Origin of the sequence: Pantoea sp. 22096, assembly GCF_052045955.1 — a bacterium.
GTDB classification, from domain to species: domain Bacteria; phylum Pseudomonadota; class Gammaproteobacteria; order Enterobacterales; family Enterobacteriaceae; genus Pantoea; species Pantoea alfalfae.
In genome coordinates this window covers 1-230,057 of sequence record NZ_JBQEPW010000001.1, presented here as the reverse complement: position 1 = coordinate 230,057, position 230,057 = coordinate 1, and the positions used below count along the sequence as shown (strand labels likewise).

General features: G+C 54.8%; 206 protein-coding genes, 6 tRNA genes, 1 rRNA gene, 3 other RNA genes and 2 pseudogenes. 93 read left to right on the top strand and 125 right to left on the bottom strand.

What is annotated here, in order from left to right:
* Window positions 1-119 precede the first annotated feature (119 nt).
* The 5 genes from ACTJKZ_RS01090 to ACTJKZ_RS01070 all read left to right on the top strand — a co-directional run bounded on the left by ACTJKZ_RS01090 (window position 120) and on the right by ACTJKZ_RS01070 (window position 5,600).
* Window positions 120-545, top strand: coding sequence for a hypothetical protein (locus ACTJKZ_RS01090; RefSeq protein WP_255473724.1), 426 nt, complete (start codon window positions 120-122; stop codon window positions 543-545).
* Entirely contained in the window at window positions 514-1,755 is a 1,242-nt protein-coding gene (locus ACTJKZ_RS01085; RefSeq protein ID WP_255473725.1) for a relaxase/mobilization nuclease domain-containing protein, read from the top strand. The genes ACTJKZ_RS01090 and ACTJKZ_RS01085 overlap by 32 nt, the downstream gene beginning before the upstream one ends.
* Before the next feature lie 222 nt (window positions 1,756-1,977).
* Window positions 1,978-2,619 (top strand): DUF4755 domain-containing protein, encoded by a 642-nt coding sequence (locus ACTJKZ_RS01080; RefSeq protein ID WP_440829102.1) that lies wholly within the window; start codon window positions 1,978-1,980, stop codon window positions 2,617-2,619.
* A 28-nt stretch (window positions 2,620-2,647) separates the two neighbouring features.
* Window positions 2,648-2,980, top strand: a complete 333-nt coding sequence (locus tag ACTJKZ_RS01075) for a hypothetical protein (protein ID WP_083069121.1) — start codon at window positions 2,648-2,650, stop codon at window positions 2,978-2,980.
* Between the two features lie 877 nt (window positions 2,981-3,857).
* Window positions 3,858-5,600: an AIPR family protein gene (locus ACTJKZ_RS01070; RefSeq protein WP_440829101.1), complete on the top strand. Its 1,743-nt coding sequence runs from the start codon at window positions 3,858-3,860 to the stop codon at window positions 5,598-5,600.
* Window positions 5,601-5,972: 372 nt separating this feature from the next.
* On the opposite strand, the gene ACTJKZ_RS01065 is transcribed toward ACTJKZ_RS01070, so the two are convergent.
* From ACTJKZ_RS01065 to ACTJKZ_RS01010, 12 genes and pseudogenes are all read right to left on the bottom strand, one after another.
* A complete protein-coding gene (locus tag ACTJKZ_RS01065; RefSeq protein WP_083069125.1) occupies window positions 5,973-6,392 on the bottom strand; it encodes a hypothetical protein in 420 nt (139 codons plus the stop codon).
* Between the two features lie 95 nt (window positions 6,393-6,487).
* Entirely contained in the window at window positions 6,488-6,907 is a 420-nt protein-coding gene (locus ACTJKZ_RS01060) for a hypothetical protein (protein WP_083069128.1), read from the bottom strand.
* Window positions 6,908-6,919: 12 nt separating this feature from the next.
* Window positions 6,920-8,749 carry a hypothetical protein gene (locus tag ACTJKZ_RS01055; protein ID WP_083069130.1) on the bottom strand — a complete coding sequence of 610 codons (1,830 nt, stop codon included), beginning with the start codon at window positions 8,747-8,749 and terminating at the stop codon, window positions 6,920-6,922.
* Complete coding sequence (locus tag ACTJKZ_RS01050; protein ID WP_062758647.1) at window positions 8,742-10,262, bottom strand: site-specific integrase; 1,521 nt, start codon at window positions 10,260-10,262, stop codon at window positions 8,742-8,744. Before ACTJKZ_RS01050 ends, ACTJKZ_RS01055 begins: the two co-directional genes overlap by 8 nt.
* The gene (locus ACTJKZ_RS01045; RefSeq protein WP_440829100.1) at window positions 10,255-11,472 is read right to left on the bottom strand and encodes a tyrosine-type recombinase/integrase; all 1,218 of its coding nucleotides are present in this window, start codon (window positions 11,470-11,472) and stop codon (window positions 10,255-10,257) included. The genes ACTJKZ_RS01050 and ACTJKZ_RS01045 overlap by 8 nt, the downstream gene beginning before the upstream one ends.
* Before the next feature lie 667 nt (window positions 11,473-12,139).
* A complete protein-coding gene (locus ACTJKZ_RS01040) occupies window positions 12,140-12,463 on the bottom strand; it encodes a hypothetical protein (protein WP_440829099.1) in 324 nt (107 codons plus the stop codon).
* Between the two features lie 12 nt (window positions 12,464-12,475).
* Window positions 12,476-12,682, bottom strand: coding sequence for a helix-turn-helix transcriptional regulator (locus ACTJKZ_RS01035; RefSeq protein WP_050679705.1), 207 nt, complete (start codon window positions 12,680-12,682; stop codon window positions 12,476-12,478).
* A gap of 99 nt (window positions 12,683-12,781) precedes the next feature.
* Window positions 12,782-13,636, bottom strand: a complete 855-nt coding sequence (locus ACTJKZ_RS01030) for a DUF6387 family protein (protein WP_109651108.1) — start codon at window positions 13,634-13,636, stop codon at window positions 12,782-12,784.
* 411 nt (window positions 13,637-14,047) lie between these two features.
* A pseudogene (locus ACTJKZ_RS01025) lies at window positions 14,048-14,902 on the bottom strand (VasL domain-containing protein); the annotation flags it as partial.
* Between the two features lie 3 nt (window positions 14,903-14,905).
* Window positions 14,906-15,436: pseudogene (locus ACTJKZ_RS01020) on the bottom strand (type VI secretion system contractile sheath domain-containing protein); the annotation flags it as partial.
* Between the two features lie 33 nt (window positions 15,437-15,469).
* Window positions 15,470-15,970 (bottom strand): type VI secretion system contractile sheath small subunit, encoded by a 501-nt coding sequence (tssB, locus tag ACTJKZ_RS01015; protein WP_440829098.1) that lies wholly within the window; start codon window positions 15,968-15,970, stop codon window positions 15,470-15,472.
* Window positions 15,971-16,535: 565 nt separating this feature from the next.
* Window positions 16,536-17,405: a helix-turn-helix domain-containing protein gene (locus tag ACTJKZ_RS01010; protein WP_161735049.1), complete on the bottom strand. Its 870-nt coding sequence runs from the start codon at window positions 17,403-17,405 to the stop codon at window positions 16,536-16,538.
* A 177-nt stretch (window positions 17,406-17,582) separates the two neighbouring features.
* Here ACTJKZ_RS01010 and ACTJKZ_RS01005 point away from each other — a divergent pair, with 177 nt between their 5' ends.
* The gene (locus ACTJKZ_RS01005; protein WP_440829097.1) at window positions 17,583-18,482 is read left to right on the top strand and encodes a DMT family transporter; all 900 of its coding nucleotides are present in this window, start codon (window positions 17,583-17,585) and stop codon (window positions 18,480-18,482) included.
* A gap of 35 nt (window positions 18,483-18,517) precedes the next feature.
* On the opposite strand, the gene ACTJKZ_RS01000 is transcribed toward ACTJKZ_RS01005, so the two are convergent.
* Complete coding sequence (locus tag ACTJKZ_RS01000; RefSeq protein WP_090958994.1) at window positions 18,518-18,751, bottom strand: hypothetical protein; 234 nt, start codon at window positions 18,749-18,751, stop codon at window positions 18,518-18,520.
* Between the two features lie 284 nt (window positions 18,752-19,035).
* Here ACTJKZ_RS01000 and ACTJKZ_RS00995 point away from each other — a divergent pair, with 284 nt between their 5' ends.
* On the top strand, window positions 19,036-20,262 hold the full coding sequence (locus ACTJKZ_RS00995; RefSeq protein WP_440829096.1) for an L-lactate MFS transporter: 1,227 nt from the start codon (window positions 19,036-19,038) through the stop codon (window positions 20,260-20,262).
* 45 nt (window positions 20,263-20,307) lie between these two features.
* Here the strand turns inward: ACTJKZ_RS00995 and ACTJKZ_RS00990 are convergent, their stop codons facing one another.
* From ACTJKZ_RS00990 to ACTJKZ_RS00970, 5 genes are all read right to left on the bottom strand, one after another.
* Window positions 20,308-21,183 carry an SMP-30/gluconolactonase/LRE family protein gene (locus ACTJKZ_RS00990; RefSeq protein WP_222925168.1) on the bottom strand — a complete coding sequence of 292 codons (876 nt, stop codon included), beginning with the start codon at window positions 21,181-21,183 and terminating at the stop codon, window positions 20,308-20,310.
* 511 nt (window positions 21,184-21,694) lie between these two features.
* The gene (locus tag ACTJKZ_RS00985) at window positions 21,695-21,976 is read right to left on the bottom strand and encodes a lipoprotein (protein WP_161735060.1); all 282 of its coding nucleotides are present in this window, start codon (window positions 21,974-21,976) and stop codon (window positions 21,695-21,697) included.
* A 265-nt stretch (window positions 21,977-22,241) separates the two neighbouring features.
* Window positions 22,242-23,048 (bottom strand): hypothetical protein, encoded by an 807-nt coding sequence (locus tag ACTJKZ_RS00980; protein WP_161735063.1) that lies wholly within the window; start codon window positions 23,046-23,048, stop codon window positions 22,242-22,244.
* 9 nt (window positions 23,049-23,057) lie between these two features.
* Window positions 23,058-23,510, bottom strand: coding sequence for a universal stress protein (locus ACTJKZ_RS00975; RefSeq protein ID WP_440829095.1), 453 nt, complete (start codon window positions 23,508-23,510; stop codon window positions 23,058-23,060).
* Between the two features lie 7 nt (window positions 23,511-23,517).
* Window positions 23,518-24,303, bottom strand: a complete 786-nt coding sequence (locus ACTJKZ_RS00970; RefSeq protein ID WP_222925166.1) for an IclR family transcriptional regulator — start codon at window positions 24,301-24,303, stop codon at window positions 23,518-23,520.
* 149 nt (window positions 24,304-24,452) lie between these two features.
* Here ACTJKZ_RS00970 and ACTJKZ_RS00965 point away from each other — a divergent pair, with 149 nt between their 5' ends.
* From ACTJKZ_RS00965 to ypdK, 3 genes are all read left to right on the top strand, one after another.
* A complete protein-coding gene (locus ACTJKZ_RS00965) occupies window positions 24,453-26,051 on the top strand; it encodes an MFS transporter (RefSeq protein WP_285088193.1) in 1,599 nt (532 codons plus the stop codon).
* Between the two features lie 2 nt (window positions 26,052-26,053).
* Window positions 26,054-27,082, top strand: coding sequence for an HlyD family secretion protein (locus tag ACTJKZ_RS00960; protein WP_222925164.1), 1,029 nt, complete (start codon window positions 26,054-26,056; stop codon window positions 27,080-27,082).
* 201 nt (window positions 27,083-27,283) lie between these two features.
* Window positions 27,284-27,358: a membrane protein YpdK gene (ypdK, locus tag ACTJKZ_RS00955; protein WP_099257831.1), complete on the top strand. Its 75-nt coding sequence runs from the start codon at window positions 27,284-27,286 to the stop codon at window positions 27,356-27,358.
* A 51-nt stretch (window positions 27,359-27,409) separates the two neighbouring features.
* On the opposite strand, the gene alaC is transcribed toward ypdK, so the two are convergent.
* Together alaC and ACTJKZ_RS00945 are read right to left on the bottom strand one after the other, a co-directional pair.
* A complete protein-coding gene (gene alaC / locus ACTJKZ_RS00950; RefSeq protein WP_161735074.1) occupies window positions 27,410-28,642 on the bottom strand; it encodes an alanine transaminase in 1,233 nt (410 codons plus the stop codon).
* Between the two features lie 115 nt (window positions 28,643-28,757).
* The gene (locus ACTJKZ_RS00945) at window positions 28,758-29,282 is read right to left on the bottom strand and encodes a GNAT family N-acetyltransferase (RefSeq protein WP_161735077.1); all 525 of its coding nucleotides are present in this window, start codon (window positions 29,280-29,282) and stop codon (window positions 28,758-28,760) included.
* A gap of 277 nt (window positions 29,283-29,559) precedes the next feature.
* Here ACTJKZ_RS00945 and ACTJKZ_RS00940 point away from each other — a divergent pair, with 277 nt between their 5' ends.
* Window positions 29,560-31,230 carry a sensor histidine kinase gene (locus ACTJKZ_RS00940; protein WP_161735149.1) on the top strand — a complete coding sequence of 557 codons (1,671 nt, stop codon included), beginning with the start codon at window positions 29,560-29,562 and terminating at the stop codon, window positions 31,228-31,230.
* Entirely contained in the window at window positions 31,227-31,955 is a 729-nt protein-coding gene (locus ACTJKZ_RS00935) for a LytR/AlgR family response regulator transcription factor (protein ID WP_003848909.1), read from the top strand. The genes ACTJKZ_RS00940 and ACTJKZ_RS00935 overlap by 4 nt, the downstream gene beginning before the upstream one ends.
* A gap of 136 nt (window positions 31,956-32,091) precedes the next feature.
* Here ACTJKZ_RS00935 and glk read toward each other — a convergent pair whose 3' ends face one another.
* Window positions 32,092-33,057 (bottom strand): glucokinase, encoded by a 966-nt coding sequence (gene glk, locus ACTJKZ_RS00930; protein WP_013358641.1) that lies wholly within the window; start codon window positions 33,055-33,057, stop codon window positions 32,092-32,094.
* A 160-nt stretch (window positions 33,058-33,217) separates the two neighbouring features.
* Entirely contained in the window at window positions 33,218-34,870 is a 1,653-nt protein-coding gene (gene ipdC / locus ACTJKZ_RS00925) for an indolepyruvate decarboxylase (RefSeq protein WP_440829094.1), read from the bottom strand.
* 219 nt (window positions 34,871-35,089) lie between these two features.
* Here ipdC and mgrA point away from each other — a divergent pair, with 219 nt between their 5' ends.
* Both mgrA and ACTJKZ_RS00915 read left to right on the top strand, forming a co-directional pair.
* Window positions 35,090-36,079, top strand: a complete 990-nt coding sequence (gene mgrA / locus ACTJKZ_RS00920; protein ID WP_161735082.1) for an L-glyceraldehyde 3-phosphate reductase — start codon at window positions 35,090-35,092, stop codon at window positions 36,077-36,079.
* A 170-nt stretch (window positions 36,080-36,249) separates the two neighbouring features.
* A complete protein-coding gene (locus ACTJKZ_RS00915) occupies window positions 36,250-36,645 on the top strand; it encodes a DUF2502 domain-containing protein (protein ID WP_161735085.1) in 396 nt (131 codons plus the stop codon).
* A gap of 46 nt (window positions 36,646-36,691) precedes the next feature.
* Here ACTJKZ_RS00915 and ACTJKZ_RS00910 read toward each other — a convergent pair whose 3' ends face one another.
* Window positions 36,692-37,933, bottom strand: coding sequence for an Nramp family divalent metal transporter (locus ACTJKZ_RS00910; protein ID WP_161735088.1), 1,242 nt, complete (start codon window positions 37,931-37,933; stop codon window positions 36,692-36,694).
* Window positions 37,934-38,302: 369 nt separating this feature from the next.
* On the opposite strand from ACTJKZ_RS00910, the gene ACTJKZ_RS00905 reads away from it, so the two are divergent.
* Window positions 38,303-39,493: a NupC/NupG family nucleoside CNT transporter gene (locus ACTJKZ_RS00905; RefSeq protein ID WP_013358646.1), complete on the top strand. Its 1,191-nt coding sequence runs from the start codon at window positions 38,303-38,305 to the stop codon at window positions 39,491-39,493.
* 297 nt (window positions 39,494-39,790) lie between these two features.
* Here ACTJKZ_RS00905 and ACTJKZ_RS00900 read toward each other — a convergent pair.
* A tRNA-Ala gene (locus ACTJKZ_RS00900) sits at window positions 39,791-39,866 on the bottom strand.
* 44 nt (window positions 39,867-39,910) lie between these two features.
* A tRNA-Ala gene (locus ACTJKZ_RS00895) sits at window positions 39,911-39,986 on the bottom strand.
* A gap of 358 nt (window positions 39,987-40,344) precedes the next feature.
* On the opposite strand from ACTJKZ_RS00895, the gene ACTJKZ_RS00890 reads away from it, so the two are divergent.
* Both ACTJKZ_RS00890 and ACTJKZ_RS00885 read left to right on the top strand, forming a co-directional pair.
* A complete protein-coding gene (locus ACTJKZ_RS00890) occupies window positions 40,345-41,133 on the top strand; it encodes a formate/nitrite transporter family protein (protein ID WP_013358647.1) in 789 nt (262 codons plus the stop codon).
* A gap of 111 nt (window positions 41,134-41,244) precedes the next feature.
* Window positions 41,245-41,598 (top strand): YfeC-like transcriptional regulator, encoded by a 354-nt coding sequence (locus tag ACTJKZ_RS00885; protein ID WP_161735090.1) that lies wholly within the window; start codon window positions 41,245-41,247, stop codon window positions 41,596-41,598.
* A 35-nt stretch (window positions 41,599-41,633) separates the two neighbouring features.
* On the opposite strand, the gene gltX is transcribed toward ACTJKZ_RS00885, so the two are convergent.
* On the bottom strand, window positions 41,634-43,049 hold the full coding sequence (gltX, locus tag ACTJKZ_RS00880) for a glutamate--tRNA ligase (protein ID WP_161735093.1): 1,416 nt from the start codon (window positions 43,047-43,049) through the stop codon (window positions 41,634-41,636).
* Between the two features lie 272 nt (window positions 43,050-43,321).
* On the opposite strand from gltX, the gene ACTJKZ_RS00875 reads away from it, so the two are divergent.
* The 7 genes from ACTJKZ_RS00875 (at window position 43,322) to ACTJKZ_RS00845 (ending at window position 44,867) form a co-directional block, all read left to right on the top strand.
* Window positions 43,322-43,397 (top strand) — tRNA-Val (locus ACTJKZ_RS00875).
* A gap of 39 nt (window positions 43,398-43,436) precedes the next feature.
* Window positions 43,437-43,512: transfer RNA gene (locus tag ACTJKZ_RS00870), tRNA-Val, on the top strand.
* 34 nt (window positions 43,513-43,546) lie between these two features.
* Window positions 43,547-43,622 (top strand) — tRNA-Val (locus ACTJKZ_RS00865).
* 4 nt (window positions 43,623-43,626) lie between these two features.
* Window positions 43,627-43,702 (top strand) — tRNA-Lys (locus ACTJKZ_RS00860).
* Between the two features lie 43 nt (window positions 43,703-43,745).
* Window positions 43,746-43,878: non-coding RNA, RtT sRNA (locus tag ACTJKZ_RS00855), on the top strand.
* Between the two features lie 43 nt (window positions 43,879-43,921).
* Window positions 43,922-44,054: non-coding RNA, RtT sRNA (locus ACTJKZ_RS00850), on the top strand.
* 471 nt (window positions 44,055-44,525) lie between these two features.
* Window positions 44,526-44,867, top strand: coding sequence for a FlxA-like family protein (locus ACTJKZ_RS00845; RefSeq protein WP_222925460.1), 342 nt, complete (start codon window positions 44,526-44,528; stop codon window positions 44,865-44,867).
* Here the strand turns inward: ACTJKZ_RS00845 and ACTJKZ_RS00840 are convergent.
* Window positions 44,864-45,784 carry a LysR family transcriptional regulator gene (locus ACTJKZ_RS00840; RefSeq protein WP_253419582.1) on the bottom strand — a complete coding sequence of 307 codons (921 nt, stop codon included), beginning with the start codon at window positions 45,782-45,784 and terminating at the stop codon, window positions 44,864-44,866. The two genes, ACTJKZ_RS00845 and ACTJKZ_RS00840, sit on opposite strands and share 4 nt — an antisense overlap.
* Before the next feature lie 95 nt (window positions 45,785-45,879).
* Here ACTJKZ_RS00840 and ACTJKZ_RS00835 point away from each other — a divergent pair, with 95 nt between their 5' ends.
* Entirely contained in the window at window positions 45,880-46,890 is a 1,011-nt protein-coding gene (locus tag ACTJKZ_RS00835) for a bile acid:sodium symporter family protein (RefSeq protein WP_222925157.1), read from the top strand.
* A gap of 27 nt (window positions 46,891-46,917) precedes the next feature.
* Here the strand turns inward: ACTJKZ_RS00835 and ACTJKZ_RS00830 are convergent, their stop codons facing one another.
* The 3 genes from ACTJKZ_RS00830 to zipA all read right to left on the bottom strand — a co-directional run bounded on the left by ACTJKZ_RS00830 (window position 46,918) and on the right by zipA (window position 50,221).
* A complete protein-coding gene (locus ACTJKZ_RS00830) occupies window positions 46,918-47,136 on the bottom strand; it encodes a DUF3820 family protein (RefSeq protein WP_003848878.1) in 219 nt (72 codons plus the stop codon).
* 1 nt (window position 47,137) lies between these two features.
* A complete protein-coding gene (gene ligA / locus ACTJKZ_RS00825; RefSeq protein WP_440829093.1) occupies window positions 47,138-49,156 on the bottom strand; it encodes an NAD-dependent DNA ligase LigA in 2,019 nt (672 codons plus the stop codon).
* A 75-nt stretch (window positions 49,157-49,231) separates the two neighbouring features.
* The gene (zipA, locus tag ACTJKZ_RS00820) at window positions 49,232-50,221 is read right to left on the bottom strand and encodes a cell division protein ZipA (protein WP_161735105.1); all 990 of its coding nucleotides are present in this window, start codon (window positions 50,219-50,221) and stop codon (window positions 49,232-49,234) included.
* Window positions 50,222-50,439: 218 nt separating this feature from the next.
* Between zipA and cysZ the strand changes: the two genes are divergently transcribed.
* The 5 genes from cysZ (at window position 50,440) to crr (ending at window position 55,394) form a co-directional block, all read left to right on the top strand.
* Window positions 50,440-51,207, top strand: a complete 768-nt coding sequence (cysZ, locus tag ACTJKZ_RS00815; protein WP_161735108.1) for a sulfate transporter CysZ — start codon at window positions 50,440-50,442, stop codon at window positions 51,205-51,207.
* A gap of 141 nt (window positions 51,208-51,348) precedes the next feature.
* The gene (cysK, locus tag ACTJKZ_RS00810; RefSeq protein ID WP_033733457.1) at window positions 51,349-52,317 is read left to right on the top strand and encodes a cysteine synthase A; all 969 of its coding nucleotides are present in this window, start codon (window positions 51,349-51,351) and stop codon (window positions 52,315-52,317) included.
* Window positions 52,318-52,704: 387 nt separating this feature from the next.
* Window positions 52,705-52,962: a phosphocarrier protein Hpr gene (gene ptsH / locus ACTJKZ_RS00805; protein ID WP_003848868.1), complete on the top strand. Its 258-nt coding sequence runs from the start codon at window positions 52,705-52,707 to the stop codon at window positions 52,960-52,962.
* 161 nt (window positions 52,963-53,123) lie between these two features.
* On the top strand, window positions 53,124-54,851 hold the full coding sequence (gene ptsI / locus ACTJKZ_RS00800) for a phosphoenolpyruvate-protein phosphotransferase PtsI (RefSeq protein WP_440829092.1): 1,728 nt from the start codon (window positions 53,124-53,126) through the stop codon (window positions 54,849-54,851).
* 42 nt (window positions 54,852-54,893) lie between these two features.
* Window positions 54,894-55,394 carry a PTS glucose transporter subunit IIA gene (gene crr, locus ACTJKZ_RS00795; protein WP_069728735.1) on the top strand — a complete coding sequence of 167 codons (501 nt, stop codon included), beginning with the start codon at window positions 54,894-54,896 and terminating at the stop codon, window positions 55,392-55,394.
* 61 nt (window positions 55,395-55,455) lie between these two features.
* Here the strand turns inward: crr and ACTJKZ_RS00790 are convergent, their stop codons facing one another.
* The 10 genes from ACTJKZ_RS00790 to ACTJKZ_RS00745 all read right to left on the bottom strand — a co-directional run bounded on the left by ACTJKZ_RS00790 (window position 55,456) and on the right by ACTJKZ_RS00745 (window position 64,230).
* A complete protein-coding gene (locus tag ACTJKZ_RS00790; protein WP_161735114.1) occupies window positions 55,456-56,796 on the bottom strand; it encodes an ATP-binding protein in 1,341 nt (446 codons plus the stop codon).
* Window positions 56,793-57,473, bottom strand: coding sequence for a response regulator transcription factor (locus ACTJKZ_RS00785; protein ID WP_161735117.1), 681 nt, complete (start codon window positions 57,471-57,473; stop codon window positions 56,793-56,795). Before ACTJKZ_RS00785 ends, ACTJKZ_RS00790 begins: the two co-directional genes overlap by 4 nt.
* A 169-nt stretch (window positions 57,474-57,642) precedes the next feature.
* On the bottom strand, window positions 57,643-58,527 hold the full coding sequence (cysM, locus tag ACTJKZ_RS00780; RefSeq protein WP_161735120.1) for a cysteine synthase CysM: 885 nt from the start codon (window positions 58,525-58,527) through the stop codon (window positions 57,643-57,645).
* A gap of 81 nt (window positions 58,528-58,608) precedes the next feature.
* Window positions 58,609-59,697, bottom strand: coding sequence for a sulfate/thiosulfate ABC transporter ATP-binding protein CysA (gene cysA / locus ACTJKZ_RS00775; protein ID WP_161735123.1), 1,089 nt, complete (start codon window positions 59,695-59,697; stop codon window positions 58,609-58,611).
* The gene (cysW, locus tag ACTJKZ_RS00770) at window positions 59,687-60,562 is read right to left on the bottom strand and encodes a sulfate/thiosulfate ABC transporter permease CysW (protein ID WP_161735126.1); all 876 of its coding nucleotides are present in this window, start codon (window positions 60,560-60,562) and stop codon (window positions 59,687-59,689) included. The genes cysA and cysW overlap by 11 nt, the downstream gene beginning before the upstream one ends.
* A complete protein-coding gene (cysT, locus tag ACTJKZ_RS00765; protein ID WP_161735129.1) occupies window positions 60,562-61,395 on the bottom strand; it encodes a sulfate/thiosulfate ABC transporter permease CysT in 834 nt (277 codons plus the stop codon). The genes cysW and cysT overlap by 1 nt, the downstream gene beginning before the upstream one ends.
* Window positions 61,395-62,411: a sulfate ABC transporter substrate-binding protein gene (locus tag ACTJKZ_RS00760; protein ID WP_440829091.1), complete on the bottom strand. Its 1,017-nt coding sequence runs from the start codon at window positions 62,409-62,411 to the stop codon at window positions 61,395-61,397. Before ACTJKZ_RS00760 ends, cysT begins: the two co-directional genes overlap by 1 nt.
* Window positions 62,412-62,664: 253 nt before the next feature.
* Window positions 62,665-63,282: an RpoE-regulated lipoprotein gene (locus ACTJKZ_RS00755; protein WP_440829090.1), complete on the bottom strand. Its 618-nt coding sequence runs from the start codon at window positions 63,280-63,282 to the stop codon at window positions 62,665-62,667.
* A gap of 65 nt (window positions 63,283-63,347) precedes the next feature.
* Window positions 63,348-63,815 carry a DUF2919 family protein gene (locus ACTJKZ_RS00750; RefSeq protein WP_161735137.1) on the bottom strand — a complete coding sequence of 156 codons (468 nt, stop codon included), beginning with the start codon at window positions 63,813-63,815 and terminating at the stop codon, window positions 63,348-63,350.
* The gene (locus tag ACTJKZ_RS00745; protein ID WP_003848834.1) at window positions 63,805-64,230 is read right to left on the bottom strand and encodes a GNAT family acetyltransferase; all 426 of its coding nucleotides are present in this window, start codon (window positions 64,228-64,230) and stop codon (window positions 63,805-63,807) included. The genes ACTJKZ_RS00750 and ACTJKZ_RS00745 overlap by 11 nt, the downstream gene beginning before the upstream one ends.
* Before the next feature lie 207 nt (window positions 64,231-64,437).
* Between ACTJKZ_RS00745 and amiA the strand changes: the two genes are divergently transcribed.
* From amiA to ampH, 5 genes are all read left to right on the top strand, one after another.
* Window positions 64,438-65,286, top strand: coding sequence for an N-acetylmuramoyl-L-alanine amidase AmiA (gene amiA, locus ACTJKZ_RS00740; protein ID WP_161735140.1), 849 nt, complete (start codon window positions 64,438-64,440; stop codon window positions 65,284-65,286).
* 100 nt (window positions 65,287-65,386) lie between these two features.
* Window positions 65,387-66,301, top strand: a complete 915-nt coding sequence (gene hemF / locus ACTJKZ_RS00735) for an oxygen-dependent coproporphyrinogen oxidase (protein WP_260059570.1) — start codon at window positions 65,387-65,389, stop codon at window positions 66,299-66,301.
* A gap of 346 nt (window positions 66,302-66,647) precedes the next feature.
* Window positions 66,648-67,598 (top strand): transaldolase, encoded by a 951-nt coding sequence (gene tal / locus ACTJKZ_RS00730; protein ID WP_013358671.1) that lies wholly within the window; start codon window positions 66,648-66,650, stop codon window positions 67,596-67,598.
* A gap of 57 nt (window positions 67,599-67,655) precedes the next feature.
* Window positions 67,656-69,656, top strand: a complete 2,001-nt coding sequence (gene tkt / locus ACTJKZ_RS00725; protein ID WP_440829089.1) for a transketolase — start codon at window positions 67,656-67,658, stop codon at window positions 69,654-69,656.
* A 257-nt stretch (window positions 69,657-69,913) separates the two neighbouring features.
* Window positions 69,914-71,077 (top strand): D-alanyl-D-alanine-carboxypeptidase/endopeptidase AmpH, encoded by a 1,164-nt coding sequence (gene ampH / locus ACTJKZ_RS00720; protein ID WP_440829088.1) that lies wholly within the window; start codon window positions 69,914-69,916, stop codon window positions 71,075-71,077.
* On the opposite strand, the gene ACTJKZ_RS00715 is transcribed toward ampH, so the two are convergent.
* The 4 genes from ACTJKZ_RS00715 to ACTJKZ_RS00700 form a co-directional block, all read right to left on the bottom strand.
* The gene (locus tag ACTJKZ_RS00715) at window positions 71,074-72,147 is read right to left on the bottom strand and encodes a DUF1176 domain-containing protein (protein WP_161736424.1); all 1,074 of its coding nucleotides are present in this window, start codon (window positions 72,145-72,147) and stop codon (window positions 71,074-71,076) included. The two genes, ampH and ACTJKZ_RS00715, sit on opposite strands and share 4 nt — an antisense overlap.
* A gap of 186 nt (window positions 72,148-72,333) precedes the next feature.
* Entirely contained in the window at window positions 72,334-72,912 is a 579-nt protein-coding gene (gene nudK, locus ACTJKZ_RS00710; RefSeq protein WP_161736423.1) for a GDP-mannose pyrophosphatase NudK, read from the bottom strand.
* A gap of 142 nt (window positions 72,913-73,054) precedes the next feature.
* Entirely contained in the window at window positions 73,055-74,551 is a 1,497-nt protein-coding gene (ansP, locus tag ACTJKZ_RS00705) for an L-asparagine permease (protein ID WP_161736422.1), read from the bottom strand.
* A gap of 280 nt (window positions 74,552-74,831) precedes the next feature.
* On the bottom strand, window positions 74,832-75,104 hold the full coding sequence (locus ACTJKZ_RS00700; protein WP_161736421.1) for a DUF1471 domain-containing protein: 273 nt from the start codon (window positions 75,102-75,104) through the stop codon (window positions 74,832-74,834).
* A 253-nt stretch (window positions 75,105-75,357) separates the two neighbouring features.
* Here ACTJKZ_RS00700 and narQ point away from each other — a divergent pair, with 253 nt between their 5' ends.
* From narQ to ACTJKZ_RS00670, 6 genes are all read left to right on the top strand, one after another.
* Window positions 75,358-77,046, top strand: coding sequence for a nitrate/nitrite two-component system sensor histidine kinase NarQ (narQ, locus tag ACTJKZ_RS00695; RefSeq protein ID WP_440829087.1), 1,689 nt, complete (start codon window positions 75,358-75,360; stop codon window positions 77,044-77,046).
* 129 nt (window positions 77,047-77,175) lie between these two features.
* Window positions 77,176-77,805, top strand: coding sequence for a response regulator (locus ACTJKZ_RS00690; protein WP_161736419.1), 630 nt, complete (start codon window positions 77,176-77,178; stop codon window positions 77,803-77,805).
* Between the two features lie 168 nt (window positions 77,806-77,973).
* Window positions 77,974-81,090 carry a multidrug efflux RND transporter permease AcrD gene (gene acrD / locus ACTJKZ_RS00685; protein ID WP_440829086.1) on the top strand — a complete coding sequence of 1,039 codons (3,117 nt, stop codon included), beginning with the start codon at window positions 77,974-77,976 and terminating at the stop codon, window positions 81,088-81,090.
* Between the two features lie 575 nt (window positions 81,091-81,665).
* The gene (locus ACTJKZ_RS00680) at window positions 81,666-82,034 is read left to right on the top strand and encodes an ArsC family reductase (RefSeq protein WP_161736417.1); all 369 of its coding nucleotides are present in this window, start codon (window positions 81,666-81,668) and stop codon (window positions 82,032-82,034) included.
* A gap of 1 nt (window position 82,035) precedes the next feature.
* Window positions 82,036-83,163 carry a succinyl-diaminopimelate desuccinylase gene (gene dapE / locus ACTJKZ_RS00675; RefSeq protein ID WP_161736416.1) on the top strand — a complete coding sequence of 376 codons (1,128 nt, stop codon included), beginning with the start codon at window positions 82,036-82,038 and terminating at the stop codon, window positions 83,161-83,163.
* A 22-nt stretch (window positions 83,164-83,185) separates the two neighbouring features.
* The gene (locus ACTJKZ_RS00670) at window positions 83,186-83,374 is read left to right on the top strand and encodes a YpfN family protein (protein WP_003848800.1); all 189 of its coding nucleotides are present in this window, start codon (window positions 83,186-83,188) and stop codon (window positions 83,372-83,374) included.
* A gap of 31 nt (window positions 83,375-83,405) precedes the next feature.
* Here the strand turns inward: ACTJKZ_RS00670 and ypfH are convergent, their stop codons facing one another.
* The 6 genes from ypfH to dapA form a co-directional block, all read right to left on the bottom strand.
* Window positions 83,406-84,086, bottom strand: a complete 681-nt coding sequence (gene ypfH, locus ACTJKZ_RS00665) for an esterase (RefSeq protein ID WP_161736415.1) — start codon at window positions 84,084-84,086, stop codon at window positions 83,406-83,408.
* Between the two features lie 73 nt (window positions 84,087-84,159).
* On the bottom strand, window positions 84,160-86,133 hold the full coding sequence (locus ACTJKZ_RS00660) for a tRNA(Met) cytidine acetyltransferase TmcA (RefSeq protein ID WP_440829507.1): 1,974 nt from the start codon (window positions 86,131-86,133) through the stop codon (window positions 84,160-84,162).
* Window positions 86,133-86,999 carry a KPN_02809 family neutral zinc metallopeptidase gene (gene ypfJ, locus ACTJKZ_RS00655; RefSeq protein WP_161736414.1) on the bottom strand — a complete coding sequence of 289 codons (867 nt, stop codon included), beginning with the start codon at window positions 86,997-86,999 and terminating at the stop codon, window positions 86,133-86,135. The genes ACTJKZ_RS00660 and ypfJ overlap by 1 nt, the downstream gene beginning before the upstream one ends.
* A gap of 140 nt (window positions 87,000-87,139) precedes the next feature.
* On the bottom strand, window positions 87,140-87,853 hold the full coding sequence (purC, locus tag ACTJKZ_RS00650; protein ID WP_010260002.1) for a phosphoribosylaminoimidazolesuccinocarboxamide synthase: 714 nt from the start codon (window positions 87,851-87,853) through the stop codon (window positions 87,140-87,142).
* A gap of 145 nt (window positions 87,854-87,998) precedes the next feature.
* Window positions 87,999-89,030: an outer membrane protein assembly factor BamC gene (gene bamC, locus ACTJKZ_RS00645; protein WP_253419606.1), complete on the bottom strand. Its 1,032-nt coding sequence runs from the start codon at window positions 89,028-89,030 to the stop codon at window positions 87,999-88,001.
* Window positions 89,031-89,044: 14 nt separating this feature from the next.
* The gene (gene dapA / locus ACTJKZ_RS00640) at window positions 89,045-89,923 is read right to left on the bottom strand and encodes a 4-hydroxy-tetrahydrodipicolinate synthase (protein WP_161736412.1); all 879 of its coding nucleotides are present in this window, start codon (window positions 89,921-89,923) and stop codon (window positions 89,045-89,047) included.
* Between the two features lie 143 nt (window positions 89,924-90,066).
* Between dapA and ACTJKZ_RS00635 the strand changes: the two genes are divergently transcribed.
* On the top strand, window positions 90,067-90,648 hold the full coding sequence (locus ACTJKZ_RS00635; protein WP_150012539.1) for a glycine cleavage system transcriptional repressor: 582 nt from the start codon (window positions 90,067-90,069) through the stop codon (window positions 90,646-90,648).
* 151 nt (window positions 90,649-90,799) lie between these two features.
* Complete coding sequence (bcp, locus tag ACTJKZ_RS00630) at window positions 90,800-91,267, top strand: thioredoxin-dependent thiol peroxidase (RefSeq protein WP_010260016.1); 468 nt, start codon at window positions 90,800-90,802, stop codon at window positions 91,265-91,267.
* Window positions 91,268-91,361: 94 nt separating this feature from the next.
* Here the strand turns inward: bcp and ACTJKZ_RS00625 are convergent, their stop codons facing one another.
* From ACTJKZ_RS00625 to ACTJKZ_RS00585, 9 genes are all read right to left on the bottom strand, one after another.
* Entirely contained in the window at window positions 91,362-92,927 is a 1,566-nt protein-coding gene (locus ACTJKZ_RS00625; RefSeq protein WP_161736411.1) for a sensor domain-containing diguanylate cyclase, read from the bottom strand.
* Window positions 92,928-93,088: 161 nt separating this feature from the next.
* On the bottom strand, window positions 93,089-93,919 hold the full coding sequence (locus ACTJKZ_RS00620; RefSeq protein ID WP_440829085.1) for a phosphodiesterase: 831 nt from the start codon (window positions 93,917-93,919) through the stop codon (window positions 93,089-93,091).
* Between the two features lie 10 nt (window positions 93,920-93,929).
* Window positions 93,930-94,913, bottom strand: coding sequence for an ABC transporter ATP-binding protein (locus ACTJKZ_RS00615; RefSeq protein WP_161736926.1), 984 nt, complete (start codon window positions 94,911-94,913; stop codon window positions 93,930-93,932).
* Window positions 94,910-95,725, bottom strand: a complete 816-nt coding sequence (locus tag ACTJKZ_RS00610) for an ABC transporter permease (RefSeq protein ID WP_440829084.1) — start codon at window positions 95,723-95,725, stop codon at window positions 94,910-94,912. The genes ACTJKZ_RS00615 and ACTJKZ_RS00610 overlap by 4 nt, the downstream gene beginning before the upstream one ends.
* Window positions 95,722-96,597: an ABC transporter permease gene (locus tag ACTJKZ_RS00605; protein WP_253419612.1), complete on the bottom strand. Its 876-nt coding sequence runs from the start codon at window positions 96,595-96,597 to the stop codon at window positions 95,722-95,724. Before ACTJKZ_RS00605 ends, ACTJKZ_RS00610 begins: the two co-directional genes overlap by 4 nt.
* Complete coding sequence (locus ACTJKZ_RS00600; RefSeq protein WP_161736929.1) at window positions 96,597-97,619, bottom strand: ABC transporter substrate-binding protein; 1,023 nt, start codon at window positions 97,617-97,619, stop codon at window positions 96,597-96,599. The genes ACTJKZ_RS00605 and ACTJKZ_RS00600 overlap by 1 nt, the downstream gene beginning before the upstream one ends.
* Complete coding sequence (locus ACTJKZ_RS00595) at window positions 97,603-98,625, bottom strand: LacI family DNA-binding transcriptional regulator (RefSeq protein ID WP_222925143.1); 1,023 nt, start codon at window positions 98,623-98,625, stop codon at window positions 97,603-97,605. Before ACTJKZ_RS00595 ends, ACTJKZ_RS00600 begins: the two co-directional genes overlap by 17 nt.
* Window positions 98,626-98,750: 125 nt before the next feature.
* Entirely contained in the window at window positions 98,751-99,359 is a 609-nt protein-coding gene (locus tag ACTJKZ_RS00590; protein ID WP_161736931.1) for a DsrE family protein, read from the bottom strand.
* 31 nt (window positions 99,360-99,390) lie between these two features.
* Window positions 99,391-99,996, bottom strand: coding sequence for a DsrE family protein (locus tag ACTJKZ_RS00585; protein ID WP_222925141.1), 606 nt, complete (start codon window positions 99,994-99,996; stop codon window positions 99,391-99,393).
* Window positions 99,997-100,750: 754 nt separating this feature from the next.
* On the opposite strand from ACTJKZ_RS00585, the gene ACTJKZ_RS00580 reads away from it, so the two are divergent.
* The gene (locus ACTJKZ_RS00580; protein WP_440829083.1) at window positions 100,751-102,214 is read left to right on the top strand and encodes a beta-barrel assembly-enhancing protease; all 1,464 of its coding nucleotides are present in this window, start codon (window positions 100,751-100,753) and stop codon (window positions 102,212-102,214) included.
* Window positions 102,215-102,258: 44 nt separating this feature from the next.
* Window positions 102,259-102,600, top strand: coding sequence for an arsenate reductase (glutaredoxin) (gene arsC / locus ACTJKZ_RS00575; protein WP_260059553.1), 342 nt, complete (start codon window positions 102,259-102,261; stop codon window positions 102,598-102,600).
* Here the strand turns inward: arsC and hda are convergent.
* The 3 genes from hda to upp all read right to left on the bottom strand — a co-directional run bounded on the left by hda (window position 102,597) and on the right by upp (window position 105,460).
* The gene (hda, locus tag ACTJKZ_RS00570) at window positions 102,597-103,304 is read right to left on the bottom strand and encodes a DnaA inactivator Hda (protein WP_033743385.1); all 708 of its coding nucleotides are present in this window, start codon (window positions 103,302-103,304) and stop codon (window positions 102,597-102,599) included. The two genes, arsC and hda, sit on opposite strands and share 4 nt — an antisense overlap.
* Before the next feature lie 101 nt (window positions 103,305-103,405).
* Window positions 103,406-104,689, bottom strand: coding sequence for a uracil permease (gene uraA, locus ACTJKZ_RS00565; RefSeq protein ID WP_161734378.1), 1,284 nt, complete (start codon window positions 104,687-104,689; stop codon window positions 103,406-103,408).
* Between the two features lie 144 nt (window positions 104,690-104,833).
* Window positions 104,834-105,460, bottom strand: a complete 627-nt coding sequence (upp, locus tag ACTJKZ_RS00560) for a uracil phosphoribosyltransferase (protein ID WP_009088774.1) — start codon at window positions 105,458-105,460, stop codon at window positions 104,834-104,836.
* Between the two features lie 230 nt (window positions 105,461-105,690).
* Between upp and purM the strand changes: the two genes are divergently transcribed.
* The gene (purM, locus tag ACTJKZ_RS00555) at window positions 105,691-106,731 is read left to right on the top strand and encodes a phosphoribosylformylglycinamidine cyclo-ligase (RefSeq protein ID WP_222925139.1); all 1,041 of its coding nucleotides are present in this window, start codon (window positions 105,691-105,693) and stop codon (window positions 106,729-106,731) included.
* Window positions 106,728-107,366 (top strand): phosphoribosylglycinamide formyltransferase, encoded by a 639-nt coding sequence (purN, locus tag ACTJKZ_RS00550; protein ID WP_222925138.1) that lies wholly within the window; start codon window positions 106,728-106,730, stop codon window positions 107,364-107,366. The genes purM and purN overlap by 4 nt, the downstream gene beginning before the upstream one ends.
* A gap of 287 nt (window positions 107,367-107,653) precedes the next feature.
* Here purN and pstB read toward each other — a convergent pair whose 3' ends face one another.
* From pstB to ACTJKZ_RS00535, 3 genes are read right to left on the bottom strand one after another with little or no spacing between them, the layout of a single operon-like run.
* On the bottom strand, window positions 107,654-108,421 hold the full coding sequence (pstB, locus tag ACTJKZ_RS00545) for a phosphate ABC transporter ATP-binding protein PstB (protein WP_440829082.1): 768 nt from the start codon (window positions 108,419-108,421) through the stop codon (window positions 107,654-107,656).
* Window positions 108,422-108,433: 12 nt separating this feature from the next.
* Complete coding sequence (pstA, locus tag ACTJKZ_RS00540; RefSeq protein ID WP_440829081.1) at window positions 108,434-110,068, bottom strand: phosphate ABC transporter permease PstA; 1,635 nt, start codon at window positions 110,066-110,068, stop codon at window positions 108,434-108,436.
* Window positions 110,065-112,152 (bottom strand): ABC transporter permease subunit, encoded by a 2,088-nt coding sequence (locus ACTJKZ_RS00535; RefSeq protein ID WP_161734316.1) that lies wholly within the window; start codon window positions 112,150-112,152, stop codon window positions 110,065-110,067. Before ACTJKZ_RS00535 ends, pstA begins: the two co-directional genes overlap by 4 nt.
* A 150-nt stretch (window positions 112,153-112,302) precedes the next feature.
* Here ACTJKZ_RS00535 and ppk1 point away from each other — a divergent pair, with 150 nt between their 5' ends.
* From ppk1 to mgtE, 5 genes are all read left to right on the top strand, one after another.
* On the top strand, window positions 112,303-114,363 hold the full coding sequence (gene ppk1, locus ACTJKZ_RS00530) for a polyphosphate kinase 1 (protein WP_161734318.1): 2,061 nt from the start codon (window positions 112,303-112,305) through the stop codon (window positions 114,361-114,363).
* A 5-nt stretch (window positions 114,364-114,368) separates the two neighbouring features.
* Window positions 114,369-115,895: an exopolyphosphatase gene (gene ppx / locus ACTJKZ_RS00525; RefSeq protein WP_161734320.1), complete on the top strand. Its 1,527-nt coding sequence runs from the start codon at window positions 114,369-114,371 to the stop codon at window positions 115,893-115,895.
* 41 nt (window positions 115,896-115,936) lie between these two features.
* Entirely contained in the window at window positions 115,937-116,551 is a 615-nt protein-coding gene (gene tehB / locus ACTJKZ_RS00520; protein ID WP_161734322.1) for a tellurite resistance methyltransferase TehB, read from the top strand.
* 101 nt (window positions 116,552-116,652) lie between these two features.
* The gene (locus ACTJKZ_RS00515; RefSeq protein WP_013358709.1) at window positions 116,653-116,838 is read left to right on the top strand and encodes a YfgG family protein; all 186 of its coding nucleotides are present in this window, start codon (window positions 116,653-116,655) and stop codon (window positions 116,836-116,838) included.
* A 133-nt stretch (window positions 116,839-116,971) separates the two neighbouring features.
* Window positions 116,972-118,405, top strand: a complete 1,434-nt coding sequence (gene mgtE / locus ACTJKZ_RS00510) for a magnesium transporter (protein ID WP_161734324.1) — start codon at window positions 116,972-116,974, stop codon at window positions 118,403-118,405.
* Here mgtE and ACTJKZ_RS00505 read toward each other — a convergent pair whose 3' ends face one another.
* Window positions 118,406-118,903: a helix-turn-helix transcriptional regulator gene (locus ACTJKZ_RS00505; protein ID WP_440829080.1), complete on the bottom strand. Its 498-nt coding sequence runs from the start codon at window positions 118,901-118,903 to the stop codon at window positions 118,406-118,408.
* A 20-nt stretch (window positions 118,904-118,923) separates the two neighbouring features.
* The gene (locus ACTJKZ_RS00500) at window positions 118,924-119,169 is read right to left on the bottom strand and encodes a hypothetical protein (protein WP_135907869.1); all 246 of its coding nucleotides are present in this window, start codon (window positions 119,167-119,169) and stop codon (window positions 118,924-118,926) included.
* A 178-nt stretch (window positions 119,170-119,347) separates the two neighbouring features.
* Here ACTJKZ_RS00500 and ACTJKZ_RS00495 point away from each other — a divergent pair, with 178 nt between their 5' ends.
* Window positions 119,348-119,527, top strand: coding sequence for a hypothetical protein (locus ACTJKZ_RS00495; RefSeq protein ID WP_022624131.1), 180 nt, complete (start codon window positions 119,348-119,350; stop codon window positions 119,525-119,527).
* Window positions 119,528-119,557: 30 nt separating this feature from the next.
* On the opposite strand, the gene ACTJKZ_RS00490 is transcribed toward ACTJKZ_RS00495, so the two are convergent.
* The 3 genes from ACTJKZ_RS00490 to guaB form a co-directional block, all read right to left on the bottom strand.
* Window positions 119,558-120,331 (bottom strand): DUF3750 domain-containing protein, encoded by a 774-nt coding sequence (locus ACTJKZ_RS00490; protein WP_260059547.1) that lies wholly within the window; start codon window positions 120,329-120,331, stop codon window positions 119,558-119,560.
* Window positions 120,332-120,642: 311 nt separating this feature from the next.
* Window positions 120,643-122,223 (bottom strand): glutamine-hydrolyzing GMP synthase, encoded by a 1,581-nt coding sequence (gene guaA / locus ACTJKZ_RS00485; RefSeq protein WP_161734330.1) that lies wholly within the window; start codon window positions 122,221-122,223, stop codon window positions 120,643-120,645.
* A gap of 68 nt (window positions 122,224-122,291) precedes the next feature.
* Window positions 122,292-123,758, bottom strand: a complete 1,467-nt coding sequence (guaB, locus tag ACTJKZ_RS00480) for an IMP dehydrogenase (protein WP_161734332.1) — start codon at window positions 123,756-123,758, stop codon at window positions 122,292-122,294.
* A 168-nt stretch (window positions 123,759-123,926) separates the two neighbouring features.
* Here guaB and xseA point away from each other — a divergent pair, with 168 nt between their 5' ends.
* From xseA to ACTJKZ_RS00465, 3 genes are all read left to right on the top strand, one after another.
* Window positions 123,927-125,300: an exodeoxyribonuclease VII large subunit gene (xseA, locus tag ACTJKZ_RS00475; RefSeq protein WP_161734380.1), complete on the top strand. Its 1,374-nt coding sequence runs from the start codon at window positions 123,927-123,929 to the stop codon at window positions 125,298-125,300.
* Between the two features lie 283 nt (window positions 125,301-125,583).
* On the top strand, window positions 125,584-126,597 hold the full coding sequence (locus ACTJKZ_RS00470; protein WP_161734334.1) for a M4 family metallopeptidase: 1,014 nt from the start codon (window positions 125,584-125,586) through the stop codon (window positions 126,595-126,597).
* Window positions 126,594-126,926, top strand: coding sequence for a protealysin inhibitor emfourin (locus ACTJKZ_RS00465; RefSeq protein WP_161734336.1), 333 nt, complete (start codon window positions 126,594-126,596; stop codon window positions 126,924-126,926). The genes ACTJKZ_RS00470 and ACTJKZ_RS00465 overlap by 4 nt, the downstream gene beginning before the upstream one ends.
* 46 nt (window positions 126,927-126,972) lie before the next feature.
* On the opposite strand, the gene ACTJKZ_RS00460 is transcribed toward ACTJKZ_RS00465, so the two are convergent.
* From ACTJKZ_RS00460 to ACTJKZ_RS00400, 13 genes are all read right to left on the bottom strand, one after another.
* A complete protein-coding gene (locus ACTJKZ_RS00460; protein ID WP_222925132.1) occupies window positions 126,973-129,414 on the bottom strand; it encodes a glucose/quinate/shikimate family membrane-bound PQQ-dependent dehydrogenase in 2,442 nt (813 codons plus the stop codon).
* A gap of 313 nt (window positions 129,415-129,727) precedes the next feature.
* A complete protein-coding gene (locus ACTJKZ_RS00455) occupies window positions 129,728-129,949 on the bottom strand; it encodes a zinc ribbon domain-containing protein (protein ID WP_161734340.1) in 222 nt (73 codons plus the stop codon).
* Between the two features lie 63 nt (window positions 129,950-130,012).
* Window positions 130,013-131,503 carry a ribosome biogenesis GTPase Der gene (der, locus tag ACTJKZ_RS00450; RefSeq protein ID WP_033733523.1) on the bottom strand — a complete coding sequence of 497 codons (1,491 nt, stop codon included), beginning with the start codon at window positions 131,501-131,503 and terminating at the stop codon, window positions 130,013-130,015.
* A gap of 174 nt (window positions 131,504-131,677) precedes the next feature.
* Window positions 131,678-132,859 (bottom strand): outer membrane protein assembly factor BamB, encoded by a 1,182-nt coding sequence (gene bamB, locus ACTJKZ_RS00445; protein WP_013358724.1) that lies wholly within the window; start codon window positions 132,857-132,859, stop codon window positions 131,678-131,680.
* A gap of 19 nt (window positions 132,860-132,878) precedes the next feature.
* Window positions 132,879-133,496: a YfgM family protein gene (locus ACTJKZ_RS00440; protein WP_161734341.1), complete on the bottom strand. Its 618-nt coding sequence runs from the start codon at window positions 133,494-133,496 to the stop codon at window positions 132,879-132,881.
* Window positions 133,497-133,535: 39 nt separating this feature from the next.
* Entirely contained in the window at window positions 133,536-134,810 is a 1,275-nt protein-coding gene (gene hisS, locus ACTJKZ_RS00435) for a histidine--tRNA ligase (protein ID WP_161734343.1), read from the bottom strand.
* Window positions 134,811-134,915: 105 nt separating this feature from the next.
* Window positions 134,916-136,037, bottom strand: coding sequence for a flavodoxin-dependent (E)-4-hydroxy-3-methylbut-2-enyl-diphosphate synthase (gene ispG / locus ACTJKZ_RS00430; RefSeq protein ID WP_003848692.1), 1,122 nt, complete (start codon window positions 136,035-136,037; stop codon window positions 134,916-134,918).
* 37 nt (window positions 136,038-136,074) lie between these two features.
* The gene (gene rodZ / locus ACTJKZ_RS00425; RefSeq protein WP_222925130.1) at window positions 136,075-137,088 is read right to left on the bottom strand and encodes a cytoskeleton protein RodZ; all 1,014 of its coding nucleotides are present in this window, start codon (window positions 137,086-137,088) and stop codon (window positions 136,075-136,077) included.
* On the bottom strand, window positions 137,078-137,812 hold the full coding sequence (gene pilW, locus ACTJKZ_RS00420; protein ID WP_440829079.1) for a type IV pilus biogenesis/stability protein PilW: 735 nt from the start codon (window positions 137,810-137,812) through the stop codon (window positions 137,078-137,080). The genes rodZ and pilW overlap by 11 nt, the downstream gene beginning before the upstream one ends.
* 80 nt (window positions 137,813-137,892) lie before the next feature.
* Window positions 137,893-139,062: a bifunctional tRNA (adenosine(37)-C2)-methyltransferase TrmG/ribosomal RNA large subunit methyltransferase RlmN gene (locus ACTJKZ_RS00415; RefSeq protein WP_440829078.1), complete on the bottom strand. Its 1,170-nt coding sequence runs from the start codon at window positions 139,060-139,062 to the stop codon at window positions 137,893-137,895.
* Between the two features lie 186 nt (window positions 139,063-139,248).
* A complete protein-coding gene (gene ndk, locus ACTJKZ_RS00410; protein WP_003848684.1) occupies window positions 139,249-139,680 on the bottom strand; it encodes a nucleoside-diphosphate kinase in 432 nt (143 codons plus the stop codon).
* Window positions 139,681-139,855: 175 nt separating this feature from the next.
* The gene (gene pbpC, locus ACTJKZ_RS00405) at window positions 139,856-142,180 is read right to left on the bottom strand and encodes a peptidoglycan glycosyltransferase PbpC (RefSeq protein WP_440829077.1); all 2,325 of its coding nucleotides are present in this window, start codon (window positions 142,178-142,180) and stop codon (window positions 139,856-139,858) included.
* 12 nt (window positions 142,181-142,192) lie between these two features.
* Window positions 142,193-147,085 (bottom strand): alpha-2-macroglobulin family protein, encoded by a 4,893-nt coding sequence (locus ACTJKZ_RS00400; protein WP_440829076.1) that lies wholly within the window; start codon window positions 147,083-147,085, stop codon window positions 142,193-142,195.
* A 146-nt stretch (window positions 147,086-147,231) separates the two neighbouring features.
* Here ACTJKZ_RS00400 and sseA point away from each other — a divergent pair, with 146 nt between their 5' ends.
* Window positions 147,232-148,074, top strand: coding sequence for a 3-mercaptopyruvate sulfurtransferase (gene sseA / locus ACTJKZ_RS00395; RefSeq protein ID WP_222925126.1), 843 nt, complete (start codon window positions 147,232-147,234; stop codon window positions 148,072-148,074).
* A 297-nt stretch (window positions 148,075-148,371) separates the two neighbouring features.
* Here the strand turns inward: sseA and sseB are convergent, their stop codons facing one another.
* The 5 genes from sseB to trmJ all read right to left on the bottom strand — a co-directional run bounded on the left by sseB (window position 148,372) and on the right by trmJ (window position 153,258).
* On the bottom strand, window positions 148,372-149,136 hold the full coding sequence (gene sseB, locus ACTJKZ_RS00390; RefSeq protein ID WP_253419663.1) for an enhanced serine sensitivity protein SseB: 765 nt from the start codon (window positions 149,134-149,136) through the stop codon (window positions 148,372-148,374).
* Between the two features lie 46 nt (window positions 149,137-149,182).
* A complete protein-coding gene (gene pepB, locus ACTJKZ_RS00385) occupies window positions 149,183-150,469 on the bottom strand; it encodes an aminopeptidase PepB (protein ID WP_161734359.1) in 1,287 nt (428 codons plus the stop codon).
* A gap of 159 nt (window positions 150,470-150,628) precedes the next feature.
* Window positions 150,629-151,789, bottom strand: coding sequence for an IscS subfamily cysteine desulfurase (locus ACTJKZ_RS00380; protein WP_222925124.1), 1,161 nt, complete (start codon window positions 151,787-151,789; stop codon window positions 150,629-150,631).
* Window positions 151,790-151,877: 88 nt separating this feature from the next.
* Window positions 151,878-152,375, bottom strand: coding sequence for a Fe-S cluster assembly transcriptional regulator IscR (gene iscR, locus ACTJKZ_RS00375; protein WP_013358736.1), 498 nt, complete (start codon window positions 152,373-152,375; stop codon window positions 151,878-151,880).
* A gap of 130 nt (window positions 152,376-152,505) precedes the next feature.
* Entirely contained in the window at window positions 152,506-153,258 is a 753-nt protein-coding gene (trmJ, locus tag ACTJKZ_RS00370; RefSeq protein ID WP_161734363.1) for a tRNA (cytosine(32)/uridine(32)-2'-O)-methyltransferase TrmJ, read from the bottom strand.
* Window positions 153,259-153,390: 132 nt separating this feature from the next.
* Between trmJ and suhB the strand changes: the two genes are divergently transcribed.
* The gene (suhB, locus tag ACTJKZ_RS00365) at window positions 153,391-154,194 is read left to right on the top strand and encodes an inositol-1-monophosphatase (protein WP_013358738.1); all 804 of its coding nucleotides are present in this window, start codon (window positions 153,391-153,393) and stop codon (window positions 154,192-154,194) included.
* Between the two features lie 63 nt (window positions 154,195-154,257).
* Here suhB and ACTJKZ_RS00360 read toward each other — a convergent pair whose 3' ends face one another.
* From ACTJKZ_RS00360 to ACTJKZ_RS00350, 3 genes are all read right to left on the bottom strand, one after another.
* The gene (locus tag ACTJKZ_RS00360) at window positions 154,258-155,271 is read right to left on the bottom strand and encodes a TIGR04086 family membrane protein (protein ID WP_222925122.1); all 1,014 of its coding nucleotides are present in this window, start codon (window positions 155,269-155,271) and stop codon (window positions 154,258-154,260) included.
* 204 nt (window positions 155,272-155,475) lie between these two features.
* Window positions 155,476-156,456, bottom strand: a complete 981-nt coding sequence (locus tag ACTJKZ_RS00355) for a nickel/cobalt transporter (RefSeq protein ID WP_161734367.1) — start codon at window positions 156,454-156,456, stop codon at window positions 155,476-155,478.
* Window positions 156,447-157,073, bottom strand: a complete 627-nt coding sequence (locus ACTJKZ_RS00350) for a DUF1007 family protein (RefSeq protein ID WP_161734369.1) — start codon at window positions 157,071-157,073, stop codon at window positions 156,447-156,449. The genes ACTJKZ_RS00355 and ACTJKZ_RS00350 overlap by 10 nt, the downstream gene beginning before the upstream one ends.
* Window positions 157,074-157,228: 155 nt before the next feature.
* On the opposite strand from ACTJKZ_RS00350, the gene csiE reads away from it, so the two are divergent.
* Window positions 157,229-158,497 carry a stationary phase inducible protein CsiE gene (csiE, locus tag ACTJKZ_RS00345; RefSeq protein ID WP_440829075.1) on the top strand — a complete coding sequence of 423 codons (1,269 nt, stop codon included), beginning with the start codon at window positions 157,229-157,231 and terminating at the stop codon, window positions 158,495-158,497.
* Here csiE and ACTJKZ_RS00340 read toward each other — a convergent pair.
* Together ACTJKZ_RS00340 and glyA are read right to left on the bottom strand one after the other, a co-directional pair.
* The gene (locus ACTJKZ_RS00340) at window positions 158,479-159,627 is read right to left on the bottom strand and encodes a 3-phenylpropionate MFS transporter (RefSeq protein WP_161734374.1); all 1,149 of its coding nucleotides are present in this window, start codon (window positions 159,625-159,627) and stop codon (window positions 158,479-158,481) included. The genes csiE and ACTJKZ_RS00340 overlap by 19 nt on opposite strands.
* A 128-nt stretch (window positions 159,628-159,755) precedes the next feature.
* A complete protein-coding gene (gene glyA / locus ACTJKZ_RS00335) occupies window positions 159,756-161,009 on the bottom strand; it encodes a serine hydroxymethyltransferase (protein ID WP_161734376.1) in 1,254 nt (417 codons plus the stop codon).
* Window positions 161,010-161,334: 325 nt separating this feature from the next.
* On the opposite strand from glyA, the gene hmpA reads away from it, so the two are divergent.
* Window positions 161,335-162,519: an NO-inducible flavohemoprotein gene (hmpA, locus tag ACTJKZ_RS00330; RefSeq protein ID WP_440829074.1), complete on the top strand. Its 1,185-nt coding sequence runs from the start codon at window positions 161,335-161,337 to the stop codon at window positions 162,517-162,519.
* Between the two features lie 435 nt (window positions 162,520-162,954).
* Here the strand turns inward: hmpA and glnB are convergent, their stop codons facing one another.
* From glnB to purL, 5 genes are all read right to left on the bottom strand, one after another.
* Window positions 162,955-163,293: a nitrogen regulatory protein P-II gene (gene glnB, locus ACTJKZ_RS00325; RefSeq protein WP_003848647.1), complete on the bottom strand. Its 339-nt coding sequence runs from the start codon at window positions 163,291-163,293 to the stop codon at window positions 162,955-162,957.
* Window positions 163,294-163,477: 184 nt separating this feature from the next.
* Window positions 163,478-164,812 carry a two-component system response regulator GlrR gene (glrR, locus tag ACTJKZ_RS00320; protein WP_161736192.1) on the bottom strand — a complete coding sequence of 445 codons (1,335 nt, stop codon included), beginning with the start codon at window positions 164,810-164,812 and terminating at the stop codon, window positions 163,478-163,480.
* Window positions 164,812-165,480: a two-component system QseEF-associated lipoprotein QseG gene (qseG, locus tag ACTJKZ_RS00315; RefSeq protein WP_107320023.1), complete on the bottom strand. Its 669-nt coding sequence runs from the start codon at window positions 165,478-165,480 to the stop codon at window positions 164,812-164,814. Before qseG ends, glrR begins: the two co-directional genes overlap by 1 nt.
* 3 nt (window positions 165,481-165,483) lie before the next feature.
* Complete coding sequence (locus ACTJKZ_RS00310; protein WP_222925119.1) at window positions 165,484-166,911, bottom strand: sensor histidine kinase; 1,428 nt, start codon at window positions 166,909-166,911, stop codon at window positions 165,484-165,486.
* Window positions 166,912-167,473: 562 nt separating this feature from the next.
* Window positions 167,474-171,361 (bottom strand): phosphoribosylformylglycinamidine synthase, encoded by a 3,888-nt coding sequence (gene purL, locus ACTJKZ_RS00305; RefSeq protein WP_440829073.1) that lies wholly within the window; start codon window positions 171,359-171,361, stop codon window positions 167,474-167,476.
* 267 nt (window positions 171,362-171,628) lie between these two features.
* Between purL and mltF the strand changes: the two genes are divergently transcribed.
* Entirely contained in the window at window positions 171,629-173,095 is a 1,467-nt protein-coding gene (mltF, locus tag ACTJKZ_RS00300; RefSeq protein ID WP_440829072.1) for a membrane-bound lytic murein transglycosylase MltF, read from the top strand.
* On the opposite strand, the gene tadA is transcribed toward mltF, so the two are convergent.
* Both tadA and yfhb read right to left on the bottom strand, forming a co-directional pair.
* Window positions 173,092-173,583, bottom strand: a complete 492-nt coding sequence (tadA, locus tag ACTJKZ_RS00295) for a tRNA adenosine(34) deaminase TadA (RefSeq protein WP_260059524.1) — start codon at window positions 173,581-173,583, stop codon at window positions 173,092-173,094. The two genes, mltF and tadA, sit on opposite strands and share 4 nt — an antisense overlap.
* A gap of 63 nt (window positions 173,584-173,646) precedes the next feature.
* The gene (gene yfhb / locus ACTJKZ_RS00290; RefSeq protein WP_161736187.1) at window positions 173,647-174,285 is read right to left on the bottom strand and encodes a phosphatidylglycerophosphatase C; all 639 of its coding nucleotides are present in this window, start codon (window positions 174,283-174,285) and stop codon (window positions 173,647-173,649) included.
* 155 nt (window positions 174,286-174,440) lie between these two features.
* Here yfhb and ACTJKZ_RS00285 point away from each other — a divergent pair, with 155 nt between their 5' ends.
* Both ACTJKZ_RS00285 and ACTJKZ_RS00280 read left to right on the top strand, forming a co-directional pair.
* Entirely contained in the window at window positions 174,441-175,280 is an 840-nt protein-coding gene (locus ACTJKZ_RS00285) for a MurR/RpiR family transcriptional regulator (protein WP_150012637.1), read from the top strand.
* A gap of 55 nt (window positions 175,281-175,335) precedes the next feature.
* Window positions 175,336-175,584, top strand: a complete 249-nt coding sequence (locus ACTJKZ_RS00280) for a YfhL family 4Fe-4S dicluster ferredoxin (RefSeq protein ID WP_161736185.1) — start codon at window positions 175,336-175,338, stop codon at window positions 175,582-175,584.
* Here ACTJKZ_RS00280 and acpS read toward each other — a convergent pair.
* The 11 genes from acpS to rpoE all read right to left on the bottom strand — a co-directional run bounded on the left by acpS (window position 175,581) and on the right by rpoE (window position 185,038).
* Entirely contained in the window at window positions 175,581-175,961 is a 381-nt protein-coding gene (acpS, locus tag ACTJKZ_RS00275; RefSeq protein ID WP_161736184.1) for a holo-ACP synthase, read from the bottom strand. The genes ACTJKZ_RS00280 and acpS overlap by 4 nt on opposite strands.
* Entirely contained in the window at window positions 175,961-176,692 is a 732-nt protein-coding gene (gene pdxJ / locus ACTJKZ_RS00270) for a pyridoxine 5'-phosphate synthase (protein WP_161736183.1), read from the bottom strand. Before pdxJ ends, acpS begins: the two co-directional genes overlap by 1 nt.
* A 72-nt stretch (window positions 176,693-176,764) precedes the next feature.
* Window positions 176,765-177,493, bottom strand: a complete 729-nt coding sequence (gene recO, locus ACTJKZ_RS00265; RefSeq protein WP_161736182.1) for a DNA repair protein RecO — start codon at window positions 177,491-177,493, stop codon at window positions 176,765-176,767.
* 4 nt (window positions 177,494-177,497) lie between these two features.
* Window positions 177,498-178,403 carry a GTPase Era gene (gene era / locus ACTJKZ_RS00260; RefSeq protein ID WP_161736181.1) on the bottom strand — a complete coding sequence of 302 codons (906 nt, stop codon included), beginning with the start codon at window positions 178,401-178,403 and terminating at the stop codon, window positions 177,498-177,500.
* 144 nt (window positions 178,404-178,547) lie between these two features.
* The gene (gene rnc, locus ACTJKZ_RS00255) at window positions 178,548-179,228 is read right to left on the bottom strand and encodes a ribonuclease III (protein ID WP_010257656.1); all 681 of its coding nucleotides are present in this window, start codon (window positions 179,226-179,228) and stop codon (window positions 178,548-178,550) included.
* A gap of 131 nt (window positions 179,229-179,359) precedes the next feature.
* On the bottom strand, window positions 179,360-180,334 hold the full coding sequence (gene lepB / locus ACTJKZ_RS00250) for a signal peptidase I (RefSeq protein ID WP_440829071.1): 975 nt from the start codon (window positions 180,332-180,334) through the stop codon (window positions 179,360-179,362).
* Between the two features lie 9 nt (window positions 180,335-180,343).
* Window positions 180,344-182,143 (bottom strand): translation elongation factor 4, encoded by a 1,800-nt coding sequence (gene lepA, locus ACTJKZ_RS00245; protein ID WP_033783908.1) that lies wholly within the window; start codon window positions 182,141-182,143, stop codon window positions 180,344-180,346.
* Between the two features lie 218 nt (window positions 182,144-182,361).
* Window positions 182,362-182,826 carry a SoxR-reducing system protein RseC gene (gene rseC / locus ACTJKZ_RS00240; RefSeq protein WP_440829070.1) on the bottom strand — a complete coding sequence of 155 codons (465 nt, stop codon included), beginning with the start codon at window positions 182,824-182,826 and terminating at the stop codon, window positions 182,362-182,364.
* Complete coding sequence (rseB, locus tag ACTJKZ_RS00235) at window positions 182,823-183,779, bottom strand: sigma-E factor regulatory protein RseB (protein ID WP_161736178.1); 957 nt, start codon at window positions 183,777-183,779, stop codon at window positions 182,823-182,825. Before rseB ends, rseC begins: the two co-directional genes overlap by 4 nt.
* A complete protein-coding gene (rseA, locus tag ACTJKZ_RS00230) occupies window positions 183,779-184,432 on the bottom strand; it encodes an anti-sigma-E factor RseA (protein ID WP_013358763.1) in 654 nt (217 codons plus the stop codon). The genes rseB and rseA overlap by 1 nt, the downstream gene beginning before the upstream one ends.
* A 30-nt stretch (window positions 184,433-184,462) precedes the next feature.
* The gene (rpoE, locus tag ACTJKZ_RS00225; protein ID WP_013358764.1) at window positions 184,463-185,038 is read right to left on the bottom strand and encodes an RNA polymerase sigma factor RpoE; all 576 of its coding nucleotides are present in this window, start codon (window positions 185,036-185,038) and stop codon (window positions 184,463-184,465) included.
* Window positions 185,039-185,451: 413 nt separating this feature from the next.
* On the opposite strand from rpoE, the gene nadB reads away from it, so the two are divergent.
* Window positions 185,452-187,071 (top strand): L-aspartate oxidase, encoded by a 1,620-nt coding sequence (gene nadB, locus ACTJKZ_RS00220; RefSeq protein ID WP_161736193.1) that lies wholly within the window; start codon window positions 185,452-185,454, stop codon window positions 187,069-187,071.
* Here nadB and trmN read toward each other — a convergent pair.
* Window positions 187,056-187,805, bottom strand: a complete 750-nt coding sequence (gene trmN / locus ACTJKZ_RS00215; RefSeq protein WP_440829069.1) for a tRNA(1)(Val) (adenine(37)-N(6))-methyltransferase TrmN — start codon at window positions 187,803-187,805, stop codon at window positions 187,056-187,058. The genes nadB and trmN overlap by 16 nt on opposite strands.
* Window positions 187,806-187,969: 164 nt before the next feature.
* Here trmN and srmB point away from each other — a divergent pair, with 164 nt between their 5' ends.
* Window positions 187,970-189,298, top strand: a complete 1,329-nt coding sequence (srmB, locus tag ACTJKZ_RS00210; protein ID WP_161736175.1) for an ATP-dependent RNA helicase SrmB — start codon at window positions 187,970-187,972, stop codon at window positions 189,296-189,298.
* Between the two features lie 217 nt (window positions 189,299-189,515).
* Here srmB and grcA read toward each other — a convergent pair whose 3' ends face one another.
* Window positions 189,516-189,899 (bottom strand): autonomous glycyl radical cofactor GrcA, encoded by a 384-nt coding sequence (gene grcA, locus ACTJKZ_RS00205; protein ID WP_013358769.1) that lies wholly within the window; start codon window positions 189,897-189,899, stop codon window positions 189,516-189,518.
* A 242-nt stretch (window positions 189,900-190,141) separates the two neighbouring features.
* On the opposite strand from grcA, the gene ung reads away from it, so the two are divergent.
* Window positions 190,142-190,822 (top strand): uracil-DNA glycosylase, encoded by a 681-nt coding sequence (ung, locus tag ACTJKZ_RS00200; RefSeq protein WP_222925114.1) that lies wholly within the window; start codon window positions 190,142-190,144, stop codon window positions 190,820-190,822.
* Between the two features lie 59 nt (window positions 190,823-190,881).
* On the opposite strand, the gene grpE is transcribed toward ung, so the two are convergent.
* Entirely contained in the window at window positions 190,882-191,463 is a 582-nt protein-coding gene (grpE, locus tag ACTJKZ_RS00195) for a nucleotide exchange factor GrpE (RefSeq protein WP_003848585.1), read from the bottom strand.
* Window positions 191,464-191,585: 122 nt separating this feature from the next.
* On the opposite strand from grpE, the gene nadK reads away from it, so the two are divergent.
* The 3 genes from nadK to bamE all read left to right on the top strand — a co-directional run bounded on the left by nadK (window position 191,586) and on the right by bamE (window position 194,744).
* Entirely contained in the window at window positions 191,586-192,464 is an 879-nt protein-coding gene (nadK, locus tag ACTJKZ_RS00190; RefSeq protein WP_161735766.1) for an NAD(+) kinase, read from the top strand.
* A gap of 84 nt (window positions 192,465-192,548) precedes the next feature.
* Complete coding sequence (gene recN / locus ACTJKZ_RS00185; RefSeq protein ID WP_161735768.1) at window positions 192,549-194,210, top strand: DNA repair protein RecN; 1,662 nt, start codon at window positions 192,549-192,551, stop codon at window positions 194,208-194,210.
* A gap of 186 nt (window positions 194,211-194,396) precedes the next feature.
* The gene (bamE, locus tag ACTJKZ_RS00180; RefSeq protein ID WP_161735770.1) at window positions 194,397-194,744 is read left to right on the top strand and encodes an outer membrane protein assembly factor BamE; all 348 of its coding nucleotides are present in this window, start codon (window positions 194,397-194,399) and stop codon (window positions 194,742-194,744) included.
* Between the two features lie 91 nt (window positions 194,745-194,835).
* Here bamE and ACTJKZ_RS00175 read toward each other — a convergent pair whose 3' ends face one another.
* Complete coding sequence (locus ACTJKZ_RS00175; protein ID WP_222925112.1) at window positions 194,836-195,129, bottom strand: RnfH family protein; 294 nt, start codon at window positions 195,127-195,129, stop codon at window positions 194,836-194,838.
* The gene (locus tag ACTJKZ_RS00170) at window positions 195,122-195,556 is read right to left on the bottom strand and encodes a type II toxin-antitoxin system RatA family toxin (protein WP_161735774.1); all 435 of its coding nucleotides are present in this window, start codon (window positions 195,554-195,556) and stop codon (window positions 195,122-195,124) included. Before ACTJKZ_RS00170 ends, ACTJKZ_RS00175 begins: the two co-directional genes overlap by 8 nt.
* Before the next feature lie 158 nt (window positions 195,557-195,714).
* Here ACTJKZ_RS00170 and smpB point away from each other — a divergent pair, with 158 nt between their 5' ends.
* The 5 genes from smpB (at window position 195,715) to ACTJKZ_RS00145 (ending at window position 198,970) form a co-directional block, all read left to right on the top strand.
* Complete coding sequence (gene smpB / locus ACTJKZ_RS00165) at window positions 195,715-196,197, top strand: SsrA-binding protein SmpB (RefSeq protein WP_033733561.1); 483 nt, start codon at window positions 195,715-195,717, stop codon at window positions 196,195-196,197.
* Window positions 196,198-196,240: 43 nt separating this feature from the next.
* Window positions 196,241-196,602, top strand: a transfer-messenger RNA (tmRNA) gene (ssrA, locus tag ACTJKZ_RS00160).
* Between the two features lie 266 nt (window positions 196,603-196,868).
* Complete coding sequence (locus tag ACTJKZ_RS00155; RefSeq protein ID WP_161735776.1) at window positions 196,869-197,114, top strand: YmjA family protein; 246 nt, start codon at window positions 196,869-196,871, stop codon at window positions 197,112-197,114.
* Between the two features lie 196 nt (window positions 197,115-197,310).
* Window positions 197,311-197,799: a cold-shock protein gene (locus ACTJKZ_RS00150; protein ID WP_135907825.1), complete on the top strand. Its 489-nt coding sequence runs from the start codon at window positions 197,311-197,313 to the stop codon at window positions 197,797-197,799.
* Between the two features lie 316 nt (window positions 197,800-198,115).
* The gene (locus ACTJKZ_RS00145) at window positions 198,116-198,970 is read left to right on the top strand and encodes a PA4780 family RIO1-like protein kinase (RefSeq protein ID WP_253419691.1); all 855 of its coding nucleotides are present in this window, start codon (window positions 198,116-198,118) and stop codon (window positions 198,968-198,970) included.
* Window positions 198,971-199,036: 66 nt separating this feature from the next.
* On the opposite strand, the gene mgtU is transcribed toward ACTJKZ_RS00145, so the two are convergent.
* Together mgtU and mgtA are read right to left on the bottom strand one after the other, a co-directional pair.
* On the bottom strand, window positions 199,037-199,123 hold the full coding sequence (gene mgtU, locus ACTJKZ_RS00140) for a magnesium transporter protection protein MgtU (RefSeq protein WP_371876303.1): 87 nt from the start codon (window positions 199,121-199,123) through the stop codon (window positions 199,037-199,039).
* 10 nt (window positions 199,124-199,133) lie between these two features.
* Window positions 199,134-201,836, bottom strand: a complete 2,703-nt coding sequence (mgtA, locus tag ACTJKZ_RS00135; RefSeq protein WP_440829068.1) for a magnesium-translocating P-type ATPase — start codon at window positions 201,834-201,836, stop codon at window positions 199,134-199,136.
* A 658-nt stretch (window positions 201,837-202,494) separates the two neighbouring features.
* Between mgtA and ACTJKZ_RS00130 the strand changes: the two genes are divergently transcribed.
* The 6 genes from ACTJKZ_RS00130 (at window position 202,495) to speG (ending at window position 208,205) form a co-directional block, all read left to right on the top strand.
* Entirely contained in the window at window positions 202,495-204,063 is a 1,569-nt protein-coding gene (locus ACTJKZ_RS00130) for an ABC transporter substrate-binding protein (RefSeq protein WP_161735782.1), read from the top strand.
* Window positions 204,063-205,115: an ABC transporter permease gene (locus tag ACTJKZ_RS00125; RefSeq protein ID WP_033733570.1), complete on the top strand. Its 1,053-nt coding sequence runs from the start codon at window positions 204,063-204,065 to the stop codon at window positions 205,113-205,115. Before ACTJKZ_RS00130 ends, ACTJKZ_RS00125 begins: the two co-directional genes overlap by 1 nt.
* Entirely contained in the window at window positions 205,112-205,969 is an 858-nt protein-coding gene (locus tag ACTJKZ_RS00120) for an ABC transporter permease (RefSeq protein ID WP_033733571.1), read from the top strand. The genes ACTJKZ_RS00125 and ACTJKZ_RS00120 overlap by 4 nt, the downstream gene beginning before the upstream one ends.
* Window positions 205,959-206,789 (top strand): ABC transporter ATP-binding protein, encoded by an 831-nt coding sequence (locus ACTJKZ_RS00115; RefSeq protein ID WP_253419697.1) that lies wholly within the window; start codon window positions 205,959-205,961, stop codon window positions 206,787-206,789. The genes ACTJKZ_RS00120 and ACTJKZ_RS00115 overlap by 11 nt, the downstream gene beginning before the upstream one ends.
* A complete protein-coding gene (locus ACTJKZ_RS00110) occupies window positions 206,782-207,459 on the top strand; it encodes an ABC transporter ATP-binding protein (RefSeq protein WP_222925108.1) in 678 nt (225 codons plus the stop codon). Before ACTJKZ_RS00115 ends, ACTJKZ_RS00110 begins: the two co-directional genes overlap by 8 nt.
* A 200-nt stretch (window positions 207,460-207,659) precedes the next feature.
* The gene (speG, locus tag ACTJKZ_RS00105) at window positions 207,660-208,205 is read left to right on the top strand and encodes a spermidine N1-acetyltransferase (protein WP_003850356.1); all 546 of its coding nucleotides are present in this window, start codon (window positions 207,660-207,662) and stop codon (window positions 208,203-208,205) included.
* On the opposite strand, the gene ACTJKZ_RS00100 is transcribed toward speG, so the two are convergent.
* The 4 genes from ACTJKZ_RS00100 to ACTJKZ_RS00085 form a co-directional block, all read right to left on the bottom strand.
* On the bottom strand, window positions 208,206-208,625 hold the full coding sequence (locus ACTJKZ_RS00100; RefSeq protein WP_010257757.1) for a hypothetical protein: 420 nt from the start codon (window positions 208,623-208,625) through the stop codon (window positions 208,206-208,208).
* Between the two features lie 85 nt (window positions 208,626-208,710).
* Window positions 208,711-209,646 carry a homocysteine S-methyltransferase gene (mmuM, locus tag ACTJKZ_RS00095; RefSeq protein ID WP_222925107.1) on the bottom strand — a complete coding sequence of 312 codons (936 nt, stop codon included), beginning with the start codon at window positions 209,644-209,646 and terminating at the stop codon, window positions 208,711-208,713.
* Window positions 209,636-211,045 (bottom strand): S-methylmethionine permease, encoded by a 1,410-nt coding sequence (gene mmuP, locus ACTJKZ_RS00090; RefSeq protein WP_440829067.1) that lies wholly within the window; start codon window positions 211,043-211,045, stop codon window positions 209,636-209,638. The genes mmuM and mmuP overlap by 11 nt, the downstream gene beginning before the upstream one ends.
* Before the next feature lie 136 nt (window positions 211,046-211,181).
* Window positions 211,182-211,517, bottom strand: coding sequence for a DUF2002 family protein (locus ACTJKZ_RS00085; RefSeq protein ID WP_003850360.1), 336 nt, complete (start codon window positions 211,515-211,517; stop codon window positions 211,182-211,184).
* Window positions 211,518-211,670: 153 nt separating this feature from the next.
* Here ACTJKZ_RS00085 and ACTJKZ_RS00080 point away from each other — a divergent pair, with 153 nt between their 5' ends.
* The 9 genes from ACTJKZ_RS00080 (at window position 211,671) to emrB (ending at window position 221,352) form a co-directional block, all read left to right on the top strand.
* On the top strand, window positions 211,671-211,988 hold the full coding sequence (locus tag ACTJKZ_RS00080; RefSeq protein ID WP_033733577.1) for a DUF883 family protein: 318 nt from the start codon (window positions 211,671-211,673) through the stop codon (window positions 211,986-211,988).
* Between the two features lie 297 nt (window positions 211,989-212,285).
* Window positions 212,286-212,528, top strand: a complete 243-nt coding sequence (nrdH, locus tag ACTJKZ_RS00075) for a glutaredoxin-like protein NrdH (RefSeq protein WP_010257769.1) — start codon at window positions 212,286-212,288, stop codon at window positions 212,526-212,528.
* 4 nt (window positions 212,529-212,532) lie between these two features.
* Window positions 212,533-212,946, top strand: a complete 414-nt coding sequence (nrdI, locus tag ACTJKZ_RS00070; RefSeq protein ID WP_440829066.1) for a class Ib ribonucleoside-diphosphate reductase assembly flavoprotein NrdI — start codon at window positions 212,533-212,535, stop codon at window positions 212,944-212,946.
* Complete coding sequence (gene nrdE, locus ACTJKZ_RS00065; RefSeq protein WP_440829065.1) at window positions 212,916-215,054, top strand: class 1b ribonucleoside-diphosphate reductase subunit alpha; 2,139 nt, start codon at window positions 212,916-212,918, stop codon at window positions 215,052-215,054. Before nrdI ends, nrdE begins: the two co-directional genes overlap by 31 nt.
* Before the next feature lie 8 nt (window positions 215,055-215,062).
* Window positions 215,063-216,022: a class 1b ribonucleoside-diphosphate reductase subunit beta gene (gene nrdF, locus ACTJKZ_RS00060; protein WP_440829064.1), complete on the top strand. Its 960-nt coding sequence runs from the start codon at window positions 215,063-215,065 to the stop codon at window positions 216,020-216,022.
* 427 nt (window positions 216,023-216,449) lie between these two features.
* Window positions 216,450-217,637, top strand: coding sequence for an MFS transporter (locus ACTJKZ_RS00055; protein WP_440829063.1), 1,188 nt, complete (start codon window positions 216,450-216,452; stop codon window positions 217,635-217,637).
* Window positions 217,638-217,940: 303 nt separating this feature from the next.
* The gene (mprA, locus tag ACTJKZ_RS00050; protein ID WP_003850381.1) at window positions 217,941-218,471 is read left to right on the top strand and encodes a transcriptional repressor MprA; all 531 of its coding nucleotides are present in this window, start codon (window positions 217,941-217,943) and stop codon (window positions 218,469-218,471) included.
* Window positions 218,472-218,621: 150 nt separating this feature from the next.
* A complete protein-coding gene (gene emrA / locus ACTJKZ_RS00045; protein WP_161735799.1) occupies window positions 218,622-219,794 on the top strand; it encodes a multidrug efflux MFS transporter periplasmic adaptor subunit EmrA in 1,173 nt (390 codons plus the stop codon).
* Window positions 219,795-219,810: 16 nt separating this feature from the next.
* Window positions 219,811-221,352 carry a multidrug efflux MFS transporter permease subunit EmrB gene (emrB, locus tag ACTJKZ_RS00040; protein WP_161735801.1) on the top strand — a complete coding sequence of 514 codons (1,542 nt, stop codon included), beginning with the start codon at window positions 219,811-219,813 and terminating at the stop codon, window positions 221,350-221,352.
* Window positions 221,353-221,388: 36 nt separating this feature from the next.
* Here the strand turns inward: emrB and ACTJKZ_RS00035 are convergent, their stop codons facing one another.
* The gene (locus ACTJKZ_RS00035) at window positions 221,389-222,573 is read right to left on the bottom strand and encodes a tRNA/rRNA methyltransferase (protein WP_440829062.1); all 1,185 of its coding nucleotides are present in this window, start codon (window positions 222,571-222,573) and stop codon (window positions 221,389-221,391) included.
* 159 nt (window positions 222,574-222,732) lie between these two features.
* On the opposite strand from ACTJKZ_RS00035, the gene trxC reads away from it, so the two are divergent.
* The 4 genes from trxC to pssA all read left to right on the top strand — a co-directional run bounded on the left by trxC (window position 222,733) and on the right by pssA (window position 228,181).
* A complete protein-coding gene (trxC, locus tag ACTJKZ_RS00030) occupies window positions 222,733-223,152 on the top strand; it encodes a thioredoxin TrxC (protein ID WP_161735804.1) in 420 nt (139 codons plus the stop codon).
* A gap of 81 nt (window positions 223,153-223,233) precedes the next feature.
* Window positions 223,234-223,911, top strand: a complete 678-nt coding sequence (locus ACTJKZ_RS00025) for a tRNA-uridine aminocarboxypropyltransferase (RefSeq protein WP_222925100.1) — start codon at window positions 223,234-223,236, stop codon at window positions 223,909-223,911.
* Window positions 223,912-224,050: 139 nt separating this feature from the next.
* On the top strand, window positions 224,051-226,708 hold the full coding sequence (locus tag ACTJKZ_RS00020; protein ID WP_260059458.1) for a bifunctional acetate--CoA ligase family protein/GNAT family N-acetyltransferase: 2,658 nt from the start codon (window positions 224,051-224,053) through the stop codon (window positions 226,706-226,708).
* Window positions 226,709-226,825: 117 nt separating this feature from the next.
* The gene (gene pssA / locus ACTJKZ_RS00015; protein WP_161735810.1) at window positions 226,826-228,181 is read left to right on the top strand and encodes a CDP-diacylglycerol--serine O-phosphatidyltransferase; all 1,356 of its coding nucleotides are present in this window, start codon (window positions 226,826-226,828) and stop codon (window positions 228,179-228,181) included.
* 194 nt (window positions 228,182-228,375) lie between these two features.
* Here the strand turns inward: pssA and ACTJKZ_RS00010 are convergent, their stop codons facing one another.
* Both ACTJKZ_RS00010 and rrf read right to left on the bottom strand, forming a co-directional pair.
* Window positions 228,376-229,665: an MFS family transporter gene (locus tag ACTJKZ_RS00010; protein WP_161735812.1), complete on the bottom strand. Its 1,290-nt coding sequence runs from the start codon at window positions 229,663-229,665 to the stop codon at window positions 228,376-228,378.
* A 275-nt stretch (window positions 229,666-229,940) separates the two neighbouring features.
* A 5S ribosomal RNA gene (gene rrf, locus ACTJKZ_RS00005) occupies window positions 229,941-230,056 on the bottom strand.
* Window position 230,057: the final 1 nt, after the last annotated feature.

Sequence of the window (230,057 nt, the reverse complement as noted above, 5' to 3'; positions counted from 1 at the left end):
ACATAAAGCTCGAGGTAACTTCAGCTTTATGTGAAATGCATAATTAGATTTCTTGCCTTGACAATAAAACAAAGTAATCTATAAGTATATCAATTGAAGTCATATAAAAAGGAGTTTATATGGAAAAAAAATCGGTGCCTAATATTGTCACAAACCCAACACATCTAAAAGCACAATCCCCGTTCCCCTCAGAATTCCTCCGCACCTATTGTGTTAGTGTTAGACTGAACAATATAGAATTACAACACCTTAATACCAAACGTGGTCCTAGAAGCAAAGGCGAATGGCTTCGTATGGCATTGCTAAACCGACTACCTCCTATTGTTCCACCCATTAATATCGAAGCATGGAAAGTAATATCTGAGATATCACAAAGGCTAACCCGTATCGCTGCCCATATCGATAGCAAAAGCGAAAACAGCAAGCTCACACTTACAGAACTGTTCGCAGTTAAGCGGGAGTTGAAAGAGCTTCGCCAGAAAATAATCGATGCAGACATATGGAGCAAACCCGATGAAGGGTATGCAGAAAATCAAACGAGGTAAGAGCTTCACAGGGGTTATCCTATACGCATTGAAACCCGGAACACATCATAAAACTGATCCGGTTGTTATCGGCGGGAACATGTTGGGCGCTTCAGCTCCTGAGTTGATCGTTGAGTTCAGCGCTTCTACTTCACTTCGCCCTGACGTTGTCAAACCGGTGTGGCATAACTCGCTTCGCCTGTCACAGGGTGAGTCCCTCACAGCGAAGCAATGGGCTGCGTTTGCCGACGACTATATGAATCGCATGGGGTTCAGTGACACGCACCTACGCTGCTATGTCATGCATGACGATGAGGCCGGCCAGCACATTCATATCATTGCCAGTAGAGTAGACCTTATCGGAGGAAAGCTTTATCTGGGAAGGAATGAAAACCTGATCAGCACGAGAGTAATTCAGGAGCTTGAGCTAGCGCATGACCTGACAAGAACTAAAGGCCCCTCTCCTTCGCATAGCCCTTGCCCTGCCAGAAAGCGCAAGAAGCTATCACGTGGCGAGCAACAGAAGGAGAAGCGTGAAGGTCAGCCAACGGCCAAGACGTTCTTACAAAACACTATCGACGAGATCCTTACGAGTGCCAATGATATCTCGGGCTTCGTTGAAGCTATTGAGGAGAACGGCATTACGCCCATTCCCAACATATCCTCTACAGGACGCATGAATGGTTTCTCATTCGAATATGGAGGAATTGCTTTCAAAGCTTCCCAACTGGGGAAGACATACTCATGGGCTAACCTGCAAGAGAAGCTTCGCTACGAGCCTGAACGTGACAATCCTCTGCTCTTTGCTTTGAAAGCTTCAGCTATGGGAGGTAATGAGACGAGTGATTCAGATATAGAAGCTACTAAGGTAGCTATTACACCGTCATTACCAGCTGCTTTAGAATCCGAAGGTACACCTCCTCCTATGTATGAACATAGAGCCAGAGCGTCAGAGATACCCAAAGCGCAAACTCCCCTCAGCATTACACGTATGGCATGCGAGCAAACCAGCAGTGCTGACTACTACATGACAAGGGTATTGAAGTGGCTACTGAGCATTCCTTACCTGGCCGTTTTCACAGACATGCTGAAGAAGACAGGCAAAACACTTCTCCACAGAAAATCCTCATTTTCGACAATTCATGCAGTCCTCTCAGCTGAACCTGCGTTATCTGAACTACCAGGTAACAGCGAAATACTGGCTGAGCGCATAACAATGCCCTTTCGTTAACCTCCTGCCTCAACGCAATTTTCCAGCCTAAGTTCTTATTTGCACAAACAATTGATCGTTTTTACAGATCGATAAACCATATATGATAGTCATTGACTATCAAAAAAGGATCATCGATCGGTACAAGTGATTTGCTTAAGTTTTGAACTCGTTCAAAAATGCGTCGTAAAAGCAGTTATCAATCAGCTAGTTATGAATCACATAACGTCAAAGGTATATAAAATGGACACAGCGGCTTTGAATGGTCAGAAAGTACGTAAACCTTCTTTCTTTCGTTCTATCAGGTTATGGATTGTTGTACTGGTGATTGTCTGGATACTGACTGATTCAAACCCCAAGGACACTGCAGGTTTCCTGTTCATGTGGACATTACCTGCCTTCTTCTTACTCCTTACGGCATATGTGTCGTACACACACAAAAGAGCAAACGCCTCGACTATCGACCAGCTGAACGTCAATGACAACGGTCTATGGAGCCATGAGTTCCAGGACAGCAAAATGACCATTGATACGAATCGCGAGTTGCTGACCCTGGAAGCTGGTAAGCGCAAGAAAGCTTACAAGTTCAGTGACGTCAAAGGCTGGCGATATCACTTAGCCGTTGGAGGTGAAATCGTAGCTTTTGATTTAGTTGGTATGGCGGGAGCGAAGGGTCACAACAACCTTACCCGCCTTAAAAATTTCGAAAACTCAGGGTTCTTTATCCAGGTGAAAGATATTGAATGCCCGGAATGGCAGATCAAATTTCACCCCCGTAAAGGCCGGTTTCACCATGAACGCGGGATCCGTGATACGGAAATGCAATTAAAACAGTGGTGTGAAATTTTTGATCAGACACTCAACAAAACCACAGCAACACAATAATTATCAATATCAAATAAGGGATTAAGAAATGAATAAAATTTCAACAGTTGTAGTCCTGTCTTTGTCAGTTTTGCTCACTGGTTGCGACAGCGAACCCTCCTCTTCCGAAATCCAGAAAGCTATGCAGGAAAACATTGAGCACACAAACCAGCAAGCCAGACAGCGGTTCGGTGAGAACAGCAAAGACATGCTCACGACTCTGAACAAAGCGGAGAAGGTTTCCTGCAAAGAGTCAGAGGCCAAAGGTACATACCTTTGCAAAGTGAATACTGATATAACACTACCATTCATGGGCGAAAAGCAAACCGTAGCTGAATTCAAATTTACGAAGAGTGATGGAAACTGGAACGTATCACCATAATTTAACCCAATAAATTCTTATTGAGGCTACATAATTTGAGTTAGGTAGCCCTTCATATTTTTTTATAAAAGACCGAACATTAGCATTACTCTCCTTTCCCCACCTCGAAATCTTATTATAATCAATTATATAGCTATAAAAATTTCACAGGATTGCAATTCCGCCATAAAACCAATACCTTTTGCCTTAAACATTAAATTTATTTATAATACACAAGAAATTTTATAGGGGATCTCTAGGTAGAAACTATCGAATTTTAATTGAATAACTGAGTTTTTCATTGGAAAAAAAGCATGCAATGTAATCTCTCATCAGCGCACTGCGAAATCCAACAACCTGTCAGGCTCGGGTTCCAAACGTGCACGCTTTTCAGAGACAGCAGCTCAGAAGCTACCCGCCACTGTATGCTGAAACACTTTGGTTTTATCACTTTACTTGCCGCAGTGGGAGATAACATCTTTGGCACTATCGGGGGCGATGGAGATAGATACCTATCAGAGTTAGAGAGCAACCTCAAAGCATAAAGGTGAGCTAACAGAACCATTTTCGTACTCAAGTAATCCTGCTTAGTCAGTAATTTTTCGTATAATGTGACCATCTGTTCAATAAGCTTCAAGGACTTGTGAATAAGCCATTACTAAGATCGTTTATCATATACGCAATAAATTTTAAAAATACGAAGAGCACTGAATTTTCTAGATGAATATTTGTACATAAGTGGTTGATCGAAGGACTAGAAGGAGTACTAGGCTTTTCAAGTTATGAAGGTAATGTAGTGAAGCAAGAAAAATTTTTATAACGGGTGGTTGCGTAATCTTTAAAATGAACAAGAATCAATAATCTTATTATTATTGAGTAATGATTAAAAGGAAAAGAAATGGATAGAATAACAAACTCGCTTCTTGATACATTTACAGAACAGAATGAGTTAAATCGTCTTGAAAAAAGCGTTAGATTTGAACATTTTTCAAACTTTTCAATAGTTTCAAAATTAATAAGAAGCACATTTGATTTAGAAGATATTCACACCGGTTCTGGCAATGACTGTGCAATTGATGGTATTGTTATATCGATCAATGGAAAAATTATCGACTCCGTTGAAAGCTTTGATGATTTTATACCAAACTGCTCTTATATTGATGTCGACATAATATTCATACAATCAAAAACCACTTCATCTTTTGACGGTTCTCAGATACTGAATTTCTGTCATGGTGTTAAAGACTTTCTTGCTGACAATTCATCTCTCCCTCAAAACCAGAAAGTTAAGGATATAAAAAAACTTTGGAATAAAATCCTTTCTCATTCTGACATGATGCATTCTCGCTTGCCAATAATTCGACTTTATTATGTTTGTACTGGCGTATGGGTTGACGATACACATTTAGTATCATTAATTGAAAGCTCAAAACGAGAAATTCAGGAGTTAGCTATTTCCGAGAAGGTTGTTTTCAATCCTTATGGTGCTATCGATATACAGAAATTGTATCTCGATACAAAAAACAAACTTTCAATAACTATCAACCTACCTAATAGAATAACTCTACCCGATATAACTGGAATTAAAGAATCGTTTTTTGGTGTAGTGCCATTTTCAGAATACATTAAATTAATACAAGATGAAAATGGAACGATTTATAATATATTTTATGATAATGTGAGAGATTTTCAAGGTGACAATCCTGTAAACACAAAAATCAAGACAACTCTAGAGGATGGAAAGTTTGATTTATTTAGCGTTCTTAATAATGGTGTAACTGTCGTTACAAGCTCTTTAATTTCAGCAGGTAATAGATTTACGCTACACGATTATCAAATAGTAAATGGTTGCCAAACCAGTAATGTTTTACATAGTTGCCAAAACTTAGCTGGAATTGAGAACGTATATGTCCCAATAAAAATCATAGTTACAAATGATGATGATATAAAGACAGATATCACTTTAGCCACGAACAGCCAAACTGAAGTAAAGCCTGAGCAACTAGAAGCTTTAAGTATTTTCCAGAAACAGCTGGAGTTGTATTATAACACTGAAAAATCCGTTCCATTATATTATGAACGGCGTTCTCAACAGTATAACTCTCTGACAATCAAGAAAACACAGATAGTTTCAATTGCCACGCAGGTTAAATGCTATGCATCTATGTTTCTAGACTCTCCCCACTTAGTTAGTGGTTATTATGGAACTATCTTCAACCGTTTCAAAAGCCAAATATTCAGTTTAAGCCATAAATTACCACCATATTACGTTTGCTCATTAACATTATTTAGAATAGACCAGCTTTTTAGAAGTGAGAATCTTAAAAAAGATCACAAAAAATATAAGTATCTTGCGCTTATGGTTATAAAAATAATAGTCATGGGTAAAAACAAACTGCCATCCAATAGTAATGAGCTCGAGAGAAAGTGCGAAAGCTTAAAAAAAATACTTGTCAACGACACTCATAGCTTTATACTTATAAGCCTTGCAATTAATATTATTATGACATCTGGAATTGATATATCTCGTGATAGATATAAAACAGAAACAGAAACAGAAATGGTTAAAGCAAAAGCAGAAGATTACATATCTACAAACGGACTGGTAACAAAAGAAATATTAAGCTCATTCATGAGTTAATCACTGAGCGAGTTTAGCAAAATAATGTGAAGCTAAATTCGCTTTTAACCAACTTACTGTAAATAACTTGCCATTTTTTTGGCATACTAATATAATATTGAAATTACCGCTATAATTGAAAGTTATCCTTTTTACTGCTCGTTACAGAATGTCATTCTCATAGTTTCTTATTTGTGATGTATAGATTTTTCAGCTTATTATTTATTGGATGCTAATATGGCAATGAAAACTCCATGTAATATTGCTAATAAAAATGGGATTAATAATTTTCCTTATTTAATCTAAAATTAATTTTAATGTTGTTAATCATGGATCGGACATCCACCCTCACTAAAAATATTAAAAGTGTAATGTGCAAATGTAGGGTATTTTTTAAATTCTCCTTTTCTTTCTCTTTCTTCTGGCCGCAACAACCTGATTCAGGAGTACAGCTTTCTCATACTTTACCCTTTCCTCACGATAAACGGCCTCAGCCTCTTCTTCATTATCAATGGCATAATGAATCATAAAGCGAAAGAAAAACGTGATCTCATGTTCATAGCCGAGCTGCTGAATGATTCTTGATGAGCTTGATTTTAGAGCGTTTGAAAGCATAGATATGATCGTAAAACGATCTGCAAGATCTGTTTTAGATTGTGGAAGGTAGTACTTAATGTAGTAGCCGACACAGAATAGCCACATATAGCGAATTATCTTGTCCTGTGAAAAACCTGATTTTTTTAATCTCTCAATGAACATTTGTAAAAGCAAAAGTAACTTTTCTTCCCTTGAAAGAGCGTCTGTATGTTTCATAGATTGCGTCCTTGCAAAATTGATCAACCACTCCTTGGTTGTATATACAAGATAACATATAATTTAAATTGCGCAACATCTGCGCAATCAAATATTTAATCAGCATTCGTTTCCCTGTCTATCTTGGGCAACCCATTATTAAGTTGTTCAAAACTGATTCCGTGATTTATAGCATTAAACTGCCATACAACAAACCTCTCTTCCAGACTCCTGAGCTCTTCTGCCAGTACTTTATTTTTGAATTCGAGATTACTGATACGCTGTGAGGCCATTTTTAAATTAGCTGGCCGTTTTTCTTCATCGTTTCCAGACTTAATATTTTCCTTCTTAATATTGAAAGCCATGACAATATCTTTGTGAAGCCCCAGTGACTGACGGGTTGGTCGCTTACCAATCAGAGGTTCAAGCCTGTCACAAAGATATTCCCATGAAAGCTTACCTGATTTCTCACTGTCCCAACCTGCTATTGTGTTTTTAATTATGCTGATATCTTTATTATCTAGATGTTTAGCCATATGACTCTCCTTTTAATTATGATTAATCCTTTCATTTCCAATCAGTTCATTTCTGCTCGCGCCTGTGAGATTTTTCATATGTGTAAAATCATCACCCTCCAGTCTTACCAGCGCCCCGTCCTCAAGATTTTTGCTTTTGAGTAACGCTATCAAATCCAGAAGTCTTGCTTGAGTTTTTTCGTGATAGGCCGCCCACTTGTCAGCCCCGTATTCCTCTTCCATATCAACCTTTGCCTTTTCAAGAAGCTGCTCTGTGTAGGCCGCAGTAGCTTCCAGCCTGCCTAGCGAGGCTTTGTCCCCTTTCACGCACACATGATTGCTGCAATTGATACAGTCCCTGAACTTCGTACACGGAGAGATTACGTAGTCATGAGTGCAGTAGCCGAACTCTGTCACGTGAATGGCTGCGTGGCCTGTATCTTTGACATCAATACGCCATGAAGGGTTTGCTATAGCTCTTGGGGTGGTGTTTTCTGGTTTAATGCCGATATTCTGTACACCATGCTTAACTGATTCCCGAACCTTCTCTTCCTGGCTGACGTGGTTATAGGTTCTGTTTTGTGTTTCCCTCACTCGTCCTGACCACTTAGCTAGTTCAAAATCTCCAAGCCCACCACGTTGTGCAATCGTATTGAGTAAGTGTCTTGCCTGGTGACTTCTGAGGGAAAGGCTATTCCCATTTGCCCCTATGTATCCGTGCCTGTCAAAAATTGTTTTAATAGAGTGAGTCCGGCGATACTCAGTGCTTCCCAGATTGGCGCTAACCAGAGTGGCAGTGGGTCTGAAAAGACTTCTTTGCGTTGTTAAACCTGCACTGAGCTGATACCGGAACAGAAGACATAGTGCATTGCTGTATCGAATGTTCTTTTCTTTATCGTACCAGGGAAAATCAGGGTAAAGCTCACGGCCCTTACCGGAAATCTCAATCTCTCTGGCATATGTGCGGGCGTTTTCTGAAAGAGTACTCAGCCTCCTGATAGCTATCTCAGCAACCGGAACCATGACTTCAGGTATCCATTTCACATTTCCACCAAACCCCTTCACGGAATAGAAGCTCAGCCCGTACCTCAGCTTTCCTTCCCTGTCCGCCTCACGGATTTCACAATCAGCAGGGAGCGTCAGGATTTCGGTTACTCTGGAAGGTGCGCACATGAGCAATGCAAAGACGGAGCTTATGAACAAGTCCATTTCTGAAAGCTGATCGTCAGGAAGTGCGAAAATTTCAGCGATAGCATTCAACGACTCTTCGTCAGGTAACTTTGCCTCACGGGCCTCTTGTGCAGTTTTAGTGAGCCTGTTGCTTGCTTCCTGCGCTCTGAGTGGGCTCTTCCAGAGCAGTGACTGCATGATCAGGAATTCTTTTTCTCTGAGAAATGAAACCAGTCCTTCCAGTACTTTACCGCAGGCATGCGCTACTGCTTTGTTGTATGCGCTTCTTAAGGTGACAACGCACTGTTCCAGAACAGTGAGATTAACGTACTGAATATGACTCCGCCCATTGACCTGCAAGAGGGCTGCCTCAAGTGTTCTGAAAACGATATTCAGACGCTGATTGATTTTCTTGCCTCCATTCATGTAGTGGTAAAGGATATAGCTTTTAGCGAACTCAATAAAATTCTTGTCTAATGGCTCATTTACAATAACAGAGCTTTTTTTGACGCCTTTGACAGGGGTTTTAGTGAAAAGGAAAACTTTTGACCAGTTAACCTCCTCCCAGCTCACAAGGTCGTTTTTATTGAGAGTGAACCGACAGTAGCTCACAAAATCATCTATTTTCTGCGCGCAATATTTTTCCCTGCGCGTTTCGAGCACTTTTAACTTATCATTTTTAATATTATCCATTTAACACCTCCGGGTTTGATTTGATTTCTTTGCACTTATTTATCACCTCTGATACTGCAATAATTGTTCTGTCCAGTATCTGTGTAGTCACAGGATCAGACACTATGCACTGAATCCTGTTACGCTCATCGAGTAAATATTCGAGTAATTTTTCATGCGGCCCTTCAACAAAAGGTCTGAAATGCATGCAGGTGTAACAGGGGATGGGCACACATGCTGTGCAGGATTTGCAACTGGCGCATTGCCCTGACTTTTCACCAGTATTGATTCTGATATTGCCGCCGGGATATTTATCCTCACTTTTGTTAATCAGCACTCCCTGAAACATCTTTGCATAGTAGCTAAGCTCAACTGAAACGGCATCTTCGATTTTATTTAAACTATCTGGACCTGACTGAACATAAACGCCTGTATACATTAAAGTGGAATGATCAAGTAATTCGCCTATGACGACTTCTCCATAACCTTCTCTGGCAAGCCGGGTTCCTAAGGTATAGCGAAACCGCCTGGCATTCATATTTATTACTTCACCCGTCCTTTCCGAGATCACGTTCTCTGTTGTAGCTATTTTTTTGAGCGTTTGAGTGCACTTTATCGCATAGGCATGAAGTCTGTCTGAAGAAAGAATCTCATGTAAATTCTCACACTCAACAACCCCCTCAAGCCTTTCCTGACAGACAAACAATGGTAATTCTAATATCTCCTTCTCAGAGAGTTTTCTACCGATCTGCTTGCTAAAACTCTCAGAAACAATACGTGCCTGCTCTTTAAATATGTTGAATAATTCATCTGTAATTCTGAATCGCCTGAATGAGGCTCTATACTTCTCACCTTGCTTTATTCTGGGGATATTTATATAGCATTCGTTTATAGCTCTTTCTTTTATGATATCTTTCGTTTTTATCTGTGTGATTTGTAAACTTCTTCTGCCCGTGTGAATGGTGATTAAAGCCATTGCCAGATCAGAATAGGATATCGTCCCCTTCTGGTATGCGCGTGAGACAGCATCGTAAAAGTTATCAAACTCCATGTCTGTCAGAGGCCCCTGGTAAGGGTCTCGTCTTTTAACCACCTCCCCCTTTTTATTGTCTTTTATCGTCCAGTTATCAACGAGGTCTACACAATTTTTGGTAATCCCCTCAAAACCTAGTTCATACCATTTTTTGATTAGGATTCTGAGACAAATGAGATCCTGATTCGAGAACTTATCACTTGATTTTGTTGTTAGCATTACAGCTTCGTCAATTGAATCAAAGCTCATAAACGAAATGAATTTCATGAAAACCCTGTTAATTTGCTTAACAGAACCAGGGCTGATTTCTTCTGCGAAATATTTCAGTGTATTCACATAGCCGAACCTGAGGTTGCCTGACAACCTTTTAGTGACCTCACCCACATTCAGTTTTATATTTCTACTTAACTCCCAGAATTCATCATCCAATCCAAATGTGTAACTTTCATTTTTTGCATGAAAGATATCTCGATGCGCGTCCAGAAAATTTAATTTATTCATAAGACACCCCACTGCGCTTTTGGAAAATAACTTTCTGAACTGCCAGGGCTGCTTCCTCTGATTTTGAAACGATAAACCGTCTGTTGTAGGTCTGTGCTGTTCCAGAACCCGGCTCCCAACCCATATGGTTGGAACGCATTTTCTCTTGCATCTCTTCACTCACATACTCGGTACTTTCATCCATCAGTTTCGAAAATAAATAGTTCCAGGTATGTCTGAACTTATGTCCAGTCAACTGGCTTAAACCTGAGTCAATGCCTCTGAGTCTGTAAATGATCTTATGGTATGAAGGAACCGACAGAGGATCGCCACGTGTCTCTCCTTCTTTGTGAGTAATAAAAAGGTATCCGTGCTTTTTCTTTCTGATATTGGCTTTTCTTTCGCCTGTAATATATGAATGGAGAAGTCTGGTAAGTTCGTCAGACATGGGTAAATTTCTTTCAAGCGTTTTTACGAGGGGCTGATTGACTCTTGTGTCCTCAATACTGTCAGCCCTTCGTCTTACGAAAAGCATTTGCGCCGCAAAATCAATATCTTCAACTCTCAGGTTCAATAACTCTCCACACCTTATCCCTAATGAATGTAATATTATGACTATAAGCTGATTTCTATGGCGAACTTTTTTGTCGAATGGATTCAATTCACATTGAGGATCAATAACTGAAAGAAGGATTTCCAGGTCTTCTTCTTCGATTGTTTTATAGACGTTGCCTTCTGAATTCCTGTATTTTATCTTCGGCCTTCTGGCTTTTATTTTTTTCACGAAGTAGGAAATTTTCCTGTAGCCATCATCTATATTTTTGATAGTTAGCTGACACAACCATTCGAGATATTTTGCTATTGTCGTAAGCCGTATATACTTTGTCGCACTGCATACTCCAGGATGATGATCTTTGATATTAATCACTTTCGCAGTTCTCATCCTCTTCCCGACAAAATCCCGCAGAAGATCAATTTCGTTGTTATCCAGGAATCTGGCTGTTTGAATTCGCTCTTCAATGTCTATGTTACGTATAAAAAGAAAACGATAAAAAAGTGCGATACACCCTGCCTGAGTCTCAATCGTTTTTATCGATTCATTACTATTTCTCAGTTGCGTTGTAATAAATAAACATGGATAAAATACCGGGATACCTGTTTTCTTGTTTTTTATAATGCAATAGCGCTCACCATTTTTCATTTTAAACGTTTTAATACCAAATCTTTCCATAAACCCTCCTTTATTTCAGTTAAATTCTTTGCAAAAAAGGTATAGGTTAAATATTCAAAAACAATGACCTACAATAATTTTGCAAGAATATTTTATTAATATACCGCTTAATAACTGTCAATAAAGGATGGTACTAAATATTCTTTCCAAATGTTAATAAGGTATATATTAGGCTTTTTCTATTTACCTGATACCTTAAAAACACTCTGCGTAGCTTGATATAACTGACTTCGCATTATTACCGTAAAGAATTTTGCAAATTTTAGCTTATTTTGACGCTTAATTCTTTCCATTTTTTATCGACAACTTTCACAGCATTAACTTTAAATAACACAACTTTTTAAATAGTCAATAGTTGCTTTAGTTTTAAAATGCTTATATATAAATAAAAATCAAGGAGAACTTATGATCGATATTAAAAACAACATAGAAATTATGTGGGTTTACTTCCCTGAACACGTGTTGCCTATCTCAGAAGCGATCATTTAACTCAAAGAATTAAAAAGCAGCAGAAATTATTGGGTTAGAATATTGAAGCACTATCAGAAACCATAAAAAAGTAAGACAGATTGCAATTCATATATGAAGGGCCATAGATATGATACATGGCCCTATTCCTATCACTGCTAAATTACCCCCGTAGAAATACACTTTATTTAAAACAACCTTACAACTTAAAGTTTTTGAAATCATGTTCTGATTTAAACAAAAGGATTATTTTGGCCAGGTTCTCAACATCTGCTTTCTGCTTTAATAAAGACATCCATATTGAAAAGACTGCGTACTGTAATTTAAACTCAAATTCAAAAACAGTAGATACTGCACCGCTTATATTTCCTGAGAGATACTCGCCTAACCAGAAAGAAATGCTTTTAGAAAATTCATCATTACACATGGCTGTAACTGCATCATGGTCGAATCTTTTATCAAATGATTCTTTTTTCATAGACTTAAAATATTTATTAGTACTAATAAAATCGTTCAGTTTCATATTAAACCCCTCTTAAATGGTTTCGTTTCGTGATTTAGAAATTAACATCTCAATCCATTCATCAATCTCACCCTCAATAAACGCCACCGCACGAGAGCCAATCTTGATAGGTTGAGGAAATTGCTTGTTCCTAATAAGCTTATAAATCCATGACTTGCTATATCCTGTTTTATTTATTACCGCACTTAAGCGAATGAGTTTTATATTTGAAATGTTCATGCTGTCGCTCTCTCTTCTGTTTCGATGAGAGCTACATTACCAGGTGGAAAGTTAGGAGGGTGAGTGTGGCTCGTGACAACGGAGCCACTGGAGGCTGGGTCAGTTGGAATCCGAGAGTTTCATGACGTCTGAAACTCTCATATTTTTAAGGTGGGGGTTTCGATTTATGAAGAAGTTGAATTGGCGAACGAAATCAATGGTTGCTGCTTTCATAGCCAGTGGTCTATCGGCGTCTTTGATATGGTAATTAAGACGGATAACTGCCTCGTCGTCTTCATCTGTGTACAGCAGTCTGGAAAGCCGCTCGTCTGAAACGCGCAGCTCATACATCTTTGCCCATAAAAGAACATCGAGCATTGCGATGAGACGATAAGAGATAATCTTCTTGATTGTGCCGTAGCCGAAGCGCACAGCCCCTGACTCGTCAGCTTCAATCCCCTTCACGCGTCTCCATTGCGGAAGAGCTGACTTGATAGACTCTGCAATCTCATCGTCTGTACCACTGGCAAGGTCTATTTCTAAAAGGACGGTTCTCTCACATACCGCTGACATAACCGTAGATACATAGGCTTCATGGTGGGGAAGGTTTACGCAGTACTCGTCACTACCTTGCTCCCAGGAGAACAGATTGACCCGGAGACCCGTTACACTAAGTTGAGCAAGTCGGCTTATGTCTGTGATGAAGATATGCGGTGGGCTTTGAAGAGTTTGATCATCTTGCATGTAGTTAAGCTGTTCGGGATCGAAGAGGAAAGGCTTCCCATTGAAGATCTGTCTCATATATCCACCGAGGCCGATCTTTTCTTCTTCCGTGGGCCAGGGTTTAAAGAGCAAGGCCCTAGCCCACAACTCATGATAGAGACAGTTGAGCGTGGTCTCTTCGAACTTTCTATAGCTAGAAATGTTCAGCCAGGATTTGACTGCTTTGGTATCTTCTGTTGACCAGTTTTTCAATGCTTACTCCTTCACGATTTCTCCATGAAAAGAGTATAATCAACACTGTTCAATCAACGTTATAAAGCTGTTTTGAAGAGTGAAGCTTTTGTTGGTATCTTTGTTGGTATAAATTATTATGAAGCATATTTTTCTATTAAAATAAGTCACTTAACCGTAAGGTCGATTTCTGCAGGGGACACCAGACTTCTCCTCTTTTGAAAACGCCCCCATCATTTAAAACCCTTAAAAATCAACATTATGCTATTAATGACGGCTACACCCCTTTGCCTTTTTTCGGCTCACTTACCATTGATTGTTTAACGGCTATGGCTATGCTCTTCAGACAAATGAATGAACACCTGCGAATGCGTTGTAATCATGACCGGCCGGGTATGGGTAATTGGCTGCATCGAATGCTTCAGATATTTTTTATTTAGATGCATTCTGTTTTATTTCTGCATAACGGGCAATCAGTTGCTTCAGGTGCATCTCCAGCTGAGCTTTGGCAGCAGCAGGCAGAGGTTCGCCTGCGGGATTTTGTGACAATGCCCTTAGCTGCTCTTCAGCCGGTATCGATTGGCTGAAAGACTGCATGGCTGAAAAAACGACTGACTTCAGCTCACTGACCGTTACGTATTTACCTTTCTGCTCATCAAGCCCGTTAAGTCTGTCGCTGAGTTTTTGTAGCGTTGTCATTCCCTGATACCAGTCAGCAAGATGTTCTGTCGGTAATGCAATCGCCTTGAGTTGCTGCTGCCAGTTTTGTGCCAGAGGTTTAGCCTGCTCTGGCGAAAGCACCTGCGCCTGTTTTACAAGCTGTCGACTGAAGTCCATATTCCAGTCAGGCGGCAACTTATCCAGCCTGGCAAGCTGCCGCTGTGTCTGTGCGATAAGATCCTGCGGTAACGGAGTCTGCTGACGCAACATCCCCAACTGTTCAGACGTGAGAGGTGCAGGGAACGGAGCCAGTGAAGCAGCAAGCTGATTCTGTAGAGGGTCTGGCCGGTGAAGAAAATGCCAGCTCCACAATGAAACTATGCTTATTACCAGCATGGTACACATCCCGGCGGAGAAGGATTTCCATTTTTTTATCGGAGTGGGCATAGTTGCCAGCACTTCCACATTCGGCTGCTGTTCCGACTGCGCAACGTAAGCCCTCTTCACTGCACTCTCTGGCGTATCTTCATCCGGATCACCAGCAAAGTCTCTGGTGGATGCTGTCGCATCATTCATCACGGTGGCAGCCAACACGATACCTGGCTGAATGTTCGACCCGCTGCTGGTTATGCCACCCGGTGTGTCATACTCATCGATATATGTGTGTTTATACAGTCCACTCTGAATGATTTCCGGGCTGTCTTCGAAGTCCTGACGCAGATCTTCTTTCGACATATCCAGCAACTCAACCTTCACGTTCTGACGGAAATCGGTTTTGTCGACCAGAGATTTCACGCCGCGCCACAGGCTCTCCACCGCCTGAAATTCTTCGCTATGCATTACCGCATCCAGCTGACGGCTAATCTGGTAGTCCAGCTCCGCGATATGGTGGTCAATCAGGTTTTTGTCGAGTTTTTCAACCTTTGAGCCTGATTTTGTCAGGCACTCCAGGAACACCTGCATCCCGGCCGTTAATCGTTCATCCGCGGTCGCATCCGACATCGCCTGCGCGTCCTGCCAGATATCCAGCGCACTCAGCTCAGAGACCGGATTCAGGTTGATTTTTTCAAACAGGGAGGCATAAACCCCGCCCGCAGCAGGACGTTCCAGCACCACACTCTCGCTACCTGCGGCATTCTCATTTTTTACAGACATCAGCATCTTCCTTTTAAATCCGTTAAATCATCGTGACCGTTATGGCTGCTTAGGTGCCAGGGCTGAAAGTTCGGCTCTGAGTTCTGCGCTTAACGCCGGGTCGAGCAGAATTTTTTCCAGCTCCTTTCGGAAAGCCTGATTGTCCAGCAGGTTTGCCTTTAAATCGCGCAGCAGGTTGCGCATGGAAAGCATCGCCTTCAGCTGAGGGATTTGTCGGGAAACCTGCTCCGGGGTGAAATCTTTCATGCTCTTGAAGGTCAGGCTGATGTTGTCTTCGCTACCGTCACCGGAAAGCGTGTTTTTAACGGTCAGATTGACTTTTGGGGAATATTCGGAAAGAACAGAATCAAAATTATTTTTGTTCAGGCTAATTTTTTTGCGCTCAGACAGGGGTGCAGACTCCTGACCATTACTGAAGTCGCCCGCCACCAGTAATTTCAGGGGAAGCTCGGTTTTCTTGCTCGCGCCACCCGTATGCAAATCGAGTTTGAGATTAATGCGTGCTTTAGGGATTTCTGACTGAAAGGAAGAGTTAGACATGGCTGTCCCTGTTCTATGGAGTGATAGAAACCGCCACAGCCAGTGTCAAATATTAAGAACGGCTTACCCTGCCATAAAACATTCCTGCCATTAAACATTCAGTGAAAAGCAGAACCTGCAGTCAGAAGCGAGTACATTCCATTTACTGGCGATATGACGTGATGAAAGAGCGTAAATCCGAAATTCATTTTTCAGATAAACACTCATGGCGCGAGTTTAAAAATAGTGGGTCAGCCAAAGGAAATGATAATATGTAACCACATGTAACAGGATAAAGTTGCCAGCAAAAATCTTATACTGATTTGATATATAAGATTTTTCTTAAGATTATGCTTGTGAGGCGCATGATAGCTGGGAATAAAAAATGTTTCAGTAAGTAGTTCATTGCGGGATTAAGCAGAAAAATGACCCATAGCTAAAAAGTGCGGTTAATGCTTTTTTTACAGGATCACGGCAGAAAGTGAAAACGGGAACCCACCCAAAAAGGTTAGTTTTTATAGTAAGAAATGTTAATGATTTGTGGCGCTATTATGCGCTGCTAATATTTCTGTTACCGCTAAGAAGTTCATCGACTTTCCCGACGACACGCCGAGGGCGTCATGCCATAAACCTGCCGGAAACGATGGCTGAAGTGGGCTGAAGAGTGGTAACCACACTGAAGGGCAATATCGGTCAGCGTCAGCTCGGGCCGCTCAAGCAACATCCTTGCACGATCCATACGACGGCGCATCACGAACTGGTGTGGTGCCTCGCTAGTGGTATGACGAAACATGCGGGCAAAGTGAAACTCACTCAATGCCGCTTCCTGCGCCAGCACCGCCAGGGTTAAAGGCTGATCGAGATGGGTTTCAATAAATTCCAGAACCCGCCGTAATACCACTGGAGCGAGTCCACCCCGCACCTGGGGCAGTCGCCATTTAACTTCACTGTAGTGCTGCAGCAGATGGGTCAGCAGGAGTGTTGATGCGCTGCTCAGCGTCAGCTGGCTGGCGGGCTGTTGCCAGTCGCTGCTCAGCAGAAAGTGTCGATAGAGCTGGGTAATGCGGTCATCAACAGAAAAGATTTTCTCATGCAGGTTTAACTGCGCCGGATTACGGTCCCAGACCCTTTCGGCCAGTTGCCGCAGCTGGTTCTCGCTGCAATAGAGATGAACAAAGGCGAGATCCGCACGCAGATCCCAGGTCGATTCCGTGCCAGCCGGCATCAGACAGAAGCGGTCCGGTGCGCCACCGTTACGCCAGCCATGCGGGGTTTTATGCCAGGTATCGTAGCCGCCCGCTACGTAAAGGCTCAGCGTGTGATGATCGCTGAGGTTTGTCACGCGATCGCCACTATTGAACCAGGCTGCCAGCTGAATGCCGCTGTGAAGCTGCACCTGATCACGCAGTTGTGCTTTGTGGCGTTGCAGCATTTCAAAGGTTTGATAGGTACGCATCGGAGCATCAGTTCAGATAAACAGAAGGCCAGTTTACGGATTGCAGGGGACAGAAAACAGGCCATATCGGGACGGGCGGCAAAAATGCGCAAGATTTTGCAAACCTTGCGCAATCCGCTGCAAGACCAGGGAGCGTTGCGGGTGCAGACTCGGCGTTTTAGGGTGGAGAATCTGGCAATGAACCTGTTTTTGTATCTCTCAGTCGTGCTGATCTGGGGCACGACCTGGATTGCGATTTATGCGCAACAGTCTGCGGGCATAGGGGCCGTAACTGTCGCTGTCTTCTGGCGTTTTTTGCTGGCCTCGCTGGTCATGTTATTGCTGCTTAAGCTGATAAAGCGTCTGCACAGGCTGACGCTGCGCGATCATCTCTTCTGCATGCTCCAGGGCTGCAGCGTCTTTGGCTTCAACTTTGTCTGCTTTTATTACGCTTCCGGCTATATCAGCAGCGGACTGGAGTCGGTCATTTTCTCGATGGCCGTGATGTATAACGCCATTAACAGCTGGATATTTTTCCGTCAGCGCCCTTCCGCACGTCTGATTCCGGCCATCGTGCTGGGCATGGCAGGCATTGTGGCGTTGTTCTGGCACGATCTGCGCAGCACGCAGGCCTCTGCCGGGCTGATGTGGGGCATTGGGTTAAGTGCGCTGGGCACACTGGGATTTTCATTCGGCAATATGATCAATCAGCGGCATCAGCGTCTGCAACGTGACGTGCTGACAACTAACAGTTACGGCATGTTATACGGTGCGCTGATCATGGCACTGGTCTCGCTGCTGCAGGGTGTTTCGCTGCAGCCGACATGGAATACACAGTGGTTTGGGGCATTGCTCTATCTGGCTATCGTGGGATCGGTGATGGGTTTCGGCGCTTACTTCACACTGGCGGGACGCATCGGCGCCAGTCGGGCTGCCTATACAACGGTCCTGTTTCCGCTGGTTGCGCTGGCACTCTCTACGCGCTTTGAGGGGTATGAGTGGCATGTCAGCGCCATCCCTGGCCTTGTCATGATTCTGCTGGGCAATATCGTGATGTTTGCCCGCTGGCAGGCAAGCCATTGCGGGGTCACTACCTGACACGGAGCGGGCTCAGACCCGCGTCCGGATGGGCATTACGCCCACTGCTGCTGAAGAAGTTTCTGTGGTTGATTGATCGCTTTACGCGCAATCCAGTAAAGCAGAACACGCTCATCGTCACTATCACGATCGGCCATCGACAGCAGTTTTAATGCCAGCGTCGATTTGGTCACAGGCTGTTGTTCTGTACTGAGTTCAATCACCGCCTGACCGATGATGCAGCAAACGTCATCCTCACTGGTACTGGATTCATATGTCCGGTCTTTCATATTTCCTCCTGTTAAGTGAACTGTAAGCATGGCAAATAATCTGGAAACCTGCTCACAGAAAGAGCTATCTGAAACATTATCTTACGGCTAATTACGCTTAATCATTAACATGCCACTTTGCTTACTAGTGACGCAGTGTCGCGCCCCCTTTTGATGTCATTCATACCGCCTGAATGGCATTTCATTCCCTGATACGTTCCGTTCATACCTTTGCTGCTCACGCGCGCGAATCACTGTTTTATTCTGACCGCAGTTTCCAGATTCCCGGACGGGAGAGATAAATTATGAACCAGACTCAACAGGCGTCTTACCAGCGTTCCCGCTGGCTTACATTGTTCGGAACGGTTATTACTCAGTTTGCGCTGGGGTCAGTTTATACATGGAGTTTGTTTAATGGCCAGCTGTCACAGAAGCTGGATGCACCGATCAGTCAGGTCGCATTTTCCTTTGGCCTGCTGAGCCTGGGTCTGGCTATCGCCTCTTCACTGGCCGGAAAATTACAGGAACGTTTTGGCGTACGCCGCGTCACTATTGGCGCGGGTGTACTGATGGCGCTGGGCTTCTGGCTCACCGCGCAGGCTAATAACCTGATGATGCTCTACTTCAGTGCCGGACTGTTGGTTGGTCTGGCCGATGGCGCCGGTTATCTGATGACGCTCTCAAACTGTGTGAAATGGTTCCCGGAGCGTAAGGGGATGATCTCGGCCTGTGCAATTGGCGCTTACGGCCTTGGCAGTCTGGGATTCAAGTTTATCTGCGGAACACTGCTGGTGACGGTCGGTCTGGAGCAAACCTTTATGATATGGGGCGTGCTGGCCATGTCGATGATTATTCTCGGTGCGCTGCTGATGCGTGAAGCGCCACTGCAACAGACCGGAACCACCGCTAAAGGTCAGCAACATGCGCGGGATTACACGCTGGCCCAGTCAGTGCGTCTGCCGCAGTACTGGATGCTGGCGCTGATGTTCCTGACCGCCTGTATGAGTGGACTCTATGTGATAGGGGTTGCCAAAGATATCGGCGAAGGTCTGGTGCATCTCTCCACGCAGACTGCTGCCAGCGCGGTAACGGTGATTGCGATTGCCAACCTGAGTGGCCGTCTGGTGCTGGGTGTGCTCTCTGACAAAATGCTGCGCATCCGGGTCATTTCGCTGGCGCAAATTGTGTCGCTGATTGGTATGAGTGTGCTGCTGTTTACCCGGATGAATGAGGTCACCTTCTTCCTGTCACTCGCCTGTGTGGCCTTCAGCTTTGGCGGGACCATTACGGTGTTCCCGTCGCTGGTCAGTGACTTCTTTGGACTCAACAACCTGACAAAAAACTATGGCCTGCTCTACCTGGGCTTTGGTATCGGAAGCGTGCTGGGATCGCTGGTCGCCTCGCTGTTTGGTGGTTTCACCGTTACCTTCAGCCTGATTATGACGCTACTGGTCATCTCCCTGTTTCTGTCGCTTACCATTCGCCTGCCGCAAAGTCCCGTCACAAAAGAACCTGTGTTGCAACGTCACTAATCACGGGCAACGACCACGGGCCGCCATTACGCGGCCCGTTAACGTTTAGCCGCGGAATCGCGGCTCTGCTATTCCTGCCACCGCGACGTCCACGGCAAAGATATCGCCGGACTGCGGATAGCGCGCCAGTTCCTCTTTGGTGCGATCTTCACGTGAACTGGTAATAAACAGCGTTTTAAGATCGGCCCCGCCAAAGGCCACCATGGTTGGCCACTTCACCGGCAGCAGAATCTCATCGACAATGTCACTGCTCTGCGGATCGATACGCACCACGCGTCCGCCATCAAACTGTGCTGACCAGTAGAAACCTTCGCTATCCACCGCGGCACCATCCGGTAATCCACCTTTCGCGTCGAAACGGCGGAACAGGGTGCGTTCGCCCGGTTCGCCCTGCGCGTTTAATGGATAGCGATAGAGCGATTCATTCGGCGTGTCACTGTGATACATCCAGCGCCGGTCGGGAGAGAAGGCCAGCCCATTGGAAATTTTAATATCACGCGCTTTGACCTCCAGTTTCAGGTCAGGCGTCACGCGGCACAGCAGCCCGCCATTTTTATCCTGCGGTTCCCACAGGCTGCCGCACCAGAAGTTACCCCACGGATCCACACGGCCATCATTAAATCGACTCTTAGCGGCCACACCGGGATTCTCTGCAATCTTTTTCTCGGGTTTACCCTGCGCATCCAGCAGCCAGACACCGTTGCGCAATGCGGCTATCAGCCCGCCCTGCTCACGCAGACCGATGCATCCCACCTCTTCCGCCTGCGGGAAGGTTTGCAGTTCACCGCTGACCGGATCAAAACGGTGAATGGCGGATGCCAGAATATCGACACAGTACAGCACCTGTTCTTCCACTGACCAGAGCGGGCATTCGCCCAGTTCAGCCTGTAAAGCCAGAATATTTTTTACGTTATGCGCCATGTTTCTCTCCCATTGAAATGACATGCTAATAATGTAGTGGTAAAAACTTTCAAATGAGAATTATTTTCGCTTGATTTTAAGACTATTCTCTTTGATAGTATTTATTATTCAGTTGATTCCGATTTTTTTATTTCCTGCCGCTGAAGAACAGAGCGATCTGAAATATTCCGTCATATCTTCTTAAATAACTCTACAAAGCCTGCATCTTCACTCCACTTTTACAGCGTAGTGTCATAGTCATTGGAAAAGAGGAGAAGCTTCCGATGAAGAGATTAATTAAAGTCGCTTCGGTGGTTGCGCTGATGACCTTATTAAGTGGTTGTATCATCAGCCCCAGACACGACAATGGCTGGCATCGCGGGGGTGGCGGCGGATATCATGGAGGCTACTATGGAGGTTATCACGGTGGGTATCATGGCGGTCACCATCGCCGCTAACGGGCAAAGATGTCACACAGCATAAAATAAAAGCAGTAACTTTAAGGGCGGGATAATTATCCCGCCCGTTTTATTTAGCTTTTCACAGCATAATTACACTGGAACCACGCTTTCTGCAGTCCCGGAATATGACTCTCCTGCGCAGGTAACGCCTCGACTTTATCAAAGCCTTTATTGCTGCAGTAATTCGCCAGATCAATATCCATTGCATCACGATTGACCTTTACCGGGTCATAACGGTACTGCACGGTATTTGAGCTTGGATCTTCATCAACGCGTTCAAATGCCCCGGGTTTGCTGGCGGTACATCCACTCAGCAGAATCAGCGCCAGTGCGCCGGTAATTAATTTTTTCATTTAGTTATCCTCACGTTGTCACGCAGTGTATGACGCAGCATGCCACGCATCCATAGGATTAATGCGCGAAAAATCAAAAATTGAGAAGCTTTAGCCGATTAATTCAATACGATTAAACGGCTATTACTATCAGTCCAAAAGTGACAGGATATATTCAGACCAAACGAAGACTGCACCACACCAGGAAATGCCAAAAATAAAAATCTGTTCCTCTCTCTTCCCTGCCCGCGTTTAGCGGGCTTTTTTTCGCCCGCTAAACGCGAGTTTACTGGCCGGTCAGTGCCACCATTTTACGTAACAGGTTAGCGGCGCGCTTATCAGGTAATGCCAGAACGGCGCTGTAGAGGTCAATTGACATGGCACATAGCGAAGAGCGATCCACCGCCGTGTCGGCAGGCATATTCAGTTGCTGCAGTTTGTCGCCCCACTTCAGATAAAGCCGGCCGACAATCTTTTGCAGATCATCCTGCGCCTGAGCCTTATCAAGGGGCTGCTCGGGTGGCGGACTATTGAGCAGAAGCAGCTCCATGGCATCGGCCTCTTTCTGATTCAGCGAGGCTGGAAGTGTGGTCTGCAAATTGATGCCACCACTGACCTGCGGATAGAGATAACGGAAGCAGAGGCCCGGATCGATCTGGTTCAACGCGCGCATTTCTTCTACCGAGACGCTGATATAGTTAACGACCGCCGCATCTGTTCCGCGCATCAGTCGCTGATTAATCACCTCAATCAGCCAGCCACGCAGTTCACCTGTCGCCCTTTCAGGCTGCTCGCCCGCACGGATCCGCCGGGTCAGCTCCTGAGTCAGCAACAACCATAATGCTGGTTCCTGCGTCTGCAATACCCGATAGCCCGGCATCTTTGCCAGCTGATTCACCGCCTGCTCATGCTGAGCAGTCTGCTGCTGATGCGGCGCGACCCAGCTGAACCAGAGCAGATTTGCCAGTATCAGTGGCAACAGAAAGAGGATCAGCCCCTGCCACAAACGCAGCCGGGTGGTTCTGATCAGCACAATGATAATCAGCGCCAGCAGCGTAAACGCGGCCAGCGTAATAAAAAACAGAGAGTTCATGCTGCGCGATTAATCCTTACGCACATCGATCAGCACAGGACAGTGAGCACGCTCAATAACTGATGCGCTGACCGAGCCTTTTAACAGCCGATTAAAAGAGGAGAGATGGCGACGTCCCATGATAATCATGCTGGCTTTAAGCTGTTGCGACTGGGCAACGATGGTATCTGCTGCGTCACCCGCCAGAATCATGCCACGCGCATTAATGCCCGCGCGCAATAACGGTGCCAGCGCATGGCGCACCACCATTTCCGCCGTATTCTGCTCATCCTGCGCCGCCACAAAATCGGCGGGATCTTCACCTGCATCGATATCCATTGGCTGATTGCAGGAGGAGTAAGCAGGATCAACACAGCACAGCACCACCACATCGGCGCGATGCGCCAGCGCTTCTTCAATGGTTAAGGCAACCACTTTCTCCGCGACCGGAGAGTGATCAATAGCCATCAGCAGGGTTTTCATCAGATGCTTATCCTTCTATCGCGGCGACTTTGCCGATTTCACGCACCAGAGCCTCTTTGCACTTCAGCATCTCGTCACGGAAACGGGCTTCGTGACGCAGAAAACGTGCAGAGGGCACCAGCAAAGAGACAGAAAAGCGACCAAACAGTGTATCCAGTGCAAACGCCATGGTAGAGATACCTTCCAGCGTTTCACCGCGATCCACAGCGATACCGGTTTCGCGCACTTCCCTGATAAGTTGCAGCAACTGCGGCAGCGTTTTCACCGTCATATCGGTTAATTCCTGCCAGCCCTCACCGACAATCGTCCGCACATCTTTTTCACACTCCAGCGCCAGCAGCGCCCGTCCACCGGAGGTGCTGTAGAGCGGCAGATTGAGTCCCATATGCGGAACCACCCGCAACTCCCGCGACGCCACCACGTGGTGAATAATTGCCAGCTGGCTGCCGCTGGCGCGCGCCAGTGAAACCGTCTCATTGGTGTCGGAAGAGAGTTTTTCCAGTAGCGGACTGACCAGATCGACCACGTCGGTGTGGACGCTGGAGATCAGTTTTAACAGTGCCGGACCCAGTCGCAGTCCACCCGCCCCGCTGCTGCGCACCAGCTCGGCGCTGTCAAGTGCGGCGACAATGCGCTGCACCGTTGAACGGGGGAGTTCTACCGCCTGAGCAATTTCGCCAAGGCTCATGCCGCCCGGCTGTTCGCCCAGCGCATTTAGAATTTTTGCCGCACGTGCGATGACCTGAATGCCGCCCGTTTTTTCATCCTCACGGCTGGAGGGTTGATGTGCCATAGCGTCGTCCTGTTTGAGCTGCCTTACTGTAGCGCGAATGCCGCACTTTTTACAGTCTGTACCACATTGCAATACAGCATACCGGGATGTAATATTATGCCCTGTATCACATCGCAGTACACTGCATCATAATAATGAGATCGCCTGCAATGAACGCTAAGCCAGCCGCCGCGCCGGCCCCTCATCCTTTTACTTTTCGACTGGCGTTTGGCCTGGTCGGCGTGCTCATTGCTGCGCTGACCTCCGGGCTGAACGATCGCGTCAGTGATATCGCGCTGGCAGATATCCGGGCTGCCATTGGCATCGGTTACGATCAGGGTAGCTGGATTATTTCCGGTTATCAGGCCGCAGAAGTCGCTGCCATGATGATCGCGCCCTGGTTTGCCGTCACTCTGTCGCTGCGGCGTTTCACCCTTGGCGTTTCGTCGGGATTTATGCTGACCGGCATTCTGCTGCCGCTGGTGCCTGACCCAACGCTGTTTATCAGCCTGCGCGTGCTGCAGGGCCTGTTTGGTGGCGCACTGCCGCCGATGCTGATGACCGTCGCCCTGCGCTTTCTGCCGCCGCCCTTTAAGTTGTTTGGTCTGGCGGGCTATGCCCTGACCGCGACGTTTGGCCCCAATATGGCGGCCTCACTGGCGTCGTTATGGACCGATCATGTCAGCTGGATGATGGTGTTCTGGCAGGTCGTGCCATTAATGCTCATTGCTATGGTGCTGATTAGCTGGGGGATACCGCAGGACCCGCTGCGTCCTGAACGCTTCCAGCAGATCGACCTGTTCGGCATGGTGACCGGCTGCAGTGCAGTCTCGCTGCTGGTTCTGGTGCTGACCCAGGGTGAGCGCCTGGACTGGCTGAACTCCCCACTGATCGTCGGTATGTTACTAACCGCGCTGCCGCTGCTGCTGGTTTTCCTGATTAATGAGTGGTTTCACCCGCTGCCTCTGTTTAAATTGCAGATGCTCCGCCGGCCAAATCTGGCGCATGGCTTACTGGGGCTGGCCTGCGTGCTCATCCTTGGGCTTTCTGGTTCTGCGCTGCCGTCGGCCTATTTTGCGCAGGTCAGCGGCTTTCGCACCCTGGAGTTTGCCCCGCTGGCGCTGGCAGTGGGCCTGCCGCAACTGCTGATCGCACCGCTGATTGCGGCCCTGCTGAATATCCGCTGGATCGACTGCCGCTGGATGCTGACGGCGGGCGTCGGCCTGCTGGTGACCTCCTGTCTGCTGGGCACACAGATCACCAGTGAGTGGGCGCGCCAGAATTTCTGGCTGCTGCAGATTCTGCAGGCGTTCGGACAACCGATGATTATTCTGCCGATACTGATGAGCGCCACCAGCGTGGTGGCTCCACCGGAAGGCCCGTTTGCCTCGGCGATGTTTAATACGGTGCGCGGCTTCTCCAGCATCGCCGCCTCTACGCTGGTTGAGGTTTTCCTCTCCCATCGCGAGCAGTTTCACTCCAGTATCCTGATTAATCAGGCCGCCAGTCGCAGCTGGCTGATGACAACGCCGACGGCCAGTCAGGCCAGCAGCAGCTTGCCGCTGTTGCCGGATGGCAGCATCAGCGCCAGCGAAAATCTCAGCGAATTCGCCACGCTGGTCCGGCATCAGGCCACGGTACTGAGTCTGAGCGACAGCTGGCTGATGCTGACCGGTTTTGCCGCGTGCCTGTTACTGCTTACCGCCATCCTGCCAAAACGGGTGTGGCCGCCTCAAACTTTGCTTCAAAACCCTTCCCGGAATAACTGAATATGCGTGCTTTCGAAATGAGAAGAACTCTGGTGCTCACACTGCTGCTGCTGGTGTTACTGGCCATCGCTTTTGCAGTCTGGTCAATGATGAGCGGCAACGATCACCGTACCAACGACGCTTACGTCAATGCGGACTACACCCTGGTGGCACCGAAAGTCTCCGGCTACATCAGCAATGTGCAGGTGCAGGATAATCAGCAGGTCAAAGCCGGCCAGTTGCTGGCAACGCTGGACGATCGTGACTATCGGGTGGCGCTGGAGAGTGCCGAGGCTGACCTGCAGGTGAGTCAGGCGAAACTGCTGAGCAGCCAGGCACAGCTGGAACAGCAGCAGTCGGTGATTGATCAGCAGAAAGCCAGCGTCGCGGCCAGCCAGGCGTCCGCGCAGTATGCCGGACAGAGCGCCGATCGCTACAACCGACTCTATAAAAGCGGCACTGTGGCCGCCGACGATCAGCAGAAAGCCAGCTCGAACCAGCGTTCAGCACTGGCAGCCGTGCATCAGAGTCAGGCTGCGCTGACGTCGGCAGTGAAACAGGTCGGCGTGTTACAGGCTGCGGTGCGTTCAGCGGAAGCGGATGTTGCCGCAGCTAAAGCCAGCGTCGATCAGGCCAGGCTGAACCTCTCCTACACGCGTATTACGGCGCCCGTTGACGGCATGGTGGGTCAGCGCTCGGTGCGGACTGGCGCTTACGTGTCAGCCGGAACCCGTCTGCTGGCGGTAGTACCCCTGCAGCAAACCTACATTACCGCTAACTACCTTGAAACGCAGCTAAGCGATGTGCGTCCGGGTCAGCGGGTACAGATTCGTGTCGATGCCCTGCCAGGCAAGACCTTCACCGGCCACGTGGACAGCATTGCGCCGGCCACCGGGGCAACTTTTTCCGCGATCGCCCCCGATAACGCCACCGGCAACTACACTAAAGTCGTTCAACGTCTGCCGGTTAAAATTGTGCTGGATAGTGACCAACAGCATCTGGCTCAGTTACGTGTCGGCATGTCGGCGATCCCGGACATTCAGGTGCCGTAAAATTGTGAGCAATATCTCAGAACGGACCTATTTCATTTAGGCAGGATTACGCGTAAATTAGCGCCTGATCCTGTTCTGAGTTATTCAGATCGACCCGGAAATGAGCAGACCATTACTGAAATGGTGATCTCTTTTCCACAGCTGTTCGCGTTGCACTGGTTTGGGATCGCCATCATCGTAACCGCTCAGAGGAGTTGCTTTGTGAAATATGCCTTGATGGGAATATCTTTTTTCGCGTTACTTTGGTTCGGAACCTTTGTTCTGCTGCTGAAGTAATGGCGTGACAGTGCCGCCACGGGGCGACCATTGCGTCGCCCCTGCTGGCTGTCAGTTCTCTTCTTCTGTTTTCATGCTGCCTGGCAAAACGCCATCGGCACGAAACATCGCTTTAATTCCCCGTACTGCCTGACGAATGCGATCGCTGTTTTCAATCAGTGCAAAACGCACGTGCGTATCACCATAGTCGCCAAACCCGATACCGGGTGAAACACAGACTTTCGCCTCCTGCAGCATATGTTTGGCAAACTCCAGGGACCCCAGATGCGCATAGTGGTCCGGAATTTTTGCCCAGACATACATTGAGGCTTTCGGGTTATCTACCATCCAGCCCGCTTCATGCAATCCCTTGACCAGCACATCTCGACGCCGTTTATACTGCTCTGCGATGTCGCGAACACACTGTTGATCCCCTTCCAGCGCTGCAATCGCCGCCACCTGCAGCGGCGTAAAGGTGCCGTAGTCATGGTAACTTTTGATGCGTGCCAGCGCGGCGACCAGCTCTTTGTTGCCCACCATAAAACCGATGCGCCAGCCCGCCATGTTGTAGCTTTTTGACAGGGTAAAGAATTCGACGGCGACATCACGCGCGCCCGGCACCTGCATAATCGATGGCGCTTTCCAGCCATCGTAGACGATATCGGCATAGGCCAGATCGTGGATCACCAGCACGTTGTATTGTTTTGCCAGCGCAATTACCCGCTCGAAAAAGTCGAGCTCCACACACTGTGCGGTGGGATTAGACGGGAAGCCAAGGATCATCATTTTTGGCTTGGGGTAACTCTCGCGAATGGCGCGTTCCAGCTCATTGAAGAAGTCGACACCCGCCACCAGCGGCACTGAGCGTACCTGCGCGCCAGCAATCACCGCACCGTAGATATGAATCGGATAGCTAGGGTTTGGTACCAGCACGGTATCACCGTGGTCCAGCGTCGCCAGCATCAGGTGTGCCAGCCCCTCTTTGGAACCGATAGTAACAATTGCCTCAGATTCAGGATCGATTTCAACCTGGTAGCGATCGGCGTACCAGCGCGAAATCGCCCGGCGCAGACGCGGAATACCGCGTGAGGTGGAATAACCGTGGGTGTCGTCGCGCTGCGCTACCTGACATAACTTTTCGACGATGTGCGGCGGGGTCGGACCATCAGGGTTGCCCATTGAAAAGTCGATGATATCTTCGCCGCGCCGGCGCGCAGCCATCTTCAGTTCAGCGGTGATGTTGAAAACGTAAGGGGGTAAACGTTCAATACGTGAGAAACGACGGGGTGTGCTGTTATCAGCCATGATGACCTCTGGATTACGTAAGCGCCCGGACCATCCGAGCGACGCGGGTCACTGCGGTGACCCGTTACGAACATAACGCGGTGAGGATCATTTTGTCGAGGGGCAGAAAATATTTTTATTTTTGTGAATTCAGGCGTCCCAGCAGCCAATCGTTCACCCAGCAGCCGTTCAGTAGATAATTATCCCGTAGCGTGCCCTCCATCTGGAAACCGTTTTTCTCCAGAATCCGGCGTGACGCCCAGTTACCTTCAACCACCATCGCCTTGAGTTTATGGAAATCGGCTTCAAGCAGAAACTGACACAGCGCCGCCAGCGCCTCGCTGCCATAGCCCTGTCCGCAGTGGCGATGCAGCAGCATATAACCCACCTCGGCCTGACGGTGTGGCTCCCACTCGGGGCTGCAGCCAAACAGGCCAATTGGCTCACCGCTATCGCGTCGCCGTGCCACCAGACAAAGCATATGAAAACTGCCTGGCTGCCATGGAGCCAGACGCGCGGTGAAGCGCTGGCGAATATCCGCTTCATCGGGGATCTCGCTCACCCACGTCATCGTGTCGCGATCTTCATGGACAGCACGAAACAGTTGCCAGTCTTCTGGCTGTAATTTATTCAGGGTTAATCTGGCGGTGACAAGTTGCATCTGCTGCTCCCGATGGGCCAGTTTTCCAGCTGTCGCTGGCACGCGTCATCGCGCAACATAGCAAAACGACACCGCAGCGACCAGCGTTCGCAGGCTGAAAAACTGTTCCCCTTTATTGCACTCAACCTTTCCTCTTTTTATGCACAGGCCTCAAAAATTGATCTGAAACATGAAGTCCCGGCGTGATGGTGCGGGGCGCTAGCGGTTCGCGATCACATTTTTTATCATAGGCACACTTTCCATTGCTGACGAGCCGCCTGTGTCCTCCCACTTCACGATGTTACTGGCAGTATTTGACCGCGCCGCCCTGATGTTGATCTGCCTGTTCTTCCTGACGCGCACCCGCCCGTTTCGTCAGCTGCTTCAAAAAGATGAACACACGCGCGCAGAGAAAATGGCGGTAACCGCCATCTTTTCCCTGTTTGCGCTGTTCAGTACCTGGTCTGGGGTCAATGTCGACGGTTCGCTGCTGAATGTGCGTGTCATTGCCGTGATGGCGGGTGGCATTCTGTTTGGTCCCTGGGTCGGCATCGCCACCGGTATTATTGCGGGGCTGCACCGTTTTCTGATCGATATTCACGGCGTGACCTCCGTGCCCTGTCTGATTACCAGCATCATTGCCGGTATCGTCGCGGGCGGCATTAATCGCCGGGTGCTGAAAGAGCATCGCTGGCGCGCCGGTATTGTCGGCGGCATGCTGTGTGAAGCCCTGACGATGTTGCTGATCGTCCTGTGGGCGCGCCCAACCTCACTCGGGCTGGCGATTGTGTCAGAAATTGCCCTGCCGATGATCCTCGGTGCCTCCAGTATCGGTATCATTGTGTTGCTGGTGCAGAGCGTTGAGGGAGAGAAAGAGGCGATTGCCGCCCGTCAGGCCAAGCTGGCGCTGGAGATCGCCAACAAAACCCTGCCGCTGTTTCGTCAGGTGAACAGCGACTCACTTCGCAATATCTGTGACATTATCCGGCGGGAGATCAAAGCCGATGCGGTGGCGATGACCGACAAGAAACAGATTCTGGCTTACGTCGGCTATGGCGAAAATAACTATCAGCATGGGGATGATGGCATCAGTCCCACCACCGCGCAGTCGATCGCCAGCGGTAAAATTATCATTAAGAACAACGATGAAGCGCACCGCACCAAAGATATCCATTCGATGATCGTCATCCCGCTGTGGGAAAAAGGCAAAGTCACCGGCACGCTGAAAATCTACTATCGCCGCGCGCACCGTATTACCGGCTCGCTGAAGGAGATGGCCATAGGCCTGTCGCAAATCATCTCTACACAGCTTGAAGTGTCACGTGCCGAGCAGCTGCGAGAGATGGCCAATAAAGCGGAACTGCGGGCGCTGCAAAGTAAAATAAATCCCCATTTCCTGTTCAATGCCCTGAATGCCATTTCCTCTTCTATCCGGCTTAATCCCGATACTGCCCGCCAGCTGGTGATTAACCTGTCACGCTACCTGCGCTACAACCTGGAGCTGAACGATGATGAGTTGATCGATATCCGTAAGGAGCTGTGGCAGGTCAAAGATTACATCGCCATTGAGCAGGCGCGGTTTGGCGATAAGCTGACGATGATCTATGACGTAGACGAAGATCTGCATTTTCTGCTGCCAAGTCTGCTGATCCAGCCGCTGGTGGAGAATGCGATTGTGCATGGCATCCAGCCCTGTAAAGGCAAAGGCGTGGTAACGCTGAGCGTTCGGGATCGGGGCGATAAGGTGCAGATCTCGGTGCGGGACACCGGCCAGGGCATCAGTGACGAAGTCATGGCAAGAGTGGCGCGCAATGAGATGCCCGGTAATAAAATCGGCCTGCTCAATGTGCATCATCGGGTAAAACTCCTGTCAGGTCAGGGACTGAACATCGTGCGACACCAGCCGGGCACCGAGATTTCCTTTACGCTGAGTAAGAACGGCCAGCGGCTGGCGGAGAATCTGTTATGAAAGCCATTATTGTGGAAGATGAATTCCTGGCGCAGCAGGAGTTGAGCTGGATGATTCAGCATCACAGCAAAATCGAGATTGAAGCCTGCTTTGATGATGGCCTCGACGTGCTGAAGTATCTGCAACAGCATCGGGTTGATGTGATTTTTCTAGACATCAATATTCCTTCGCTGGATGGCATGCTGCTGGCACAGAATATCCATCAGTTTGCGCACAAGCCGCTGATTGTCTTTATCACCGCATGGAAAGAGCATGCGGTGGAGGCGTTTGAGCTGGAGGCGTTTGACTACATTCTCAAGCCTTATCAGGAGTCGCGGATTGTCACCATGCTGAACAAGCTGGAAGCCACTGCACAGGCGCAGCAGGCGGTCAGCCATCTCAGCGCCACGCCAGCACCGCAGACGGTCAACCTGATCAAAGATGAGCGTATTATCGTCACGGACGTGAACGACATTTACTATGTAGAAGCCCATGAAAAGCTGACGTTTGTGTACACGCGGCGTGAGTCTTACGTGATGTCGATGAATATTACCGAATTCTGTTCACGTCTGCCGGAACAACAGTTCTTCCGCTGCCACCGCTCTTACTGCGTCAGCCTCAGCAAGATTCGTGAAATCGAGCCGTGGTTTAACAACACTTATCTGTTGAAGCTGCGCGATCTGGAGTTTCAGGTACCGGTGAGCCGCAGCAAGGTGAAGCAGTTTCGGCAGCTGATGCGCCTGTAGCAAAGGAGAGAGGGGAATGTCTCAGGAGAGCGAGTACTGAAACTGAGAGTGATTTCCCGATCCTGTCCTGCTGAAGCAGTCAGGTCGGGAAAATCGATCGCGCGCAAAGTGGCCGTGCGCGCGAGGTGAAACTGAATCAGATAATGCGACCCAGCGTCTGGCGCAGATGCGCGCCCGCGCCCAGCAGGCCAGGCTGATCGTGCGTGATCATATAGACCGGGATACTGGCAACATAGTCGCGGAAGCGGCCTTTATCTTCGAAAGCAGCACGGAAACCTGACGCCTTAAAGAACTCCAGGAAACGTGGCACGATGCCACCCGCAATGTAGACGCCACCAAAGGTGCCGAGGTTCAATGCCAGATTGCCGCCGAAACGGCCCATAATGACGCAGAACATCGACAGCGCCCGACGGCAGTCGATGCAGCTGTCATCCAGCGCACGCTGGCTGACATCTTTAGGCTTCAGGTTTTCCGGCACACGATTATCAACTTTAACAATCGCACGATAGAGGTTGACCAGACCGGCACCGGACAGGATACGTTCTGCTGAAACATGGCCCAGCTCTTCACGCAGCACTTCCAGAATTTGATCTTCTTCTTCGCTGTTGGCGGCGAAATCGACATGACCGCCCTCGCCAGGCAGGCTGACCCAGCGTTTGTCCACGTGCACCAGATGGCTGACGCCTAATCCGGTACCGGCACCATAAATCGCAATAGGCTTGTCTTTAACCGGGGCTGTGCCGCCAAACTGAATTACGTTGTCGGCGGTCAGCATTGGAATCGCCATGGATACCGCAGTGAAGTCGTTAATGATTTCCAGGTGTTCAAAACCGATGTTCTCTTTGAGCTTGCGCGTAGAAAACGCCCAGTCATGGTTGGTCATTTCAACCCAGTCATCGGTAATCGGGCAGGCGATAGCGATACAGCCATCTTTAACATCCTGCTGTTGTTCATCAAGATAGTGGCGGATGACGGCTTCGAGGCTGTCGTATTCTGATGTTGAGAATGTTTTGGCCTGGGTGATGCTGCCGCTTTCCACCTCACACAGGGCGAGGCGTGCGTTAGTACCGCCGACATCGCCGACCAAGGCATAGGTTGTCATTCTTCTGTTGCTCCGCTTGGGGTCTTAAGAGTTGGAGGACACTATAAATTTCTGCCCATAAAACAACAACGCTCACCGGTGCGATTGGTGAGCGTCTTACTCAGGTGTGCTACAGCCTAACCGCGATAGTCCACCCTGCACAGCGGCAACTATCTGAATCTTAGCCGCCGTTGCGTTGATTCAGGCAGGCGGTGACTTTTCGTAACAGTGGCGGCAAATCCTCTTTCTGCATGACCACCTCAACCAGCGACAGTCTTTGAGGCGCGGAAAGTCGCGCCATCACCTCGTCTAACTGTACGGTTTCACTGATGCGCCAGCTCTGCGCCTGGCCCTGCAGACTCAGTGCGTGCGGTAAGGCCGTCCAGTTCCACGGGGCAATATCATTATAACGCTGTGTTGCGCCATGAATGGCCCGTTCGACGGTATAGCCTTCATTATTCAGCAAAAAGAGTATCAGTCGCTGCTCATCACGCAGCATGGAACCCAGTTCCTGAATCGTCAGCTGCGCCGAACCGTCTCCGATAATCAGGATAACCCGGCGATCGGGGTCAGCGGTTTGCGCGCCAAACGCTGCAGGAAGAGTATAGCCGATTGATCCCCATAATGGCTGAACCACCAGCTGCGCCTGCGAGGGCAGTCGTAACGCGGCGGCACCAAAAGCGGCTGTCCCCTGCTCTGCCAGAATCAGGTCGCCGGGTTGCAGAAATTTCTGCATCGCCTGCCAGAAAGCCTGCTGACTGATCACGGCTGCCGGTTCATCCGGTTGCACGGCAGACGGTGCTATGGCGGGCTGCCACTGCTGGCCGTAGTTTTCAAACAGCGGTTGCAGTTCGCTAAGCGCATCCGCCATCGACAACGGCGCAAAATGTTCCTCGCCCACGCTGGCGCTGAAGGGTTGCAGATCGATCAGTCGCTCAGGCGCAAACTGCTGCGTGAAGCCTGCAGTAATGGTGTCGGTGAAACGCACCCCGACGCAGATCGCCACATCCACCTGCTCAATTTGCCCGCACACCTGACCTGCGCTGGCTTCACCGGCATAGGTTCCGACGTAACCTGGCTGCTGCTCATCCAGTACACCTTTGCCCATCAGCAGGCTGGCGCAGGGAATTGCGCTCTTTTCACGCAGCGCGGCCAGCGCAGACTGCTGCTGCCAGCGCAGTGCCAGAAAATCGGCCAGCAGTGAAACGCGCTCTGCTGGTGCCAGCAACCGCTCCGCCGCGTCGCGGAAAGCACGACGCGCCTCGGGCGAAGAGGATTGATGGGGGTTCAGGGGCTGAACAGGGGGCTGCACCTCTATAGCCGCCACGTCGACGGCCAGCGACAGATAGCCGGGACGACGGGCCTGTAACGCGTGCTCTATCACCCTGTCAATTTCAGCAGTGGCATTATCGGCAGTAAGTTGTGCCGTTGCGGCACTGACTTCGGCGGCCATGCGTATGAAATGCCGGAAATCGCCATCGCCCAGCGAATGGTGGACACAGTCACCCTGTAACTGTGCTGAAGTCGCTGGTGCGCCAACGATATGGATCACCGGCAGATACTCTGCATAACTGCCTGCAATGCCGTTAATCGCGCTGAGTTCGCCAACACCAAAGGTGGTTAATAGCGCCCCAGCACCGTTGCTGCGTGCATAGCCGTCCGCCGCATAGGCGGCATTAAGCTCGTTGGCACAGCCTACCCAACGGATGTCCGGATGGTCGATGACCCGATCAAGAAACTGCAGGTTATAGTCGCCCGGTACGCCAAACAGATGCTTTATACCTATCTCCTGCAGACGGGTCAGCAGGTAATCTCCAATAGTGAATGTGGACATTGCACAATCCTTTCAGGGAAAAGTTGGGTTAAGTATCTGACAGCCGATGAAATTAGCGAGGAGGGCCACGATTTTCGCCAGCCGCATTGGCTGGAAAGGCGGCGTTACGCTGGCGGATTATTCTGTAAAAATGCGAACTGCTGCGCGCTGTCACTGAGTGTAACCGTATACACTGATAGACTTTTGGCACATATGCCCGTTTTTACTCAGGAGCGCTGAATGTCCTCTTTCCCCCATCCCGATCGCTATCAACAGATGCAATACCGTCGCAGCGGCCGCAGCGGCATTAAACTGCCCGCCATTTCGCTGGGGCTGTGGCATAACTTTGGTGACAGTACCCGGGTCGATAACAGCCGTGAGCTGCTGCGTCATGCGTTTGACCTCGGCATCACCCACTTCGACTTAGCCAATAACTACGGTCCGCCGCCGGGCTCAGCCGAAGAGAACTTCGGGCGTATTCTGCGGGAAGATTTTCGTGCCCATCGTGATGAGCTGATCATCTCCACTAAAGCGGGCTATACCATGTGGCAGGGACCTTATGGGGATTGGGGTTCGCGTAAATATCTGGTCGCCAGTCTGGATCAGAGCCTGAAGCGAATGGGGCTGGACTATGTGGATATTTTCTATCATCACCGTCCCGATCCGGAAACCCCGCTGGAAGAGACAATGCGCGCGCTGGATCATGTCGTGCGCCAGGGCAAAGCGCTTTACGCTGCCCTCTCTAACTATCCGGCCGATCTCGCCGCCGAAGCGATAGCTATCCTGCGCGATCTCGGCACCCCTTGTCTGATCCACCAGCCGCGCTATTCGATGTTTGAACGAACGCCTGAACAGGGATTGATTCAGACGCTGGGCGATGCGGGCGTCGGCTGTATCGCCTTCTCGCCGCTGGCAGGCGGCGTGCTCACCGATCGCTACCTGCAGGGCATCCCGGAAGATTCGCGTGCGGCCAGCGGCAGCAAGTTCCTGAGTGAAAGTCAGTTGACGGATGAGAAGATGGAGAAGGTCCGCAGGCTGAATGTGATTGCGCAGCAGCGCGAGCAGAAGCTGGCGCAGATGGCGCTGGCGTGGGTATTGCGCGACGATCGTGTCACCTCGGTGCTGATTGGTGCCAGTAAAACGGCTCAGATTGATGACGCGGTGGCAATGCTCGCCCGACGTCAGTTCAGCGACACGGAGTTAGCGGCGATTGACGCGGCCCTGCTGTAATTTTTCCCCGCCCGGCGCAGGCCGGGTGTTTTCTCACCAGAATAGTCTCAATCCCCTTTCTCTCCCCAATTTCCTCACAATCTTCCGACACAATGATGCGGTAACGACAGCATTACGCAGGCATAATCACTGCGCCGCAACAGCATCAGACTGTTGATGAGGAGAATATAATGAAAAGAGCACTTATTTTTGCTGCCCTGCTGGCGGTGTTGTCGCCGCTGGCAAATCACACAGCTGAGGCCTCCAGTGCCTCTATTACTCTGGCCCCCGGCGTTACGCTGAATCTGGGCGATCGCGACAATCGTGGTTATTACTGGGATGGCGGTCGCTGGCGTGAACCACGCTGGTGGAATGATCGTTATTCCTATAAAGAACGCCGCTGGTGGCGACACGAAGAGTGGCGTCGTCAGCAGCAGTGGGAGCGTGAACGTCGCTGGCATGAGCGCGACCGTGAGCGCCGCTGGGATCATCAGCATCGCCGCGATCGTGATCGTGGCTGGGATCATCATGACCGTCGTGGGCCTGACCATCGCGGTCCAGACCATCACGGACACGATCGCCATTAATAAAAACGCCCGGCAGAACCGGGCGTTTTCTTATTTACCATAACCGCTACAGCCCCAGCGCTTCACCCACCAGCAGGTAAAGATTCAGCGTAATCACCAGCAGCACGATCAGTCGCCCGGTGTTCTGCATCAGACGCGAGTTAACCATATCATCGCCCATCAGCTCGCGGTTGCCGGTAAAGGAGAGCAGCGGAATCAACGCCAGCGCAATACCGAAACTCAGCAGCACCTGACTCATCACCAGCACCTTTGTTGGATCCCAGCCAGCCCAGATAACAATAAAGGAAGGCAGCATGGTTACCGTACGCCGCACCCAGAGCGGAATATGGAAACGGATAAAGCCCTGCATCACCACCTGTCCCGCCAGCGTTCCGACCACCGTTGAGGAAAGTCCGGCAGCCACCAGGCTCAGCCCAAATACTGTTGCCGCCGCCTGACCTAACAACGGTTGCAGCGTGAGATAGGCCTGGTCAAGCTCAGCGATTTTGCTGTGGCCGCTGAAGTGGAAGGCCGCTGCCGCGGTCGCCATCATCGCCAGGTTAACAAATCCGGCGATGGTCATGGCAATCGCCACATCCAGTTTAGTTGAGGAGTACCGCTGACCTTTGCTGTCCTCACTTTTGCCCTGCGTCAGCGCGGAGTGCAGATAAATCACGTGCGGCATAATGGTCGCACCCAGCACACCCGCCGCCAGGAATACAGCATCCGACGTGGGTAACGCGGGCAGCGCCATGCCGATCACCAGCTCTTTGACACTGGGCTGAGAGAAGAAGAGTTCGACGATATAGGCCGCCGCCACAAACAGCAGCAGTCCGCCAATCACCCGCTCCAGCGGTTTCTGACCGCGGCTCTGTAACATCAATATCAGGAACGTGGCGATGCCGGTCAGTACCGCGCCCTGCATCAGTGAGATGCCGAGCAGCAGTTTGAAGCCCAGCGCCGCGCCGATAAATTCCGCCAGGTCGGTGGCCATCGCAATAATTTCCGCCTGCACCCAGTAAAACCAGACGGCGGGACGAGGAAAGCGATCGCGGATATGCTCGGCGAGATTTTTGCCGGTGGCGATCCCCAGCTTGGCAGACATCAGCTGGATAAGCATGGCCATGATATTGGCCCACACCACCACCCACAGCAATTTGTAGCCGTAAGCAGCGCCCGCCTGGATGTTGGTCGCAAAGTTGCCCGGATCGATATAGCCGATAGCGGCGATAAAGGCGGGGCCCAGCAGTGCGAGTTTGACTTTTCTGACTCCGCGAGCGGCGCGCTCGGCGGTACGACTTTCAAACATATCCGGTACCCTGTCTGAACATTTGCCTGCCCCGGCAGCTTAGGGGTTGGCATGTGCAAGTAAAATTCGTTTATTGTTATCGGTGTAATAGATGCTGCTATAAAGTATAGCCATTGCTATACATTACAGTAAAGGAGGTGATTGCTAAAAATGTGAGCAATAGCGTCACTCTACGCCCCGTGTAAAATATAGACAATAATTATGTGGTTATCTGAAGTGAATGATTTGTAAAGAGGACGTGATCTCTGGAACTTTTCTGGAAAATATAGCGATAGCGAATACTTATATTGTGGTTCAGATCTCGTTTTTAAGTAACGCGTTACATAGAATACGCAACAAAATACAACCCTCCTCAAATTTGGAGCAACCATGTCCCATATTTTGCAATTTCTTTTAGCACTGGTGGTGGTCGGGATACTCTCCTTGCTGGTCAGTCACGATCGTAAAAGCATTCGCATTCGCTACATTATACAGCTACTGGTGATTGAAATTGTGCTCGCCTGGTTCTTCCTGAACTCAGAAGCGGGACTGGGTTTCGTCAAAGGCTTCGCGGGCTTCTTTGACCATCTGTTGAAGTATGCGGCTCAGGGAACCAATTTTGTCTTCGGCAACATGAGCGATAAAGGCCTCGCCTTCTTCTTCCTTAACGTACTGTGCCCAATCGTCTTTATCTCTGCACTGATCGGTATTCTGCAGCATTTCCGTATCCTGCCGTGGGTTATCCGCGGTATCGGTACCGTGCTGTCGAAAGTCAATGGCATGGGAAAACTGGAATCATTCAACGCCGTGAGTTCTCTGATACTGGGACAGTCAGAAAACTTCATCGCCTATAAAGATATTCTGGGCAAGATGTCACAGCGCCGCATGTACACCATGGCTGCGACCGCAATGTCGACGGTATCGATGTCCATCGTCGGAGCCTACATGACGATGCTGCAGCCAAAATATGTGGTCGCTGCACTGGTGCTCAACATGTTCAGTACCTTTATCGTGCTGTCGCTGATCAACCCTTACCGTGTTGAGAACGAAGAAGACCTGCAGCTGCAGGATCTGCATAAAGGTCAGAGCTTCTTTGAGATGCTGGGCGAATATATCCTGGCCGGTTTCCGCGTCGCGATTATCGTTGCGGCCATGCTGATTGGCTTTATCGCGCTGATTTCAGGTCTGAATGCGCTGTTTGATCTGATTTTTGGTATCAGCTTCCAGGGCGTTCTCGGCTTTGTCTTCTATCCGTTTGCCTGGATGATGGGTGTGCCTTCTGGCGAAGCGCTGCAGGTCGGCAGCATTATGGCGACCAAGCTGGTGTCGAATGAGTTTGTAGCCATGATGGATCTGCAGAAAATCGCGGGTCAGCTGTCGCCAAATTCAGAAGGTATTCTGTCCGTGTTCCTGGTGTCGTTCGCCAACTTCTCTTCAATCGGCATCGTGGCCGGCGCGATTAAAGGTCTGAACGAAGAGCAGGGTAACGTGGTTTCGCGCTTTGGCCTGAAGCTGCTGTACGGTTCTACGCTGGTCAGCGTGCTCTCTGCCGCTATCGCCGGTCTGGTTCTGGCGTTCTGATAAGTTTCTAAGCAATAAAGGGCGAGTGTCTCTCGCCCTCTTCTTTCTGCGCCATTCCTGCTCTGCTCCCCGCTGGTTCGCCCACAGGCGTCACTTCTCACGTCGCACAACAAAGTCACATCTGCAGTTAAACCATGCGCGAGAGACAGCACCGCGTCCCGGAAGGTCATGCCCGTTGAAACGCCTGAGCGTATGCAGCAGCGTGGCGTGAATAGTAAAGCAATAAGGTTTTTATCCGCACGAGAAGGCGAATGAAAGAGATAGCAGAAAGGATGTTGACAACGACGTGTCAGAAAATGGTGGAGATAAGCGGGATCGAACCGCTGACCTCTTGCATGCCATGCAAGCGCTCTCCCAGCTGAGCTATACCCCCACATCTGGACTCGTTTTTCAGTGCCAAACTTTTGGGAAGAAGTTTGGTGGAGCTAAGCGGGATCGAACCGCTGACCTCCTGCATGCCATGCAGGCGCTCTCCCAGCTGAGCTATAGCCCCGAACCGAAAAACTGTCGCGTTAAGCGACGGACGGCATAATATGAAACCGCCTCCAGGGTGTCAACGGCAAAATGACATTCTCTGTTTGATCGCTGAAAAAGGCGGCAACCTGCGAAGTTTCAGCAGCATGCTGCAGGTGAAAATCGTGTCTGGTCAGGCAGGACCGTTTTTTAACTGTTATTCAGTCTGCCGTGAGGTTAATTCCCGGTTAAATATGTTATAGGAATTTTCTTGTCTTCGTCTTTTTCGCGTGCAAAACTTAGCCCGCTAATTTAGTGGTCACCGGGACCCTCTCCCGCACACCACGCGTCCACCAGGCGTTATCGTCCCATTAATCATAAAAAACTATTGAGATACTATGTCGCTGCATACACCTAAAGAAATCGCACAACTGGCGATCCAGTCAGGCGTGGCCAAAAGCCGTGCGCCTGTCAGCATCCTCCTGATTCTCGGCTTTATGGCGGGCGCATTTATTGCGACCGGCTTCCTGCTGGATCTTCACGTGATTAACACCCTGCCGGCTGAGTGGGGCTCATTTGGTGGCCTGTTAGGCGCGGCTGTCTTCCCGGTGGGTATCATCATGACCGTGCTGGCAGGTGGTGAGCTGCTGACCGGCAATATGATGACCCTGCCGGTAGCCTGGTTTGCCCGTCGCATCAGCTTTATGAGCGTGGCGCGAAACTGGTTCTGGGTGACCCTGGCGAACTTCCTCGGCAGCGTGGCGGTCGCCTGGTTCTTTGGCCATATGCTGGGCATGACCGAAGGCGATTACCTGAAAAAGACCGTTGCGATTGCCTCTGCAAAAGTCCATGCCGATTTCCTGCACGCCTTTATTTCCGGCATTGGCTGTAACTGGCTGGTGTGTCTGGCGGTGTGGCTGGCGTTTGCCAGTAAAGATGTGGTCGGCAAGATCTTCGGCATGTGGTTCCCGGTTATGGCGTTTGTTGCCATTGGCTTCCAGCACGTTGTCGCCAACATGTTTATCATTCCGGCCGCCATTTTTGCCGGTCAGATGAGCTGGGCAGAGTATCTCCCTAACTTTGTTGCCGTCTTCCTGGGCAATGCTGTGGGCGGTGCCGTCTTCGTTGGCCTGGCTTACTTCCTTGCCTTCCGCCCTGCCGCAGAACCTGCCAGCAACCCGCAGTAATCCTGCTTTGCCTTTTGTCAAAAGACAAAAGGCAATTTCAGCTTCAGTTACTTTCCCCCGTTACGTTTTGCTGTAATATGTACCGCTAATGTATTTAACAGGGACAGCATCGTGAAAAAGGAATGGCTTACTCCCGAAGAGCTGGCTGCAGAAACGGGTTACAGTCGGCAAACGGTGAATAAATGGATCAAGCGAGAGAACTGGACAACCACGCCAAAGCCCGGTGTACAAGGCGGTAAGGCACGTCTGATTCATATTGATGAACGCGTAAAAAGTTTTATTCAGTCAACACGCAATCTCAACGAGCCCCCAGCGACCTATGGTGCAGTGGCTAATTCTTTACCTGCGTTATTGATAAGTTCCATCCAGCAAATGAGTCAGGATGAACAGGATCAGTTCACCGCATTAATCTTACGTGAAGGGATTAAGGGCGTTATGCAGCGTCTGGGAATTGGTGAAGAGTAAAGAAACCGGAAGCGTGATGCTTCCGGTTCTGTTTATTAAGCCTGTGCTTCACGCTCACTGATAAAGGCCAGAGCCTGCTCAATACGTGCCACACTGCGGCTGCGGCCAATCGCTGCAACAGTGACGTCCAGACCCGGTGACTGACCGGCGCCGGTTACCGCCACACGCAGCGGCATGCCGACTTTACCCATCCCCACGTCCAGCTCATCTGCGGTGCTCTGAATCGCCTGATGGACGTTTTCAGCGTTCCATTCAGTGATTGCGGCCAGCTTATCGCGCACGACTTCCAGCGGCTGACGCGCCACCGGACGAAGATGTTTCTTCGCGGCATCGGCATCAAACTCTGCAAAGTCTTCATAGAAGTAGCGACAGGACGCCGCCATCTCCTTCAGCGTTTTGCAGCGCTCGCCCAGCAGGCTAACCAGTTTCGCCAGTTCCGGCCCGGTACGGGTATCAATTTTCTGCTCTTCAATATGCCACTGCAGATGCGTCGCCACATATTCTGGCGGCAGCGTATTGATGTAGTGATGGTTCAGCCACTGCAGTTTCTCTGTGTTGAACGCACTGGCAGACTTACTGACGGCGTCCAGAGTAAACAGCTCAGTCATTTCAGGCACGCTGAAAATTTCCTGATCGCCATGCGACCAGCCCAGACGAACCAGATAGTTGAGCAGCGCTTCCGGCAGGTAGCCATCATCCCGATACTGCATCACCCCTACTGCGCCATGACGCTTGGAGAGCTTTTTGCCATCGTCGCCCAGGATCATTGAGACGTGGGCATAGACCGGAACCTGCGCGCCAATCGCTTTAAGGATATTGATCTGACGTGGTGTGTTGTTGATGTGGTCTTCACCGCGAATAACATGCGTGATGCCCATATCCCAGTCATCTACCACGACGCAGAAGTTATAGGTGGGGGAACCATCGGTGCGGCGGATAATCAGATCATCGAGTTCCTGGTTGCTGAACTCGATCGGGCCGCGAATCTGGTCGTCAAAGATGACCGAACCGTCCTGTGGATTGCGGAAACGTACCACGCACGGCTCATCATCGGCATGATGTTCATGGCTGTCACGGCAGCGGCCGTCGTAACGCGGCTTTTCGTTGTTGGCCATCTGCTCTTCACGCAGGGCTTCCAGACGCTCTTTAGAACAGTAGCATTTGTATGCCGTGCCCGCTTCCAGCATTTCATCAATGACCGCATTGTAACGATCAAAACGCTTAGTCTGGTAGTAAGGGCCTTCATTCCAGTCGAGGCTCAGCCAGTTCATGCCATCCATGATGGCTTCGATAGCTTCCGGCGTGGAGCGCTCCAGATCGGTATCTTCAATGCGCAGCACGAACTCGCCCTGGTTATGACGCGCAAAGAGCCAGGAGTAAAGTGCGGTACGGGCGCCACCGACATGCAGATAGCCGGTCGGGCTGGGCGCGAAGCGTGTTTTGATTTTCATTGAGTATTGCCTTAGATGCGCGGGTTCTCTGTCTGGATGACAAAAAACAGGTTAGACGCGAAAAAACAGTGGGCACATTCTAGCATCTGACGGTGAATCCTCAATGCGTGGCCGCAGGTTGCCTTCCGGGAAAAGGGGCTTTTCTGCCAGTAAAACCAGCACATTGACTAAAAGCGCGACAGGATGTTTAAAAATAAACCGAACGCACATTTATGTTTTAAAAAGCGTTGACTCAAAATCAACTATCCCTATAATGCGACTCCACACAGCGGGGGTGATTAGCTCAGTTGGTAGAGCATCTCCCTTACAAGGAGGGGGTCGGCGGTTCGAACCCGTCATCACCCACCACTCTTAACAGGTGCCCGCAGTGAACAGGTATGAAGATATGGGTGATTAGCTCAGTTGGTAGAGCATCTCCCTTACAAGGAGGGGGTCGGCGGTTCGAACCCGTCATCACCCACCATATCTTGCCTGTTAGCAGTATCGAAGTACGAAGTGGGTGATTAGCTCAGTTGGTAGAGCATCTCCCTTACAAGGAGGGGGTCGGCGGTTCGAACCCGTCATCACCCACCACTTCGGGTCGTTAGCTCAGTTGGTAGAGCAGTTGACTTTTAATCAATTGGTCGCAGGTTCGAATCCTGCACGACCCACCAATTCAGAATAAAGCGCCTTTCAGGCGCTTTTTTCGTTTCCGGAGCACGGACTTCACCGTGCAGGATGAGAACCTGCTGCAGGTTCGACTGAATCGCTATGCGATTCAGGCTGATGCGACAGCATCACCCGGAGGGCGAGGCCCGGATGGGCCGAGGCTATCCTGCACGACCCACCAATTCAGAATAAAGCGCCTTTAAGGCGCTTTTTTCGTTTCCGGGGCACGGACTTTACCGTGCAGGATGAGAACCTGCTGCAGGTTCGACTGAATCGCTATGCGATTCAGGCTGATGCGACAGCATCACCCGGAGGGCGAGGCCCGGATGGGCCGAGGCTATCCTGCACGACCCACCAATTCAGAATAAAGCGCCTTTCAGGCGCTTTATTCGTTTCTGCTGCACTGACTTAAGCATGACTTAAATCTGAGCTGCCCTTTTCTGCGACTTCAGTCTTTAAAAAAGCGTGCTGGCTCAGGGAGCACAGACCTTTTGCAAAGACGCAAAAACGCCATCCATGGCAGGCTCAGCGCGGGCGATTACGCACCTCATCCCTGAGGTGCGCCCGCAGACGGGCCAACGCTTTGCGTTGTTCAAAAACGCTCCTGGCGTTTTGTCCCTGTCCCGCGATGCTTCGCTACAGGCCTGCGCTCCCCTCGCTTTAAACTTATCTGCTGTCTGTTAGCCCTTTCTGCTGCCTGTTTTTTCTGCTGCACTGACATTGGCGTAACCGATAAGCTCTCACCTTTTCGCAACCTTAACAATTTCAGATCTCAAGTCGTTTCGCAGCGTGCCGATAACGTATGTGACGACTTACAGGGAGAAAATGATGTCTTCAATTTCCGGAATTTTAAGCGGTGCGGTCAGTAATGGTGACAGCGGCAACGGCAGTGTGGCCTCGCAGGTCGCTGCGCTGAATAAACAGATTCAGGGTGTGTTAACGCAGGTTAAGGAGCTGGCTGACAATAAAGAACTGACTGACGAACAGAAGTCTGAGATGCAGCAGATGTACCAGTCACAAATCACCATGCTGCAGGCACAGATTGCGCAGCTGGAACAGAAACAGGCTGAGCAGGATCAGCCAAAAAGTGACAGTGCGCCCGCCAGTGAGATCAAAGCGGACGGGATTAACCGCCCTACCGATACTAACAAAGTTGATGTTTATATTTAAAATGCCGGTTTAACCGCGCGTTGTTGCGCCAGCAGCGCCGCCTGCTGGCGCACTTCCTGCCATATGGCTTCTGCGGCAGGCGTCAGCGAACGGTTTTTCCGTTTGATTAGCGTCAGGCTACGATTGATTTCCGGATAGAGACGCCGCACCGTGAGTGCGCGATCCGCCGGTAAGGGTAACGCCAGCGCGGGCAGAATACTGATGCCGATTCCCACCTGTACCATCGGGAACAGCGTGGCGGGATGACCAATCTCCTGCACGACTTCAGCCCTGATATTCTGCTGCTGCATTGCCGCATCAATCAAAACCCGACTGCCGGACGCGTAATCCTGCAATACCATAGTGCGGCCATCCAGCATCGCCCATTCAGCCCTTTCCACCTTCGCCAGCGGATCATCCTCGCGACATAACAGCAGGAAAGGCTCATCCAGAATCGCAATGCTATCGAAATCGCTGTCGCTGAGTGGCCCAATCACGATTCCGAAATCGACTTCGGCGTTACGCACACTTTGCAGCACCCATTGCTGGGCGCGATCGTGCAGGATGACTTTGATATCGGGGAAATGGTGCTGACTGGCGGCAAGACATTGCGGCATCAGGTGCGCGGAAATAGTCTGGCTGGCGGCGACTCTGACGGTGCCACTGCGCTGCTCGCCAAAACTGCGGATATCCAGCAATGTGGTATGAACCTCCTCCAGCAGGCGCTCCATGCGTGATGCCAGCTGTTTGCCCGCCTCCGTCAGCATCACCTCACGCGTGGTGCGATCCAGCAACCGCACGCCGGTTTCCGCCTCCAGCTCTTTAATACTGTGGCTCACCGCCGACTGACTCAGACCTATCGCCTGCCCTGCCTGACTGAAACCACCGTAGTGGGCCACCGCAATAAAGGTACGAAGCTGACGCAGGGTGTAATTCATCAATTTCGCTCATAGATTAATTCAATAAATCAATTTTATTTCTAAAACTACTTGTCGCACAATCGCGCTATTGAAAAATTTACCGGATTTTAACAATGGGCTTTTTAAAACTCGATCCGATGATGGTTAAACTCATCATCACCGTGCTGCTGGCCTCCTTCCTGCCAGCGAAAGGAATCTACGTCGATATCTTCAGCTACCTTGCGACGGCAGCGATAGCGCTGTTGTTCTTTATGCACGGTGCCAAACTTTCGCGTGAAAAGATCATCGCAGGCAGCAGTCACTGGCAACTGCATCTGTGGATTATGTTCAGCACCTTCGTGCTGTTTCCGGCGCTGGGTCTGCTGCTGGTGTGGTGGCATCCGGTTGATGTCGGTCCGGAAATTTATACCGGCTTTATCTACCTTTGTATCCTGCCGGCTACCGTCCAGTCTGCCATCGCATTTACCTCAATGGCGGGCGGTAACGTCGCAGCAGCGGTATGTAGCGCCTCGGCGTCGAGCCTGCTGGGTGTGTTTATTTCGCCGTTGCTGGTGAACCTGGTGATGGATATTCACAGCAGCGCCCCGAGTGATGGTCTGGAGCAGATCGGCAAGATTATGTTGCAACTGATGGTGCCTTTCATTCTGGGTCACCTCTCCCGTCGCTGGATTGGTGGCTGGATTGAGAAACACCGCAGCCTGATTGGTAAAACTGACCAGACTTCGATTCTGCTGGTAGTCTATTCCGCCTTCAGTGAAGCCGTGGTGAACGGCATCTGGCATCGCGTTGGCCTGATTACGCTGCTGTGGATTGTGGCGGGGTCCATCATCCTGCTGACTGCCGTGCTGATTATCAACCTGCTGGCCTCGCGCCTGTTCCGCTTTAAACGCGCCGATGAGATTGTGGTGCTGTTTTGTGGTTCGAAGAAGAGTCTGGCGAATGGCGTGCCGATGGCGAACATTTTGTTCCCGGCCAGTACCGTGGGAATTATTGTGCTGCCGCTGATGATTTTCCATCAGGTACAGCTGATGGTCTGCTCGTTTATCGCCGGACGCTACAAGAGGACCAATGAGAAACAGCAGGTTCTGAAGGTTAAGGATTCGGTGATGGAGTCACAGAAGTAAAACCATTGCCCGCCTGCGCGGGCACGATTACTTACGGGTCTGGAGCGGTTTAACTAATCCCTCCAGACCTTCTATTTTTATCGTAAGGGTCAGTTGCATCAAGTCCCCCAGCAACCCGGACGGGAAGTCGCCACTGCGGGCAAACCACAGCAGGTAAGGCTCAGGCAGATCGATCAGCATACGCCCTTTATATTTGCCAAACGGCATAGGCGTATTGGCTATCGCCACCAGCTGATGTTCATCCATCTCAGGCACCCAGCAGACGGATCATTTCCGCTTCATCAATCACTTCAATGCCCAGCTCCTGTGCTTTCGCCAGCTTTGAACCGGCCGCTTCACCGGCAATCAGCAGATCGGTTTTCTTCGATACGCTGCCGCTGACTTTTGCACCCAGCGCGATAAGCTGCGCTTTGACATCATCGCGGTTCATCTGCGACAGCGAACCGGTCAGCACCACGGTTTTACCGGCGAACGGACTGTCGATCTCTTCGGCTTTCACCACCACCACCTGCGGCCAGTGAATGCCAATCTCTTCGGTCAGCTGACGAATAACCTCACGGTTGCTCTCCTCTTCCATGAAGTTACGCACGTGTGCGGCAACGACTTTGCCGACATCCGGCACGGCAATCAGCGCCTCAAGGTCGGCATCCATCACTTTTTGCAGCTCACCAAAATGGTTAGCCAGATTGGCGGCGGTGGCTTCACCCACTTCGCGAATGCCCAGCGCATAGAGAAAACGAGCCAGCGTGGTCGACTTCGCTTTCTCCAGCGCATCGACAACGTTTTGCGCCGATTTCGGCCCCATGCGATCCAGTCCGGTCAGCTTGCCCGCCGTAAGACGGAACAGATCGGCGGGCGTATTGACGTACTCTTTCTCCACCAGCTGGTCGATAATCTTATCGCCCATACCGTCAACATCCAGCGCCCGACGCGAGACAAAATGCTTCAGTGCCTCTTTGCGTTGCGCACCGCAGATCAGACCGCCGGTGCAGCGCGTGACCGACTCCCCTTCGACCCGCTCCACCTCGGAACCACAGACCGGGCAATGGGCAGGAAAGACCACTTCACGCGTCTCTTCAGGGCGCTCAGCAATCACCACGTTGACCACCTGCGGGATTACATCACCGGCGCGGCGAATCACGACCCGATCTCCGATGCGTAATCCCAGCCGCTCGATTTCATCCGCATTATGCAGCGTGGCATTGCTGACGATAACGCCTGCGACTTGCACCGGCTCAAGGCGAGCCACCGGTGTGATCGCACCCGTGCGGCCAACCTGAAATTCGACGTCACGTACCCAGGTCAGCTGTTCCTGTGCCGGGAATTTAAAAGCAATCGCCCAGCGCGGCGCGCGCGCAACAAACCCCAACTGCTCCTGCAGAGCCTGTGAATCTACTTTGATTACGACACCATCAATATCAAAACCCAGGTTCGGACGCTGTTGCTCAATATCTCGATAGAATGCCAGGGCCTCTTCGGCGTTATGCACCAGCTTAATGCGGTCGCTAACCGGCAGGCCCCAGGCTTTGAACTGTTGCAGACGCCCCATGTGACTGTGCGGCATCTCCCCGCCTTCCAGCAGGCCAAAACCGTAGCAGAAGAAGGTCAGTGGACGTTTAGCGGTAATGCGCGGATCAAGCTGACGCAGAGAACCTGCTGCTGCGTTACGCGGGTTAGCAAAGACTTTGCCGTCAGTGCGTCGCGCTTCCTCATTCAGCTTTTCGAAGCCGCGCTGCGTCATAAATATTTCGCCGCGTACTTCCAGCCGGGCCGGAATGTTGTCGCCTTTTAGCCGTAGCGGGATAGCGCGAATGGTACGAACATTGGCGGTAATGTTCTCGCCGGTCGTGCCGTCACCGCGCGTCGCAGCCCGAACAAGCAGGCCATTTTCATACATCAGGCTGACTGCAGCGCCATCAAGCTTGAGTTCGCAGCAGTAAGTAATGTCGTCACTGCTTTTCAGCCGATCCTGCACCCGCTTGTTGAAGGCCATGAACGTGGCTTCATCAAAGGCGTTATCCAGCGACAGCATCGGCACCTCATGGCGGACCTGCTCGAATACCGTCAGCGGCGCAGCGCCCACACGTTGCGTTGGCGAGTCCGGGGTGATGAGATCGGGATGGTCCTCTTCCAGTTGACGCAGTTCGCGCATCAGACGATCATATTCAGCATCCGGTACTTCCGGCGCATCCATGACGTGATAGAGATATTCGTGATGGCGCAACGTGGTGCGCAGTTCGGTGATGTGATCCTGGACGGATTTCATATAGCCCCATCAGATAAAAAACCCCCGACAGGCGGGGGTTTGTTTTAACAATTCAGATAGCGGTTAGCGCAGAGCTCAGACACCAACCACATCGCGAATACGCGCTTTGTAGGTTTCCAGCTTCTGCGGCGTCATCATACGACGCTCATCATCCAGCACGACACCGCCAACGTCGTCAGCGATACGCTGTGCCGACTGCAGCATCAGCTTGAAGTTCTGATTCGCATCACCATAAGAAGGCACCATCATAAAGATAGAGATGCCTGGCGTGCTGAAATCGGTCATCAGGTCAGGGTTGAACGAGCCCGGCTTAACCATGTTAGCCAGACTGAACAGAACCGGCCCGCTGCCTGCCGGACTCAGATGACGATGGAAAATGTTCATTTCACCAAACTGGAAGCCCGCCTGCAGGATACCCTGCAGTAATGCCTCACCGTTCAGCTCACCGCCCGAATGGGCTGCAACATGCAGTACCAGTACCGCTTCTTTCGGTTTTTCCGCTGGCGCTTTCGCTGCAGGCGCGGGAGCCGGTGTCACTTCTGGCTGTGGCTCAGGTTCAGCCTGGTACTGCGGAGCGGGCTGGACAGATTCCAGCGGATCGAGATCCAGCAGCGGGTCAGCCTGGACTGGCGGCGCGACAAAAGTCGGCGCTGGCTGCTGACGAGCCGGTTCAGAGCGCGGCTGCGGAGCAGGCTGCGGTGCCGTGTTGAAAAGCGGATCGCTTTCTGGTTCAGGTTGCGGTGCGGGTCGTGGCGCAGGCTGACGCACAGGCTCAGCAGGCGCTTGCTTACGCGGCGCTTCTGGCTGTGGCTCACGAATCTCATCGAATCGCGGTTCCTGATGTGTGCTGCGATCAGAACGAACGCGAACCTCGCCGACGCCGTCGTCTTCGTCGTCAATCAGGTCCTGCTCATCATGTTCTTCACGTTGTTTCAGACGTTTGTGCGGGCGATCGCGGAACACTGACGAACGCTCTTTACGGCTGGTCCACAGCCCGTGAAGAAGGAGCGCTATAATGGCGATCGCGCCAACAACGATTAATATCAGACGCAAATCCTGCATCATTGTATTCTCTGTTGTTCCAATACCTTGCCACCGCGGCAAACTTTATCCTCTAACTGTATTTGCCCTGCTACACAAGTGCAAGTCTGTGCACTATTTTCTGACAAATAAGATAGGCAACCCACGCTTTTTCGCTGTTTTTTTACCCAAACGGCACCTGGACTGGAAAAAAAGCCAGGTTATAGTGGGCGCGCCTCAACACTTTCAGGAGAAATGGCTTTATGGCCCTTGAGAATTCGGTCTCAGATTTTAACGGCATGCACTACTTTAGCCAGGGCTGGAAACTGGTCCGTCTGCCTGGCATTCGCCGCTTTGTAGTGATGCCACTGCTGATTAACATGATCATGCTCGGTGGCGCATTTGTCTGGCTGTTTTATCGTCTCGGTGACTGGATCCCGCGCCTGATGGCCCATATTCCGGATTGGCTGCAGTGGCTGAGCTATCTGTTGTGGCCGCTGTCGGTGATTGCGATTGTGTTGGTGTTCAGCTACTTCTTCTCGACGCTGGCAAACCTGATTGCCGCCCCTTTCTGCGGTCTGCTGGCCGAGCAGCTCGAAGGACGCCTGACCGGTAAGCCTCTGCCCGACAGCGGCTGGGCAGGAATGCTTAAAGATGTGCCGCGCATCATGAAGCGCGAGATGCAAAAACTGGGCTATTACCTGCCCCGCGCGCTGGGACTGTTGCTGCTCTACTTTATTCCTGGCTTTGGTCAGACGGTTGCCCCGGTGCTGTGGTTCCTGTTCAGTGCCTGGATGTTATCCATCCAGTATTGCGACTATCCGTTTGACAACCACAAAGTGCCGTTTCAGCAGATGCGAAACGCCCTGCGTCGGCACAAAACAGCCAATATGCAGTTTGGCGCACTCACCAGCCTGTTCACGATGATTCCGATTCTGAACCTCGTGATTATGCCGGTTGCCGTTTGCGGTGCCACCGCCATGTGGGTCGATCGCTACCGACCGCAGCTGGCGCGCAGTGAGGTGCGTTAAACTTATCAGCGCGCCTTATGCTCTTTTTTGCAGGGCTTATTGCCGGGGGACATATAGATATACGATTTCTTTCCTTCCGCCCCCTGGCAGAACAGGTATGCTCATAGGGTTCCCAATAATTCATACAGTTAAGGGCAGGCTATGAGTAAGATCTATGAAGACAACTCTTTGACAATTGGTCATACGCCGCTGGTTCGACTGAACCGCATCGGTAACGGCCGCATTCTTGCGAAAGTTGAATCCCGTAACCCGAGCTTCAGCATCAAATGTCGTATCGGTGCCAATATGATTTGGGACGCAGAGAAACGCGGTATTCTGAAACCCGGCATTGAGCTGGTTGAACCGACCAGCGGTAACACCGGTATCGCCCTGGCCTACGTTGCCGCTGCGCGCGGTTATAAACTCACGCTGACCATGCCCGAAACCATGTCGGTGGAACGTCGTAAACTGCTGAAAGCGCTGGGCGCGAAGCTGGTTCTGACCGAAGGTGCTAAAGGCATGAAAGGTGCCATCGGCAAAGCGGAAGAGATTGTCGCCAGCGACCCGGACAAATATGTGCTGCTGCAGCAGTTCAGCAACCCGGCTAACCCGGAAATCCATGAAAAGACCACCGGCCCGGAAATCTGGGAAGATACCGATGGCGAAGTGGATGTCTTTATTGCGGGTGTCGGCACAGGCGGAACGCTGACCGGCGTGAGTCGCTACATCAAAAACACCAAAGGCAAAAAAGATCTGATTACTGTCGCGGTTGAGCCGACCGATTCGCCAGTGATTGCGCAGGCGCTGGCGGGTGAAGAGATCAAACCCGGCCCGCATAAAATTCAGGGTATTGGTGCCGGCTTTATTCCGGGCAATCTGGAACTGAACCTGGTTGACCGCGTGGTGGCCATTACCAATGAAGAAGCGATCAGCACGGCGCGCAGGCTGATGGAAGAAGAAGGTATCCTGGCCGGTATCTCATCCGGTGCTGCTGTCGCCGCCGCGCTGAAGCTGCAGGAAGACGAAACCTTCGCCAACAAAAACATCGTGGTGATTCTGCCCTCCTCTGGCGAACGCTATCTGAGTACCGCGCTGTTCGCCGATCTCTTCACTGAAAAAGAGCTGCAGTAGCCGGAGCCGATAGTCTGAAAATGTCGAAAAAAGCACCCATCCGGGTGCTTTTTTGTGGTGCAGATCTCACTTTCATCACCCGGCAGATTGATTTCAGTGATGCCGATCTGGTATTCAGACTGCCAATTATTTCGATGCCTGAAATTAATCCGCGCTTGAAGTGGATCAAGCTGAATCGATTTACGGATTCAGTGAAACGGCGAATCACGGCATAATTAACCGGTGACGTGTAGAATCGGTTTTGAGACGCAACGGATTGTAGATTTGACGCATGCGCGTCTTTGGTCAGCATGAAGCTATACCCGCGCACCTACACAGGCTAAAGTGAAGGCTCCAGGCTAGACTTTAGATCCATAACACTCATCCTGATAACGTTGGGGAAATAGAATGTTCCAGCAAGAAGTTACCATTACTGCACCAAACGGTCTGCATACTCGCCCAGCTGCGCAATTCGTTAAAGAAGCCAAAGCTTTCCAGTCAGAAATCACCGTAACCTCTAACGGTAAATCAGCGAGCGCGAAAAGCCTGTTCAAACTGCAGACGCTGGGTTTAACCCAGGGAACGGTTGTGACTCTTTCCGCGGAAGGTGAAGACGAACAGAAAGCAGTTGAGCATCTGGTCAAACTGATGGCTGAACTGGAGTAATCTCCGCTCAGCTCGCCAGCCAATCGACTCCTCTGCGCCATTGAGTGCAAACATCTTGATCGCGGACAATCTGTCCGCGTTATTGCTTTCGTAGAGTACGTGTCCCGCGACAATGGCACCGCAAAGAGTCCCATCAGCCATCGTGATTAAAAGGTAGCGTTATGATTTCAGGCATTTTAGCATCACCAGGTATCGCTTTCGGCAAAGCACTGCTGCTGAAAGAAGACGAGATCGTCATCAACCGCAAGAAAATTTCTGATGATCAGGTTGAGCAGGAAGTTCAGCGCTTCCTCGATGGCCGCAGCAAAGCGGCATTACAACTGGAAGCGATTCGCGTCAAAGCGGGTGAAACCCTCGGTGAAGAGAAAGCAGCCATCTTCGAAGGCCACATCATGTTGCTGGAAGATGAAGAGCTGGAGCAGGAAATCATCGACCTGATCAAAAAAGATCACGCGACTGCTGATGCTGCTGCTTACTCGGTCATTGATGGCCAGGCGAAAGCACTGGAAGAATTAGATGACGAATATCTGAAAGAGCGTGCGGCTGACGTGCGTGACATCGGTAAGCGTCTGCTGCAAAACATCCTCGGTCTGCACATCGTCGACCTGAGCGCTATTCCGGACGAATCTATTCTGGTGGCCAAAGATTTAACGCCGTCAGAAACCGCACAGCTGAACCTGAAAAAGGTGCTGGGCTTTATCACTGATCTGGGCGGCCGTACCTCACATACCTCAATCATGGCGCGCTCGCTGGAAATCCCGGCCATTGTCGGCACCGGCAATGTAACCGTCACGGTTAAAAACGGCGATTTCCTGATCCTGGATGGCGTTAACAATGCGATTCATGTCAATCCTTCCGAAGCGATTCAGGAAGAACTGAAAGCCGTACAGAATCAGTATCTGTCCGAAAAACATGAATTAGCCAAGCTGAAAGATCTGCCAGCCGTGACGCTGGATGGCCATCAGGTTGAAGTCTGTGCCAACATCGGTACTGTGCGCGATATCGCCGGTGCGGAGCGTAACGGCGCGGAAGGCGTAGGTCTCTACCGCACCGAATTCCTGTTCATGGATCGCGACTCTCTCCCAAGTGAAGAAGAGCAGTTCCAGGCGTATAAAGCCGTTGCTGAAGCGATGGGCTCACAGGCGGTTATCGTGCGCACCATGGATATCGGCGGTGACAAAGATCTGCCTTACATGAACCTGCCAAAAGAAGAGAACCCGTTCCTCGGCTGGCGTGCTATCCGTATCGCGATGGACCGCAAAGAGATTCTGCATGCACAGCTGCGTGCCATCCTGCGCGCCTCCTCCTTCGGTAAACTGCGCATCATGTTCCCGATGATCATTTCGGTTGAAGAAGTACGCAGCCTGAAAGCGGAACTGGAACTGCTTAAAGCGCAGTTGCGTGATGAAGGTAAACCCTTTGATGAAAGCATTGAAGTCGGCATCATGGTAGAGACCCCGGCTTCAGCCGTCATTGCCCATCATCTGGCGAAAGAAGTCGACTTCTTCAGTATTGGGACAAACGATCTGACGCAGTATACTCTGGCGGTCGATCGTGGTAATGATTTGATCTCGCACCTGTACAACCCAATGACGCCGTCTGTGCTTAACTTAATCAAGCAAGTCATTGATGCATCTCACGCTGAAGGTAAATGGACCGGCATGTGTGGTGAGCTGGCAGGTGATGAACGTGCTACACTACTGTTACTGGGAATGGGGCTGGACGAGTTCAGCATGAGTGCCATTTCTATCCCTGGCATCAAAAAAATCATTCGTAATACTAATTTTGAAGATGCGAAGGCATTGGCAGAGCAGGCACTGGCTCAACCGACAGCGGAAGACTTAATGAACCTGGTTAACAAGTTCATTAAGGAAAAAACGCTCTGCTAACCTGCATGATGCTGGCCCCAAATTACTGCTTAGGAGAAGATCATGGGTTTGTTTTCTAAACTTTTTGGCGAAAAAACGGATAGCGCTGGGACAATCGACATCGTAGCGCCTCTGTCGGGCGAAATCGTGAACATTGAAGACGTACCAGATGTGGTGTTTGCAGAAAAAATCGTGGGCGACGGTATTGCGATCAAACCCAGCGGCAACAAAATGGTTGCGCCTGTTGATGGCACTATCGGCAAGATTTTTGAAACCAATCACGCTTTTTCGATCGAATCAGACAACGGCATTGAGCTGTTCGTCCATTTTGGTATCGATACGGTTGAACTGAAAGGTGAAGGCTTCAAACGCATCGCTGAAGAAGGCCAGAAGGTCAAAAAAGGCGACGTGGTTATTGAGTTCGATCTGCCGTTGCTGGAAGAGAAAGCAAAATCAACCCTGACACCGGTTGTCATCTCCAACATGGATGAAATCAAGGAATTGATTAAGCTGTCTGGTCAGGTCACCGTCGGCGAAACGCCGGTGATTCGCATCAAAAAGTAAGCATTCGTATATAACATAACGGCACCTGCGGGTGCCGTTATCGTTTCTGCGGTACAGGTTTTCAGGGCTGCCAGTGCGGCAGACGCAGCGTCAGTTCAAGTCCGCCCTCTGGCCGGTTCCGCGCCTCAACTTCACCATGATGCGCCAGCACCACTTTACGCACAATAGCCAGTCCCAGACCATAACCTTTACCCATCAGCGGCGAATTTACCCGCACAAACGGGTCAAAAATGCTGGAGAGTTTCTCCTCATCGACACCTGGCCCCTGATCGCGTACCTGAATCGCCAGCCACTGCTGTTCAGCGCGTAAGTCGACCTCAATCCGCTGCCCTGGCAAAGAGAAGCGCAGCGCGTTGCGTAAGACGTTCTCGATCCCGCGCCGTATCAGCTCCGCATTGCCCCGCACGGTGTAGTCGCCCCGCTCGTCAACCTTTAACTCCACCTGTACACCAGGGATCTGTGCTTCATAGCGGACATCGGTGATGACCGCCTCCAGCAAACCGGTCAGGTCAAAATATTGCTCATCCGGGATGCTTTCATGTTCAGCTCGCGACAGCGTCAGCAGTTCACCGATCATTTTGTCCAGCCGCCGCGCCTCTTCATCAATGCGATCAAGCGAACTGTTTACGCTTTCTGGCGTCTGTCTGGCGAGTCCGGTCGCCAGTTGCAGCCGCGCCAGTGGTGAACGAAGCTCATGTGAGATATCGTGCAGCAGCTCTTCACGGGCGCGCACCAGGGTATCAAGCCGCTCAACCATGGCATCAAACGCTTCAGCGACATTTGAAATCTCGTCGTGCCGCTTTCGCATAATCGGGAACAGACGCACGCTTAAATCACCCTCGGCGACGCGGGAAAATCCCTCCCTCAACTGACGCATGGGCCGCGTCAGATTCCAGGCCAGCAGCAGACTGAACAGCAACCCCACCGACCCGGCGAAGACAAACATCGGCTCGGGGATATTCAGAAATTTCCGCGGCATCATGTTCTGTTTGCTGTTCATGCGCATGCCATCCAGGTCGTAGCGCAGCTGATATTCTTTTCCATCCGCGCCGTGTACCCGGCGCACCACCTCTTCAGGAAGACGGCCTCTGAAATCCAGGTTGCCGCTGTCCTGTGATTGTAGCGGTTTAGTCTGCTGCGTGACGTGAAAGAACTGACGGTCAGTTTCATCCCAGTCCGACAGCATCGCATTCAGCTCATCAGGCCCGCCCCGCTCCAGTACCGATGCAGCAGAGGTCATCTGCAGATCCACAATGCGACGGATAGCCATAATTTCAGGCGGTTCATGCCGTTTACCGGAGAGCGAAAAACCGAGCCAGATAAGCTGGCTCATGATGATAAAAACGAGCCAGAAGCCGATAAAGATCTTCCAGAACATGCGTCCGCGGTAACTCTGTTTCATCGAATACGGTAACCGATGCTGCGAACAGTTTCGATATTGATGCTGTCAGCGGTCAGTGCGCTGAGTTTCTGACGGATGTTGCTGATGTGCACATCAACGCTGCGGTCATAGGCTTCACGCGGACGGCCCAGCCCCTTTTCAGAGAGCTCATCTTTTGACACGACCCTGTCCGGCGCGCGCAGCAGCAAATCCAGCAGATTAAATTCTGATGCTGTCAGATCAAATGTTTTACCCTGCCATTCACTCATGCGGGTGGCAGGATTAAGCGTCAGGCCTCCCCAGCGCAGCGGCTCTTTGGCATCCGGCTGCGGTACCTGCTCCTCGAAACGGCGCAATACCGCGCGCAGGCGGGCGACCAGTTCACGGGGATAACAGGGTTTAGGCATATAGTCATCCGCCCCCATCTCAAGGCCGATCACGCGATCAATATTATCGCCTTTGGCAGTCAGCATGATCACCGGTATCCGGCTGTTCTGGCGCACCTGACGCAACACATCGATGCCACTCATGTCGGGCAGCATAATATCCAGAATCATGGCAGTGAAATCGCCAGAGAGCGCGCCCTGAATTCCGGCGCTGCCGGTCAGCACCAACTGGGCATCGAACCCTTCAGCGATCAGGTACTGGCTTAGCATCGTGCCCAATTCGACATCATCATCAACAAGCAAAATTTTCATGGTTATCTCTCTCTGGAATTGGCGCTATTTTGTCCTGTGCCGGGCATTCGCGCAGCCTGATTTACGCGATCCTTACAGATTCAGTCTATCCGGCACGGGAAATCCTGGCTAAAAAAAAGCCTGTGGGCAGCAAACGCGCGCACAGGCTTGATTTCCGCATCAGCAGAGGTTACTGATGATAGAGTCCGGTCGAGAGATAACGATCGCCGCGATCGCAGGCGATCGCTACCACGACGCTGCCCGGGTTCGCCTGCGCAATACGCAGTGCACCCGCCACCGCACCGCCTGAGCTGACACCGCAGAAAATGCCTTCACGGCGCGCCAGCGCCCGCATGGTCTCTTCCGCTTCTTTCTGCGTCATATCCATCACATCATCCACTAAGTCGGGCCGGTAGATCCCCGGAAGATAGGCCAGCGGCCAGCGACGAATGCCCGGAATACTGCTGCCTTCACTCGGCTGTAAACCGATCACCTGCACGCCCGTGTTGTGCTCTTTCAGGTAACGTCCCACGCCGGTGATCGTGCCGGTGGTACCCATGCTGGAGATAAAATGGGTCATGCGCTGGTTCGACTGCTGCCACAACTCCGGCCCGGTAGTCTGATAGTGACCCAGCGGGTTATCGGGATTATTAAACTGATCCAGCACCCGGCCTTCACCACGCGCCGCCATCGCCAGTGCCAGATCGCGTGCACCCTCCATGCCCTGCTGTCGCGGCACCAGAATCAGCTCTGCGCCATAAGCACGCATCGCATCCTGTCGCTCCTGACTCATGTTGTCCGGCATCAGCAGGCGAAGTCGGTAGCCTTTCATCGCCGCGATCATCGCCAGCGCAATGCCGGTATTCCCACTGGTTGCTTCAATCAGCTGATCGCCGGGTGAAAGTTCACCGCGCAGCTCCGCCTGATTAATCATCGACCAGGCCGCGCGATCTTTTACCGAGCCCGCCGGATTATTGCCTTCCAGCTTGAGCCAGACCTCACTGCCGTTAGCTGGCGTCAGGCGCTGCAGCTTAATCAGCGGGGTATTGCCGATGGTGTGTTCAAGAGTCGTCACGGTGCGGTTCCTGGCATCTTACAAACGAGAGGCGAAAAAAAGGCGGGAGTCACACTCCCGCCCGCTGTGGATGAGAAAATATCAGGCGCTCTGTGCAAAGGCAACTGCACGCAGCGGCGTATCGCCTTTATAGAGGCGCGCCTGCTGCAACCCGACGAACAGGCGCTCGCCGCGAATCGGGGCTGTCTGCTCACCTTCAAACACCACCGAAACCGGCTCGCTCTGCCAGCCGACAGGCTGAACCACCAGCTGCCAGAAGTGACCACGCGGGCTGACTTCAAGCACCTGCACCGGCAGCGGCGTTTCCAGGCTGCTGCGACGTGATACATCGATTTCCCACGGACGCAGGAATAGCTCAACCGCGCCCTGATGAGCTGAGGTATAACCCAGCGGCCAGTGATGCGCGCCGACGTGGAACTGCGATCCCTGAATTTCGCCATCAAAGCGATTCACTTCACCCAGGAACTCCAGCACAAAGCGGGTCGCCGGATCGCGCCATACATCATCTGGCGTGCCAACCTGTTCAATATTTCCCTGACTCATCACCACGACGCGATCCGCGACCTCCATCGCCTCTTCCTGATCGTGGGTCACGAACACGCTGGTGAATTTAATCTCTTCATGCAGTTGACGCAGCCAGCGGCGCAGCTCTTTACGCACCTGAGCATCCAGCGCGCCAAAAGGTTCATCCAGCAGCAGAATCTGCGGTTCAACCGCTAATGCACGCGCCAGCGCCACACGCTGCTTCTGACCGCCCGACAGCTGTGCAGGAAAGCGGTTTGCCAGATGGGCCAGCTGCACCATCTCCAGCAGACGGGTTACACGCTGCTTGATCTCCGCCGCTGAAGGACGTTCGCGACGCGGCAGCACGGTCAGGCCAAAGGCGATGTTGTCGAACACCGTCATGTGACGGAACAGCGCATAGTGCTGGAAGACGAAACCAACCTGACGATCGCGCGCATGCAGGCGGCTGACGTCGTTGCCATGAAAACGTATCTGACCGCTGTTCTGATGCTCCAGCCCGGCAATAATGCGCAGCAGCGTGGTTTTACCCGAGCCTGATGGGCCAAGCAGCGCCACCATTTCACCTGAGGCAATATCCAGAGAGATATCGTTCAGCACCGAGGTGCGACCAAAGGACTTGTTGATCTTGTTAATCTCAATGCTCATGATTTCCCTCCTGTTGCAGGCGTTTGTGCTGTTGCTCTAAACGCCACTGCACAATGCTTTTCAGAAACAGCGTCACAATTGCCATCAGGGTTAACAGGGCGGCCGCGGTGAACGCGCCAACGGTGTTGTAGTCCTGATGCAACAATTCAACCTGAAGCGGTAATGTGTAGGTTTCACCGCGAATCGATCCCGATACCACCGAAACCGCACCAAATTCACCAATCGCACGGGCGTTGGTCAGGACGATGCCATACAGCAGCGCCCAGCGAATGTTCGGCAGCGTCACACGACGGAACATCTGCCAGCCTGACGCGCCTAACAGCACCGCCGCTTCATCTTCATGACTGCCCTGACTCAGCATCACCGGGACCAGTTCGCGCACCACAAACGGACAGGTCACAAACACCGTCGCCAGCACCATACCAGGCCAGGCAAACATAATCTGGATGTTATGCGCATCCAGCCAGCCGCCTGCCGGGCCATTCACGCCCCAGAACAGCAGATACATCAGACCGGCTACGACGGGCGACACGGCAAAAGGAATATCAAACAGGGTCAGCAGCAACTGCCGGCCCGGAAAGGTAAAGCGCGTCACCAGCCAGGCGAGCAGCGTGCCGAACACAAGGTTAACCGGTACGGTGATCAGCGCCACCATCACGGTCAGCCAGATGGCGTGCAGCATGTCCGGATCCGCCAGATTGCTGAGAGCGACAATGAGCCCCTGATTCAGCGCTTCCCAGAAGATGGAGGCCATCGGCACCACCAGCAGCAGAATCGAGATCAGCGTGCCGATACTAATCAGCAGCCACTTGCCCCAGTTTACAGGCTGACGCGCAGCATGATTAATTTGTGAAACCTCAGCCATTAGTGACCTCCCAGACGACGGCCAAAGCGGCTCTGCAATGTATTAATCGCGAATAGCAGAATCAGCGATGCCGCCAGGATCACCGAGGCGATAGCGCTGGCTGCCGGATAGTCGAACTCCTGCAGCCGGACAAAAATCATCAGCGAGGTGACTTCCGTTTTCCAGGCGATGTTACCGGCAATAAAGATCACCGCACCAAACTCACCCAGGCTGCGGGTAAAGGAGAGCGCCGTACCGGCCAGCAGCGCCGGTGCCACTTCCGGCAGCACGACGCGGCGGAAGCTCTGCCACGGCGTGGCACCCAGCGTTTCGGCGGCTTCTTCATACTCCGGACCTAACTCTTCCAGCACCGGCTGCACGGTACGCACCACAAACGGAATGCTGGTAAAGGCCATGGCAATGGCGATACCAATCCAGGTGTAAGAAATTTTGATGTCGAACTGAGCGAACCACTGTCCGTACCAGCCGTTAACCGAAAAGAGTCCGGCCAGGGTCAGGCCCGCCACCGCCGTAGGCAATGCAAACGGCAGATCCATCAGGCCATCCAGCAGTGTCCGGCCTGGAAAACGATAGCGGGTCAGGATCCATGCCATCAGCATGCCGAACACCGCGTTAAACAGGGAGGCGACACCGGCAGAAAGCAGCGTCACTTTATAGGCGGCCACCAGCTGAGGGTTGGTCACGACATCCCAGTACTGTTGCAGCGTCATCTGCGACAGCTGCATAATCACCGCGCTGATCGGCAGCAGCAGGATCAGACAGGTAAAGAGCAGGCTGGTGCCGAGGCTGAGACCAAAGCCGGGCAACACGCGTTTCTGGCTGGCAGCAAACATTATCCACGCCCCGCCGATAACAATTTATCCAGCTCACCGCCGCTGACGAAATGCGTCTGCATCACCTTATCCCAGCCGCCAAAGGCATCTTCGACCCGGAACAGGCTGGTCTGCGGGAAGCGATCTTTCTGCTCCGCCATCAGCTGTGGGTTGTTCACACGATAATAGTAGTGAGTAATAATATTCTGCGCTTCTGGCGTGTAGAGATAGTTCAGGTAGGCGCTGGCCGCATCAGCGGTTTTATTTGTCGCGACGTTCTTATCTACCCATGCCACCGGAAACTCCGCCAGAATGTTGGTTTTCGGCACCACCACTTCGTATTCATCTTTACCATACTGGTTGCGGATGTTATTCACTTCGGACTCAAAGCTAATCAGTACGTCGCCCAGGCCGCGCTCAGCAAAGGTGGTGGTCGCGCCGCGACCGCCGGTATCAAATACTTCCACGTTTTTCAGGAACTGCGTCATAAAGGCACGGGTTTTAGCCTGATCGCCGCCGTCCGCTTTGTCTGTTGCGCCCCAGGCGGCCAGGTAGGTATAGCGGCCATTACCCGAGGTTTTCGGGTTCGGGAAAATCAGCTTAACATCGCTGCGGGTCAAATCTGACCAGTCGTGAATCTGCTTTGGGTTCCCTTTGCGCACCAGAAACGCCATGGTGGAATAGAAAGGCGAGCTGTTGTTCGGCAGGCGGCCTTTCCAGTCTGCCGCAATGAGATTGCCTTTATCGTGCAGCACCTGCACATCTGTTACCTGGTTGTACGTGACCACATCTGCGCGCAGGCCCTGCAGGATAGCCAGCGCCTGCTTCGATGAACCGGCGTGCGACATCTTAATGGTCAGTGGATCCGCGGGGTGACTGGCATCCCACTGTTTAACAAACGGAGCATTCAGGGCAACAAACAGCTCCCGCGACACATCGTATGAGCTATTAAGAAGTTCAGTGGCATTGGCTGCGCCGGCCAGGCTCAGCGACAACGCGATACCGCTCACGATTTTTTTCATCGCTTGTAATGTCATTTGGCACCCTGAAAAAGTTTGATGCGGATCTCACCCGCTGAGGCATCAGTTTATTTATAACTCAGTGAAAACCAGTAACGGTTTTATATATCGTTTGATGATTTCAAAGTCGAAAAAAGCATAAGACGACGGCAGAGTTTATGCAGAAATCAGCAAAAGCCGATGGGAGAGAGAAACCGCGTGCAGCCCGTTCTGGCGGGGGTTTTAAGAGGCGTCAGCGGCTGCCTGAGGGGCAGCACGCTGAAGAAAAGGATTAACGCTGCCAGACAATCTTGCTGATTTTCCAGCTTTTCAGCGTATCGTCAGAGGGCATTAAGCCCTCCGGCCCGTGCCAGTCACCCTGATAGACATAGGTCAGATGCTGACTGCCTGGCGCACGGCACGCCACGTCACGCGCATCGGTGCCGCTGGCTAAGGTGCAGTTGTCGAAGGCTTTGCTGAACTTATTACTGAAGGCGTCTCCCACTTTACTGCCGTCACTGCTGGCAATCGCACTGTCCATCACCTCAATACGTTCGACCTGCGACTGCCCGTAAATCACCAGCTTAACGTTGCCATCATCCAGCGCCTGCCAGAAAGAGACCACCTGACCGTTCTGACTGCGCATGCCCTGACGCAGGCTATAGTCACCGTTCAGTCCGGCATTAATCGCGTCCTCTTTCATGGCGGTCGAGGCAGTTACCCCGCCCACCCCCTGTTCAGTCGCGGTCAGCGAGGAACCGAACCAGTTCCACGGCAGCGCCGAAGACCAGTGATAAGTCAGCGGATTCCACCAGCTTGCCTGCTGGCTGCTGTCAGCGCCGGAACCCGAACTGGCACAGCCGCTCAGTACAACGGCGGCGATCAGTAGCGTGGAACGAACAGCTTTCATGAGAACTCCTGTAAATGCGATGCCGGAAAGGCGGAACTGATTGGAGTCGCAAAGCGACAAAAAGTTTAGTGAAGATGATGTTCGGGCAGAAAGCAGTCGCGACAGCGGCGGCTGGATTGCAGCCAGATCAGCGCCAGCAGGTCAAACAACGTCAGCAGCAATGGCAGCGGTGAGGTGAGCAGATCGCCCTGCACAAACTGCCAGCCCTGCCAGAGCAGATTCACCAGCAGCGACAGCGCCAGCACGCTGCGCCAGTGCTGCCAGAGTCGCGGCAGGCGGGTGCGATATCCGGTCAGCAGCAGGCCCGCCAGTGCCGGTAAACCCAGCGCAAGACCGATCCAGAACGTCTGACGATCCGGATAGAAGAGTGCCAGCAGGTCGTTGCCCTGCTGCCGTGACGCCCCGGCCATCACCAGCAGCAGCCAGGTCCGCGCCTGGAGTAACAGGATCAGCCAAAAAAGAAACGGCAGCCGCAGCTGCCCTCTGGCGTCATACTCGTCCGGCAGATAGCCCGGTGACGGCTTAGTATTCACGGTCTTCGATCAGACGTTTACCAAACAGCAGCGCATCGACCGGCTCATAATCGAGCTTCTCATAGAACGCCACCACCTGATCGTTTTCTTCGCGGATCATCAGATGCAGTTTCGGACAGCCGCGTGCGATAAGCTTCTTCTCCAGACGGTTCATCAGCGCATTCGCAAAGCCGCGTCCCTGATAGTCGGGATGCACGGCCAGATAGTAAGCCGCGCCGCGATGGCCATCATAGCCGCCCATCAGTGTGCCAACGACCACGCCGCCCACTTCAGCGACCAGAAAGAGATCGGGGTCGTGATTCATTTTGCGTTCGATATCCAGCTCCGGATCGTTCCATGGCCGTAACAAATCGCAACGTTCCCATAAGGTGATCACTTCTTCAAAATCTTCCTGGCGGAAGGCGCGGATTTCCATCTTATTTACCTGCAGATAAGCACAATTTGCTGATTATCACGCATTCTCTGCTGCACGCAACCCTCGATGACCGGCGGAAAATAAAAAAGCGCGAATTTTCTGTTCGCGACCTGCAATACAAAGTAATGCCCTGAAATGGTTCTGTGATCGCAGGCAACAGAGCCTTAGGCTATAACACCGGCAAGATTCCTGTTACCGGACCCGTACATGCAGCTGCTTAAACGTTTGATTCATCGTCGTCAGTTACTTCTTTCCGGGCTGGCTCTGGCCATTTTATCGCCGCGTGCGATTCAGGCTAAAGAGCAGTCGGGCCTTACCGGGGCAAATCGTCATGCACGCCCTGCCCCGCCCGCGAAAAACGGTAAACGTATTGTAATGATCGATCCCGGCCACGGTGGCATCGACTCGGGTGCCGTTGGCGAAGAGGGTTCTGAAGAGAAACACATCGTGCTGGAGATTGCCGGTAACGTGCAGCGCCAGCTGCAGAGCCATCCGCGCATTGAAGTGCGACTGACGCGCGACAGTGATCACTTTATTCCGCTTTATCAGCGGGTGGAAATCGCCCACCAGCACGGTGCCGATCTTTTTATGTCGATTCATGCCGACGGTTTTACCAGCCCCGATGCCAGTGGCGCCTCGGTATTTGCGCTCTCTAACCGGGGTGCCAGCAGCTCGATGGCACGTTATCTCTCACAGCGGGAGAACGATGCGGACAAACTGGGCGGCGTAAAAGCTCAGCAGCAGGATCACTATCTGCAGCAGATTCTGTTCGACCTGGTACAGACCGACACCATCAAGAACAGCCTGACACTGGGCAAGCACGTGCTGGATCAGATCCGCCCGGTGCACCATCTGCACAGCCAGCACACCGAGCAGGCGGCCTTCGCGGTGCTCAAGTCACCGTCGATTCCCTCAGTGCTGGTCGAAACCTCTTTTATTACCAATCCACGTGAAGAGCAGTTGCTCGGCACCATCGCATTTCGCCAGAAAATTGCTTCGGCTATTGCCAGCGGCATCGTCAACTACTTCGATGAGTTTGACCGCCGCAATGCCTGATTCATCTGGCCGGTTTGCGTCGTGCAACGCGCCGCGCCCATACAAGCGGCGCGCTTTTGCGTATAATCGCGTCAGACTTTGATAAACGATAAGCGAAAAGATGGCTGATATTTCCCGCGTAAAAGCGTTCCTGCTCGCATTGCAGGATGAGATTTGTAACCAGCTGGCGGCTGAAGATGGCGGCGCACAGTTTGCTGAAGATAGCTGGCAGCGCCCTGGCGGCGGCGGTGGTCAGAGCCGCGTCCTGCGCAACGGCGCGGTGTTTGAGCAGGCGGGCGTCAACTTTTCGCATGTGCATGGCGATCAGATGCCGGCATCAGCGACCGCGCACCGGCCTGAGCTGGCCGGTCGCAGCTTTGAAGCGATGGGCGTGTCGCTGGTGATCCACCCGAATAATCCCTATGTGCCGACCAGCCACGCCAACGTGCGCTTTTTTATCGCAGAGAAACCGGGGGCCGATCCGGTCTGGTGGTTTGGCGGCGGCTTTGACCTGACGCCGTTTTATGGCTTTGAAGAAGATGCGCTGCACTGGCATCAGACAGCCGCTAATCTCTGTCAGCCCTTTGGCGAGGATGTCTATCCGCGCTATAAAAAGTGGTGTGATGATTACTTCTATCTGAAGCATCGTGATGAGCAGCGCGGCATTGGCGGCCTCTTTTTTGACGATCTCAACACGCCCGACTTTGAGCAGAGCTTCAGCTTTATGCAGGCAGTAGGCCGCGGCTTTATGGATGCCTATCGGCCCATTGTGGCGCGCCGTAAAGATCACCCGTGGGGCGATCGTGAGCGCCAGTTCCAGCTCTACCGCCGTGGTCGCTATGTGGAGTTCAATCTGGTGTGGGACCGTGGCACGCTGTTTGGTTTGCAGACCGGCGGCCGTACGGAATCGATTCTGATGTCGATGCCACCGCTGGTGCGCTGGGAATATGATTATCAGCCCGATGCCGACTCTCCAGAAGCTGCGCTCTATCGCGATTTCCTGCCGGTAAAAAACTGGCTGAACCTCCCGGTCTGATCGCTTCTCCCGCTGCAGCGCGGCCCGCAACCCGCGCTGCGCTTACCTTTCTCCCGACAGACCCGTTCCGTTTCACAGGGCACAGATTGCTACAGTGTTACCTGCGTCATTCGTCCTGACTGCTATGCTTAAGGATGGAATATGGCGCACCCCACGGTAAAAACCGCATGACGGCTCCTTCTCACCGCCTCGCAGCGCAACAATCAGAGAAACCGCATTTTCATCAGAAAGTCTCTGTTGCAATGTTATGGGTTCGCGTTACCGGTAGCAGAACATGCCACAGACCGGCTGCGAGGCCTGAGGTGCACCCTGTTCGCTTTCATTTTTCTTTTCAAGGAGTTTAGAGATGAACCAGCTAGAAGCCCTAAAACAGTTCACCACCGTGGTGGCGGACAGTGGTGATATCGAATCGATTCGTAATTACCACCCGGAAGACGCCACCACCAACCCTTCACTTATTCTGAAAGCGTCCGGTCTGGAAGGGTATAAGCACCTGATGGATGACGCGATTGAGTACGCGAAAAAACAGGGCGGCAGCAAAGAGACGCAGATTATCAATGCAAGCGACAAAGTGGCGATCAACCTCGGTATGGAAATCCTGAAAAGCATACCGGGCCGTGTTTCGACCGAAGTGGATGCGCGCCTCTCCTTCGATCGTGGCATGTGTGTCACCAAAGCAGAAAAACTGATTCGGATGTATGAAGAGCACGGCATCGATCGCTCACGCGTACTGATTAAGCTGGCCTCGACCTGGGAAGGCATCCGTGCAGCGGAAGAGCTGGAGAAAAACGGCATCCACTGTAATCTGACGCTGCTGTTCTCCTTTGCGCAGGCGCGTGCCTGTGCCGAAGCGGGCGTGTTCCTGATCTCTCCGTTCGTTGGCCGTATCTACGACTGGTATAACTCACGCAAGCCACTGGAACCCTACGTGGCGGATGAAGATCCAGGCGTAAAATCTGTGCGTCGTATCTATGACTACTACAAAAAGCACCGTTACAGCACCATCATCATGGGCGCCAGCTTCCGTAAAGTGGAGCAGATTATCGCGCTGGCCGGCTGCGATCGCCTGACGCTGTCGCCGAACCTGCTGGAAGAGCTGCAGAACAGCGATGCGCCGCTGGAACGAAAACTGGAACCTTCTACCGAAGGCTTCCATCAGCCGTCACCGCTCTCCGAGGCGGAGTTCCGCTGGGAACATAACCAGGATCCAATGGCAGTCGAAAAACTCTCTGACGGCATCCGCCAGTTCGCGGTTGACCAGCAGAAGCTGGAAGATGTGCTCGCCGCACGCCTGTAGTCTTTATTTTAATCGGGCGGGACGTTCCCGCCCTGATGCATAACAAGGGAGAACTTTATGTCCTCACGCAGAGAGTTGGCAAACGCGATTCGTGCACTGAGCATGGATGCGGTTCAGAAGGCAAATTCAGGCCACCCCGGTGCGCCGATGGGTATGGCCGATATCGCCGAAGTGTTGTGGCGCGACTTCCTCCAGCATAATCCGACCAATCCCGCCTGGCTTGATCGTGACCGCTTTATCCTCTCCAACGGCCACGGCTCCATGCTGCTTTATAGCCTGCTGCACCTGAGCGGTTATGACCTGCCGATTGAAGAATTGAAAAATTTCCGTCAGCTGCACTCTAAGACCCCAGGCCACCCGGAGATCGGTTATACGCCTGGCGTTGAAACCACCACCGGCCCACTGGGTCAGGGTCTGGCTAATGCCGTAGGCCTGGCGATTGCTGAGCGCACGCTGGCTGCACAGTTTAACCGTCCGGACCATGAAATCGTTGACCACCATACCTATGTGTTTATGGGCGATGGCTGTCTGATGGAAGGGATCTCGCACGAAGTCTGTTCTCTGGCGGGCACCCTGGGCCTGGGCAAACTGATCGGCTTCTATGATCACAACGGCATCTCGATTGATGGCGAAACCGAAGGCTGGTTTACCGACGATACGCATAAACGCTTTGAGTCATATAACTGGCATGTGATCGGCGACATCGACGGCCATGACGCTGATGCTATCCGCGAGGCGATCAAAGAAGCGCAGAGCGTCACCGATAAGCCTTCACTGATTATCTGCCGCACCATTATCGGTTTCGGTTCACCGAACAAAGCCGGTAAAGAGGAATCGCACGGCGCAGCGCTGGGCGAGGCCGAAGTGGCGCTGACCCGTAAACAGCTTGGCTGGAACTATCCGGCATTTGAAATCCCGGCTGAAATCTACCAGCAGTGGGATGCCAAAGCAGCGGGTGCTGAACGCGAAAAAGCCTGGGATGCGAAGTTTGCGGCTTATAAAGAGGCCCATCCCGAGCTGGCGAAAGAGTATGAGCGCCGTATGAATGGCGAAATGCCTGCCACATGGGAAACCGAAGCGACCCGCTTCATCCAGGATCTGCAGGCTAATCCGCAGAAAATCGCCAGCCGTAAAGCATCTCAGAACTCACTGGAAGCCTACGGCAAAATGCTGCCGGAATTCCTTGGCGGTTCCGCTGACCTGGCGCCGAGTAACCTCACCATCTGGTCAGGCTCTAAATCGATCAAAGAGGATTCTGCGGGTAACTACATTCACTACGGCGTGCGTGAATTTGGTATGACGGCAATTGGCAACGGTATCGCGCATCATGGTGGTTTCGTGCCTTACACCGCAACCTTCCTGATGTTTGTCGAATATGCGCGTAACGCCGCGCGTATGGCTGCACTGATGAAGGCACGCCAGATTCTGGTCTACACCCATGACTCCATCGGTCTGGGTGAAGATGGCCCGACGCACCAGCCGGTAGAGCAGATCGCCAGCCTGCGTCTGACGCCAAACATGAGCGTATGGCGTCCGTGCGATCAGGTCGAAACGGCTGTAGCGTGGAAAGCCGCCGTCGAACGTCATCATGGCCCGACAGCGCTAATCCTTTCGCGTCAGAATCTGCTGCAGCCGGAACGTACCCCGGAGCAGATCGAAAACATCAAACGCGGCGGCTACGTGCTGAAGGATTGCGACGGTACACCAGACGTGATTCTTATCGCGACCGGTTCAGAGATTGAGATCACCCTGGGTGCAGCGGCTAAGCTCACGTCAGGCGGTCACAAGGTGCGGGTGGTTTCACTGCCTTCAACTGACCTGTTTGATGCGCAGGATGCTGCTTACCGCGAATCCGTCCTGCCGAGCGGCGTGAAAGCGCGTGTGGCGGTAGAAGCGGGTATTGCGGACTACTGGTTCAAGTATGTCGGTCTGGACGGTGCGATTGTCGGTATGACCACCTTTGGTGAATCCGCCCCGGCCAGTCAGCTGTTCCCGGAGTTTGGCTTCACGGTTGAGAATATCGTCAGCCACGCTGAAGCATTACTCAAGCCAGTTTAATGCTTATGCCCTTCCCGGCTCACCGGGAAGGGCCATTTCCACATATAGCCTGATACATAAAAAAAACTCCATTCCCCCCCTTCCCGCCCTGCGCAAACTCATTACTATAGAGCCGTCATACTTAATGCTGCCTGTGCGCTGGCTGTCCGTCTTTCCCTGCTGTTGTTCTGCCGGGATAACGCGGTTCGGACCTGATGCATCCCGATGAGTGAAGGCAGATTTCCTCCGATTTTATAGCGAAGCCACTTCCGTTGAACATGCGCACACCCTATTTACTGGCCCTGATGGTTTCACTGCTTCCATTAAAAAGCATGGCGCAGGTCGCGCCCGATCCGCTGCTGGCCTCTCAGATTGTTGATCGCTATGCGGAACATATCTTTTACGGCAGCGGTGCAACCGGCATGGCACTGGTGGCAATTGATGGCAATCAGCGGGTGTTCGCCAGCTTTGGTGAAACCCGTCCCGGCAACAATGTCCGTCCGCAGAAAGATTCGCTGATTCGCATCGCCTCGCTGAGTAAGCTGATGACCAGTGAAGTAATGGTAAAAATGGCTGAGCGCGGACAGATTCGCCTTGACGATCCCCTGAGTAAATATGCGCCCCCGGGTGCACGGGTGCCCACTTACAATGGCCAGCCGATTCGCCTGATTAATCTCTCAACCCACACCAGTGGACTGCCGCGCGAGCAGCCAGGCGGCAAAGCGCAGCGTCCGGTGTTTGTCTGGCCAACGAAGAGCGAACGCTGGGCATGGCTGGCGCGCGCGAACCTCAAAGCCGCACCAGGCAGCAGTGCCGTCTATTCCAACCTGGGCTACGATCTGCTGGGCGATGCGCTGTCACGTGCCAGTGGAACACCCTATCCGGCGTTGTTTCAGCAGCTGATTACCCGTCCGCTCGGCATGAAGGACACCACGTTTACGCCATCGCCTGAGCAGTGCGGACGCCTGATGGTGGCCGAAAAAGGGGCCAGTCCGTGTAATAACACGCTGGCCGCGATTGGCAGCGGCGGGGTTTACTCAACACCGGATGATATGGGCCGCTGGATGCAGCAGTTCCTGAACTCGTCGGTTAACCATCGCACGCCGCAGATCGATCGCCTGCAGACGCTGATCTATCGCCGCGACCAGCTCACTAAAGTCGAAGGCATGGATGTGCCGGGTAAAGCGGATGCGCTGGGCATGGGCTGGGTCTACATGGGACCGAAAAGTGGTCGTCCCGGTATCATTCAGAAAACCGGCGGCGGCGGCGGATTCATCACCTATATGGCGATGGTGCCGCAGCATAACGTGGGGGTTTTTGTGGTGGTGACGCGTTCGCCGCTGACCCGCTTTACGCCGATGAGCGACGGTGTGAATAATATGCTGGCCGAACTGGTCGGCAACCAGCTTGGCTCACCGATGATGGTGCAGGTCATTCGTTAACGCTGCTGTACGCCACCGTCAGACTGGCTGACCCACAGGGTTGGCCAGTCATCACTGCTATGCCAGGCATCACAGGTCGACTCTTCCGCATATTCCGCTAACACAAAATGTGTGCCATCAAATTGCCAGCGTGTCGCCCTGCCGCAGTCGCCTAATCCACGGCCCTTACCAAACGTGTAGAGCTGACCGCTGGCCGCGTCATATTCGGCGTTAATCAGCTCAAGCTGACGATCGCTGGCGCCTGGCGGGGTGAACGGCAGAGTCAGGGTGATCCCACGCGCCACATAGGGCGGACTGCGTGTCACTTCAAACGCCAGATCGATCACGTTATATGCACCCATTTCACAACTCACCAGCAGCAGCGCGCGCTGGTCGGTAAGTGGCGCCACGCTGACTTCACGGCGCAGCGGATCGAGTGAGCAGGCGTCGGTATTAACCCGCCAGGTGCCGTAGTCAATTAATCCGCTGGTCTCATCGCGCGTCAGTGCAGCGGGTGACCTGACCGCAGGCGGCAGCGGCGGCAGTGCAGGCGGTGGCGGGACATCCCAGCTGGCCCTGTCGCCACGTTTGATCCACGCGCTCATACTGTTGACCCGTCCCTGAGTGTCATCCATCAGCAACAGCGCGGCCTTCATGCCGCGCAGGGAGATCAGCGCATTGGGATCAAAAGTGAGCTGCAGGTTTTTGGCCTCCATCACCAGATCAAAAAATTCATCAATGGCGATAGCATTGCTGGTGGCGAGATGATGCGGCTCTACCGTCCAGTGTTTGAGGTCGGGTTTAAGCCGGCGCTGATCGAGCAGCAGGTTATCCTGTAGCGGGCCACCCGGCAGCGCACCACTGTAGGCGCTGCCATAGTCTATTCGGAGCAAGGGGCGATCGTTGACGCCCGCATGCCGCGAAATCGTCATCACCAGCCCTTTGTCCCCCGGAATATTCCGCGCCACGCAAAAGGCTTCATTGTTACAGGTAATTTGCCAGTCGTTGAATGACTTTTGCAACGGTTCCGCCTGAACAGAGGCAACCCACAGAGACGGCAACAGCCAAAACGATTTCATCCAATACGACATTAAGAAGATCGATCCCCGAATACCCAGAGTGGAGAGAATAGCGCATCAACGGGCCTGCCAGGGTTTACAATCTGTGAACCTGTGCAAAAAGCGCAGTTAACTGCTTAAAAAGCGCACATAAAGTGGATTAACGCTCACCACTCTCCCTCAATGCCGGCACGCGGCAACAGGCTTACTGGCACGGTTTTATGGCGTCAGCCAGCCCGCAATCTGTGCATGCTGAAGCAGCATGATGGTTTTGCCGTCACGAATGCGACCCTCAGCGACCATTGCCAGCGCATCCGGAAAGCTTAATTCCAGCACGTCGATCGACTCATCTTCAACGCCGCCCCCCGCATTGTCGCGCAGCGATTCATTATAAACCGCTGCAAAAAAGTGGATCAATTCAGTGACGCCGCCCGGCGACATATAGCAGGCATAGAGTTTTTCCACCTCGCCCACCGCATAACCGGTCTCTTCAATCGCCTCTTTGCGAATGCAATCTTCCGGAGAGTCGTCGTCCAGCAAGCCCGCACAGGCTTCGATTAACATGCCGTCGTCGTTACCGTTGACGTAAGTCGCAATACGGAACTGGCGTGTCAGGACCACGCTGTTCTTTTCACGGTTGTAGAGCAGTATAGTCGCCCCATTTCCGCGGTCGTAGACTTCGCGTTTATGGCGGATAACCTCGCCACGACGATCGGTAATCTCATAGGTGTAGTTACGCAGCACAAACCAGTTTTCAGACAGGAGCTTATCTTTGATGATAGTGATCTTAAACGACATGAGGACTCCACTACCGCATAAAGGGAGCTTTTCATCATAGAGGGGGGCTTACGGGAAAACTATCCTAATTCTTGTCGTAACGTGTCGATTTGCGGGCAAAAAAAAGCCAGCCCGGAGGCTGGCCTGATTGCTGCAAAACTTATCAGCGTGAGGTGTCGTCAGCCAGGCGGGTCGGCTGAGGCTCTTCTTCGTGATGATCCTGTTCGGTCTCAGCTATGGCGTGAACGCGCTTACGCACGCCAAACCATCCCAGCACCAGTAATACCGCAATCAGCGGAATGGAGGCGATGGTGTACGTCCCGTTCGGGTAGTCAAACGCCATCAGCACCAGCACACTGAACAGGAACAGCAGCGTCAGCCACGAGGTAAACGGCGCGCCTGGCAGCTTGAAGCTGACATCATCCGCCTTGCCCTCTTTGATCGCTTTGCGCAGACGCAACTGGCAAACCACGATAAAGGCCCAGGAGGAGATAATGCCCAGCGAGGCAACGTTCAGGACGATCTCAAACACCTGAGAAGGCACATAGTAGTTAAGCACCACACCAATCACATAGACGGCGACGGTCACCAGAATACCGGCATAAGGAACCTGCTGACTGTTCATCTTTGACATGAATTTCGGCGCAGAGCCACCCATCGACATGGAGCGCAGAATACGCCCGGTCGAGTAGAGGCCGGAGTTCAGGCTGGAAAGCGCCGCACTCAGCACTACGATATTCATGATGCTGCCAACGTAAGGCACGCCCAGCTTCGAGAAGAAGGTCACGAACGGACTCTGACCCGCCTGATAAGCGTTCCATGGCAGCAGCAGCACCAGCAGCACCACAGAGCCGACATAGAACAGGCCAATACGCCAGATCACGCTGTTGATTGCTTTCGGCAGCATGGTTTTCGGGTCTTTACATTCGCCGGCCGCCGTACCCACCAGTTCGATAGAGGCAAAGGCGAACACTACGCCCTGAATCAGCACCAGTGCTGGCAGTAAACCGTGCGGGAACAGGCCACCGTTATCGGTGATCAGATGGAAGCCGGTGCTGTTGCCATCCAGCGGTTTGCCGGTGCCAAGGAATACCACGCCCACCACCAGGAAGATGACAATCGCCAGCACTTTTACCAGCGCGAACCAGAACTCCATCTCGGCAAACCACTTAACGCCAATCATGTTCATGGTGCCGACAATCGCCAGCGCGCCCAGGGCGAAGACCCACTGTGGCACATCACCAAACGCGCCCCAGTAGTGCATGTAGAGCGCGACGGCGGTGATATCAACGATGCCGGTCATCGCCCAGTTGACGAAGTACATCCAGCCCGCCACATAAGAGGCTTTCTCGCCGAGGAATTCACGGGCATAGGAGACGAAGCTGCCGCTGCTGGGACGGTGTAATACCAGTTCGCCCAGCGCACGCAGAATAAAGAAGGAGAAGATGCCACACACCAGATAGATGATGGCTAAAGCGGGGCCAGCAGCCTGCAAACGGCCACCTGCGCCCAGGAACAAACCGGTACCGATGGCACCGCCGATCGCAATCATCTGTACGTGACGGTTACCCATCGCCTTCTGGTAGCCGGCGTCATGAGAGTTGAGCCAGCGTCGTTTCGCAGCGCGCATCTCGCCTGGGGTTTTGTTTTTAGATTTCATAGCATTCCTGTTTGTCCTGACTATCAGTCGTCGCATCCCCGTTTCGGGCGTAATGCCCTGTGAAATGGGGTATTTTCCTCTATGCGTTTGCCTGTGAGTGAGTGCCAGGCAGCGCGGGAATTTACGGCGATGAATCCTACCCGTTCTGCAAGAACGAAGCAAAATATACCGGGCAGATGCACAGGCTGATTTGTAAGAATCCATCCTGATGCACAAAAACAAAAAAACCGGCCATTTTCAGGCCGGTAAAAGCTACAGGGATGGAAACAGGAGGGTTGGGTTAGCGATAAATCTCTGCGGTGCCGCTCCACAGGCTGGAGTCGCCTGGGTTATCGACGCCGATAACGCGGTAATGGCTGGCGCCCATCTCTTCCGCTTTTTGCGACAACTGGCGATTCGCATCGTCCAGTGAGCCGCGAACGCCGGAGACTGACACGCTGCCGATGCTCTGCATGTTCTGAGCCTGTGACCGGTCGACCGGCGCAGCAGCAAAAGCGGTAAAGGAAGCGGTAGCCAATAATGCGCCCGCCAGTACAGCATTCAGCTTTTTCATTGGATGCTCCTTAATCTGTAATCGGGTTGAGCTGATGACTGGATGAATTATTAGCGTTGCAATGAAAAGCAACATCGGGACGATGTAAACCTGTTCCTTTTTTAACCACAAATCGGTAGCCCGTCCTGGGAACTGTCAGTTGTGGTCATTTTATGTGCGATGTGTAACCGCCTGTGCGATAAACAGGGGATGGATCATTTGCGTTACGTTATTGCGCTCTTATAATTCCCGCACTTTCAACAGGGCCATCCATGTGATTGTTAAACGTTCCGTTACTCAAAGCATCGCTAAGGCGCTCAGCGCCATTGTCCTGCTGTCGCTGCTCACCACCGGTCTCGCCTTAGTCACGCTGCTCAGCAGTCAGCGCGATGCGGAGGCGATCAATCTGGCGGGATCCCTGCGCATGCAGAGCTATCGCATGGCATGGGACGCCAGCCGTCAGCCACAAAATCTTGCGCATCACCTGACGCTCTATCAGCAAACGCTGGATGCCCCGGTGCTGCAAAAGCTGGATCGGCCCTGGGTACCACGCGAAGTCAGCGCTCGCTATCAGCGACTGCGCGCTGCATGGCCTTCCCTGCAGCAGCAGTTGCAGCAGGGTGATACCGTGGCATACCAGCAGCAGGTGCCGATCTACGTCGGTGAAATTGATCGCTTTGTACTGGATTTGCAGCGCTATACCGAGCTGAAAATGCGTCTGGTGGCGGCCAGCAGCCTGGCAGGTGTCATTGCTATTGTCGTGCTGGCACTGATGACGATTCGCTTTACCCGGCTGCAGGTGGTGCGGCCACTTAATGCGCTGGTCACGGCCAGTCGCTACGTCGAAAGCGGCAACTTTGCTTTTCCGCCGCTGCACGTTGAGCAGCAGAATGAACTGCGGGTACTGTCGCATGCTTTCAGCGGCATGGCGGCGCGTCTGCATTCGCACTATCAACTACTGGAAAGTACGGTACGCGCGAAAACGGAAGACTTAACCCAGGCGAATCGCACGCTGTCACTGCTTTACGACAGCTCGCAGATGCTGACGGCCAGCCCGTTGCATCCGGCACTGTTTGAGGCAGTGTTAACCACTGTGCTGACGCGCGAAAAACTGACAGCGATCCGGCTGGACAGCGACCAGTTTCAGTTCTGCGCGGGGGATGCTCAGGCTGACGGTGAGTGGCAGCGTCTGCCGTTACAGCAGGACGATCAACAGATTGGCGAACTGCGCTGGCAGTCGGCTGGCGTTACGTATCCCAATGAGCTGATGCGCAGCCTGGCGGCGATGCTGGGACGGGCAATCTGGATCTGGCAGGCACAGCAGCAATATCAGCAGATGCTGCTGATTGAAGAGCGCGCCACCATTGCCCGGGAATTACATGACTCGCTGGCCCAGTCGCTCTCGTTTTTACGTATTCAGCTGACCCTGCTGCGCCGCACTGTGGATAAGGATGACAGCGCCGCCCACGCGATTATCGCTGACTTCGATCAGGCGCTGGCCGATGCCTACCGTCAGCTGCGTGAGCTGCTGACCACCTTCCGCCTGACCATTGAGCAGGCGGATCTGGTGGCGGCGATGCAGGCGATGATCGCCTCGTTGCAGGAAAAAAGCGGCGCAGAGATCCACTTTAACTATCAGACCGGCCTGCAGAGTCTTGAGGCACAACAGCAGGTGCATGTGTTGCAGATTGCCCGTGAGGCGCTGCTGAATGCCATCCGTCACGCCAGCGCGCAGGTGATTCGGGTGGATTATCAGCACAGCGAACAAGGTGAGCACTTACTGACAATTACGGATGACGGGGTGGGAATGAACAGCACTGACGAACCCGCGGGCCATTACGGTCTGACGATTATGACAGAGCGTGCCCAGCGCCTGAGTGGCAACCTGACGATTCACACTCAGCAACGGGGTACTCGGGTCGAACTGCGCTTTCCACCGCAACCGGCGCGCTCACTGACATAAAGCGCCCGACGTGATGTTAACTTATTCAGATAATCTATCGGTCTCAGCGCGCAGGCCAGCGGGTACGGACCTCTATGGTGCCAGCTCTGCTCTTCTGCCGCCGCCTGAAGCCGATGAAATGGAGAACCTATGCAACAGCCCGCATTAACATTGATGATTGTGGATGACCATCCGCTGATGCGCCGCGGTGTTCGTCAGCTGCTGGCGCTGGATCCCCGACTTGAGGTCATCGCAGAAGCCAACAACGGCACGGAAGCGCTGGCCGAGGCCCGCCGTCAGGAACCCGATATTATTCTGCTCGACCTGAATATGAAAGGTATGTCCGGGCTGGATACGCTGAAGGCGTTGCGCCATGAAGGGATCAGTTCACGCATTCTGGTCCTGACGGTCTCTGATGCCCGCAGTGATATCTTCGCCATGGTGGATGCGGGTGCCGATGGCTATCTGCTTAAGGACAGCGAGCCGGAAATCCTGCTGGGGCATATTCTGCAGGCATCGCAGGGTGAAAAGGTCTTCAGTGAAGGCGTGGCCCGTTATCTGGCTAATCGCCAGCACAGTGCCGATCCCCTGCGTCAGCTCACCGGGCGCGAGTGCGACGTGCTGCAGGAGGTGGCGCGCGGCCTGTCGAACAAAGAGATCGCGGCTATTCTGCACATTTCTGAAGAGACCGTAAAAGTGCATATCCGCAACCTGCTGCGTAAGCTGGATGTCCGCTCACGCGTCGCTGCCACGGTAATGTGGCTTGAAAGCCGCAAATAGCCAACGAATTTACATTTTCTCCTCAATTTCTCCACGATTTCCCCCGCTGCCGCACGTAGAGTAAATGGCGGCGGAAAATCGTGGCAAAAACCATCCGGTTTGTCGGCCAGTGCGCCCGTTGCCGGTGGGCCTGAACGCTTATGAAAGTCCCTGAGGAGTGTCGATTTAATGTCGAATTTCTTTATCGACCGTCCCATCTTTGCCTGGGTTCTGGCGATTCTGCTGTGCCTGTGCGGCACGCTTTCGATTATTTCGCTGCCTGTTGAACAGTATCCCGATCTGGCACCACCCAACGTGCGCATCACCGCCAACTACCCCGGCGCATCCGCCCAGACGCTGGAGAACACCGTTACTCAGGTTATCGAGCAGAACATGACCGGCATCGATAATCTGATGTACATGTCCTCGAACAGCAGCAACACGGGTCAGGCACAGATCACCCTCACCTTTACCGCCGGGACCAATCCCGATGAAGCCCGTCAGCAGGTTCAGAACCAGTTGCAGTCAGCGCTGCGCAAATTGCCGCAGGCGGTTCAGTCGCAGGGCGTAACGGTCAATAAAACCGGTGACAGCAATATTCTGATGGTCGCTTTCGTCTCAACCGACGGCAGTATGGATAAGCAGGATATTTCAGACTATGTCGCCAGTAATATTCAGGATCCGCTGAGCCGTATTGATGGTGTCGGCCAGGTAGACGCTTACGGCTCGCAATACGCGATGCGCATCTGGCTCGACCCTAACAAACTGATCGCCTACGCGCTGACCACCGACGATGTGGTCAGTGCAATTCAGTCGCAGAACACTCAGGTTGCCGTGGGTCAGGTCGGTGGTCTGCCATCCGTAGAGAAGCAGGCGCTGAACGCGACGGTGAATGCCCAGTCGATGCTGCAGACCCCCGGGCAGTTCCGGGCCATTACGCTGAAGAACAATCCCGACGGTTCTGTGGTGACGCTGGGTGATGTCGCCACCGTGGCGCTGGGCGCGGAGAAGTATGATTATCTGAGCCGCTATAACGGCCAGCCCGCGTCAGGCCTGGGCGTAAAACTTGCGTCCGGTGCCAACGAGATGAACACCGATAAGCTGGTCCGTGCACGTATAGAGGAGCTGTCGCACTACTTCCCGCACGGTCTGGAAGCGAAAATTGCCTATGAAACCTCGCCGTTCGTTAAAGCGTCGATCACCGATGTGGTGAAGACGCTGCTGGAGGCGATCGTGCTGGTCTTCGGCGTGATGTACCTGTTTATGCAGAACTTCCGTGCCACGTTAATCCCGACCATTGCCGTGCCGGTCGTGCTGTTCGGTACCTTCAGCGTGCTCTATGCCTGCGGGTTCAGTATCAATACCCTGACCATGTTTGCCATGGTGCTGGCGATAGGGCTGCTGGTAGACGATGCCATCGTCGTGGTGGAGAACGTCGAACGTATCATGCACGAAGAGGGGCTCTCGCCGCGTGCCGCCACGCGAAAATCGATGGGCCAGATTCAGGGCGCACTGGTCGGTATCGCGCTGGTGCTCTCTGCGGTGTTTGTGCCGATGGCATTTTTTGGCGGTACCGTCGGCGCGATTTACCGTCAGTTCTCCATCACCATTGTTTCGGCAATGGTGCTGTCGGTGCTGGTCGCGATGATCCTGACACCGGCGCTGTGTGCCACGTTGCTGAAACCCGTGGTGAAGGGCGAGCAGCCTGAGCGTCGCGGTTTCTTCGGCTGGTTCAATCGTCACTTCAATCGCAATGCTGACCGCTATCAGCGCGGCGTTGCAGGCATTCTGCGCAGGGGCGGTCGCTGGCTGCTGCTCTATCTCGGCATTATCGGCCTGATGGCGTTTCTGTTTCTGCGTCTGCCAACCTCGTTTCTGCCGCTGGAAGATCGCGGCGTCTTCCTGACTCAGGTTCAGCTTCCGGCGGGCGCAACGCTTGAGCAAACCGCCAGCGTGGTCGCGAAAGTTGAACACTATTATCTCACTGAGGAGAAGGCCAACGTGCTGTCGGTGTTCTCTACCATCGGGGCCGGCCCGGGCGGCAATGGGCAGAATGTGGCACGTCTGTTTGTGCGGCTGAAAGACTGGGAAAATCGGCCAGGTGCCGATCGCACCTCATTCGCCATTATCGATCGTGCGACTCAGGCGTTTCAGAAAATTAAAGAGGGGCGGGTGATTGCCAGCAGTCCGCCCGCCATTACCGGCATGGGCAGCAGCTCCGGCTTTGACATGCAGCTACAGGATCACGCGGGTATCGGTCATACGCAACTGATGGCGATGCGCGACAAACTGCTGGAGATGGCGGGCAACGATAAGTCGCTATCGCGGGTACGGCACAATGGACTGGATGACAACCCGCAGCTGCAGATTGATGTGGATGCCCGCAAAGCGCAGGCGCTGGGCGTGTCGCTGGACACCATCAACGACACCCTGACTACCGCGTGGGGCTCCAGCTATGTGAATGACTTCCTGGATCGGGGGCGGGTAAAAAAGGTCTATGTGCAGGCCGCCGCCGAATTCCGCATGCTGCCGGACGACATCAACAAGTGGTACGTGCGCAACAGCAGCGGCAAAATGGTGCCCTTCTCCGCGTTTGCCACCAGCCGCTGGGAGACCGGTTCACCACGCCTTGAACGTTACAACGGCTATTCGTCGCTGGAGATTGTCGGCGAAGCGGCGAATGGCGTCAGCAGCGGTACGGCGATGGATGAAATGGAAAAGCTGGTCAATGCGCTGCCGCTGGGTGTCGGGTTCCAGTGGACCGGTGCTTCTTATCAGGAACGGCTCTCCGGCTCGCAGGCTCCAGCGCTTTATGCGATTTCGCTGCTGGTGGTGTTCCTCTGCCTGGCCGCGCTGTATGAGAGCTGGTCGATCCCGTTCTCGGTAATGCTGGTGGTGCCGCTGGGTGTGGTGGGCGCGCTTATCGCCACCTGGATGCGCGGGCTGGAGAATGATGTCTATTTCCAGGTTGGCCTGCTGACGGTCGTGGGGCTATCCGCCAAAAACGCCATCCTGATTGTTGAGTTTGCTAATGAGATTAACAGCAAAGGCCGTGAACTGGTGGAGTCCACGCTGGAGGCATCGCGTCAGCGTCTGCGGCCGATTCTGATGACCTCGCTGGCCTTTATTTTTGGGGTGCTGCCGATGGCAATCAGTAGCGGTGCAGGTTCCGGCAGCCAGCACGCCGTGGGAACCGGCGTGATGGGCGGGATGATCTCCGCCACACTGCTGGCGATCTTTTTTGTGCCGCTGTTCTTTGTGCTGGTCCGCCGTCGCTTCCCGCTTAAAGAGAAACTGCACGACTAACGCTAAATAAAAAGCGGCCACTGAACTCAGTGGCCGCTTTATTTCTGTGTGTGGTAAGAATTCCAGCAAGTGGGAATGACCTGCTTTTTTCTGAGCGTATTACTTGTTGCGTAACATCGCTTCGATAAATTCTTTCCAGGTTCCCATTTCAGTGTCAATCATAATGCCCTCTCTTATTGTGCTGACAATATTACGCGCTTTTTTTAAGCAGGTGAATACGTTTACACCTGTTATACCTATCGGCAAGCCTCACAAAAACATGAATGTTGCTGATTCTGGAGGCTGACGCACATTTCAGCAACTCCTTAACCTCATTGAAAATAATTTATTTTAAGCCCAGCGGTAGACTATTTTATCAACATGGCGAAATTCTTAAGCACGCATCGATAAGCAGGGTAATAATTGCCTGCGTAATTGATAGCGTTTACCCGAGGGGAAATTAAGAGACGGCGTGCAGGACACCCGGCCTGATTCCCGCGCCAGCGCGGATGCCGCAACCGATTACACTATGCTAAACTCGCGCTTTGGCTGCTTTTTTCAGCTTTCTCTTCTCACAGGACAATAAGGATCGGGCAATGAGCACGCAGTGGGTGATGTTCGGGATTAAAAATTGCGACACCATAAAAAAAGCCCGGCGCTTTTTGACAGATGCAGGTATTGATTATCACTTTCACGACTACCGTGCCGATGGCCTGAGCGATGCCCTGCTGCAGGAATTTATCGATGCGCTGGGCTATGAAGCCCTGATTAACACACGCGGCACGACCTGGCGTAAACTGCCCGAGGCTGATCGTGAAGCGGTTAACGATGCCAGCAGCGCCAGGGCGCTGATGCTGGCGCATCCCGCCATGATTAAGCGTCCGCTGTTGCGCACCCCGGATGGCTCCCTGCTCGCCGGTTTCAGCGAAGCCACCTATCAGAATGCTATTCAGGAGAAGTCATAATATGTTTTGCCCGGTCATTGAGCTGACGCAGCAGCTTATTCGTCGCCCCTCTCTCAGCCCCGATGATGCCGGATGTCAGGCTCTGCTGATCGCCCGTCTTGAAGCCATTGGCTTTAAGATTGAAACGATGAACATCGACGATACCCTGAATTTCTGGGCCACCCGTGGCGAAGGTGAAACGCTGGCGTTTGCCGGTCACACCGATGTGGTGCCGCCTGGCGATGCCAGTCGCTGGATCAACCCGCCATTTGAACCGACCATCCGCGATGGCATGCTGTTTGGCCGTGGCGCGGCTGATATGAAAGGCTCGCTGGCGGCCATGGTGGTGGCCGCCGAACGTTTTGTGGCGGTGCGTCCCCATCATCGGGGCCGCCTCGCCTTTATGATTACCTCTGATGAAGAGGCCAGTGGGACCAACGGCACGGTTAAAGTGGTTGAGCGGCTGATGGCGCGTCGCGAACGCCTGGACTATTGCCTGGTCGGCGAGCCTTCCAGTACGGAAGTCGTCGGTGACGTGGTGAAGAATGGCCGGCGCGGCTCAATTACCGCCAACCTGACGGTACACGGTGTGCAGGGCCACGTCGCCTATCCGCATCTGGCGGATAATCCGGTTCACCGGGCGATGCCTGCGCTGACTGAGCTGGTCGCGACGGAGTGGGATCAGGGAAATGAGTTCTTCCCGGCCACCAGCATGCAGATTGCTAATGTCCAGGCGGGCACCGGCAGCAACAATGTGATCCCCGGCGAGCTGTTTGTGCAGTTCAACTTCCGCTTCAGCACCGAACTCACCGATGAGATGATCCGTCAGCGGGTCGCAGAGTTGCTGGATCGTCATCAGCTGCGTTACACCATCGAGTGGAAACTTTCGGGGCAGCCCTTCCTGACCTCACGCGGTAAGCTGGTGGATGCCGTCGTGAAAGCTGTAGCGCACTATAATGAAATTAAGCCGCAGCTGCTGACCACGGGCGGCACCTCTGATGGCCGGTTTATAGCCCGGATGGGCGCGCAGGTGGTGGAGCTGGGGCCGGTGAATGCCACCATTCACAAAATCAATGAGTGTGTGAAAGCCTCCGACCTGCAGATGCTGAGCCGGATGTACCAGCGCATCATGGAACAACTGATCGCCTGACGGCGATGTTAAGGAGCATCAAATGGAATTTATTAAAGATTACTGGTGGATCCTGGTGATCCTGCTGATGGTTGGTGTGTTGATGAATGTTTATAAAGATCTGAAACGCATCGATCACAAAAAATTTATGGATAACAAACCTGACCTGCCACCGCATCGTGATTTCAACGATAAATGGGATGACGACGACAACTGGCCGAAGAAGAAGTAAATGAAAAAGCCCCTGCACTGCAGGGGCTTTTTTACATCATCACGATAACGTCATCGTCACCCGGTTTTGCGCCGCTTAACGCCTCATCAAAGTAGCGTTTTGGCACCGTATAGCGCAGATGATTCAGCGCCAGCTCCATGCTGCGGTGATCGATGGCATGCGCCAGATCGTCAACGATATCGAGTGTCACGTCGCCACCGCAGGCGGTCAGCCGCTGTTCCGCCTCCCGGGCATGGTGAAGCGGGATCTGTTCATCATAATCACCGTGGATCAGGTGAATCGTGGTGCGGGTAGTGGCCTTTTCCGGCAGGGTAATAAATCGGCCATTAAACACCACTGCGCGACCTGCCAGGTCCGGATGGGCTTTAACCCCTTCCAGCACCATACTGCCGCCCTGCGAAAAACCGATTAAGGCTGTCGCTTCCGGCCGCACGCCGCTCTTTTTCTGCCAGTGACGCACCGACGCAACAAACTGCGGCATTGCCGCATCAACCCGCTGCTGGATAGTCTGATCGTGCAGGTCAGTCTCGCCAAACCACTGACGAACCACGCCGGGTGAACCGACGGAAACCACCAGCGCGTCGGGAAAAGTTTTCGCAAACCAGTTGCCAATCTCACCCATTGAATCCGGGTTGTCGCCAACGCCGTGATAGAGCAGAAACAGCTGTGCGGTGGTGGCAGGCTGTTGAACGATTACATATTTCAGTGTCATGTTGACCTCCTGTGTTCACTCTACGCCGCCTGGCACAAAATGATATGGGGATAATTTGAACCAGCTGGTCGAATTATTTCAACGGCAGATGCAGCGCGTCAGCAGTAACGCCCAGGCTTTCGAGGGCTGAAGCCGCCTGCTGACGTAGCTTAGCTATCAGCGCTTTGCGGCCGCTTAAGCCCGCCTGCCGGGCCAGGTCGCTTAGCGCATCAGGTGCAGCAACCGCGGAGGCCAGCAGCGGTACGGAGACGGCACTGGACTCAACCAGGCGCTGCAATACCGGCAGGCTCGCCTCCAGTGGCCGCTGCGCCCAGGCGAAACCGATGGCCAGATGGTTATCCTGAGCGATCAATCCATCATCTGTGGTCTTATCAAACTGCAGTTCCAGCGCGATATGCTGTTGCAATCGCGGCCAGTCACGCGCCAGCTGTTCTGCTGCCCGGCGCGTCAGTGCCTCACCCGCAGCAGAACAGGGCAATATGGCCATCGCCGCGTAACAGCCGCTGCTGGCTTCGCGCTGACTGCCAATCCGCACCAGAGCAAAGCCACAGGCACGCCAGAACGCCCAGAGTGATTCAGTGTAGCCGAAGCTGACAGAGAGGTAGTCGTGATCGGCAGCCGCATTAACCGCCGCCGCAACAAGCTGCTGTCCGGTTCCCCGACGACGGCTCTCCGCCGCCACGGCAATCCGGCTGATGCGCTGCGAGCGCAGGGTTGCCGCCTCAGCCAGACCGGCGTGGGCTGCCAGCGACTGCGCAACCAGATTGCCGCGCGGTCGCCGGATGCCCGCCCAGACCGCCTGCGCCAGCTCAGGTTCAAGACCGCCCTCCTCCACCAGCCAGAGCGCGCCCTGTAACGCAGGTGCATTGCCCGCCCGCCACAGCTGCATACCTGGTGCATCCAGCAGGCGGCGCAGATCAAGCGGCGACGTGCGATAGTGCGCGCTGGTGAGCAGACGGTAAGCGGCTTCAAGCGCGCTGAAATCGTGACGTTCAACACGATGCGGTGTTACCAGAGTATCAGGCGCACTGGCGCTGGCATCGTCAAACAGCAGCGCCTGATTCAGCCACTGCTCCAGCGGATCAAAACGCGACCAGCGTAGCGGCTCATCCAGTGTGAAATAGTGAACCCCGGTAAGCCCGGCGCAGAATTTAAGGATAAAGCCGCGCCCGCTGCCTTCATAGCCCTGAACGGTGGTGGTGAGCAATATGCGGGGATAGCGGCTGACCAGCGCCTGCAGCAGCGGGGCCGGGATCGCCGCGGCTTCATCCACAATCAGCCACTCCGCCGGTGGCGGCGTCTCCTGCGCCAGCAGTGCATCAGGTGCCATAAAGTGAAAATGCTCAGCGGCAAAAGCAGCCAGCACCTCTGTTGAGGCTTTGGCCGGTGCCGTCACCAGGCAATGTCTGTTTTGCCGGGCCAGCATTCCCGCCAGCGCCGATTTACCCCGTCCACGGGCAGCGGTCAGTACGGCGATACCCGAGGGCAGCGCGATCAGCTTATCGAGGATCGCCTGCTGCTGCTGTGGTGCCTGACAGTGCCACTGCGGCCAGTCCGGCTGCGCCGGAAAACGGCAGGGCTGATGCTGCCGCTCCAGCAGCACCTGGTCATCCGCCAGGATCAGCTGTTGCAGGTGGTGAACAAAAAGAGGGGTTGAGATGGGTTCAGCGACGTCCGCCCAGCGCAGGCTGTCGCTGTCAGGCTGTTGCGGCCACGCTTGCCAGGGCGGCACCAGCAGCAGCAGCCAGCTACCGGCGGTCAGCGTACCGGCCAGCGCAGCGAAAGCCTCGGCATGAAAGCCCTGGCGTGCATCGAATATCGCATGATGGAACTCGCGTCCCAGCAGCGTGCGTACCGCGCCAGGCGGCCTGTGCAGAGCTGACTCGTCAGATGAATCAGAAAATAGTGGCGCCGGACTCAGCGCCAGCCAGTCGCCTGGCAGCGCTCCACGCCACGCCGCAGCCCGATCTAAGCACCAGGCCGGGTCGCCGCTGATGACTGCCAGACGACGCACACCGGCCTGTTGCATAAGCTGCGTTGGGTTCATCAGTTGCTGGCGAAGGTGTTGCACTGTCCTGGATCGCCACCATCAAACCCGCGCTTAAACCAGGTGTAGCGCTGCTCAGAAGTACCGTGGGTGAAGCTGTCCGGCACGACGCGGCCCTGACCTTTCTGCTGCAGACGGTCATCGCCAATCGCCTCAGCGGCATTCAGCGCTTCCTGCAGATCGCCTGCTTCAAGAACGTTTTCCTTCTGCATATAGTGTCCCCAGACACCCGCAAAACAGTCCGCCTGCAGTTCCATTTTGACGGAGAGCTGATTCACCTGCTTCTCGCTGGCACCCTGCTGCATTTCACGCACTTTCGGCTCAATGCCCAGCAGTTTCTGGACATGATGGCCAACTTCATGCGCGACGACGTAGCCCTGGGCGAAGTCACCGCCTGCACCCAGCTTAGTTTTCATCTCGTCATAGAAAGAGAGGTCGATGTAGACGGTCTGATCGGCAGGACAGTAGAACGGTCCCATCACAGACTGTCCGGTTCCGCAGCCGGTGCGGGTTGCACCGCGATACATCACCAGCTTCGGCGCCACATACTGTTTGTTCATCTGCTGGAACAGTTTGCCCCAGGTGTCTTCCGTTGTAGCCAGGATCACTTTCGTGAATTTCGCGGCCTCGTCATCATTGGCACTGACGCTGCGCTGTTGCTGCTGGCTGGTCGGTGCGACGTCCCCCCCCGTCAGCAGTCCGGTCAGGTCATATCCGTAATAACCGGCGACTGCCACCACGATCAGCAATACGATACCGCCTTTGCCACGCGGCAGACGAATCTGGCGGCCTCCGCCACCTAAACCGGACGATTGATCGCGACGGTCCTCTACATTGTCGCTTTCGCGACGCCCTTGCCAGCGCATGCTGTATTCCCTCAGTCATTTTTCAGATGGCATGATTTTAGTTGTGTGACGGGGCAATCACCAGCTTTACCCTGAAATGAAAAAAGGAGAGCCGGGGCTCTCCTTGTTCTGTGTGCTTTCTTTCTGCGCTGCAGGCAAACTCAGTCGAGTTTTACGCCCAATCGCTGTGCCACCGCTTCATAGGCTTCAACCACGCCGCCAAGGCTCTGACGGAAACGGTCTTTGTCCATTTTATCCAGCGTCTCTTTGTCCCACAGGCGTGCACCGTCTGGCGAAAACTCATCGCCCAGCGTCACTTCGCCGTTAAACAGACCAAATTCCAGTTTGAAGTCGACCAGAATCAGGCCCGCATCGTCGAACAGTTTGCTCAGCACCTCGTTGGCTTTAAAGGTCAGCTCCTGCATCCGCGCCAGGTTCTGTTTGCTGACCCAGCCAAAGGTTTCGCAGTAAGATTCGTTGACCATCGGGTCGTGTTTTGCATCATCTTTCAGGAAAAGATCAAACAGCGGCGGATTGAGCACAATGCCCTCTTCCACGCCCAGACGCTTTACCAGCGAGCCTGCGGCACGGTTACGCACCACGCACTCAACCGGCACCATCTCCAGCTTCTTCACCAGCGCTTCGGTATCGGACAGCAGCGCTTCCATCTGGGTCGGGATACCTGCTTCCTGCAATTTGGTCATAATGAAGTGGTTAAACTTGTTGTTAACCATTCCTTTGCGATCAAACTGCTCGATTCGGGCACCATCACCTGCTGACGTATCGTTGCGGAATTCGAGTATCAGCAGATCCGGGTTATCGGTGCTATATACAGTTTTCGCTTTACCGCGATACAACTCAGCTCGCTTTTGCATCTTGTTCACTCCAGACTTGAAATAACGGGTGTTCAGCGACCAGTGCCGCTGCGGCGATTGCCTTGACGCAATCGTTTACTTCGCCGCGCGCTAGTATGCCAAAAACAAAATAAAAAGGCCGGAGAATCTCCGGCCTGAGGCAACTTTATTTGTTCAGCGCCGCCTGGAACACGGCCACCAGCGCATCGTTCTGCGACTGGGTCAGCACATGCCCTTTCGGGTCGATGAATTGCAGGCTGGTGCGGTTGTCGAGATCGCCGACCTGCACTTTGTAATCACCGTTTGGTAATTCCGGATCTTTTGCACCCACTGAATCCCAGTCGCTGCTGCCCGGTGACTTGTAAGTCACCTTCATACTGCCGGTTGAGCGGGTGGTATCGGTCACTTCCATTCCAACGCGTTTCATCGCATCTGGTAAACGCTGCCATGCCACATTGTATGGCGTACGCAGAATCAGCATGGGCAGACCGGTGTCATCTGCGCCGCTCTGCACATCAATAGCACCACTTACCCGACCTGATGCCGCGTTTTCACTGGCGGTATCAATTTTGTCCAGACCGCTGCTGATTTCATTCATCATCTGCGCGGTGTAACGCTGGATCTGCACAGGCGACGTAATGGTTTTACCATCCTGCTGCAGCTCCAGCAGGCGCACGGTAAGCTGCTGCTGATAGCTCTGCGACTGCACGCTGATCTGATAGCGGCCACGATACTGCTGATCTTCATCAGCACGGTTCCACTGCACCCAGTCGGTCGTCAGCTGCTGACCGGCATCGTTACGTGAAGCAATCGGGAATTTGTTTGACTCAACGACGTTAACGACCCGTGACCAGACTGAACCGCGGCTGTTGTCGATCATCAGCGCACCGGTATTGTTGCTGAACTGCGCGCGAGTCCCGTTCATCAGCGCCAGCGGCTGGGCTGGCGGACGGATGTCGAGCTGCTTGCCGGTTGGTGCCTGGCTGCTGGTGCGCGGCACATCATAGTCACCACGCTGAACCGGCAGGATCATACCGGCTGGTGCTTTCAGTTCACTTAACTGGCTGGCTTCAAGATAAGATTCGTCACCGCTGACCTGGCGCTTATAACGCTGATCGCTTGAACAGGCCGACAACAGCATCAGAGTAGAAAGCCCGACTACTGTGGCTACTGTTGACCGCTTTACTGAGTAATTCATTCAAACTCCCTAAATTATCGCAAACCCGCTTTCACCAGCGCCTGCTCCACTTTCGGCTGGCCGGCTGCAGTCAGTGGCGTCATTGGCAGACGCAGCGTGTCGTTAGCGATTAATCCTAGCTGTTTCGCAGCCCATTTCACCGGGATAGGATTGGGTTCACAGAAAAGCGTCTGGTGCAGGTGCATCAGACGCTGATTCAGGCGGCGTGCCTCAACGAAATTGCCCTGCTGTGCGAGTTGACACAGCTCGACCATCTCACGTGCAGCCACATTTGCGGTCACCGAAATGACGCCTTTGCCGCCCAGTTGCATAAAGTCCAGCGCAGTCGCGTCATCGCCACTCACCAGAATAAAGTCTTCATTAACCAGCTCTTGGATCTGACTAACCCGCGATAAGTTCCCGGTTGCCTCTTTGATTCCGATAATATTTTTAATTTCGGCCAGGCGGGCAACGGTTTCCGGCAGCATGTCACAACCGGTACGCGAGGGAACGTTATACAGCATCTGCGGCAGGCTGGTGCTATTCGCAATCGCTTTAAAGTGCTGGAACAGCCCTTCCTGCGTCGGACGATTGTAATAAGGCGTCACGGTCAGGCAACCCACTACGCCGGAATTTTCAAAACGCTTCGTCAGAGAGATGCCTTCAGCGGTGGCATTTGCACCGGTTCCGGCAATCACCGGAATACGGCCATCGGCCAGTTCCAGGGTCAGCATCACCACATCACCATGTTCTTCATGGCTCAGGGTTGCAGATTCGCCTGTGGTGCCGACGGAAACGATCGCCGCGGTGCCGCTGGCGACGTGATAATCAATCAGTTTTTTCAGACTCAACCGGCAGACATTACCGCTGTCATCCATTGGCGTAACGAGTGCAACAATACTTCCCGTAAACATTGGCGATCCCCTCGACAAACAAGTGCTTCATGGTACGTTTTACACTTAGGGAAAAGCAAGCAAGCCACGCCATTCCCGCGCTTGTCAGCAGTTTTTTTTATGTTTACCTTATGGTTATTAGCGAAAGCAGAGGAAAAGCCATTTTGCCGCAATCTCAGCCCCATCATCTGGTGATCACCGCGCTCGGTGTTGACCGGCCGGGTATCGTCAATACGATTACCCGACACGTCAGCAGCTGCGGTTGCAATATTGAAGATAGCCGTCTTGCCATGCTTGGGGATGAGTTCACCTTTATCATGCTGCTGTCGGGCAGCTGGAACGCAATTACGCTGATTGAATCGACGCTGCCGCTGAAAGGCGCAGAGCTGGAGCTGCTTATCGTCATGAAGCGCACCAACGCCGGGGTTCGTCCGCCGATGCCCGATACCGCGTTCATTCAGGTGGAAGTGGCCGACTCGCCGCATATTATTGAACGCTTTACCGATCTTATTGATAAGCATCAGATGAATGTGGCCGAACTGGTGTCGCGTATCACACCCGCGCAACACAATTTGCCACCAACGCTCTATATTCAAATGACCGCCCACAGTCCGACACGAACCAGTGGCACCACTTTTGAGCAGGCTTTTAATACCCTGTGTCAGGAGCTGAATGCGCAGGGAACGCTGCGTCTCTACAGTGTGTCTGACGCCGACAGCAGCGAATCTGTCAGCGCGGTACGCTAAGCTTTAGTTAATAAACCGGAGCTATTTCTCCACATGCCTGACGCGTGATCGGCTATGTGGTGAAATACCCCCTGATGGTAATGTTCCCTCTGGTCGTTTCGGCCCGGATGGTGTATTACCCACAGCCTGAATAAGAAAATGGAGAGATGTGATGAATCCACTGAAAGCCGGAGATACTGCACCTGCATTTAGCCTGCCCGACCAGGACGGCGAACACGTGAATCTGACCGACTTCCAGGGACAGCGCGTTCTGGTGTACTTCTACCCGAAAGCGATGACGCCAGGCTGTACCGTGCAGGCGTGCGGTCTGCGTGACAACATGGATGAGTTGAAAAAAGCGGGCGTGGAAGTCCTGGGTATCAGCACTGACAAACCGGAAAAACTGTCAAAGTTTGTCGAAAAAGAGCTGCTGAACTTCACACTGCTGTCAGATGAAAATCATGAAGTCTGCCAGGCGTTTGGCGTCTGGGGTGAAAAAACCTTTATGGGGAAAACCTATGACGGCATTCATCGCATCAGCTTCCTGATTGACGCTGAAGGCAGGATTGAGAAAGTGTTTGATAACTTTAAGACCTCGAATCACCACGACATGGTGCTGGATTACGTTAAGTCAGCCTGATGTTGAGGGGCGCGGTAGCCCGACCACCGCGCCCTGCTTATCTTATTTCCTTTCACGCTTCCCTGCCGTAAAAAAATATCCGCTATTTGTGTGATTAAGCTGCGGCTACGATAACGCAGTTTCGCCCGGCATTTTTCGCCGCGTAGAGCGCCGCATCCGCCTGTTTCAGACTCGTTTCCAGCCCGGTATCCTGGGTGCCATTCCATGCCGCAACGCCAATAGACAAGGTAATTCGTCCTACATCCGTAAGCCAGGCTTCGGCAATACCCAGCCGTACGCGCTCTGCGATGATCTGTGCCTCATCCAGGGCCGTGCCCGGCAGCAGCATCAGAAACTCCTCTCCGCCGTTGCGACACACCACATCAGACTGACGGGCGCTGGCACGCAGCGTGCTCGCCACCTGTTGAATCACCCGGTCACCGACATCATGACCCCAGCTGTCGTTGACGTTTTTGAAGTGGTCGATATCCAGAGCCAGCACCGAGAAAGGCTGGCGCAACGTACGGTAATACTCCAGCACCGCGTTCAGACCACGGCGATTGAGCAACTGGGTCAGCGGATCGGTCTGCGCTTCCGAGCTAAGACGGCCAATCTTGTCCTGCACCAGACTAATACCAGTGAGCAGTGCACGTTTGACCTGAGCCGCCTCAAAATACCAGGCGGTGATGCCACCAATCTCTTTTGATACCCCCTGCGCATCCATCCGGCTGGCTTTGCGGGCCAGCTGGAAGAGTGGTCGGGCTATCAGCCGCGCCAGAACCACGGCTACCAGCAGAGTCAGCAGCGCAAACGGCACCGAGTTTGTCAGGACTTTTATTAACAGGCCCGACAGCGGATCCAGCGTGACGTTAATCGGCTTGAGCGCCACCACCGTCCAGCCGGTAGTCGGCACGATCGCAAAGCCCGCCAGCTGAGCTGACTCACCCGGACCGGCAAGCATCAGCGAGCCATTGGTCTGCTCATCGCGTGGACTGACAATGGCCGGCAGCGTTTTACCCACCAGTTGCCGGTTCGGGTGATACAACACTTCATTATTACTGTCGAGCACATAGACCGTGGTGCCATCCCGGTAAAACTGCTCACCCAGCAGCGCATTCAGAATGCTTTTTTTCTTCAGATAGATGGTGCCGCCGATGTAGCCCAGATAGTCGCCATCGGCACTCCAGACAGGCCAGGAGACAAACACCAGCAAATTGTTGGCGGCAGAAAGGGTGGGTTTACTGATGCCTGGCTGGCGCAGGGTCAGCGCTTCCCGTGAGGCGTCGCTGGTCAGGTGCATGCCTTTCAGGGGCAACGACTCTGGCGAAATCGCTTTGATCACGCCCTGCGCATCCACTATCGCTACTGAGTTGAAACTGCTGGTCTGCTCGCGCAGGCGGCTGACTTCGCTTTCCAGCAGCGCCTCATTATTAAAGTCGCGGCTGAGCTGATTTGCGCTGTAGTGCAGCTGTGACTGCGCCAGCTGGAAGAAAATCTCACTGGTTGAGGCCAGCTTGGCGGCATAGGCCCGGTTGGCCTCAAGCGTGGTGTCAATCAGCACCTGGCGCTGAACCCGCCAGGTGGCATAAAGCGTATTCGCGAGCGTGATAACAATGCTGACAATCACCAGCAGGGCGATCAGATTGCGCAAATCGGCCTTGGGCCGAAAGAGCTTTAGCATGGCGTCGCCGCCCTGGAGATAAATGTCATGTCGTCAATGCCTGATTATTTTTTTAATGTGTGCCAGAAGCCCTGATATCCGGGTTTAAGTCTACACGGTGTCGGCATTTTTGAGCAGCATTAAGACAAATTTCACGCCTGAGAATCCAGGTTTGACTGGCACTAATCGATTAATCCCTGACTATCGTAAAAAGGCCAGGGTCCCGAAAAGCGGCCAATCGCACACTGATGCGTGACCAGTCCCTGGCCGGGTTGCCAGCAATGAAGCAAAAAGCCGGGCGGCTCCAGAATAAAGTGAGCCGGCCCTCTGGGATGCAGATCCAGCGCCACCTGATGCGATACGCCCGGTGCAACACAGGCCAGCGTGCCGGCAAAGCGGGTCTGCAGACTGCGATGCAGATGACCGCATAACACCCGCTCAACCTGCGGATGGCGGGCAATGATCGCCTCAAGGGCCTCCGGATGACGTAACCGTTGCAGGTCCATATGGGCAATGCCGCAGGCAAAAGGAGGATGATGCAGCATCACCAGCGTGGGCTGTTCGGCAGCCGCGCTCAGTGCCTGATCCAGCCATTGCAACTGGTGTTCGTCCAGCTCACCCCATGGCTGTTGCGGCACGCTGGAGTCCAGCGCCAGCAGCCTGACGCCGCCGACGCAAAGCTGCCAGTTCAGGGTGGGTCCCGCCTGCAGATAGGTGTGATCCGGGAAAGCAGCACGCAGCGCCTCGCGGTCGTCGTGATTGCCCGCCATCAGGTAAAATGGCAATCGCAGGCGTTGCAAAGCTTCCCGCAGTGTCTGGTACTCTTCAGGCCTGCCAAAATCGACCAGGTCGCCGGTCATCACCACCACATCTGGCCGCGGCTGCAGCGCATTAAGGGTGTCGATCACCTGCAACAATGCCGCATGGGTATCGACCTGTTTGTACGAGAGGCGGCCATTGGCCTTGATATGCAGATCGCTGATTTGGGCGATCACTGTGGGTTGAACTGACACAACAGACTCCTTAGCAACTGAATTCCAGCGCGGCCTGACTGGTCAGCGACCAGCTGATGCGCTGCCCGGCCTGCCAGATTTCGCGCGCATGACGTTCTACCTGAATGGGGCTATCCAGCCCGATATCGATCAGTAAGCGCTGCGAAGCGCCGAGAAACGTGCTGCCCACCACTACGCCGCGCTGCGGATAACGCGTGTCGTCGGCCAGCAGTACATCTTCCGGGCGGCAAAAACGCAGGGGCTGACCCGTGGGATCGTGCGCAATGCAGTTAATGGCCCCCACAAAATCGGCCACAAAGCGCGAAGCCGGGCGCTGATAAATGCCCTGCGGCGTATCGAGCTGCACCAGGCGGCCCTGCTCCATCACCGCGATGCGATCGCCCAGCGCCATCGCCTCCTGCTGATCGTGCGTGACGTAAACGGCGGTGATCGCCAGCCGTTTGAGCAGCGCACCGATCTCCAGCCGCAGTCGATCGCGTAGCCTGGCATCAAGCGCCGCCAGCGGCTCATCAAACAGCAGCACTTTAGGCCGGGCGGCCAGCGCGCGAGCCAGGGCCACACGCTGCTTCTGCCCGCCGGACAACTTATCAATCGCGCGATGTGCCAGAGGGGTCAGATCAACCAGCGCCAGCATCTCTGCCACCCGCGCCTCACGCTCAGCACGCGGCACGCCCTGCACCTTCAGGCCATAGGCGACGTTCTGCGCCACGTTGAGCGTCGGGAACAGCGCGTAGTTCTGGAACACCATGCCGACATTGCGTTTCTCAATCGGTAGCGCGGTGACGTTACGCTTATCAAACCAGATCTCACCCGGTGGATCGCTGCTTTCCAGACCGCTGATGATACGCAGCAGCGTGGTTTTACCGCAGCCCGACGGCCCCAGCAGCACCAGCGTTTCACCGGCGTGAACCCGCAAATCGAGCGGATGCAGCGCGACCTGCTGATTGAAGCGACGCGAGCAGTGGCGCAGCGTCACGTTGATAGCCTCTTTCATAAGGTTTCCTCTCTCTGCTGCCGCGCTGATTGCCGTTCCAGCCAGTGATTACAGGCGTTGAGCAACAGCAGCAGCGGTAAAATCATCATGATAAAAATCAGGGTGTAGGCGGATCCAACTTCCAGCCGCATCGAGGTGTAGCTGTCGGCCAGCCCGACCGGCAGGGTTTTGGTCAGGGGCGTGTGCAGCATCCATGTGATATTGAACTCCCCTACCGACAGCGTGATCACCATAAACGCGCCCGCCAGAATGCCGTTGCGACAGTTCGGGACGACCACGGTAAAAAAGCGACGCCAGAAACCCGCCCCCAGGCTGGCGGCGGCCTCTTCCAGACGCGGCAGATCAATCGCCTGCATTACCGACAGCACCGGTCGGATCATAAAGGGCAGTGTAAAGAGCACATGGCCGATCAGGATGAAGAGCCAGCTGTCGCGCAACGCGCTGAACTGACCATAAAGCAGAATGATCCCCAGCGCGGTAGCCAGGCCCGGCAACGCGACCGGCAGCATCAGACACTCTTCGATGCGTGAGGCCCAGCGCGACGGTGACTTCAGTAAGCCCCAGACGGCGGGTACACCCACGATGACCGTCACCGCCAGACAGCTCAGCGCAATCAGCAGCGACAGCCAGAAGGTGTCGGCATACATCTGCCACACCAGTTCCACCCACTTCAGCGTCAGGCCGCTGCGCAGACCCGCGAAATAGTTCTGCGTGACGCCCGCCAGCATTGAGAGCACGATCGGCACGATCATAAACAGCGCGGTGAGGCTGGTGATCGCCACCTGCAGCCAGAACAGAGCCCGGCGCTTCATGATGAACGCTCCCTGCGACGGGCAAGCCCATTAGCCAGCATCAGCGCCAGCCAGGCCACCGCGCCCATCACCACCGAGAGCGCCGCTGCGGTGGCAAAGTTGGCGTAATTGGTGAACTCGCCGTAAATAGTCAGCGGCAGCACCGCCAGCTCTGTGCCCAGGGTAAATGCGGTACCAAACGCCCCCATGCTGGTGGCGAAACAGAGCGCGCCACAGGAGAACAGCGCCGGTTTCAGCCCTGGCATGATGACGTCGACGATGATGCGCCACTGGCTGGCCCCCAGCGAACGGGCGGCCTCTTCCAGTGAACAGTCCAGCTTTTCACTGGCCGCCACCAGCGTCACGATGGCGCGCGGCAGCGAAAAATAGAGATAGCCAATAAATAAGCCACTGAGCGAATAGGCGAAAACCCAGCGCTCATGAAACAGGCTGAGGCTGAGTTGCGCCAGAACACCCTGACGCCCCGCCAGCATCACCATCAGAAATCCCACCACCACGCCCGGAAAGGCCAGCGGAAAGGTCAGCAGCGCCAGCAGCATGCCGCGCCCGGTAAAGCGCTGGCGTGCCAGAAAGCAGCCCACCACCGCAGCAATCAGCAGCGTCACCAGTGTAACCGCCGCCGAGAGCAGCACGGTATTCAGCAGGCTTTGCAGATACTGCGGCTGGCTGATTACCGTCCAGTAGCCGCTGTGGTGAGTCGTGCGATCCTCCGTCATACCGATCTGTAACAGACGAGCAAACGGCAATAGCCAGAAGGCAGTAAAGAACAGCAGCGCAGGCAGCAGCATCCACGGCCAGTTTGCCCCCAGCGGCCGAAGGCGGTGGCGAACTGAGTCGCCAGCAGCAAACGGATTGATTTCTGAGAGTGACATCAGCGGATCTCGCTCAGATAGCGGGCGGAGAAGCCTTTCTGCGCATCGGCCATCTGCTGATAATCGACCGTATGGGCACGCGCATAATCGCTGTCAGGCAGGAAATATTTCTTCGCCTCGGCTGACATCGCCCCAGCACGCACCGGACGCAGCCAGGCATTGGCCCAGATCGCCTGACCGGCATCTGACAGCACGAAATCAATCACTTTCTTACCGTTTGCCGGATGCGGCGCGTTCTTCACCAGGCTGATAACGTACGGCACCGTAACCGTTCCCTCGCTCGGGATGACAAACCCGACGTTGGCGTGATCTTTGTAGCGGGCGCGATAGGCGTTGAAGTCATAATCGATCAGAATCGGGATTTCGCCTGAAATCAGTCGCGCATAGGCGGTCTGCTTAGGCACAATCGGCTGGTTGCGCTGCAGCGCCTTAAACCAGTTAATCGCCGGGGTGAAGTCATGCAGGCTGCCGCCTTTGGCCTGATTGACTGCCACGGCCGCGACGTAGCCCACAAAAGCACTGGCCGGATCCAGATATCCCACCATACCTTTATATTCCGGCTTCAGCAGATCATCCCAGGAACGCGGCACCGGCACGCCACCCAGCGCATCAACATTGACCATAAACCCCACGGTGCCGGAGTGCAGCGCCACCCACCTGCCATTCGGATCCTTCATGCCTGCCGGGATCTGATCCCAGTTAGCGGGTTTGTAAGCGCTGACCACGTCGGCACTAACAGCCTGAATACCAAAGCTGACGCCGTAATAGACCACGTCGGCGACCGGATTGTTTTTCTCCGCCACCAGTTGCGCCAGCGCCTGCCCCGAATTTTTATTATCCTGCGGCACATGAATGCCGGTCGCTTTTTCAATCGCCTGGAGCTGCGTGGCCCAGTCAGCCCACTCTGGCGGGCAGTTGTAGCAGATAGCATTTTCCGCCGCCTGCGCCCAAGAACTGGTTAGCGAGCAACCGGCCAGCAGCGCAGCACTGACGATCTGTTTGATATTAACGGTGAGTGACATGATGTTTCCCTGAAGAAGAGCCATGAAATGCCGGGGCGATACTCTCCCCGAGCCGTAAATGATGGGCCAGCAAGGGGATCTTACCGGCCGGATTCAGAAGCAGATCGATGGCGCGCGTGCCCATCAGCGCAATCGGCTGAACCACGCTGGCCAGTGACGGTGAAAGCTGTTCACCCAGCTCAATGCCGTCGAAGCCGATGACTGACAATTGATTCGGTACGCTGACACCGGCACGCGCAGCAGCCCCCAGCAGGCTGATAGCCAGCAGATCGTTACTGCAAATCACTGCAGTCAGCGGCGAAGGGACATTCATCAATGGCAGCAGCCGCCTGAAGTCGGACTGAATATGGCTGGGCATCTCAATCATTGCCCGCGGCGTCAGACCCGCCTGCTGCATGGCTTCGCAGTAGCCGAGGTAACGCAGACGCGCACGGTCAGATTGCTGCATCGGGCCAGCGGCCATCACGATGTGGCGGTGGCCGAGCGAGATAAGATGGGCGGTCGCTTCCGTCATCGCTTTACGATTGTCGACGCACAGTGCGGGCCAGTCGTGCTGTTGCGGCACGTTGTGGGTCAGTACGAAAGGCATCTTCGCCGCCGCCAGCGTCAGCAGCAGCGCACTGCGGTCGGCGTCTGCCACGGTCAGTACCAGACCGGCGACACGCTGGTGCAGCATATGTTCGACAATAGCCGCTTCCCGCTCAGGCTGATAATCACTGGTTGCCACCAGCAGCGCATACCCAGCCTGCCGGGCCTGCTGCTCCATCGCCTGCAATTGCAGGGCAAAAACCGGATTGAGCAGTGAAGGCAGCAGAACGCCAAGCGTGGTGGAGTGTTGGGTACGGAGCTGACGGGCAATATGATTCGGGCGAAAGCCCATCTGTTCTGAGGCGGCAAGCACCTTTTGCAGCGTGCCAGGTTTGAGCAGATGGGGATCAGAAAAGGCGCGCGCCGCGGTTGCGCGGGAAACCCCTGCCAGTCTGGCTACGCTGATTAAATCGGTCATGACTGCCTCGTTTATCGTCAATGAGATCGATCTCATTGCGATGTAAACTAGCGGCGTTATATGACAGGCGTATCACAGGAATCTGACTGGCAGGTGACAGCGGCAGTGACGCCGCTGCTGGAGAATTAAAGCATCAGGAAGGCGTAACCGCTGTTTTCCAGGGTGGCAACGGTGGTGCCGCTGGAGATGGTGTGGGTGACCATCGGGTCGATCCAGTTGCGATCAAGCTGATGAAACGCCACGGACTGGTCGCAGATCGTGACCTGAACGCCCGCTTTTTTCAGTTCGCTGATCAGCTTCAGGTTTGGGTTATCCACGCCGTAGGCTTTGCTGAACTGGTCATTATTCAGCGCTGACGACACCGCGTCGCCGTTGATCGACACCACAAATTTCAGCTGGTCGAGTGGCACACCCGCTGCATAATAGAGGTTGGTGACACGCGCTACACGCTCCAGGCCCAGATTCGGCTTACGAATATCGCCATCATTATGGTTAATCTGGAAAACAATTTTATTACTCAGACCCGCTGTGGTGCCGGGTTTAAATGCCGGCGTATCGACATAATGTATTTTGCCGTAGCCATCAATCGCAGGCGTACTCCAGAAATCAGCGGGCTCAGGTTTATTATCTGCCATTTTGCCGCTGACCTTATCGAATAATTCCGGCAACTGTAAAACATTGCCGCCAATAAATCCTGCTACGGCTGCCATCACTACTAACGCTGCTGGACGCATTAACTCTTCTCCCGGTCGTTTAAAACATCAATTACATTGCCAGCCACGCGTACCCCTGGTTTTGCAGGGTGGATACCGTGGTCGGACTGGAAAGCGCATGGACGACTGATTTATCAATCCAGTTATTCGGATAGTGATGGAATGCCACGGACTGATCGCAGACCGAGACTTTCACTCCCGCCTGATTCAGCTCATTAATCAGCTTCAGGTTTGGATTTTCGATGCCGTAAAACTGTTTGAAATGGGCGTTATCCAGCATGGCAGGTGTCGCGTCACCCGTAACCGAAACCACAAACTTCAGCTGGTCCGCCGGAATGCCGGAGGCGATATAGAGATTGACCACGCGCGCCACACGTTCCAGTCCCAGATTCGGTGCGGTCATCGCGCCGTCGCTTCGGGTAATCTGGAAAACAATTTTGTTGCTCAGGCCCGCTACCGGTTTAAACGCGGCATCAGGCTCGTAATGAATTTTGCCATAACCTTCAATCGCCGGGGTGCTCCAGAATCCAGGGGCTTCCTGTGGCTCGGTTGCAAAATGACGTGTCACTTTGTCGTAAATATCGCCACTCTGTGTGACAGCCGCGCCAACGACGCCGCCAATAATGGCGATTAACGCGTATGAAACAACTGAACGCATAACACTTCTCTCCGGCAAATAATGTCTGTCAGATTCAGGACTGAATCCGGTCGGCTATCTATACCACAGCGCGGGTTTAATTCTCGCGTCTGTAAATTCAGGTCAACGCGCTATTGATAACCGCTGAAATTATTCACAGAGAGAATTAATTGAAGATTTTCATCATGCAGAAAAAAGTGTCTTAGCAGCAGTGGATCTGACTATCAGGGATTTAATCTCTGCCTGTTGAGTTGACGCGAAAAAATAAAATCCAGGCTTAGCTGGAATCAGGAAGAGGGGGGCAGACGAATCGATTTAATTTATCAATGGCGAAAAGACATTTTGCGGCTCAGCGTGGGCTATTTTTTCAGAGTAGACCTGGAAAAACACGTGCCATATTCAGTTTTTCTGATTGAATTTACATAACTTTAAAAAAAGAACGATTACTGTTCCGGATGTCTGTCAGCGGATTCTGCTCTATTCCGGCGAAGCGCGACGGGAATGAACAGATAAGTGGCAACTTACCTGCTCAGGATCCCGGTAAAACCTCGCCGGATTTACCTCGTTTAACTGCGGTTTAAGTTGGCAGGATGTTCAGTTTTTTTCGTCAAAATCTGCGATTTTGCACAAATTACATCAGGCGATGACCAGAAAACGACATTTCTTTCTTTTGATGCTCTGGTTAAGATAGTCACAAACCGCCGTTATCTGCGAAAAATGGAACATTCCCGCTGCGCACCTGTCCATTTTCAGGGCCTCTCTACAGGATTAAGGCATGTTGAACCGGTTAAAGAAAACGCTAATCGCCGCGCTCCTCCCGACGCTCATTTTCACCACTCTGACACCGGCCCACGCTGATGTCAGTGATTCACTTCCCGATATTGGCACAACGGCCGGTTCGACCCTGTCGATTAATCAGGAACTGCAGATGGGCGACTTTTATGTGCGCCAGCTGCGTGCCAGTGCGCCGCTGATCAACGATCCGCTGCTTAATCAGTACATTAATCAGCTGGGGCAGCGGCTGGTCTCGCACGCCGACGCCGTAAAAACCCCGTTCCACTTCTTTCTGATCCAGAATGATGAGCTCAACGCCTTTGCCTTCTTCGGTGGCAACGTGGTGCTGCATTCGGCGCTGTTCCGCTTTACCGAAAATGAAAGTCAGCTGGCATCAGTGATGGCGCATGAAATTTCACATGTCACCCAGCGCCATCTGGCGCGTGCCATGGAAGATCAGAAGCGCAATGCGCCGCTGACCTGGGTCGGAGCGCTGGGTTCGATTCTGCTGGCGATGGCCAGTCCGCAGGCGGGCATGGCAGCGCTGACCGGCACCCTGGCGGGTACGCAGCAGGGAATTATCAGCTTTACGCAGGGCAATGAGCAGGAGGCGGACCGCATCGGCATTCAGGTGCTGCAGCGCGCCGGTTTCGATCCCCAGGCGATGCCAAATTTTCTGCAGAAGCTGGCCGATCAGAGCCGCTTCTCCTCGAAGCCACCTGAAATTCTGCTGACCCACCCCCTGCCCGACAGCCGTCTGGCGGATGCCCGCAACCGTGCTAACCAGATGCGCTCCGTCGTCGTTCAGTCTACTGAAGATTTTTACCTGGCGAAGGTGCGTGCGCTGGGGATGTACGCCACCGGGCGTAATCAGCTCACTGACGAACTGCTGAGTCAGTATGCCAGCGGTAATGCCCGCGAGCAGCTGGCGTCACAATATGGCAAGGCTATACAGTTTTTACAGGCGAAGAGCTATGCCGATGCGAAGCGGATTATGACGCCACTGCTGGCGAAACAGCCCAATAACGTCTGGTTCCTGGATATCATGTCAGACATCGACATCGGCCTGAACCAGCCACAACAGGCGATCGCCCTGCTCACCGCCGCCACTGGTGCCAAAAACAGTCCGGTGGTGCAGCTCAACCTGGCGAATGCCTATGTTGAAGCGAAGCAGTATGCCAGTGCCAGTCGTATTCTGAACCGCTATACCTGGGCCAATAAAGATGATCCTAACGGCTGGGATTTACTGGCACAGGCTTCTGCCCAGCAGGGACTGAATGATGAAGAGTTGTCGGCACGGGCAGAGAGCCTGGCGCTGAATGGCCAGCTTGATCAGGCAATCACCGCGTTAGGCAGCGCCAGCGCACAGGTGCCGCTCGGCAGCCTGAAACAGGCGCGCTACGATGCCCGTATCGATCAGCTTCGTCAGTTGCAGCAGCGGTTTAAGCAATATCAGAAAGGCTGAGAAACGACGTTGCTGACATACCAAAAATAAAAGGAGAGTCTGAAATGGTGACGATTTACCACAACCCGCGCTGCAGCAAGAGCCGCGAAACGCTGGCGCTGCTGAACGCGCGCGGGATTAAGCCGGAAGTGGTGCTCTATCTGCAGACGCCGCCCGATCGCGAGACGCTGCAAATTCTGCTACAGAAACTGGGGATGCAGAGCGCACGAGAGTTGATGCGTACCAAAGAGGCGATCTACAGCGAGCTGGCACTCGGCGACAAAAACGAAAGTGCGCTGCTGAATGCGCTGGTGGGAAATCCGGTGCTGATTGAAAGACCGATTGTGATCAATGGCGATAAGGCGCGGATTGGACGTCCGCCAGAAGCGGTGCTCGACATTCTTTAAAGGCCGAGCGTCTCTTTAACGAAGGGAATCGTGAGCTTACGCTGTGCGCTAATCGAAGCGCGATCAAGCCGATCCAGCGTATCAAACAGCGTGCGCATTTCCCGATCCAGTCGCTTCAGCAGGAAGCGACCCACATCTTCCGGCAGCTCAAAACCACGTAACCCGGCACGCAGTTGCAGCGCCTGCAGTTTGTCTTCGTCGGAGAGTGGCTGCAGGCGATAGATCTGTCCCCAGTCCAGCCGCGAGGCGAGATCGGGCAGCTGCAGATTCAGCTGGCGTGGCGGACGATCGCCGGTAATAAACAGGCGCGTATTGCCGGTTTCCAGAATGCGGTTATAGAGATCGAAGATCGCCATCTCCCACTCCGGTTCGCCTGCAATGCACTCAATGTTATCGATGCAGACCAGTGACAGCTGCTCCATCCCTTCCAGTACGTCCGGAACAAACCAGGTGCGTTTATCCAGCGGAACGTAGCCGACCGCTTCGCTGCGCGCGGACATTTCAGCGCACGCGGCGTGCAGCAGATGGCTCCGCCCGCCGCCTTCGCGTGACCAGAAGTAGAGATAGCTGCCATGTTGTTGATTGAGAGCGCCTTTGAGTGCGGCAATCAGCGACGGGTTTTCCCCCGGCCAGAAGCTGGAAAAGGTTTCATCGTCGGGTAAATAGAGTGGCAATGACAATTGTGCCGGCGTGTTCAGAAGCACCTCAGCAAGAGAACAAGCAAAAAATCGGGGGAAGTCTAACACAGTTTTCAGAAAGAGATGAATGGGGCGTCCCTGCCCCGATCCTGTCAGGCGCGCTGCGATCAATGCTCGCGTGGTTCCTCAGCCTCCAGCACCACTTCTTCCGGACGTAACAGCGAGATCACACGGAAGATCAGCGCCAGGCCGACACCCACGATCGTCGCCAGTGCCATGCCTTTTAGCTCTGCTGCGCCGATATGCACCTTCGCTCCGCTGACGCCGATGATCAGGATCACCGAGGTCAGGATCAGGTTCTGCGCTTTGTTGTAATCGACTTTGGATTCGATCAACACGCGGATACCGGATGCGCCAATCACGCCATAGAGCAGCAGCGACACGCCGCCCATGACCGGAACCGGGATCGCCTGGATCACCGCCGCCAGTTTGCCGACGCAGGAGAGCAGAATCGCCAGAATCGCCGCGCCGCCAATCACCCAGGTGCTATAGACGCGGGTAATCGCCATCACCCCGATGTTTTCACCGTAGGTGGTATTTGGCGTCGAACCAAAGAAACCTGAAATAACGGTGGATAAGCCGTTGGCGAACATCGAACGATGCAGGCCAGGGTCGCGAATCAAATCTTTCTTCACGATGTTGGCGGTGACCACCAGATGACCGATATGCTCGGCAATCACGACCAGCGCCGCGGGCAGAATCGTCAGCATCGCCACCCACTCAAAGCGCGGTGTATAGAAGGTTGGCAGGGCAAACCAGGGGGCTTTGATCACGCCACTCCAGTCAACGATGCCCATAAAGGCAGAGAGCAGATACCCCGCCACGACGCCGACCAGAATCGGGATGATTGCCAGGAAACCGCGGAACAGCACTGAACCGAATACCGTTACCGCCAGCGTGACCAGCGAAATCAGCACGGTTTTGCTGTCGGGCGCACTGCCTTCAGCGGGCAGCAGGCCAGCCATATTGGCGGCGACACCCGCCAGCTCCAGACCAATGACGGCCACAATCGCGCCCATGGCCGCCGGGGGGAACATCACGTCGAGCCAGCCAGTACCCGCGCGTTTCACAATCAGCGCCACGAGACAGAACAGCACGCCGCACAGGATAAATCCGCCCAGCGCGACCTCATAACCCAGTGGCAACAGCAGCAGCACCGGCGAGATAAAGGCAAAACTGGAACCAAGATAGGCGGGAATTTTGCCTTTACAGATAAAGAGATAAATCAGTGTGCCGACGCCGTTAAACAACAGCACCGTCGCCGGGTTAATGTGGAACAGAATCGGCACCAGTACCGTGGCACCAAACATGGCAAACAGGTGTTGCAGGCTGAGTGGAATGGTTTGCAGTAACGGCGGCCGTTCACTGACGCCAATGGCGCGACGAGTCATCATTTATCCCCTTATGTTTTTTATCCCCGGGGTTTCGCGCCTCTGGCACAGCAGCAGTGATGCCGATGCGCCTTGCGGCAGACGGAATTCATTCGGGGAGTTTTTTTGCCAAAAAAAAGCCGACTCTCTGGTCGGCTGTGCGATTTATTTGGTTCCGAAAATCTTGTCCCCGGCATCGCCGAGCCCGGGAATGATGTAACCCTTTTCGTTCAGTCCCTGATCCACTGACGCGGTGTAAAGCTCGACGTCAGGATGCGCTTTCTCCAGGGCGGCAATCCCCTCTGGTGCGGCAACCAGAACCAGCACTTTGATGCTGGTGCAGCCCGCTTTCTTCAGCAGGTCGATGGTGGCGATCATAGAGCCACCGGTCGCCAGCATCGGGTCGACCACCAGCGCCAGGCGCTCTTCAATGTTAGAGACCAGCTTCTGGAAATAAGGAACCGGCTCCAGCGTCTCTTCATCACGGTAAACACCCACCACGCTGATACGGGCGCTGGGAACGTGTTCAAGCACCCCTTCCATCATGCCCAGGCCGGCACGCAGGATCGGAACCACCGTGATTTTTTTGCCTTTAATCTGATCGATCTCTACCGGGCCGTTCCAGCCCTCAATGGTGACGCGCTCTGTTTCCAGATCGGCGGTCGCTTCGTAGGTCAGCAGGCTGCCCACTTCAGAGGCCAGCTCGCGAAAACGCTTTGTACTGATATCATGCTCACGCATCAGGCCCAGTTTATGTTTGACCAGCGGGTGTCTGACTTCCACGATCTTCATTGGTGTTCTCCCGGAATGAGTTGAGCTAAAAAAAAATCGCGGGATTATACCGCCTTTTGCGCGCTGCGCCACCTGCTCTTGCGCAAAGCCACGGGTTTTACCGGGACAAATAGAGGATTAATGAAAATCGCCTGATGCGCAATGCCGGACTCGCAAACGTTTGCCTGCACTGATAGAATTGCCGCGCTTTATTTTAAACCACCAACCGCAACTCGCGTGGGGACCTCGCAGTGACCGACAAAACCTCTCTCAGTTACAAAGACGCCGGTGTTGATATTGATGCTGGTAACGCTCTGGTTGACCGTATTAAAGGCGTAGTGAAAAAGACGCGTCGCCCGGAAGTGATGGGTGGACTGGGCGGTTTTGGTGCGCTTTGCGCGCTGCCGCAAAAATACCGTGAACCCGTGCTGGTCTCCGGCACCGATGGCGTTGGCACCAAGCTGCGTCTGGCGATGGATCTTAAACGTCACGATGCCATTGGCGTTGACCTGGTCGCGATGTGCGTCAACGACCTGGTGGTTCAGGGCGCCGAGCCGCTCTTCTTTCTCGACTACTACGCCACTGGCAAACTGGATGTGGATACCGCCTCTGCGGTGATCACCGGCATCGCCGAAGGGTGTCTGCAGTCGGGTTGTGCGCTGGTTGGCGGTGAAACCGCTGAGATGCCAGGCATGTATCACGGCGAAGATTACGACGTGGCCGGTTTCTGTGTCGGCGTGGTGGAAAAGTCAGAAATTATCGATGGCAGTAAGGTGCAGGATGGCGACGTGCTGATCGCCCTCGGCTCCAGCGGCCCGCACTCTAACGGCTATTCGCTGGTGCGTAAGATTCTGGAAGTCAGCAATACCGATCCGCTGGCTGAACAGCTGGAAGGTAAACCGCTGGCCGATCATCTGCTGGAACCGACCCGCATCTACGTGAAAAATATCCTGAGCCTGATTGAGCAGGTCGATGTGCACGCTATCGCGCACCTGACCGGCGGTGGCTTCTGGGAGAATATTCCGCGCGTGCTGCCCGACAACACCCAGGCCGTGATCGACGAGAAGAGCTGGCAGTGGCCGGCGGTCTTCAGCTGGTTACAGCAGGCGGGCAACGTCAGCCGCTTCGAGATGTACCGCACCTTTAACTGCGGCGTGGGCATGATCATCGCACTGAGCCCGACAGATGCGGACAACGCGATTGCGCTGATGCAGGCCGCGGGCGAGAAAGCCTGGAAGCTCGGCGTGATTAAAGCGTCTGATGCAGAAGAGCGTGTGGTCATCAACGGATGAAGAAGCTGGTTGTACTGATTTCCGGTAACGGAAGTAACCTTCAGTCCATCCTTGACGCCTGTGAGAGCGGGCGGATTCACGGCAGTGTCGCTGCCGTGTTCAGCAACCGTGCCGCCGCTTATGGCCTGACGAGGGCGCAGGAGGCGGGGATCCCCGCCCACGCGCTTGCCGCCAGCGACTTTGCTGACCGCGAAGCTTTTGATCGTCAGCTCATCGCTGAAATCGAAGCCTACCGTCCGGATCTGATTGTGCTGGCGGGTTATATGCGCATTCTCAGCAGCGCATTCGTGGCGCATTTTCACGATCGACTGCTGAATATCCACCCTTCCCTGCTGCCGAAATATCCGGGTCTGCATACGCACCGTCAGGCACTGGAAAACGGCGACAGCGAACATGGCACCTCCGTGCATTTCGTCACTGACGAGCTGGATGGCGGTCCGGTGATCCTGCAGGCAAAAGTCCCGGTTTTTCCCGGCGATAGCGAAGCGGAGATTACGGAGCGGGTGCAGCATCAGGAGCATGCCATCTATCCGATGGTAATCGGCTGGTTTGTTGAGGGTCGTCTGGCGATGCGTGACGGCAAGGCCTGGCTGGATGGCGAACCGCTGCCGCCGCAGGGTTATGCTAACGATTGATGCACTGGAAGCCAGGGCTTCTTATGAAGTACTGGCAGAGTAAAGGCTCAGGAAGCCTATGCCCTCCGTAAAGACGCAAAAAATGCCATCCATGGCAGCTCAGCACGGGCGATTACGCACCTCATCCCTGAGGTGCGCCCGAAGCCGGCCCAACGTTTTGCGTTGTTCAAAAACGCACCCGGCGTTTTTGTCCATGGCCCGCGATGCTTTACTACGGGCATAGGCTCCCATCGCTTTAAGCCTATGAGCCGTCTGACACAAAAACCTGCTCTGCTCCCGTTGCTGGCTCAGCCGTAACGCCCCGTAATGTAATCTTCGGTCCGTCGCTGCTTCGGCGCGGTGAAAATCCGGTCGGTCTCATCAAACTCCACTAACGTGCCCTGATGCATAAACGCGGTGTAATCTGACACGCGCGACGCCTGCTGCATGTTGTGCGTTACCAGCACCAGCGTGAAATGCTGCTTGAGCGTGGTCATCAGCTCTTCAATCACCAGTGTAGAAATCGGATCCAGCGCGGAAGTCGGCTCATCCAGCAGCAGCACTTCCGGCTCAATCGCGATGGCGCGGGCAATCACCAGCCGCTGCTGCTGTCCGGTGGAGAGCGTCAGCGCATTCTGTGACAGCTGGTCTTTCACCTCACTCCACAGCGCGGCTGCGCGCAGCGCACGCTCACAGGCTTCGTTCAGTACCCGCCGATCGCGCACACCCTGTAAACGCAGCCCGTAGACCACATTTTCATAAATCGATTTTGGAAAAGGATTAGGCCGCTGAAACACCATGCCGACCCGACGGCGCAGTGCGGAGAGATCCTGTTCGGGGCGCAGGATCGCCTGCGATCCCAGTAACACCTCACCCTCTACCCGGCAGTGGTCAATCACGTCGTTCATGCGATTAAAGCAGCGCAGCAGCGTCGACTTGCCACAGCCCGACGGGCCAATCAGCGCAGTAATCCTGTTTTTCGGCACCTGCAGAGAGATATCCTGCAGCGCCTGGCGCTCGCCATACCACAGCGACAGATGGTTAACGGTCAGCGCGATATCCGTGTCGGACGTCATAGTCATAGCCTGTTATTGAGTCATAAGACGATAGCGTTCACGCAGGCGGTGACGCAGGCCCATTGCCAGCAGATTAAGCGACAGAATAATCAGCACCAGCAGCAGCGCGGTGGCGAACACCAGCGGCCGGTCGGCTTCAATATTTGGACTCTGAAACGCCAGATCGTAAATCTGGAAGCCCAGATGCATGAACTTGCGATCCAGATGCAGATAAGGAAATACCGCGTCGACCGGCAGTTCCGGCACCATTTTCACCACGCCCACCAGCATCAGCGGCGCGGTTTCACCTGCTGCTCGCGCCACCGCCAGGATCAGGCCGGTGAGCATGGCCGGCACCGCCATCGGTAGCACCACGTTCCATAGCGTTTCCGCCTGGGTCGCGCCCAGCGCCAGCGAACCCTGCCGCAGGCTGTTGGGAATACGGGATAAGCCCTCTTCGGTCGCCACAATGACTACCGGCAGCGTCAGTAACGCCAGGGTCAGCGACGCCCAGAGTAAACCTGGCGTGCCGAAGGTGGGGTTGGGCAACGCGCTGGCAAAGAAGAGCTGATCAATCGTGCCGCCTGCCAGCCAGACAAAGAAGCCCAGACCAAATACCCCATAAACAATGGAAGGGACGCCGGCCAGATTGACCACCGCGATGCGTACCAGTCTGGTCAGCGCATTCCGTCCGGCATATTCATGCAGCCAGATAGCGGCGATAACGCCCAGCGGCATCACCACCACCGACATCAGCAGCACCATCAGCACGGTGCCGAAGATCGCCGGAAATGCGCCTGATTCACTTTCGCCCCCGGCGGGTGAATCACTGACGAAACGCCACAACTGATGCAGAAAATGCCCGGTTTTGCTGGTCAGCGTCATCGCGTTCGGCTTCCAGCTATCGACAATTTCGGTCAGCGGAATAGCATGTTCGTTGCCCTGCACATCCCGCAGGATTAACAGATCGCGCTGACTCTGCTGTTGCAGAGAAGCCAGTGTTTCACTCAGCTGATTAAAGCGCCGCTGCAACGCCGCCTGATTGGCCTGATATTCTGACTCTGCCTGCAGATCAAAGCGTCCGGCCGTCCGGTCTGTGGCCGCCTGCTCATCAAGCTCTTCGCGCTGGCTGTTAAGGCGCGCCATATCCACCCGGCGAATCTGGTTAGCCTGCCGCACCAGCATCTGCACCTGTCCAAGCCGCTGATGCAGTAGCGCATCGGGATCCTGCGCGGTCAGCTCTTCGTTATCTTCACGCAGGCCGACAAACCAGCCATAGGCCTGACCGTGGCTGCGCCGCTGCAGCACTATGACGTCCGGCGGCTGACTGACCTTCGCGGCCGCGCGGCTGTAGACCACGCGGAAATCGGGGGCGTCCCAGTCACGGTTACCGGTTTTAATCAGATAGCGATGCACCTGTCCGCCGTTGTTGCCCTGTTCATCGGCCGGAGCCGGGAAACGCCGCTGATGCTCCAGAGTTTCGCCCAGCAGGCGCGTTTCGCCACCTTCAGGCTGGCTGAAGGTATAGAGGTCCACACCCTGCGGCCAGAAAGCACGGACGCCCTGCCACGCCAGCAGCCCGATTAGCAGCGTAAAGGCCAGCAGGCAGACGGCGACAGCACCAGCCGTTAACCAGCGCCAGCGATCGTTCTGTCGCATCGCCTTCATGCCTGTTCCTCATGCTGGCTGTAGCGCTGACGCAGTCGCTGACGGATCAGCTCGGCAACCGTGTTAATCACCAGCGTAAACAGCAGCAGCATCAGGGCACTGAGAAACAGCACGCGATAGTGCGCACTGCCTGCTGCGGCTTCCGGCATCTCAATGGCGATATTGGCGGACAACGCGCGCAGGCCGCTGAACAGGCCACCTTCACTTTGCGGCGTGTTGCCGGTCGCCATCAGCAAAATCATGGTTTCTCCTACGGCACGTCCCAGACCGATCATCAGCGCGGCAAAAATCCCGGCGGAGGCACCCGGCAGTACGACGCGTGTCAGGGTTTGCCACGACGTTGCGCCCAGAGCCAGTGAACCCTGGCCCAGCGCCGCAGGTACGCTGAAGAGGGCATCTTCGGAGAGGGTGAAAATCAGCGGCACCAGCGCAAATCCCATCGCCAGCGCGGCCACCAGCAGGTTGCGCTGCTCGTAATGCGGCAGCCAGTCGCCCGCATCCGGTATAAACAGGGTGGGCAGCCACAGCGTCAATAGCGTAACCAGCAGCAACAGCGGCAGCAGAATCAGTACCTCACGCCCCGGCTGACGCCAGCGCGGCGGTAAACGCGCGCTGAATACGCCACATAACAGCAGCGCGCCTGCCAGCGTTACGGGCAGCAGCAGTACACCCACCAGCGCCTGACCAATATGCGGCGCGAGCCAGATTCCGGCAATCAGCCCCACCACTACGCTTGGCAGCGCGCCCATCATCTCGATGGCCGGTTTAACCCAGCGCCGCAGCCCCGGTGCCATAAACCACGCGGTGTACATCGCTGCGGCCAGCGCCAGCGGCGTGGCAAACAGCAGCGCTAAACTGGCCGCTTTCAGCGTTCCCATCACCATTGGCATCAGGCTGAACTTAGCCTGATAGCTGTCACCGGCGGCGGTGGATTGCCAGACCCAATCGGGTTCGGGATAGTTTTCATACCAGATTTTCTGCCAGAAATTGCGCCAGGTGACGTCCGGCCACGGATTATCAAGCCGCAGGGTCTGCCAGCTTCCCGCCCGCTCAATCAGCAGGCTGTCGCCACGTGGCGAAAACTGCGCCTGCACAATGCCAGGTTCCAGCTGACGCTGCAGTATCGGGCCGTTTTGCTTGCTGGCAAAGAGCCGCAGCATCCCCTGCTTACTGAGTGTGGCAAACACGCGACGCTGTGATTCTGTCACCAGAATCGTCTCGCCGTCGCTGTCGGCGAAGGTCCGGATACGCTGCAGGCGCGGCCCCTGGTCGCTGGCGATACCAAACCATTGGGTGACGCCACTGCGATCCTGAATCAGCAGGCTTTTGCCACCCACCAGCAGATGCAGACTTTGTGGGGGCTGCGACAGAGTATGCGTTTCGCGCAGCAGGGCATGGTCATCATCGAGCTGCCAGACCCGCAGCAGCGTGCCTTCGGTGGTGTAGAGCAGATCGCCGGACGGCGAGAGCGCCAGCAGATCCAGCTGGCGTTGCGGCAGCGGGATAACCGACGCCTGACGATCGGTGCCGAGCGTCAGCACCCGCAGGCCGGCCTCAGTGAGAGCAGCGATGCGCCACTGACCCGCATGACGCGTCGCCAGCGCCATCTTTGTCACGGCACCGTCGGGCAGATGAAAGGGTTTGTCGCCTAGCGGGAAGCGCCACTGCTGGTCAGTCGCAGGCTGCATCAGCGTCAGCGCGCCTTGCATATTCAGTAGCAGCGTCTGCCCATCAGCACTCTGCACCACCTCATCGGGCGCCGGGGTCAGCGCCAGCGCCGGCTCCGCAGGCTGACCATCCAGTGGAATAAAACGTGCTGCACCGTGCGCGCTGATACGCCAGCCGATATTGCCCTGATTGCCTATCGCTAAGGCGGGCGTACGATCCCAGAGTTGCTGGCTGGCCGCGATCTGCAGGCCCGGCGCATTAAACAGCGGTAATACCACGCCAATCAGCCAGCAGAACAGCAGCAGCATCAGCAGCAGGATCGCGACGCCACAGCAGGTGATCAGCCGCCGCGTCAGACGATCAACGGCACGACGCTTGCGATCGCTGAATTGGACAGGAATGTGGTTTGCGCTCATGCGGTTCCGGTAGCAGGCCAAAATAAGCCGCTATGTTGCCCGTAGCCGATTGATAAGACAACTCCTTGCGTTGGACAACGCTGCCATACTCTCGCCATAATGTTGATGGATACTGGATCTTCAGTCCTGCAACCGCTAAATGGAGTGAGAATGGGTCAGGTAAAGCTTTATATTGAAAAAGAATTAAGCTGGTTATCCTTTAATGAACGGGTTTTGCAGGAAGCAGCAGACAAAAGCAATCCACTGATTGAGCGGATGCGCTTTCTGGGCATCTACTCCAACAATCTCGACGAATTCTATAAAGTGCGTTTCGCCGACCTCAAACGCCGCATTCTGATTGGTGAAGAGCAGGGTTCTGCCAGTACGCCACGCCATCTTTTTAAAAAAATTCAGCAGCGCGTAATGAAGTCCGATCAGGAGTTTGATGCGCTTTATAACGATCTGCTGCTGGAAATGGCTCGCAATCAGATCTTCCTGATCAACGAACGTCAGCTCTCATCCAATCAGCAGGCGTGGCTGCGTCACTACTTCAAGCATGAGTTGCGCCAGCATATCTCCCCGATTCTGATCACCCAGGAAACGGATCTGACCGAATTCCTTAAAGATGACTACACCTATCTGGCGGTTGAGATCATTCGCGGTGACAATATTCAGTATGCGCTGCTGGAGATCCCGTCCGATAAAGTGCCGCGCTTCATCAATTTACCGGCAGAGCCACCGCGCCGCCGTAAACCGATGATCCTGCTGGATAACATTCTGCGTTACTGCCTGGATGACATTTTTAAAGGCTTCTATGACTTCGACGCGCTCAACGCCTATTCAATGAAAATGACGCGCGACGCCGAGTACGATCTGGTCACGGAGATGGAGTCGAGCCTGCTGGAGCTGATGTCCTCCAGCCTGAAGCAGCGACTGACGGCGGAACCAGTGCGTTTTGTCTATCAGCGCGATATGCCCGACACGATGGTGTCGCTGCTGTGCCACAAGCTTTCCATCTCTAACCTGGACTCCATCCTGCCAGGCGGCCGCTACCACAACTTCAAAGACTTTATCGGCTTCCCGAACGTCGGCAAAAATAACCTGGTGAACCGCCCGCTGCCGCAGATTCGCCACATCGGTTTTGATGGCTTCCGCAACGGCTTCGATGCGATTCGCGACCGCGACGTGCTGCTCTACTATCCGTACCACACCTTTGAACACGTGCTGGAACTGCTGCGTCAGGCGTCATTTGACCCCAGCGTGCTGGCGATCAAAATCAACATCTACCGCGTCGCGAAACACTCGCGCATCATGGATGCGATGATCCATGCCGCCTATAACGGTAAAAAAGTCACGGTGGTCGTTGAGCTGCAGGCACGCTTCGATGAAGAAGCCAACATCTATTGGGCGAAACGCCTGACCGAAGCGGGCGTGCATGTGATTTTCTCTGCACCTGGCCTGAAGATCCACGCCAAGCTGTTCCTGATCTCACGCCGCGAAGGCGAAGAGATTGTGCGCTACGCGCATATCGGCACCGGCAACTTTAACGAGAAGACCGCGCGGCTTTATACCGACTACTCACTGCTGACCGCGGATGCGCGCATCACCAATGAAGTACGTCGGGTGTTCAACTTTATTGAGAATCCTTATCGGCCCGTGACGTTCGATCACCTGATGGTGTCGCCACAGAACTCGCGCCGGATGCTGTATGAACTGATCGACACCGAAATTGCCAATGCACAGCAGAATAAGCCCTGCGGTATTACTCTGAAAATCAACAATCTGGTAGACAAAGGTCTGGTAGATCGGCTTTATACAGCCTCCAGCGTAGGGGTGAAGGTCAATCTTCTGGTGCGCGGAATGTGCTCATTAATCCCGGACCTGCCTGGGATCAGTGAAAATATTCGTGTCATCAGTATTGTTGACCGTTATCTGGAACACGATCGCGTCTATATTTTTGAGAATGGCGGCGATAAGAAGGTGTTCCTCTCCTCCGCTGACTGGATGACACGTAACATTGATTACCGCATCGAAGTGGCCGTGGCGATTCTCGATCCCCACATCCGGCAGCGCATACTCGACATTATTGCTATTCAGTTAAGTGATACGGTGAAAGCCCGCATCGTCGATAAAGAGTTGAGTAACCATTACGTCCAGCGTGGCAATCGCCGTAAAGTGCGCTCGCAGCTGGCCATCTATGATTACATCAAGAAACTGGAACAACCTGAATAAATCCTATGCCAATTTCTCATAAAAGCACGCCAAAACCCCAGGAGTTTGCGGCAATTGACCTGGGCTCGAACAGTTTCCATATGGTGATTGCGCGGGTTGTCGATGGTGCGATGCAGGTACTGGGCCGCCTTAAACAGCGCGTCCATCTGGCTGACGGGCTGGATGCTCAACACAACCTTAGCGAAGAGGCGATGGAGCGCGGCTTAGCCTGTCTGGCGCTGTTTGCCGAGCGCCTGCAGGGCTTCAGCCCCAGCAACGTGACGATTGTCGGCACCCATACGCTGCGCGAGGCGGTTAACGCCGAAACCTTCCTGCAGCGTGCGGCTGAAGTGATCCCCTATCCGATCGAAGTGATTTCAGGTCATGAAGAGGCGCGTCTGATCTTTATGGGTGTTGAGCACACGCAGCCAGAGAAAGGTCGCAAGCTGGTGATCGACATCGGCGGCGGCTCTACCGAGCTGGTGATTGGCGAGGATTTTGAACCGCAACTGGTTGAGAGCCGGCGCATGGGATGCGTCAGTTTCGCCCAGCTCTATTTCCCGAAAGGCGAAATCAGCCGTGAAAACTTCCGTCGCGCCCGCTTAGCGGCGGCGCAGAAGCTGGAAACGCTGGCGTGGCAATATCGTCTGCATGGCTGGCAATATGCGCTGGGTGCGTCCGGCACCATCAAGGCCGCCTGCGAAGTGCTGCAGGCAATGGATGAGAAAGAGAAGCTGATTACGCCTGAGCGCCTCGAAAAGCTCTATGACGAGGTGATGAAACATAAATCCTTTGCGGCCCTCAGCCTGCCGGGCCTGTCAGAAGAGCGCAAAGGCGTGTTTGTACCCGGACTGGCGATTCTGTGTGGCGTCTTTGATGCGCTGGCGATTCGCGAGCTGCGTCTTTCTGATGGTGCGCTGCGTGAAGGCGTGCTCTATGAGATGGAGGGCCGTTTCCGCCATCAGGATATTCGCAGCCGTACAGCACAAAGTCTGGCGAATCATTACGCCATCGACAGCGATCAGGCGCGCCGCGTGCTGGATACCACCGAGCAGCTTTATCTGCAGTGGCGCGAGCAGAACCCGAAACTGGCCAATCCGCAGCTGGCAGCCCTGCTGAAGTGGGCGGCGATGCTGCACGAAGTGGGTCTGACAATTAATCACAGCGCCCTGCAACGTCATTCCGCCTACATTTTGCAAAACACCAACCTTCCCGGTTTCAATCAGGATCAGCAGATGCTGCTGGCGGCGCTGGTCAGATTCCACCGCAAAGCAGTGAAGCTCGACGAGTTGCCGCGCGTGACGCTGTTTAAGAAAAAGCAGTTTGTGCCGCTGATTTTCCTGCTGCGCCTGGGTACTCTGCTGAATAATCAGCGTCAGGCTACTACGCGTCCGGATGCGTTAACCCTGAAATGCGATGACGGCCACTGGACGCTGATTTTCCCGGCGGGCTACTTCACCCAGAACAACCTGGTTCAGCTCGATCTGGAACGTGAGCAGGTTTACTGGAACGACGTAACAGGATGGAAGCTGATCCTCGAAGAAGAAGCCTGACAACCCGGGCGCCTTGCGCCCGTTTAACTGAATTGATGAATATGACACAACCAACTGCACCCCTTTCAGGCGAAAACTATTTTGCCGAAACCTATGGTTTAACGCCGCCCCACTCTGAAGTGGTTGCGGCGCTGCCCCAGCTCAACGTCGGCAAGGCGCTTGATCTGGGCTGTGGCGTGGGACGCAATACGCTGTTTCTGAACCAGCACGGCTTTGACGTCACGGCATGGGACCATAATCCGCAAAGCCTGGCGCGCCTGCAGGAAATTATTGCGCAGGAAAATCTCAGCGGTATTCATACCGAGCAGCGCGACCTGAACAACACGCGCTTTAACGGCGGCTTCAACTTTGTGCTGTCGACCGTGGTGATGATGTTCCTGCAGCCGCAGACCATTCCACAGCTGATTGCCGACATGCAGGCCTGTACGGTCAGGGAGGGTTACAACCTGATTGTGGCAGCGATGAACACGGAAGATATGCCCTGCCCGGCTGATTTCGCTTTTGCTTTTAAGTCGGGCGAGTTGAGCCACTATTACCGCAACTGGCACATCGTGAAGTACAATGAACATCCCGGTCAGCTGCATCGCAAAGATGAAAATGGCAACCGCATTACCTGCCGCTTTGCGACGCTGCTGGCGCAAAAAGCGAGTTACTGATCTTTATCTGCTGTTTTTTTCAACAGCGATTGATTTCATCAGGCGACTGTGACTAAATATTGCAGTCGCCCCTGATGGGGTCATTACAGGAACCACCCCGCGTGAACAGCGCTATTTCTCCCCGAAGACGTCAAAAAACCGGCACCATGACCCGCATTGTGCTGTTGATCAGTTTTATCATTCTCTTTAGTCGCCTGATATTTATCCTGCCCGCTGCCTTCGAGCATCACCAGCAACAGAAAGCGATTCCTGAACCCGTTACCGTCACATCAGGTGATACGCGCTAACAAATACTGATTTTTCGCCTGAAAGACGCCTTAAAAGTAAATGTTATCCAGACAACTGGACTCTTTTTTGCATCCCTTTTTCAGGCGAAACGCTACACTTCGTGCTGGTGCTTTCAGACTAAAGGGATCCAATGTGTCTGCCTCTCACTCTCAACGTTTAAGTGAAATACGTCATCGCATTCTGACGCTGCTGCTCAACGAGCACGATCTGGTTGATTCTCTGCTGGCGAAATCCGGCGATCTCAATCCTGAACAGCAACGTGAAAATGCGGCCCAGCGTGATGCGCTGGAACAGGACATTCTGCAACTGCATGCCGCTGACCTCGCGGATATTCTCGAAGCCCTGCCCGAAGAGGAGCGTCAGGCGCTATGGCGGCTGGTGCCGAATGAGCGGCGCGGACACGTACTGGTCGAAGCCTCTGAAACGGTCTGGGCCAGCCTCACCGAGGAGATGAGCGATCGCGATATTCTGCGTGCTATCCAGCCGCTGGATATCGACGACCAGGTCTGGCTGGCGCGTTATCTGCCGCGTGACCTGACCGGACGTCTGCTGGCGACCGTGGAGCCTGCTCTGCGCGCCCGCATGCTCGATATGGTACAGCTCGATCGCGATCGCGTGGGCCGGGTGATGGATTTCAATATTCTGACGGTGCGCGACGATGTCACGCTGGCAACGGTACAGCGTTTTCTGCGTAAGCGTAAAGACATGCCAAACGGCACGGATAAGCTGTTTATCACCAATAAAGACAACCAGCTGCTGGGCGAGCTGATGCTGACGGATATCCTGCTTAACAAACCTAAAACCCTGGTCAGCGACGTCATGAACGCGCGCCCGACCACCTTCCAGCTCAACGATAAGGCCGAAGATGCCGCCAGTGCCTTTGAGCGTTATAACCTGATCTCTGCCGCCGTCACTGACGCAAAAGGCAAACTGATTGGCCGTGTGACCATTGAAGACATCATCGACCTGGTGAATGCCGAAAACGAAAGCAACATCCGTAAAATGGGGGGTATCAGTCAGGAAGAGGATGTTTTCGCGCCGGTGCGTAAATCGGTGCGTAAACGCTGGGCCTGGCTGGCGATTAATCTCTGTACCGCCTTTGTCGCCTCGCGGGTCATCGGACTGTTTGAAGGAACGATTTCACAGATCGTCGCCCTCGCCACCCTGATGCCGATTGTCGCGGGTATCGGTGGCAACACCGGTAATCAGACCATTACCATGATTGTGCGGGCGCTGGCCTTACATCAGGTTGAACCGGGCAACTTTTCGTTTTTGATCGTCCGCGAGCTTGGCGTGGCGCTGATCAACGGCCTGTTCTGGGGCGGCATCATGGGCGGCATCACCTGGCTGATGTATGACAATATGGCGCTTGGCGGCGTTATGATGCTGGCCATGGCGCTTAATCTGCTGCTGGCCGCGCTGATGGGCGTGCTGGTGCCGCTGGTCATGACTAAAATGAATCGCGATCCCGCCGTTGGCTCCAGCGTATTGATCACCGCCCTTACCGATACCGGCGGCTTCTTTATCTTCCTGGGACTGGCAACGATCTTCCTGCTGCCGCACTGATCAGGTGTGAAGGCCGTAACGTTGCAGCGATCCATTAAGATTGCGCTGCCGCGTCACCTGCGCCAGCTCACGGGTGGCCGCAGGCAGCGCATAATTGCCGCGCTGGCTCAGCCACTCCAGTACATCCGACAGGTGCCAGATGGCAGTTTTACCGTCATGCACCGGCAGCGGAAACGGCGGGCGGTGGCTAAGCATCAGTTTGCGCATATTCTGTCGCGTCATGCCGATGATCTCCGCCACGTCTGTCAGGCCCACAAAATCGGGTGCCGCTTCCACCAGTGTGGCACCCGGTATCGCGCGCAGTACATCCTCTTCCGCCTGCTTTAATACGTCCGTTGCAGAGTCAGACTCCCGGCTGAACTCAAATGCTATTCGCCCTGGCATCCCCAGGCCGATCAGCGCATCATCACAGCCTGCTGTTGCCAGCGTTTCAAGCAGTTCATCCACCGGCGCATGCCCTTCCGGCAGGCTGAACCGCAGCGTAAAACAATATTCCATATGCCTCTCCTTGTGCTGTGTCAGGACTTCAGATAATGACAGTTATCGACCACGCGCCGCAGCGCACGGGCATGTTGATGTACATTTTTCGGTGTGCTCCAGATACAGGTCAGACAGAACTCCCCGCATCGGCACATCAACAGATTTTTTGGACAGTACATTTTGCCCCAGGCATGATGGCCTCCGGTAACCACCAGCCAGCCGTGGGATTCAGCGTAACGTAACGCCATCTCTATCTCTTTACTGGGATGCCGCTTCCTTGCCATATTTGCCCCCCTATGCTGACGCCGAATATGTGAGTTGTCAACTGACAACTCAATGAATATTTCTTAACGCGGTTCAGCATGCGGAGACTTTTTCTCGCAGTAAAACAGTCAGGGTATAAACTGGAAAACGTCACGCAAAAAACGATCGGCAGCAGTAACGATAATTAATGGAGGAAATATGTTTAAAGCAGAGGATTTTGTTCAGTCCAAAACCGGCGGCCCTAAAATGCAGGTGCTGCGCGTGGAAGGCGACACCCTGTGGTGCGCGCGCGTTGATGATGCAGCGAAGAAAGAGATCGAAGTAAAGGCAGAGAGCGTCAACCTCTATCACGAAGAGGGTGACTTTGGCGTGTGCTGAGGCAAAACGGCCCCTGACGGGGCCATATTGTCAGGGCTTATCCTGCTGAAGATTGTCGTTGCCCAGACCGCCAATAAACGGCAGCCGCAGCCGGAACGGCGAAAAATCGAGTCCCATGTTCAGACCCAGCAGGTTCATTTCAAATCCCTCTTCTGCACCCAGTGTCACGCCCGCTACACCCAGAATCGACACCTGCACACCGCGCCCGGATGGCGGCAGCCCGACAGGACGCCACAGTGGCCGGTAATCTTTGCCCAGCGCATTGGCGGGGAGATCAAGCCTCAGGGCGGGCACTTCGCGGCCAATGTGCGCCAGGAAAGTATTGCTGTTCGGTCCTGGCCAGGCACGGTAGGTTGTCGGCCACGGATACGAGTTAATGGCGGCTTCTATCTGCGGGATCATCGCTTCGGCTTCCGGTCCGCGATGTTCCACCAGCAGCCGCGGTTTTGCGCCATACCAGTAGCCATCTGGCAGGTTGGTGTTACGGCGAACCTTATCGCCGCTGCCCCAGCTAATCACTTCATAACGCGTGTAGCGCGTTTCACCCGCACGTTTAAAAATGATCCAGGGATGCACCGCCACCCGCCCTTTCCAGCCATAGGTCGGCGCAGCGTAGACCTGGACGATAGCCAGGCTATATAAAGCGTGCGGATCGGGCGCTATGCCAGCCGAATCGCGCCGGGCAGTCGCCCAGCCACCTGGCTCTGAACTTTCGCCGTGACGCGCTGCCTGCGCAATGCTGGCTCCGAGCGATAACAGCAGTACGGCAACAAAAAACAGGCTGAACACTTTCAGTGAGAGCATGACAACATTCCTGGTGACGTAAAAATCACGAAACGCCTGATCAGCAGGCGGTTTCAGTAAGCGGTGGCGTTGGGATACAGACAATCGGTGAAAGCGGCGGATAAAAGCGGGACACCAATGACGTCAGTTGCGGGCTTTTACTGCATGGAGGATAGCGTAATTTCCGGCAAAGTGAACAGGAAAACACCAGCGATGGGTGTGGATGTGGTGAAAGGTTAAAACAGCGAGTCTGCGCACGGTCAAGAGTAATAAAAAAAGCCCGCTGGGGAGCGGGCTTCAGAATTATCAGAGATTACCTGGCTGAGGCCTGGTTATTCCCACTCAATCGTCGCCGGTGGCTTACCGCTGATGTCATACACCACGCGGGAGATGCCGTCGACTTCATTGATGATGCGGTTAGAGACACGGCCAAGGAAATCATATGGCAGGTGCGCCCAGTGTGCGGTCATAAAGTCGATGGTTTCCACCGCACGCAGCGAGACAACCCAGTCATACTTACGGCCATCACCCATCACGCCGACCGAACGAACCGGCAGGAAAACGGTGAACGCCTGGCTGACTTTGTTGTAGAGATCCGCTTTGTGCAGCTCTTCAATGAAGATAGCATCGGCACGACGCAGCAGGTCGCAATACTCTTTCTTCACTTCGCCCAACACGCGCACACCCAGACCCGGACCCGGGAACGGATGGCGGTAGAGCATATCGTACGGCAGGCCCAGCTCCAGACCAATTTTGCGCACTTCGTCTTTGAACAGCTCTTTCAGCGGCTCAACCAGGCCCATCTTCATCTCTTTCGGCAGGCCACCGACGTTGTGGTGCGATTTGATCACGTGCGCTTTACCGGTGGCTGAGGCCGCCGATTCAATCACGTCCGGATAGATGGTGCCCTGCGCCAGCCACTTCACGTCCTGCAGCTTAAGCGCTTCTTCGTCGAACACTTCCACAAAGACGCGACCAATGGTTTTACGCTTGGCTTCAGGCTCATCGATACCCGCCAGCGCATCCAGAAAACGCATTTCAGCCGGTACATGGATAATGTTGAGCCCGAAATGGTCGCCAAACATATCCATCACCTGCTGTGCTTCGTTCAGACGCAGCAGACCGTTATCCACAAACACGCAGGTCAGACGATCACCAATAGCGCGATGCAGCAGCATCGCCGTGACAGAGGAGTCCACACCACCTGACAGACCGAGGATTACTTTGTCGTTACCCACCTGCTCACGCAGGCGCTCAACGGCATCTTCGATAATTTTGGCAGGCGTCCACAGGGCTTCACATTCACAGATGTCGATGATGAAGCGCTCGAGCATCCGCAGACCCTGGCGGGTGTGAGTCACTTCCGGATGGAACTGCACGCCGTAGAAACGCTTCTCTTCGTTGGCCATGATGGCGAACGGACAGGTTTCTGTGCTGGCCACGGTGACGAAGTCAGCCGGGATCGCCGTGACTTTGTCACCGTGGCTCATCCAGACATCCAGCAGCGGTTTACCGGCGGCGCTGATCGCATCTTCAATGTCGCGAACCAACGCACTTGGTGTGGTGACTTCGACCTGCGCATAACCGAATTCGCGCTCGTTTGAGCCAGCAACGGTGCCGCCCAGTTGCATCGCCATGGTCTGCATACCGTAGCAGACGCCCAGCACCGGCACGCCAGCGCTGAAGACATAGTCAGGTGCGCGCGGGCTGTTCAGTTCGGTGGTGCTTTCCGGGCCGCCTGAAAGGATGATACCGCTTGGATTGAACTGGCGGATCTGCTCTTCGGTGACATCCCATGCCCAGAGTTCACAGTAAACGCCAAGCTCGCGCACGCGGCGGGCAACCAGCTGAGTATATTGTGAGCCGAAATCGAGAATCAGAATGCGGTGCTTATGGATATTTTCCGTCGTCATTGAGGGGTTTCCAGAACGGTGACTTGATCAATAAAAGCGCCCGGCATGAGCCGGGCGGGAAATCGGGATTATGAACCCATGCGGTAGTTTGGTGACTCTTTGGTGATGGTCACGTCATGCACGTGGCTCTCATTGATGCCCGCGCCGCTGATGCGGACAAATTCCGCTTTAGTGCGCAGGTCGTCAATGGTCGGGCAACCGGTCAGGCCCATGCACGAACGCAGGCCGCCCATCTGCTGATGTACGATCTCTTTCAGACGGCCTTTATAGGCCACGCGGCCTTCGATACCTTCCGGCACCAGTTTGTCAGCGGCGTTATCGGTCTGGAAGTAACGGTCAGAAGAGCCTTTGGACATCGCGCCCAGTGAGCCCATGCCGCGATAGGATTTGAATGAACGGCCCTGATAGAGTTCGATTTCGCCCGGTGACTCTTCGGTCCCCGCCAGCATGGAACCCACCATCACACAGGACGCACCGGCGGCGATCGCTTTGGCGATGTCACCAGAGAAACGGATACCGCCATCGGCAATGACCGGAATGCCGGTGCCTTCCAGCGCGGTGACCGCGTCAGAAACGGCAGTGATCTGCGGAACGCCCACACCGGTGACAATACGGGTCGTACAGATAGAGCCAGGGCCGATACCGACTTTAACGGCACTGACGCCTGCCGCGACCAGCGCCAGTGCGCCTGCACCAGTGGCGACGTTACCGCCGACAATTTCCAGGTCCGGATATTTAGCACGGGTTTCACGGATACGTGACAGCACGCCTTCAGAATGGCCGTGTGAAGAGTCAATCAGCAGCACGTCAACGCCCGCTGCGACCAGCGCATCAATACGCTCTTCGTTACCGGCACCGGCACCCACCGCTGCACCCACACGCAGACGACCCTGCGCATCTTTACAGGCGTTAGGTTTGCGTTCGGCTTTCTGGAAGTCTTTAACGGTAATCATGCCCAGCAGATGGAAGCTGTCATCCACGACCAGCGCTTTCTCAACGCGCTTTTCGTGCATTTTATGCAGCACCACATCGCGCGCTTCGCCCTCTTTCACCGTCACCAGACGATCTTTCGGGGTCATAACCGCAGAGACCGGCTGAGAAAGGTCAGTCACAAAGCGCACGTCACGACCGGTGATGATACCCACCAGTTCGTTGTCGCGGTTAACGACCGGGTAGCCCGCAAAGCCGTTGCGCTCGGTCAGCACTTTAACATCAGCCAGGGGTGTCGTTGGCAGAACGGTCTGGGGTTCAGTAACCACGCCGCTTTCATGTTTCTTCACCTTGCGCACTTCGTCCGCCTGGCGTTCAATCGACATGTTTTTATGGATGAAGCCAAGACCGCCTTCCTGTGCCAGCGCAATCGCCAGACCCGCTTCGGTCACGGTATCCATGGCAGCGGAGAGCATAGGAATATTTAAACGGATATTTTTGGTCAGCTGAGTGCTGAGATCGGCCGTATTCGGCAGGACGGTGGAGTGTGCAGGGACGAGCAGAACGTCGTCAAAAGTGAGTGCTTCTTTAGCGATTCTTAACATGGCAATACTCCACCTCGGGTGATTGAGAATAGATAAAATATTGCCGCGGCATTATACAGGCCGTAATCGATTGCCTCCAGCATTATTTACGAAAAACCCTTGATCCGCACTGACAGCCCTGTAGTATCGATGAATTAACCTGCTGATTTGGAATTTGATCTTCGTCACATGTCGCTGCCATCTACTGCCAATATTTTTACCGTCAGCCGTCTCAATACGACAGTGCGTCAGCTGCTGGAGAAAGAGATGGGCCTGGTCTGGATCAGCGCTGAGATCTCCAACTTCACCCAACCGGCTTCCGGTCACTGGTACTTCACGCTGAAAGATGATGGCGCTCAGGTTCGCTGCGCCATGTTCCGCAACAGCAATCGTCGCGTCACCTTCCGTCCCCAGCATGGTCAGCAGGTACTGGTACGCGCTAACATTACCCTCTATGAACCTCGTGGTGACTATCAGCTGATTGCCGAAAGCATGCATCCGGCGGGGGAAGGCTTGCTGCAGCAGCAGTTTGAACTGCTGAAAGCAAAGCTGGCGAGCGAAGGCTTATTTGAGCCACAGCATAAGCAACCGCTGCCGGAACCGGCGCGTCAGGTCGGGGTGATCACCTCCTCCTCCGGCGCGGCGCTGCACGATGTGTTACGCGTCCTGCATCGCCGGGATCCCTCCCTGCCCGTGGTCATCTACCCGACCGTGGTACAGGGCGTCGATGCGCCAGCCGCTATTGTCCGGGCAATTGAAATTGCCAACCTGCGTAACGAGTGCGATGTGTTAATCGTCGGGCGCGGCGGCGGTTCGCTGGAAGATTTATGGAGCTTTAACGACGAACGGGTGGCGCGCGCCATTTTTGCCAGCCGCATTCCCATCGTCAGCGCCGTCGGTCATGAAACCGACGTCACCATTGCCGACTTCGTCGCCGACTTACGCGCCCCTACCCCTTCAGCAGCCGCAGAAATTGTCAGCCGCAACCAGCTGGAGCTGCTGCGCCAGTTGCAGTCGCAGCAGCAGCGGCTGGAGATGGCGATGGATTACTACCTGGCGCGCCAGCAGCGGCTTTACACGCGTCTTGAGCATCGCCTGCAGCAGCAGCATCCGCAGCTGCGGCTGGCCCGTCAGCAGACCGCCCTGTTCCGCCTGCAACAGCGTCTGGGTGAAGCGATGGAAACGCGCCTGCGTCAGGCCACACGTCAGCAGGATCGCCTGGCGCATCGACTCAACGCCCGGCAGCCGCAGCAGCGTCTGTTCGAGGCGCAAAAACAGCTGCAAAGCTGGCACTATCGCCTGCAGCAGAGCATGGCAACGCAGCTGAACAGCAATAAACAACAGTTTGGTCAGCTGGTCGCACAGCTCGAAGGTGTCAGCCCGCTGGCAACGCTGGCGCGTGGTTTTAGCGTGACCACCGACATCGCCGGTCAGGTGGTGAAGCAAACCGCACAGCTTCAGAGCGGCGACCTGCTGCGCACCCGTCTGGATGATGGCTGGGTTGAAAGCCAGGTGACGCAGCTGTTACCTGAGAAAAAGCGCCGCCGCAAAACCACCTCCTGACGCTGCCCGCCAACTTACATTTCTCCATTAACTACTGGTCTCACATATCAGGACCACCTGGTCTGTCCGGCTATTTTTATGACTAATTTTTGCTACCAGGCGTTCTCATATAATCCGTCAGAATGATTGTCTGAAAAATAAGCGCTGCCGCAAATCCGCTCCCTGATACTGACTCTGCGCGCCTCCTCACATTTTTCCAATTACCGCTGGCCTCACTCATGAGGTCTAACCAGCCAGACGGGTCTATACTTTTGACTCATTCCTTTTTGCCAAGGAGTCTCACATGGCTTACTGCGTTATTCCTCCCTATATCCTTCGCAAGATTATCGCTCACAGTTCCGGCCATCAGCAGGCGCAGGCGCGCCGCACCCTGACGCACGTTCAGCACCTGATGGCGGAACACTGGCAAAAATCGACTGGCGTGAAAACGGCGGCGGGCGGTCATGTTGACCGTGAAATTTATGATGCCCAGAGCCAGGAAACCCTGCCGGGTAAGCTGGTTCGTCAGGAAGGCCAGCCAGGTAATGATGACGTCGCGGCTGAAGAAGCCTGGGACTACCTTGGCGTCACCTATGACTTCTTCTGGCAGGCGTATCAGCGTAATTCGCTGGATGGTCAGGGCCTGAAGTTGCTGGGTACCGTGCACTACGGTGAGAAATACCAGAACGCCTTCTGGAACGGTCAACAGATGGTATTTGGCGATGGTGACGGCGAAATTTTTAATCGCTTTACCATTGCGATTGACGTTGTGGCCCACGAACTGGCGCATGGCGTCACGGAAAACGAAGCCGGGTTGATCTACTTTGAGCAGGCTGGTGCACTGAATGAGTCGCTGTCGGATGTTTTTGGCTCGCTGGTAAAACAGTTCAGCAAAAAGCAGCGTGCGGATGAAGCAGACTGGATTATTGGTGAAGGCCTGCTGGCGAAGGGTATTAATGGGCGTGGTCTGCGGTCGATGTCTGAACCCGGCACCGCCTACGATGACCCGCTGCTGGGCAAAGATCCGCAACCGGCACACATGGATCACTACGTGAAAACCCGTGAAGATAATGGCGGTGTTCATATCAACTCCGGCATTCCTAACCGGGCCTTTTATCTGGCGGCCAAAGCGCTGGGGGGTTATGCCTGGGAACAGGCGGGATATGCCTGGTATGACACGGTGTGTGACGACGAACTGCCACAGGATGCGGATTTCAAAACCTTTGCCCGCTTCACCATTGAGCATGGTAAAAAGCGGTTCAATGAGTCGGTCAGCAGTGCTATTGAACAGGCGTGGAAGGAGGTTGGCGTGCTATGAGTGAACTGCCCGAACTCACAGATGATGCCACCATCATCGTCGCGCGTGAAGGCGGCATGGCCTTTATTCCGGGGCTGCGCGCCGAACGACGCTTTATGCTTGGCGAGTTGCCGGCGCCAGAAAAACAGCGCGTCTGTCATGCGCTGGAGCAGGCAATGCCGCTGGGCGAACCCGAGGAGAAAGCCGCGCAGGTGGGCAGTGGCGATCAGCGTTATTTCCGTATCCAGATTCAGTATGCCACCCGCCGTGAGGTAGGCACTATTGTGCTGCTGATTCCGGAACAGGTCGCGCCGCCGGAGCTAAAAGCGCTGTGGCACGACGGAAAATAAGCAAATAAAAAGGGCCGACAATGTCGGCCCTTTTCCTTATGCGTTATTACTTGCTGTCTGGCAGCGCGTAAGCAATCACGTAATCACCGCGGTCCGGTGACTGACGTGCGCCACCAGCTGAAATCAGGATGTACTGCTTACCATCTTTCGGTGAAACGTAGCTCATCGGGCCACCCTGACTGCCAACCGGCAGGCGTGCTTTCCACACCTCTTTACCGGTTGAAGAATCAAAGGCGCGCAGATAGTAATCCTGGGTACCGGCGATGAACACCAGGCCACCCTGTGTTGCCAGCGTACCGCCCAGCGTTGGCATACCAACCGGCATTTTCACGCGCATTTTGATGCCAAATGGACCGGTATCCTGCACGGTGCCGACCGGCACCTGCCAGACGATTTTCTGGGTTTTCAGGTCAATCGCCGACAGCGTACCAAACGGCGGCTTCTGACAAGGAATGCCCAGCGGCGACATAAAGCGGTTTTTATTCACTGCATAAGGCGTGCCTTTCAGCGGAACGGCACCCATACCGGTGTTAATTGCTTCGCCGCCGTTGCTGCCACGGGCAATGCTGCTGGTATCCGCCGGGATCATCTGAACCCACAGGCCCAGACGCATGTCATTGACGAACAGCAGATGGTTGTTCGGATCGATCGACATGCTGCCCCAGTTCATACCCCCAAGCGAACCCGGGAAGCTCAGCGACTTGTCGGTGTCTGGCACGGTGAACAGTCCGTCATAGCGCATCGATTTGAAGGCGACCCGGCAGGCAAGCTGATCAAACGGCGTTGCACCCCACATGTCAGACTCTTTCAGCGTCTGGTTGCCAATCTGCGGCATTCCGGTCGAGTGTGGCTGTGTTTTCGTGTACTGCTCGTTCGGAATATGGCCCTGCGGCATCGGCAGTTCTTCGACTTTGGTCAGCGGCTTGCCGGTCATACGGTCAAGCACGAAGATCATGCCGGTTTTACCACCAATCACCACCGCTGGCGTGGTGCTGCCATCTTTCTGAGGGAAGTCGATCAGGCTTGGCTGCATCGGCAGGTCGAAGTCCCACAGATCGTTATGTACGGTCTGATAGACCCACTTCTCTTTACCGGTAGTCGCATCCAGCGCCAGCACCGAAGCACCGTATTTGTGATCCAGTTCGGTACGGTTCGCACCCCAGAGGTCAACCGACGAACTGCCCATCGGGATGAACACGGTGTTCATTGCCGGGTCGTAAGACATCGGCGCCCAGGAGTTCGGCGTACTGCGGGTGTAATCTTTACCCGGCATCAGAATCGCATTCGGGTCAACATTGCCTGGGTCAAATGCCCAGCGCATTTTACCGGTGATAACGTCAAAGCCACGCAGCACACCACCAGGCATATCAGTCTGCACGTTATCTGCGACACGCCCCCCCACCACGACGGTGGTGCCCGCCAGCGTTGGCGCTGACGTCAGCTGATACTGTGGATCCGGTGCCTGGCCCAGTCCCGCTTTAAGATCAACGATGCCGTGATCGCCGAAGTTTTCACAGAACTCACCGTTGTCGGCGTTGATCGCAATCAGACGCGCGTCGATGGTGTTCATCAGAATACGACGCTGGCAGCTGTCACCAGCTGGCAGCACAGCGGCTGGGACAGGTGAAGAACCCGGCTTATCCGGCTGTTGCAGCGGCCTGGTTACGTCAAAGTAAGCCAGACCACGGCAGCGCGGCCAGACGTCTGCTTTGGCATTGATTTCACGTTTCCAGATCTGTTTACCCGTATTGGCTTCAACGGCGATGACGTTGTTGTGCGGCGTACAGAGGTAAAGGGTGTTACCAATCTGCAATGGCGTCTGCTGATCTTCTGCGCCGTTTCCGGTCGGGCTGACAGGCGTATCACCAGTGTGGAAGGTCCAGGCAACTTTCAAATCCTTCACGTTATCGCGGGTAATCTGGTCCAGCGCCACAAAGCGGCTGCCCTGCGGGGTATTACCGTAGTTATCCCAGTCTTTCTGCTGTCTGGTTTTATCAACCGGGATCAGTGGCAGCTCTTCGCCGGTGCCGGCAACGGTAGGATGGGGCTGGAACATCTGTACCAGCGTGACCACCATGCCTGCCGCCAATAGCGCAGAGAAGGCGTAAGAGGGTTTTGCCAGTGAGTGCTTACCTTCGTGCTTACGCAGTGAAGGCCAGATCAGGAAGGCCAGCAGCATCAGTCCGGCAGGCACCATCAGGCGAGAGACCAGCGGCCAGAACTCCAGACCCGCATCGAACAGCGACCAGATCAGGGTGCCGACAAAGACCAGCAGGAACAGAACCACTGCCGATGATTTGCGACGGAAGAATTGAATTGCGGAGAGTACAGTGACGATACCCGCAATTAAAAAGTACCTGCTGCCGCCAAGGGCTACCAGTTTACCGCCGCCAATGGCAAAAAACAGACCGGTAGCAAGCAGCACCAGTCCGAGCAGCACGGATGCGATTCCCAGCCCCTTTCCGGAGCGGGAGGATGTTTCAGCCATAACACTTACTCTCCTGAATAAACAGAGCATCCGGACTGTTGCCGTCCGGACTCTGGCGCGTTATGCACGTCCGCGCAGAGCATTGCTCTGTTTCAAAACGAATATAAACAGACCCGCGTCCGTGAGAATCTGTGGGCCGGAAGAGCACGGATGTGGCTGACCCCTCCCACGACGCGGCAGGATTGTACCACCTGGTACATTACAGAGTGAACATATACAACGCGTTTGTTACGGAGTAATAGCATTTTTGCTACAAAAAGGGCCAGGAATCGCTCTGCCTTATCTGACATTTGAAGCGTAGCTGAAAGCGAGGTCAGTGGCCGGGTGGCTGGAAAACTACGCGCTTGCGGGAGATCAGACCATGTCCGTTACGGCAAAAATAGTCCACTGCGCCGCAGGCTTTCAGCACTTCAAGTGGCTGGTGACACTCAGGACAGCAGGGATGCGCCGGGTAATGCGCTCCGCAGGCTGTGCAGATAAATTCACCGTCGCTGAGCGACAGCGGTTGCTGACATTTTTCACAAAGCACACGCATTATGTTCTCCACCCTGCGTTATTCAGCGCAAAAAAAAAAGAGGGCCAGATGGCCCTCATTTTGTTAACGCTTATTCTTTTTCATATGCGCCATCAGACGCTTACGCTTACGCTGCTGCGTTGGCGTCAGCAGGTTACGTTTGCCTTCATAAGGGTTATCACCCTCTTTGAACTGAATGCGAATTGGCGTTCCCATCACGTTAAGTGATTTACGGAAATAGTTCATCAGGTAGCGTTTATAAGAATCAGGCAGATCCTTAACCTGGTTACCGTGGATCACCACGATAGGCGGGTTATAGCCACCAGCATGCGCGTATTTAAGCTTAACGCGACGACCGCGTACCAGCGGCGGCTGGTGATCGTCTGCCGCCATGTTCATGATGCGGGTCAGCAGCGAGGTGTTTACGCGGCGGGTCGAACAGTCATAGGCTTCCGTGATCGACTCAAACAGATTACCTACGCCGCTCCCGTGCAGCGCAGAGATAAAGTGGATGCGGGCGAAATCGATAAAGCCCAGACGGAAATCCAGCGTCTCTTTCACTTCATCACGCACTTCCTGCGACAAGCCATCCCATTTGTTGACCACAATCACCAGCGAGCGACCACTGTTAAGAATGAAGCCCAGCAGCGAGAGATCCTGATCGGAAATACCGGCATGAGCATCAATCACCAGCATCACGACGTTGGCATCTTCAATCGCCTGCAGCGTCTTGATGACTGAGAATTTCTCAACGGTGTCAGAGATTTTGGCACGCTTACGCACGCCTGCGGTGTCGATCAGAACGTATTCACGTCCATCACGCTCCATCGGAATATAAATACTGTCGCGGGTGGTGCCCGGCATGTCGTAGACGACCACGCGATCTTCACCGAGGATGCGGTTAGTAAGCGTTGACTTACCTACGTTAGGACGGCCAACAATCGCCAGTTTGATTGGCAAACCAGTCGGGTCGAAGTTTTCTTCTTCCTCCGCCGCTTCCTGCTCAGCAATCTCGTCAGCTTCAAGCGCAGCCCAGTAAGCCTGGTTCTCTTCTTCTTCAGTGAGCTCAACCGCCTCAACTTTGTCCATCCACGGCAGGAGTGCCTCTTCTATCAGGCTACTCACACCACGACCATGCGAGGCTGCGATGGCATGAATCTCGCCCAGGCCCAGTGAATAGAAGTCGACAACCGCCTGATCCGGATCGAGCCCGTCAGTTTTGTTCGCCACCAGGAAGGTCGCTTTCTGACGGGAGCGGAGATGCTTAGCAATTTGCTGATCGGCGGCCATCATGCCCGCACGCGCATCAACCATAAACAGCACAACATCGGCTTCTTCAATCGCCAGCAGTGACTGCTCGGCCATCCGCGTTTCAACACCCTCTTCGGTGCCGTCGATACCACCGGTATCAATAACAATAAATTCGCGCCCTTCCACTTCGGCGCGACCATATTTGCGATCGCGAGTCAGTCCAGGAAAATCCGCTACCAGCGCATCACGTGTGCGGGTTAAGCGGTTGAATAGCGTAGATTTTCCCACATTGGGACGCCCAACCAGCGCGACCACAGGTACCATAACAAAATGCCTCAATAAATAATTAATCGCCCGAATGGCGTGATTATAACGGCTCTGGCCGTTAAGTTCAGGCTTAAGGCGCAAAGAATACCATGCCTGACTAAAAACGAAACGGCCCCTGATTAAATCAGGAGCCGTCAAAACGGAGGATTTCACCTGCCAGACGTTTACCCGTTAACGGGTAATCGCATAAACCTCGCCGTCTTTCGACTGGATCAGAAGCTTATCGCTGGCAACCACCGGCTCAGTCTGGAAGCCTGAGCTATCCAGTTTCTGCTGAGCAACAAAACGACCATCAGTGGTGTTTAGCCAGTGCAGATAACCTTCACTGTCGCCAACCACAAGGTAGCCGTTGTAGAGCACCGGAGAAGTCAGGTTGCGATGCAGCAGGTCGCTTTGACGCCAGATGGCAACACCGCCGTCAGCGTTCAGCGCAATCACGCGGTCATCCTGATCGACCAGATAGATGCGACCGGCATCGACAATCAGATCTTTCACACCGCCAATTTCGCGTTTCCACAAAATCTGGCCAGAGCGCAGATCCAGCGCCGACAGGTTACCGTTGTAAGCGAGTGCATACACTACGCCATTGACGATAACCGGCGTGGTATCGACGTCGTTAAGACGGTCAATCTCAGTGGCACCGCTGACCTGAGAAATACGCTGCTGCCAGATCAGCTGTCCCTGGTTCATCACCACGGCACTGACGCGACCGTTGTCGCCACCGACAATGGCGCCGCCAAATGCGACAGCAGGTGCAGATTCACCGCGAAGAGACAACGCTGGCATATCCAGGTTGACGCTCCACTTCACCGCACCGCTGCTCTGATCCAGTCCCTGCAGCATGCCGTTACTGGTATGTACCAGTACCAGACCATCGCTGACTACAGGACGAGACAGCGCTTCACCTGCGACGCTGGTCTGCCAGGCCAGGCTGCCATCGCTGCTGTTCAGGGCATAAACTTTGCCGCGCTCGCTGCCAACATAAACCCGATCGCCATCAGCGGTCAGGCCGCCGGATAACAGCGCTGAGCGGTTTTTCGAGAAGAAACCGGTTTTCTCAGAGAGATCGACTTTCCATTTTTCTTTACCGTCTGCGGCATCCAGCGCTTTGACAATACCAAAACGATCGGCTGCAAAAACGGTGTTGTCCTGCCAGGCAGGATGCAGATTTGAGTAGAAGTCACCGACGCCATCGCCTACCGAGGTGTTCCACACTTTCTGTGGCGTGAACTGATTTTCCACCTTCGGCAACGGGGCCATTTTTACTACATCTTCTTCGCCGCTAAACAGCGAACAACCGCTGAGCAAAGTGACTGAAATCAGTCCCGGCAGCAGGTATTTACGTAATTCCATGCGCTCTCTCTTGACTGGCTTAGCTTAAGTTATTCATCTTCATCTGCATCATTTGCTTCAATGCCGGAGAGGCGTCAGATTCGACTCCTTTACTCCAGGCATCGCGCGCGCCCTGCCTGTCACCTTTGGTCAGCAGCGCTTCGCCGCGAATATCGGCCACAATGGCTGTCCAGCCATCACCCTTCACACCGTCAAGGGTTTTAAGCGCCGCATCCGCTTGATTCTGTTGCAGTTGAATGCGTGCCAGGCGCAGGTTAATCACCGCCTGCAGATTGGCATCTTTCGTATCTTTCAGTCCGTTTTGCAGCAGCGTTGCGGCCTTATCAAGCTGACCGGCGTCAACATACTGCTTCGCCAGATCCATCGCAGCCAGCGCACCGTAGGTATTGCTGTTTTCACTGGCAAAGCGGTTAACCGCTTCCAGCGTTTCCGGTTTATCCGCCTGCATGGCGCTGGTGAGCTGCTGATACTGCGCGGACACGGATTTCGCCGTATCATCCTGATGACTGCTCCAGTAACGCCAGCCACCCAGCGCAGCAATGCCGATGACTACGCCAATGGCTAACGCTTTGCCATTACTGGCAAAAAAGTTGCGCAGCGCGTCGGTCTGCTCGTTCTCATTGCTATACACTTCCACGCAATCCCTCTCCTTTCTATGGTTGGTGCTGTGTCACGCTTACTGTAACAGCGTGCGTAATACAGCAGCAGCCTCTGCCTGATCCAGCGTTTGCTGCTCGCCACGGCGCAGATCTTTAATCACGACCTGACCGGCTTTGACTTCATCTTCGCCTAACACCAGGGCAACGCGTGCGCCCCACTTGTCAGCACGGGCAAATTGCTTTTTAAAGTTGCCGCCGCCAAAGTTAGTCATCAGCCTCAGTTCCGGCGCTTCATCACGCAATTTCTCAGCCAGTTGCATCGCAGCAGACTGCACGCCCTGACCTGAAGCGATAACATAGACATCCACATTGCTCGTCGGTTCAAATTCAGGATTAACCGCCTGAACCAGCAACACCAGACGCTCCATGCCCATGGCGAAACCCACGGCAGGTGTTGCACGACCACCAAGCTGCTCAACCAGGCCATCGTAGCGACCGCCGCCACACACCGTGCCCTGTGAACCCAGGCTATCGGTGACCCACTCAATCACGGTGCGGTTGTAATAATCCAGGCCGCGTACCAGACGCTGATTGACGGTGTAGCTGATGCCAGCGTCATCCAGCAGCGCACACAGGCCGCTGAAGTGCTCGCGAGACTCGTCATCCAGATAGTCGCCAAGCTGTGGCGCATCATTCAGCAGTTGCTGAACCTCGGGATTTTTACTGTCGAGAACGCGCATCGGGTTACTGTACATGCGGCGTTTGCAATCCTCGTCCAGCACCGCTTTGTGCTGCTCAAGGAAGGCAACCAGCGCGTCACGATAATGCGCGCGTGCTTCCAGTGAACCGATAGAGTTGAGTTCCAGGCGAACGTGCTCAGAGATACCCAGGGCTTTCCACCAGCGGGCATTCAGCATGATCAGTTCAGCATCAATGTCCGGTCCCTGCAGACCAAACACTTCCACGCCGATCTGATAGAACTGACGATAGCGGCCTTTCTGCGGACGCTCATAGCGGAACATGGGTCCCATGTACCACAGGCGCTGTTCCTGGTTGTAGAGTAAACCGTGTTCGATACCGGCGCGCACGCAGCCTGCCGTGCCTTCCGGACGCAGCGTCAGGCTTTCACCGTTGCGGTCATCAAAGGTATACATCTCTTTTTCAACCACATCGGTGACTTCACCGATGGCGCGTTTAAACAGTGGGGTTTGCTCCACCAGCGGTAAGCGAATTTCGCTGTAACCGTAGCTCGCCAGCGTCTGCTTGAGAACGCCTTCAATCCGTTGCCAGAGGGCAGTATCCGCAGGCAGGTAGTCGTTCATCCCGCGAATTGCCTGTATATTCTTCGCCACGTTAAAATCTCTTAATGCAAAAAAACCTGTCCGGCATCATACCTTATGAGGATGAAACCGCACAGGTTCAGTCAAAAAAGTCACGTACGCAGGCCGCGCACGCCATTATTTTTCCAGATGCTGAACATCAATACGGCGGCTGGCATCCAGCATCGACGCTTTGGCACGAATGCGCGCTTCCAGCTGATCGATCATGTCATTGTTGTCGAGACGATCGCGCTGACGCACACCATCTTCGTAGAAACCGCTCTTCTTGCTGCCGCCGGTCACGCCCAGCGTAGAGAGGGTCGCTTCGCCCGGTCCGTTGACTACGCAGCCGATAATGGAGACGTCCATCGGCGTGATGAGATCTTCCAGACGCTGCTCAAGCGCGTTGACCGTACCGATGACGTCAAACTCCTGACGTGAGCAGGTCGGACAGGCGATGAAGTTGATACCGCGAGAACGAATGCGCAGTGACTTCAGGATATCGAAACCGACTTTGACTTCTTCAACTGGATCGGCCGCCAGCGAGATGCGTAGCGTATCGCCGATCCCTTCTGACAGCAGCAGTCCCAGGCCAATCGCCGATTTCACCGCGCCCGCACGTGCGCCACCCGCTTCGGTAATGCCGAGATGCAGAGGCTGTTCGATCTGTTTCGCCAGCAGACGATAAGATTCAACGGCGAGGAAGACATCTGACGCTTTTACGCTGACTTTGAATTGATCGAAGTTAAGACGGTCGAGATGATCGACATGGCGCATGGCGGATTCCAGCAGCGCCTGTGGCGTCGGCTCGCCATACTTCTCCTGCAGATCTTTTTCCAGCGAACCGGCGTTTACGCCAATTCGGATCGGAATATTATTGTCGCGTGCGCAGTCGACCACCATACGGATGCGCTCATTGTTCCCGATGTTACCGGGATTGATGCGCAGGCAGTCAACGCCATATTCGGCGACTTTCAGGGCGATGCGGTAGTCAAAATGAATATCTGCAACCAGCGGGACGTTCACCTGCTGTTTGATCAGCCTGAACGCTTCTGCGGCATCCATGGTAGGCACCGAGATACGAACGATGTCGACACCGACTCGCTCAAGGGCTTTGATCTGATTTACCGTCGCTTCCACGTCAGTGGTGCGGGTGTTGGTCATCGACTGTACGGCGATTGGCGCGCCGTCACCGACCGGCACCTTGCCGACGTAAATGCGTTTGGATTTACGGCGGATAATGGGTGCTTCGTTATGCATATTTCTTCTCCACAATTGCCCGGTACGCGATACGCTGTTATTGCGCACCCAACGTCAGGCGAGCAACCTGGTTATTACGGATAAAACGGCTTAAATCAACGGGCTGATTCTGATATTGCACCTGAACCGCGGACGGCGCGCCAATTTTCAGACGATACGGAGGCGTTCCTGCCAGGCTGAGTTTACCACCACTGCGCTGAATACCGCTGAACAGTTTTTTGCCGGTGGCATCACTCACTTCCAGCCAGCAGTCGGCGTTAAAAGTCATGACCACTGCGTTAGGGTCAGCAGCCGGTTCACTGACCGCGGCTGCGCCGACTGGCATCTGAGGTGATGTGCTGGTACCGGACTGGGTGGCTGCAGGCGCAGCCGCCGTGTTTTCCACAGGAGCCTGACTCGGCGACACCACCGCATTGCTGCTGGTGTCCTGCTGTGCAGCAGTCGCGCCATTGCTGGCGCTGGCGGCCGGAGCCGTACTCGCTGGCGTGCTGGCCGCACTGTTATCGCGGGTCGTGGTATTGCTTTCGTCAGGCGCGGCAGGTGCCACGCTGTCACCGCTGGATTCACCCAGCGGAATCGACTGACCGTTATCACTGCTGCTGTTCTGATCGGTCATCGGCACCAGATCATCCTGCGACGCTTTATGATTCTGCCACCACCAGGCGCCGGTCAGACCCACCACCACAAACACGACCAGCCAGGTGAAAATCATCAGCCAGCCGTCGCGTTTTTTGCGGCGCTTACCCAGTGAGAAACTTTGCATCGGTTCGATTTTTGCAGCCCGAACCGGTGTCTGTTTCGCCATCATTGGCAGCAGTTCCTCTTCAGGAATGTGCACCAGACGCGCGTAAGAACGAATGTAGCCGCGCAGGAACGTAGAGGCTAAATCGGCAGGCGATTTGTCTTCCTCAATGTCACGCACGGTAGAGAGTTTCAGGCACAGGCGCTCAGCGACGTTCTGCTGCGTCAGCCCCATCTGCTCACGGGCCAGACGCAGGCGTTCACCTGTTGAATGTAATGCAGAGTTTTCTTGAGTGGCTTCAGTATTCATTAGCTAAATAACGCTGGTACTGTATCGATTGCGGAAAACGTCGCGCTAACTGGTCGCCATAACGTGAAACGTCAGCGGCATTTCCCTGTAGCGCGGCGAAACGTAAGTGTAACGCCAGACTTCGTGCCGTTTCGGGCAGCTGTTGCTGGTAAACGTCGAGCAAAACCTGCACCTTTGCCAGCTGGTTATCTGCCATCAGCTTTTCAGCTTCCGACAGCAACGAATCCGCTTTGCGTCTGTCGGCCTCAAGGGCCTGGCGTAACGTCCTGCGGGCAGTGGCAACATCGCCCGCCTGCAGATAACAAAACCCTGCCAGTTCACGCGCGTCATTACGTGCATCAAACTGAGGTGCAGCGCCTGCCCGACTAAACTGTTGATGCGCTTCGTCATACTGCCTTAAAGCGCAGAGAAACGCACCGTAATTGTTAGCAACAAAACCATTATCCGGGGCCTGCTGCTGTGCCAGTATAAACCGTGCCTGCGCCGCTGTCTGATTACCCTGCTGCTGCGCCAGCCGTGCCAGTGCAAGTGAGACCCGGTAGTCCTCGGGCGCGGCGGCCTGTGCACGCAGAAAGTTTCGCTCAGCTGCGGTATAGTCTCTACCGGCCAGATAGTGCATCCCTAACTGCAGACGCACCTCTTCAGCGCCAGGTCCGTATGGCTGGCTGACACACCCGCTTACAACAAACAGCGCCAGTAAAGCAGCAGGTAATCCGTTACGCATAATCGTTTCCATCCGGTTGACGTTGACAGGCTGCAGCCTGCCACGCGTCATCACTTCAGGAAACGCACTCTGCCACTCTTCTAGAGAGCCTTCACAGATATGGCTTCACCCGCCATTTTTTTACGCAGCGTTCGCTTAGTACGGTCGATCACTTCTCCGGCTAACTGACCACAGGCGGCATCAATATCGTCGCCACGGGTTTTACGCACGATGGTGGTAAAACCATAGTCCATCAGCACCTTGGAGAAACGATCAATGCGGCTGTTTGAGCTACGGCCATACGGCGCACCCGGGAAGGGGTTCCATGGAATCAGGTTGATTTTACACGGTGTTTCTTTCAGTAATGCGGCAAGTTCATGCGCATCGTCGGTGCTGTCGTTGACATGATCCAGCAACACGTACTCAATGGTCACACGTCCCTGATTGGCGTTGGATTTACCAATGTAGCGTTTCACCGCCGCCAGGAAGGTTTCGATATTGTACTTTTTGTTGATCGGCACGATATCATCACGCAGCTTATCGTTCGGCGCATGCAGGGAAATGGCCAGCGCGACGTCAATCATATCGCCCAGTTTATCCAGCGCAGGAACAACACCTGAAGTAGAGAGGGTCACGCGACGCTTCGACAGACCAAAGCCGAAGTCATCCAGCATGATCTCCATCGCCGGGACCACATTATTGAGGTTGAGCAGCGGCTCACCCATGCCCATCATCACCACGTTGGTGATAGGACGCTGGCCGGTAATTTTCGCTGCGCCGACAATTTTCGCCGCACGCCACACCTGACCAATAATTTCTGACACCCGCAGGTTACGGTTAAAGCCCTGCTGTGCGGTCGAACAGAATTTACACTCCAGCGCACACCCCACCTGTGACGAAACACAGAGCGTAGCGCGGTCGCCTTCCGGGATGTAGACCGTTTCCACCAGCTGGTCACCGACACGAATGGCCCATTTGATGGTGCCGTCGGTAGAGCGCATCTCTTCCGCCACTTCTGGTGCGCGGATCTCCGTCAGCTCCATTAGCCGGTTACGCAGCTTTTTGTTGATGTCGGTCATCTGCTCGAAATCATCGCAGCAGTAGTGATAAATCCACTTCATGACCTGATCGGCGCGGAACGGCTTTTCACCCAGCGACAGGAAGAATTCGCGCATCTGCTGACGGTTGAGATCCAGCAGGTTAATTTTCTGGTTTTTGGAGGAGACGACAATAGGGGATGCGGACGCGGACGTCACAATCTGTTCGGACATAATATTCTCTGGCCTCGTTGTTACACGTTATGGCGCTGTTCAGGGATAGGTGAAAAAATTGCGCCTTCATTAAGCGATGTCAATGAAGGCGCAATATTGTACAACATCTGCGGCCTGATAACAGGCGGGAGTGACCTCCCCTACGCAGATTTTTGTAAAGCCGCTGTAACGTTTATCGCCGGGCGATTAACGAGTACGTGGGCAGATTTCGTTTTCGCCGAAGAAATAAGCGATTTCACGGGCAGCAGATTCCGCTGAATCTGAACCGTGGGTCGCGTTTTCGGTGAAGCTGTCAGCGTAGTCAGCACGCAGAGTGCCAGCCAGTGCGTTTGCCGGGTTAGTGGCACCCATCAGGTCACGGTGACGCTGAACGGCATTTTCACCTTCCAGCACGGAAACAACAACCGGGCCAGAGGTCATGAATTCAACCAGACCATCGAAGAATGGCTTGCCCTGGTGCTCAGCGTAAAAGCCTTCAGCCTGCTCTTTGCTCAGCTGCAGCATTTTAGCGCCAACGATTTTGAAGCCTGCGCTTTCAAAACGGTTGTAGATAGCACCAATCACATTTTTAGCGACGGCGTTTGGCTTGATGATAGAAAAAGTACGTTCGATTGCCATGATGACCTCTGTCTTGACGTTCTGAAGAAACCGGTGGCGTCCGCCCCGGTTAATAAACGGCGCCGATTATAGGGGCTGAGTCCGGCATTGCCTATCAGAGATCCCTAATTTGTTGAAAATTCTTGATCTGAGTCGAAGCGGATGCGCTTCAGTTATGATTTAGCGCAGAAAACCATCATCCCCGACTGAAGGTGACCGAGACAAGCTGGCCCTCTTCATCCATCACCACCAGCTGATACTCGCCTGGATGATCAAGATGCAGCGACATCTCTGCGGCGTTTTGCGTCGTGAGAGGCTCACCATTCAGGAACCACCAGCGCTGCGCGCCCTGCCCTCCCTGCACCGCGACCGGGATCGTCAGTGCACTGTTGCCCGGCAGTGGCTTAACGATTTGTCCCTCAATGACGCCGGTGACGATCAGCGGTGCACTGCTGCCCTGCTGTAGCGGTGGACAGTGCGTATCAACAGCTGGCAGACGCTGCGCCCGCCGCTCCTGAGGCGGCAGCCAGGCTTCCAGCGGCAGCGGCCAGACCAGCCGTTCGTGACGGGTGGCGCCGGGGCAGTCAGCGGCAACGCGCAGTCCCTGCGCATTCTGCCAGTAACTCAGGCGTAATCCGCTGAGGCTCTCCTGACCCGGTGCCAGCAGCGTTGGCGGCAGAGTGTCTGAGGCGACCCAGCTTTGCCGCCGCTGACGACAGTTTTCATCTCCGGCGGGCAGCGGCTGACCACCAGGCCAGCAGAGGGTCGCTACCGTGACCGAGGCCGGACGCGGATCGCCTGGCACGTCACGCCTGCCGAGTCGGCTCATCAGCACGCTGTTAATCTGATTCATAATCGGCACAGCAGAGGCGAAACCAAACTGCCCGGCAACCGGAGTGGCATCCGGGCGCCCGACCCAGACGCCCATCAGATAGCGAGGATTGATACCCACCGACCAGGCGTCGCGATAGCCGTAGCTGGTGCCGGTCTTCCAGGCCAGCGGCACCACGTCGGGTACGCTGCCATTACCGGCAGGCTGCGCTTCGCCTGCGAGGATACGCCGGATGATCCACGCCGATTCCTTTGATAGCAGCGGCCGTTGCTGCAACGGTTGATCGGGCATCCAGCGCAGCTGAGCGGCATTGCCGTGACGGGCAAAGGCGCTGTAGGCTGCCACGATCTCATCCATGCGCGCCCCGGTGCCGCCAAGAATCAGCGAAAGATTGGGTTCCGCGCCAGGCGGAAAACGTAAATTCAGCCCCACATTACGCAGCCGCGCCGCGACGTTTTTTGGCCCTAGTGCTTCCAGCAGCTGAACGGCGGGCAGATTCAGGGAGCGCACCAGCGCCTCGCTGGCGCTGACCGGTCCGTGAAAACCGGTGTCAAAGTTGCCGGGCCGGTAATCACCAAAGCGACGCGGCACATCCTGCAGCAGCGATTCGGCATGAATCAGCCCTTCGTCCAGCGCCATGCCGTAAATAAAGGGTTTTAACACCGAACCTGGCGAGCGCACGCTGGCGACCATATCCACATGACCAAAACGGCTGTCATCAGTAAAGTCAGCCGAGCCGACGTAGCCACGAACCGCCATGGTGGTGTGATCCACCACCAGCATGGCCAGTGAGGTGCGCGGCGGCAGCTGATTTTTAACGTTCAGCGCCAGGCTTTCCAGTTCGCGCTGCAGTGAAGGATCGAGCGTAGAGACAATCTTATCGCTGCGGCTGCTCGACAGCAGTCGCCGGGCCAGCAGCGGTGCCATCTGCGGCATCTGGCGCGGCGGCAGCCACACCGGCTCCTGACGGATTTCCGCCACCTGTTCAGCGGACCAGATGCGGTATTGCGCCAGTCGATCCAGCACTTTATTGCGAGCGGCTTCCGCCCGTTCAGGCCAGCGATCGGGCCGCAGACGGCTGGGTGCCTGCGGCAACACGGCCAGCAGCGCCGCTTCGCCTGGTGTCAGCTGTGACGGCGCTTTTCCCAGCCAGCTCCAGCTTGCTGCGCCCACCCCTTCCAGCGTACCGCCAAAGGGCGCACGGTTAAGATAGAGCGTCAGGATGTCACGTTTGGAAAGATGCCACTCCAGCTGCAGCGCACGCCACGCCTGAATCAGCTTGCCCCGCAACGTGCGGGGTTGCGGGTCGATAAGGCGCGCCACCTGCATAGTCAGGGTGCTGCCGCCGGAAATCACACTCTGATGACGCAAATCCTGCCAGGCGGCACGCAGCAGGGCCAGAGGGTTGATGCCGGGGTGATACCAGAACCAGCGATCTTCATAGGTCAGCAGCGCCTGCAGATAAGCCGGTGCCACCTCCTCTGGCGTGACCGGATAGCGCCAGATACCCTTGCTGTCAGCAAAGCGCCAAAGCGGCGTACCGTCGCTGGCCACAATGACCCGTGCAGGCTGCACCTGTTTAAGCGGAAGCGGAAACAGCCGATCCAGTCCCCACGTCGCCAGCCATAAACCCAGAAAAAAAAGCGGCAGCACGAGCCACCCCTTTTTAAGGGTGCGAGGTTTTAACACGCGTCGCGTCACTTACTGAATATGCAACTGCGACGGCGTGCTGCCGGTGGCGCGCCACTCCGGCACATACATCGACTCCACCTGTGGAGGCGGCACCAGGAAGCGACCCGGCGTGACCGCCCGCGCCAGATAGACCAGCGTTGCGGGACGATAAGTATCCACCGCCAGTGCCGCGACAAAGCGATCGTCGCGGAACTCAATGTGTTTAATGTCGGCCTGCTGCATGTCGCCCATGCTCTCCTTCAGCGCATCCGCACTGTCACCGAGGCTGGCGCTGCTGTCGGCCAGATTCTGGTTTTCCAGCTCCAGACCGGCAGGCAGCAGATCCACCACCAGCGCATCATTGATGCTGCGCTTTGACGAAACGGTCAGACGCACTACCAGCAACTCCCCGCTGCGCAGATTACTGAGATCGGCGGCTTTGCCATCCAGGGTGAAGTATTCACGTTTTATCCCGAGCACATTGCTCTCCGGCTGTGGGGCGGTCAGCGGATAGCCTGTCACATCCAGACGACCATACAGCGGTGCACTGCCCGGGTTACGGATGGCTAAGCCCTGCAACAGGCGTTCAGCCGCCAGCCCTTTATTCAGTGGCGCATCGCCCTGCAGAGGTTCAGGATTGCCCGATAATAGCGCCTGCCAGCTTCCGCCCTGTGCACGTTGCAGAGTGTGTGCTGCCAGATAAAGTGCATTATTTTCCTGCGTCGAGAACCAGCGTTTGCCGTTGACCTCTTTGGACAGGGACAGCAGCAGACTATTTTGCAAATCCGGCTGCAGCTTATTTTCTGCTAACAGGGCAATCATCATCCCCTGATCGCGCACCGTGCTACCGTAGTCGCCATACCACTCGTTGTCTGAACGCGTCAGCGTAGCTCCCTGCATGATCGCCTGCTGTGCACGCTGTCCGTCACCCATCAGCTTCAGCGCTACACCAAGCTGCATCAGCGCCAGGCCGGAACGAGCTTTCTCTCGTTTTTCATACAATGCACGCAGCGCACCCAGTGGCGCACGCTGCTGACGCGCCAGCACGAGTCCGGCGTAAGCCTGTACGCTGAACTGCAGCGCGGCATTGTTATCACCGCCGCCGCTTATCTGCGAGGGATCCTGCAGATAGCGCAGCAGCCGTGCATTAGCGCGCTCCACCACATTATCCGGCAGCGCATAGCCCACCTCGCTGGCGCGAAGCAGGAAGTCCGTCACGTAAGGTGTCAGCCAGAACTCCTCTTCACCTTGTTTATCCCACAGCCCGAAGCTGCCGTTAGCGCGCTGCATCCCGGCCAGACGGGCAATACCGGTGTCGACGGCGGCCCGTCGTGCTTCATCGCTGCTGGTTTTAATGCCCATCGCGGTCAGCTCAGCATGACTGGTATAGAGCGAAGGCCAGAGCCCGCTGGTAGTCTGCTCCAGACAGCCGTAGGGATAGGCATAAAGCGCACTGATATAGCTGGCGATATTCAGCGGCGGACGATTGCTCAGCGTCAGCTGTCCGCTCAGGGTTTGTGCATCCAGCCCCGTAAGCGCCGCCGCCGCGACCTCCCAGGGCTGATCGGGGCTGATCACGGCATCAAAGTTCAGCGTCTGCGCCGGATAAGGCGGTCTGACGCCAATTTTCCACTGCTGTCTGCCGGGCTTAACCTGCTCACCCGGCAGGTTCAGACCGGAAATCTGTACGGTGATCTCGCCATCACCAAAACCCGTTTTCGCCGTGACCGGAATCTGCAACGTGCTGCGTGCACCTTTAGCCAGCGTGACGCTCTGGCTGGCAGCACCGGCCAGATCCACCAGGCCACTGCTGGAGAGATCCACCTTCAGGGTTTGCGGCAGATCGGTCAGGTTAGTGAGATCCAGCGCCAGAGATGCCGAGTCACCGCTGGCCAGGAAGCGCGGGGTGGCCAGTTCGCTGATCAGCGGCGCCGCAACCACCAGTTTGCGTTCGGCCGCGCCGAAGCTGTCATCGCTCCATGCCTGGGTCATCAGTCGCAGTTCGCCGTTAAACGCCGGGATCGGCAGCGTAATCGATCCGTTGCCCTCTTTATCCAGCGTCACCGCCTGTAACTGCTGTGCGACGATATTGACGTGCGTCACCGGTTTTTTACCGCCGCGCGTCATCGATTCATCCTCGCCATCACCACCAAAACGCAGTGCCGCAAGCCGGCCGCCGCCTTCGATCAACTGACCAAAGACGTCATACTGATCGACGTTGTAGCGTTTACGGCCAAAGAAAGCCTGCCACGGATCGGGGGTTTTATAATCCGTCACGCTCAGTACACCACTGTCCACCGCGGACAGCAGCACATTCACTTTTTCTGGTAGCGGACCGCCGTCACGACTGGCGTGAATGTTGACCGTCAGGCGTTGCTCCGGGCGAATTTTATCGGGTGCCGCAAGCGTCAGGTTTAAGCGACGTGCTTCAGTCGCCATCGGCAGGTGCAATAGCCCTACCGCGCGTTTGGGTGTTGCGCCGCTGACCTTATCGCCGTCACGCACCACAATAGCGCTGAAGTAGAGATCGTGCCGCTGCCAGCTCTCAGCCACCGGCACATCCACCGTTGTGCCGCCCTTAGGTACGGTCAGCGGCTGCCACCAGAGCGTGCCGCTGCTCGACTCCACCATCAGGTAGCCTTTACCGGCCGCCGGTGATTCGACCTGCAGGTGCACGGTATCGCCCGGCTGGTAAGCGGCTTTGTCCAGCTTCAGTCTGACCTGATCGGGACGCAATGCACCTGTGCCGTTGGTGTTATCCTGCCAGTCATAACCCGCCTGGAACCGGACGCTGCTGACGATCTTCTCGCCCGCCTGCACTTCCAGCCGGTAGTGGCCCCACTCGACCGGGAAGCTGACTTTGGTGCTGCCATCAGCCGGGATAGAGATGGCGCGTTCATCTTCCTGCAGATCCTTGTCGCTATACTGCGACTGCCAGCCTTCGCTGTCAGAGAAGCTCCAGTAGTAATCGCGGCGCTCACGGATCAGGCGCACATCCAGCTTGTCCGCTGCCAGTTTTTTGCCCTGACTGTTGGCATAAACAATGTCGAATTCGGCCAGGCTCTGTTCCGGCACGGTAGGCTCATCGTGATAGCTGTCACTGCGGTAGTCATAAACCGCCTTGTTACCAAACAGCGGCCGGATACCCGGCAGGGCGTCAGCGGGCCAGATGGCCTGGGTGGCACGACGGGTGATCGGACGTCCGCCGGTCTCCAGCAGGCTGGCCTGCAGGATCAGGTTAAGCGGGGAGTGCAGCTGATCCCACTGATTTTCTACCGTGAGTTGTGCTTTACCGCTGGCATCGAGCTTGAGGTCCACCTCATCCAGCGTGCGCTTTAATCCCTCTTCGGTGATGTCACCAAACTGGTAGCCTGGCAGTGCAGTCACCGCCTCGCGTGCCGGTCGCAGATAGAGTTGACCCTGTAGCGTGTTACCTGCTGCTGGGGCGCCATAGAGATAGCGCCCCTCAATACCGAATTCAACACTGGCATCAGCGGCCTGTGGCTGAGGGTCATTTTTCAGGGTTAACGCCATACGCTCCGGCAGAAAATCTTCGACGTGAAACTTCCACTCGCGCTTGAGGTTATCGCCGGTATTCAGTCGCAGCATCCAGTCGCCGGTCATGGCCGACGCGGGCAGCGCCAGTCGCTGCTGGTAGAATCCCGCTTCAGACTGCCAGACAAAGGTCCGCATCACCTGGCCGTCAGGCTGCACCAGCTCCGCTTTGATCGGCTGGGCGGGCAACGGATGTCCGTCGGCATCGCGCAGCAGCGCATTGACGATGACGATTTCGCCGGGCCGGTAGATATCACGTGGGCCAAAGACAAACAGCTGTTTGTCATAGCCCTGCGGTCCGGCAACCGGAAACTCAGCGAGATCCAGCGCCGGACGCGCCAGGTCGATCATCGAGGTCTGTTCACCCTGCACGGCCAGCAGGAGCTTACCTTTTTCATCCGCTTTCAGGCGCAGATGACCGGTGCTGTCACTGGTGCCGCTCTGCAGAACCTGCCCTTTCTCATCCAGCAATCTGACGCTGACGCCGGAAAGTGGCTGGCCGCTTGCCAGACTCTGGGCAAAGAGTTCAAACTGAGCCGGGAAGCGGTGCAGTGACAGGCCAATATCGCTCAGGGTGAAAAGCGTGGCGGGCTGGCTGTAGTGATAAGTCCCGGCCTGCTTCATGACGGCCAGATAGACGCCGGGCTGCTGAAGCACCTTGATGTCACTCATCGGCAGTTGCAGTTTTTCACGCGTGTTTCGCGCCGGGTTGAGCTCAAAGCGTCCGCTATAAACCAGCTGGCTGCTTTTCAGCAGCTCCTGCGACTGCCAGCTTGAGAGGTTGTTGCCGTAATTCCACTGCGAGAGAAATTCCGCCAGGCCGGCATTCTTTATCCGGAAGAAATCGACATCGACCTGGTCAACATTCAGCGCCAGCACCGGCAATCCCTGGGTGATACGCAGCGGCAGCAGTGAACCGCGACTGGCAAAGCCCACCATCGGCTGGATATCACGGGTGGCGATTTTCTGACTGTAATCGGCGGCAAGCGTCTCACCGCTGGCCGCACGCAGTCCCGCATCCACCGTGACGGTGAAGTGGCGCGACGGCTCGGGATGGCGGAAGCGCAACGTTTTACGATTAGCGGCAAGTTCCCAGCCGCCATCCACCCGGCCCTGTTTATCGTCGGTCAGCCTGACTTTCTGCGTGATGTCCTGTTTGTCATCCAGTGGCTGGCTGAAGGTTAAGACCAGCGCAGCGGCACCGTCGATCTGCAGTTCCGAAAGATCGATAATCGTCAGCGGTTTGCTGACCTGGGCGGTTGCGGGTACCTCTGCCGCCTGGAGAGGCAAAACAGGTAACAGGGTCGCTGACAGTAGCGAGCCACCGATCAGCATACTGAGCAGCAGCCGGGTAGTGCGTTTCTTCATGGTAGTTCCTTCACCGGGACGCAGGGAGTGTCGTTTAATTACGCTGCGCAATTTCATATCAATGCTCGCATTTAATCAACGCTTCTCTTGAGATGGCGCGCACATTCCCTGACACTGGTATGACAGATTGCTGAGATGAGGTTGTTATGACAACGCCACTGATTGTGTCCGCCGACTGGTTACAAGAGCACTACAATGATGAGCGGCTTCAGGTGCTGGATGCACGTCTGTTGCCACCCGGGATGGAAGCGGTTCGCGATGTTCAGGCTGAATATCTGGCGGGTCATCTACCCGACGCCCCTTACTTTGATATTGAAGCGCTTTCCGATCACACCAGCCCTTATCCGCATATGCTGCCACGTGCCGAGACCTTTGCCGTCGCGATGCGCGAGCTGGGCATCAGCAGTGATAAGCATCTGGTGGTCTATGACGAGGGCAACCTCTTTTCCGCGCCACGCGCCTGGTGGATGCTCAAAACCTTTGGCGTGGCGCAGGTGTCAATTCTGGCCGGTGGTTTGCAGGGCTGGAAAGAAGCCGGTTTTGCGCTCGCAACTGGCAACGTGAATCTCCCGGAAGGTGAGTTTGAAGCGCACGCGGATGAAAGCCGGGTTAAACGCCTGACGGACGTGCTGCTGATCAGTCATGAAGGCGGCGCACAGATTGTTGATGCGCGTGCCGCTAATCGTTTTAACGCTGAAGTGGACGAACCGCGTCCCGGCCTGCATCGCGGACATATTCCCAACAGCCTGAATGTGCCGTGGAATACGCTGGTTGAGCAGGGAAAACTTAAGCCGGAAGCGGAGCTGCGCAGGCTGTTTGCCGACGCGGGCGTTGATATTACCCAACCGGTGGTCGCCAGCTGTGGCTCAGGCGTAACGGCGGTGGTATTGATTCTGGCGCTGACGGCGCTGGGCGCTCGGGATGTCACGCTGTATGACGGATCCTGGGGCGAATGGGGCAGTCGTGACGACTTACCGATTGCAAAATAATAAACAGGCGGCTGATAAGCCGCCTGTTTATTGATAATGCCTGGTTCGTTCTGCTGTAATACCGACGTTGCACAGGAAACAGAGTCAGATCGGAAAGTCGCTTAAGCCAATCCATGGCCGCTCTGCCCGCGCGTCGTTGTTCAAAAACGCCTGGCGTTTTTGTCCATGGCGCGGGACGCTTTCCTCTTCTGGCCCTGCTCTCTGCGCGTTAAGCTTATTCGTTGCGGCCAGATTCCCCTGATGCGGGATTATCAACTGTCTGAGGCGGCCCATGAGCCGCCTGTTCTTTTAAGTGAATCAGATAATCCGCTCACTGCCCTTGAAGTCGCGCAGGAAGCTGCCCCAGCGACGCTCATAAAATGGCGGGATGTGGGCGGTGAAGAAGTGGCTGATGCCACGGTCGTGCAGCGTGACTTCACAGATATCAATCGGTGCATCGTCCGGCAGCGTGTCCGTTGCCACACTGCCCGCCGCCTGAATAATCGCCTCAATGTTGCTGTCAGCTTCAATACCAATCAACAGATTGGGCGCTTCATCAGCCCGCTCACGAATACTGGCGACAAATGCCCGGCGCACCTGTTTATGCTTACTGAACAACTGCGTCAGCGAATCGATCATCTGCGCAGGTGGCTCGGCCACTTCAGACAAGAGCAGGGACTGTCCGCCTTCCAGCACGGTTTGCTGGCTTAGCGCACTGCCCTCCTCAGCCAGCAGATGGGTGATCTCGGCTGCAGTAAACTCTTTACCGGAAGGCAGTTTGGGATTGAGAAACAGCGTCTCGCCGCGTGTGATCTCAAACAGCGTCCGGACCGGCAGACGCAGCCAGGATTGCTCACCGCTCACCGCTTCACTCATCGCCTCTTCAGACGTGAAAAAAGGAATGATGCTGCTGCCATCCTCTTTTTCCCAGTGCTGCAGATCAACGGGCGTGCTGGCATCAAGCTGTTGCGTGGTGCTTTCGCCTGGAACAAAGACATCAGACTCCAGCAGCAGTTGGAAAAATTCGGGCCGATGGGCAGGCTCGGTGGCTGCCAGCTTCAGCACCTCTTCAAGACGGTTCATAGTTTCCCTCTGAACAGCGGCGGCATCCGCCACCGCTGAGCCTTACTTATTTCAGTAACAGATTGGCGATGGTACGCACGCCAAGACCTGTAGCACCCGCCGCCCATTGATCAACCGCGCCCTTGCGATAGGTCGCGGAGCAGTCGATGTGCAGCCAGCCCTGCTGATAGTTGCTCACGAAATGGGACAGGAACGCTGCCGCACTGCTGGCTCCTGCCGCATGAGACGGGCTGGCGATGTTATTGAGATCGGCGAAGTTAGACGGCAGATGGCTGCGGTGGAATTCAGCCAGCGGCAGACGCCAGAACGGCTCGTTCTCACTTACCGCGCTGCCCATCAGCGACTGCGCCATCACATCATCAAAGGTAAACAGCGCATGGTAGTCGTTGCCCAGCGCCGTCTTGGCCGCGCCGGTCAGCGTTGCAGCATCGATGATCAGCGTCGGGTTCTGCTCGCTGGCGTCGATTAAACCGTCGGCCAGGACAAGGCGACCTTCCGCATCGGTGTTCATAACTTCCACCGATTTGCCGTTGCGATAGCGAATGATGTCGCCCAGCTTGAAGGCGTTGCTGCTGACCATGTTATCGGCACAGCAGAGGTAGAGTTTGACGCGCTTGTTCAGACCACGCGAAATCGCCATAGCCAGTGCACCAGTAACGGTCGCCGCACCGCCCATGTCAGACTTCATCGAGTCCATAAAGCTGCTCTGCTTCAGGCTGTAGCCGCCGGTATCAAAGGTGATGCCTTTACCGACCAGACAGGCGTAAACCTGTGCATTCTCATCGCCGGTTGGGTTGTAGTCGAGCGCCAGGTAAACCGGCGGGCGATTTGAACCACGTCCCACCGTGTGCAGGCCCATATAGCCCTGAACACGCAGATCGTCGCCTTTAGTAATGCGATAGCTGACGGCGCTGCCGCCCACTTCACTAATCAGATCAACTGCCGTATGCGCCAGCTGTTCCGGCCCCAGATCTTCTGCAGGCAGGTTAATCACGTTGCGGACCCAGTCGATGATTTTCAGACGGCGATCAAACTCCGCCTGCTCATGTTCGCCCAGCGCTGGCCACTCAACCTGACGCTGACCTTTCGGGCCACGGAAGCCCTGCCAGAATGCCCAGCACTGCTCCAGGTGCCAGCCTTCGCCGGTCAGCGCCACGTGGCGGATCCCCTGGCTGTCGATTTTGTGCGCCGCACGCTGGATGGTATTCAGCGCATCCACGCCGGTGAGATGCAGCGTCATGCCGCTGTCGTTGCTGCTCAGAATCGCTTTTTCGCCCCAGCGCGCATCGGCGGGCTGGCTGCTAAGCGTAATGTTCATGGGTTGTGTGGTCATCGAAAAGCTCCGTAATCGTTATCTGTTTCGTCCAGCCTGATTGTTATGACGGCTTTAATAAGATGTTAAATGTATTTCGCAGAGACCTGATAACAGATTCCGCCGGACGTTGCCAGCGAAGCGCCCATATTGGCGCAGTTTCCGGACTATGACCGGGTATCAGGATTTCATTAAGGCCCGCAGCCGGGTCACCGACTTCTGCACCAGGGCAATGGCGTAGTCGATCTCTTCCTCGGTCGTGAAGCGTCCCAGCGAGAAGCGCAGCGAACTGTGCGCCAGCTCCTCACTTACGCCCAGCGCGCGTAAAACATAGGAAGGCTCCAGGCTGGCAGAGGTACAGGCCGAGCCGGAAGAGAGGGCCAGATCTTTCAGCGCCATGATCAGGGATTCACCCTCAACGTCAGCGAAACTGATATTAAGAATGTTCGGCGCACGCTGATGCGGGTCGCCATTGAGGGTAATGTCCGGCAATACGCTGATACCCTGCCACAGACGATCGCGCAGCGCCTGCAGACGCGCCATCTCGGTTTCGCGCTCTTCTGCCGCGATACGATAGGCCTCGCCCATGCCGACAATCTGATGCACCGGCAGGGTGCCGGAGCGCATCCCGCGTTCATGTCCGCCGCCGTGGATCTGCGCAGCGATTAGTACGCGCGGTTTACGCCGCACATAGAGCGCGCCAATGCCTTTCGGTCCATAGAGTTTGTGAGCTGAAAAGGACATTAAATCGATCGGTAACTGGCTGAGATCGATGGGCAACTTACCGATGCTCTGGGTCGCATCGACATGGAACAGAATCTCACGTTCGCGGCAGAGTTCGCCAAAGGCGGCAATATCCTGAATCACCCCGGTTTCATTATTCACGTGCATCAGAGTGACTAAAATGGTGTCGTCGCGTAGCGCCGCACGCAGCTGGTCAGGCGTGATAATGCCGTTTGCCGCCGGCGCCAGATACGTGACATCAAAACCTTCGCGCTCCAGCTGCTGACAGCTGTCGAGCACCGCTTTGTGTTCCGTCTGGCTGGTGATGATATGTTTGCCGCGCGCCTGATGGGCATGGGCTGCGCCTTTAATCGCGAGGTTATCGGATTCGGTGGCGCCAGAGGTAAAGACGATTTCGCGCGGATCGGCGTTGACCAGTTCGGCGATCTGATTGCGGGCAACATCGACCGCTTCTTCAGACTGCCAGCCAAAACGGTGCGATCGCGAAGCCGGATTACCGAACGTGCCATCCAGCGTCAGAAACTGCATCATTTTGCTGGCCACACGCGGATCGGCCGGCGTGGTGGCGGCATAATCCAGGTAAATCGGTAATTTCATTGCGCTACAGCTCCGTATTGAAAATCATACGTCTTTATAGCAGATTCGGCCCTGACCGCGTTAGCAGTAAGGGCCGCAATAGCGGGGACTACGAGGCGCGCTGGTTGACGTTAATTTCCTGCGAACGCGGGCTCTGGAAGCGGCGATTATCGATCGCATTCTGACGATCGGCCACATCCAGAATCTCCTGATTATTCACCAGCTCAGCCAGCGTAATATTGTTCAGGAAGTCACTGATACGTACGCTCAGATCGCGCCACAGAACGTGGGTCAGACAACGCTCGCCGCCCTGGCAGCCTTCTTTGCCCTGGCATTTGGTCGCATCAACCGACTCATCAACCGCAGTAATTACCTCGCCGACAGAGATGGTGTCTGACGCTTTACCCAGCAGATAACCGCCACCCGGGCCACGAACGCTGGAAACCAGGTCGTTTTTACGCAGTCGGGAGAATAACTGCTCCAGATAGGAGAGCGAGATGCCCTGACGTTCTGAAATATCAGCCAGCGGGACCGGACCTTCATGGGAGTGAAGGGCAACGTCCAGCATTGCAGTAACGGCATAACGTCCTTTGGATGTCAGTCTCATAGCGTACAACCTCAATAGCGTCCGGTTATCGGAGGATTAGCAACAGATGCCATGAAGTCTGACATTCCCGAGTAAATTGGTCAACTATTTAACCTGGTAAATTAGTCAGGTATTTAACCAGGTAATTTACTCAACTATTATCTGCTTCTTTTTTCTCGTTTTTCCGCTTTTCAAACGACGAAAGCATACCGCGCAGGATGTTGAGTTCATCACGTTCCGGGCGGGCGCGGGTATAAAGACGACGCAGTTTGCTCATCACCTGGCCTGGATTGGCTTCGCGGATAAAGCCGCTGTTCAGCATCATCTGTTCCATATGCTGATAGAAGCGCTCAAGGTCATCCACCAGCGGATAAGGGGATTCTTCATACTTCGGTGGCGGGCTGGCCTGCTCCTGAGACTGTAACCATGCCATGCGCACTTCATAGGCGATAATCTGTACCGCCATCGCCAGATTCAGTGAGCTGTACTCCGGGTTGGCCTGAATCGCGACGTGATAGTGACACTTCTGCAACTCTTCGTTAGTCAGGCCGACACGTTCACGACCAAACACCAGTGCGACCGGTGCCTGCTGGCCCTCTTCCACGCTTTTTACGCCGCATTCACGCGCATCCAGCATCGGCCAGGGCAGCGAACGTGAACGTGCGCTGGTACCGACCACCAGACTGCATCCGGCGATGGCCTCATCCAGTGAATCAACGATTTTTGCGTCGCCGATAACGTCACTGGCACCGGCAGCCAGGGAGATCGCCTGTGAGTCGGGTTTGACCAGCGGATTAACCAGATAGAGGTTGGTTAAGCCCATGGTTTTCATGGCGCGCGCAACGGAGCCCATGTTACCGGTGTGAGAAGTCTCGACCAGTACGATACGAATATTTTGCAACATGATTAGGGATACTCAGAAACGGGTCAGTAAAATCAGTGGAGAGAATCGTAACATAAAGCAGGACATTTACCGAACACGCTGCTATACTCCGCGCCGTTTTCCCCGTTCTTTAACATCCAGCGAGAGATACCGATGCATCCCATGCTCAACATTGCCGTGCGCGCAGCGCGCAAGGCCGGAAATTTAATTGCCAAATATTATGAAACCCCGGACGCCGTCGAAGCCAGCCAGAAAGGCAGCAACGACTTCGTAACCAATGTTGACCGCGAAGCAGAACGCCTGATTATCGAAATTATTCGTAAATCTTACCCGAAACATACCATCATCACTGAAGAAAGCGGTGAACTGGCGGGCGAAGATCAGGACGTTCAATGGGTTATCGATCCGCTGGATGGCACTTCTAACTTCATCAAACGTCTGCCCCACTTTGCTGTTTCTATCGCTGTGCGCATCAAAGGCCGCACTGAAGTCGCCGTCGTTTACGATCCAATGCGCAATGAACTGTTCACCTCTTCACGTGGCCAGGGCGCTCAGCTGAATGGCTATCGTCTGCGTGGCAGCATTGCCCGCGATCTGGATGGCACCGTTCTGGCAACGGGCTTCCCGTTCAAAATGAAGCAGCACGCGCCAGCTTACATGAACATCCTGACCAAACTCTTTACACAGTGCGCTGACTTCCGTCGCACCGGCTCTGCTGCGCTGGATCTGGCCTATGTGGCTGCGGGTCGCGTAGATGGCTATTTTGAGATTGGCCTGAAGCCGTGGGATTTTGCGGCGGGTGAACTGCTGGTTCGTGAAGCGGGTGGTCTGGTCACTGACTTCACCGGTAACCACGGTTATCTGCTGTCAGGTAACCTGGTCGCGGGTAACCCGCGCGTGGTGAAAGCTATGCTGTCGAACATGCGTGATGAGCTGAGCGAAGCGTTAAAACGCTAAGTTTCATTACGGAAAAAGGCGGCTTTTCAGCCGCCTTTTTTATTGCCTGCTAATCAGTGATGATTAACGACGTTCGTGTGCCAGCACCTGACGGGGCTGAGTACGACGACCTACCATACCCATCACACCAGCCAGTGCGGCTTCGATGATCAGCAGAATCAGGGCATACCAGCTCGCTTTAGCGGTCGCAGCAGCGGCTTTTTCGCCCGCTTCACGTGCTTTCTGCTCAGCCTGCTGTTTCAGTTCATTATACTTCTGGACGGCCTGCTGATAGCTCTGCTCGGTTTTCGCAACGATCTGATCCACTTCCTCATCGCTTTTACCGGTACGCGCTTTAATGATATTTTTCAGCGCGTCACGATCGGCTGCCTGCAGAGTATCTGAATGACGATCCATTACACCTTTTACCCAGTTAGTCAGATCGGTATCCGCTGTCTGTGGATGGTTCGCGGTGTTGTTAGCCTGGTTTTCCGCATTCTGCGCTTCTTTATTTGCGTCCTGCTTCAGATTCTCTGGCTGTAATTCCGGCTTACCGGTCTGACGTAATGTGGTTTCCAGTTCGTTTTGCAGGTTGTCTAAATTAATATTATTTTCCTGCAGCTTTTCTTTTGCCATTTGAGTAACCGAAGGCGCAGCAGCGGAAATACCACTACCCAGCGCCTGGAAGCCTGAACCCACAATATTCATCGCGCCGCCTAATACGCTGGTTGCCAGCGCAATAGCCAGGTAAATAGTGAAAATTGTGCTAAGGCCAAACATCAGTAAACCGTGCAGTGCGCCTTCACGCTGTGCCAGTCGGCCGGCAACATAACTACCTGCCGCCATCGCAACCAGCATCTCAATAGCCGTCCAGACCAGCGCGCCAGTGCCAAGGCCGTCCAGCGGATTCTGTTCTTTCATCGGATCAATGGTGGTGGCCCCAATGGCTGTGCCCAGCAGCGTCAGAATGATATGAACGATTAATGCACAAATAACACCGGCAAAGACCGCGCTCCAGGAAATACGTTTTAACGGTAGTCCTGCCGGCCCGGTCGCCAGCGTTTCGGTGTAGCCATTATTAATACGGGTATCAGCCATGAAATATACTCCTCGCAATAAACAGCAAGCTGTTCTGATCTTTTATCATCCCGACGGCGGAATGCCGTTTTGGTATTAACAGCGTAGACAGGGAATAGTCATTTCACCACTAAACTGCCCCGAGAAAAAAATAAAGAGATGAATTCAGAGATAATTAGCGAGGTAAGTATAACCGCGGGAATTTTATTCCCGCTGCGTTTATAGTCAGAAAGGTCGAATTCCGCCGCCCGGCGTGAGTTGTGCTGACTGCCATAATGCGATACCCGCCACAATTAAAATCAGGCTACCGGTTAAGGCCAGCGTTGGCATTAGTAGTCGCGAGATACCTGAGACAGCACCAGGTTGTGCCAGCCGCTGCGCCACCGAACGCGCCTGCTGAACCAGCAGGCCAATCGCCGAAATGGTCAGTGCCGTGCCGACCGCCATCACGGCAGCAGAGAGAATGCCCCAGCCATAAACACCTATTACTTTGGCAAACAGCAGCATCATAATCGCGCCGGAACAGGGACGTAATCCCATTGATACCACCACCAGCAGCTGGGTTTTCCAGCTAATGTTGCCGCTCATCTGCTGCGGCGTCGGCAGATGCGCATGTCCGCAGCCACAATGTTCATCATGCTGATGGTGAGCACGGAAGGCGCGGAACACCGGAGCTGGCCGCGGACGCAATGCCCGCCACAGTGAGCGCAGCGCCCGATAGCCGATCATCACACCCAGCCCAATCACCAGCAGGTAACTGCCCTTCTCCAGCCAGAAACTGCTGAGATGCAGCTGGCGCGACGAGGTTTTCAGCAGCACCAGCATCACCGTTACCAGCACAATCGCGACTGAGCCCTGCAACAGTGAGGCGAGCAGCGTCAGCCTGATACTGGTTCTGACGCGGCTCGGATGAGTCGCCAGAAAAGTCGCGATAACAACTTTGCCGTGGCCCGGCCCCAGCGCGTGCAGCACACCATATAGCAGGCTGAATATCACCAGCGACATGCCAGCCTGATGGGGCTGCTCCGCCACCTGTTGTAACAGCTGGGTCATCTGCCGGTGCAGATCTTTCTGCCACAGCACGCTCTGCAGCAAAATCTGCGACCAGTAAAGCCAGACCAGCAGCGCGCCGCCTATGAAGAGTCCCGCCAGCAACCACAGAGGCCAGAGCCGGGAAGCGCGCAGGGGCGCAGAAATTACTGACATGTCAGTACCACCGTTTGTGCGAACTGGCGGCCTAAATCCATCTCCTCTGCAGGCGCGTCGGCTTTATCCAGCGACAGCGCATACTGCTTCAGAGAGTCATTAGGTTTTGGCGTATTGAGCGCAAATTTACAGCGGGTCTGCAATGCCGGCGGCAGCGTTAACGCGCCGGGATTGTCATAGAACATATCGACGAAGTAAGTGGGATCGAAGGTCAGGATCTCAAAGCGCTGCCCGGCCAGCGTCGGGGGTTCCGCCAGCGGCAGAACAAATTCCAGTACCGCTTTGTGGCCGTTACGCGACAGATTATATTCCGTTGGCAGATTCAAAAACTTTACCCGCTGTTGGTTGTGCCAGATTTCAGAAAAGTAGTGCTGGCCCAGTACGTTCGCCATCACGCCCGCCGCCAGCTTTTTCCACACCACGCTGCCTGGCTTCGCCTCGCCCGCGTCATACAGCAGATCGGCGGAGGTGATCTCATCCATGGTCCAGGTCATCTTTAATCCGGTGAAGGTGTCACCCTGCACCACCAGTTCGGTTTTCATATCGATGAAACTGTGAGGATGGGCCAGCAGAGCCGGACTTAATACCATCAGTAAGGCAAAGAGTGCGCGTTTCATAATGTTATAAAGTAACGTTCCTGATGAAAAGAATCTATAAGTAACAAAATTTTGTGACCCGCTTTAAACCTCCGGCAAATAAACCGCGTAAACCGCGCGGGCGCTGACCGGGTTGACTACGCTTAGCTCAAAATAGTCTGCTGGAAATCTGATTGATGAGTTCTGCTACCCCTTTGGCACCACTCTTCACCCGTTCACAGCGTCAGTGCCATCTTTTATTGTTGCTGTTTCTGCCCGCACCCGTGCTTACGCTTGAAAAAATCTGCCAGCTGAATGGCATCGATCCTGCCGTTGCCCGACAGGATATCGCGGATGTAGGCCTTGAGATACAGCGATATCACCAGCTGGAATTGCATCAGATGGTGGATGGCAGCTTTCGTCTTCATGGTACAGAGTTGGACCGTCGCCTTTGTCTGCTGCACAACCTGCGACGCAGTCTGCGTTTATCGCAGGATTTTGTCTGCGAGCATTTTGCTGCGCCCCTGCGCCAGCGCCTGAAGGTCATGAAGATTGAGAAAGCGTTGTGGGATGAGACCAATTTACAGGCGCTGATTCAGCATTGCAGCCTGCGTCTGAAGCGTGATTTCAGCGAACGCGACCGGCTTTTTCTGCAGATATTTATGAAGTATGGCTTGTGCCAGCGTCAGCCGGTGCTGTTCAGTGAGGCGCAGTCCCTCTGGCTGCAGCAGAAGCCTGAGCGGCAGGCCGCCGAAGATGTGATACATCACTGGCGAAAACGCTGCCATCTTGCCCCGCATGTCAGTGAAACCGACTTCTGGACGCTGCTGTTTAGCCAGATTCATACGCCGGTCGTGGACGCGGTTGCACATCCTGCTGAACAGCAGTTGATGAACGCGACGCAGCAACTGATCAATGACTTTGAAGCCTGTGCCGAAATCACCTTTGCTGACCGCGACGAACTGCTGCACCAGCTCTATCCGCATCTGGCGCAGGCACTCGATCGCACTCACTTTACTATCGGTATCGACAATTGCGTGGCACTGGATGTCAGCCGACTCTATCCTCGCCTGCTGCGTACGACTCAGCAGGCCCTGCAGGCTTTTGAGCAGCACTACGACATTACTTTTACGCCGGAAGAGGTGAGTTTAGTCACCATTATTTTTGGTGCCTGGCTGATGCAGGAGAGTGCGCTGCAGGAGAAGCAGGTCCTGATACTGACCGGCGACGATGCCGACCTGGAGCAGGATGTGGAACAGCAGATCCGGGAGATCACGCTGCTGCCGATCAATATTTCTTATCTGGATGTGAAGCAGTTTCAGCGGGATGGCGCGCCACGGGACACCGACATCATTATCTCGCCCTACCCGACCTCGCTGCCCTTGTTCTCACCGCCGCTGGTGCATGCTGAACTGCCGCTGACGCTGCATCATCAGCAGCGCATTCGTTATTTACTGGAGTCGTAGCCGGGACGCAGAAACAGTGCGGGCAGGGCTACCAGTGCCATCACCCAGAAAAGATGCCCCTGCAGATGCGCGAACAGCACGCCGCAGATCATGGTCATTATCGCAATACCCCCGCCCATCGCCAGCGCGGAATAGAGTGACTGCAGCCGGATCACTTCCGCTCCCTGCCGCGCCGCGATAAAGCGCATCGCCGCCAGATGACAGACGGTGAAACTGCCACAGTGAAGGATTTGCGCCACAATCAGCAGCGGCAGCGCGGTGCTGGCTCCCAGCAGGCCCCAGCGAATGAGCGCGCAGATGCCTGAAAGCAGCAGCAGGTCACGCGCGCGCCAGCGGCGGAACAGGCGGTTGCTCAGAGCGAACACGATAATTTCCGCTACCACGCCCAGCGACCAGAGATAACCCACCGTTGAGGCGGAGTAGCCGCTCTCCTGCCACCAGATAGCACTGAAGCCGTAATAGGCAGCATGCGCGCCCTGCAGCAGCGTCACGCAGAGCATAAATCGCCATACAGCATTTTCACGCAGCAAATCACGCCATTCCTGCCAGCCGCCGCCTGCAGCACCCTGACGCTCATGACCCTGTGGCTGGGTGGCTGGTCTCAGCATCATGCCAGCGAGCATGGCGATGACACCGACGGAAAGCAGCAGCAGAATGGCCTGAGAGGAGTAAGCACTGACCAGCACGCCGGTTAACGCCGAGCTGATTACAAAGGCCAGCGATCCCCACAGTCGCACCGGCCCGTACGCCAGCCCAATCTGCTGTGTCCAGGTAGCAGCCAGCGCATCGCTGAGCGGCACCAGCGGCGAGAAGAAGAGGTTGAAGCCGATCATCACAGTCAGCAGCCACATCCACTGCTCACCCACCCAGAAACCGGCAGCAAACAGAGAGGTCATCAGCGCCAGCAGACGCAGCGCCGTAATTAACCGGCCGGGATTCTTAACCTGCGAGGCAATAAGCAGACTACCGACGAAGCGCGCAACCATACCACAGCCGAGCAGCAGGCCAATCTTCTCAGCATCCAGACCGGTGCCTTTCAGCCACACGCCCCAGAATGGCAGATAGATGCCGTAACAGAAGAAGTAAGTGAAGTAGCCCAATCCGAGCCATCTGGCGGAGCCGATTGCCATATTCCCTCCAGCAGGTTTGCTGCTTCGCAGCATAAGTGGGCGCTACTCTGGCAGAGCCCTGCGGCACAGGCAATAAAAAAGGATGGCAGATGCCATCCTTTTTATGCTGTCTCACAACAGGTTAGCGATTAAGCGTAGACCGGCAGACGGCTGCAGATATCCAGCACTTTCTTCTTGGTGCGCTCAATGGTCGCTTCGTCATTGATGTTATCCAGCACATCGGCGATCCAGCCAGCCAGCTCACGTACGTCTGCCTCTTTGAAGCCACGACGGGTAACCGCTGGTGTACCGATACGGATACCAGACGTCACAAACGGGCTTTTCGGATCGTTTGGCACGCTGTTCTTGTTAACCGTGATGTTGGCACGGCCCAGCGCCGCATCGGCTTCTTTACCGGTCAGGTTCTTGCTCACCAGATCAATCAGGAACAGATGGTTATGCGTGCCGCCAGACACGATGTCATAGCCACGCTCGATCAGCACTTCTACCATCGCTTTGGCGTTTTTTGCCACCTGCTGCTGGTAGGTTTTGAACTCCGGCTCCATCGCCTCTTTGAAGGCAACCGCTTTACCGGCGATAACGTGCATCAGTGGACCACCCTGACCGCCAGGGAAGACAGCAGAGTTCAGTTTCTTATAGAAATCTTCATCACCGTTTTTCGCCAGAATGATGCCGCCGCGCGGACCCGCCAGCGTTTTGTGGGTGGTGGAGGTCACGATGTGCGCATGCGGGATCGGACTTGGGTAAACGTCAGCAGCAATCAGTCCAGCAACGTGTGCCATATCGACAAACAGCCAGGCTCCCACGCTGTCTGCGATTTCGCGCATTTTCGCCCAGTCACAGACGCCGGAGTACGCCGAGAATCCGCCTACGATCATTTTTGGCTTGTGGGTTTTCGCCAGTTCAGCCAGTTCGTCGTAATCGATTTTACCGGTCTCATCGATACCGTAAGCCACCACGTTATAGAGTTTGCCCGACAGGTTAACCGGTGAGCCGTGAGTCAGGTGCCCACCGTGCGCCAGGTTCATCCCCAGAATAGTATCGCCCGGCTGCAGCAGCGCGGTGTAAACCGCAAAATTAGCCTGTGAACCTGAGTGTGGCTGCACGTTAGCGTAATCGGCACCAAACAGTTCTTTTGCGCGATCGATCGCCAGCTGCTCAACGATATCAACGTACTCACAGCCGCCGTAGTAGCGTTTGCCCGGATAGCCTTCAGCGTATTTATTGGTGAGCTGAGAACCCTGTGCCTGCATAACACGCGGGCTGGTGTAGTTTTCAGAAGCAATCAGTTCAATGTGCTCTTCCTGACGCACTGTCTCCTGCTCCATCGCCTGCCACAACTCGGCATCGTAATCGGCAATGTTCATATCACGCTTTAACATCCGGATCTCCTGACTCAGCTAACTTTCTGACGGTATTTACCCCCCTTCAGGGGCGAAGGCCCACAGTGTAAACCGTTTTAACAGGTGAAGGTAGGGTGAGCTGCCTCTTTTTACGCAAACGATTGGCTGGCTGCTGGCACAGCATTTTTACACCTTTTTACCCTGTTCAGACGCCACGTTTTTTCTTCAGGCTGTGCCGAAGGCTTTCTTGATGCACTAAAAAGTTGCCACTCAGACAACCAGAAAATTCATTGGATTATTTACACCGCAGACGAAGTGGCTATAAGATGCATTTAAAATACATGTTTAATAAGAGGCCGCCTTTATGCTTGATGCACACGCCATCGCCACCGTTAAATCGACCCTGCCTGCCATCGCCGCCTGCGGTCCAAAGCTTACCGCCCACTTCTATGACCGCATGCTGTCGCACCATCCGGAACTTAAAAACGTCTTCAATATGAATAACCAGCGTAATGGCGATCAGCGGGAAGCCCTGTTCAACGCCATCTGCGCCTATGGCGCAAACCTGGAGAATCTGGCCGTGCTGCTGCCTGCGGTGGAAAAGATTGCGCAGAAACATACCAGCCTGAATATCCAGCCTGCACAGTACGCCATCGTCGGTGAAAATCTGCTGGCAACCATTAAAGAACTGTTGGATCCGGGCGAAGAGGCGCTGGCGGCATGGGGCCAGGCTTACGGCGTGCTGGCAGAGGTATTCATCAATCGCGAAGAGGAAATTTATCAGGCCACAGAGCAGCAAACCGGCGGCTGGCGTGGCACCCGGGCGTTTCGCATCAGTGCGATTGAGCAGCAGAGCGAGGTGATTAAAAGCTTTACCTTCACGCCGGTGGATGGCGGCCCGGTTGCCGCCTTTAAGCCCGGTCAGTATCTGACAGTCCACCTGCAGCCTGCCAGCTTCGAACATCACCAGATTCGTCAGTACTCGCTGACACATCTCAGCAACGGCAAAGAGTATCGCATCGCGGTGAAACGAGAAGCACAGGGCACCGTCTCCGGCTGGCTGCATCAGAATGGCAAGGTGGGTGATGAGCTGATGCTCGCCGCACCGCACGGCGACTTCTTCCTTGAGGTCAACCCTGTCACGCCTGTGGCGCTGATTTCTGCAGGCGTGGGTCAGACGCCGATGCTGGCGATGCTCCATGCGCTGGCAGCAAGCCAGCACCGCGCGCCGGTCAGCTGGCTGCATGCCGCAGAGAACGGCAAACAGCATGCATTTGGCCCGGAAGTGATAGCTACGGGCGCACAGCTCACCGATTTCGTCAGCGAGGTCTGGTATCGCGATCCCGCGGCTGAAGATGCCGGTCGCTATGACGCGCAGGGTCTGATGGATATCACCGCGCTTTCAGCACGCTTCACCTCACCCGACACCCACTTCTACCTTTGCGGCCCGCTGCCTTTTATGCAACATGTGGTGGCGCAACTGCGTGATGCCGGTGTGGCAGATTCACACATCCATTACGAACTCTTTGGCCCGCATAAAGGCATGTGATTGAGCGATAAAAAAGCCCGCGCTGCGGGCTTAGATTACTGGCAAACCCGATCTAAATCTGACAGCAATGAATCAGCTAAAAGCGCAGGGAATGCTCTCACCGCTAACCGTACCAGATTGAATCTGCCCAATGTGAGTCTTGCAGCAACGCATAAGCTCAAAGCGAAGGGAACACGGGCAGAAGAGGAAAGCGTCCCGCGCCATGGATGGCGGGTTTTGCGTCTTTCCGATCTGTCCGTGTTCTCTAAGCAGGCGCGATCACACAGCCAACGATTCCAGATGAGGCACTAAGGGACTGGCTTTTGCGTCTTTCCGATCTGACCGTGTTCCCAGAGCTGGCTCGATCTCAAAGCTATTCGTCCCAGGCTCCCCAGGCATAAAAAAAGCCCGCAGCGCGGGCTTCTTTATGCTGATAAAGAGCTGATAAAAAGACTATCAGATCGCCTCTTCATCCTCTTCGCCCGTACGGATACGCACTACACGCGCCACGTCAAAGACGAAAATCTTACCGTCACCGATTTTGCCGGTCTGCGCCGTGCGCATAATGGTCTCGACGCAGGTATCAACGATATCGTCGCCCACCACCATCTCGATTTTCACTTTAGGTAAGAAATCGACCATATACTCTGCGCCGCGGTACAGCTCGGTGTGCCCTTTCTGGCGACCAAAGCCCTTTACTTCACTCACGGTCATCCCGGTGATGCCCACTTCCGCTAAGGCTTCACGAACATCATCGAGTTTGAATGGTTTGATAATCGCATCAATCTTTTTCATGTCAGACCCTTTTTCACTCCCTCCATGGTCAGAGGGTTTATCAAGTATAAATGTTACTGGCGCTGTCGGGCGGTAATATCCGGGTTTCTTCAGGTTGCCGCAAGCGCTGTCAGATTGTGCTGACTGCAACCATTCTGCGTCGGGCCTGAGCAGTCAACCTCCCGGTATCACTTCGCCGCCCCCGCTACTCTTTGAAATCACTGGCGTCCAGTTCATGACGAGACAGCAGCTTATAGAACTCCGTGCGATTACGCCCGGCCAGACGTGCGGCGTTGGTCACATTGCCTTTGGTCATCTGCAACAACTTGCGCAGATAGTTCAGCTCAAACTGATTGCGCGCCTCTGCAAATGTCGGCAACGCGCTGTTTTCACCGCTTAAGGCCTGCTCCACCAGCGCATCGCTAATCACCGGCGATGAACTCAGTGCCACGCACTGCTCAATCACGTTCACCAGCTGACGCACGTTGCCCGGCCAGCTGGCCGCCATCAGACGCTTCATTGCATCGACGGAAAAACTGCGAATCTGCGGTTTATGCCGTTCTGCCGCCTGACGTAACAGATGATTAGCCAGCAGCGGGATATCTTCGGTGCGCTGATGCAGTGCCGGAATCTTCAGATTCACCACATTCAGACGATAGAAGAGATCCTCACGGAATTCCTTCTTCTCCATCGCCTTTGGCAGATCGCGATGGGTAGCTGAAATGATGCGCACGTCGATCTCAATATCGTGATCGCTGCCCAGCGGCCTGACCTTACGCTCCTGTAGCACCCGCAGCAATTTCACCTGCAGCGGTTGCGGCATATCGCCAATCTCATCCAGGAACAGCGTGCCGCCGCCAGCGGTTTTAAATAAACCGTCACGGGCACTGACGGCACCGGTGAACGCCCCTTTAGCGTGACCGAACAGCTCTGACTCCAGCAGTTGCTCCGGCAGTGCGCCACAGTTAATGGCGACAAACGGCTTGCCGTTGCGCGGGCTGGCGGCGTGAATCGCCTGCGCCAGCATCTCTTTACCGGTACCGCTCTGACCGTTAATCAGCACGCTGACATCCGACTGCGCCACCATGTGCGCCTGCTCCAGCAGCTTCAACATCAGCGGGCTGCGGGTGACAATCGCTTCGCGCCAGCGGTCATCACTGACCGGCACCTGCTGTGCCAGCGCCTCATCAATGGCTTTATAAAGCGCATCTTTGTCTACCGGTTTGGTCAGGAAGCTGAAAACGCCCTGCTGGGTGGCAGAGACCGCGTCCGGAATAGAGCCGTGCGCCGTCAGGATAATCACTGGCAAGTTGGTGTGGCGTTTCTGGATTTCGCCAAACAGCGCCAGACCGTCCATCTCATCCATACGCAGATCGCTGATCACCAGCTCAATTTTCTCTTTCTGCAGCAGACGCAACGCTTCGGGTCCGCTGCCTGCCGTGGTGACCTGATACCCTTCGCTGCGAAGACGCATGCCCAGCAGCTTCAGCAGGCTGGGATCGTCATCCACCAGCAGCAATTTTGCCGCTTGCCTCACCATTATTGCTCCTCATCCTGCGGCAGTGCCGTGCCGTGACCGCTGTCAGACACATCCGGGGCTTTGCGTGATGAAAGCTGACGCTCAATGTCAGTCAGCCGCTCCAGCTTATGCTGCGTGTCGCTGAGCTGCTGCTGCTGTTTCACCATCTGCTGGCGTATCGCCTCAAGCTGCGTATCACTGCTCTGCTGCAGATGGGCATAACGGGTGCGCGCTTCACTGAGGTCAAGCTGCGCGGTCTGATTACTGCGCCACAGCTGAATCAGCGGGCGCACAGACTGCGGAAAATCGCTGCTGTAGCGATCCAGGGTTTCAACATAGCGACGACGTTCAACAGGCGTCACGTTGCCGTTGGACATCAGTACGCCCTGCTTGAAGGCGCGCGACCAGTTTTCAGCCGGCCAGCGATGGGCTTCGGCACGGGCCTCCGCGGGAGAAAGACGTTCGGCACAGTCGATCGCCCGCATCCAGTAGAGGGTGTTACCCAGCGCCGTACTATTTTCTATCGGCCACAGGTCACTGCAACGGGTCGCCAGGTAATCAGCGATTCTGACCTCGGGTTCCGCCACCTGATGGCCTGACGGCAAAGAGGAGGTGGCCGGGGAGGTCGTACATCCGCTGAGGAGCAGCGTAGTCAGCGTGCTCAACAGCAAAGCGGGTAAATATTTCATCAGTCAGACTTTCCCGGCTGTGGTGTTCAGTTCAATTCGAAAACAGACGTCAGCCTGCTCGCAGGAGACCAGCGTCAGATCGCCCTGCATCCGGCGCAGGCAATCTTTGGCGATACTCAATCCCAGCCCGCTGCCTTTCACCGGCCCTTTACGCTGCTGGCTGCCCTGGTAGAACGGTTCGAAAATCATCGCCTGCTCTTCAGGCGGGATCGGCGAGCCGCTATTCGCGACCTCAATCCAGATCCGATCGCCCTGCTGCTGACTGCGAAGCCAGATGGTACCGGATTCGCTGCCGTAGTTCACGGCGTTCGAATAGAGGTTGTCGATGACCCGCATCAGTAACATCGGTTCTGCGAGGCAGTGACTGACCTTAAGATCGACGACCGTCTGCATCAGTTTGGCGCGCGCCGAAAGCGCATGTGCGTTAACGACATCTTCCACAATCTCCGCCACGCTGACCGGCTCCAGCGCGATCGGGCCATCCGCCAGTTTGCGGTTGTAATCGAGCAGCTGTTCAATCAGCTGCTGCAGATGGCGACTGCTGCTGTCGAGGATAGTGACCACTTCTTTTTGATCGACATTCAGCGAGCCGGCGACTTCGTCCGCCAGCAGTTCCGTGCCTTCACGCAGGCTGGCCAGCGGCGTTTTCAGCTCGTGAGAGAGATGGCGAAGAAATTCATGACGCTGCGATTCCAGCCACTGAAGCCGCTCGCTGAGCCAGACGATGCGCTGTCCCAGCGATCGCAATTCGCGCGGACCGCGAAATGTCCCGCTGTTACCCAGTGCCCGCCCTTCGCCAAGCCGGTTGATCATCCGTTCAATGCGCTTAACCGGACCGATAATCATGCCGGTAAACAGCGTCATCAGTGCCAGACTGATGATAAACAGAATCAGCGCCTGCCAGCCAAAAAACTGGCCGCGATCGGCAATTTCGCGCTGCAGCTGTAAGCCACGCGAAAAGACCACTTCGCGCGTGTCCTGCACCATCTGCGCATTGGTCGCAGAAAAGCGATCCAGCGCCTCTGCGGCAACCGGCACCGGATTACCATTGTCACATTTCAGTGGCGTCAGCAGCGGCAGCGTCGCCTGTAAGGTCTGGAATGCGGGCAGTTCGGGCAGGCTGGCGCTGTGCGAGCTCAGCATCTGACTGTAGCGGGTATGCTGAGTCTGATAGAGGCGCGCCAGCGAGGCATCATCCAGCACGCAGTACTGGCGATAGCTACGCTCCAGCTCAACCGCCGTTCGCGCCATCGCCTCACTTCTGCGCACATCGGTAAAGGTATTGCGGTTAGTGTCCGCAGCCTGTTCGCTTAATGCAGAGAGACTTTCCCACGCCTGCCAGGCCAGTACCAGCAGGGGCAGCAGCACCAGGACAAACGCCATCAGCACCAGCTGACGCAGAGAACGGGGAAATAAACGCCATTTTTTCACGCAGCCGCTTCCTTAAGATTCGCTGTCTGGATGCTAGCGGACTCTGTCTGCGGAAGAAAGGGGAACGAAAGAAAACGGCAGGCTCAATGGCCTGCCGCTGGCACGACGCGTGATGCATCGCGTAAGAATGGGTGGAGCCTTACTCAACGTTACGTCCGGTGTTTGATAACGCAAGCGATTATCGGTCAGGTGGACGGCAGGCTCCGTTTGGTGCGTCATTCGGGCTTTATGAGCTCTTATCCGCTAAGCGGGGCAATCATAAACAGGTGAATGAGCAGCTGCATGAGTATAGCAAGTTCCATGCCAGAAAATAAATCATTATATTTTTCAGCAAATTGAGCAGGCCCGCCCGCTGACTGTCGCGAAAAATCTTATATCAGCACAGGCTGTCTGTCTCCGTAAGGCGACACTAAAATCAGTCTGATAAGCACGCATTAAAAATCAACGAGATAAATGTCGCCATACAGCGACAGCGCAAAGGCTCTGTTGTCGTTATTTGCCAACAGCGGCGCAAAAAAGAACAGGAGGCACGCTGGCCTCCTGTTCATTTCAGTGGATTAAATTAACCCAGCTGTCTGCGCGCATTGCGGAAAATGCGCATCCACGGACTGTCTTCGCCCCACTCGGCCGGATGCCAGGAGTTGCTGACGGTACGGAACACGCGCTCCGGATGCGGCATCATAATGGTGACGCGGCCACTTTCATTGGTCACCGCGGTGATGCCGTCAGGAGAACCATTCGGGTTAGCCGGATAGGTTTCTGTCACCTTGCCGAAGTTATCGACAAAGCGCAGTGCCACCAGCCCTTTCGACTCCAGCGCCGCCAGATGTGTCGCATCACGGACTTCAACAAAGCCTTCACCGTGCGACACCGCGATAGGCATATGCGAACCGGCCATGCCGTCCAGCAGCAGTGACGGACTGGCGGCCACTTCAACCAGGCTGAAGCGTGCTTCAAAGCGCTCAGACTGGTTACGCACAAAGCGCGGCCAGAGGTCGCTACCTGGGATCAGTTCGTGCAGGTTGGACATCATCTGGCAACCGTTGCAGACGCCCAGCGCCAGAGTTTGCGGACGGTGGAAGAAGGTTTCGAACTCGTCACGCACGCGTGGGTTGAACAGAATCGATTTCGCCCAGCCCTCACCGGCACCCAGCACATCGCCGTAAGAGAAGCCGCCACAGGCCACCAGCGCCTGGAACTCTTCCAGACCGCGACGTCCGGCCAGCAGATCGCTCATGTGGACGTCAATGGCGGTGAAACCGGCCCGATCAAAGGCGGCGGCCATCTCCACATGGGAGTTGACGCCCTGCTCACGCAGCACGGCGACGCGTGGACGTGCGCCCGTAGCGATCATCGGTGCAGCCACATCTTCCTGCGGATTGAAGGTCAGATTCACGTTCAGGCCAGGGTCACTGTCGTTCTTCTTCGCTTCATGTTCCTGATCGGCACACGCCGGGTTGTCGCGCAGGCGCTGCATCTGCCAGGTGGTTTCCGCCCACCAGGTGCGCAGCGTGGTACGGCTTTCGCTGTAAACCGCGCGGTCACCGGCACGGATCACAAAGCGATCGCCCGGCTGTGCACTGCCCAGCAGATGCGTCGAAGCGGCAAGGCCATGATCCGCCAGGATCTGCTCAACCGCTGCGCGATCGGCGGCATTGATCTGGATCACCGCGCCCAGCTCTTCGGTAAACAGGGCGGCCAGCGCATCGTTGCCCAGCGAGGCGATATCAACGTCAATACCGCAGTGACCGGCAAAGGCCATCTCGGCCAGCGTCACCAGCAGACCGCCGTCGGAACGATCGTGGTAAGCCAGCAGTTTCTGCTCAGCCACCAGCGCCTGAATCGCATTGAAGAAGCCCGCCAGCTGTGTGGCATCACGCACGTCGGCAGGTTTGTCGCCGAGCTGACGATAGACCTGCGACAGCGCGGTTGCGCCCAGCGTATTCGCGCCGTTACCCAGATCAATCAGCAGCAGCAGGTTGTCCTGTTCGGCCTGCAGCTGTGGCGTGACGGTACGACGCACATCTTCGACGCGGGCAAACGCGGTAATCACCAGCGACAGCGGCGAGGTCATCTCACGCTGTTCGGTGCCTTCCTGCCAGCGGGTTTTCATCGACATCGAATCTTTACCGACCGGAATAGTGATCCCCAGCGCCGGGCAAAGCTCTTCGCCGACTGCTTTCACCGCCGCATATAAACCGGCATCTTCACCCGGGTGACCGGCTGCAGACATCCAGTTAGCGGAGAGTTTCACACGCTTCAGCGAACCAATCTGCGTTGCCGCCAGGTTGGTCAGTGCTTCACCGACAGCCAGACGCCCCGACGCTGCGAAATCCAGCAGCGCAACCGGTGAACGTTCGCCCAGGGCAAAGGCCTCACCGTGGTAGCTGTCGAGGCTGGCGGTGGTCACCGCACAGTTGGCAACCGGGATCTGCCACGGGCCGACCATCTGATCGCGCGCTACCATGCCGGTCACGCTGCGGTCACCGATGGTGATCAGGAAGGTTTTTTCCGCCACGGCAGGCAGATGCAGTACGCGATTCACCGCATCGACCAGCGTAATGCCGTCGCGCTGCAGTTCAGTACCCTGTGCCTGCTGTGTCACCACATCACGCGTCATCTTCGGCGTTTTGCCCAGCAGCACGTCAAGCGGCATGTCGATGGGCTTATTATCGAAATGGCTGTCTTCCAGGCTCAGGTGCAGCTCTTCGGTCGCTTCACCAATCACCGCGAACGGTGCGCGTTCGCGCTGGCAGATCGCCTCGAACTGTGCGAGCTGATCGGGCGCTACGGCCATCACATAACGTTCCTGTGATTCGTTACACCAGACTTCCAGCGGGCTCATGCCTGGCTCATCACTCAGGATGTCACGCAGGTTAAACCGGCCACCACGACCGCCGTCGCTGACCAGCTCCGGCATGGCATTGGAAAGGCCGCCAGCGCCCACGTCGTGGATAAACAGAATCGGGTTCTCATCGCCCAGCTGCCAGCAGCGGTCGATCACTTCCTGGCAACGGCGTTCCATCTCCGGGTTGTCACGCTGAACGGAGGCGAAATCGAGATCGGCATCAGACTGACCCGAAGCCATGGATGACGCCGCGCCGCCGCCCAGACCGATGTTCATGGCCGGACCACCCAGCACCACCAGCTTCGCGCCGACGGTAATTTCGCCTTTCTGCACGTGATCGGCGCGGATGTTACCGATGCCGCCCGCCAGCATAATCGGCTTATGATAGCCACGCAGCTCGGTGCCGTTGTGGCTGGTGACCTGCTCTTCATAGGTACGGAAATAGCCATTCAGTGCCGGACGACCAAATTCATTGTTAAACGCAGCGCCGCCCAGAGGCCCGTCGGTCATGATTTCCAGCGCGCTGACGATGCGCGCCGGTTTGCCGAAGTCCTCTTCCCATGGCTGTTCAAAGCCAGGGATGCGCAGGTTAGAGACCGAGAATCCAACCAGGCCCGCTTTGGGCTTGGAGCCGCGTCCGGTTGCGCCTTCATCACGGATCTCACCACCGGAACCGGTCGCGGCGCCTGGCCACGGCGAGATGGCCGTTGGATGGTTATGCGTTTCCACCTTCATCAGGATGTGCGCGGCTTCCTGATGCCAGCGGTATTCGCTTTCGCCGGCGTCAGCAAAGAAGCGGCCAACCTCTGACCCTTCCATCACGGCGGCATTATCTTTATAAGCAGAGAGCACGAAGTCCGGCGTCTGCTCCATAGTGTTTTTGATCATCTTAAACAGCGACTTCGGCTGTTTCTCGCCGTCGATAATCCAGTCGGCGTTGAAGATCTTGTGACGACAGTGCTCAGAGTTCGCCTGCGCAAACATATAGAGTTCAATGTCGTTGGGATTGCGGCCCAGCGCGGTAAATGCCGCCACCAGGTAGTCAATTTCATCGTCTGCCAGCGCCAGACCCAGCGAGATATTTGCCTGAACCAGCGCCTGACGGCCCTCACCCAGCAGATCGACACTCTTCACTGGCTGCGGCGTATGGTGCGCAAACAGCTGCTCAGCCTGCGCCAGATCGCTATAGACCGTTTCCATCATCCTATCGTGCAGCAGTGTACCCAGCGTCTGCCACTGCGCTTCCGTCAGTTGCGGAGCCTGCACATAAAAAGCCAGACCACGTTCCAGACGACGTACCTGCGGCAGGCCGCAGTTATGAGCAATGTCGGTGGCTTTGGATGACCAGGGCGAAATGGTGCCGGGACGTGGCGTCACCAGCAGCAGACGTCCCTGTGGAGCATGTTCAGCGAGAGAGGGACCATATTTAAGCAGGCGTTGCAGGCGGCTCTGTTCGTCAGCGGTTAAGGGCGTACTGACATCAGCAAAATGGATGTACTCAGCGTAAATATCACTCACCGGCAGATGAGCGTCCTGAAAGCGGGTCAGCAGTTTGTTTACACGAAATGCCGACAGGGCGGGCGAACCACGCAGAATTTCCATTAATAAGTCTCTCGTCAGGGCGCCGGGCGACGCTTGATTGGGCGCAACAGGGAAAACGGGGCGTATTATAGAGAAAGCGACCTCGCGACGAAACCGTTTGCGCACAATTTTTGGCAACCCGGATTTGCCTGAATTTTGCGCAAAAGCTGCTATAAAAGTTGCTCAGTGTGATTTTGTTGCGCAAAATGCCCCTCGCTCTGGGAGTTCAAAGAAGATAAATACTGCCTTTAAAAGACAGAGGCCTTAGAGCCAGCGAGAGATAACTATTTGAAACGCCTAAAATTTAATTATCTGTTTATCGGTCTGGTTGCCGTGCTGTTAGCGTTAGCGCTGTGGCCATCCATTCCCTGGTATGGGGGTGGGCAGGACAGGATTTCACAGATTAAATCACGGGGAGTCCTGCGGGTCAGTACCATCAACTCCCCATTGACGTACTACACAGTTAACCAGTTACCGGCCGGTATGGATTATGAGCTGGCAAAACGCTTCGCCGATTATCTTGGCGTCAAACTGAAGGTGACGGTTCGTCCTAACCTGAGCGATCTGTTTGATGACCTTGACGATGGTAAAGCCGATTTGCTGGCCGCTGGCCTGAACTACAACAATGAACGCCTGACGCGCTATCAGACCGGGCCAGGTTACTACAACGTTTCACAACAGCTGGTCTATCGCGTGGATAAGCCACGCCCTAAAAACCTCGGTGACTTAAAGGGGCGGCTGACGGTTGCATCAGGATCGGCCTATCTGTCAACGCTAAAGAGCGCGCGTTCCAATCAGTTCCCCGATCTGGACTGGGCGATCTCCACCGATCAGAGTCCTAAAGCTCTGCTGGAAGCGGTCGCCGACGGCAAGCTCGACTATACCATTGGTGACTCCGTCACTATTGCACTGTTGCAGCGCATCTATCCGCAGCTGGCGGTGGCGTTCGATGTTACCGATGAAGAGCCGGTAACCTGGTATGTGCGGCACAGCGATGACGATAGCCTGAATGCAGCAATGCTCGACTTCTTTAATGGTATGGGCGAAGAAGGCGCGATGGCGCGGCTGGAGGAGAAATATCTCGGTCACGTCGGCACCTTTGACTATGTTGATACGCGCACGTTCCTGCGCGCCATCGACAATACGCTGCCCGACATCAAGCCACTGTTTGAGAAGTACGCCACCAGCATCGACTGGCGGCTGCTGGCGGCAATCTCCTATCAGGAGTCGCACTGGAACCCGCAGGCTACCTCGCCGACCGGCGTGCGCGGCATGATGATGCTGACGCGTAACACCGCTGATAGCCTGGATGTGGGCGATCGAACCGATCCCGAACAGAGCATTCGCGGTGGCAGTCAGTATCTGCAGGATATGATGGCGAAGGTGCCGCAGACCATCCCGGAAGATGAGCGCATCTGGTTTGCGCTGGCGGCTTATAACATGGGTTATGCCCATATGCTTGACGTCCGCAAGCTGACGGCACGCCAGGGCGGTAATCCGGACAGCTGGGCGGATGTGAAGCTGCGTCTGCCCATGCTGAGTCAGAAGCGTTACTACACCCAGACGGCTTATGGCTATGCCCGTGGGCATGAAGCCTATAACTATGTGGAGAACATCCGCAAATATCAGTTAAGCCTGGTGGGTTATCTGCAGGAGCAGGAAAAACGCCTGGCGCAGCAGGCTGAAGCACAAGAATCACAAGCCGAACTGGCCAAAGGCTACCCGGCGGTCGAACCAAAGATCGCCATGAATTAATCCTGGCGTTGCGCCTGACGCAGCGCTTTTTTCTGCTCGCGACGCATACGGAAGAAGTCGCTCAGCATAGCGGCACACTCTTCAGCCAGCACGCCGCTGTGCAGTTCAACCTGATGATTCATGCCGGGGTGGCCCAGCACATCCAGCAGCGACCCCGCCGCCCCACTTTTAATATCGTGCGCACCATAGATCAGCCGGCTGATGCGGCTGTGAACCATGGCGCCGGCGCACATCACGCACGGCTCCAGCGTCACGTAGAGCGTGGTGTCCAGCAGACGATAATTTTCCAGTACCTTACCGCCCTGCCGCAACGCCATAATCTCCGCATGCGCCGTCGGATCGTGCTGGCCGATGGGCCGGTTCCAGCCTTCACCGATCACCCGATCATTCTGAACCAGCACCGCACCCACCGGCACTTCGCCCTGCTCCCACGCCCGGCGCGCCAGGTCAAGCGCATGGCGCATCCAGTATTCATCTTGTTGTTTCATGCTGACCACTCCGGGCGACAGAAAAGCGGCGCATTATAGCGGTCTCACCGATCCTTTAGAAATTTATTCCAGCTGTTGCAGCTCACCTGCGGGTGTTACGCGCCAGCGATGCTGACAGAAAAACAGCAGCGGGTTGTCCTGTTTGCTGTCGCTATAGCCGCTGTAGAGCTGTAGCGGCGTGCCGATTTTCTCTTCAAGCTGGGCCACTTTCTCATGGCCGAGGCAGCGCATTGCCAGTACCCGCCCGCCCCAGCCGCGCTGCATCTGACTGGCAATCAGCTTCACGCGTGGCAGAAACGCGGAGTCGTAATAGACCTGCTCTACCAATGACTGTGGCGATCCGGTGATGAGCCAGACGTCAGCATCATCACTGCCGAGGTAATCCGTCAGGCGCTGCTGCACCACCGGGAAGGCTTTTACGCGCAGGCGAAACCACTGGGCAAACTCGGCTTCGAGGCGCAGCAATGTCTGCTCGGAGCGGCCAAAGGTAATTGACCAGAGCAGCAGGCTCATGGGCCAGCGTGCCGCACGGCCTTTAAACAGCAAGCCCATGCCCACCACCGGCAGTAACGGCACCACCAGCAGCAGATTCAGCGGACGGCGACGCAGCAGATAGCGCATAAAGGTGCCGAACATGTCCTGCTGATGCAAAGTGCCATCGAGGTCGAAAAATACGATGCGACGTTGTGTTCCCCTGGTCAAACAACTCTCCTTAACGGCTGATTCCGGGATGATAAAGAGTAGTGTAGCCATCATCAGGCGGTACGGCGATGACGGTCATTTTTAATTCCGATGACTACAATGCCTGATGAATAGTTTATTCTTCACTGATTATCCCTGAATTACGAGGATTGGGCATGAGTTCATTGCTGCGCATTCGCCAGCTTTATCCACGTCTGGCATTGAACGAGCGTCGGCTGGCGGATTTTTTACTGTCGCAACCCGATAAGGCACGTCACCTGAGTTCGCAAAAGCTGGCGGAAGAGTCCGGCGTCAGCCAGTCGAGCGTGGTGAAGTTTGCTCAGAAGCTGGGATACAAAGGCTTTCCGGCGCTTAAGCTGGCTCTGAGTGAGTCACTGGCGGACAAGGATGCTATTACCGTGCATAACCATATCCTCAGCGACGACCCGCTTAAAATGGTGGGGGAAAAGCTGCTGACCGAAAAGCTTTCGGCGATTCGCGCCACGCTGGATATTAATAGCGAAGAGAAGCTCAACGATGTGTTACAGCTGCTGAAAAATGCCCGGCGCATTTTACTGGTCGGCATCGGTGCATCGGGCCTGGTGGCGAAGGATTTCTCCTGGAAGCTGATGAAGATTGGCATTAATGCAGTGGCGGAACAGGATATGCACGCCCTGCTGGCCAGCGTGCAGGCGATGGGGCCAGGCGATGTGCTGCTGGCCATCTCCTACACCGGGGAACGGCGCGAGATTAATCTGGCGGCGCAGGAAGCGGTGCAGGTGGGCGCCGATGTGGTGGCGTTTACCGGCTTTACGCCGAACACCCTGCAGCAGAGTGCCAGCTATTGTCTCTACACGGTGGCGGAAGAACAGAGCACCCGCAGCGCAGCGATCTCTTCGACCACCGCACAGCTGGCGCTGACCGATCTGCTGTTTATGGCGCTGGTGCAAAACGATCCGGAGCGTGCGTCGAGTCATATTCGTCACAGCGAAGCGCTGGTGAAAAAGCTGGTCTGATCAGCGACAGCGCGTATAATACCCGCGCTTTTTCTGTTGTTATCAGGTGGGAAAAATGGCGCTGTTGATTACGGCCAGATGCATTAACTGCGATATGTGTGAACCGGAGTGCCCGAACCAGGCGATTTCACTGGGCGATGCGATCTATGAGATTGATGTCAGCCGCTGCACGGAATGCGTCGGGCATTATGAGGTGCCAACCTGTCAGCAGGTCTGCCCCATCGACAACACCATCATCACTGACCCACAGCACACCGAATCACGCGATGCGCTGTGGGAGAAGTTCGTGCTGCTGCACGGCTAGCTCTCAATGATGACTGTGGCGCAGGCATAGTGACGCTCATCGGCCAGCGTCACGTGAACGTGTTTAACGCCCAGCCTCTCCGCCACGTCAGCTGCATGCTGAAAGAAGCGTAACCCCGGTTTACCCAGCGCATCGTTGTAAACTTCAAACTGATTAAACGCCAGACCACCGCGAATGCCGGTGCCAAAGGCTTTTGCTGCCGCCTCTTTGACTGCAAACCGCTTGGAGAGAAAGCGCACCGGCTGCTTGTGTGCCTGATACTGCTGCCATTCGGCTTCGCTCAGCACCCGGCGCGCCAGCCGGTCGCCGGAGCGCTCAATCACCCCGGCGATGCGTTCAATCTCAACGATGTCGCTGCCCAGTCCCAGAATAGCCATTAGCGGCGGGCTTCACGCAGCAGTTGCTTCATCTCTTTAACCGCCTCCGGCAGGCCACTCATCACCGCACGACCGATAATGGCATGGCCGATGTTCAGCTCATGCATTTCCGGCAGCGCCGCAATCGGCAACACGTTGTGGTAGGTCAGACCGTGACCGGCGTTGACCTTCAGCCCCAGGCTGGCGGCAAAGGTGGCGGCATGGCGAATGCGTGCCAGCTCCGCGTCACGTCCCCGTCCCTCTGGTGCCTCGGCATAAGCGCCGGTGTGAATTTCGATATAAGGCGCACCTGTGGCAACGGCCGCTTCGATCTGGCGGTGGTCGGCATCAATAAACAGTGAAACCAGAATGCCCGCATCACGCAGCAGTCGTACAGCCGCGTTCATCTTCTCCTGCTGCCCTGCCACATCCAGTCCGCCTTCCGTGGTCACTTCCTGACGCTTTTCGGGCACCAGACAGCAGAAATGGGGCTGGATATCGCAGGCGATGCCGATCATCTCATCAGTGACCGCCATCTCCAGATTCATGCGCGTCTGGATAGTGTCACGCAGGATACGCACGTCGCGGTCGGTAATGTGACGGCGATCTTCGCGCAGGTGCACCGTAATACCGTCTGCGCCTGCCTGCTCGGCGATGAACGCCGCCTGCACCGGATCGGGATAGTTTGTCCCACGGGCGTTACGCACCGTGGCAATGTGATCGATATTGACACCTAACAGCAACTCAGCCATGACCATCCTCACTTCTTTTCCATCGTGATGTTGAGTGTACCGCGCAAATGTAAACAGGCGGTACGACCAGCGCTATTCTTCTTCCTGTTCGGGCTTTTTCTTCGGGATAAACTGGCGGAACAGCTCCTGACTTTTCAGCGGCTTGCCACCCAGATAGGGCTTCAGGGCGATGCGGGTAAAGCGCTTAGCAGCGCGCAGCGTATCGGCATCGGGAAACTCACGTTCACACAGGGCGTGCAACTCACGGCCGGTAAAGCTGCGCTGATTGACCACCAGACTGGCGATAAAACCGCGCTCTTCACGGTAGCTGTACGTCATGTCTTCGCTGACCGGCTCGCCGCTACCGGCGCAATGCAGGAAGTCGACGCCATACCCCAGATGACCGAGCAGCGCCAGTTCAAAACGGCGCAGTGCCGGTTCGGGCTTGCCGTGCGTGGAAGCTAATGCCTGAAGGCAGTTGAGATAGTCGAAGAAAAGTTCCTGGAAAGGAGATTCCGGCTGCAATACGCGCGAGACCAGCTCATTGACGTAGAGACCGCAGTAGAGCGTGATGCCGCTGAGCGGTAAGGCCAGCGACACCGCTTCAGCATTGCGCAGGGTTTTGACGTCCCCGCGCCCGCTCCAGCGAACCAGCAGCGGGGTAAAAGGCTGTAATGCACCTTTCAGCTGAGAGCGCCGCGAGCGTGCGCCCTTGGCCAGCACCCGTACCCGCCCTTCGTTTTCGCTGAACAGGTCGAGCAGCAGGCTGGTTTCGCTGAAGGGACGACTATGCAGCACAAAGGCGCGTTGCCAGCCTTCCATTGAATCAGAGATCGTCTGTATAACCCAGGCTGCGCAGCGCTCGTTCGTCATCTGCCCAGCCGGATTTCACTTTCACCCACAGTTCGAGGTGCACTTTCGCTTCGAACATCTCTTCCATGTCCCTGCGCGCTTCTGTTCCGATGACTTTGATTTTGGCACCTTTGTTGCCAATCACCATCTTCTTCTGCCCTTCGCGCTCGACCAGAATCAGTCCATGAATGTCGTAACCGCCGCGTTCGTTGGTCACGAAGCGCTCAATCTCCACGGTGACCGAGTAAGGCAGTTCAGCGCCCAGGAAGCGCATCAGTTTTTCACGGATCATCTCTGACGCCATGAAACGCTGAGAGCGATCGGTGATGTAATCTTCCGGGAAGTGATGATCGGCCTGCGGCAGATGCTTGCGGGTAATGGCCGCAATGGTATCGACGTTTTTGCCGCTCTCCGCAGAGACTGGCACGATATCAAGGAAGTTCATCTGCTGGCTCAGGAACTGCAGATGCGGCAGCAGGATGGTTTTATCCTGGATGTTGTCGACTTTATTCACAGCCAGCACAACCGGCACTTTATTGTCGCGCAGTTTGTTTAACACCATCTCATCATCTGGCGTCCAGCGGGTACCTTCAACGACGAAGATCACCAGCTCTACGTCGCCGATAGAACTGCTGGCTGCACGGTTCATCAGACGGTTAATGGCGCGCTTCTCTTCCATGTGCAGTCCGGGGGTATCAACGTAAATCGCCTGATAGTTGCCCTCAGTATGAATGCCCATGATACGGTGGCGCGTGGTTTGCGGCTTACGCGAGGTGATCGACACCTTCTGCCCCAGCAACTGGTTCAGTAAGGTGGATTTACCGACGTTCGGTCGGCCAACAATCGCGACAAAGCCGCAATAAGTAACGTTTTCGCTCATTCGAGTCCTGAATTGTTCAGCGCCTGATGCGGCGCCGAAGAGTGCTATTTGAGTCATGTGTCATTCAGCGTCTTCTGACGCCGGGATAGAGCTGTCAGAGGGTGATTGATTCAGCGCCGGTTATGGCACTGTCACCCGACAGACCTATTCGAGACCTAATTTTATCAGTGCCTGTTCAGCCGCTGCCTGCTCGGCTTTACGACGGCTGGAGCCGACGCCGACGACCGGCTCGGCCATGCCACTCACCTGACAGTGAATGGTGAATTCCTGATCGTGGGCTTCGCCGCGCACCTGCACCACCAGATAACTTGGCAGCGGCAGATGACGTCCCTGCAGATACTCCTGCAGGCGCGTTTTGGGATCTTTTTGTTTGTCGCCAGGACTGATTTCATCCAGGCGCGTCTGATACCAGTCGAGGATCAGCTGCTCTACCCGCTCGATGCTGCTGTCGAGGAAGATGCCGCCAATCAGCGCTTCCACCGTATCCGCCAGGATCGATTCGCGACGGAAACCGCCGCTTTTCAGCTCACCCGGCCCTAAGCGCAGGCACTCGCCAAGATCAAATTCGCGTGCCATTTCAGCCAGCGTATTGCCGCGCACCAGCGTGGCACGCATGCGGCTCATGTCACCTTCATCAACCCGCGGGAAGCGGTGATAAAGGGCATTCGCAATCACATAGCTAAGAATAGAATCGCCCAGAAATTCCAGGCGCTCGTTGTGCTTGCTGCTGGCGCTGCGGTGAGTCAGGGCCTGCTGTAACAGTTCCGAATGAGTAAAAGTGTAGCCCAGTTTGCGCTGAAGCTTGTTAATCAGGATGGGGTTCATGCGATTCCAGTTCTTTGTTGCGTCTGTGACTCTGCATACCAAACGGGGCTGGCAGTCCAACACGTTCCGTTTGGTGTGCAGTGGCCTCCCTGAGGAGGCCACCCGATTTGCCTGTTAATCAGACAAAATTATTAGTGGATACCGCCGATGCGACTGAATCGCACGCCGGTTGGCCACTGACCTTCTTGTTTCTCAAAACTCATCCAGATAGCGACCGCTTTACCGACCAGATTACGCTCCGGGACAAAGCCCCAGTAACGGCTGTCGGCGCTGTTATCACGGTTGTCGCCCATCATGAAGTATTGCCCTTTCGGCACGACCCAGCTCGCCTGCGGCTGACCCGGCTGCTGATAATACATGCCCGCCTGACTCTGCGCTTCGTTAACCAGCAGAATGTCATGGGTCACGTTACCGATAGTCTCTTTACGGGTTGCCATGCGCAGACCACCGCGCAGGGTATCGCCCTGTGGCACCTGATAAAAACCGTTGCCGGTTTCGTTGCCATCAAAGCCGCTAAAAGTCTGAATAAAGTTGCTTGGTTCAACGTCGTTATAAGTCACTGCCAACGCTGTGTCACAGGCTTTATCATCACCACAGGTCGGTTTCACCGTTAGCGTTTTGCTGTAAGGATCATAGATGACTTTATCGCCTGGCAGGCCAATCACGCGCTTAATATAATCCAGGCTCGGATCTTTCGGGTATTTAAATACCGCAATGTCGCCGCGCTTCGGCTGACCGGTTGGGATCAGCGTCGTCTGGGTAATCGGATCTTTAATGCCGTAAGCAAACTTCTCCACCAGAATAAAGTCGCCAATCAGCAGCGTTGGCATCATCGAGCCAGAGGGAATCTGGAACGGTTCGTAAATAAACGAACGCACGATGAAAACCACGGCCAGCACCGGGAACACGGAGGCGGTCGTCTCAACCCAGCCTGGCTGTGAAGAGACTTTCGCCAGCGTTTTGCTGTCAAGCGCGTTACCGGTCTGGGCCTGCGCCGCCGCCTGTTTCGCGCGACGCTCGGGTGCCCATTTGAAACGATCAATTACCCAGACGATGCCAGTAATCAGCGTCGCTATCGCCAGAATCAGGGCGAACATATTAGCCATTGGAAATCCTTATTTGCTGTCCTTACCGACATGCAGAATGGCGAGGAACGCTTCCTGTGGCAGCTCAACGTTACCAACCTGCTTCATACGCTTCTTACCATCTTTCTGTTTCTGCAACAGTTTCTTCTTACGGCTGACGTCACCGCCATAACACTTGGCGAGAACGTTTTTGCGCAGCTGTTTAACCGTTGAGCGCGCAATAATGTGGTTACCGATGGCAGCCTGAATCGCAATATCAAACTGCTGGCGCGGGATGAGATCTTTCATTTTCTCAACCAGATCGCGGCCACGATAAGGCGCATTGTCGCGGTGAGTAATCAGCGCCAGCGCATCCACACGTTCAGAGTTAATCAGTACGTCGACACGCACCATGTCTGAAGGCTGGAAACGTTTGAAGTTGTAATCCAGCGAGGCATAACCGCGCGAGGTGGATTTCAGACGGTCAAAGAAGTCGAGAACCACTTCTGCCATCGGAATTTCATACGTCAGTGCAACCTGATTGCCGTGGTAAACCATGTTGGTCTGCACGCCACGCTTCTCAATACAGAGCGTGATGACGTTGCCCAGATACTCCTGTGGCAGCAGCATGTGACATTCCGCGATCGGCTCACGCAGCTCTTCGATGTTATTCAGTGGCGGCAGCTTGGATGGACTATCGACATGAACAATTTCGCCACCGGTGGTCACGACTTCATACACTACCGTCGGTGCAGTGGTAATCAGATCGAGATCGTATTCGCGCTCCAGACGCTCCTGGATGATCTCCATGTGCAGCAGACCGAGGAAGCCACAGCGGAAACCAAAGCCCAGCGCCGTTGAGCTTTCTGGCTCATAGAACAGCGAGGCATCGTTCAGGCTCAGCTTGCCGAGCGCATCACGGAACGCTTCATAATCGTCAGAGCTGATCGGGAACAGACCGGCATAAACCTGCGGCTTCACTTTTTTAAAGCCTGGCAGCGCTTTGTCTGCCGGGTTGCGAGCGGTGGTGAGGGTATCGCCCACCGGTGCGCCGAGGATATCTTTAATGGCGCAGACCAGCCAGCCGACTTCACCGCAGTTCAGTTCATTACGGTCGACACGTTTCGGGGTAAAGATACCCAGGCGGTCAGCGTTATAAACCTGACCGGTGCTGAGGACTTTGATCTTGTCACCTTTACGCATGGTGCCGTTTTTTACACGCACCAGCGAGACAACGCCCAGATAGTTATCAAACCAGGAATCGATAATCAGCGCCTGTAGCGGACCTTCCGGATCGCCTTCCGGCGGCGGAATATCGCGCACTAAGCGTTCCAGCACGTCCGGAACGCCGACGCCGGTTTTAGCGGAGCAGCGCACCGCATCAGCAGCATCGATGCCGACGATATCTTCAATCTCCTGCGCAGCGCGATCGGGATCGGCAGCAGGCAGGTCGATTTTGTTCAGAACCGGCACTACTTCCAGATCCATCTCCATCGCGGTGTAGCAGTTCGCCAGTGTCTGCGCTTCAACACCCTGACCCGCATCCACCACCAGCAATGCACCTTCGCAGGCAGCCAGTGAGCGGGAAACTTCATAAGAGAAGTCTACGTGGCCCGGAGTATCAATGAAATTGAGCTGGTAAGTTTCGCCGTCTTTCGCGTGGTAATCGAGTGTGACGCTCTGTGCTTTGATAGTAATGCCACGCTCACGCTCCAAATCCATGGAGTCAAGAACCTGCGCAGCCATTTCACGGTCAGAAAGGCCACCGCAGATCTGAATAAGGCGGTCAGAGAGCGTAGATTTACCATGGTCGATATGAGCGATGATGGAGAAATTTCTTATGTGCTTCATTTATAGGGATATCTTCGCTTAAAATTCAGTTGAAAATCTGAGCACAGACACATTCAGGAAGATCGCTCTTTACCCACAATCCTGTCAGCCTCATTAATGACGACGCATATTACACTGTTAACGCCGCGCATAAAAGAATGGAACGTGGTGGAAGCGAAACAGATATCTGCGCAAGGCAGAACGGACAAAGGCCGCGGGATGCGCGGCCTGGGCGTACATTACGCTTCGCTTTCAACACGCAGCGCATCGGGCGGGAGGGCGATGTTCAGAATAACCGGCTGAAAGGCTTCGCGATCGCCAAATTTCATTGAAACGCCTTTCGCAACAATAAAGCCACCGATGCCACCCAGCAGTGCACCGCAGGCGGCCGCCAGATCGCTGCTGAACAGCGACTGAAACAGTCCGGCAATCAGGAACAAACCAAATAGCGGCGTCATATAGACCAGCAGCGCTGAACCCAGAAGGCTACTCTCTTTGATGCCTAACTCAATGCGCTGTCCCGGCTGCAGCGGATTGCTGCTGGCAATCTGCATCACATGAGCATTCTTCGGACCGAGTTTATTCAGCATATGGCTGCCGCAACCTTTGCGCGCCTGGCAGCTATTGCAGGACGTTTTTGCTTCGGTATGCAGTGTGGCAATGCCATCCTGCCATGCCACCACGGTGGCCCATTCTCTCATCATTTTTGTGACCCCAGGTCGATGCTGTCAGCAATACGTTTTGCGGTTGAAGGCGGTAATTCGCCGATCACCGCAATTTCGTTATTATTGCGCACAACGGTCTGGACCGTACGACGCCCAGTGCGCAATGTCTGCGTTGTGCTGCTTTTATCGGCAGGCGTCACATTGATCGCGAAACTAAACAGCCCATCGCTGTAGAGCTTCGACTCAATATTTTTGTTCAGCCCCGGCAGCGTGCGACGATTCTGCGACACCAGCGTCATGCCTGCGGGTATCCAGCCTGGCTGCCATGCGACAGTAACCGCGTCCCCTTTTGGCACGGAAAGCGATGGTGGCAGATTCGCTTTCTCCAGCCCTTGCATCAGATTGCGTACTCCTTCATCCACTGCAAAGCTGATAACGCGGAACTGTTCCAGCGTTTCACCGTCACGATCAAGCAGGTCGATACGTAGCGGTAGCCTGGTATCCACATCCAGCCAGACCACATAGCTGTAACGGGTGCCATCGCGAGACACGATACGCAGCACATCACACATCTGATCGGCAATGCGCGAGCGACCCACGGTAATAAAATCGTAGGCAGTGGCAAGTTTGGTGAAGTCAGCAAAAATCACCGACGGCAAAGCGTCAATAATGTGATTGCCCGGGAGAGAAAAGGGATCAAGGCCTGGTTCGAAGTAGCTGATATCGTTGCCACGCTGGATCACTTCCCGACGTGGTCCGTCCATCTGCAACAGCTGCGCGAATATTCGGTTATCGATCACAGCATGACGGTAGCGCAGCGATTCAATGCCGATGCGTGAGACGTTAATATAGGCAAATTCATAGTTGAGGTTCTGACTTGCCTGCTCCATCTGCTGCAATAGCGCCCCGGACGCAGTAGTTTGCGCCGGGGCGGCAGATGACCATAACAGGCTTCCTGTCAGCAGGCTAACAGCATACCAAAACGGCTTCATTACTGCTGCTGCTGTCCTAATGACTGGTTTCCGGGAACATCAACCTGCGCCTGTTTTGGCGCATCGGTTTCAAACTGCAGCTGATCAGCGTGCAGCCGGCGTTGCAGTTCATAGTCCTGCAGCATGGCGTTCACGCGACGACGCTGATCCTGAACCTGCTGATTAGAGCTGTTCGTGTCAAAGGCATCAGACGGCACGCCCAGGCTCACCGGTGAGGCTTTACCCATCATCGGCAGCGTATTGAACACCGGAGAGTCAGATGTCTGCGTGGCGCTACCCTGCGGCTGGTTGTAGTGCTGAACACCCACGATCACGGCCAGTGACACGCAGGCAGCCACACCCACCTGAGTTAGTTGCGCAGCCCACGGACGCGCTTTTTTCCAGAACGGCATTTTTTCCCAGCGAGAAGGTTCTGGCTGAGCTTCAGGGATCAGCGTGGTAACCGTACGTAACGGTTCTTTTTCGATAGCAGCAGCGACGCGCGCAGAGATATCAAAATGCAGGACATCACCCACATCACCGCGCATGGTATCGCGAATAAGATGATAGCTCGCCCAGCTTTTCTGTAGTTCTGCGTCCTTAGACAAGGCGGAAAACAGCTCGTTATCTAAGGTCTCACCATCCATTAAAGCGGAAAGTTTTTCTTTCTGCATGCCTATGTACCCTTCCAGTAGCCGTTATCACTAACGTTGGATAAGCGGTTGAACTTTGTTATCAATGGCCTCTCGCGCACGAAAGATACGTGATCGAACAGTGCCTACCGGGCAATCCATAATGACGGCGATCTCTTCATAACTCAGACCGTCCAGTTCCCTGAGGGTAATTGCCATACGCAAGTCCTCGGGTAGCGCCTCGATGGTACGAAAGACAATTTGTTTCAATTCGTCAGACAACATTAAGTTCTCAGGGTTCGAAATTTCTTTTAATGCACCCGCACTTTCGAAATTTTCGGCGTCAATAGCATCCACATCACTGGATGGTGGACGACGCCCCTGAGCAACCAGGTAATTTTTCGCTGTGTTTACCGCAATGCGGTACAGCCAGGTATAAAACGCGCTATCGCCCCGGAAAGAGTCCAGTGCGCGATACGCTTTAATAAACGATTCCTGTACTACATCAGGCACGTCGCCCGAGGGAACATAGCGTGAAACCAAACTCGCCACTTTATGCTGGTAACGAATCACCAGTAAGTTGAACGCTTTTTGATCTCCCTTCTGTACCCGCTCGACAAGGACCTGATCCGTTAACTGCTCGCTCATCCGAGGTAATGTCTCCCCAAATTTTTCATATGCATAAAGTAACTGCCAGCACATCTCATGTTCTGAGCAAGCATGCGCTTAGAGTTGTGATGTGGTGCGAAGTTCACTTCCCGCCGTGATATTTACCGCTCCGATGGAGATAACACAGGTTGTTCGTTTTCGTTCAGTGTCAGGAGCGTAAATCGCAGGCAGAGTAACCTATGACAGCAGCTTTTTCATCATTAAATCCTTTAGGTTTAATAAGTTTGCTATAAAAAACCAGAGTTAAAGCAGCCCGTTTTTAACGTACTGATTATAGAAGACTTATGATCATAGCCAGATGAACGCGCGTGGCATGTGTTTAAAATACTTCACAGAACCTCCTGTTGCGCTTATGCTCAGGCCTGGTCTTGTTTAGTAAATTAAACATTATGATGAATGCGAATCCGGATTATCAGTGTGATGTGTTGATTGTGGGCAGCGGTGCGGCCGGCCTGTCGCTGGCGTTACGGCTGGCGAAACAGTATCAGGTAACCGTTCTCAGTAAAGCGCAGGTCAATGAAGGGTCAACCCTTTATGCGCAGGGTGGTATTGCTGCGGTATTTGATGAGACGGACAGCATCGAGTCGCATATCGAAGATACGCTGATTGCCGGCGCAGGATTATGCGATCGTGAGGCCGTGTCGTTTATTGCCAGTAATGCCCGGCATTGCGTGCAGTGGCTGATCGACAACGGCGTTGCCTTTGATCTCGATCCGCAGGCGGCGGGTGACATGCGCTATCACCTGACTCGTGAAGGCGGCCACAGTCATCGCCGCATTCTGCACAGCGCTGACGCCACCGGCCATGCGGTGGAAACCACGCTGGTAAGCCAGGCATTAAGCCACCCTAACATCCGGATTCTGGAACGGACTAATGCGGTCGATCTGATTCTTTCAGATAAAATCGGCCTGCCTGGCCCACGCCGGGTGGTGGGTGCGTGGATCTGGAACCGTAATCGCGAGCAGGTCGAAACCTGTCGGGCGCGGGCCGTCGTCGTTGCAACCGGCGGTGCCGCCAAAGTCTATCAATATACCACTAACCCTGACATTGCTTCCGGTGATGGCATAGCGATGGCGTGGCGCGCGGGCTGCCGGGTGGCCAATCTGGAATTTAACCAGTTCCATCCGACCTGCCTGTTTCATCCGCAGGCGCAGAATTTCCTGTTAACCGAAGCGTTACGCGGAGAAGGTGCCTGGCTGTTACGTCCCGATGGTAGCCGTTTTATGCCCGATTTCGATGAGCGCGCCGAACTGGCCCCGCGCGATATTGTTGCCCGGGCTATCGACCATGAGATGAAACGGCTGGGCGTTGACTGTATGTATCTGGATATCAGCCACCAGCCTGAAGAGTTTGTGCGCGCACACTTCCCGATGATCTATGAGAAATTGCTGACCTTTGGCTTTGACCTGACCAAAGAGCCGATCCCGATTGTACCCGCCGCGCACTACACCTGCGGTGGCGTCGTCGTCGATCAGCACGGTCAGACCGACGTCAGTGGCCTGTATGCCATTGGTGAGGTGAGTTATACCGGCCTGCATGGCGCTAACCGCATGGCCTCCAATTCGCTGCTGGAGTGTCTGGTGTATGGCTGGTCCGCGTCAGAGGAGTTGATGCGTACCCTGCCCGGCATTGAAGCCGTCACTGCACTCCCCGCATGGGATGAGAGTCAGGTTGATGACGCCGATGAACGCGTCGTGATCCAGCATAACTGGCATGAGTTGCGTCTGTTCATGTGGGATTATATGGGAATCGTCCGCACTACCCGGCGGCTGGAACGGGCGTTGCGTCGCATAAACCTGCTTCAGCAGGAGATTGATGAATATTACCGCCATTTCCGCCTCTCCAATAATCTGCTGGAGCTGCGGAATCTGGTGCAGGTCGCTGACCTGATGGTGCGCTGCGCGCTGGAGCGTAAAGAAAGTCGCGGCCTGCACTATATCCGTGACTATCCTGACTTACTGCCAGAAGCGCTGCCAACTATTCTGACCCCGCCAGGTTACATGAAGAGGTAAAAGTCCTGCGTCAGGCTACACCACTCATCAGAATAGCGGGTGTCTGGTGCGCGGATTGCGAGACGCTCCAGCAGCGTTTCACCGGCCTGCGGCGACAGCCCCAGCACGACGCGGTGCGGCGGACGATGGGCATATTCCGCCACGTCCAGCCGGAAACGCAGATACCAGCCATCGGCCTGCGCCAGGGTGATAAACGTCTGCCCAATATCGATGGGCAGCACCACGCAGAACATCCCCTCTTCTTCAATTAATAAGGCTGAACTGCGTAACAGCGTCTGATGATCGAGCGAGGCCGTTGCACGTGCGTTGTCCCGAGCCACGGTAGAGCAGGCTACGCCCGGCGCGAAATAAGGGGGATTGCTGACAATCAGTGAATAACGTTTATCACACTGTTCAGCCCAGCTGGCGATATCCTGCTGATGAACCTGAATACGTTCAGGCCACGGTGACTGCTGCACATTCTCCTGCGCCTGCTGTGCGGCTTCAGGTTCTAACTCCACCGCATCGATTTGAATCTGTGACGGCGTGCGCTGCGCAAGCATCAGCGCGATTAATCCGCTGCCACTGCCAATATCCAGAATGCGTCTCACTCCGGCGACCGGTGCCCAGGCACCAAGCAGAATGGCATCGGTGCCCACTTTCATCGCACAGCGATCGTGGGCAACAAAAAATTGTTTAAAGGTAAAACCGTTCTTGTTTAACTGAGGCCGTTCACGCGGCTTATCCTGCATCATTCGTCACTACCATCGTTTTTTCCTGCCGCACGGCAGCGCGTGAGTGTAACGTGACAACAGTGGGAATTCACGCAGCAGACAACCCCAGGCGCAGCGGAAACGGATTAACAGATGAAGATTCAGTCTGATCTGTCTATAATCAGCGCCCCAAACTGAGGTAGACCATGACAGTAACCACATTTTCCGAACTCGAACTCGACGAAAGCCTGCTACAAGCGTTGCAGGAAAAAGGCTTTACGCGCCCAACAGTGATCCAGGCCGCTGCAATTCCGCCCGCGCTGGAGGGCCGTGACGTTCTGGGTTCGGCACCTACAGGAACCGGGAAAACCGCCGCGTATCTGTTACCGGCGCTGCAGCACCTGCTTGATTTTCCGCGCAAGAAATCGGGGCCGCCACGCATCCTGATTGTGACTCCGACCCGTGAACTGGCGATGCAGGTTGCCGATCATGCGCGTGAGCTGGCGAAACATACGCATCTGGACATCGCCACGATCACCGGCGGCGTGGCTTATATGAACCATGCCGAAGTTTTCAGCGAAAATCAGGACATTGTGGTCGCGACCACCGGCCGTCTGTTGCAGTACATCAAAGAAGAGAACTTTGACTGCCGCGCCGTAGAAACCCTGATACTGGATGAAGCGGACCGCATGCTTGATATGGGCTTTGCTCAGGATATCGAAACCATCGCGGCTGAAACGCGCTGGCGCAAGCAAACCATGCTGTTTTCCGCCACGCTGGAAGGCGACAATATCCGTGACTTCGCCGAGCGTCTGCTTAACGAACCGGTTGAGCTGGAAGCGGATCCGAGCCGTCGCGAGCGCAAAAAGATCCAGCAGTGGTACTACCGCGCTGATGATCTGCAGCATAAAACCAAATTACTGATTCATCTGCTGAAGCAGCCGGATGTGACGCGCAGCATCGTGTTTGTGCGTAAGCGTGAACGTCTGCATGAACTGGTGAGCTGGCTGCACGAAGCGGGGATTCGTAGCAGCTATCTTGAAGGCGAAATGGTTCAGGCCAAGCGTAACGAAGCGATTAAGCGTCTGAGTGAAGGACGCGTTAACGTGCTGGTTGCGACGGATATCGCCGCGCGTGGTATCGATGTTGAAGATGTCAGCCATGTCTTCAACTATGACATGCCGCGTACCGCCGATACCTATCTGCACCGCATCGGTCGTACCGGTCGTGCGGGCCGTAAAGGCATCGCCATTTCACTGGTCGAAGCGCACGACTTCGTTCTGCTGGGCAAAATCACCCGCTATGTGAACGAACCGATCAAAGCGCGCGTGATTGATGAGCTGCGCCCTGAAACGCGTGCGCCAAATGCTAAAACTACGGGTAAACCGTCGAAAAAGGTGCTGGCGAAGCGTGCAGAGAAGAAAGCCAGCGAAACGGAAAAACCGCGAGTGAAAAAACGCCATCGTGATGCCAAAAATGTCGGCAAACGCCGCAAGGCAAGCGGCACTACGCCAGCTAACGAGAATGCGGAATAAAACATCATACGCATAAAAAAATCGCCTCTCAGGAGGCGATTTTTTTTATCTGATAGTCAGTTACGGCCTTTTAAGAGTTTTTTTTCTGCCAGTACGCTTTCCTGACAACACTGGCATTCGCATGCCCTGTAGTTAACTGCTTATCTCTTTAACAATACTAATAAAAATTGCTGTGTGCGCTTTGCGCTAATTGGCAGCACCCGATAATTCAGGCGGTTTACAGACTTTCTGTAAATGTACGGGTGATTACATCGCGCTGCTGCTCAGGCGTCAACGAGTTAAAACGTACGGCATAGCCTGAAACACGAATAGTCAGCTGTGGGTAGTTTTCAGGATGTTTAACCGCATCTTCCAGCGTTTCACGACGCAGAACGTTGACGTTCAGATGCTGTCCGCCTTCAACGCGCACCTGCGGTTTAATTTCAACCGGCACTTCACGGTAAGCGAACTCGCCCAGTTCGCTGATGGCGACAACCTGATCTTCTTCATAGCCTGCTTTTGCACACAGGCAACGCGCTTCAGCTTTCTCTTCATCCAGCAGCCAGAAGGAGTTCAGAAGTTGAGAATTGTTAGTTTGAGTGATCTGGATACCAGTGATCATGATTGCGTCTCCCGGATAATACGTGAATAAATCAAATTTGAGGCCCCGGTATACCATCGTTCATTCGCAACAGCCTTGACTTGTATCAATATTAATCAGCCATTCGGCGCACTTTTTCGCTAAACCATTGATCTCAAAATACCTGCCAGTTAAAAATAATTTGTATTTTTCAAATTATTTTTGCCTTCAGGTCAGCGGCAGGAACGGCTAAGCTTACTCCACTAACGTTAAGGGAGTTAAACATGGCTGAAAAGCTGACCTGGCACGACGTGCTGGCTGAAGAGAAAGAGAAACCCTATTTTATTGAGACGCTGAAGCAGGTCGCCGATGAACGCGCCGCGGGTGTAACCGTCTATCCGCCGCAGAAAGATGTGTTCAATGCGTTTCGCCTGACGGAACTCGGTGACGTCAGCGTCGTGATTCTGGGGCAGGATCCCTATCACGGGCCGAATCAGGCGCATGGACTCGCCTTCTCAGTGTTGCCGGGCGTTCAGGTGCCTCCGTCACTGCAGAATATCTACAAAGAACTGATGCAGGATATTCCCGGCTTCCGGAAACCCGATCACGGCTTTCTTGAGAGCTGGGCAAAACAGGGGGTGATGTTGCTGAACACGGTGTTAACGGTCGAGGCGGGTAAAGCTCATTCCCATGCTCGTTTTGGCTGGGAGACCTTTACGGACAACGTCATTGCGGCGATTAACCAGCACTGTGAAGGGGTGATTTTCCTGCTGTGGGGCTCACATGCGCAGAAGAAAGGCAGCATTATTGATCGCAAGCGCCATCATGTGCTGCAGGCGCCCCATCCCTCGCCGCTTTCTGCACATCGTGGATTTTTCGGCAGCAAACACTTCTCAGCGACCAATGAATTGCTGAGCGCTGCCGGTAAAAATCCGGTGGACTGGACGCCGGTCTTACCTGCATAGCGCCAGATCGCACACGGCCGCGTCAGTGCGCGGCCGTGTAACAGGATTCAGGCGTTGAATCAGCTTTTAGCTTTAGAAACCGCAACCATCGCCGGGCGCAGCAGGCGACCATTCAGCGTATAGCCACGCTGCATCACCAGCATGACATGGTTAGGTTCAAATTCTTCAGACTCCATCATCGACATCGCCTGATGGACTTCAGGGTTGAATGGCACGCCGGTTTCGCCGACCACTTCAACACCGAACTTACGCACGGCACCGAGCAAGCCTTTGAGCGTCAGTTCAATCCCTTCGATCATGGATGCCAGCTGTGGGTCCTCTTTATTGGCCACTTCCAGCGCACGTTCCAGGCTGTCGATGACCGGAAGCAGTTCATTGGCAAACTTCTCCAGCGCAAACTTGTGCGCCTTCTCAACGTCCATCTCGGCACGACGACGAATGTTCTCAACCTCAGCCTGCGCACGCAGTTGGGCATCGCGTACACCGGTCTGCGACTGCGCTAATTCAGCTTCGAGCTGAGCAATACGCTCATCACGCGGATCCACCTCTGCTGCTGTCTCCGCTTCCTGAGGTTGCTGCTGATCCTGCTGAATTTCGTCTGAGACTTGCTCGTTTGGGGTGTTCTGTTCTTTACTACTCATGAATTTCTCCGCGTTTTGCACATTCATTTCGCTGGTTGGCTTATTATGGGGATTGGTATGACGGATTCAAGGGAACCTATCACATTGCCTTGCCGTTTTGGCTTATAAGGAACACCGACCAGATGAACAAACACTTTAACTGCATTGGTATCGTGGGTCATCCGCGCCATCCCACCGCGCTAACCACGCATGAGATGCTCTGGCGCTGGCTGACGGCCAAAGGTTATCAGGTGATCGTTGAGAAGCAGATTGCCCAGGAGCTGTCGCTTCACGACGTGCAGACCGGCACGCTGGCGGAGATTGGTGCGCAGGCTGATTTAGCAGTCGTTGTGGGCGGTGATGGTAATATGCTGGGCGCTGCGCGGGTGCTGGCGCGCTATGATATTAAAGTGATTGGCATTAATCGCGGTAATCTCGGTTTTCTCACCGATCTTGACCCGGACAATGCGCAGCAACAGCTGGATGAGGTCCTTCAGGGCAACTATTTCGTCGAGAGCCGCTTTCTGCTGGAAGCGCAGGTGTGCAAATCTGACTGCTCACCGCGTATTGGCTCTGCCATCAACGAAGTGGTGCTGCATCCCGGTAAAGTCGCGCACATGATCGAATTTGAAGTCTACATTGATGAAGTGTTCGCCTTTTCCCAGCGCTCTGATGGGCTGATTATCTCAACACCCACCGGCTCTACTGCCTATTCCCTCTCTGCGGGTGGTCCGATTCTGACGCCGTCACTCGAAGCCATTGTGCTGGTACCGATGTTCCCGCATACGCTGTCAGCGCGTCCACTGGTCATCAACAGCAGCAGTACCATCCGTCTGCGCTTTTCTTCACGTCGCAGCGACCTGGAAATCAGCTGTGACAGCCAGATTGCGCTGCCTATTCAGGAAGGTGAAGATGTACTGATTCGACGCAGTGCCGGTCATCTTGATTTAATTCATCCTAAAAATTACAGCTATTTCAATACGCTGAGTTCAAAGCTAGGCTGGTCAAAAAAATTGTTCTGAAAACCGGCCTCTTCTCTTTACTGGATAAAAAACCAGTTTATACTGTATGAAAAACCATATGTGTTTATTCGTACAGGTGAACCTATGCTGGCCCAACTGACCATCAGTAATTTCGCTATCGTTCGTGAGCTCGACATTGATTTCCAACGCGGCATGACTGCAATCACTGGTGAAACCGGTGCCGGTAAGTCCATCGCGATTGATGCGCTGGGATTATGTCTGGGCGGCCGTGCCGATGCTGACATGGTGCGTCAGGGTGCCAGCCGGGCTGACCTTTGCGCCCGCTTCCAGCTTAAGTCCTCCCCTTCTGCTCAGCGCTGGCTGATGGATAATCAACTCGACGACGGCAACGAGTGTCTGCTGCGTCGGGTCATCAGCGCTGACGGTCGTTCCCGCGGCTTTATCAATGGCACAGCGGTGCCGCTCTCTCAGCTGCGCGATCTGGGCCAGCTGCTTATCCAGATCCACGGTCAGCATGCCCATCAGCTTTTGCTCAAACCCGATCATCAAAAGCATCTGCTGGATGCCTATGCCGGTCACGACGCTCTCCTGCAGCAAATGCGCGCCAGTTATCAGACCTGGCACCAGAGCTGTCGCACCCTGGCGCTGCATCAGCAGCAGGCGCAGGAGCGCGAATCACGTCGCGAGCTATTGCAGTATCAGCTCAAAGAGCTGAACGAGTTTGCCCCGCAGCAGGGCGAATACGAGCAGATTGACGAAGAGTACAAGCGCCTTGCCAACAGCGGACAGCTACTGTCGACCAGCCAGCAGGCGCTGCAGCTGTTAGCAGACAGCGATGACAATAATCTCAACAGCCTGCTCTACACCGCGCGTGAGATGATTTCAGAACTGACCTCGCTGGATGAGAAGCTGAACGGCGTTCATAACCTGCTGGAGGAGGCGGCGATTCAGCTGAGCGAAGCCAGCGACGAACTGCGTCACTACTGCGACAGCCTTGACCTGGACCCCAATCGCCTGTACGAACTTGAGAAGCGTATTTCCCGCCAGATTGCGCTGGCACGTAAGCATCACGTCACGCCAGAAGGTCTGCCTGAACTGCATCAGCAGTTGCTGGCAGAAGCCGAGCTGCTGTCACAGCACGAAAGCGACCAGGAAAGCCTGCAATCGCTGGTGGGTGAACATTATCAGGCGGCACTGCAAAGCGCAGAGCAGCTGCATCAGCAGCGCAGCCACTTTGCCGATGAACTGCAGCAGCTGATTACCCAGAGTATGCATCTGCTTTCAATGCCCCATGGCCAGTTTAAAATCGCCCTGAACTTTAATCCGGATCAACTGACGGCAGATGGCGCGAGCCGCGTTGACTTCCAGGTGACGACGAACCCAGGTCAGCCACTTCAGCCGTTAGGCAAAGTCGCTTCGGGCGGTGAACTGTCACGTATCGCGCTGGCGATTCAGGTGATCACCGCGAAGAAAATGGAAACGCCGGCGATGATTTTCGATGAAGTGGATGTCGGAATCAGCGGCCCGACCGCCGCCGTCGTCGGTAAACTGCTCCGTCAACTGGGTGAATCGACCCAGGTCATGTGTGTCACCCACCTGCCGCAGGTTGCCGGTTGTGGTCATCAGCACTTCTATGTCAGCAAAGAGACCGATGGCGCGATGACCGAAACCCATATGCAGCCGCTGGATAAGCGGGCGCGTCTGCAGGAACTGGCGCGACTGCTGGGCGGCAGCGAGGTGACACGCAATACCCTGGCCAACGCAAAAGAACTTTTAGCCGCATAGCAGCGCACTTTTTTAACCCACCGTGGTCATATGCTTGCTCTGTAGAGGTTTCCAACGGCGAAAAGGTTTATTATCATCGGCACTTATGTCGCCAGAGTAATAAAGCCTGCCGCAGGCAGAGTTCAGATTTTGATGGCAAGAAAGCCGCCTGTTAAAGGCGTTTGGCCCCGGAAAAGGAATGTATAGATGCGCTGTAAAACGCTGACTGCCGCGGCAGTGGTAATGTTGATGATGACCGCCGGATGTTCCACCTTAGAGCGCGTGGTCTATCGTCCTGATATCAACCAGGGTAATTATCTGGTTGCCAACGATGTGGCCAAGATCCATACCGGTATGACACAGCAGCAGGTGGCTTACACGCTCGGTACGCCGATGATGAAAGATCCGTTTGGCAGCAACGTCTGGTATTACGTTTTCCGTCAGGAGCCAGGTCATGAGCGCGTGAAGCAGCAGACGCTGACGCTGACCTTTGATGGCAACGGTGTTCTGACCAATATCGATAACAAGCAGAATCTGTCAAAGAACAACGACTGATTTCGCGACAGACCGTTTAAAGACAGCACAAAAGGCGCACTGAGCGCCTTTTTTTATGCCGGCTATCCGCTGATTCTGGCGGTATAACGACTTATTTTTTGCTTTCTGCCGCTCGCTCTGCGCGCTGACGACGCAGCTCTTTTGGATCGGCAATCAGCGGACGATAGATCTCAATACGATCGCCCTCCTGAACCACATCATCCAGCTTCACTGGCCGACTGTAGATGCCTACTTTGTTGCTGGCGAGGTCAATCTCACGACGCAGTTCAGGCAGGCCTGATTTCAGGATAGCCTGTTCAACCGTGCTGCCCTGCTCCACTTTTACGTAAAGCTGATACTGTTTTTCAGGTAGGGCGTAGACCACCTCAACGGAGATCTCAGGCACTGTATACCTCTTTGGCACGCTGAGTGAAAGCCTGCACCATGCTGTTGGCAAGCTCTTTGAAAATACGTCCAAAGGCCATCTCTACCAGCATATTGGTGAATTCAAACTCCAGGCTTAACTCCACCTTACAGGCGTCATCGCCCAGCGAGACGAACGTCCAGCCGCCGGTCAGCTTGCGGAACGGTCCATCTACCAGTTGCATATGAATGCTCTGGTTATCCGTAAGGGTGTTGCGGGTAGTAAATGTTTTGCTGATGCCCGCCTTCGACACATCTACCGACGCCGTCATCTGATTTTCAGACGCATCCAGTACGCGGCTTCCGGTGCAACCCGGCAGGAATTGCGGATAGGCATCCACATCATTTACAAGTTTGTACATCTGCCCGGCACTAAACGGGACCAGCGCCGAACGACTAATCTGAGCCATAATGGTTCCTGTTCATCACAAAACCGCTGAATAGTAGCATTTTCAGCGATTAAACAAAAATGTCCCCGAGTGAGGGTGTGCTAGAATATCCCGTTTCCTGCTGCCCCGCTGGACTGGGGATGCGATAACCGACTAAGTGATGTAAAATACGCCACACTATGACAAAGAAAAAAGCACACAAACCCGGTTCTGCCACTGTTGCCATGAACAAACGCGCTCGCCACGAGTACTTCATCGAAGAGGAGTATGAGGCGGGATTGTCGTTACAAGGATGGGAAGTTAAGTCACTTCGTGCTGGTAAAGCTAACATCAGCGACAGCTATATTCTGCTGCGCGATGGCGAAGCCTTTCTGTTCGGTTCAACCTTTCAACCCTTAGCCGTTGCCTCCAGTCACGTGGTCTGTGACCCCACGCGCAGCCGTAAACTGCTGCTGAAGCAACGTGAACTCGACTCCCTGTATGGCCGCGTCAACCGCGAAGGTTACACCATCGTGGCACTGTCGCTGTACTGGAAGAATGCCTGGTGCAAACTGAAGATTGGTGTTGCACGCGGTAAGAAAGAGCATGACAAGCGCGATGACATTAAAGATCGCGAATGGAAATTAGACAAAGCACGTATCATGAAGAATTCAGCGCGCTAAGCACTGGATTTTAAGCTATTTAATTGCTAGTATTTAAAGTTCTGGGGCTGATTCTGGACTCGACGGGATTGTGAAGCCTTAGGAGCATGCCGAGGGGCGGTTTGCCTCGTAAAAAGCCGCAAAAAAATAGTCGCAAACGACGAAAACTACGCACTAGCAGCTTAATAACCTGCTTAGAGCCTTCTCTCCCTAGCTTCCGCTCTTAAGACGGGGATCAAGAGAAGTCAAACCCAAAAGAGATCGCGTGGATACCTTGCCTGGGGTTGAAGCGTTAAATCCAATCAGGCTAGTCTGTTAGTGGCGTGTCTGTTCGCAGCTAACCGGCGAATGTAAAAACTGACTAAGCATGTAGTGCCGACGGTGTAGTAATTTCGGACGCGGGTTCAACTCCCGCCAGCTCCACCAAAATTCTTGGTTGATGGTTACCAGAACCATCATCGAAGTCCTGAGAGCCCGCAAGGTGAAAGCCTTGCGGGCTTTTTTGTGTCTGTTATTTTGCTTGCGGCGCTTTTAAAAAATCCTCAACCCTGAATGCCAAAAATTTCTCTCCAGAGCCTCGTCTTACTCCCCCAAAATAGCCCCTTTACAGCCTCAACCCAAACACGAAATAATAGCCCCACAAACCGGGTCAGAATCCGGTCGCTACTTACTCTCAACGCTGCGGACACCTTATGAATAACGAAATCTCTCTCAAATACTATGATGTCGCAGATGAGTATGCGACGGAGTCCGCTAAGCCGGTAAGCGAAGCTGAACGTACGCCACTGGCGCATTACTTCCAGCTGCTGATCACCCGTCTGATGAATAACGAAGAGATCAGTGAAGAGTCGCAGCAGGATATGGCGCGCGAAGCGGGTATCGATGAGCAGCGTATTGATGATATCGCCGAGTTCCTGAACCGCTGGGGCAACGAGTAGCTAACATTCACCGGCAGGCGAGCGTTGCGACGTCCGCCGGTTAATCTCTCTGTCCCAAAGCGCTTTCACCTCAGCGCTGGCCCCCCACACATCCTCTTGCCCGGTCGAAAATTATCATCCAGACTTATATAGTCTGCGCAGGCATTGTGCTTTACACTGCGCGCTGTAAAAAACTGAGTAGATTAAGCAGGCAAAAATGGCGATGAACGGAACGATCACAACCTGGTTTGAAGATAAAGGTTTTGGCTTTATCAAAGATGAAAACGGTGATAACCGCTATTTTCATGTGATTAAAGTCGCCAATCCTGATCTGATTAAGAAAGATGCGGCGGTGACATTTGAACCCACCACCAACAATAAAGGCTTATCCGCCTATGCGGTGAAAGTCGCGCCGACCAGCAAATACATCTATATCGCAGGTGAGCGGCTCAAGATCACCTCGATTAAGTCTTATCTGGTCTACAACGAAGAAGTGCCGGTCGATGCCGGTGTCGACAAAGAGAACGCAGTGTTGTCAGTGGGCCTGTTGCTGAATAATATCCGGCCAAAGTCTGACCCGAACGCCAGTGAGATGCGCTCGCTGAAAAAGCTGGCGGTCACCACGTTCCAGGGAACGACACTGATCTTCTCCGAAGATGAGATCGACATTGAAAGCACGGTTAAAGTGCTTAAAGGTCTGAAGTAATCCCGCAGGCGGGCTGAAATTCTCTGAGCAGGATTTCGGCCTTTATACCCGCATCCGCCTGCTATTCAGGTACATCTCGCTGACATGATGCTGCCCTGTGACGTGAAAAAGCGAATCTCTGGCAGATAAAACCGCCCTGCTCTCCCGCCTAATCCGTTGTTTATGATAAAACAAAGGTCAAAAGCGCAACGCATCAAGGTTCATCCCCACAACGCCACTTTCCAGGGTAGAATCAGATACTTTGTTCAGTCATTGCCAATGTTTTCCATCATCGCAAAGTGATACGAAAAGCGGGTGAAATAAGGTATAAAGCCGCATGAAAATCCCAAACAGAATCCAGCCCCTGGTCGATGACGGCCTGATTGACGATGTCCTGCAGCGGCTGAAAAGCGGCAAAGAAGCAGACGTCTATACCGTGCTATGCGGCGGCAAGGTGCAGTGCGCCAAAGTTTATAAAGAAGCGACCCAGCGTAGCTTCAAGCAGGCGGTGCAGTATCAGGAAGGACGTAAAACCCGCAACAGCCGTAACGCCCGTGCCATGCAGAAAGGCACGAAGTTTGGCCGTAAGCAGCAGGAGGAGTCCTGGCAGACTGCTGAAGTGGACGCCCTGTTCCGCCTGGCTAATGCCGGTGTTCGCGTGCCCCAGCCTTATCTCTGCATTGACGGCGTGTTATTGATGGAGCTGGTGACCGATGCCAATGGCTCTGTCGCACCGCGCCTCAGCGACGTCACGCTCTCCGAAGAGGAAGCGATTACCGACTTCCACACCATGATCCGCAACATTGTGCGTATGCTCTGTGCCGGTATCGTCCATGGTGACTTATCCGAGTTCAACGTGCTGCTGGACGATCAGGGGCCGGTGATTATCGACCTGCCACAGGCGGTCGATGCGGCAGCCAACAATCATGCTGAGTCGATGTTCGAACGTGACGTGGACAACATCACCTCTTACTACGGTCAGTTCGCTCCGCAGCTGTTGAAGACGCGCTATGCCAAAGAGATCTGGCAACTTTACGAAGATGGCAAACTGACCCCGGAAACGCCGCTTACCGGGAAGTTTGTGGAAGAGGAGCGCGTGGTGGATATGGATTCGCTGATGGATGAGATCATCACAGCAGAAGATGAATACTATGAGCGCCAGCGCGCCAGCCGTGAGCGCGACGAAGAGTAACTGCATCAATAAAAAAGGCAGCGAGTTGCCTCGCTGCCTCTCAATTACCGCTCTATTACAACGCCATCACCGCACGATGACCGTCAGCGCAATCAGAGTTAAGCCGATGATCATCACGCCGAAAAAAACCGTATCGAGCCTGCCTTTTTTCATCTTCGCCTCCCTAGAACCACTGACCAAACCGACGGATATAGAAACGCTTCATGCCCTGCGCCACCAGGCAGTAGCTGAACAGCGTCAGCACCAGCCACGGGAAATATTGCCATGGCAGTGGCACCAGTCCGACCATCGCACCCAGCGGTGAAAACGGAATCAGGATGCCCAGCGCCATCACCGCCAGCGTGGTCAGCATCACCGGTAAGGTGGCGCGACTCTGGATAAACGGAATCTTCCGGGTACGCAGCATATGCACCACCAGCGTCTGTGACAGTAACCCCTCGATAAACCAGCCGGACTGGAACAGCGACTGCACGCCTGCATGGTTAGCGCCGAAAACGAACCACATCAGCGCAAAGGTGGTGACGTCAAAAATTGATGACGTCGGGCCCATCCACAGCATGAAGCGCTTGATGTTGCCGGCATCCCATTTACGCGGCTTATTCAGAAACTCACGGTCAACCTTGTCCCACGGCAGCGCCAGCTGAGAAACGTCATACATCAGGTTCTGAATCAGCAGATGAATCGACAGCATCGGCAGAAACGGAATAAAGGCACTGGCCACCAGCAGCGAGAAAACGTTGCCGAAGTTGGAGCTGGCGGTCATGTTGAGATACTTGATGATGTTGCCAAAGGTCTCGCGTCCTTTGAGTACACCCTCATTCAGCACCTGTAAATCCTTCTCCAGCAGGATGATGTCCGATGAGGCTTTCGCCACATCCGCCGCGCTGTCCACGGAAATCCCGGTATCAGCCGCCCGCAGCGCAGGCGCGTCATTAATGCCATCGCCCAGGAACCCGACGGTGTGACCGTTCTGCTGCATCAGCCGCACCAGACGGGATTTCTGCAGCGGCGTCAGCTGAGCAAAGAGGGTGCAGCGTTCAGCTTCCTGCGCCAGCTCATCATCGTTCATCGCCTCAATCTGATCGCCGGTCAGCATCGCCGGATCGGTCAGCCCGACATCGGCACAGACCCGCAGCGTCACCAGCGGATTGTCACCGGTCAGCACTTTCACCGTCACACCGCTGTCACGCAGGGCTTTAATCGCCTTACCCGCGCTGGCTTTAGGTGGATCGCGGAAAGTCAGCATTCCCTGGATAATCAGATCGCGCTCATCACTGTCGCTGAGCGGCGCGTGTAGCTCACCATCACGGGTTGCCACCAGCAGCACGCGATAACCCTGCTGATGATAGTGTTCAGTCTGCGCCAGCAGCGCCGCACGCTGTGCCGCATCCAGTGCGACCACCGTGTCGCCCTGCCGCACAGCAATGCTCACTGCCAGCATCTCTTCCACTGCGCCTTTGCAGATCAGTTGTGAACGATGCTGAGTCAGATCTTCCACCAGCACCGACACCCGACGGCGGGTAAAATCAAACGGAAGCTCATCGATCAGCTGGAACTGGCTGCGCTGAGACTGTGAAATGACCTTGTCGCCGGCGCAGAGTAAGGCGCGATCCATCAGGTTTTTCGCGCCACTCTGGCTGCCGCTGTTGAGCCAGGCCAGCAGCAGCACCTGTGCATCTTCGTTGCCCCGCGCATCCAGATGATGCGCCAGCAGGATGGTGTCCTGGGTCAGCGTGCCGGTTTTATCGGTGCAGAGCACATCCATCGCGCCGAGGTTCTGAATGGCGTTGAGCTTTTTAACGATCACTTTGCGACGTGACATCGCAATCGCGCCCTTAGCCAGGTTAGCGCTGACAATCATCGGCAGCATTTCCGGGGTCAACCCGACCGCGACCGCCAAAGCAAACAGCGTGGCATCCATCCAGTCCCCTTTGGTGAAGCCGTTAATCAGCAGCACCACCGGGACCATCACCAGCATAAAGCGGATCAGCAGCTTGCTGACGCTGTTCACCCCGCGGTCAAACGCGGTCTGCGGACGGCTTCCGGTCAGCGATGAAGCCAGTGAACCAAACCAGGTTTCGCCACCGGTCGCGACGACGACTGCGCTGGCTGTGCCACTGGCCACGCTGGTGCCCATCAGGCAGATATTCGGTGATGCCAGCCGCTCCTGGGCGGTCTGACCTTCGGCATCGATACCCGCATCGCAGCTCTGTTTCTCAACCGGCAGCGACTCGCCGGTCAGTACTGCTTCACTGATAAACAGATTACGTGAACTCAGCAGACGGACATCGGCAGGCACCTGATCGCCAGTGCTGAGCAGAATGATATCGCCTGGCACCAGTTCACTCATATCCACATCCTGGCGCTGCGCGGTTTCGCTGCCCGGCTCACGGCGCAGCACGGTGACCTGGCTGCGCACCAGTGACTTCAGAGCCTGCGCCGCACGGTTGGTGCGAAACTCCTGCCAGAAACGCAGCAGCCCGCTCAGCATCACCATGGTGAAGATGATGATGACGCCGGAGAGATCGGTCTCCTGACCGGCGCGCAGCGGCAGAATATAGTCGGTAAACAGGCTCACCAGCGCCAGGACCAGTAATACGTAGATAAACGGGTTATTAAATGCCATCAGCAGCTGAATCAGCGCAGGTGGCGCTTTCTCATGCGCCACTTCATTACGGCCATACAAAGCCAGTCGTTTCGCCGCTTCATCCTGACTCAGCCCCTGACGCTGGCTGCGCAGGTTCGCCAGCGTCATATCAATGTGCTGGTCTGCCTGCTGCGCCACAGCAAACATTTTTTTACTTTTTTTATCATTACGGTTGCCGGATGAAGTGATCGCAACCTGTTCCAGTTTCATGTCGCTCATTTCGACACCTCCCTGATTTAAAGCAATAGTTGTCCTGCACGAAAAATAACGTGCATGGATAAAACCTGGCGTGGCCGGGTTATTTAATGGAGTGACTTTCAGAAACAGTCAGGTTATTCCGCCTGCGTGAAAAATAATGACGCGCGCAGGGTTACCTGACGCCGTTTATACGCGGCGTTTTAAAAGTCTGATATCAGCGATTGGGCGCAGCCTGGGCTACGCCAGACGGGGCGGAGGAAAAAGAGCCAATATAAACAGCAGCATAACGCGCACTCCTGGTGATAACAGGATTAAAAATAAGGAGCGCGATCGTTAATTAAAGCGGGGATCGCTGCTCGCCGGTTGGCAAGCAGCAGAGGAAATTCAGCTTGCCAGAATAAAGGGTAATCTCGGGTGACTGTCCAACTGAATTCTCCTGAAGTTATCTGCCGCCATTATAAAGAGAGGCCGGCTTCGGTAAAGCAATAACGTATTGAATAACGGTTTCGTTGAGGATTTGTTTCTGCTCAGGTTGCCGCTTCGGTAACAGCGTGGCGATCTTCTTATAACCTCCCGATAGCCTTTATAACCTTTTGGCATATGATTAGCCCATATTCGACTATTCTTCGCATCGGCCCTTTCGTAAACTCGCGTAACTTTTCAGAGGCAAGGAAATTTCATGAAAACTATAATTCCATCACTGCTGGCGCTGACGCTGGCTGCCGCCTTCACAGCCCAGGCCGCAACACCAAAAGATACGCTGGTCATTGCTCAATCTACCGACGACGCCGACAGCTTCGACCCGGCCAAAGGGTTTGAACTGACCAGCGTTCAGGCCTTTACGAACATCTATCAGCGTCTGGTACAGTCTGACCCGCAGAATCCGGTGGACCTGAAACCGACACTGGCGACCTCATGGCAGCCCGGCAGCGACAACCGCAGCCTGACCTTTGAACTGCGCAAAGATGCGAAATTCTCCACCGGTAACCCGCTGCGCCCGGAAGATGTGATCTTCTCGCTGGGCCGCGTGGTGAAACTGAACCTCGATCCCTCTTTCATCCTGACGCAGCTCGGCTGGACCAAAGATAACGTTGATGGCTTCCTGAAGAAGATCGACGACAATCATGTGCAGATCAGCTGGACCGCCAACGTCAGCCCGACCTACGTGCTGAGCCTGCTCTCTGCACCGGTTTCTTCGATCGTCGATGAAAAAACCGCGATGGCAAACGCGAAGAACGGCGATTTTGGTAACGCCTGGCTGGCAACCCACTCAGCGGGCAGCGGTCCGTACCAGATCCGTAAAGTGGTGATGCATCAGGTGGTGCTGCTCAGCGCCAACCCGACCTCACCGGCGGGCGCGCCAAAAATGAAGAACATCCTGATAAAAAACGTCCCGGAACCGGCTGCGCGTCGTCTGCTGCTGGAACAGGGTGATGCCGATATCGCCCGTAACCTGGGTGCCGATCAGATTGCTGCCCTGAACGGCAAACCTGGCGTGAAGACGGAAGCGATTCCAATGGCGTCACTCTACTACATCCAGTTCAACATCGGCGCGAATGAGACGATGAAGAACCCGGCCTTCTGGGAAGCAGCACGCTACCTGTGGGACTACAAAGGTATTGCTAATGAGTTGCTGAAAGGTCAGTTCGACGTACATCAGAGCTTCCTGCCTAAGGGCTTCCTGGGCGCAATCAACGACACGCCATACAGCTACGATCCGGAAAAAGCCAAAGCGATTCTGAAGAAAGCGGGCCTGAACAACGTCACCTTCAAGCTCTCCACCAGCAACCAGCCGCCTTATCTGGATATCGCGCAGGCGCTGCAGGGCAGCTTCGCCAAAGCGGGCGTGAAAGTGGAAGTGGTGCCGGGCCTGAGTTCCGAAGTCTCTACCAACGTGAAAGCGCATAAATATGAAGCGACGCTGAACGCCTGGGGTTCCGACTACTTCGATCCGAACACCAATGCCGCCTCGTTTGCATATAACCCGGAAGATGGCAGCAAAACCATCGCTTACCGTTCAGACTGGCATATTCCTGAGCTGAACAAGCAGGTGATTGCGGCCACGGCGGAGAGCGATCCGAAGAAGCGCATCGCGCTGTATGAAGCGATGCAGCGTGACGTGATGAAGAGCTCTCCTTACGTGATTGGCATGCAGGCGAAGAACCTGATTGCCCTGCGCGACAACCTGAAAGGCTATGTGCAGGGCATCAACCCTGACATGGTGTATTACTCGCAGGTCACTAAGTAATGGCACAGTCTGTTCCTTCAGCCGGGTTCGCCCGGCTTTTTTGGCAGCGTGGCGGACGGCTGATCGGTAGCGTGTTGTCGCTGCTGGTCACGCTGCTTGGCCTGCTCGCCTTCACCTTTATGCTGTCGCATCTCTCGCCGATTGATCCCGTGCAGCAGATCGCTGGCGATCATGCCAGTGAAGCAACCTATCAACAGGTGCGTCACGACCTGGGTCTCGACCAACCGGTGCTGATGCAGTTCTGGCGCTACATCGAACATCTGGCGCACGGCGATCTCGGTGTCTCCCGTCTGACCAATCAGTCGGTGAGCGGCGACCTGATGACCACCTTCCCCGCCACCATTGAGCTGGCGACCTGCGCGATGATCTTCGCAGTGGTGTTCGGCGTCACGCTGGCGCTGCTGGCCGCCTGGAAACCAGGCAGCTGGATTGATAATCTCGCCCGCTTTATCTCGCTGCTGGGCTACTCGGTGCCGGTGTTCTGGCTCGGCCTGCTGGGTCTGCTGCTCTTTTATGCGGTGCTGCACTGGTCCGCCGGACCGGGACGGCTGGATGATATCTGGGTCTATACCCTGGAGCCGAAGACCGGCTTTGTCCTGATCGACAGCTGGCTGTCGGGTGAACCGGAAATGTTCCGCAATGCGATTGCGCACCTCTGGCTGCCGGTGGTAATCCTCGGCCTGCTGGCGATGGCGGGCATTACCCGCCTGCTGCGTGCTGCGCTGCTGGAAGAAAGCAGCAAAGAGTATGTGGTGCTGGCGCGTGCTAAAGGCGCGGGTCGGGTGCGCATCCTGCTGCGCCATATCTTCCCTAACGTGCTGGGCACGCTGGTTACGGTAATCGCCCTCTCCTACGCCACGCTGCTGGAAGGTTCGGTGCTGACCGAAACTGTCTTTGCCTGGCCGGGTGTGGGTCGCTACATGACCAATGCGCTGTTCTCCGGCGATGTGCCGGCGATTCTGGGCTCCACCCTGTTGATCGGTAGCTGCTTTATTCTGATTAACGCCCTGGCGGATGTTTTAACCTGGTTAACCGATCCGAGAACCCGATGACGCAACAACTCTCTGAACTCGAAACGCTGCGACCACGCCGTCGCCGTCAACGCGTGACCTCGTTAACCGTTGGGCTGACGCTGGTGGCGATTCTTATCCTGATGGCGCTGCTGGCACCGCTGATTGCGCCGTTCGACCCAAATATGCAGACCATGTCGAGCCGCCTGCTGGCACCGTCGGCGCAGCACTGGTTTGGTACCGACGGCTTTGGCCGCGATCTGCTGTCGCGCGTGATTTACGGCGCACGTCCTACGCTGCTGCTGGTGTCGCTGATTCTGGTGCTGACCATTCCGGCAGGGCTGCTGATCGGCATCACCGCTGGTTACGTCGGCGGCTGGACCGAACGCCTGCTGATGCGCATTACCGATATCTTCCTGTCGCTGCCGAACCTGGTGATCGCGCTGGCGCTGGTGGCGATTCTCGGCCCAGGGCTGATGAACGGTGCGCTGGCACTGGCGCTGACCAGCTGGCCGCCGTTTGCCCGTCAGGCGCGTGCCGAGACTCTGGCGCTGCGTCGCAGCGACTACCTTGCTGCCGCGCGGATGCAGGGCATTACGGGCTTTCGCCTGATGTTTGGTCATATCCTGCCGCTCTGTATGCCGACGGCGGTCGTCCGCGCCGCGCTGAGCCTGGGCGGGATTATCCTGGCTGCTGCCGGTCTTGGTTTCCTCGGCATGGGCGTTCAGCCGCCGACGGCGGAATGGGGTTCAATGGTCGCCGAAGGCAGTAAAGTGATCTTCGATCAGTGGTGGGTTGCCGCCGCCCCAGGCGCGGCCATTCTGTTTGCCAGCCTGGCCTTTAACCTGACAGGCGATGGCCTGCGCGACCGACTGGATACCCGTCATGCAAAATAATCTGCTCCATGCCGAAGGGCTGACCATTCGCAGCGATGATGCGCTGCTGGTCGATAACATCAGCTTTTCCGTGGGTCGCGAGCGCGTGGCGCTGGTGGGTGAGTCCGGTTCCGGCAAATCACTGACCGCCCGCAGCCTGATGGGCTTACTCTCGCCCGCGCTGCATCTGCAGGCCAGCCAGCTTCAGGTCGCCGGTGAGAATGCGCTGAGGCTGAGTGAGCGTCACTGGAATCAGCTGCGCGGTAACCGCGTGGCGATGGTGATGCAGGACCCGAAGTATGCCCTTAACCCGACGCGCACCATTGGCTGGCAGGTGGAAGAGCCGCTGATCCTGCATCGCCGCCTGAGCCGTGCCGAGCGCAAAGAGAAAGTGTGTGAAATGCTGGATGCGGTCGGCCTGCCCGATCCGCGTCGTCTGATGCAGCAGTATCCGCATCAGCTCTCTGGCGGCATGGGTCAGCGGGTGATGCTGGCGATCGCCCTGATTACCGATCCCGATTTCCTGATCGCCGATGAACCGACTTCTGCGCTGGATCATGCCATGCGCGATCAGGTGCTGGCGCTGATCCGCGGTCTGGTGGAAGCGCGCAACATGGGTCTGCTCCTGATTAGCCATGATCTGCAGCAGGTTTCAGAACATTGCGAGCGGGTCATGGTGATGTACAAAGGCCGATTGCTGGATACGCTGCCCGCCGCCGACCTGTCGCGCGCCACCCATCCCTATACCCGCACGCTGTGGGCCTGCCGTCCGGGCAAAGCGACTCACGGACAGGCTTTACCGGTGCTGGATCGCGCTGCGCTGGAGGCAAATTATGATTAAGCTGCAGAATCTAAGCGTCGCCCACAAACAGGGTTATGACCTGCGCACCGTGGTGCACGAGGTCAACCTGGCGGTTAATGCTGGTGAGTGTTTTGGTCTGGTGGGGCCTTCGGGCTGCGGTAAGTCGTCGCTGCTGTGGGTGCTGGCAGGTCTGAATCCACACTGGCAGGGCCAGATGCAACTTGCCGGTCACGCGGTTCAGCCGGGCAAAGTCTTTACCGGCGCGCTGCGTCAGGAAGTGCAGATGGTGTTTCAGGATCCCTATGCCTCGCTGCATCCACGTCACCGGCTGCGTCGCACCCTGGCGGAGCCGCTCAAGCTACTGAAACGCGACAATATCAACGATCGTATCGATCAGGGCTTTCGTCACGTCGGACTCGATCCCGCGCTGGCGGATCGCTATCCGCATCAGCTCTCCGGCGGTCAGCGTCAGCGCGTCGCCATCGTGCGCGCCCTGCTGCTGCAGCCGAAGATCCTGCTGCTGGATGAGCCGACGTCGGCGCTGGATATGTCAGTGCAGGCGGAGATCCTTAATCTGCTCAACGATCTGAAACAGCAGGATGGCCTGACCATGGTGCTGGTGAGCCACGATCCCGATGTGATCGATCATATGTGCGATCGCGCCGTGCACATGTCGCAGGGTCGCATCATCGAACAGATCTCTGCCTGAAATCAGGCCGGACGGCGTTAATCTGCCGTCCGGCGCTATTGCTTTCTCCCGCCTGTCTTAACACGCCCCTATGCCCGCCGTTACCTCTCTTCTCCCACGCCATAACGCCTAAAGCCAGAACAGGTATGCGACTGCGCAAATCGCAGCACAAGGCTGATGCGGTATACTCGCGGCAGTTTCTTTAAAAAAGGAGTCAGGTAATGACGGTAAAACTGCGTCCGCTGGAGCGGGAAGATCTGCACTTTGTCCATCAGCTGGATAACAACGCCAGCGTGATGCGCTACTGGTTCGAGGAGCCTTATGAGGCGTTTGTGGAGTTGTCCGATCTCTACAACAAACACATTCACGATCAGACCGAACGCCGCTTTGTAGTGGAACACAGCGGGCAGAAAGCGGGATTGGTGGAACTGGTCGAAATTAACCATGTGCACCGCCGCGCTGAGTTTCAGATCATCATCGATCCGGCCCATCAGGGCAAAGGGCTGGCCACACAGGCGGCAAAGCTGGCGATGGATTACGGCTTCTCGGTGCTGAATCTTTATAAGCTCTACCTGATTGTCGATCAGGAAAACGAAAAAGCGATCCACATCTACACCAAGCTCGGCTTTGAGATCGAAGGCGTGCTTAAGCATGAGTTTTTCATTAACGGGGAGTACCGCAACACCATCCGCATGTGCATTTTCCAGCATCAGTATCTGGAACGCCATAAAACGCCAGGCGGAATGGTGAAGCCGACCGCGCAGTAATCAGCCGCGCGCGCCAACCGGGTTCATAAAGGGACGCGGATGTTCCGGCTTGAGGTCGTACATGCCACCATAGAAGGGATCGACCAGCAGCCAGCCGGGGAAGCCACCCAGCGGGATATTGCCCAGCAGATACCACAGGTTAGCGCGTGCCTCGATCGGCACCGTGACCGGCACGTAGCCCGGGCTTTCCAGCATCAGCAGGTAGTGCTTTTTGCCGAAGTAGCGGCCGGTAGATTTTTCCAGTTCAACGGTCTGCGGCGTGAAACCCTGCGCCACCGCATAACCACGCTCATCCTGCACGGTAAAGCGCGCGCCCTGCGGCAGAGAGTCGATGCGCACCAGCTGGGTTTCATTGCCGACAATAGTGGCACAGCCGCTAAGCAGCAGCGCGGCGGCCAGGGCCAGAATTCGCTGTTTCATGAAGGGGTCCACAGAGTGATCAGTGATCAGAGTGTAGACCGCCCTCTCCACCTCAATCGGGCTATCATCGCCCGATTCAGCCAGCTTATTGCGGTTGACAAGCGCGGGCGATAGCCGCGATGTCGTTGGGTGAGGTGCGACAGCAGCCGCCAATCAGCTTCGCGCCCGCCTGCTGCCACTCTGCCAGTTTGTCATGCAGCGTGCAGCCTGATGGCGCTGAATGCCAGGTTTTGCTGCTGGCATCATACTGCTCGCCGGAGTTGGGATAGACCACCAGCGGTTTGTCGGTCAGCCTCTGCAGCTGGTGCAGCGCAGGCGTCACGCTCTCAAGTGCCACACAGTTAACCCCCAGCGCTACCACCTGTGGCTGCTGATTCAGCCAGCTCACCACCTCTGACAGCGGCGTACCGTCGCTGATGTGCCCGGCGTCACGCAGGGTAAACGTGAACCAGGCGCGGCTTTCAGGAAATTCAGACAGCAGCTTCACCAGCGCCTGCGCTTCAGCAAAGGACGGCAGGGTTTCACAGGCCAGCAGATCGGCACCCGCCGCCAGCAGCGCCTGCACGCGCGGGCGGTGAAACGCCATCATCTCCGCTTCCGGCAACGCGTAATCGCCGCGATATTCCGAACCATCCGCCAGGAATGCACCATACGGCCCCACCGATCCCGCCACCAGCAGCGTTTTTGCGTCGGGCCGGACCGCCAGATAATCCTGACGGGCGCGCCGCGCCAGCTCGACGCTCTGGGCGATCAACGCCAGTGACTGCGCCTCATCAAGGCCACGTGTGGCAAAGCCCTGCGGCGTCGCCTGATAGCTGGCAGTGATGGCACAGCGCGCCCCGGCAACAAAATAGTCGTAGTGCACCTGGTAGATCAGCTCAGGATTTTCCATCAGCACTTTCGCTGACCAGAGCGCATCGGCCAGATGACAGCCGCGGGCTTCCAGTTCGGTGGCCAGCGCGCCATCCAGAATCAGTAACGGCGACTCTGTTAAAGCCTGCGCGACAGGGTTATGCGACATCTTTGGCCTCCTCAGGCTTCGGGGATGATTTGTGGGTCAGATGGTAAGCGGCATAGCAGAACAGCACAAACGGGATGCCACACCACAGCGCGATGCGCTGGGTCGGATCAAACGCCAGCCCGACACAGGCCAGCAGGCAGAGCAGAAAGCCCAGGATCGGCGTCAGCGGATAGAGCGGCGCGCGGTAGCCCAGATCGGCCAGCGATTTGCCCTGCTGAAGATGACGCCGACGGAAAACAAAATGCGAGGCGCAGATGCTAAGCCAGACCGCGACGACCGCGAAACCAGAGATAGCCGACAGCGCCACAAATACCGTGTCTGGCGCGACTACACTGGAGACCAGCGCCAGTAAGCCACCGATCATGCTGACGGTGATGGCCAGCAGGGGCACGCCGCGCTTGTTGACGCTGGCAAAGGCGCGCGGCAGCGTGCTTTCGTTGGCCAGCGACCAGAGCATCCGCCCGGAGGCATAGAGGCCCGAGTTGGCCGCTGACAGGATAGCGGTCAGAATGACAAAGTTGATAATGTCAGCCGCATAAGGGATGCCGATCTTTTCAAACACCAGCACAAACGGACTTTTGACAATCCCCGCCTGATCCATCGGAATCAGCGCCGCCAGCACAAATACCGTGCCGATAAAGAAAATAATCAGTCGGGCCACCGTCGTGCGGATCGCCAGCGGCAGCACTTTCTCCGGCTGCTGAGTTTCACCGGCCGCAATCCCGATCAGCTCGGTGCCGGAAAAGGCGAAGTTTACTGCCACCATGGTCATCAGAATCGGCAGTACACCGTTGGGCAGCCAGCCGTGCGCGGTGAGATTGCTCAGGCCCGGCGCTGGGGTGCCATCTTTCATCGGGATAAAGCCAAACATCGCCGCGCCGCCCAGCACGATAAAGGCGACGATCGTGACAACTTTTATCAGCGAGAACCAGAACTCTCCTTCTGCGAAGAAGCGGGTGGAGATGACGTTGAGCAGATAGATGGCGCAGCAGAAGACCAGGCACCAAATCCAGACCGGGATCTGCGGGAACCAGTACTGCATACAGAAGCCCGCCGCCGTCAGGCTGGAGCCGAGGGCGACGGTCCAGGTGAGCCAGTAGAGCCAGGCCACGGTGTAGCCGGTTGCCGGGCTGAGATAGCGTGCGGCATAGACGTGGAACGCGCCGGTTTCCGGCATCGCCACGGAAAGTTCGCCCAGACACACCATCACCAGCCAGACCACCAGCGCGCCAATCAGATAGGCGAGCAGCGTACCCGCTGCCCCGGTGGTTGAAATGATATAGCCAGTGTTAAAAAAGAGGCCGGTGCCGATCACGCCGCCCAGCGATAACATCACCAGATGGCGCACTTTCATGGTGCGTTTGAATTGTTCCTGCGAGGGAGTTGGCTGTTCGCTCATCACTTTTATCCGTATGGACGTCTAAACATCTATAAGGGACAAATTTATACGCGTCACAGCGGGTAATTGCAACGGCAGGGTAAACAGGGAGGACGGACAGGCGGTTCAGTGCCCCGTCGCGGCGGGGCCTGATGCGTTAGCCGAAAACGCTTTGAATATAGCGTTCCAGCGCCATGCGGGAACTGAATCCGTGCGGGATGCCGTAATGTTCCTGTGAATCACCCGCCAGATAGAGAGGGAATTGGGTGTAGTGATCGCAGGTCTTCATTTCTGAAGCAGGTTCAGCGAACGGCTGGCTCTTCTCTTTCAGCGTCGGGTGAATCACTAAAGCCATGCGCCCCATGCGCGCCTCGCGATTCACATAAACGTAGTTCTCACCACGGCGATAGCCATAGGCCCGTGGAGTAATTTCATCGACTTCGAAACCCGCTTTTTCCAGTACGCGCGCTACCTCATCTGGTCGTAAATACATGCTCGATCCTCTCCTCTTTCAAAAGCTTCGCAACCTTACATCAGCATGACAGAGTGGGCATTCGGAATTTTCCCTAAAGAACACTCCCGCGTCTCGTTTATCAAAAGGTCGTCTACACTAGTATTACGTTTTTAAATCAAAGGGAGCTAAAAAATGTTTAATCGCACTGTAAAAAACGATGACATTGATATCAATCAGGATGTGAATGAGCTGGCCGATTCACTCGAAGCGCTGTTGAAATCTTATGGCAGTGACGCCAAAGACGAAGTGGATTCAGCCCGCAGTCAGGCAGAAAAACTGCTCAAGCAGACCCGCTCTAAACTGAACGGCGGCAGCAACCGTGTATCCCAGGTTGCGCGTGATGCCGGTGCGCAGGTTGATACCTACGTGCATGACAAACCATGGCACGGTGTGGGTGTCGGTGCTGCGTTCGGTATCGTAGTCGGTATACTGCTGGCTTCTCGCCGCTAAGTATAAAAAATCCCCTGAGCCCTGCCCTGTGCGGGGCTTTTTTTTGCCCTTTTTCTGGCCGACGACATTTACAAAAGATTTTTTCAGGCTGCAGGGCGCATTACTGCTGGCTTTGCCTCTGTTGCGCAAATGCAAATCATAAAACCCTATATATGGTGGGCTTGACCACCAAAACCACTACATCTAGTATTTATCTCATCAGTACGACACCCGATGTCCGACCGAATGAAGCCCGCAACAGGCTGCATCGACTTTATTTCCGGTCATCAGAACCGCATACAGAGGGAAATACGAATCATGCGCATTATTATTTACACTAAAGACAATTGTGTCCAGTGCACGGCGACCAAAAATGCGATGGACCGTCAGGGTCTCGCTTATCAGCTGATCAATCTCGACAGCCAGCCGGAGGCGATCGACAACCTGAAATCACTGGGTTATCGCCAGGTTCCGGTGGTGATGGCAGATAACGATCACTGGAGCGGTTTCCGTCCGGACAAGATCGCCACTCTGCGCACGCTTTCTGCCGTCGGGGGCTAATCGTATGTTCCCGCTGGTCTATTTTTCCAGCCAGTCGGAAAACACCCACCGGTTTGTGACGCGCCTCGGCCTGCCCGCCCGGCGCATCCCGCTTGATGCCCGCGAGCACGTGCATATCGACCAGCCCTATATTCTGGTGGTGCCCAGCTATGGCGGTGGCAGCAGTCGTGGTGCGGTACCCGGTCAGGTGATTCAGTTTCTTAATGATGAGGCGAACCGACGCGGTATTCGGGGCGTGATCGCGGCAGGCAACCGTAACTTCGGTGCCGGTTACTGCCTGGCGGGCAGCATCATTGCAAAAAAATGTCAGGTGCCCTGCCTCTACCGCTTCGAGCTGATGGGAACGCCTGACGATATTGCGAAAGTTAAAGCGGGAGTAACCCAATTTTGGCAACAACAGATACCCTCAACGGCGTGACGCTCGATTATCACGCCCTCAATGCCATGCTGAACCTCTATGACGCAGAGGGCCGCATCCAGTTCGATAAGGATCGCGAAGCGACACGGCAGTTCTATCTGCAGCATGTGCAGCCCAATACGGTTTCCTTCGCCAGCAACGCTGAGCGTTTACGCTATCTGGTGGCAGAGAGCTATTACGAAGCGGACATGCTGAACCAGTACGATTTTGATTTCCTGCTTGCGCTGCATGAGGTGGCCGAAAACTGGGGATTTGAGTTCAAAACCTTTCTTGGTGCCTGGAAGTACTACACCAGCTATACGCTGAAGACCTTTGACGGCAAACGCTATCTGGAAACCTTCGAGCAGCGTGCCTGCATGGTTGCGCTGACGCTGGCTCAGGGCGATGAAACGCTGGCGCGGGCGCTACTGGAAGAGATTCTCAGCGGCCGTTTCCAGCCTGCCACACCCACCTTTCTGAACTGCGGCAAACAGCAGCGCGGTGAGCTGGTCTCCTGTTTCCTGCTGCGAATCGAAGACAATATGGAGTCGATTGGTCGTGCCGTAAACTCAGCACTGCAGCTGTCGAAACGGGGCGGCGGCGTCGCCTTTTTGTTGTCGAACCTGCGAGAATCCGGTGCGCCGATCAAACGCATCGAAAATCAGTCGTCGGGCATCATTCCGGTGATGAAAATGCTGGAAGATGCCTTCTCCTATGCGAATCAGCTTGGCGCACGTCAGGGCGCTGGCGCGGTGTGGCTCAATGCGCACCATCCCGATATCTTCCGCTTTCTGGATACCAAACGCGAAAATGCCGACGAGAAGATCCGCATCAAAACCCTGTCGCTGGGCGTGGTGATCCCCGATATCACCTTCCAGCTGGCGAAAGAGAATAAACCGATGGCGCTGTTCTCGCCCTACGACGTGGAGCGGATCTACGGCCAGGCCTTTGGTGATATCAGCATCAGCGAGAAGTATGACGAGATGCTGGCTGACGATCGCATCCGGAAAACCTATATTCAGCCGCGTGATTTTTTCCAGACGCTGGCTGAGATTCAGTTTGAGTCGGGCTATCCCTACATCATGTATGAGGACAGCGTGAACCGTAGCAACCCGATTGCCGGTCGCATCAACATGAGCAACCTCTGCTCGGAGATCCTGCAGGTCAACAGCGCCAGCGAGTACAACGACGATCTCAGCTATCGCCGTGTCGGCAAAGATATCTCCTGTAATCTCGGCTCACTGAACATTGCACACGCCATGGATTCGCGCGATCTGGCGCGCACCGTGGATGTGGCCGTTCGCGCCCTGACGTCGGTATCGATGATGAGCGAGATCGGCTCGGTGCCTTCCATCGCCGAAGGCAATCGCCGCTCACACGCCATTGGCCTGGGTCAGATGAACCTGCACGGCTATCTGGCGCGGGAAGGCATCGCCTACGGTTCGCCGGAAGCGCTGGATTTCACCAATCTCTACTTCTATTGCATCACCTACTATGCGCTGCGCACCTCTAATCAGCTGGCGCAGGAGCATCAGCAGACCTTCGACGGCTTTGCGGATTCGGACTACGCCAGCGGCGTCTACTTCGATAAGTATCTGCAGCAGGAATGGCTGCCGCGTACTGAACGGGTAGCTCAACTATTTGCCGACACCGGACTGACGCTGCCAACTCAGGCGGACTGGCAGGTACTGCGTGATGCGGTGATGCAGCACGGGCTGTTTAATCAGAACCTGCAGGCGATCCCGCCGACGGGTTCGATCTCTTACATCAATCACGCTACCTCCAGCATCCATCCGATTGTCTCCCCTATCGAGATCCGCAAAGAGGGCAAAACCGGCCGCGTCTACTATCCCGCGCCATTTATGACCAATGAGAATCTGCACCTCTATCAGGATGCGTATCAGATTGGGCCGGAAGCGATTATTGATACCTACGCAGAAGCAACGCAGCACGTCGATCAGGGACTGTCGCTGACGCTGTTCTTCCGCGATGACGTCACCACCCGTGACATCAACAAAGCGCAGATTTACGCGTGGAAAAAAGGCATCAAAACGCTCTATTACATTCGACTGCGTCAGATGGCGCTTCAGGGCACGGAGGTTCAGGGCTGCGTTTCCTGCTCCCTGTAATGAAAACGATGAAACTTAGACAGATTCAGGCCATTAACTGGAACCGCATTCAGGATGATAAAGATCTTGAGGTGTGGAATCGTCTCACCAGCAACTTCTGGCTGCCGGAAAAGGTGCCACTCTCCAACGATCTGCCCGGCTGGCAGACGCTGGATAAACAGCAGCAGCAACTGACCATCCGGGTCTTTACCGGCCTGACGCTGCTCGACACCATCCAGAATGTGATCGGCGCGCCGGGACTAATGGAGGATGCGATTACCCCACACGAAGAAGCTGTGCTGTCGAATATCAGCTTTATGGAAGCGGTACATGCCCGCTCCTACAGTTCGATCTTCTCAACCCTGTGCAACACGCAGGATGTGGATGCCGCCTACCAGTGGAGCGAAGAGAATGCGCCGCTGCAGAACAAGGCGCGCATTATCCTGGAGCACTACCGGGCCGATGATCCGCTGAAGAAGAAGATCGCCAGCGTCTTCCTGGAGTCGTTCCTGTTCTATTCCGGCTTCTGGCTGCCGATGTACTGGTCAAGCCGGGGTAAGCTGACCAATACCGCAGACCTGATTCGCCTGATTATCCGCGATGAAGCAGTGCACGGTTACTACATCGGCTATAAATATCAGCAGGCGCTGGCCAGCGCTGACGATCTGCGTCGTGAAGAACTGCAGCAGTTCGCCTATGATCTGCTGCTGGCGCTGTATGAAAATGAAGTGGCTTACACCGAGGCGCTCTACGCCGATGTCGGCTGGGTGGACGAAGTGAAAACCTTCCTGCACTACAACGCCAATAAAGCACTGATGAATCTGGGCTACGAGGCGCTCTTCCCGGCAGAGCTGACGGCCGTCAATCCGGCCATTCTGTCGGCACTGTCACCCAACGCTGACGAGAACCACGACTTCTTCTCCGGCTCAGGCTCCTCCTATGTGATGGGTAAAGCGGTCGAAACTGAAGACGAAGACTGGAATTTCTGATGGTCGGGTAGGTCATTCTGATTGTCAGGATGGCCTGCGACAGAGGATAAAGAGGCCGGCTCAGGGAGCATACGCCTTCCGCAAAGGCGCAAAACATGCCCTCTAAGGCGTGGCTCAGCGCGGGCGATTACGCACCACATGCCTGAAGTGCGCCCGTACCGGGCCAACGCGTTGCGTTGTTCAAAACGCTCCCGGCGTTTTTGTCCATGGCCCGCTATGCTTTGCTACAGGCGTATGCTCCCATCCCTTTAAACTTCTGAAGACGTTAAGCCCTGAGCCGTAAGTTGCCCCCTTCTTAGGGCGCACCTCCTCTACCGTTGTTTAAACCTCTCGTTATGACTGGTATGGCCTGTTAATAAACATGCGTGTGAAATAGTTTTTTGAGTTATTATTAACCTCAAATGATTATTAGCGACCGATGCTGTTTATGAATGCGACTCGCCAGGGTCTGACGCCTGCTTTAGTGGTCCTGATGTCGGTAGCAACCGGCCTCTGCGTAGCCAGTAACTATTACGTTCAGCCACTGCTTAATACTATCGCCCAACAGTTTGATCTCTCTGTTAGCCTCGCCGGGTTTATTGTCACCACGGCGCAACTCGGCTACGCCTGCGGTCTTCTGTTGCTGGTGCCGCTGGGCGATCGCTTTGAACGACGCAGCCTGATTGTGACGATGATCCTGCTGGCTGCGGCGGGCATGCTAATTATCGCCCTGTCGCACACGTTCCTCTTTTTACTGCTGGGCACGATCATGACCGGCCTGTTTTCGGTCGCCGCACAAATTCTGGTGCCGCTGGCCGCCACGCTGGCCGAGCCAGAGCGGCGCGGCAAAATCGTTGGGACGGTCATGAGCGGTCTGCTGCTGGGGATTCTGCTGGCACGCACCGTGGCAGGTGGCCTGGCGCAGCTCGGCGGCTGGCGCACGGTTTACTGGACCGCCAGTCTGCTGATGGTGGTTATGGCGCTGGCGCTTTGGCGATCGTTGCCACGCGTAAAGCAGTCAATGGTCATGAGCTATCCGCAACTGCTGGCTTCCATCTTTCGTCTGTATGCAGGCAATCGGGTGATCCGCACACGCGCCTGGACCGGCTGTCTCTCCTTTGCCAATTTCAGCCTGCTCTGGACCTCAATGGCATTTCTGCTCTCCGGTGCGCCTTATCATTTTTCTGAGGGCAGGATTGGTTTGCTGGGATTAGTGGGTGCTGCGGGTGCGCTGGCCGCACGTCAGGCGGGTTCACTGGCCGACAAAGGTAAAGCGAAGCTGACCACCCGACTGGGCCTGCTGCTTATGCTGCTCTCCTGGGCCGCCATTGCGTGGGGTGCGGAGCAGCTTGTGCCGCTGATCGTCGGTATCCTGCTACTGGATCTGGCGGTGCAGGCCGTGCATATCACCAACCAGAGCGTGATTTATGCGCAGATGCCGGAGGCGCGAAACCGTCTGAATGCCGGTTACATGACCAGCTACTTTATCGGCGGCGCGGCGGGCTCGCTGCTCTCCGCTACCGCTTACCATCTTTGGGGCTGGTATGGCGTCTGTGGAGCTGGCGCGCTACTGACGCTGATTAATCTGCTGATTTGGGCAGGGGGATCGCGCTTTGAGCCGGAAAAAATCAACTGAAGGCTGTCCGGACAACGCATTGGTCTGGTCACAAATGGTTAGGTTTGTTATGGTTAGTAACAAACCTATTCACTTCAGTTATTTTTCCTCGCGATATTAATAAATTTGCCCCCTTTTTGATAACGTCCTGGCACTGCGGCTGCCGCCGGGCGTACGGGTTTTTGACCCAGGGCCAGGGACTGGCCTGGAATACCTTTGATGGTGCAGCGTGCGAGTCTGTCAGCGATCACTTGCTGAAAAGTGACTACGCTTAGCCTGTCACCATAGTTATTATACAAGTTGCAATTAGTGAGGTTTTTTTTAATGGAAAGTTCGTTTACTCCCATTGAGCAGATGCTAAACATCCGTGCCAATCGCCATAAGGATTTTCCGTTACAGGAAATTATTCTGACGCGTCTCTGTATGCATATGCAGGGTAAACTGCTGGACAACCGCAATAAGATGCTGAAAGCACAGGGTATTAATGAGACCCTGTTTATGGCGTTGATTACGCTGGATGCACAGGAAAATCACAGCATTCAGCCCTCTGAGCTCAGTTCTGCCCTTGGCTCTTCACGCACCAATGCTACGCGCATTGCTGATGAGCTGGAGAAGCGCGGCTGGATTGAGCGTCGCGAAAGCGATCACGACCGTCGCTGCCTGCACCTGCATCTGACCGATAAAGGCATGGAATTCCTGCGTCAGCTGCTGCCACCTCAGCATCAGAGCCTGCAGTATCTCTGGTCGTCGCTCTCCGTCGATGAGAAGTCTCAGCTGGAAGGCATTACCCGTAAGTTGCTTAATCGTCTTGATAAAATGGATGAAGATCAGCTGATCGCCTCGCTGTCCCGCTAATAGCAACAAGTGCGACACAATCACCTGTTGAAATCGTTATCTTAATTTCCTTTTTAATCTGGCCAGCGCTCAGTCGCTGGCTTTTTCGACTCGGGCGCTGGCAGAAAAGGATTACTGCTGCCCGACTAAATGGAAAACGTGGAGAAAGTCATGAGTGCAACGGCAGAAGCACAAAGCCCGCAACCGTCAGCCAGTAAGAAAAGAAAGCGCAAAAGTGTGCTCATTGTGCTGGCGCTTATCTTTGTGCTGATTGGTATTGCCTGGGGCGCCTACTGGTTCCTGGTCCTGCGCCATTTTCAGGAGACTGATGACGCCTACGTTGCGGGCAATCAGGTGCAGGTGATGGCACAGGTCTCCGGTAGCGTGAATAAGGTCTGGTTTGAAGATACCGATTTTGTCAAAAAAGGCGATGTACTGGTTTCACTTGATAAGACCGATGCCGAGCAGGCGTTTGAAAAAGCCCAGACGGCTCTGGCTACCAGCGTGCGTCAGACGCATCAGCTGATGATCAATGGCAAACAGTATCAGGCCAGCATCACGCTGCAGCAGACCGCACTGGCACAGGCAGAGGCGGACCTGAAACGCCGTGAACCGTTAGGCGCAGCCAACCTGATTGGCCGTGAAGAGTTGCAGCACGCCCGTGACGCCGTTGCAACGGCTAAAGCGCAGCTGGACGTGGCCATTCAGCAATACAATGCCAATCAGGCGATGATCCTCAACACCTCGCTGGAAAATCAGCCTGCCGTGCAACAGAGCGCGGCTGAACTGCGTGACGCCTGGCTGGCGCTGCAGCGCACCGAAATCCGTAGCCCGATGGATGGCTTTGTCTCCCGTCGCAGCGTACAGGTCGGTTCGCAAATTTCTACCAGCACCCCGCTGCTCGCTGTCGTACCTGCCACCAATCTGTGGGTCGATGCGAACTTCAAAGAGACGCAGCTGGCTGGTGTCCGTATTGGTCAGCCTGCCACCGTGGTCGCCGATATCTACGGTGACGAAGTGGTTTATCAGGGTAAAGTGGTGGGTCTGGATATGGGCACCGGCAGCGCCTTCTCTTTGCTGCCAGCACAGAACGCCACTGGTAACTGGATTAAAGTGGTTCAGCGTCTGCCGGTCCGTATCGAACTGAATCAGGACGATATCGCCAGACATCCACTGCGCATCGGCCTCTCCACGCTGGTCAAAATCGATACCACCAGCAAAGAGGGTAGCGCGCTTGCCACCAGCGCCCGTCAGCAGGCCGCTTACAGTAGTAATGCTCTGGCGATTGACCTTACGCCGGTCAATCAGCTGATCACCGATATCGTCCGCGCCAACGCCGGATGATGACGCGGAGGCTGTAATGGCACAAAAACCGCTTGAAGGGATGCCGCTGGTCCTGATGACCATTGCGCTGTCGCTGGCGACGTTCATGCAGGTGCTGGATTCGACCATCGCCAACGTGGCTATCCCCACCATTGCCGGTAACCTGGGAGCGTCGAACTCGCAGGGCACCTGGGTGATCACCTCGTTTGGCGTCGCCAATGCGATTTCGATCCCCCTGACCGGCTGGCTGGCAAAACGCATCGGTGAAGTGAAGCTGTTTACCTGGTCGACCATTCTGTTTGCTATCGCCTCCTGGGCGTGTGGCATGTCAGACAGCCTGGAGATGCTGATTTTCTTCCGCGTCATTCAGGGGATAGTCGCAGGTCCATTGATCCCGCTGTCGCAAAGCCTGCTGCTCAACAACTATCCGCCCGCTAAGCGCAGTGTTGCACTGTCGCTATGGGCGATGACGGTGATCGTGGCACCGATCTGCGGCCCGATATTGGGCGGCTGGATCAGCGATAACTATCACTGGGGCTGGATCTTCTTTATCAACGTGCCGATTGGTGTGGCAGTGGTGATACTGACGCTGCAAACCCTGCGTGGTCGGGAAACCAAAACCGAAATCCGGCGGATCGATATGGTCGGGCTGGTGCTGCTGGTCGTGGGGATCGGCTGTCTGCAGGTGATGCTGGACCGCGGGAAGGAGCTCGACTGGTTTAACTCGTCCGAAATTATCGTGTTGGGGGTCGTGGCTGTAATTGCGCTGTCCGTCCTGCTGGTGTGGGAGCTGACGGACGATCACCCGATCATTGACCTGTCGCTGTTTAAGTCGCGCAACTTCACCATCGGCTGCCTGTCGATCAGCCTGGCTTATATGCTCTACTTCGGCTCAATAGTTCTGTTGCCGCAGCTGCTGCAGGAGGTTTACGGGTATACCGCAACCTGGGCAGGGCTGGCGTCTGCGCCGGTAGGGATTTTGCCGGTGATCCTGTCGCCGATCATTGGTCGCTTCGCCCATAAGCTCGACATGCGGCGACTGGTTACGTTCAGCTTCATTATGTATGCCGTCTGCTTTTACTGGCGTGCTTATACGTTTGAACCGGGGATGGACTTTGGTGCCTCAGCCTGGCCACAGTTTATTCAGGGCTTTGCCGTGGCCTGCTTCTTTATGCCGCTGACCACCATTACGCTATCGGGACTGCCGCCGGAGCGCATGGCGGCTGCCTCCAGCCTGTCGAACTTTATGCGTACCTTTGCCGGCTCAGTGGGAACGTCGATTACCACCACCATGTGGACGAATCGCGAGTCGATGCATCATAGCTACCTGACGGAGTCGATTACCCCTTACAACACCAATTCGCAACAGATGTATAGCCAGCTGGAGAGCCTGGGGATGACACAGCAGCAGGCGTCAGCTTATATCGCGCAGCAGATTACCAATCAGGGACTGATTATTTCAGCGAATGAAATCTTCTGGGCGTCGGCGGGGGTCTTTTTGATTCTGCTGGTGCTGATCTGGTTTGCCCGCCCGCCGTTTGGCGCAGGCGGTGGTGGTGGTGGCGGTGGCGCGCACTGATGTCACACAGCAAAACGGGCCTTTCGGCCCGTTTTTTTATGCGTTCTGACGCCACCATTCGGCGAGCAGTACGCCGGTTGCGACCGAGACATTGAGGCTTTCCACGTTGCCGGTGCCGCCAATTGACAGGCTCATGTCGCCCTGCCTGAACGCGGTGTCAGAAAGACCTTCACGCTCCTGACCTAACACCAGCACCATTTTCTCCGGCAGCTGAGCCTGCGCCAGCGGCGTGCCCTGATGGCTGGAGGTGGTCACGATGGTGTAACCCGCTTTACGAAACGCTTCCAGACCTTCGCTGAAGGTTGCACCGCTGATGGCCTGCACATGCTCAGCGCCGCCTTCTGCAGTACGTACCGCTGCACCTGACTCCAGCAGAGAAGCATCATTGACCAGCAAACCTTTTACGCCAAAGTGCGCGCAGCTGCGCATAATCGCGCCGAGGTTATGCGGGTTGCTGACATCTTCCAGTGCCAGTACGCAATCTTTCGTATTCGCCTGGCTCAGCCATTCAGACACCGCCATGCCCATACGCTTTTTGATCAGGAAGCAGACGCCGCCATGATGCTCAGTACCTGACGCTTTGGTGATCTCAGCATCTTCTACCACGTGATAGGCTTTGCGGTTAGCCGCCAGCCAGCGCAGCGCTTCGCGAAAACGCGGTGTGACTTCCTGCACGAACCAGGCGCGAACAATCGCTTCCGGACGGCTCTGGAACAGCGCCTGACAGGCGTTCTCGCCATAGACGCGGGTCTCTTCATTACGCTGACGACGGATCTGCTCAGGATCGACGAAGCTCTTGCCGCTGATACCGCCGTGATCCGGCTTATCGTTCTCAGGCGATGACGCACGATCGGCAGAAGGCGCGCGTGACACGGTGCGCCACGGGGAGTCGCTGCTGCCATAAGCGCCACGGCTGTCATCACCACGATCGTTGCGGCGACCTGCGCCATCGTCTGAACGGCGTGGTGCGCCACGTCCGCCTTCATCACGACGCGGTGAACTGCTGCGACCGGTGTCGTCACTACGACGACCAGCGGAGCGACCGCCTTCCTGAGTGCGTTCAGTGCGCGGGCCAGATGAACGACGATTATCATCCTGGCGGGCAGCAGCGTGACCACCTTTGCCTGTGCGAGGATTCGGCGCGCGTGCGCTTTTATCGTCCTCGCCACGCACGTACATCACCTTAACTTTGCCGCTCTTGCCTTTATATTCGTCGTTCATCTCTTCCTCCCGCATTTAGAGCGCGCAGATTACCTGATGTGCTGGCGCTTAGCTATCAACTATTGAACCTATAGAGCAATCCAGATTGAGCGAAAATCCGCCCCCTTTCATAATGGACAACGATTACCAGACTGACACTTTTCAACATCAGAGGTTCCTATGAATACGGTATGCGCTTCCTGTCAGGCAACCAATCGCGTTCCTGACGAACGCCTTGCCGACGTGGCGAAATGTGGTCGCTGTGGAAATGAGCTGTTCGATGGCGAAGTAGTGAATGCCACCAGCGCCAACTTTGACAAATATCTGCAGGATGATTTGCCGGTGGTGATCGATTTCTGGGCGCCCTGGTGCAGCCCCTGCGTCAATTTTGCGCCAGTGTTTAAAGATGTCGCCAGTGAACGCAGCGGCAAGGTCCGCTTTATTAAAGTGAACACCGAAGCGGAACCAGCCCTGAGCGCCCGTTTCAATATTCGCAGTATCCCGACCATCATGCTGTTTAAAAATGGCGAGCGGGTCGACATGCTGAACGGCGCTATGCCCAAAGCGCCATTTAACGAATGGCTCGACGAATCACTTTAAACTTCAACGGCCAGCCAGTCTGGCCTTTTCCTTTTCATCTGCGCTTCGATTACACTGACGTTTTTCCTGCCCTGAATACTCATGTCTGATAATGCTGTTTTGCGCTTGCGCACCCAACGCCTGGCCCGCGCCACCCGTCCTTTCCTGGCGCGCGGAAATCGGGTCATTCGCTGCCAGGGCTGCCTGCTGCCAGAGGCCAACTGTCTCTGCAATCAGATTGTGCCGCAGTCTGCCCGTAGTCGCTTCTGCCTGGTGATGTTTGATACCGAGCCAATGAAGCCGAGTAACACTGGCCGTCTGATTGCCGATATTCTGCCGCATACCCAGGCATTTGGCTGGTCACGCACCGAGCCGGATCCGCTGCTGCTTGCGGCTGTGCGCAACCCTGAATATCAGCCGCTGGTGGTCTTCCCGGCCGCCTATGCCGATCCCGGTCGCGAAGTGCTGACAACGCCGCCCGCCAGCGGCAAGCCGCCGCTGTTTATTATGCTGGATGGCACCTGGACCGAAGCGCGCAAGATGTTTCGCAAAAGTCCCTGGCTCGACGCCCTGCCGGTAATGTCGCTGGATGTCAGCACGCCTTCGCGTTATACGCTACGTGAGGCGCACGGCGAAGGTCAGCATTGCACCGCTGAAGTGGCGGCGGCGCTACTGGCACAGGCGGGCGATCGGCAGGCGGCAGAGGCGTTATCTCACCATTTCGATCAGTTCCGCGCGGCCTATCTGGCAGGAAAACCGCATCACCCCGGACAGGCTTAACCGTGTCCCTCTCCGGCTGGCAGGCGTGAGCCTGCTCTGACAGTTTTCAGGATCCGGATGTTCAGCCTGCGATCTGCCCGGAAGCGCGGCCAGCAAAAAGCGTTTACAATCACGCAAATCCCGATCTCTGGAGGGCGAGATGAGCCAACGCGGACTGGAAGCGCTGTTACGACCTAAGTCAATTGCGGTGATAGGTGCCTCGGTCACGCCCGGGCGTGCCGGCTACTTTATGATGCGTAACCTGCTGGCAGGCGGTTTTAGCGGGCCTGTACTGCCGGTCACGCCAAAATATAAAGCGGTCAGCGGCGTACTCGCCTGGCCCACCATCGACAGCTTACCTTTCGCGCCTGACCTGGCGGTGATCTGCACCCACTCAAAACGTAACCTCGAATTGCTGCAACAGCTCGGCGAGAAAGGTTGCAAGGCCTGTATTATTCTCTCTGCACCTGCCAGCCAGTCGGCTGAACTCAAAGCCTGCGCCAGCCAGTGGCAGATACGTCTGCTGGGGCCGAACAGTCTTGGCCTGCTGGCGCCCTGGCAGGGTCTCAATGCCAGCTTCTCGCCGGTGCCGATAGAGAAAGGCCGTATCGCATTTATCTCCCAGTCTGCCGCCGTATCGAATACCATTCTCGACTGGGCGCAGCAGCGTAACCTCGGTTTTTCGTGGTTTATCGCGCTGGGTGACAGCCTGGATACCGATGTTGATGACCTGCTCGACTTCCTGGCCCGCGACGGTAAAACAAGTGCCATCCTCCTTTATCTGGAGCACCTCAGTGACGCACGTCGCTTTGTTTCTGCCTCACGCAGCGCTTCCCGTAATAAACCGATTCTGGTGATCAAGAGTGGTCGCAGCCGTGAAGCGCAGGCGCTGCTGGGCACCCACAGTGGTCTGGATGCTGCATGGGATGCGGCCATTCAGCGTGCCGGATTGCTGCGGGTACAGGATACCCATGAGCTGTTCTCCGCTGTTGAATCGCTAAGCCATATGCGGCCACTGCGCGGCGACAGGCTGATGATCATCAGTAATGGTGCGGCGCCCGCCGCGCTGGCGCTGGATGAGCTTTACGCCCGCAATGGGAAACTGGCGCAGCTCAGCGATGAAACGCGTCAGCAGCTTGAGGCTATTTTGCCTGCCGGTGCGGGTCGCGGTAATCCGCTGGATTTAAAAGATGACGCCACCGCTGAGCGCTACGCTGCCTGCACAGAGATCCTGCTCGACAGCCATGAACTTGATGCCTTAATGATCATTCATGCGCCAAGCGCGGTCGCGCCTGCGACTGAAACGGCCGCACATCTGATCGATACTGTGGCCCGCCACCCGCGCGGTAAGCTGGTGACGCTGCTGACCAACTGGAGCGGCGAGTTCTCTTCACAGGCTGCACGTCGTGCCTTTACGCAGGCGGGTATACCCACCTGGCGCACGCCGGAAGGCACCGTAACCGCCTTTATGCATCAGGTTGAGTACCGACGTAATCAGAAGCAGCTGCGCGAGACGCCTGCCCTGCCCGCTACACTGAACCAGGATAGTGCACATGCTCACCAGCTGCTGTCACAGGCGCTGGCGCGTGGCATTACCTCACTGGATACTCACGAAGTGCAGCCGGTGCTGCAGGCTTATGGGCTGGCCACGCTGCCAACCTGGATCGCCAGTGACAGCGCGGCAGCGGTAACCATTGCCGGCCAGATTGGCTATCCGGTGGCGCTAAAGCTGCGTTCACCCGATATCGCCCATAAATCAGAGGTTCAGGGTGTGATGCTCTACCTGCGTAATGCCAGTGAAGTGGAGCATGCCGCCGAAGCCATTTTTGATCGGGTAAAGCAGACGCTGCCGCAGGCGCGTATAGAGGGACTGCTGGTTCAGAGCATGGCCAGCCGGGCGGGCGCGCAGGAATTGCGGGTCGTGGTCGAACAGGATGCACTGTTTGGCCCAATCATTATGCTGGGTGAAGGCGGGGTGGAATGGCAGGCTGATAAACAGGCTGCCGTTGCCCTGCCCCCACTGAATATGACGCTGGCACGCTATCTGGTCATTCAGGCTATTAAGAGCGGAAAAATCCGCAGCCGCAGCGCCCTGAATCCGCTGGATATCTCTGGTTTAAGCCAGCTGCTGGTGCAGGTCTCTGATCTGGTAGTGGATTGCCCGGAGATCCAGCGACTGGATATTCATCCGCTGCTGGCGGCAGGCAATGATTTTACCCTGCTGGATGTCACCCTGACGCTGGCTCCGTTCCACGGCGATAACGAAGCAAGGCTGGCCATTCGCCCTTATCCGCAGCATCTGGAAGAACAGGTAGAGTTAAAAGATGGGCAATTCTGCCTGTTCCGTCCAATCCTGCCAGAGGATGAACCATTATTGCGCGATTTTATCAGCCAGGTGACCAAAGAGGATCTTTACTACCGCTACTTCAGTGAGATCAATGAGTTCACGCATGATGACCTCGCCAATATGACTCAGATCGATTATGACCGCGAGATGGCGATTGTGGCGGTCCGTCAGGATCAGGAACGTCATGAGATCATTGGTGTCACTCGCGCGATCTCTGACGCCGATAACATCGATGCGGAGTTTTCAGTGCTGGTCCGTTCTGACCTGAAAGGGTTAGGCATGGGCCGTCGTCTGCTGGAAAAGATGATCCGCTACACCCGACATCACGGCTTGCAACAATTGAACGGTATCACCATGCCCCATAACCGCGGCATGATTACCCTGGCCCGAAAACTCAATTTTCATGTTGATATTCAACTGGATGACGGTATCGTCAGCCTGAAATTGTCTTTACAGAACGAGATCAACTAACCTTGTACAGAAAGGTAAAAAACGTTCGAATCGACGGAGTTGATGTTATTATTTATGGTTATAACCCTGATTTGATGGCAAAAGGCCATGCAATGAACAGAGAAGAAGTGCACTGTGATGTTGTCTAAATTTAAACGTAATAAACACCAACAACACCTCGCAGAGCTGCCGAAACTGTCACAATCCGTTGCGGATATGTCGACACTTTACTCGCCTGCCGAATTTCGTCAGACGTTGCTGGAGAAGATTGCGGCAGCGCAGACCCGCATCTGTATCGTTGCGCTCTATCTGGAAAACGATGACGCCGGGCGTGCCGTTATGGATGCGCTTTATCATGCGAAGCAGGCGAGACCGGAGCTGGATATCTCGATTCTGGTAGACTGGCATCGTGCGCAGCGTGGCCGAATTGGCGCAGCACGAGGCGTAACCAATGCTGACTGGTATTGCGAAATGGCGACGCGTTATGCCGATATTGCCATCCCGGTTTATGGTATCCCGGTCAATACCCGTGAAGCCCTGGGTGTACTCCATCTTAAAGGTTTCATCATAGATGATACGCTGCTCTACAGCGGCGCCAGCATCAATGATGTTTACCTGCATCAGCATGACAAGTATCGTTATGATCGCTACCAGGTTATCCGCAATTCGCAGCTGACCGATACCATGTATGACTGGATCACGCTCAATCTGAAGCCAGCAGAAGCGGTTAACCGGCTCGATTTCGCTGAGCGCCCTTCCAGCCCCGAAATTAAAAATGAGACGCGCCAGTTCCGTCAGGATCTGCGTGGCTTCAATTATCAGTTTGAAGGGAATGCCGGCAACGATGAACTGGCAGTTACACCGCTGGTCGGTCTGGGTAAGCATAGCCTGCTCAATAAAACCATTTTCCATCTGATGCCGTGTGCAGAACAGAAGCTGATTATCTGTACCCCCTACTTCAACATGCCCGCCTTGCTGGTACGTAATATCATTCATCTTCTGCGCCAGGGAAAGCAGGTTGAGATCATCGTCGGCGATAAAACAGCCAATGACTTCTATATTGCGCCTGATCAGCCGTTCAAAATCATAGGCGCGCTGCCTTACCTGTATGAAATCAATCTGCGTCGCTTTATGAGCCGTTTGCACTACTACGTTACGACCGATCAGCTGGTCGTGAGACTGTGGAAGGATGGCGAGAACAGTTATCACCTTAAAGGAATGTGGGTTGATGACGAATGGCAGCTGATTACCGGTAATAACCTCAATCCACGTGCCTGGCGGCTCGATCTGGAAAATGCCGTGCTGATCCACGATCCTCATCAGGAGTTAGCGGCTCAGCGTGAGAAGGAATTGACGTTAATCCGGCAGAACACGACGGTAGTGACGCATTTCCGTGAGCTAGAGAGTATTGCTGATTACCCGGCCAAGGTGCGCAAGCTCATTCGCCGTCTGCGCCGGATACGTATCGATCGCCTGATCAGCCGGATTCTTTAATCACTGCGGTCAATAAGGCATCCATTATGCGAAGTGTGCTGCTTGCTGTGCTGTTGTTTCGTTAAGTTCTGGGGCGGGAAAAGAGCTGTATGACAGCCGCCCGAATGGCAGCGGCTGGAGCTGGAAAGATTTCGCTGGGATGCCGCCGGTGCAGCCAGCGGCATTGCTCTCTGGAATCTGAGCCAGTAGCTATTTTAAAGCTTAATCCCCTTACCACGCTTGTGCAGCAACAGCGACACCAGAAACGCCACCGCGCCCATCGCAGAGACATACCAGAAGAAGGTAGTCTCGATCCCCTGCTTCTTCATCAGCAACGCTACATACTCTGCCGAACCCCCGAAGATCGCATTCGCGACGGCGTAGGAGAGCCCGACACCCAGTGCACGCACCTGTGGCGGGAACATTTCGGCTTTAAGAATGCCGCTGATGGCCGTGTAGAAGCTGGTGATCAGCAAGGCCAGCATAATCAACAGGAAAGCCACGCCGGGACTTTGCACGTTTTGCAGCAGGGTCAGAATTGGCACCGTACAGATCGCCGCAGCTGCGCCAAAGATCATCATCGAAGTGCGACGACCAATTTTATCTGACAGCGCACCGATAATTGGCTGAATCAGCATAAAGACCAGCAGCGCACCGGTCATCAGCCCGCTGGCTGTTTTAGGATCCATACCCGACGTGTTAACCAGATACTTCTGCATGTAGGTGGTGAAGGTGTAAAAACTCAGGGAACCGCCCGCGGTAAAACCCAGCACCATCAGGAAAGGACGGGTATGATTGCGCAGCAATCCGATTACGCTTCCCGCATCGCGATGTTCCCGGCTGGTCTTGTCTGACGTTTCTTCCAGAGAGCGCCGTAGCCACAATGCGACAACCGCGAGCAGTGCGCCGAGGAAGAACGGAATTCGCCAGCCCCAGCTGCGCAGTTCTGCATCAGTAAGCAGGAATTGTAGCACCACTACGGTCAGTACCGCCGCTAACTGACCACCAATCAGCGTGACATACTGGAATGAGGCGTAGAATCCTTTGCGTCCTTCCAAAGCCACTTCGCTCATGTAGGTTGCGCTGGTCCCATATTCCCCACCTACCGATAATCCCTGAAACATACGCGCCAGCAGCAGAATGACGGGAGCCGCCACGCCGATCGTTGCGTAACCCGGCAGGCAGGCGATGACCAGTGACCCGAAACACATCATGCAGACCGAAACCAACATCGAATTTTTTCGGCCATGTTTGTCACCGATATAGCCGAACAGCCAGCCACCAATCGGACGCATCAAAAATCCTGCCGCAAAAACGCCCGCCGTCTGCAACAACTGCGTGGTGGTATCTCCCTGCGGGAAGAATATGTGCGCAAAGTAGAGCGAGAAGAATGAATAGACATAGAAGTCGAACCACTCGACCAGGTTGCCCGATGACGCGCCAACAATAGCCCAGATGCGTTTCCTGGTATCATCCGGCTGAATTTTATTATTTGTTGTTGTCATGCCTTACCTCTGTTCCTTGCTGATCAACAGCGTTTAAAGGATTGAGTAAAGCATTTAAGTCTACCAGAGGTAAAGGCGGGGTAATCTGAGATGAATATTGTGAGCCATATCGCCAATTATCGAAAAATCAGCGGGTTGCTGGCGATGCCGTAAGACCATATGAGGTGATGAGGGTTGCAGAAAGTGGGTTTGTGGTCAATGTTTCTGCTCAAAAGAGCAAAATTCAGACGTAAAAAAGCCCCGCACTGCGTGCGGGGCTTCTTCACTTATATAATGCCTGGCAGTTCCCTACTCTCGCATGGGGAGGCCCCACACTACCATCGGCGCTACGGCGTTTCACTTCTGAGTTCGGCATGGGGTCAGGTGGGACCACCGCGCTAAAGCCGCCAGGC

What these genes read in the sequence shown, in the direction of transcription:
- ACTJKZ_RS00580 (WP_440829083.1), top strand. Translation starts at nt 100,751, where the DNA reads ATGTTGAACCGGTTAAAGAAAACGCTAATCGCCGCGCTCCTCCCGACG.
- ACTJKZ_RS00830 (WP_003848878.1), bottom strand. Translation starts at nt 47,136, where the DNA reads ATGGATGAACATCAGCTGGTGGCGATAGCCAATACGCCTATGCCGTTT.
- ACTJKZ_RS00110 (WP_222925108.1), top strand. Translation starts at nt 206,782, where the DNA reads ATGATTAAGCTGCAGAATCTAAGCGTCGCCCACAAACAGGGTTATGAC.
- ispG (WP_003848692.1), bottom strand. Translation starts at nt 136,037, where the DNA reads ATGCATAACGAAGCACCCATTATCCGCCGTAAATCCAAACGCATTTAC.
- ACTJKZ_RS01065 (WP_083069125.1), bottom strand. Translation starts at nt 6,392, where the DNA reads ATGAAACATACAGACGCTCTTTCAAGGGAAGAAAAGTTACTTTTGCTT.
- ACTJKZ_RS00990 (WP_222925168.1), bottom strand. Translation starts at nt 21,183, where the DNA reads ATGGCGCATAACGTAAAAAATATTCTGGCTTTACAGGCTGAACTGGGC.
- cysW (WP_161735126.1), bottom strand. Translation starts at nt 60,562, where the DNA reads ATGGCTGAGGTTTCACAAATTAATCATGCTGCGCGTCAGCCTGTAAAC.
- ACTJKZ_RS00905 (WP_013358646.1), top strand. Translation starts at nt 38,303, where the DNA reads ATGTCCCATATTTTGCAATTTCTTTTAGCACTGGTGGTGGTCGGGATA.
- ACTJKZ_RS01070 (WP_440829101.1), top strand. Translation starts at nt 3,858, where the DNA reads ATGGATAGAATAACAAACTCGCTTCTTGATACATTTACAGAACAGAAT.
- ACTJKZ_RS00605 (WP_253419612.1), bottom strand. Translation starts at nt 96,597, where the DNA reads ATGTCACTCTCAGAAATCAATCCGTTTGCTGCTGGCGACTCAGTTCGC.
- srmB (WP_161736175.1), top strand. Translation starts at nt 187,970, where the DNA reads ATGACAGTAACCACATTTTCCGAACTCGAACTCGACGAAAGCCTGCTA.
- mmuM (WP_222925107.1), bottom strand. Translation starts at nt 209,646, where the DNA reads ATGTCGCATAACCCTGTCGCGCAGGCTTTAACAGAGTCGCCGTTACTG.
- bamC (WP_253419606.1), bottom strand. Translation starts at nt 89,030, where the DNA reads ATGAATTACTCAGTAAAGCGGTCAACAGTAGCCACAGTAGTCGGGCTT.
- ACTJKZ_RS00840 (WP_253419582.1), bottom strand. Translation starts at nt 45,784, where the DNA reads ATGAATTACACCCTGCGTCAGCTTCGTACCTTTATTGCGGTGGCCCAC.
- ACTJKZ_RS00970 (WP_222925166.1), bottom strand. Translation starts at nt 24,303, where the DNA reads ATGGCACATCAACCCTCCAGCCGTGAGGATGAAAAAACGGGCGGCATT.
- cysK (WP_033733457.1), top strand. Translation starts at nt 51,349, where the DNA reads ATGAGTAAGATCTATGAAGACAACTCTTTGACAATTGGTCATACGCCG.
- ACTJKZ_RS00035 (WP_440829062.1), bottom strand. Translation starts at nt 222,573, where the DNA reads ATGAACGACGAATATAAAGGCAAGAGCGGCAAAGTTAAGGTGATGTAC.
- ACTJKZ_RS00600 (WP_161736929.1), bottom strand. Translation starts at nt 97,619, where the DNA reads ATGTCACTCACCGTTAATATCAAACAGATCGTCAGTGCTGCGCTGCTG.
- der (WP_033733523.1), bottom strand. Translation starts at nt 131,503, where the DNA reads ATGGTACCTGTGGTCGCGCTGGTTGGGCGTCCCAATGTGGGAAAATCT.
- glyA (WP_161734376.1), bottom strand. Translation starts at nt 161,009, where the DNA reads ATGTTAAAGCGTGATATGAACATTGCCGATTACGATGCCGAGTTGTGG.
- purL (WP_440829073.1), bottom strand. Translation starts at nt 171,361, where the DNA reads ATGGAAATTCTGCGTGGTTCGCCCGCCCTGTCGGCATTTCGTGTAAAC.
- tal (WP_013358671.1), top strand. Translation starts at nt 66,648, where the DNA reads ATGAACCAGCTAGAAGCCCTAAAACAGTTCACCACCGTGGTGGCGGAC.
- smpB (WP_033733561.1), top strand. Translation starts at nt 195,715, where the DNA reads ATGACAAAGAAAAAAGCACACAAACCCGGTTCTGCCACTGTTGCCATG.
- ACTJKZ_RS00380 (WP_222925124.1), bottom strand. Translation starts at nt 151,789, where the DNA reads ATGAAATTACCGATTTACCTGGATTATGCCGCCACCACGCCGGCCGAT.
- ndk (WP_003848684.1), bottom strand. Translation starts at nt 139,680, where the DNA reads ATGGCAATCGAACGTACTTTTTCTATCATCAAGCCAAACGCCGTCGCT.
- trmJ (WP_161734363.1), bottom strand. Translation starts at nt 153,258, where the DNA reads ATGTTGCAAAATATTCGTATCGTACTGGTCGAGACTTCTCACACCGGT.
- ACTJKZ_RS00745 (WP_003848834.1), bottom strand. Translation starts at nt 64,230, where the DNA reads ATGGAAATCCGCGCCTTCCGCCAGGAAGATTTTGAAGAAGTGATCACC.
- ACTJKZ_RS00025 (WP_222925100.1), top strand. Translation starts at nt 223,234, where the DNA reads ATGTCTGATAATGCTGTTTTGCGCTTGCGCACCCAACGCCTGGCCCGC.
- pilW (WP_440829079.1), bottom strand. Translation starts at nt 137,812, where the DNA reads ATGCGTAACGGATTACCTGCTGCTTTACTGGCGCTGTTTGTTGTAAGC.
- arsC (WP_260059553.1), top strand. Translation starts at nt 102,259, where the DNA reads ATGGTGACGATTTACCACAACCCGCGCTGCAGCAAGAGCCGCGAAACG.
- ypfH (WP_161736415.1), bottom strand. Translation starts at nt 84,086, where the DNA reads ATGACACTGAAATATGTAATCGTTCAACAGCCTGCCACCACCGCACAG.
- zipA (WP_161735105.1), bottom strand. Translation starts at nt 50,221, where the DNA reads ATGATGCAGGATTTGCGTCTGATATTAATCGTTGTTGGCGCGATCGCC.
- iscR (WP_013358736.1), bottom strand. Translation starts at nt 152,375, where the DNA reads ATGAGACTGACATCCAAAGGACGTTATGCCGTTACTGCAATGCTGGAC.
- ACTJKZ_RS01085 (WP_255473725.1), top strand. Translation starts at nt 514, where the DNA reads ATGAAGGGTATGCAGAAAATCAAACGAGGTAAGAGCTTCACAGGGGTT.
- cysA (WP_161735123.1), bottom strand. Translation starts at nt 59,697, where the DNA reads ATGAGCATTGAGATTAACAAGATCAACAAGTCCTTTGGTCGCACCTCG.
- era (WP_161736181.1), bottom strand. Translation starts at nt 178,403, where the DNA reads ATGAGCGAAAACGTTACTTATTGCGGCTTTGTCGCGATTGTTGGCCGA.
- ACTJKZ_RS00610 (WP_440829084.1), bottom strand. Translation starts at nt 95,725, where the DNA reads ATGAAGCGCCGGGCTCTGTTCTGGCTGCAGGTGGCGATCACCAGCCTC.
- ACTJKZ_RS00845 (WP_222925460.1), top strand. Translation starts at nt 44,526, where the DNA reads ATGTCTTCAATTTCCGGAATTTTAAGCGGTGCGGTCAGTAATGGTGAC.
- ypfJ (WP_161736414.1), bottom strand. Translation starts at nt 86,999, where the DNA reads ATGCGCTGGCAAGGGCGTCGCGAAAGCGACAATGTAGAGGACCGTCGC.
- ACTJKZ_RS00145 (WP_253419691.1), top strand. Translation starts at nt 198,116, where the DNA reads ATGAAAATCCCAAACAGAATCCAGCCCCTGGTCGATGACGGCCTGATT.
- ACTJKZ_RS00700 (WP_161736421.1), bottom strand. Translation starts at nt 75,104, where the DNA reads ATGAAAAAGCTGAATGCTGTACTGGCGGGCGCATTATTGGCTACCGCT.
- nrdI (WP_440829066.1), top strand. Translation starts at nt 212,533, where the DNA reads ATGTTCCCGCTGGTCTATTTTTCCAGCCAGTCGGAAAACACCCACCGG.
- trxC (WP_161735804.1), top strand. Translation starts at nt 222,733, where the DNA reads ATGAATACGGTATGCGCTTCCTGTCAGGCAACCAATCGCGTTCCTGAC.
- emrB (WP_161735801.1), top strand. Translation starts at nt 219,811, where the DNA reads ATGGCACAAAAACCGCTTGAAGGGATGCCGCTGGTCCTGATGACCATT.
- ACTJKZ_RS00085 (WP_003850360.1), bottom strand. Translation starts at nt 211,517, where the DNA reads ATGTATTTACGACCAGATGAGGTAGCGCGCGTACTGGAAAAAGCGGGT.
- ptsH (WP_003848868.1), top strand. Translation starts at nt 52,705, where the DNA reads ATGTTCCAGCAAGAAGTTACCATTACTGCACCAAACGGTCTGCATACT.
- ACTJKZ_RS00100 (WP_010257757.1), bottom strand. Translation starts at nt 208,625, where the DNA reads ATGAAACAGCGAATTCTGGCCCTGGCCGCCGCGCTGCTGCTTAGCGGC.
- ACTJKZ_RS00415 (WP_440829078.1), bottom strand. Translation starts at nt 139,062, where the DNA reads ATGTCCGAACAGATTGTGACGTCCGCGTCCGCATCCCCTATTGTCGTC.
- grcA (WP_013358769.1), bottom strand. Translation starts at nt 189,899, where the DNA reads ATGATCACTGGTATCCAGATCACTCAAACTAACAATTCTCAACTTCTG.
- trmN (WP_440829069.1), bottom strand. Translation starts at nt 187,805, where the DNA reads ATGATGCAGGATAAGCCGCGTGAACGGCCTCAGTTAAACAAGAACGGT.
- dapE (WP_161736416.1), top strand. Translation starts at nt 82,036, where the DNA reads ATGTTTTGCCCGGTCATTGAGCTGACGCAGCAGCTTATTCGTCGCCCC.
- nadK (WP_161735766.1), top strand. Translation starts at nt 191,586, where the DNA reads ATGAACAAACACTTTAACTGCATTGGTATCGTGGGTCATCCGCGCCAT.
- hmpA (WP_440829074.1), top strand. Translation starts at nt 161,335, where the DNA reads ATGCTTGATGCACACGCCATCGCCACCGTTAAATCGACCCTGCCTGCC.
- ACTJKZ_RS00690 (WP_161736419.1), top strand. Translation starts at nt 77,176, where the DNA reads ATGCAACAGCCCGCATTAACATTGATGATTGTGGATGACCATCCGCTG.
- ung (WP_222925114.1), top strand. Translation starts at nt 190,142, where the DNA reads ATGGCTGAAAAGCTGACCTGGCACGACGTGCTGGCTGAAGAGAAAGAG.
- mgtU (WP_371876303.1), bottom strand. Translation starts at nt 199,123, where the DNA reads ATGAAAAAAGGCAGGCTCGATACGGTTTTTTTCGGCGTGATGATCATC.
- hemF (WP_260059570.1), top strand. Translation starts at nt 65,387, where the DNA reads ATGGCTGATATTTCCCGCGTAAAAGCGTTCCTGCTCGCATTGCAGGAT.
- mmuP (WP_440829067.1), bottom strand. Translation starts at nt 211,045, where the DNA reads ATGAGCGAACAGCCAACTCCCTCGCAGGAACAATTCAAACGCACCATG.
- ACTJKZ_RS00505 (WP_440829080.1), bottom strand. Translation starts at nt 118,903, where the DNA reads ATGGAATATTGTTTTACGCTGCGGTTCAGCCTGCCGGAAGGGCATGCG.
- tehB (WP_161734322.1), top strand. Translation starts at nt 115,937, where the DNA reads ATGACACAACCAACTGCACCCCTTTCAGGCGAAAACTATTTTGCCGAA.
- ACTJKZ_RS00400 (WP_440829076.1), bottom strand. Translation starts at nt 147,085, where the DNA reads ATGAAGAAACGCACTACCCGGCTGCTGCTCAGTATGCTGATCGGTGGC.
- ACTJKZ_RS00715 (WP_161736424.1), bottom strand. Translation starts at nt 72,147, where the DNA reads ATGTCGTATTGGATGAAATCGTTTTGGCTGTTGCCGTCTCTGTGGGTT.
- pstA (WP_440829081.1), bottom strand. Translation starts at nt 110,068, where the DNA reads ATGAAGGCGATGCGACAGAACGATCGCTGGCGCTGGTTAACGGCTGGT.
- ACTJKZ_RS01080 (WP_440829102.1), top strand. Translation starts at nt 1,978, where the DNA reads ATGGACACAGCGGCTTTGAATGGTCAGAAAGTACGTAAACCTTCTTTC.
- ACTJKZ_RS00120 (WP_033733571.1), top strand. Translation starts at nt 205,112, where the DNA reads ATGACGCAACAACTCTCTGAACTCGAAACGCTGCGACCACGCCGTCGC.
- ACTJKZ_RS01000 (WP_090958994.1), bottom strand. Translation starts at nt 18,751, where the DNA reads ATGAAAGACCGGACATATGAATCCAGTACCAGTGAGGATGACGTTTGC.
- dapA (WP_161736412.1), bottom strand. Translation starts at nt 89,923, where the DNA reads ATGTTTACGGGAAGTATTGTTGCACTCGTTACGCCAATGGATGACAGC.
- ACTJKZ_RS00980 (WP_161735063.1), bottom strand. Translation starts at nt 23,048, where the DNA reads ATGAACTCTCTGTTTTTTATTACGCTGGCCGCGTTTACGCTGCTGGCG.
- ACTJKZ_RS00965 (WP_285088193.1), top strand. Translation starts at nt 24,453, where the DNA reads ATGAACGCTAAGCCAGCCGCCGCGCCGGCCCCTCATCCTTTTACTTTT.
- grpE (WP_003848585.1), bottom strand. Translation starts at nt 191,463, where the DNA reads ATGAGTAGTAAAGAACAGAACACCCCAAACGAGCAAGTCTCAGACGAA.
- ACTJKZ_RS00680 (WP_161736417.1), top strand. Translation starts at nt 81,666, where the DNA reads ATGAGCACGCAGTGGGTGATGTTCGGGATTAAAAATTGCGACACCATA.
- sseA (WP_222925126.1), top strand. Translation starts at nt 147,232, where the DNA reads ATGACAACGCCACTGATTGTGTCCGCCGACTGGTTACAAGAGCACTAC.
- ACTJKZ_RS01010 (WP_161735049.1), bottom strand. Translation starts at nt 17,405, where the DNA reads ATGCGTACCTATCAAACCTTTGAAATGCTGCAACGCCACAAAGCACAA.
- lepA (WP_033783908.1), bottom strand. Translation starts at nt 182,143, where the DNA reads ATGAAGCACATAAGAAATTTCTCCATCATCGCTCATATCGACCATGGT.
- recN (WP_161735768.1), top strand. Translation starts at nt 192,549, where the DNA reads ATGCTGGCCCAACTGACCATCAGTAATTTCGCTATCGTTCGTGAGCTC.
- ACTJKZ_RS00130 (WP_161735782.1), top strand. Translation starts at nt 202,495, where the DNA reads ATGAAAACTATAATTCCATCACTGCTGGCGCTGACGCTGGCTGCCGCC.
- ppk1 (WP_161734318.1), top strand. Translation starts at nt 112,303, where the DNA reads ATGGGTCAGGTAAAGCTTTATATTGAAAAAGAATTAAGCTGGTTATCC.
- ACTJKZ_RS00470 (WP_161734334.1), top strand. Translation starts at nt 125,584, where the DNA reads ATGGCTTACTGCGTTATTCCTCCCTATATCCTTCGCAAGATTATCGCT.
- ACTJKZ_RS00170 (WP_161735774.1), bottom strand. Translation starts at nt 195,556, where the DNA reads ATGGCTCAGATTAGTCGTTCGGCGCTGGTCCCGTTTAGTGCCGGGCAG.
- nrdF (WP_440829064.1), top strand. Translation starts at nt 215,063, where the DNA reads ATGAAACTTAGACAGATTCAGGCCATTAACTGGAACCGCATTCAGGAT.
- ACTJKZ_RS00355 (WP_161734367.1), bottom strand. Translation starts at nt 156,456, where the DNA reads ATGTCAGTAATTTCTGCGCCCCTGCGCGCTTCCCGGCTCTGGCCTCTG.
- ACTJKZ_RS01040 (WP_440829099.1), bottom strand. Translation starts at nt 12,463, where the DNA reads ATGAAACTGAACGATTTTATTAGTACTAATAAATATTTTAAGTCTATG.
- nrdH (WP_010257769.1), top strand. Translation starts at nt 212,286, where the DNA reads ATGCGCATTATTATTTACACTAAAGACAATTGTGTCCAGTGCACGGCG.
- ACTJKZ_RS00785 (WP_161735117.1), bottom strand. Translation starts at nt 57,473, where the DNA reads ATGAAAATTTTGCTTGTTGATGATGATGTCGAATTGGGCACGATGCTA.
- ptsI (WP_440829092.1), top strand. Translation starts at nt 53,124, where the DNA reads ATGATTTCAGGCATTTTAGCATCACCAGGTATCGCTTTCGGCAAAGCA.
- ACTJKZ_RS00490 (WP_260059547.1), bottom strand. Translation starts at nt 120,331, where the DNA reads ATGCTCTCACTGAAAGTGTTCAGCCTGTTTTTTGTTGCCGTACTGCTG.
- guaA (WP_161734330.1), bottom strand. Translation starts at nt 122,223, where the DNA reads ATGACGACGGAAAATATCCATAAGCACCGCATTCTGATTCTCGATTTC.
- ACTJKZ_RS00835 (WP_222925157.1), top strand. Translation starts at nt 45,880, where the DNA reads ATGGGCTTTTTAAAACTCGATCCGATGATGGTTAAACTCATCATCACC.
- ACTJKZ_RS00495 (WP_022624131.1), top strand. Translation starts at nt 119,348, where the DNA reads ATGTTTAAAGCAGAGGATTTTGTTCAGTCCAAAACCGGCGGCCCTAAA.
- ACTJKZ_RS00975 (WP_440829095.1), bottom strand. Translation starts at nt 23,510, where the DNA reads ATGAAAACCCTGCTGATGGCTATTGATCACTCTCCGGTCGCGGAGAAA.
- ACTJKZ_RS00125 (WP_033733570.1), top strand. Translation starts at nt 204,063, where the DNA reads ATGGCACAGTCTGTTCCTTCAGCCGGGTTCGCCCGGCTTTTTTGGCAG.
- mgtA (WP_440829068.1), bottom strand. Translation starts at nt 201,836, where the DNA reads ATGAGCGACATGAAACTGGAACAGGTTGCGATCACTTCATCCGGCAAC.
- emrA (WP_161735799.1), top strand. Translation starts at nt 218,622, where the DNA reads ATGAGTGCAACGGCAGAAGCACAAAGCCCGCAACCGTCAGCCAGTAAG.
- ACTJKZ_RS00535 (WP_161734316.1), bottom strand. Translation starts at nt 112,152, where the DNA reads ATGAGCGCAAACCACATTCCTGTCCAATTCAGCGATCGCAAGCGTCGT.
- ACTJKZ_RS01045 (WP_440829100.1), bottom strand. Translation starts at nt 11,472, where the DNA reads ATGGAAAGATTTGGTATTAAAACGTTTAAAATGAAAAATGGTGAGCGC.
- tadA (WP_260059524.1), bottom strand. Translation starts at nt 173,583, where the DNA reads ATGAAACAACAAGATGAATACTGGATGCGCCATGCGCTTGACCTGGCG.
- gltX (WP_161735093.1), bottom strand. Translation starts at nt 43,049, where the DNA reads ATGAAAATCAAAACACGCTTCGCGCCCAGCCCGACCGGCTATCTGCAT.
- rnc (WP_010257656.1), bottom strand. Translation starts at nt 179,228, where the DNA reads ATGAACCCCATCCTGATTAACAAGCTTCAGCGCAAACTGGGCTACACT.
- ACTJKZ_RS00985 (WP_161735060.1), bottom strand. Translation starts at nt 21,976, where the DNA reads ATGAAAAAATTAATTACCGGCGCACTGGCGCTGATTCTGCTGAGTGGA.
- ACTJKZ_RS01090 (WP_255473724.1), top strand. Translation starts at nt 120, where the DNA reads ATGGAAAAAAAATCGGTGCCTAATATTGTCACAAACCCAACACATCTA.
- bcp (WP_010260016.1), top strand. Translation starts at nt 90,800, where the DNA reads ATGAATCCACTGAAAGCCGGAGATACTGCACCTGCATTTAGCCTGCCC.
- rseA (WP_013358763.1), bottom strand. Translation starts at nt 184,432, where the DNA reads ATGCAGAAAGAAAAACTTTCCGCTTTAATGGATGGTGAGACCTTAGAT.
- pdxJ (WP_161736183.1), bottom strand. Translation starts at nt 176,692, where the DNA reads ATGGCTGAGTTGCTGTTAGGTGTCAATATCGATCACATTGCCACGGTG.
- pstB (WP_440829082.1), bottom strand. Translation starts at nt 108,421, where the DNA reads ATGACGTCCGACACGGATATCGCGCTGACCGTTAACCATCTGTCGCTG.
- ACTJKZ_RS01075 (WP_083069121.1), top strand. Translation starts at nt 2,648, where the DNA reads ATGAATAAAATTTCAACAGTTGTAGTCCTGTCTTTGTCAGTTTTGCTC.
- pssA (WP_161735810.1), top strand. Translation starts at nt 226,826, where the DNA reads ATGTTGTCTAAATTTAAACGTAATAAACACCAACAACACCTCGCAGAG.
- sseB (WP_253419663.1), bottom strand. Translation starts at nt 149,136, where the DNA reads ATGAACCGTCTTGAAGAGGTGCTGAAGCTGGCAGCCACCGAGCCTGCC.
- glnB (WP_003848647.1), bottom strand. Translation starts at nt 163,293, where the DNA reads ATGAAAAAGATTGATGCGATTATCAAACCATTCAAACTCGATGATGTT.
- csiE (WP_440829075.1), top strand. Translation starts at nt 157,229, where the DNA reads ATGAGTTCTGCTACCCCTTTGGCACCACTCTTCACCCGTTCACAGCGT.
- ACTJKZ_RS01060 (WP_083069128.1), bottom strand. Translation starts at nt 6,907, where the DNA reads ATGGCTAAACATCTAGATAATAAAGATATCAGCATAATTAAAAACACA.
- ACTJKZ_RS00595 (WP_222925143.1), bottom strand. Translation starts at nt 98,625, where the DNA reads ATGACCGATTTAATCAGCGTAGCCAGACTGGCAGGGGTTTCCCGCGCA.
- rpoE (WP_013358764.1), bottom strand. Translation starts at nt 185,038, where the DNA reads ATGAGCGAGCAGTTAACGGATCAGGTCCTTGTCGAGCGGGTACAGAAG.
- ACTJKZ_RS00020 (WP_260059458.1), top strand. Translation starts at nt 224,051, where the DNA reads ATGAGCCAACGCGGACTGGAAGCGCTGTTACGACCTAAGTCAATTGCG.
- lepB (WP_440829071.1), bottom strand. Translation starts at nt 180,334, where the DNA reads ATGGCTAATATGTTCGCCCTGATTCTGGCGATAGCGACGCTGATTACT.
- ACTJKZ_RS01050 (WP_062758647.1), bottom strand. Translation starts at nt 10,262, where the DNA reads ATGAATAAATTAAATTTTCTGGACGCGCATCGAGATATCTTTCATGCA.
- ipdC (WP_440829094.1), bottom strand. Translation starts at nt 34,870, where the DNA reads ATGTCCACATTCACTATTGGAGATTACCTGCTGACCCGTCTGCAGGAG.
- ACTJKZ_RS00960 (WP_222925164.1), top strand. Translation starts at nt 26,054, where the DNA reads ATGCGTGCTTTCGAAATGAGAAGAACTCTGGTGCTCACACTGCTGCTG.
- upp (WP_009088774.1), bottom strand. Translation starts at nt 105,460, where the DNA reads ATGAAGATCGTGGAAGTCAGACACCCGCTGGTCAAACATAAACTGGGC.
- ACTJKZ_RS00010 (WP_161735812.1), bottom strand. Translation starts at nt 229,665, where the DNA reads ATGACAACAACAAATAATAAAATTCAGCCGGATGATACCAGGAAACGC.
- ACTJKZ_RS00155 (WP_161735776.1), top strand. Translation starts at nt 196,869, where the DNA reads ATGAATAACGAAATCTCTCTCAAATACTATGATGTCGCAGATGAGTAT.
- glk (WP_013358641.1), bottom strand. Translation starts at nt 33,057, where the DNA reads ATGACAACCTATGCCTTGGTCGGCGATGTCGGCGGTACTAACGCACGC.
- ACTJKZ_RS00890 (WP_013358647.1), top strand. Translation starts at nt 40,345, where the DNA reads ATGTCGCTGCATACACCTAAAGAAATCGCACAACTGGCGATCCAGTCA.
- ACTJKZ_RS00760 (WP_440829091.1), bottom strand. Translation starts at nt 62,411, where the DNA reads ATGACATTACAAGCGATGAAAAAAATCGTGAGCGGTATCGCGTTGTCG.
- tssB (WP_440829098.1), bottom strand. Translation starts at nt 15,970, where the DNA reads ATGTCTAACTCTTCCTTTCAGTCAGAAATCCCTAAAGCACGCATTAAT.
- ACTJKZ_RS00280 (WP_161736185.1), top strand. Translation starts at nt 175,336, where the DNA reads ATGGCGCTGTTGATTACGGCCAGATGCATTAACTGCGATATGTGTGAA.
- pepB (WP_161734359.1), bottom strand. Translation starts at nt 150,469, where the DNA reads ATGACCACACAACCCATGAACATTACGCTTAGCAGCCAGCCCGCCGAT.
- ACTJKZ_RS00625 (WP_161736411.1), bottom strand. Translation starts at nt 92,927, where the DNA reads ATGCTAAAGCTCTTTCGGCCCAAGGCCGATTTGCGCAATCTGATCGCC.
- rseB (WP_161736178.1), bottom strand. Translation starts at nt 183,779, where the DNA reads ATGAAGCCGTTTTGGTATGCTGTTAGCCTGCTGACAGGAAGCCTGTTA.
- ACTJKZ_RS00115 (WP_253419697.1), top strand. Translation starts at nt 205,959, where the DNA reads ATGCAAAATAATCTGCTCCATGCCGAAGGGCTGACCATTCGCAGCGAT.
- ACTJKZ_RS00940 (WP_161735149.1), top strand. Translation starts at nt 29,560, where the DNA reads ATGTTACTGGCAGTATTTGACCGCGCCGCCCTGATGTTGATCTGCCTG.
- ACTJKZ_RS00660 (WP_440829507.1), bottom strand. Translation starts at nt 86,133, where the DNA reads ATGAACCCAACGCAGCTTATGCAACAGGCCGGTGTGCGTCGTCTGGCA.
- ACTJKZ_RS00460 (WP_222925132.1), bottom strand. Translation starts at nt 129,414, where the DNA reads ATGGCTGAAACATCCTCCCGCTCCGGAAAGGGGCTGGGAATCGCATCC.
- ACTJKZ_RS00055 (WP_440829063.1), top strand. Translation starts at nt 216,450, where the DNA reads ATGAATGCGACTCGCCAGGGTCTGACGCCTGCTTTAGTGGTCCTGATG.
- ACTJKZ_RS00910 (WP_161735088.1), bottom strand. Translation starts at nt 37,933, where the DNA reads ATGTTTGAAAGTCGTACCGCCGAGCGCGCCGCTCGCGGAGTCAGAAAA.
- xseA (WP_161734380.1), top strand. Translation starts at nt 123,927, where the DNA reads ATGTCGCTGCCATCTACTGCCAATATTTTTACCGTCAGCCGTCTCAAT.
- cysZ (WP_161735108.1), top strand. Translation starts at nt 50,440, where the DNA reads ATGGCCCTTGAGAATTCGGTCTCAGATTTTAACGGCATGCACTACTTT.
- ACTJKZ_RS01035 (WP_050679705.1), bottom strand. Translation starts at nt 12,682, where the DNA reads ATGAACATTTCAAATATAAAACTCATTCGCTTAAGTGCGGTAATAAAT.
- cysT (WP_161735129.1), bottom strand. Translation starts at nt 61,395, where the DNA reads ATGTTTGCTGCCAGCCAGAAACGCGTGTTGCCCGGCTTTGGTCTCAGC.
- mprA (WP_003850381.1), top strand. Translation starts at nt 217,941, where the DNA reads ATGGAAAGTTCGTTTACTCCCATTGAGCAGATGCTAAACATCCGTGCC.
- nudK (WP_161736423.1), bottom strand. Translation starts at nt 72,912, where the DNA reads ATGTCGTTTAAGATCACTATCATCAAAGATAAGCTCCTGTCTGAAAAC.
- ACTJKZ_RS01055 (WP_083069130.1), bottom strand. Translation starts at nt 8,749, where the DNA reads ATGGATAATATTAAAAATGATAAGTTAAAAGTGCTCGAAACGCGCAGG.
- rseC (WP_440829070.1), bottom strand. Translation starts at nt 182,826, where the DNA reads ATGATGAGAGAATGGGCCACCGTGGTGGCATGGCAGGATGGCATTGCC.
- ACTJKZ_RS00935 (WP_003848909.1), top strand. Translation starts at nt 31,227, where the DNA reads ATGAAAGCCATTATTGTGGAAGATGAATTCCTGGCGCAGCAGGAGTTG.
- ACTJKZ_RS00360 (WP_222925122.1), bottom strand. Translation starts at nt 155,271, where the DNA reads ATGGCTGATACCCGTATTAATAATGGCTACACCGAAACGCTGGCGACC.
- ACTJKZ_RS00670 (WP_003848800.1), top strand. Translation starts at nt 83,186, where the DNA reads ATGGAATTTATTAAAGATTACTGGTGGATCCTGGTGATCCTGCTGATG.
- uraA (WP_161734378.1), bottom strand. Translation starts at nt 104,689, where the DNA reads ATGACTCGTCGCGCCATTGGCGTCAGTGAACGGCCGCCGTTACTGCAA.
- ACTJKZ_RS00455 (WP_161734340.1), bottom strand. Translation starts at nt 129,949, where the DNA reads ATGCGTGTGCTTTGTGAAAAATGTCAGCAACCGCTGTCGCTCAGCGAC.
- ACTJKZ_RS00915 (WP_161735085.1), top strand. Translation starts at nt 36,250, where the DNA reads ATGAAAAGAGCACTTATTTTTGCTGCCCTGCTGGCGGTGTTGTCGCCG.
- purC (WP_010260002.1), bottom strand. Translation starts at nt 87,853, where the DNA reads ATGCAAAAGCGAGCTGAGTTGTATCGCGGTAAAGCGAAAACTGTATAT.
- ACTJKZ_RS00350 (WP_161734369.1), bottom strand. Translation starts at nt 157,073, where the DNA reads ATGAAACGCGCACTCTTTGCCTTACTGATGGTATTAAGTCCGGCTCTG.
- recO (WP_161736182.1), bottom strand. Translation starts at nt 177,493, where the DNA reads ATGGAAGGCTGGCAACGCGCCTTTGTGCTGCATAGTCGTCCCTTCAGC.
- ACTJKZ_RS00080 (WP_033733577.1), top strand. Translation starts at nt 211,671, where the DNA reads ATGTTTAATCGCACTGTAAAAAACGATGACATTGATATCAATCAGGAT.
- ACTJKZ_RS00615 (WP_161736926.1), bottom strand. Translation starts at nt 94,913, where the DNA reads ATGAAAGAGGCTATCAACGTGACGCTGCGCCACTGCTCGCGTCGCTTC.
- ACTJKZ_RS00945 (WP_161735077.1), bottom strand. Translation starts at nt 29,282, where the DNA reads ATGCAACTTGTCACCGCCAGATTAACCCTGAATAAATTACAGCCAGAA.
- ACTJKZ_RS00500 (WP_135907869.1), bottom strand. Translation starts at nt 119,169, where the DNA reads ATGGCAAGGAAGCGGCATCCCAGTAAAGAGATAGAGATGGCGTTACGT.
- ACTJKZ_RS00585 (WP_222925141.1), bottom strand. Translation starts at nt 99,996, where the DNA reads ATGCGTTCAGTTGTTTCATACGCGTTAATCGCCATTATTGGCGGCGTC.
- bamB (WP_013358724.1), bottom strand. Translation starts at nt 132,859, where the DNA reads ATGGAATTACGTAAATACCTGCTGCCGGGACTGATTTCAGTCACTTTG.
- ACTJKZ_RS01005 (WP_440829097.1), top strand. Translation starts at nt 17,583, where the DNA reads ATGAACCTGTTTTTGTATCTCTCAGTCGTGCTGATCTGGGGCACGACC.
- rodZ (WP_222925130.1), bottom strand. Translation starts at nt 137,088, where the DNA reads ATGAATACTGAAGCCACTCAAGAAAACTCTGCATTACATTCAACAGGT.
- ppx (WP_161734320.1), top strand. Translation starts at nt 114,369, where the DNA reads ATGCCAATTTCTCATAAAAGCACGCCAAAACCCCAGGAGTTTGCGGCA.
- suhB (WP_013358738.1), top strand. Translation starts at nt 153,391, where the DNA reads ATGCATCCCATGCTCAACATTGCCGTGCGCGCAGCGCGCAAGGCCGGA.
- ligA (WP_440829093.1), bottom strand. Translation starts at nt 49,156, where the DNA reads ATGAAATCCGTCCAGGATCACATCACCGAACTGCGCACCACGTTGCGC.
- ACTJKZ_RS00755 (WP_440829090.1), bottom strand. Translation starts at nt 63,282, where the DNA reads ATGAAAGCTGTTCGTTCCACGCTACTGATCGCCGCCGTTGTACTGAGC.
- tkt (WP_440829089.1), top strand. Translation starts at nt 67,656, where the DNA reads ATGTCCTCACGCAGAGAGTTGGCAAACGCGATTCGTGCACTGAGCATG.
- speG (WP_003850356.1), top strand. Translation starts at nt 207,660, where the DNA reads ATGACGGTAAAACTGCGTCCGCTGGAGCGGGAAGATCTGCACTTTGTC.
- qseG (WP_107320023.1), bottom strand. Translation starts at nt 165,480, where the DNA reads ATGAAATATTTACCCGCTTTGCTGTTGAGCACGCTGACTACGCTGCTC.
- ansP (WP_161736422.1), bottom strand. Translation starts at nt 74,551, where the DNA reads ATGAAATCTAAAAACAAAACCCCAGGCGAGATGCGCGCTGCGAAACGA.
- alaC (WP_161735074.1), bottom strand. Translation starts at nt 28,642, where the DNA reads ATGGCTGATAACAGCACACCCCGTCGTTTCTCACGTATTGAACGTTTA.
- bamE (WP_161735770.1), top strand. Translation starts at nt 194,397, where the DNA reads ATGCGCTGTAAAACGCTGACTGCCGCGGCAGTGGTAATGTTGATGATG.
- mgrA (WP_161735082.1), top strand. Translation starts at nt 35,090, where the DNA reads ATGTCCTCTTTCCCCCATCCCGATCGCTATCAACAGATGCAATACCGT.
- nadB (WP_161736193.1), top strand. Translation starts at nt 185,452, where the DNA reads ATGAATGCGAATCCGGATTATCAGTGTGATGTGTTGATTGTGGGCAGC.
- acpS (WP_161736184.1), bottom strand. Translation starts at nt 175,961, where the DNA reads ATGGCTATTCTGGGACTGGGCAGCGACATCGTTGAGATTGAACGCATC.
- purN (WP_222925138.1), top strand. Translation starts at nt 106,728, where the DNA reads ATGAAGAAGCTGGTTGTACTGATTTCCGGTAACGGAAGTAACCTTCAG.
- amiA (WP_161735140.1), top strand. Translation starts at nt 64,438, where the DNA reads ATGCAGCTGCTTAAACGTTTGATTCATCGTCGTCAGTTACTTCTTTCC.
- acrD (WP_440829086.1), top strand. Translation starts at nt 77,974, where the DNA reads ATGTCGAATTTCTTTATCGACCGTCCCATCTTTGCCTGGGTTCTGGCG.
- ACTJKZ_RS00285 (WP_150012637.1), top strand. Translation starts at nt 174,441, where the DNA reads ATGAGTTCATTGCTGCGCATTCGCCAGCTTTATCCACGTCTGGCATTG.
- ACTJKZ_RS00465 (WP_161734336.1), top strand. Translation starts at nt 126,594, where the DNA reads ATGAGTGAACTGCCCGAACTCACAGATGATGCCACCATCATCGTCGCG.
- ACTJKZ_RS00340 (WP_161734374.1), bottom strand. Translation starts at nt 159,627, where the DNA reads ATGGCAATCGGCTCCGCCAGATGGCTCGGATTGGGCTACTTCACTTAC.
- ACTJKZ_RS00790 (WP_161735114.1), bottom strand. Translation starts at nt 56,796, where the DNA reads ATGAAACAGAGTTACCGCGGACGCATGTTCTGGAAGATCTTTATCGGC.
- ACTJKZ_RS00150 (WP_135907825.1), top strand. Translation starts at nt 197,311, where the DNA reads ATGGCGATGAACGGAACGATCACAACCTGGTTTGAAGATAAAGGTTTT.
- ampH (WP_440829088.1), top strand. Translation starts at nt 69,914, where the DNA reads ATGCGCACACCCTATTTACTGGCCCTGATGGTTTCACTGCTTCCATTA.
- glrR (WP_161736192.1), bottom strand. Translation starts at nt 164,812, where the DNA reads ATGGTGAGGCAAGCGGCAAAATTGCTGCTGGTGGATGACGATCCCAGC.
- ACTJKZ_RS00590 (WP_161736931.1), bottom strand. Translation starts at nt 99,359, where the DNA reads ATGCGTCCAGCAGCGTTAGTAGTGATGGCAGCCGTAGCAGGATTTATT.
- crr (WP_069728735.1), top strand. Translation starts at nt 54,894, where the DNA reads ATGGGTTTGTTTTCTAAACTTTTTGGCGAAAAAACGGATAGCGCTGGG.
- ACTJKZ_RS00995 (WP_440829096.1), top strand. Translation starts at nt 19,036, where the DNA reads ATGAACCAGACTCAACAGGCGTCTTACCAGCGTTCCCGCTGGCTTACA.
- guaB (WP_161734332.1), bottom strand. Translation starts at nt 123,758, where the DNA reads ATGTTAAGAATCGCTAAAGAAGCACTCACTTTTGACGACGTTCTGCTC.